Source organism: Ruegeria sp. J8 (assembly GCF_056531925.1).
The window spans coordinates 229815-460500 of sequence record NZ_JBQFMR010000004.1 but is presented as its reverse complement, the minus strand read 5'-3'; the positions used below and the strand labels follow the sequence as shown (position 1 = coordinate 460500).

At 57.5% G+C, this 230686-nt stretch carries 215 protein-coding genes and 2 pseudogenes (1 of these 217 running past the window's edge); 81 read left to right on the top strand and 136 right to left on the bottom strand.

From position 1 onward, the window contains the following. From ACR0L1_RS11805 to ACR0L1_RS11795, 3 genes are all read right to left on the bottom strand, one after another. Window positions 1–269 carry the 5' portion of a group I truncated hemoglobin gene (locus ACR0L1_RS11805; protein ID WP_480504061.1) on the bottom strand. 91 nt of this gene lie to the left of the window's left edge, so 269 of the gene's 360 nt are visible here — the first part of the coding sequence; the start codon lies at window positions 267–269; its stop codon lies beyond the left edge, outside the window. A 117-nt stretch (window positions 270–386) separates the two neighbouring features. Beyond that, window positions 387–1217 carry a class I SAM-dependent methyltransferase gene (locus ACR0L1_RS11800; RefSeq protein WP_480504059.1) on the bottom strand — a complete coding sequence of 277 codons (831 nt, stop codon included), beginning with the start codon at window positions 1215–1217 and terminating at the stop codon, window positions 387–389. A 39-nt stretch (window positions 1218–1256) separates the two neighbouring features. Beyond that, complete coding sequence (locus ACR0L1_RS11795; RefSeq protein WP_480858970.1) at window positions 1257–2096, bottom strand: alpha/beta fold hydrolase; 840 nt, start codon at window positions 2094–2096, stop codon at window positions 1257–1259. A gap of 247 nt (window positions 2097–2343) precedes the next feature. Here ACR0L1_RS11795 and ACR0L1_RS11790 point away from each other — a divergent pair, with 247 nt between their 5' ends. Further along, window positions 2344–4587: an ATP-binding protein gene (locus ACR0L1_RS11790; RefSeq protein ID WP_480858968.1), complete on the top strand. Its 2244-nt coding sequence runs from the start codon at window positions 2344–2346 to the stop codon at window positions 4585–4587. Beyond that, complete coding sequence (locus ACR0L1_RS11785) at window positions 4580–5293, top strand: response regulator (RefSeq protein ID WP_480858966.1); 714 nt, start codon at window positions 4580–4582, stop codon at window positions 5291–5293. The genes ACR0L1_RS11790 and ACR0L1_RS11785 overlap by 8 nt, the downstream gene beginning before the upstream one ends. A gap of 106 nt (window positions 5294–5399) precedes the next feature. On the opposite strand, the gene ACR0L1_RS11780 is transcribed toward ACR0L1_RS11785, so the two are convergent. From ACR0L1_RS11780 to ACR0L1_RS11750, 7 genes are all read right to left on the bottom strand, one after another. After that, window positions 5400–6521 carry a Gfo/Idh/MocA family protein gene (locus ACR0L1_RS11780; RefSeq protein WP_480858964.1) on the bottom strand — a complete coding sequence of 374 codons (1122 nt, stop codon included), beginning with the start codon at window positions 6519–6521 and terminating at the stop codon, window positions 5400–5402. After that, on the bottom strand, window positions 6518–7579 hold the full coding sequence (locus ACR0L1_RS11775; protein WP_480504049.1) for a sugar phosphate isomerase/epimerase family protein: 1062 nt from the start codon (window positions 7577–7579) through the stop codon (window positions 6518–6520). The genes ACR0L1_RS11780 and ACR0L1_RS11775 overlap by 4 nt, the downstream gene beginning before the upstream one ends. A gap of 62 nt (window positions 7580–7641) precedes the next feature. Next, window positions 7642–8766, bottom strand: a complete 1125-nt coding sequence (locus ACR0L1_RS11770; RefSeq protein ID WP_170783160.1) for a substrate-binding domain-containing protein — start codon at window positions 8764–8766, stop codon at window positions 7642–7644. Window positions 8767–8798: 32 nt separating this feature from the next. Continuing rightward, a complete protein-coding gene (locus ACR0L1_RS11765; RefSeq protein WP_170783161.1) occupies window positions 8799–9752 on the bottom strand; it encodes an ABC transporter permease in 954 nt (317 codons plus the stop codon). Then, on the bottom strand, window positions 9749–10687 hold the full coding sequence (locus ACR0L1_RS11760) for an ABC transporter permease (RefSeq protein ID WP_480504046.1): 939 nt from the start codon (window positions 10685–10687) through the stop codon (window positions 9749–9751). The genes ACR0L1_RS11765 and ACR0L1_RS11760 overlap by 4 nt, the downstream gene beginning before the upstream one ends. 23 nt (window positions 10688–10710) lie before the next feature. Next, window positions 10711–12231, bottom strand: coding sequence for a sugar ABC transporter ATP-binding protein (locus tag ACR0L1_RS11755; RefSeq protein ID WP_480858961.1), 1521 nt, complete (start codon window positions 12229–12231; stop codon window positions 10711–10713). Then, window positions 12228–13076 (bottom strand): sugar phosphate isomerase/epimerase family protein, encoded by an 849-nt coding sequence (locus ACR0L1_RS11750; protein ID WP_480858959.1) that lies wholly within the window; start codon window positions 13074–13076, stop codon window positions 12228–12230. Before ACR0L1_RS11750 ends, ACR0L1_RS11755 begins: the two co-directional genes overlap by 4 nt. A 109-nt stretch (window positions 13077–13185) precedes the next feature. Between ACR0L1_RS11750 and ACR0L1_RS11745 the strand changes: the two genes are divergently transcribed. Further along, entirely contained in the window at window positions 13186–14199 is a 1014-nt protein-coding gene (locus tag ACR0L1_RS11745; RefSeq protein ID WP_170783165.1) for a LacI family DNA-binding transcriptional regulator, read from the top strand. 117 nt (window positions 14200–14316) lie between these two features. On the opposite strand, the gene ACR0L1_RS11740 is transcribed toward ACR0L1_RS11745, so the two are convergent. The 4 genes from ACR0L1_RS11740 to ugpB form a co-directional block, all read right to left on the bottom strand. Next, window positions 14317–15372: a sn-glycerol-3-phosphate import ATP-binding protein UgpC gene (locus ACR0L1_RS11740; protein WP_480504041.1), complete on the bottom strand. Its 1056-nt coding sequence runs from the start codon at window positions 15370–15372 to the stop codon at window positions 14317–14319. 3 nt (window positions 15373–15375) lie between these two features. Beyond that, complete coding sequence (ugpE, locus tag ACR0L1_RS11735; protein ID WP_480858990.1) at window positions 15376–16212, bottom strand: sn-glycerol-3-phosphate ABC transporter permease UgpE; 837 nt, start codon at window positions 16210–16212, stop codon at window positions 15376–15378. A gap of 20 nt (window positions 16213–16232) precedes the next feature. Beyond that, on the bottom strand, window positions 16233–17114 hold the full coding sequence (gene ugpA, locus ACR0L1_RS11730) for a sn-glycerol-3-phosphate ABC transporter permease UgpA (RefSeq protein WP_170771635.1): 882 nt from the start codon (window positions 17112–17114) through the stop codon (window positions 16233–16235). A 61-nt stretch (window positions 17115–17175) separates the two neighbouring features. Beyond that, window positions 17176–18486 carry a sn-glycerol-3-phosphate ABC transporter substrate-binding protein UgpB gene (gene ugpB / locus ACR0L1_RS11725; protein WP_170771637.1) on the bottom strand — a complete coding sequence of 437 codons (1311 nt, stop codon included), beginning with the start codon at window positions 18484–18486 and terminating at the stop codon, window positions 17176–17178. Between the two features lie 172 nt (window positions 18487–18658). On the opposite strand from ugpB, the gene ACR0L1_RS11720 reads away from it, so the two are divergent. Beyond that, window positions 18659–19561 (top strand): LysR substrate-binding domain-containing protein, encoded by a 903-nt coding sequence (locus tag ACR0L1_RS11720; protein WP_480858957.1) that lies wholly within the window; start codon window positions 18659–18661, stop codon window positions 19559–19561. Window positions 19562–19805: 244 nt separating this feature from the next. Here ACR0L1_RS11720 and ACR0L1_RS11715 read toward each other — a convergent pair whose 3' ends face one another. From ACR0L1_RS11715 to ACR0L1_RS11695, 5 genes are all read right to left on the bottom strand, one after another. Beyond that, window positions 19806–20837: an L-idonate 5-dehydrogenase gene (locus ACR0L1_RS11715; protein WP_480858955.1), complete on the bottom strand. Its 1032-nt coding sequence runs from the start codon at window positions 20835–20837 to the stop codon at window positions 19806–19808. A gap of 3 nt (window positions 20838–20840) precedes the next feature. Next, complete coding sequence (locus ACR0L1_RS11710) at window positions 20841–21599, bottom strand: SDR family oxidoreductase (RefSeq protein ID WP_170771643.1); 759 nt, start codon at window positions 21597–21599, stop codon at window positions 20841–20843. A 3-nt stretch (window positions 21600–21602) separates the two neighbouring features. After that, window positions 21603–21914 carry a non-heme iron oxygenase ferredoxin subunit gene (locus ACR0L1_RS11705; RefSeq protein ID WP_480858954.1) on the bottom strand — a complete coding sequence of 104 codons (312 nt, stop codon included), beginning with the start codon at window positions 21912–21914 and terminating at the stop codon, window positions 21603–21605. 64 nt (window positions 21915–21978) lie between these two features. Continuing rightward, window positions 21979–22716, bottom strand: a complete 738-nt coding sequence (locus tag ACR0L1_RS11700; RefSeq protein ID WP_170771648.1) for an SDR family oxidoreductase — start codon at window positions 22714–22716, stop codon at window positions 21979–21981. Further along, a complete protein-coding gene (locus ACR0L1_RS11695; protein WP_170771650.1) occupies window positions 22713–23411 on the bottom strand; it encodes a GntR family transcriptional regulator in 699 nt (232 codons plus the stop codon). Before ACR0L1_RS11695 ends, ACR0L1_RS11700 begins: the two co-directional genes overlap by 4 nt. Window positions 23412–23588: 177 nt before the next feature. On the opposite strand from ACR0L1_RS11695, the gene ACR0L1_RS11690 reads away from it, so the two are divergent. Then, on the top strand, window positions 23589–24620 hold the full coding sequence (locus ACR0L1_RS11690) for a sterol desaturase family protein (RefSeq protein ID WP_480858952.1): 1032 nt from the start codon (window positions 23589–23591) through the stop codon (window positions 24618–24620). Window positions 24621–24803: 183 nt separating this feature from the next. Here the strand turns inward: ACR0L1_RS11690 and ACR0L1_RS11685 are convergent, their stop codons facing one another. After that, the gene (locus tag ACR0L1_RS11685; protein WP_480858951.1) at window positions 24804–27338 is read right to left on the bottom strand and encodes a response regulator; all 2535 of its coding nucleotides are present in this window, start codon (window positions 27336–27338) and stop codon (window positions 24804–24806) included. Window positions 27339–27406: 68 nt separating this feature from the next. Next, window positions 27407–28438, bottom strand: coding sequence for a carbon-nitrogen hydrolase family protein (locus ACR0L1_RS11680; RefSeq protein WP_170789413.1), 1032 nt, complete (start codon window positions 28436–28438; stop codon window positions 27407–27409). Between the two features lie 169 nt (window positions 28439–28607). Here ACR0L1_RS11680 and ACR0L1_RS11675 point away from each other — a divergent pair, with 169 nt between their 5' ends. Next, on the top strand, window positions 28608–29555 hold the full coding sequence (locus tag ACR0L1_RS11675; RefSeq protein WP_480504026.1) for an AraC-like ligand-binding domain-containing protein: 948 nt from the start codon (window positions 28608–28610) through the stop codon (window positions 29553–29555). Window positions 29556–29692: 137 nt separating this feature from the next. Further along, on the top strand, window positions 29693–31423 hold the full coding sequence (locus tag ACR0L1_RS11670) for a GMC family oxidoreductase (RefSeq protein ID WP_480858948.1): 1731 nt from the start codon (window positions 29693–29695) through the stop codon (window positions 31421–31423). A gap of 3 nt (window positions 31424–31426) precedes the next feature. Here ACR0L1_RS11670 and ACR0L1_RS11665 read toward each other — a convergent pair whose 3' ends face one another. The 13 genes from ACR0L1_RS11665 to ACR0L1_RS11605 all read right to left on the bottom strand — a co-directional run bounded on the left by ACR0L1_RS11665 (window position 31427) and on the right by ACR0L1_RS11605 (window position 45267). Then, window positions 31427–32929 (bottom strand): enoyl-CoA hydratase-related protein, encoded by a 1503-nt coding sequence (locus ACR0L1_RS11665; protein WP_480858946.1) that lies wholly within the window; start codon window positions 32927–32929, stop codon window positions 31427–31429. 51 nt (window positions 32930–32980) lie between these two features. Beyond that, window positions 32981–33901, bottom strand: coding sequence for a helix-turn-helix transcriptional regulator (locus ACR0L1_RS11660; protein WP_170789409.1), 921 nt, complete (start codon window positions 33899–33901; stop codon window positions 32981–32983). Between the two features lie 64 nt (window positions 33902–33965). After that, on the bottom strand, window positions 33966–34412 hold the full coding sequence (locus tag ACR0L1_RS11655) for an acyl-CoA thioesterase (RefSeq protein ID WP_480504021.1): 447 nt from the start codon (window positions 34410–34412) through the stop codon (window positions 33966–33968). After that, entirely contained in the window at window positions 34412–35602 is a 1191-nt protein-coding gene (gene boxA / locus ACR0L1_RS11650) for a benzoyl-CoA 2,3-epoxidase subunit BoxA (protein ID WP_480858943.1), read from the bottom strand. The genes ACR0L1_RS11655 and boxA overlap by 1 nt, the downstream gene beginning before the upstream one ends. After that, a complete protein-coding gene (locus tag ACR0L1_RS11645) occupies window positions 35599–35766 on the bottom strand; it encodes a hypothetical protein (RefSeq protein WP_480504018.1) in 168 nt (55 codons plus the stop codon). Before ACR0L1_RS11645 ends, boxA begins: the two co-directional genes overlap by 4 nt. An 80-nt stretch (window positions 35767–35846) precedes the next feature. After that, window positions 35847–37298 (bottom strand): benzoyl-CoA 2,3-epoxidase subunit BoxB, encoded by a 1452-nt coding sequence (boxB, locus tag ACR0L1_RS11640; RefSeq protein ID WP_170355230.1) that lies wholly within the window; start codon window positions 37296–37298, stop codon window positions 35847–35849. A 33-nt stretch (window positions 37299–37331) separates the two neighbouring features. Further along, entirely contained in the window at window positions 37332–38990 is a 1659-nt protein-coding gene (gene boxC, locus ACR0L1_RS11635; protein ID WP_480858941.1) for a 2,3-epoxybenzoyl-CoA dihydrolase, read from the bottom strand. An 80-nt stretch (window positions 38991–39070) separates the two neighbouring features. Then, window positions 39071–39523: a DUF309 domain-containing protein gene (locus ACR0L1_RS11630; RefSeq protein ID WP_480504015.1), complete on the bottom strand. Its 453-nt coding sequence runs from the start codon at window positions 39521–39523 to the stop codon at window positions 39071–39073. Further along, a complete protein-coding gene (locus ACR0L1_RS11625) occupies window positions 39520–40338 on the bottom strand; it encodes an alpha/beta fold hydrolase (protein WP_480858939.1) in 819 nt (272 codons plus the stop codon). The genes ACR0L1_RS11630 and ACR0L1_RS11625 overlap by 4 nt, the downstream gene beginning before the upstream one ends. Further along, entirely contained in the window at window positions 40335–41873 is a 1539-nt protein-coding gene (locus ACR0L1_RS11620) for a benzoate-CoA ligase family protein (protein ID WP_480858937.1), read from the bottom strand. Before ACR0L1_RS11620 ends, ACR0L1_RS11625 begins: the two co-directional genes overlap by 4 nt. Before the next feature lie 229 nt (window positions 41874–42102). After that, window positions 42103–43599 (bottom strand): TRAP transporter large permease, encoded by a 1497-nt coding sequence (locus ACR0L1_RS11615; RefSeq protein WP_480504011.1) that lies wholly within the window; start codon window positions 43597–43599, stop codon window positions 42103–42105. Beyond that, a complete protein-coding gene (locus ACR0L1_RS11610) occupies window positions 43596–44156 on the bottom strand; it encodes a TRAP transporter small permease (protein ID WP_170771681.1) in 561 nt (186 codons plus the stop codon). Before ACR0L1_RS11610 ends, ACR0L1_RS11615 begins: the two co-directional genes overlap by 4 nt. An 82-nt stretch (window positions 44157–44238) precedes the next feature. After that, on the bottom strand, window positions 44239–45267 hold the full coding sequence (locus tag ACR0L1_RS11605; RefSeq protein ID WP_170771683.1) for a TRAP transporter substrate-binding protein: 1029 nt from the start codon (window positions 45265–45267) through the stop codon (window positions 44239–44241). A gap of 247 nt (window positions 45268–45514) precedes the next feature. Between ACR0L1_RS11605 and pobA the strand changes: the two genes are divergently transcribed. The 6 genes from pobA to ACR0L1_RS11575 are packed head-to-tail and all read left to right on the top strand — an operon-like array spanning window position 45515 to window position 50348. Next, window positions 45515–46684, top strand: a complete 1170-nt coding sequence (gene pobA / locus ACR0L1_RS11600; protein ID WP_170789400.1) for a 4-hydroxybenzoate 3-monooxygenase — start codon at window positions 45515–45517, stop codon at window positions 46682–46684. A 26-nt stretch (window positions 46685–46710) separates the two neighbouring features. Beyond that, the gene (pcaC, locus tag ACR0L1_RS11595; protein WP_408015514.1) at window positions 46711–47091 is read left to right on the top strand and encodes a 4-carboxymuconolactone decarboxylase; all 381 of its coding nucleotides are present in this window, start codon (window positions 46711–46713) and stop codon (window positions 47089–47091) included. Next, entirely contained in the window at window positions 47088–47804 is a 717-nt protein-coding gene (gene pcaH, locus ACR0L1_RS11590) for a protocatechuate 3,4-dioxygenase subunit beta (RefSeq protein ID WP_480858934.1), read from the top strand. Before pcaC ends, pcaH begins: the two co-directional genes overlap by 4 nt. Window positions 47805–47806: 2 nt before the next feature. After that, a complete protein-coding gene (gene pcaG, locus ACR0L1_RS11585) occupies window positions 47807–48406 on the top strand; it encodes a protocatechuate 3,4-dioxygenase subunit alpha (protein WP_480858932.1) in 600 nt (199 codons plus the stop codon). Beyond that, window positions 48399–49250, top strand: a complete 852-nt coding sequence (locus ACR0L1_RS11580; RefSeq protein WP_480858930.1) for a 3-oxoadipate:acetyl-CoA acetyltransferase — start codon at window positions 48399–48401, stop codon at window positions 49248–49250. Before pcaG ends, ACR0L1_RS11580 begins: the two co-directional genes overlap by 8 nt. Before the next feature lie 36 nt (window positions 49251–49286). Continuing rightward, the gene (locus tag ACR0L1_RS11575; protein WP_480858929.1) at window positions 49287–50348 is read left to right on the top strand and encodes a 3-carboxy-cis,cis-muconate cycloisomerase; all 1062 of its coding nucleotides are present in this window, start codon (window positions 49287–49289) and stop codon (window positions 50346–50348) included. 490 nt (window positions 50349–50838) lie between these two features. Here the strand turns inward: ACR0L1_RS11575 and ACR0L1_RS11570 are convergent, their stop codons facing one another. From ACR0L1_RS11570 to ACR0L1_RS11555, 4 genes are read right to left on the bottom strand one after another with little or no spacing between them, the layout of a single operon-like run. Beyond that, window positions 50839–51624, bottom strand: a complete 786-nt coding sequence (locus ACR0L1_RS11570; RefSeq protein ID WP_170771697.1) for an arginine deiminase family protein — start codon at window positions 51622–51624, stop codon at window positions 50839–50841. Window positions 51625–51627: 3 nt separating this feature from the next. Further along, window positions 51628–53232, bottom strand: coding sequence for a 5-guanidino-2-oxopentanoate decarboxylase (locus tag ACR0L1_RS11565; protein WP_480858927.1), 1605 nt, complete (start codon window positions 53230–53232; stop codon window positions 51628–51630). Next, the gene (locus ACR0L1_RS11560) at window positions 53229–54413 is read right to left on the bottom strand and encodes a pyridoxal phosphate-dependent aminotransferase (protein WP_480858925.1); all 1185 of its coding nucleotides are present in this window, start codon (window positions 54411–54413) and stop codon (window positions 53229–53231) included. Before ACR0L1_RS11560 ends, ACR0L1_RS11565 begins: the two co-directional genes overlap by 4 nt. Further along, on the bottom strand, window positions 54410–55066 hold the full coding sequence (locus ACR0L1_RS11555) for a TetR/AcrR family transcriptional regulator (RefSeq protein WP_170789393.1): 657 nt from the start codon (window positions 55064–55066) through the stop codon (window positions 54410–54412). The genes ACR0L1_RS11560 and ACR0L1_RS11555 overlap by 4 nt, the downstream gene beginning before the upstream one ends. Window positions 55067–55143: 77 nt before the next feature. Between ACR0L1_RS11555 and ACR0L1_RS11550 the strand changes: the two genes are divergently transcribed. From ACR0L1_RS11550 to ACR0L1_RS11535, 4 genes are read left to right on the top strand one after another with little or no spacing between them, the layout of a single operon-like run. Next, window positions 55144–55941 (top strand): ABC transporter ATP-binding protein, encoded by a 798-nt coding sequence (locus ACR0L1_RS11550; RefSeq protein ID WP_480858924.1) that lies wholly within the window; start codon window positions 55144–55146, stop codon window positions 55939–55941. Between the two features lie 33 nt (window positions 55942–55974). After that, window positions 55975–56739 (top strand): transporter substrate-binding domain-containing protein, encoded by a 765-nt coding sequence (locus ACR0L1_RS11545; protein ID WP_170771705.1) that lies wholly within the window; start codon window positions 55975–55977, stop codon window positions 56737–56739. A gap of 9 nt (window positions 56740–56748) precedes the next feature. Beyond that, window positions 56749–57501 carry an ABC transporter permease gene (locus tag ACR0L1_RS11540; protein ID WP_170771707.1) on the top strand — a complete coding sequence of 251 codons (753 nt, stop codon included), beginning with the start codon at window positions 56749–56751 and terminating at the stop codon, window positions 57499–57501. Beyond that, window positions 57498–58286 (top strand): ABC transporter permease, encoded by a 789-nt coding sequence (locus tag ACR0L1_RS11535; protein WP_170789391.1) that lies wholly within the window; start codon window positions 57498–57500, stop codon window positions 58284–58286. Before ACR0L1_RS11540 ends, ACR0L1_RS11535 begins: the two co-directional genes overlap by 4 nt. A 626-nt stretch (window positions 58287–58912) precedes the next feature. Here the strand turns inward: ACR0L1_RS11535 and ACR0L1_RS11530 are convergent. From ACR0L1_RS11530 to ACR0L1_RS11490, 9 genes are all read right to left on the bottom strand, one after another. Continuing rightward, window positions 58913–59290, bottom strand: a complete 378-nt coding sequence (locus ACR0L1_RS11530) for a nitrile hydratase accessory protein (protein WP_170789377.1) — start codon at window positions 59288–59290, stop codon at window positions 58913–58915. After that, entirely contained in the window at window positions 59277–59939 is a 663-nt protein-coding gene (gene nthB, locus ACR0L1_RS11525) for a nitrile hydratase subunit beta (RefSeq protein WP_170771719.1), read from the bottom strand. The genes ACR0L1_RS11530 and nthB overlap by 14 nt, the downstream gene beginning before the upstream one ends. Before the next feature lie 9 nt (window positions 59940–59948). After that, complete coding sequence (nthA, locus tag ACR0L1_RS11520; protein WP_480858921.1) at window positions 59949–60536, bottom strand: nitrile hydratase subunit alpha; 588 nt, start codon at window positions 60534–60536, stop codon at window positions 59949–59951. A 7-nt stretch (window positions 60537–60543) separates the two neighbouring features. Next, window positions 60544–61329, bottom strand: coding sequence for an ABC transporter permease (locus tag ACR0L1_RS11515; RefSeq protein ID WP_170755832.1), 786 nt, complete (start codon window positions 61327–61329; stop codon window positions 60544–60546). Beyond that, window positions 61326–62165 (bottom strand): ABC transporter permease, encoded by an 840-nt coding sequence (locus tag ACR0L1_RS11510; RefSeq protein WP_480858919.1) that lies wholly within the window; start codon window positions 62163–62165, stop codon window positions 61326–61328. Before ACR0L1_RS11510 ends, ACR0L1_RS11515 begins: the two co-directional genes overlap by 4 nt. Before the next feature lie 10 nt (window positions 62166–62175). Next, window positions 62176–63234, bottom strand: coding sequence for an ABC transporter ATP-binding protein (locus ACR0L1_RS11505; protein WP_480858917.1), 1059 nt, complete (start codon window positions 63232–63234; stop codon window positions 62176–62178). Window positions 63235–63306: 72 nt separating this feature from the next. After that, window positions 63307–64383 carry an ABC transporter substrate-binding protein gene (locus ACR0L1_RS11500; protein WP_170755829.1) on the bottom strand — a complete coding sequence of 359 codons (1077 nt, stop codon included), beginning with the start codon at window positions 64381–64383 and terminating at the stop codon, window positions 63307–63309. A gap of 22 nt (window positions 64384–64405) precedes the next feature. Further along, window positions 64406–65368, bottom strand: coding sequence for an agmatinase (gene speB, locus ACR0L1_RS11495; RefSeq protein ID WP_170789373.1), 963 nt, complete (start codon window positions 65366–65368; stop codon window positions 64406–64408). Between the two features lie 93 nt (window positions 65369–65461). After that, complete coding sequence (locus tag ACR0L1_RS11490) at window positions 65462–66370, bottom strand: LysR family transcriptional regulator (protein WP_170771731.1); 909 nt, start codon at window positions 66368–66370, stop codon at window positions 65462–65464. Window positions 66371–66499: 129 nt separating this feature from the next. Here ACR0L1_RS11490 and ACR0L1_RS11485 point away from each other — a divergent pair, with 129 nt between their 5' ends. After that, window positions 66500–67282: a carbon-nitrogen hydrolase family protein gene (locus tag ACR0L1_RS11485; protein WP_480858914.1), complete on the top strand. Its 783-nt coding sequence runs from the start codon at window positions 66500–66502 to the stop codon at window positions 67280–67282. A 15-nt stretch (window positions 67283–67297) separates the two neighbouring features. Beyond that, window positions 67298–68956 carry an amidohydrolase gene (locus tag ACR0L1_RS11480; RefSeq protein WP_480858912.1) on the top strand — a complete coding sequence of 553 codons (1659 nt, stop codon included), beginning with the start codon at window positions 67298–67300 and terminating at the stop codon, window positions 68954–68956. Here ACR0L1_RS11480 and ACR0L1_RS11475 read toward each other — a convergent pair. From ACR0L1_RS11475 to ACR0L1_RS11450, 6 genes are read right to left on the bottom strand one after another with little or no spacing between them, the layout of a single operon-like run. Further along, the gene (locus ACR0L1_RS11475; RefSeq protein WP_480858910.1) at window positions 68946–69947 is read right to left on the bottom strand and encodes an alcohol dehydrogenase catalytic domain-containing protein; all 1002 of its coding nucleotides are present in this window, start codon (window positions 69945–69947) and stop codon (window positions 68946–68948) included. The two genes, ACR0L1_RS11480 and ACR0L1_RS11475, sit on opposite strands and share 11 nt — an antisense overlap. A gap of 26 nt (window positions 69948–69973) precedes the next feature. Further along, window positions 69974–70708: an MBL fold metallo-hydrolase gene (locus ACR0L1_RS11470; RefSeq protein WP_480503974.1), complete on the bottom strand. Its 735-nt coding sequence runs from the start codon at window positions 70706–70708 to the stop codon at window positions 69974–69976. After that, window positions 70708–71757, bottom strand: coding sequence for an ABC transporter ATP-binding protein (locus tag ACR0L1_RS11465; RefSeq protein ID WP_480503972.1), 1050 nt, complete (start codon window positions 71755–71757; stop codon window positions 70708–70710). Before ACR0L1_RS11465 ends, ACR0L1_RS11470 begins: the two co-directional genes overlap by 1 nt. Continuing rightward, window positions 71754–72527 (bottom strand): ABC transporter permease, encoded by a 774-nt coding sequence (locus tag ACR0L1_RS11460; protein WP_480858908.1) that lies wholly within the window; start codon window positions 72525–72527, stop codon window positions 71754–71756. The genes ACR0L1_RS11465 and ACR0L1_RS11460 overlap by 4 nt, the downstream gene beginning before the upstream one ends. Continuing rightward, the gene (locus ACR0L1_RS11455; protein WP_170356353.1) at window positions 72524–73369 is read right to left on the bottom strand and encodes an ABC transporter permease; all 846 of its coding nucleotides are present in this window, start codon (window positions 73367–73369) and stop codon (window positions 72524–72526) included. The genes ACR0L1_RS11460 and ACR0L1_RS11455 overlap by 4 nt, the downstream gene beginning before the upstream one ends. 2 nt (window positions 73370–73371) lie before the next feature. After that, window positions 73372–74424 carry an extracellular solute-binding protein gene (locus ACR0L1_RS11450; protein WP_480858906.1) on the bottom strand — a complete coding sequence of 351 codons (1053 nt, stop codon included), beginning with the start codon at window positions 74422–74424 and terminating at the stop codon, window positions 73372–73374. Window positions 74425–74550: 126 nt separating this feature from the next. Here ACR0L1_RS11450 and ACR0L1_RS11445 point away from each other — a divergent pair, with 126 nt between their 5' ends. The 4 genes from ACR0L1_RS11445 to ACR0L1_RS11430 all read left to right on the top strand — a co-directional run bounded on the left by ACR0L1_RS11445 (window position 74551) and on the right by ACR0L1_RS11430 (window position 76885). Beyond that, complete coding sequence (locus ACR0L1_RS11445; RefSeq protein WP_480858988.1) at window positions 74551–75183, top strand: TetR/AcrR family transcriptional regulator; 633 nt, start codon at window positions 74551–74553, stop codon at window positions 75181–75183. Window positions 75184–75470: 287 nt separating this feature from the next. After that, complete coding sequence (locus tag ACR0L1_RS11440; protein ID WP_480858904.1) at window positions 75471–76061, top strand: TetR/AcrR family transcriptional regulator; 591 nt, start codon at window positions 75471–75473, stop codon at window positions 76059–76061. Beyond that, complete coding sequence (locus ACR0L1_RS11435) at window positions 76058–76321, top strand: hypothetical protein (RefSeq protein WP_480858902.1); 264 nt, start codon at window positions 76058–76060, stop codon at window positions 76319–76321. The genes ACR0L1_RS11440 and ACR0L1_RS11435 overlap by 4 nt, the downstream gene beginning before the upstream one ends. Before the next feature lie 9 nt (window positions 76322–76330). Beyond that, window positions 76331–76885, top strand: coding sequence for an aromatic ring-hydroxylating oxygenase subunit alpha (locus tag ACR0L1_RS11430; RefSeq protein ID WP_480858900.1), 555 nt, complete (start codon window positions 76331–76333; stop codon window positions 76883–76885). A gap of 248 nt (window positions 76886–77133) precedes the next feature. Here ACR0L1_RS11430 and ACR0L1_RS11425 read toward each other — a convergent pair whose 3' ends face one another. Both ACR0L1_RS11425 and ACR0L1_RS11420 read right to left on the bottom strand, forming a co-directional pair. Further along, window positions 77134–78201 carry a ParB/RepB/Spo0J family partition protein gene (locus tag ACR0L1_RS11425; RefSeq protein ID WP_480858898.1) on the bottom strand — a complete coding sequence of 356 codons (1068 nt, stop codon included), beginning with the start codon at window positions 78199–78201 and terminating at the stop codon, window positions 77134–77136. Next, on the bottom strand, window positions 78194–79579 hold the full coding sequence (locus tag ACR0L1_RS11420) for an AAA family ATPase (protein WP_480503961.1): 1386 nt from the start codon (window positions 79577–79579) through the stop codon (window positions 78194–78196). Before ACR0L1_RS11420 ends, ACR0L1_RS11425 begins: the two co-directional genes overlap by 8 nt. A 579-nt stretch (window positions 79580–80158) precedes the next feature. Here ACR0L1_RS11420 and ACR0L1_RS11415 point away from each other — a divergent pair. After that, a complete protein-coding gene (locus ACR0L1_RS11415; protein WP_170783229.1) occupies window positions 80159–81430 on the top strand; it encodes a replication initiation protein in 1272 nt (423 codons plus the stop codon). Window positions 81431–81478: 48 nt separating this feature from the next. Further along, window positions 81479–82630 carry an enolase C-terminal domain-like protein gene (locus tag ACR0L1_RS11410; protein ID WP_480858897.1) on the top strand — a complete coding sequence of 384 codons (1152 nt, stop codon included), beginning with the start codon at window positions 81479–81481 and terminating at the stop codon, window positions 82628–82630. A 387-nt stretch (window positions 82631–83017) separates the two neighbouring features. Here the strand turns inward: ACR0L1_RS11410 and ACR0L1_RS11405 are convergent, their stop codons facing one another. The 4 genes from ACR0L1_RS11405 to ACR0L1_RS11390 all read right to left on the bottom strand — a co-directional run bounded on the left by ACR0L1_RS11405 (window position 83018) and on the right by ACR0L1_RS11390 (window position 91414). Beyond that, window positions 83018–83917, bottom strand: coding sequence for a LysR family transcriptional regulator (locus ACR0L1_RS11405; RefSeq protein ID WP_480858896.1), 900 nt, complete (start codon window positions 83915–83917; stop codon window positions 83018–83020). A 49-nt stretch (window positions 83918–83966) separates the two neighbouring features. Beyond that, window positions 83967–85265, bottom strand: a complete 1299-nt coding sequence (locus ACR0L1_RS11400; protein WP_170771769.1) for an HlyD family type I secretion periplasmic adaptor subunit — start codon at window positions 85263–85265, stop codon at window positions 83967–83969. After that, entirely contained in the window at window positions 85258–87009 is a 1752-nt protein-coding gene (locus ACR0L1_RS11395) for a type I secretion system permease/ATPase (RefSeq protein WP_480503958.1), read from the bottom strand. Before ACR0L1_RS11395 ends, ACR0L1_RS11400 begins: the two co-directional genes overlap by 8 nt. 67 nt (window positions 87010–87076) lie before the next feature. Beyond that, complete coding sequence (locus ACR0L1_RS11390; RefSeq protein ID WP_480858894.1) at window positions 87077–91414, bottom strand: CHRD domain-containing protein; 4338 nt, start codon at window positions 91412–91414, stop codon at window positions 87077–87079. A 185-nt stretch (window positions 91415–91599) separates the two neighbouring features. Between ACR0L1_RS11390 and ACR0L1_RS11385 the strand changes: the two genes are divergently transcribed. Both ACR0L1_RS11385 and ACR0L1_RS11380 read left to right on the top strand, forming a co-directional pair. Beyond that, the gene (locus tag ACR0L1_RS11385) at window positions 91600–92589 is read left to right on the top strand and encodes a LysR family transcriptional regulator (RefSeq protein ID WP_170771775.1); all 990 of its coding nucleotides are present in this window, start codon (window positions 91600–91602) and stop codon (window positions 92587–92589) included. A 155-nt stretch (window positions 92590–92744) separates the two neighbouring features. Next, the gene (locus ACR0L1_RS11380; RefSeq protein ID WP_170771777.1) at window positions 92745–93440 is read left to right on the top strand and encodes a superoxide dismutase; all 696 of its coding nucleotides are present in this window, start codon (window positions 92745–92747) and stop codon (window positions 93438–93440) included. Between the two features lie 912 nt (window positions 93441–94352). Here the strand turns inward: ACR0L1_RS11380 and ACR0L1_RS11375 are convergent. After that, entirely contained in the window at window positions 94353–94694 is a 342-nt protein-coding gene (locus tag ACR0L1_RS11375) for a TniB family NTP-binding protein (RefSeq protein ID WP_480503953.1), read from the bottom strand. Between the two features lie 101 nt (window positions 94695–94795). On the opposite strand from ACR0L1_RS11375, the pseudogene ACR0L1_RS11370 reads away from it, so the two are divergent. Both ACR0L1_RS11370 and ACR0L1_RS11365 read left to right on the top strand, forming a co-directional pair. Then, window positions 94796–95038: pseudogene (locus tag ACR0L1_RS11370) on the top strand (IS5/IS1182 family transposase); the annotation flags it as partial. A gap of 391 nt (window positions 95039–95429) precedes the next feature. Next, the gene (locus tag ACR0L1_RS11365) at window positions 95430–96641 is read left to right on the top strand and encodes a DUF3179 domain-containing (seleno)protein (RefSeq protein ID WP_480858891.1); all 1212 of its coding nucleotides are present in this window, start codon (window positions 95430–95432) and stop codon (window positions 96639–96641) included. Between the two features lie 53 nt (window positions 96642–96694). Here ACR0L1_RS11365 and ACR0L1_RS11360 read toward each other — a convergent pair whose 3' ends face one another. The 3 genes from ACR0L1_RS11360 to ACR0L1_RS11350 all read right to left on the bottom strand — a co-directional run bounded on the left by ACR0L1_RS11360 (window position 96695) and on the right by ACR0L1_RS11350 (window position 99299). Next, a complete protein-coding gene (locus ACR0L1_RS11360; protein WP_170771785.1) occupies window positions 96695–96949 on the bottom strand; it encodes a hypothetical protein in 255 nt (84 codons plus the stop codon). Window positions 96950–97146: 197 nt separating this feature from the next. After that, the gene (locus ACR0L1_RS11355) at window positions 97147–97830 is read right to left on the bottom strand and encodes a DUF1989 domain-containing protein (RefSeq protein WP_480858889.1); all 684 of its coding nucleotides are present in this window, start codon (window positions 97828–97830) and stop codon (window positions 97147–97149) included. 419 nt (window positions 97831–98249) lie between these two features. Then, the gene (locus ACR0L1_RS11350; protein WP_170783239.1) at window positions 98250–99299 is read right to left on the bottom strand and encodes a LacI family DNA-binding transcriptional regulator; all 1050 of its coding nucleotides are present in this window, start codon (window positions 99297–99299) and stop codon (window positions 98250–98252) included. Between the two features lie 100 nt (window positions 99300–99399). Between ACR0L1_RS11350 and ACR0L1_RS11345 the strand changes: the two genes are divergently transcribed. The 12 genes from ACR0L1_RS11345 (at window position 99400) to ACR0L1_RS11290 (ending at window position 112981) form a co-directional block, all read left to right on the top strand. After that, the gene (locus ACR0L1_RS11345; RefSeq protein WP_480858886.1) at window positions 99400–100932 is read left to right on the top strand and encodes a sugar ABC transporter ATP-binding protein; all 1533 of its coding nucleotides are present in this window, start codon (window positions 99400–99402) and stop codon (window positions 100930–100932) included. Window positions 100933–100943: 11 nt separating this feature from the next. Beyond that, window positions 100944–101963: an ABC transporter permease gene (locus ACR0L1_RS11340; RefSeq protein ID WP_170356573.1), complete on the top strand. Its 1020-nt coding sequence runs from the start codon at window positions 100944–100946 to the stop codon at window positions 101961–101963. A gap of 20 nt (window positions 101964–101983) precedes the next feature. Next, window positions 101984–103030, top strand: coding sequence for a substrate-binding domain-containing protein (locus ACR0L1_RS11335; protein ID WP_170771789.1), 1047 nt, complete (start codon window positions 101984–101986; stop codon window positions 103028–103030). Window positions 103031–103148: 118 nt separating this feature from the next. Continuing rightward, window positions 103149–103910 (top strand): ATP-binding cassette domain-containing protein, encoded by a 762-nt coding sequence (locus tag ACR0L1_RS11330; RefSeq protein ID WP_480858883.1) that lies wholly within the window; start codon window positions 103149–103151, stop codon window positions 103908–103910. A gap of 11 nt (window positions 103911–103921) precedes the next feature. Continuing rightward, a complete protein-coding gene (locus tag ACR0L1_RS11325; RefSeq protein ID WP_170783242.1) occupies window positions 103922–105049 on the top strand; it encodes an ABC transporter permease in 1128 nt (375 codons plus the stop codon). Between the two features lie 83 nt (window positions 105050–105132). Beyond that, entirely contained in the window at window positions 105133–106278 is a 1146-nt protein-coding gene (locus ACR0L1_RS11320; RefSeq protein ID WP_331252101.1) for a substrate-binding domain-containing protein, read from the top strand. A 3-nt stretch (window positions 106279–106281) separates the two neighbouring features. After that, window positions 106282–107316, top strand: coding sequence for a hypothetical protein (locus tag ACR0L1_RS11315; protein ID WP_480858881.1), 1035 nt, complete (start codon window positions 106282–106284; stop codon window positions 107314–107316). Next, window positions 107313–108317 carry a 4-hydroxythreonine-4-phosphate dehydrogenase PdxA gene (locus ACR0L1_RS11310; protein WP_480858879.1) on the top strand — a complete coding sequence of 335 codons (1005 nt, stop codon included), beginning with the start codon at window positions 107313–107315 and terminating at the stop codon, window positions 108315–108317. The genes ACR0L1_RS11315 and ACR0L1_RS11310 overlap by 4 nt, the downstream gene beginning before the upstream one ends. 10 nt (window positions 108318–108327) lie before the next feature. Continuing rightward, entirely contained in the window at window positions 108328–109503 is a 1176-nt protein-coding gene (locus ACR0L1_RS11305) for an L-rhamnonate dehydratase (RefSeq protein WP_480858877.1), read from the top strand. Window positions 109504–109506: 3 nt separating this feature from the next. Next, a complete protein-coding gene (locus ACR0L1_RS11300) occupies window positions 109507–110415 on the top strand; it encodes a dihydrodipicolinate synthase family protein (protein WP_170771800.1) in 909 nt (302 codons plus the stop codon). 1 nt (window position 110416) lies between these two features. After that, entirely contained in the window at window positions 110417–111928 is a 1512-nt protein-coding gene (locus ACR0L1_RS11295) for an aldehyde dehydrogenase (NADP(+)) (RefSeq protein ID WP_480858875.1), read from the top strand. Between the two features lie 123 nt (window positions 111929–112051). Then, on the top strand, window positions 112052–112981 hold the full coding sequence (locus tag ACR0L1_RS11290; protein ID WP_480858873.1) for an SMP-30/gluconolactonase/LRE family protein: 930 nt from the start codon (window positions 112052–112054) through the stop codon (window positions 112979–112981). Window positions 112982–114054: 1073 nt separating this feature from the next. Here ACR0L1_RS11290 and ACR0L1_RS11285 read toward each other — a convergent pair. The 5 genes from ACR0L1_RS11285 to ACR0L1_RS11265 all read right to left on the bottom strand — a co-directional run bounded on the left by ACR0L1_RS11285 (window position 114055) and on the right by ACR0L1_RS11265 (window position 118140). Further along, complete coding sequence (locus tag ACR0L1_RS11285) at window positions 114055–115200, bottom strand: ABC transporter permease (RefSeq protein ID WP_170771806.1); 1146 nt, start codon at window positions 115198–115200, stop codon at window positions 114055–114057. Beyond that, a complete protein-coding gene (locus ACR0L1_RS11280; protein ID WP_480503939.1) occupies window positions 115197–116123 on the bottom strand; it encodes an ABC transporter ATP-binding protein in 927 nt (308 codons plus the stop codon). Before ACR0L1_RS11280 ends, ACR0L1_RS11285 begins: the two co-directional genes overlap by 4 nt. Continuing rightward, window positions 116120–117079 (bottom strand): HlyD family secretion protein, encoded by a 960-nt coding sequence (locus ACR0L1_RS11275; RefSeq protein WP_480503938.1) that lies wholly within the window; start codon window positions 117077–117079, stop codon window positions 116120–116122. The genes ACR0L1_RS11280 and ACR0L1_RS11275 overlap by 4 nt, the downstream gene beginning before the upstream one ends. A 256-nt stretch (window positions 117080–117335) precedes the next feature. After that, a complete protein-coding gene (locus tag ACR0L1_RS11270) occupies window positions 117336–117752 on the bottom strand; it encodes a GFA family protein (RefSeq protein ID WP_170783246.1) in 417 nt (138 codons plus the stop codon). A 10-nt stretch (window positions 117753–117762) separates the two neighbouring features. Continuing rightward, complete coding sequence (locus ACR0L1_RS11265) at window positions 117763–118140, bottom strand: hypothetical protein (RefSeq protein WP_480858870.1); 378 nt, start codon at window positions 118138–118140, stop codon at window positions 117763–117765. 118 nt (window positions 118141–118258) lie between these two features. On the opposite strand from ACR0L1_RS11265, the gene ACR0L1_RS11260 reads away from it, so the two are divergent. After that, the gene (locus ACR0L1_RS11260; protein WP_480858869.1) at window positions 118259–118852 is read left to right on the top strand and encodes a TetR/AcrR family transcriptional regulator; all 594 of its coding nucleotides are present in this window, start codon (window positions 118259–118261) and stop codon (window positions 118850–118852) included. 233 nt (window positions 118853–119085) lie between these two features. After that, window positions 119086–119551, top strand: a pseudogene (locus tag ACR0L1_RS11255) (DDE-type integrase/transposase/recombinase). 97 nt (window positions 119552–119648) lie between these two features. On the opposite strand, the gene ACR0L1_RS11250 reads toward ACR0L1_RS11255, so the two are convergent. The 4 genes from ACR0L1_RS11250 to ACR0L1_RS11235 all read right to left on the bottom strand — a co-directional run bounded on the left by ACR0L1_RS11250 (window position 119649) and on the right by ACR0L1_RS11235 (window position 123740). Next, window positions 119649–120941 carry a TRAP transporter large permease gene (locus ACR0L1_RS11250; protein ID WP_170789336.1) on the bottom strand — a complete coding sequence of 431 codons (1293 nt, stop codon included), beginning with the start codon at window positions 120939–120941 and terminating at the stop codon, window positions 119649–119651. Between the two features lie 22 nt (window positions 120942–120963). Further along, window positions 120964–121482: a TRAP transporter small permease gene (locus ACR0L1_RS11245; RefSeq protein ID WP_480503932.1), complete on the bottom strand. Its 519-nt coding sequence runs from the start codon at window positions 121480–121482 to the stop codon at window positions 120964–120966. A gap of 7 nt (window positions 121483–121489) precedes the next feature. Then, window positions 121490–122500, bottom strand: a complete 1011-nt coding sequence (dctP, locus tag ACR0L1_RS11240) for a TRAP transporter substrate-binding protein DctP (RefSeq protein ID WP_480858866.1) — start codon at window positions 122498–122500, stop codon at window positions 121490–121492. 574 nt (window positions 122501–123074) lie between these two features. Then, complete coding sequence (locus ACR0L1_RS11235; RefSeq protein WP_170789334.1) at window positions 123075–123740, bottom strand: helix-turn-helix domain-containing protein; 666 nt, start codon at window positions 123738–123740, stop codon at window positions 123075–123077. Window positions 123741–123913: 173 nt separating this feature from the next. Here ACR0L1_RS11235 and ACR0L1_RS11230 point away from each other — a divergent pair, with 173 nt between their 5' ends. The 11 genes from ACR0L1_RS11230 (at window position 123914) to ACR0L1_RS11180 (ending at window position 135040) form a co-directional block, all read left to right on the top strand. Then, window positions 123914–124810, top strand: a complete 897-nt coding sequence (locus ACR0L1_RS11230) for a class II glutamine amidotransferase (RefSeq protein WP_480858863.1) — start codon at window positions 123914–123916, stop codon at window positions 124808–124810. Between the two features lies 1 nt (window position 124811). Further along, window positions 124812–125495, top strand: a complete 684-nt coding sequence (locus ACR0L1_RS11225) for a protein GlxC (RefSeq protein WP_480858861.1) — start codon at window positions 124812–124814, stop codon at window positions 125493–125495. Window positions 125496–125506: 11 nt separating this feature from the next. Then, window positions 125507–126835: an FMN-binding glutamate synthase family protein gene (locus ACR0L1_RS11220; protein WP_480858859.1), complete on the top strand. Its 1329-nt coding sequence runs from the start codon at window positions 125507–125509 to the stop codon at window positions 126833–126835. 71 nt (window positions 126836–126906) lie between these two features. After that, window positions 126907–128235 carry a type III glutamate--ammonia ligase gene (gene glnT / locus ACR0L1_RS11215; RefSeq protein WP_480858857.1) on the top strand — a complete coding sequence of 443 codons (1329 nt, stop codon included), beginning with the start codon at window positions 126907–126909 and terminating at the stop codon, window positions 128233–128235. A 364-nt stretch (window positions 128236–128599) separates the two neighbouring features. Continuing rightward, window positions 128600–129709, top strand: a complete 1110-nt coding sequence (locus ACR0L1_RS11210; protein WP_480858856.1) for an aromatic ring-hydroxylating oxygenase subunit alpha — start codon at window positions 128600–128602, stop codon at window positions 129707–129709. Window positions 129710–129724: 15 nt separating this feature from the next. Beyond that, complete coding sequence (gene gloA, locus ACR0L1_RS11205) at window positions 129725–130162, top strand: lactoylglutathione lyase (protein ID WP_170771832.1); 438 nt, start codon at window positions 129725–129727, stop codon at window positions 130160–130162. A 24-nt stretch (window positions 130163–130186) separates the two neighbouring features. Next, window positions 130187–130570, top strand: coding sequence for a cupin domain-containing protein (locus tag ACR0L1_RS11200; protein ID WP_480858854.1), 384 nt, complete (start codon window positions 130187–130189; stop codon window positions 130568–130570). A gap of 38 nt (window positions 130571–130608) precedes the next feature. Beyond that, the gene (locus ACR0L1_RS11195) at window positions 130609–132048 is read left to right on the top strand and encodes a glutamine synthetase family protein (RefSeq protein ID WP_480858852.1); all 1440 of its coding nucleotides are present in this window, start codon (window positions 130609–130611) and stop codon (window positions 132046–132048) included. Window positions 132049–132101: 53 nt separating this feature from the next. Next, entirely contained in the window at window positions 132102–133118 is a 1017-nt protein-coding gene (locus ACR0L1_RS11190; protein ID WP_480503925.1) for an alpha/beta fold hydrolase, read from the top strand. A 150-nt stretch (window positions 133119–133268) separates the two neighbouring features. Next, window positions 133269–133763 (top strand): Lrp/AsnC family transcriptional regulator, encoded by a 495-nt coding sequence (locus ACR0L1_RS11185; protein WP_480503924.1) that lies wholly within the window; start codon window positions 133269–133271, stop codon window positions 133761–133763. A gap of 191 nt (window positions 133764–133954) precedes the next feature. Beyond that, a complete protein-coding gene (locus ACR0L1_RS11180; protein ID WP_480503923.1) occupies window positions 133955–135040 on the top strand; it encodes a DUF2652 domain-containing protein in 1086 nt (361 codons plus the stop codon). A gap of 84 nt (window positions 135041–135124) precedes the next feature. On the opposite strand, the gene ACR0L1_RS11175 is transcribed toward ACR0L1_RS11180, so the two are convergent. After that, window positions 135125–135616: a hypothetical protein gene (locus tag ACR0L1_RS11175; RefSeq protein ID WP_480858849.1), complete on the bottom strand. Its 492-nt coding sequence runs from the start codon at window positions 135614–135616 to the stop codon at window positions 135125–135127. A gap of 97 nt (window positions 135617–135713) precedes the next feature. Between ACR0L1_RS11175 and ACR0L1_RS11170 the strand changes: the two genes are divergently transcribed. Further along, window positions 135714–135893 (top strand): hypothetical protein, encoded by a 180-nt coding sequence (locus tag ACR0L1_RS11170; RefSeq protein WP_170789323.1) that lies wholly within the window; start codon window positions 135714–135716, stop codon window positions 135891–135893. A gap of 150 nt (window positions 135894–136043) precedes the next feature. On the opposite strand, the gene ACR0L1_RS11165 is transcribed toward ACR0L1_RS11170, so the two are convergent. From ACR0L1_RS11165 to ACR0L1_RS11155, 3 genes are all read right to left on the bottom strand, one after another. Beyond that, window positions 136044–136433, bottom strand: coding sequence for an adenylate/guanylate cyclase domain-containing protein (locus ACR0L1_RS11165; RefSeq protein WP_170789322.1), 390 nt, complete (start codon window positions 136431–136433; stop codon window positions 136044–136046). A gap of 136 nt (window positions 136434–136569) precedes the next feature. Further along, window positions 136570–137382: a c-type cytochrome gene (locus ACR0L1_RS11160; RefSeq protein ID WP_480550857.1), complete on the bottom strand. Its 813-nt coding sequence runs from the start codon at window positions 137380–137382 to the stop codon at window positions 136570–136572. Between the two features lie 59 nt (window positions 137383–137441). Beyond that, window positions 137442–137915: a cupin domain-containing protein gene (locus ACR0L1_RS11155; protein ID WP_480858847.1), complete on the bottom strand. Its 474-nt coding sequence runs from the start codon at window positions 137913–137915 to the stop codon at window positions 137442–137444. 88 nt (window positions 137916–138003) lie between these two features. On the opposite strand from ACR0L1_RS11155, the gene ACR0L1_RS11150 reads away from it, so the two are divergent. The 5 genes from ACR0L1_RS11150 to ACR0L1_RS11130 all read left to right on the top strand — a co-directional run bounded on the left by ACR0L1_RS11150 (window position 138004) and on the right by ACR0L1_RS11130 (window position 144418). Next, window positions 138004–138597: a TetR/AcrR family transcriptional regulator gene (locus ACR0L1_RS11150; protein WP_480503918.1), complete on the top strand. Its 594-nt coding sequence runs from the start codon at window positions 138004–138006 to the stop codon at window positions 138595–138597. A 350-nt stretch (window positions 138598–138947) separates the two neighbouring features. Beyond that, window positions 138948–140219 (top strand): DUF3300 domain-containing protein, encoded by a 1272-nt coding sequence (locus ACR0L1_RS11145; protein ID WP_480858845.1) that lies wholly within the window; start codon window positions 138948–138950, stop codon window positions 140217–140219. A gap of 4 nt (window positions 140220–140223) precedes the next feature. Further along, window positions 140224–141123 carry a DUF2950 family protein gene (locus ACR0L1_RS11140; RefSeq protein ID WP_480858844.1) on the top strand — a complete coding sequence of 300 codons (900 nt, stop codon included), beginning with the start codon at window positions 140224–140226 and terminating at the stop codon, window positions 141121–141123. Between the two features lie 259 nt (window positions 141124–141382). After that, window positions 141383–142912: a phospholipase D family protein gene (locus ACR0L1_RS11135; RefSeq protein WP_480858842.1), complete on the top strand. Its 1530-nt coding sequence runs from the start codon at window positions 141383–141385 to the stop codon at window positions 142910–142912. 177 nt (window positions 142913–143089) lie between these two features. Continuing rightward, window positions 143090–144418 (top strand): hypothetical protein, encoded by a 1329-nt coding sequence (locus ACR0L1_RS11130; RefSeq protein ID WP_480858840.1) that lies wholly within the window; start codon window positions 143090–143092, stop codon window positions 144416–144418. A 354-nt stretch (window positions 144419–144772) separates the two neighbouring features. Here ACR0L1_RS11130 and ACR0L1_RS11125 read toward each other — a convergent pair whose 3' ends face one another. The 20 genes from ACR0L1_RS11125 to ACR0L1_RS11030 form a co-directional block, all read right to left on the bottom strand. Beyond that, window positions 144773–145672: an FAD:protein FMN transferase gene (locus tag ACR0L1_RS11125; protein WP_480858838.1), complete on the bottom strand. Its 900-nt coding sequence runs from the start codon at window positions 145670–145672 to the stop codon at window positions 144773–144775. Next, window positions 145669–146184 carry a nitrous oxide reductase accessory protein NosL gene (locus tag ACR0L1_RS11120; protein WP_480503912.1) on the bottom strand — a complete coding sequence of 172 codons (516 nt, stop codon included), beginning with the start codon at window positions 146182–146184 and terminating at the stop codon, window positions 145669–145671. The genes ACR0L1_RS11125 and ACR0L1_RS11120 overlap by 4 nt, the downstream gene beginning before the upstream one ends. Then, window positions 146181–147002: an ABC transporter permease gene (locus ACR0L1_RS11115; protein ID WP_480503911.1), complete on the bottom strand. Its 822-nt coding sequence runs from the start codon at window positions 147000–147002 to the stop codon at window positions 146181–146183. The genes ACR0L1_RS11120 and ACR0L1_RS11115 overlap by 4 nt, the downstream gene beginning before the upstream one ends. Further along, entirely contained in the window at window positions 146999–147892 is an 894-nt protein-coding gene (locus tag ACR0L1_RS11110; protein WP_480858835.1) for an ABC transporter ATP-binding protein, read from the bottom strand. Before ACR0L1_RS11110 ends, ACR0L1_RS11115 begins: the two co-directional genes overlap by 4 nt. Continuing rightward, window positions 147882–149138: a nitrous oxide reductase family maturation protein NosD gene (locus tag ACR0L1_RS11105; protein WP_480858833.1), complete on the bottom strand. Its 1257-nt coding sequence runs from the start codon at window positions 149136–149138 to the stop codon at window positions 147882–147884. Before ACR0L1_RS11105 ends, ACR0L1_RS11110 begins: the two co-directional genes overlap by 11 nt. A gap of 2 nt (window positions 149139–149140) precedes the next feature. Next, a complete protein-coding gene (gene nosZ, locus ACR0L1_RS11100; RefSeq protein ID WP_480503908.1) occupies window positions 149141–151048 on the bottom strand; it encodes a TAT-dependent nitrous-oxide reductase in 1908 nt (635 codons plus the stop codon). A 14-nt stretch (window positions 151049–151062) separates the two neighbouring features. After that, entirely contained in the window at window positions 151063–153240 is a 2178-nt protein-coding gene (locus tag ACR0L1_RS11095; protein ID WP_480858831.1) for a 4Fe-4S binding protein, read from the bottom strand. Then, window positions 153231–153605, bottom strand: a complete 375-nt coding sequence (locus tag ACR0L1_RS11090; RefSeq protein ID WP_480858986.1) for a hypothetical protein — start codon at window positions 153603–153605, stop codon at window positions 153231–153233. The genes ACR0L1_RS11095 and ACR0L1_RS11090 overlap by 10 nt, the downstream gene beginning before the upstream one ends. Window positions 153606–153786: 181 nt before the next feature. Then, window positions 153787–154050, bottom strand: coding sequence for a hypothetical protein (locus ACR0L1_RS11085; protein ID WP_170771870.1), 264 nt, complete (start codon window positions 154048–154050; stop codon window positions 153787–153789). Continuing rightward, window positions 154007–155560 (bottom strand): cytochrome D1 domain-containing protein, encoded by a 1554-nt coding sequence (locus tag ACR0L1_RS11080; protein WP_480858829.1) that lies wholly within the window; start codon window positions 155558–155560, stop codon window positions 154007–154009. Before ACR0L1_RS11080 ends, ACR0L1_RS11085 begins: the two co-directional genes overlap by 44 nt. Beyond that, window positions 155535–156749 carry a heme d1 biosynthesis radical SAM protein NirJ gene (nirJ, locus tag ACR0L1_RS11075; RefSeq protein WP_480858827.1) on the bottom strand — a complete coding sequence of 405 codons (1215 nt, stop codon included), beginning with the start codon at window positions 156747–156749 and terminating at the stop codon, window positions 155535–155537. The genes ACR0L1_RS11080 and nirJ overlap by 26 nt, the downstream gene beginning before the upstream one ends. A 5-nt stretch (window positions 156750–156754) precedes the next feature. After that, window positions 156755–157237: a siroheme decarboxylase subunit beta gene (ahbB, locus tag ACR0L1_RS11070; RefSeq protein ID WP_480503904.1), complete on the bottom strand. Its 483-nt coding sequence runs from the start codon at window positions 157235–157237 to the stop codon at window positions 156755–156757. Next, entirely contained in the window at window positions 157234–157683 is a 450-nt protein-coding gene (locus ACR0L1_RS11065) for an Lrp/AsnC family transcriptional regulator (protein WP_480503903.1), read from the bottom strand. Before ACR0L1_RS11065 ends, ahbB (ACR0L1_RS11070) begins: the two co-directional genes overlap by 4 nt. Then, window positions 157680–158669 (bottom strand): siroheme decarboxylase subunit beta, encoded by a 990-nt coding sequence (ahbB, locus tag ACR0L1_RS11060; RefSeq protein WP_480858824.1) that lies wholly within the window; start codon window positions 158667–158669, stop codon window positions 157680–157682. Before ahbB (ACR0L1_RS11060) ends, ACR0L1_RS11065 begins: the two co-directional genes overlap by 4 nt. A 3-nt stretch (window positions 158670–158672) precedes the next feature. Beyond that, complete coding sequence (locus tag ACR0L1_RS11055; RefSeq protein ID WP_480858822.1) at window positions 158673–159818, bottom strand: cytochrome D1 domain-containing protein; 1146 nt, start codon at window positions 159816–159818, stop codon at window positions 158673–158675. Then, window positions 159815–160189, bottom strand: coding sequence for a c-type cytochrome (locus ACR0L1_RS11050; RefSeq protein ID WP_480858820.1), 375 nt, complete (start codon window positions 160187–160189; stop codon window positions 159815–159817). The genes ACR0L1_RS11055 and ACR0L1_RS11050 overlap by 4 nt, the downstream gene beginning before the upstream one ends. Beyond that, window positions 160182–160943, bottom strand: a complete 762-nt coding sequence (gene cobA, locus ACR0L1_RS11045) for a uroporphyrinogen-III C-methyltransferase (protein WP_480858818.1) — start codon at window positions 160941–160943, stop codon at window positions 160182–160184. Before cobA ends, ACR0L1_RS11050 begins: the two co-directional genes overlap by 8 nt. Window positions 160944–161132: 189 nt before the next feature. Next, complete coding sequence (locus tag ACR0L1_RS11040) at window positions 161133–161534, bottom strand: cupredoxin domain-containing protein (RefSeq protein ID WP_480858816.1); 402 nt, start codon at window positions 161532–161534, stop codon at window positions 161133–161135. A 54-nt stretch (window positions 161535–161588) separates the two neighbouring features. Next, entirely contained in the window at window positions 161589–163361 is a 1773-nt protein-coding gene (locus ACR0L1_RS11035; protein WP_480858814.1) for a NapC/NirT family cytochrome c, read from the bottom strand. A 125-nt stretch (window positions 163362–163486) separates the two neighbouring features. Next, a complete protein-coding gene (locus tag ACR0L1_RS11030) occupies window positions 163487–165163 on the bottom strand; it encodes a cytochrome D1 domain-containing protein (protein ID WP_170771888.1) in 1677 nt (558 codons plus the stop codon). A gap of 231 nt (window positions 165164–165394) precedes the next feature. Between ACR0L1_RS11030 and ACR0L1_RS11025 the strand changes: the two genes are divergently transcribed. The 7 genes from ACR0L1_RS11025 (at window position 165395) to ACR0L1_RS10995 (ending at window position 172078) form a co-directional block, all read left to right on the top strand. Continuing rightward, complete coding sequence (locus ACR0L1_RS11025) at window positions 165395–166576, top strand: NnrS family protein (RefSeq protein ID WP_480550815.1); 1182 nt, start codon at window positions 165395–165397, stop codon at window positions 166574–166576. Window positions 166577–166665: 89 nt separating this feature from the next. Beyond that, complete coding sequence (locus tag ACR0L1_RS11020) at window positions 166666–167115, top strand: c-type cytochrome (RefSeq protein WP_170771892.1); 450 nt, start codon at window positions 166666–166668, stop codon at window positions 167113–167115. Window positions 167116–167131: 16 nt separating this feature from the next. After that, window positions 167132–168499 (top strand): cbb3-type cytochrome c oxidase subunit I, encoded by a 1368-nt coding sequence (locus tag ACR0L1_RS11015; RefSeq protein WP_480503894.1) that lies wholly within the window; start codon window positions 167132–167134, stop codon window positions 168497–168499. Then, on the top strand, window positions 168499–169314 hold the full coding sequence (locus tag ACR0L1_RS11010; protein WP_480858811.1) for an AAA family ATPase: 816 nt from the start codon (window positions 168499–168501) through the stop codon (window positions 169312–169314). The genes ACR0L1_RS11015 and ACR0L1_RS11010 overlap by 1 nt, the downstream gene beginning before the upstream one ends. Window positions 169315–169323: 9 nt before the next feature. Then, window positions 169324–171240: a nitric oxide reductase activation protein NorD gene (locus tag ACR0L1_RS11005; RefSeq protein ID WP_480858809.1), complete on the top strand. Its 1917-nt coding sequence runs from the start codon at window positions 169324–169326 to the stop codon at window positions 171238–171240. Further along, the gene (locus ACR0L1_RS11000) at window positions 171237–171785 is read left to right on the top strand and encodes a cytochrome c oxidase subunit 3 (RefSeq protein ID WP_480858807.1); all 549 of its coding nucleotides are present in this window, start codon (window positions 171237–171239) and stop codon (window positions 171783–171785) included. The genes ACR0L1_RS11005 and ACR0L1_RS11000 overlap by 4 nt, the downstream gene beginning before the upstream one ends. 5 nt (window positions 171786–171790) lie before the next feature. Next, window positions 171791–172078, top strand: a complete 288-nt coding sequence (locus tag ACR0L1_RS10995; protein ID WP_480858805.1) for a cytochrome C oxidase subunit IV family protein — start codon at window positions 171791–171793, stop codon at window positions 172076–172078. 51 nt (window positions 172079–172129) lie between these two features. Here ACR0L1_RS10995 and hemA read toward each other — a convergent pair whose 3' ends face one another. Beyond that, window positions 172130–173353 (bottom strand): 5-aminolevulinate synthase, encoded by a 1224-nt coding sequence (gene hemA / locus ACR0L1_RS10990; RefSeq protein ID WP_480858803.1) that lies wholly within the window; start codon window positions 173351–173353, stop codon window positions 172130–172132. 187 nt (window positions 173354–173540) lie between these two features. Here hemA and ACR0L1_RS10985 point away from each other — a divergent pair, with 187 nt between their 5' ends. From ACR0L1_RS10985 to ACR0L1_RS10975, 3 genes are all read left to right on the top strand, one after another. Further along, window positions 173541–174242 (top strand): Crp/Fnr family transcriptional regulator, encoded by a 702-nt coding sequence (locus ACR0L1_RS10985; RefSeq protein ID WP_170783291.1) that lies wholly within the window; start codon window positions 173541–173543, stop codon window positions 174240–174242. Window positions 174243–174484: 242 nt separating this feature from the next. Further along, window positions 174485–175312 (top strand): hypothetical protein, encoded by an 828-nt coding sequence (locus tag ACR0L1_RS10980; protein WP_480858801.1) that lies wholly within the window; start codon window positions 174485–174487, stop codon window positions 175310–175312. Further along, complete coding sequence (locus ACR0L1_RS10975) at window positions 175312–175950, top strand: RES family NAD+ phosphorylase (protein WP_170789294.1); 639 nt, start codon at window positions 175312–175314, stop codon at window positions 175948–175950. The genes ACR0L1_RS10980 and ACR0L1_RS10975 overlap by 1 nt, the downstream gene beginning before the upstream one ends. Before the next feature lie 82 nt (window positions 175951–176032). Here ACR0L1_RS10975 and ACR0L1_RS10970 read toward each other — a convergent pair whose 3' ends face one another. The 3 genes from ACR0L1_RS10970 to ACR0L1_RS10960 are packed head-to-tail and all read right to left on the bottom strand — an operon-like array spanning window position 176033 to window position 178449. Further along, window positions 176033–176764 carry an amino acid ABC transporter ATP-binding protein gene (locus tag ACR0L1_RS10970; protein WP_170771905.1) on the bottom strand — a complete coding sequence of 244 codons (732 nt, stop codon included), beginning with the start codon at window positions 176762–176764 and terminating at the stop codon, window positions 176033–176035. After that, window positions 176761–177621, bottom strand: a complete 861-nt coding sequence (locus tag ACR0L1_RS10965) for an amino acid ABC transporter permease (protein ID WP_170771907.1) — start codon at window positions 177619–177621, stop codon at window positions 176761–176763. The genes ACR0L1_RS10970 and ACR0L1_RS10965 overlap by 4 nt, the downstream gene beginning before the upstream one ends. Further along, window positions 177622–178449, bottom strand: a complete 828-nt coding sequence (locus ACR0L1_RS10960) for an ABC transporter substrate-binding protein (RefSeq protein WP_480503887.1) — start codon at window positions 178447–178449, stop codon at window positions 177622–177624. 320 nt (window positions 178450–178769) lie between these two features. On the opposite strand from ACR0L1_RS10960, the gene ACR0L1_RS10955 reads away from it, so the two are divergent. Together ACR0L1_RS10955 and ACR0L1_RS10950 are read left to right on the top strand one after the other, a co-directional pair. Beyond that, window positions 178770–179942 (top strand): CaiB/BaiF CoA transferase family protein, encoded by a 1173-nt coding sequence (locus tag ACR0L1_RS10955; protein ID WP_480858797.1) that lies wholly within the window; start codon window positions 178770–178772, stop codon window positions 179940–179942. Beyond that, entirely contained in the window at window positions 179939–180649 is a 711-nt protein-coding gene (locus tag ACR0L1_RS10950; RefSeq protein WP_480858795.1) for a glutathione S-transferase family protein, read from the top strand. The genes ACR0L1_RS10955 and ACR0L1_RS10950 overlap by 4 nt, the downstream gene beginning before the upstream one ends. Before the next feature lie 45 nt (window positions 180650–180694). On the opposite strand, the gene ACR0L1_RS10945 is transcribed toward ACR0L1_RS10950, so the two are convergent. The 11 genes from ACR0L1_RS10945 to ACR0L1_RS10895 form a co-directional block, all read right to left on the bottom strand. Beyond that, window positions 180695–181792, bottom strand: coding sequence for an alpha-hydroxy acid oxidase (locus tag ACR0L1_RS10945; RefSeq protein ID WP_170789290.1), 1098 nt, complete (start codon window positions 181790–181792; stop codon window positions 180695–180697). Next, window positions 181792–182346 (bottom strand): sulfopyruvate decarboxylase subunit beta, encoded by a 555-nt coding sequence (comE, locus tag ACR0L1_RS10940; RefSeq protein ID WP_170771917.1) that lies wholly within the window; start codon window positions 182344–182346, stop codon window positions 181792–181794. The genes ACR0L1_RS10945 and comE overlap by 1 nt, the downstream gene beginning before the upstream one ends. Continuing rightward, window positions 182343–182849: a sulfopyruvate decarboxylase subunit alpha gene (comD, locus tag ACR0L1_RS10935; RefSeq protein WP_170771920.1), complete on the bottom strand. Its 507-nt coding sequence runs from the start codon at window positions 182847–182849 to the stop codon at window positions 182343–182345. Before comD ends, comE begins: the two co-directional genes overlap by 4 nt. A 50-nt stretch (window positions 182850–182899) precedes the next feature. After that, the gene (locus tag ACR0L1_RS10930) at window positions 182900–183310 is read right to left on the bottom strand and encodes a universal stress protein (RefSeq protein ID WP_170771922.1); all 411 of its coding nucleotides are present in this window, start codon (window positions 183308–183310) and stop codon (window positions 182900–182902) included. Between the two features lie 23 nt (window positions 183311–183333). After that, window positions 183334–184314: an alcohol dehydrogenase catalytic domain-containing protein gene (locus ACR0L1_RS10925; RefSeq protein WP_480858792.1), complete on the bottom strand. Its 981-nt coding sequence runs from the start codon at window positions 184312–184314 to the stop codon at window positions 183334–183336. Continuing rightward, window positions 184311–185072, bottom strand: a complete 762-nt coding sequence (locus ACR0L1_RS10920; RefSeq protein WP_480858985.1) for an SDR family NAD(P)-dependent oxidoreductase — start codon at window positions 185070–185072, stop codon at window positions 184311–184313. Before ACR0L1_RS10920 ends, ACR0L1_RS10925 begins: the two co-directional genes overlap by 4 nt. Then, on the bottom strand, window positions 185065–186372 hold the full coding sequence (gene hisD, locus ACR0L1_RS10915; RefSeq protein WP_480503882.1) for a histidinol dehydrogenase: 1308 nt from the start codon (window positions 186370–186372) through the stop codon (window positions 185065–185067). The genes ACR0L1_RS10920 and hisD overlap by 8 nt, the downstream gene beginning before the upstream one ends. 12 nt (window positions 186373–186384) lie before the next feature. After that, a complete protein-coding gene (locus ACR0L1_RS10910) occupies window positions 186385–187713 on the bottom strand; it encodes a TRAP transporter large permease (RefSeq protein WP_170771930.1) in 1329 nt (442 codons plus the stop codon). An 11-nt stretch (window positions 187714–187724) separates the two neighbouring features. Beyond that, complete coding sequence (locus tag ACR0L1_RS10905) at window positions 187725–188237, bottom strand: TRAP transporter small permease (protein WP_170771932.1); 513 nt, start codon at window positions 188235–188237, stop codon at window positions 187725–187727. A gap of 112 nt (window positions 188238–188349) precedes the next feature. After that, window positions 188350–189495 (bottom strand): TRAP transporter substrate-binding protein, encoded by a 1146-nt coding sequence (locus tag ACR0L1_RS10900; protein ID WP_170356149.1) that lies wholly within the window; start codon window positions 189493–189495, stop codon window positions 188350–188352. Window positions 189496–189519: 24 nt separating this feature from the next. Next, window positions 189520–189705 (bottom strand): hypothetical protein, encoded by a 186-nt coding sequence (locus tag ACR0L1_RS10895; RefSeq protein WP_480503879.1) that lies wholly within the window; start codon window positions 189703–189705, stop codon window positions 189520–189522. Window positions 189706–189842: 137 nt separating this feature from the next. Here ACR0L1_RS10895 and ACR0L1_RS10890 point away from each other — a divergent pair, with 137 nt between their 5' ends. Further along, on the top strand, window positions 189843–190868 hold the full coding sequence (locus ACR0L1_RS10890) for a LacI family DNA-binding transcriptional regulator (protein ID WP_480858788.1): 1026 nt from the start codon (window positions 189843–189845) through the stop codon (window positions 190866–190868). Here ACR0L1_RS10890 and ACR0L1_RS10885 read toward each other — a convergent pair. After that, window positions 190865–191836 (bottom strand): LysR family transcriptional regulator, encoded by a 972-nt coding sequence (locus ACR0L1_RS10885; RefSeq protein WP_170771940.1) that lies wholly within the window; start codon window positions 191834–191836, stop codon window positions 190865–190867. The genes ACR0L1_RS10890 and ACR0L1_RS10885 overlap by 4 nt on opposite strands. Window positions 191837–191926: 90 nt before the next feature. Then, entirely contained in the window at window positions 191927–194362 is a 2436-nt protein-coding gene (locus ACR0L1_RS10880) for a GcvT family protein (RefSeq protein WP_480858785.1), read from the bottom strand. 182 nt (window positions 194363–194544) lie between these two features. Here ACR0L1_RS10880 and ACR0L1_RS10875 point away from each other — a divergent pair, with 182 nt between their 5' ends. Together ACR0L1_RS10875 and ACR0L1_RS10870 are read left to right on the top strand one after the other, a co-directional pair. Beyond that, the gene (locus tag ACR0L1_RS10875; protein WP_170771944.1) at window positions 194545–196065 is read left to right on the top strand and encodes a trimethylamine methyltransferase family protein; all 1521 of its coding nucleotides are present in this window, start codon (window positions 194545–194547) and stop codon (window positions 196063–196065) included. A gap of 69 nt (window positions 196066–196134) precedes the next feature. Then, window positions 196135–197103, top strand: a complete 969-nt coding sequence (locus ACR0L1_RS10870; RefSeq protein WP_480503876.1) for an agmatinase — start codon at window positions 196135–196137, stop codon at window positions 197101–197103. On the opposite strand, the gene ACR0L1_RS10865 is transcribed toward ACR0L1_RS10870, so the two are convergent. The 4 genes from ACR0L1_RS10865 to ACR0L1_RS10850 all read right to left on the bottom strand — a co-directional run bounded on the left by ACR0L1_RS10865 (window position 197100) and on the right by ACR0L1_RS10850 (window position 201777). Beyond that, window positions 197100–198074, bottom strand: coding sequence for an arginase family protein (locus ACR0L1_RS10865; protein WP_170789279.1), 975 nt, complete (start codon window positions 198072–198074; stop codon window positions 197100–197102). The genes ACR0L1_RS10870 and ACR0L1_RS10865 overlap by 4 nt on opposite strands. Before the next feature lie 51 nt (window positions 198075–198125). Continuing rightward, window positions 198126–199715 carry an ABC transporter permease gene (locus tag ACR0L1_RS10860; protein WP_170771950.1) on the bottom strand — a complete coding sequence of 530 codons (1590 nt, stop codon included), beginning with the start codon at window positions 199713–199715 and terminating at the stop codon, window positions 198126–198128. Beyond that, a complete protein-coding gene (locus ACR0L1_RS10855) occupies window positions 199708–200745 on the bottom strand; it encodes a quaternary amine ABC transporter ATP-binding protein (RefSeq protein WP_170771952.1) in 1038 nt (345 codons plus the stop codon). Before ACR0L1_RS10855 ends, ACR0L1_RS10860 begins: the two co-directional genes overlap by 8 nt. Before the next feature lie 81 nt (window positions 200746–200826). Beyond that, window positions 200827–201777, bottom strand: coding sequence for an ABC transporter substrate-binding protein (locus ACR0L1_RS10850; RefSeq protein WP_170771954.1), 951 nt, complete (start codon window positions 201775–201777; stop codon window positions 200827–200829). Between the two features lie 468 nt (window positions 201778–202245). Here ACR0L1_RS10850 and ACR0L1_RS10845 point away from each other — a divergent pair, with 468 nt between their 5' ends. Next, window positions 202246–202908 (top strand): glutathione S-transferase family protein, encoded by a 663-nt coding sequence (locus ACR0L1_RS10845; protein ID WP_170771956.1) that lies wholly within the window; start codon window positions 202246–202248, stop codon window positions 202906–202908. 22 nt (window positions 202909–202930) lie between these two features. Here the strand turns inward: ACR0L1_RS10845 and ACR0L1_RS10840 are convergent, their stop codons facing one another. From ACR0L1_RS10840 to ACR0L1_RS10760, 17 genes are all read right to left on the bottom strand, one after another. Then, window positions 202931–204145, bottom strand: a complete 1215-nt coding sequence (locus ACR0L1_RS10840; protein ID WP_480858782.1) for a 4Fe-4S double cluster binding domain-containing protein — start codon at window positions 204143–204145, stop codon at window positions 202931–202933. Between the two features lie 208 nt (window positions 204146–204353). Continuing rightward, window positions 204354–205820: an aldehyde dehydrogenase gene (locus ACR0L1_RS10835; RefSeq protein ID WP_480858780.1), complete on the bottom strand. Its 1467-nt coding sequence runs from the start codon at window positions 205818–205820 to the stop codon at window positions 204354–204356. 9 nt (window positions 205821–205829) lie between these two features. Next, window positions 205830–206867: an LLM class flavin-dependent oxidoreductase gene (locus tag ACR0L1_RS10830; protein WP_480858778.1), complete on the bottom strand. Its 1038-nt coding sequence runs from the start codon at window positions 206865–206867 to the stop codon at window positions 205830–205832. 4 nt (window positions 206868–206871) lie between these two features. Further along, entirely contained in the window at window positions 206872–207792 is a 921-nt protein-coding gene (locus ACR0L1_RS10825; RefSeq protein ID WP_170771965.1) for a flavin reductase, read from the bottom strand. After that, window positions 207789–208601 (bottom strand): alpha/beta fold hydrolase, encoded by an 813-nt coding sequence (locus ACR0L1_RS10820; protein WP_170771967.1) that lies wholly within the window; start codon window positions 208599–208601, stop codon window positions 207789–207791. The genes ACR0L1_RS10825 and ACR0L1_RS10820 overlap by 4 nt, the downstream gene beginning before the upstream one ends. Beyond that, window positions 208573–209175, bottom strand: coding sequence for an amino acid synthesis family protein (locus ACR0L1_RS10815; protein ID WP_480858775.1), 603 nt, complete (start codon window positions 209173–209175; stop codon window positions 208573–208575). The genes ACR0L1_RS10820 and ACR0L1_RS10815 overlap by 29 nt, the downstream gene beginning before the upstream one ends. A 296-nt stretch (window positions 209176–209471) precedes the next feature. Beyond that, the gene (locus ACR0L1_RS10810; protein WP_170783319.1) at window positions 209472–209774 is read right to left on the bottom strand and encodes a DUF1330 domain-containing protein; all 303 of its coding nucleotides are present in this window, start codon (window positions 209772–209774) and stop codon (window positions 209472–209474) included. Next, entirely contained in the window at window positions 209771–210457 is a 687-nt protein-coding gene (locus tag ACR0L1_RS10805; protein WP_480858773.1) for a GntR family transcriptional regulator, read from the bottom strand. The genes ACR0L1_RS10810 and ACR0L1_RS10805 overlap by 4 nt, the downstream gene beginning before the upstream one ends. Window positions 210458–210578: 121 nt before the next feature. Further along, window positions 210579–211706: a trypsin-like serine peptidase gene (locus tag ACR0L1_RS10800; protein WP_480858771.1), complete on the bottom strand. Its 1128-nt coding sequence runs from the start codon at window positions 211704–211706 to the stop codon at window positions 210579–210581. Then, window positions 211706–212863, bottom strand: a complete 1158-nt coding sequence (locus ACR0L1_RS10795) for a trypsin-like serine peptidase (RefSeq protein ID WP_480858769.1) — start codon at window positions 212861–212863, stop codon at window positions 211706–211708. Before ACR0L1_RS10795 ends, ACR0L1_RS10800 begins: the two co-directional genes overlap by 1 nt. Next, window positions 212863–215148, bottom strand: coding sequence for a S8 family serine peptidase (locus ACR0L1_RS10790; protein WP_480858767.1), 2286 nt, complete (start codon window positions 215146–215148; stop codon window positions 212863–212865). Before ACR0L1_RS10790 ends, ACR0L1_RS10795 begins: the two co-directional genes overlap by 1 nt. Before the next feature lie 48 nt (window positions 215149–215196). After that, window positions 215197–216972: a di-heme-cytochrome C peroxidase gene (locus tag ACR0L1_RS10785; RefSeq protein ID WP_480858765.1), complete on the bottom strand. Its 1776-nt coding sequence runs from the start codon at window positions 216970–216972 to the stop codon at window positions 215197–215199. Window positions 216973–217184: 212 nt separating this feature from the next. Then, window positions 217185–218345, bottom strand: a complete 1161-nt coding sequence (locus tag ACR0L1_RS10780) for a helix-turn-helix transcriptional regulator (protein WP_170789266.1) — start codon at window positions 218343–218345, stop codon at window positions 217185–217187. Between the two features lie 257 nt (window positions 218346–218602). Beyond that, complete coding sequence (locus ACR0L1_RS10775; protein WP_480503865.1) at window positions 218603–220330, bottom strand: thiamine pyrophosphate-binding protein; 1728 nt, start codon at window positions 220328–220330, stop codon at window positions 218603–218605. Continuing rightward, window positions 220330–221457, bottom strand: coding sequence for an enolase C-terminal domain-like protein (locus tag ACR0L1_RS10770; RefSeq protein WP_480858763.1), 1128 nt, complete (start codon window positions 221455–221457; stop codon window positions 220330–220332). Before ACR0L1_RS10770 ends, ACR0L1_RS10775 begins: the two co-directional genes overlap by 1 nt. Then, a complete protein-coding gene (locus ACR0L1_RS10765; RefSeq protein WP_480858761.1) occupies window positions 221454–222200 on the bottom strand; it encodes an aspartate/glutamate racemase family protein in 747 nt (248 codons plus the stop codon). The genes ACR0L1_RS10770 and ACR0L1_RS10765 overlap by 4 nt, the downstream gene beginning before the upstream one ends. Then, window positions 222200–222898 carry a GntR family transcriptional regulator gene (locus tag ACR0L1_RS10760; RefSeq protein WP_480503862.1) on the bottom strand — a complete coding sequence of 233 codons (699 nt, stop codon included), beginning with the start codon at window positions 222896–222898 and terminating at the stop codon, window positions 222200–222202. The genes ACR0L1_RS10765 and ACR0L1_RS10760 overlap by 1 nt, the downstream gene beginning before the upstream one ends. Before the next feature lie 94 nt (window positions 222899–222992). Between ACR0L1_RS10760 and ACR0L1_RS10755 the strand changes: the two genes are divergently transcribed. The 5 genes from ACR0L1_RS10755 to ACR0L1_RS10735 are packed head-to-tail and all read left to right on the top strand — an operon-like array spanning window position 222993 to window position 228085. Next, window positions 222993–224234 carry an NAD(P)/FAD-dependent oxidoreductase gene (locus tag ACR0L1_RS10755; RefSeq protein WP_480858983.1) on the top strand — a complete coding sequence of 414 codons (1242 nt, stop codon included), beginning with the start codon at window positions 222993–222995 and terminating at the stop codon, window positions 224232–224234. Window positions 224235–224267: 33 nt separating this feature from the next. Further along, window positions 224268–225248 (top strand): TRAP transporter substrate-binding protein, encoded by a 981-nt coding sequence (locus ACR0L1_RS10750; protein WP_170771991.1) that lies wholly within the window; start codon window positions 224268–224270, stop codon window positions 225246–225248. Window positions 225249–225306: 58 nt separating this feature from the next. Further along, on the top strand, window positions 225307–225843 hold the full coding sequence (locus ACR0L1_RS10745) for a TRAP transporter small permease (protein ID WP_170771993.1): 537 nt from the start codon (window positions 225307–225309) through the stop codon (window positions 225841–225843). Window positions 225844–225847: 4 nt separating this feature from the next. Continuing rightward, window positions 225848–227155 carry a TRAP transporter large permease gene (locus ACR0L1_RS10740; protein ID WP_480550741.1) on the top strand — a complete coding sequence of 436 codons (1308 nt, stop codon included), beginning with the start codon at window positions 225848–225850 and terminating at the stop codon, window positions 227153–227155. A gap of 3 nt (window positions 227156–227158) precedes the next feature. Continuing rightward, window positions 227159–228085, top strand: coding sequence for a hypothetical protein (locus tag ACR0L1_RS10735; RefSeq protein ID WP_480858757.1), 927 nt, complete (start codon window positions 227159–227161; stop codon window positions 228083–228085). Between the two features lie 40 nt (window positions 228086–228125). Here ACR0L1_RS10735 and ACR0L1_RS10730 read toward each other — a convergent pair whose 3' ends face one another. After that, the gene (locus ACR0L1_RS10730) at window positions 228126–229175 is read right to left on the bottom strand and encodes a metallophosphoesterase family protein (RefSeq protein WP_480858755.1); all 1050 of its coding nucleotides are present in this window, start codon (window positions 229173–229175) and stop codon (window positions 228126–228128) included. Window positions 229176–229597: 422 nt separating this feature from the next. Next, complete coding sequence (locus tag ACR0L1_RS10725; protein WP_480858753.1) at window positions 229598–230605, bottom strand: nuclear transport factor 2 family protein; 1008 nt, start codon at window positions 230603–230605, stop codon at window positions 229598–229600. Between the last annotated feature and the right edge of the window lie 81 nt (window positions 230606–230686).

The following is a 230686-nucleotide window of genomic DNA, read 5'->3' as shown; positions in this document are numbered from 1 at the left end:
TGCAACACGGTTTCCAGCTCATCGAAATGAGCATTCGTGATCTCAAGATGCGAATGCAACTGACGCAGTTGTTTGTCTGTATAAGAAGCCGGGCCACCCAGCAAAGATGCGATGAATTTTGTTTGATGGTCTACCATTTTCGTCATGTCCACATGATCAAAGAATGGGCCAACCTCATCGTTGTCCAAAAGTTTGTCGTAAAAAGAAATCACGATTTTGCTGATTTTGGAAAACCCGCCGTATTTCTCGTAAAGTGTGCGCTCAACCATTTTAACAAATCCCTATCTGAAAATTACTCTTCACCCGCATACCCTGATTTGCTCATGCGCATTTCTCCAACGTTCCTGAACATATGTGTTGAAACGTTGGAGAAATGGCGTTCGAAATCAGCGGCGTTCCGCGATGATCTCGGCGTATTCCGAGGCAATGCACAACGTGTCATTTGTCGATACATCGAATTCCCGGATCAACGTCATCATGTCTGCGCGCAAGGCGGCTTGCCCAAACGTATCCAGTGCCTCGAACGCTTTCTGCATCGGGCCATAGAACGTGCGGAAGTATTCCAGAAAATGCTCGGCCGATCTGTAGCGGAACATGAAGGTTTTGCGCCGGAAAGACGTGATTTCGCACTTGCCTCCAAACGTCTCTTGAACCCAGGTTTCACTGCCCCATTGCGCCGGAGAGTTCACACCCGCAGGCGGTGGCACATGCTTCCCAATGGTTTTGAACAACTGTCCGATGAAACTGTCCGGTGTCCAGTTTGCCATACCGATCTTGCCACCCGGACGAACCATGCGCTGAAGCTCGGCCGCGGATTGCTGCTGATTGGGCGTGAACATCACACCAAAGGTTGAAACCACCGCATCAAAAGTCTGATCCCCGAAAGGCAGGTTCTCGGCGTCGGCAACTTTGTAGGTCACAAACAGACCTTCGGCTTTGGCGCGCTGGCTACTGGCCTGCAGCAGAGTTTCAACATAGTCGGTCGACGTGACATCGCAAAACCGCCGGGCGAACGCCAGGGTGGCATTGCCATTTCCGGCCGCGACATCCAGAATTTTGGCACCTGGCGTCATCGCCATCGCCTCGGCAAGCTCTTCTCCGGTGATCTGCAGGGTCACGCCCACTTTGCTGTAGTCGCCAGACCCCCAGGCAACGTTCTGTTTGGCTTTAATAGCCGTAAAGTCCGGGGTGGCCGTGGTAGATGTTTGAACATTCATGATCACAATCCTTCTTGCTGAATGCTGAATTTATGTGGCTCAGGCGGCTTTCCCGCTTGGCCAGCTGATGTTCACGGCGGGCCGCTCGGTGCTGGCCACGTGTTCAATGATCCGCGAGTTGACCCATTCCGGCTGGAAGATCGGAGCCATGTGCCCCAGCTCGGGCAACAGCGCCATCCGCGCATTGGGCAGCGCCTGCGCGATTTCCACTGCCGCGTGCTGCGCAATCTGCGGTGATTCCAGCCCGGTCATGACCAGAGTCGGCATTTCAAGCCTGGACAGTTCGGACAGATCCCAGTCTTCGGCGAAACCACTTTCGAAATCGCGCAGGACCGAGGGCACCATCGCGGCGAAGCGGTCTTTGGCCTGTGCGGGCAGCGCCTCCCAAAACCCTTCTTCATTCCAGAAGTTCAGGAAGTGCTGCATCGCACTGGCGGGATCACCCGTGGATACCGCAGTCGAGACCGTCGCCGATACGTGCTGAATGTCGCGAAACAGGACTTGGCTCAGGTCATTCCCTTGAGCAAGGAAATGAAATATTGCCGGCTCGTAGAGCGTCAGGCTTTTCACCAGGTCAGGGCGCAGCAGAGCGATCTTGATCGCGATGCCGCCACCGTTGGAATGACCGACCAGATGCACGGGGCGTCCCAGTGCTTCGATCTCGCGCAGAACAGGTGCTGCCGAAATTGCCGCGCCAGTCTGGGACATGTCAGGTTCAAGGGGATCGAGCCCGTAGCCGGGCAAATCAAAGGCATGGAGAGAAAACCGCCCTGCCAGATCCTTTGCCAACTGACCCCATTGGCCACCATTTGATGCCGAGGAATGCAACGCGACAATCGGTGCGTTGGTTGTTTCGGTAGTGATAAAAGAAATACTCATCATTTTGACCCAACTACAATTTTGATGGACCAAAACTGGGCGTTTTATGTTTCAATGTGATTTCTGAAATCAGCGGTTCGTGTTTCAGTTGTTGCTCTGTGAAGCCGTTCACACAACGCGCTATCCGGTTCCAAACACGCCATGTTTTCGAAGGTCCGTGGCAGGAAAATGCACGCCTTGAAACAATTGAAACACAGCTGGCCGATTTTGAAATGGCACTGAAACACTGATATTCTAGACATTCGGAATGAACATGGACTCGGCAACTGATCTAGAAGAAATCGAAAAGGCGCGGGATCTTCTGCGCGACGCGATCGAGTCCTTGAAAGAGGGGTTTGCCCTTTATGACGACGATCGTCGTCTGGTCATGTTCAACCAACGCTATGCCGAGATGAACAAAGGGGTTGCCGACCTGCTGGAACCGGGCCTCGACTGGGAAATCCTGATGCGCGAAACGGCGCGGCGGGGCATCTACGCGGACGCAGTCGGCAATGAACAGCAATGGGTCTCGGACCGGCTGGCCAATGGTATCGACTTCATTCAGGACTTTGAGCTTCTTGAAACGGATGGGCGGACGTTTCTGGTCTCTGTTCATCCAACGAAGTTCGGCGGTTTCGTCGTCACGCGCGAGGATATCACTGAACGAAAACAGGCTGAGGTTGAAGAGCGCGATGGGGATCTACTGATCCGCAAGGTGCTGGATGCCAGCTCTGCCGTCGTCACCATGGCGCGCATTGGCGATGGACAGATCCTCTATCGCTCGCCGGCGGCGTTGCAGTTGTTCGGCCCTTCGAAGTCAGCGCGCGAGCACTATTTGAACCCGGAAGAACGCGCAGATTTCATCACTCTGCTTTTGGCCGATGGCCGGGTTGAGGACTACAAACTAGATCTGGTGAACGCAGCGGGCGCGACGTTTCCAGCGTCAATCTCTTCGCAGCTGATCGACTACAAAGGCGAAGAAGTCATCGTCACCAGCATCATCGACCTGACTGTGCAAAAAGAAGCCGATGCGTTGATCCGACAGGTTATGGAGGCCTACCCTGCCGCGATCAACATGACTCATGCAGAAACTGGCAAGGTCTTGTTTGCAACGCCCGAGATCAAAGCGCTGTTTGGCGATGCCGAGAGCTCCAAGTCGTACTATGCCGACCCGACCGAGCGCGAGCGATACTTGAACGACCTGCGAAGAGAAGGGGCGCTGAAAGATCGGCGGATGGAGTTCGTTGACGCGCGTGGGCGTAAATTCTGGGCCGCGGATTCGTCTCGCCTTATCGAATTCAATGGCGAGGAGGTCATCGTTTCGAACACGCGTGATCTGACAGACGAACTGGCCATTGAAGCCGAACTAACAAAACAGCGCGAGATGCTTTTCCAGAATGAAAAGATGTCGGCCCTGGGAGAGCTGCTTGCCGGTGTCGCCCATGAGCTTAACAATCCGCTGTCGGTGGTTGTGGGTCATTCGCTGATGTTGAAGGAAGAGATATCAGATCCGGACCTGACAGTCAGAATTGAAAAGATCGGCAACGCCGCGGAACGCTGCGCCAAGATCGTCAAAACATTTCTTGCGATGGCACGGCAGCAACCCAGCAAGATCGAACCCGTCGATGTGCTCACTTTGATCGAAACTGCTGCCGATGTGGCGGGCTATGGCAGCACCTCGGGTGAGATCAATATTTCTCGCGTTGTTCCGCAGGATATGCCACCCATTGCAGGGGACGCAGATCAAATCACGCAGGTTATCATCAACCTGATTATCAACGCGGAACAGGCGATGACATCTTCGGGTGTCGGCGATCGGATCACGTTGTCTGCCGAAACCCGAGCAAACACAAACATGATCGAAATCACGGTCGAGGATAACGGCCCCGGCATCCCCAAAACCATAGCACCGCGGATATTCGAGCCCTTCTTCACCACCAAGGAGGTCGGCGATGGCACAGGCATCGGCCTGGCCTTTTGTCACCGCATAATTCTGTCCCATGGTGGTCAGATCAGGCTGGAGCAGAGAGGTGGTACCGGCACTTGTTTCCGAATTACCCTGCCAATCGCCTCCGACGAAAGCACCCGTTCGGATGACACAAAAGACTCCATTCCAGCCGCATCCAGGCATAGGGCCTTAGTAGTGGATGACGAGGTCGAGGTCGGGGAATTGAATGCCGAGATCCTGCGACGAGAAGGGTTCGAGGTAGACTTCGTGTCCTCGGGTGAAGAGGCGCTGAACCGGCTGCAGATATCGTCATACGATATCTTTCTAAGCGATCTGAACATGCCGGGTGTCGATGGGCGAAAGATTTTTGAAGCGTTGAAAACGCGCTTCCCCGAGATGCTGAAGAAAACCGCTTATATCACCGGTGACACGATGGGCGAAAGTTCTTTGGGTTTACTGAAGGAATCCGGCCTACCCTATCTTGAAAAACCCGTATCACCCTCGGAACTCCGGACACTTGTCGGGCAGTTGCTTGCAGACCAGAAGGACTTGTCAGATGAATAGTCAGCAATGCCACATTCTGGTGTGCGACGATGAAATCGACGTGCGTGAGATGTTGCAGGAATATCTGGGCAAACGCGGGTATCAGGTCTCAACTGCCTCTGGCGGCGAAGAACTGCGCGCGATTGTTGCAGATGTGCCGGTCGACCTGATGATCATGGATATCAACATGCCCAATGAGGACGGCTTGTCCATCCTCAGATCTCTGCGACCAGATAACATGACGCCAGTCATCATGCTGACGGCAGCCGGCGACGTTGTAGACCGGATTGTCGGGCTTGAGATGGGCGCAGATGATTACCTGGGCAAACCGGTCGACCTTCGGGAACTTGAAGCCCGGATCAAGGCCATTTTACGTCGCGAAGCCCTGACTGACAAACCCGCGGCGGGTTCGGCTGACGCCGAACAGGCCGCATTCGGACATTATGTACTGGATAAAGAGGCCGCCAAACTTCTGGCCGAAGATGGGTCAGAAGTTCAGTTGACGGCCATGGAATACAGGTTGCTCAAGGTTTTTGCGGAAAACAAAGGGCGTGTTCTGAACCGTGACCAACTACTTGAACATGCGCATGATCGGTCCTGGGACCCGTTTGATCGCAGTATCGACATCCGTATTTCCAGGTTGCGCCGAAAACTGGAGACAAACCCCGAAAAGCCCCAGATCATCCGGACCGTACGCGGGATCGGGTATGTCTATGATCCCAAATAGACTGCGCAGATTTTTACAAAACCTACGGCGAAACCACAGACAACCTTGGAGTCCAAGCGTCCGGCGGGTCACTGCCGTCATTAGGTTCGGCGCAAGCTCTGTTACCTTACTGGATTGAGACCGGCTGCCACACGCCATCACTATCGGACGATTTGAGTGCAGCCGAGATGAATGCCATCCCCAGCAAACCATCACTCAGCTCAGGCAATAGATCTTGGCGATCTTGATCTTTTCGGATCAGCGCCGCTGCGTCCTTGTAAATCGTCGCAAACCCTTCCAGGTAGCCTTCAGGGTGACCGGGCGGAATGCGGGTGGCCGCGCGCGCGGTTTCTGATGTCGCCGCCGACCCTCGGGTCAGAACCTGAGTTGGTTCACCAAAGCGGCTAAAGTACAGATGGTTGGGGTGTTCCTGTGACCATTCCAACCCGCCCTTGTCGCCATAGACCCGAAGTCGCAGCCCGTTTTCATTTCCCACAGCCACCTGACTGGCCCACAGCATGCCTCGCACACCATTGCCATAGCGCAGAAGGATATGGGCGTTGTCGTCCACTTGCCTGCCCGGCACCATGCTTGAAAGGTCCGCCGCCAGATGTGAGGGCACTTCACCCGTCACGAAATGCGCCAGATTGAAAGCGTGTGTGCCGATATCGCCGATCGCCCCAGCACCCGACCGTGCAGGGTCCGTGCGCCAGTCGGCCTGTTTGTTGTCGGCATCCGCCGGTTCGGTCAGCCAGTCCTGCGCGTATTCGACTTGCACCAGCCGCAACTTACCCAACTCACCCACCTGCACCATCTCACGTGCCTGCCGGATCATCGGATAGCCGGTGTAATTGTGCGTCAGGATGAAATGGGCGGATGACGCCTCGGCTGCGGCCTTGATGCGCGCGGCATCCTCAGCCGTGGCGGAAAGAGGTTTGTCGCAAATGACGTGGATCCCCGCTCCAAGAAACGCAATCGCCGGATCGGCATGCATATGGTTGGGCGTCACAATCGCTACGGCGTCGATACCGTCGTCGCGCGCTGCCTCAGCCTGTGCCATCTGACGAAAATCTGCATAACTCCGATCAAGCCCCAGCTCTTGCGCCGAGGCCGCCGCGCGCTGCGGGTCGGAAGACAGCGCACCGGCCACCAACTGCCACTGCCCATCCAGCCGGGCGGCAATTCGGTGTACGGCTCCGATAAAGGCGCCTTTTCCGCCGCCGACCATGCCCAGTTTCAATGGTGTCATTGGCCCAACCCCAGCATGGATCGGATCATGGCCTGATCCACTTCGCCGCCTGCGAAATCGTCAAAGGCCTTGTCCGTGGTTTCAATGATATGACGCGCGATGAAGGGCGCGCCCTCGGCAGCGCCCTGCTCGGGCGATTTTAGACAGCATTCCCATTCCAGAACAGCCCAGCTGTCATATCCATATTGCGTCAGCTTCGAGAAAATCGCCCCAAAATCTACCTGCCCGTCGCCAAGGCTGCGGAACCGCCCCGCCCGGTTGGTCCAGCTTTGATAACCGGAATAGACACCTTGGCGACCGGTCGGGTTGAACTCGGCATCCTTGACGTGGAAAGCACAGATGCGCTCGTGATAGAGGTCGATGAACTCTAGATAGTCCATCTGCTGCAACAGGAAATGCGAGGGATCGTAGTTGATCTGGCAGGCCTCGTGCCCGTTCACCGCATCCAGAAACATCTCGAAGGTGGCTCCGTCGAAGACGTCCTCGCCAGGGTGAATTTCAAATCCGATGGCAACGCCCTGTTCTGCATAGGCGTCAAAGATCGGACGCCAGCGACGGGCAAGCTCGGAAAAGGCTTCTTCAATTAGACCTTGGGGGCGCTGCGGCCAAGGGTAAAGATAGGGAAAGGCCAGTGATCCGGTAAAACTTACCGTTGTGTCCAGCCCCAAGCGCCGGGCCGCATTGGCAGCTTTCTTCACCTGGTCCACAGCCCAATCCTGCCGCGCTTTTGGGTCGCCATGCATGTTTTGGGGCGCGAAGGCGTCGAAAGCTGGATCATAAGCCGGGTGAACGGCAACCAGCTGGCCTTGCAAATGGGTCGACAGTTCACTTATCTCAACCCCTGCGTCGCGGCAGGTGCCAAGTATTTCGTCGCAATAGGTCTGACTGTCCGCCGCCTTGTCCAAGTCGAACAGCCGCCCATCAAAGGTCGGGATCTGCACTGCCTTGTACCCCAGACCGGCCGCCCATTCCGCAATCGACCCCAGCGAATTAAACGGCGCGGCATCATCCGCAAACTGCGCAAGAAACAGTCCTGGCCCTTTGATTGCACCCGACATCACAGACTCCCTTTCAAATTCCGAATACCGGGGCCTCAAGCAGCCCCGGTGAATTCACTCAGTTATTTGCCACCCCAGCGTTCAGGGTAGCCGGGCATGTCTTCACACCCGCAGGCTGCGTAGTGCAGCGGAGGCATGGAGGGGTTCACAAAATCGCCGAGATTGTCGCTGGTGATCGCCGGTTGTGGCAGGTTCCATTCCGGCCCAGGAATGGCCTCGCCATCCAAAACTTTCAGAGCTGCCAGGATAGGCGTGCGCCACTGATAAGTCGGGTAGGTCGGAGCAATGGTGTTCAGGCCAATCTCCTGCCATTTCTGTAGGAAATCCTGCTGATCCTCGCCGGTTACGATCGGAACCTCCAAGCCCATATCTTCGAAGGCTTCGATAGCGGCGACTGAAGTGGCACCAGCGTCCATCCAAACTGCGCCCAATTGGGTTCCGCGCTGGATATAATCCTCGACAATCGCCTTGGTCTTGGCACGGTCGCCATCGGTGAACTCGGCCCCTACGATATTTAACCCAGCCTCTTCCATGATGCGCTTGGCCGCGGAATAGCGGGTTTCCAGCACATCCACGCCGGGCAGGATGCGCAACATCAGTACGTCCGAGCCTTCGGGTGCGTTGGCGGCGATGAACTCGCCCGATTGAATGCCGAAACCATACCCGCCGACCGGTTTGATAAACGTCACGGGACAATCCGTGTTTACGCCGCGGTCAAACACGATGACCGGCAATTGCGCGCAGGCTTTTTCCACAGCGGGGGTCAGGGCTGCTGTCGTGTTGGGGGACACGATCAAGGCGTCACAAGTTCCGCCAGCCAGCAAATCTTCGATATCGGCGATCTGTTTGTCATCCGAGCCTTCCGCATCGGTCACAACGAAGTCCGCAATGTTGTCGTGCCGCTCGACCTCGGCCTGCATTGTATTCCAACCAACTACGCGCCAAGGATTGTTGACGCCCGCGTTCGAAAAACAAATCGTATGAGGGCCGTCTTTCTTGTACGCCGACGTATCAGCCATCACGTCGCCATAGTACTGCAACCAGGGTGTTTCAGCATCGCCGTTGGCGGCAGCCCCCAGCATGTCCTTTTGTTTGGCGAACTCCACCGGGTCATCGAAATTCTGTGCTTGCGCGGGAAGCGCTACCACCAAAGCCGCCAAGGCTGTCGCTGTAAACTTGTTGATCATTTTGTTTTCCTCCTCTGAAAAGTTTCGGGCGCCTATCCCCCTGATCGGCGTCGTCGGTATCCGGCGATCACCACCGCCGAGATCAAAATCAGACCCTGAACCACGTCCCGGATCGGCTTTGGGAAGCCCAGAATGTTGAGCAGCGTAAACATCGCCTGCAATACCAGCGCACCCGCGATCGTTGCCCCGACAGTGCCGCGCCCGCCGAGCAATTGCGCACCGCCGATCACAGCAGCGGTAATGGCCTGCAGCTCCAGCCCGACACCCACATCTGTGGACACCCCCGCAAAGCCGCCAAGAAGGATCCCGGCGATAACAGCCGAGACCGAAGATACGACAAAAGCGATGATCCTGGTCTCGGTAAGCGGGACGCCCGCCAGCAATGCAGCCTTTGGGTTGTCGCCCATCGCAATCAGACGCTTGCCGTAATTGGTGCGATGCATCAGCCACCACATACCGGCACAGACAATGACCATAACGATAACCGCCACCGGAAGAATCTTGATCAGCGGCACATCCTTGATCAAATACCGGCCGAAGAACCTAAAGTTCTCTGGCAGATAACCGCGAGGAGCCCCACCTGACCATGTCAGAGCGACACCGCTGAGCGTGATCATCATCCCCAGAGTAGCGATAATCGATGGCACTTTGAGCCACGACACCACGAGCGCGTTCGCCGTTCCGACAATCACACCTACACCCAGCATGACCAGGACAACCCACCACGTCGCGCTAGCGTCGCCATCCAGCAGAATAGAACTGCCGATCACGGTCAAAGTCACCAACGCCCCTGCCGACAGGTCGAATCCGCCCGAATTGATGACGTACAATTGCCCAACGGCCAAAATTGCGATCGGAGCGGCCCGTTTGAGAAAATTCATATACCCGGTAGGCTGCAGGAAATACGGCGACAGGATCGCAATCGCCACAAACAAAAGTGCCAGTACCAGAAAGACGGGATTGATCTGCTTTAGCCGTTCGATCACGCCTCGATCCTCCGGCTCCGCACTGCATAGACGGCAACAGCCGCCACAATGATGATCCCGCGCAGGATCTGTTTCGCGAAGGCGTCGACACCGGCAATGTTGAAAATCGAGTCGATCAGCGAGAAAATCATCACCCCCATCAGGGTGCCCCAAACACCTCCGCGCCCACCTGAAAGCGCCGTGCCGCCGATCACCACCACAGCGATGGACTCCAGATCATATACCCCGTCCCGCCCAATCCACGGCGCGCCCGAACGCAAACGACTGGCCAGATACAACCCCGCAATGGTGGCGCAGACCGAGCAGATTACATGCGCCATGATGACCACGCGGGTTGTCCGCATACCCGCCAATTTGGCGGCGTCCGGATTGCCTCCAACTGAATAGATATTCGACCCGGCGCGGGTAAAGCGCAGAAACAACCAAGCGGCCACGGTCAGCGCGATCAGAAAGATCAAACTGATCGATATTCCCCCGACTTGCCCATAGGCAAAGACCTGGAACTCTTCTGGCACCTCGCCGGCAAAATTGTTGAACGTGGCGCTCAGAAGGCCCTGCAGGACGAGCGCCATGCCAAGAGTAGCGATCAGTGGGTTGACTTCGAACTGGGTGATTACCAGCCCGTTGATCAACCCGACCACAACACCCACAGCCAAAACGGCGGCAATCGCTGGCAGCATCATCGAAGGATCGCCCGACATGATTGATGACGCCAGAACGGCAGATACCGAGATTAAGTTCGCGACACTCAGATCAATTGACGCGATCAATATGGCAAAGGTCTGGCCCACTGCCGTGATCCCAAGGGCAATTGAGCGCCCCAACAGACCAAGAAGGTTTTCAACCGTCAGGAATTGGGTCTGGCCTGTCAGCACGGCCACGATGACATAGACAGCGATCGCGGCCATCAGCAGCAAGAATGGCGCAAAAGCCATGAGATTTCTTGAGCCCGCAGGTTTCATGAGGTTTCAAGTCCCAAATGCGCTTCAGTTGCTGCATGCATGACCTCAGTCTCACTGGCGCCATATCCAAATTCGGCCACGATTTTACCGTCGCTCATCACCAGAACCCGGTCCGATATGCCTAGAACCTCGGGCAAGTCAGACGAGATTGCCATAACTGCCGCGCCGTCTTGTGCCAAACTGCGCATCTGAGCATAGATGACGGCCTTGGTGTTGACGTCGATCCCTCTGGTCGGTTCAACAAAGATCAGGACTTTTGGAGCCAAGGACAGCCAGCGGGCAACGATGGCCTTTTGCTGATTACCGCCGGACAAAGACTGAATCTCGACCTCGTAATTCGCAGCTCGCAGGTCAAAGGAGTCAAACAGCTTATCCATCTGATCCAGTGTCGCAATCGGCGTATTGTTCGGCGCGCCCAAGGGGTTGGAAAACGCGCGTGCCGAGATCATTCCGTTGTCCCGAACCGATTGCATCAGCATGAGCCCCTCGGCCTTGCGATCACCTGGCAACATGGCGATGCCCGCCTTGGCGGCCTTGCGCGGGCTTGTCAGCGAAACCGGTTGCCCTTCGACCGACACTGTGCCGGTCTCAAAGGGTTCTGCGCCAAACAAGGCCAACGCCAATGCAGTGCGACCTGCCCCCTGAACACCTGCGAATCCGGTGATCTGACCTGCACACAGTTCAAGATCAATGTCGAACAAGCGCGCGTTACCCCCACCGTGCACGGTCAGAACCGGGGCGCCGACCTCGTCCGATGTTGCGGGGTCGGGATAGAAATGCCCGATGTCTCGCCCGACCATAGCTTCTACGATTTGGCCGGTTTCGGGCACATCATCAAACGCGGCAGCTACTTTTCCGTCCTTGATGACGGTCACACGGTCGGCCAGACGCCGAATTTCGCGCATACGATGGGTAATATAGACGATCGAACGCCCCTGCCCCCGCAGGTCTTCGACCAGTTGAAACAGCAAGTCACATTCCGCATCGTTTAGGGCTGCGGTTGGCTCGTCCATGACGATCACTTGCGCGTTCAAAGACAATGCTTTCGCGATTTCAACCATCTGCTGCTGCGCGACGTCCAGATCACTGACCAGCGTGTCGGGTCCAAACCGATGGCGATCTCCAAACAAAGCCAGCACGTTGCGCGTTTCGCGCCGCATCCTCGCGGCGTCCAAAATACCAAACCGGTTGGTTGGTTCGCGACCCAGAAATATATTCTCGGCCACTGTTCTGTCCGGCAGCAGCGAGAACTCCTGATAGATCACACTCACACCCTGGGTGAGCGATTCCAGCGGATGCTGAAACCGAACCTTCCGACCGCGAAGGAATATTTCCCCTTCTTCCGCCTGATAAACACCCGACAGAACTTTCATCAGGGTGGACTTGCCCGCGCCGTTTTCTCCGACCAACGCGTGAACCTCACCAGCCCAAGCCGAAAAACTGACCGAATCCAGTGCTTTGATCCCTGGAAAAACCTTGGTGATCCCTTTCATCTCAAAGATTGCGTCACCGGTCATGCTTGGGCCCAATTCTTACGAATGAACTCAGCACTGTCCCGAAACAACTGCGCATGAGTATCGAACATGGGGCGCCAGATACGCGTAGCCGCAGCAAGTTCCGGCACGCCTGCGCCAAAGGCTTCCATAACGACCCATCCGTCGAACCCGGTCTTTTTCACGGATGAGAAAACCCGCCCAAAATCAATCTGCCCTGTTCCAGGGGTGCCCCGATCATTTTCAGAAATGTGCAGCACGTTGATTTGACCAGCGACTGCAGCGATTGCCCTTGCCTGGTCTTTTTCCTCGATATGTGCGTGAAAGGTATCGTACATGATCCCAAAAGCGGGATGATCGACCATTTTACAGTATTGCGCGGCCTGTTGGGCGGTGTTCAGGAAATGGGTCTCAAACCGGTTGAGCGGCTCAAGCGCCAACCGCATTCCTTGCACTGATGCCTTTTCTGCCATCCGACGATGAGCATCAGCACCGCGTTTCCATTCTTCGGTAGTCGGACCACTGCCGGTGAAGTGGCCGATCGGTGCGTGGAAAGGTCCCCCGATGGTTTGAGCACCCAGTGCGTTGGCGCAATCTACGATCCAGTCCAGATGCTCCAGCCCACGCACGCGGATTTCAGGATCAGCACTGGTGGGGTCCGCATTCGGGTCAGGCGTAATCGCGGTGCATGTTCGCTCCAACCCCAACGCGTCCAATTTGCCGCCCAGCCATTCATAGTGATCAGCTGTTCCTTCGAGCACGGGAATTTCAACACCGTCATACCCTACTTCAGCCGCTAACTGACAGAACTTCAGCTGCGACTGGTCGATAAATCCACCGACACAAAGCAGGTTCACGCCCAGCTTCATTTCCCCTCCCAAGGCAAAATCGCACACCCGTCTCGAGTCTTATGTAATCGTTTTCATTTTTAATGTAAAGGATTACATTCTGTCTTTTTCGCTGCTATTACTGGCTGACATGACAAAGAAATCGAACAACAGACCCACGGTTCGGGACGTCGCACGGGTGGCCGGAGTTTCGACGGCTACAGTAAGTCGGGCGCTGCAATCCCCTGATATCGTTTCTAAAAAAACACGGGATGCAGTGTTTGCCGCCGTTTCGGAAACAGGCTACAGCGTCAATACTGCTGCACAGATGCTGCGTCGCAACAGGTCCGGGACTATACTTGTCATCCTCCCGGATATCTCCAACCCCTTCTTCTCGAAAATCCTTTCCGGTATCGAAGAGGTTGCCACCCGCGCAAATTTGACAATTCTGATAGGCAACACAAACGGGGATAGCACGCGCTACGCGAATATCCTCGAAAACCTGCGCAATGGACGCGCGGACGGGGCCTTGATCCTGAACGGGGAAGCGCCCCCAGACGGAATGCTACCCGAAGGCACCCCTGCCGTTTCGATCTCAGAACGCCTGGACGGAACACCTTATCCGCACGTTGGCACGGATAATGAAAGGGCCGCATTCGACGCCACACGGTACTTGATTGAACAAGGTCACCGGAAAATCGCCCATGTCACCGGACCTCAGGACAATACGCTGACCAAAGACAGGCGAGATGGATATGTGAAGGCAATGACCGAAGCGGGGCTGTCAGACCACATTCGCCTCATAGACGGAGGCTTCGTATACTCAGACGGTGAACACGCAGGGCACCACCTGGCAAAAAACTGGCCCGACACGACTGCCGTGTTTTGCGCAAACGACGAATCCGCCATGGGGGTCATACGAAGCCTGCAACAGCACGGCTACTCGGTACCGGATGATATATCCGTCATGGGTTTTGACGACGTCCCTTTCGCTCGCATTTTCCAGCCTGAGTTGACCACAGTGCATCAGGCCCGGAACCTTATTGGACAACGCGCCATGGAAATATTGCTGGAACAACTTGAAAAGAAACCCTTTTCGACCGGCTCGGTCTATTTGGATCACAGGATCGTTTCGCGAAACAGCGTGGCCGGACCGCGAAATTAAAGTACAGCATCAGGACCGTGCCGAAAGTTCAATAGAGCGTCGATGCCGTAAGGGACCAGCATGTCCCAAGGCCAGGACATCATTTGAACCCACAAACCCTGTTCCGCGGGGACGGTATCAGCTTTCCAGCCGCTTACCTGTTTTGCTGTCAAACAAGTGCATATGCTTGGGCGCAACCGAAAACCGCATTTTCGGGTGGTGACCTTCGATAGGGTGGACGCCCGGAAGACTGATCGTGATTGTAGCGCCAGAGTTGGCAAGGAGGCCGTGTAGCAACGTGTTTGCGCCCAACGGCTCTGCCATTTGTACACTGGTTTCAAAGGGGCCGCTATTGTCAGCAAACAAATGTTCGGGACGGATACCCAGCATTAGGTTGGCATCCGGGCCTTGTGCAGGGCCAATCTCGATATCCCCAACCTTGATCAATCCGTTGTCGCGGTGCGCGTCAAAAATATTCATCGCGGGGCTGCCGATGAATTGCGCTGCAAACAGTGTTTTCGGCGTTTCGTAAACCTCAAGCGGAGTTCCGATCTGCTCGGCCACGCCTGCGTTCATCACGATCATCCGGTCCGCCATTGTCATGGCTTCGACCTGATCATGCGTCACGTACAGGGATGTAATCCCAAGTTTTTCCTGAAGTTCACGGATTTCAAGGCGCATCTGCACGCGCAGCTTGGCGTCCAGATTCGAGAGCGGTTCATCAAACAGAAAAACAGCTGGTTCGCGAACAATGGCCCGACCCATTGCCACCCGTTGACGCTGGCCACCGGACAACTGTCTGGGTTTTCGATCCAACAATGGCTCAAGCTGCAACAGCTTGGCCGCTTCGGTCACTTTCGCATCAATTTGCGTCTTAGGCAGTCCAGCGATCTTCAGCCCATAGCCCATGTTCTGGCGCACCGACATATGCGGATAGAGCGCATAATTCTGGAACACCATCGCGATGTCGCGGTCCATCGGCTCTTTCTCATTGGCGCGCTCATCGCCAATGCGGATTTCGCCCGAAGTAACGGTTTCCAAACCGGCCACCATGCGCAAAAGCGTAGATTTCCCACAGCCCGACGGGCCGACGATCACAATGAACTCTCCGTCGGCAATGTCGATGTCGATGCCGTGGATCACATCCGTGGGACCAAAGCTTTTCTTGACGTCTTGCAGGGTTACAGTTGCCATTTCTTACTTCTCGCTATCGACAAGGCCGCGCACAAACAGCTTTTGCATGGATACGACGACGATGACCGGCGGGATCATCGCCAGTATGGATGTGGCCATGATCGTCGGCCAATGGGCAAAATCATCGCCCGAAGGGAACATCTGCTTGATGCCCATTACAATGGTGTTCATTTCCGGGTCGGTGGTGATAAGCAGCGGCCACAGATATTGGTTCCAGCCATAGATGAACAAGATCACGAACAGCGCCGCGATATTGGTGCGGCTCATGGGCACGACAATATCAATGAAAAACCGCAACGGGCGGGCACCGTCGACACGCGCGGCCTCGGCCAATTCACCGGGAATGGTCAGAAAGAACTGACGGAACAGGAAGGTCGCGGTGGCCGAAGCGATCAGCGGGAAGATCAGCCCCGAATAGCTGTTGAGCATACCAAACCCGGCCACAACCTCGAATGTGGGAACGATCCGCACCTCGACCGGCAGCATGAGGGTGATGAAGATCATCCAGAAAAATGTCTGACGACCGGGAAAGCGGAAGTAAACAATCGCAAAGGCCGACAGCAGCGAGATGATGATCTTACCCACGGCAATGCCGATGGCCATCACCAGACTGTTGAACAGCATCGTCGCCACGGGCACGTTGACGCCTGAAAACAGCGCCGCCTTGTAGTTCACCCAGAACTGGTCCCCTGGCGTCACCGGCATAGGGGGCGACACGATATCAGCCTGCGTGACAGTCGAGGCAACAAAGGCCAGCCAGATCGGAAAGAAGATGATCAGAACGCCCAGGATCATGAAGGCATGGGTCAGCCAGATTCCCGCGCCGCGTTTCTCGACCATTCCGTGTTGTTGGGCGGCCATCAGTAGTGCACCCTCTTTTCCACGTATTTGAACTGGATGACGGTCAGAAGGCCAACTACGACCAACAGGATGACCGACTGGGCCGAGGACGATCCCAGATCTTGCCCCACGAACCCGTCGGAGAAGACCTTGTAGACCAGAATGGTCGTGGCTTGTTGCGGCCCGCCCCCGGTGATCGTGTGGATAACCCCGAAGGTTTCAAAGAACGCATAGACCACATTCACCACCAGCAGGAAAAACGCGGTTGGCGACAGCAATGGCAACACGATGGTGAAGAACCGCCGCCAAAAGCGGGCGCCGTCGATCGCGGCGGCCTCGATCACCGATCTGGGGACCGATTGCAGGGCTGCGAAGAAAAACAGGAAGTTGTAGCTGATACGCCCCCAGGCCGAAGCTACGACGACCAGTCCCATCGCCTCGGTCCCGTTCAGAACGTGGTTCCAATCATAGCCAAGCTGGCCCAGATACCATGAGATCACGCCGACGCGAGTGTTGAACATGAACAGCCACAACACCCCGGCCACAGCAGGCGCGACCGCATAGGGCCAGATCAACAGCGTCCGATAGACGCCCGATCCTTTGATCAGCCGATCCGCCAAAACCGCCAGAAACAGCGCCGGAATCATTGAGCAGAGTGTGACCAGCGTCGAAAACACCGCGGTGGTCACGAAAGACGCACGATAGAACTTGTCGCTGAGCAGGAATTCAAAATTGCCCAATCCAACGAATTGCGAAGATAACCCGAACGGGTCGGGGATAAACAAAGATTGCCAGATCGCCTGACCTGCGGGGTAAAAGAAGAAAACGGCCGAGATGATGACTTGCGGCGCGATCAGTGCTAGTGGCAAAAGCCAGCCGCGAAAGGTGACGCGTTTTTCCATCCTAGAGGCCCATCAGCAAATAAACATGTGGGCCAGGACCGGCCCACATGTGCCTTTAATTCTAGCGATTTGCAGTCTCAAAGCGGCGCAACAGGGCGTCTCCGCGTTCTTTTGCACTGTCCATCGCCTCTTGTGCGGTCTTTTCTCCCGACCAGATCGCCTCAAGTTCCTCGTCGATAATGCCGCGGATTTGGTCGAACGACCCAAGACGCAGACCTTTGGAATTAGCGGTTGGCTCTTTCGCGGTCATCTGGATCACGGCAATATCAGTGCCAGGGTTCTCTTCATAGAACCCTGCATTGCGCGTCTCGACACCGGCTTCGGCGGTGATCGGCAGATAGCCGGTATTCTGGTGCCAATCGGCCTGAACACCCGAGGTCGACAGGAAGCTGAGAAACTCGCCAACGCCTTTATATGCATCGTCCTCATGGCCTTCCATCACCCAAAGCGAAGCACCGCCGATAATCGTGTTCTGCGGCTCGCTGATCACGCCAGACCAATAGGGCAGCGGGCGGACATCAAAGTCGAACTGGGCCTCGGCCTTGATGCCCGCATAGCCCGCTGAGCTTTCGGTAAACAGTGCGCACTCGCCAGACCGGAAGTTGGCTCCGCCTTCGTTGCGGCGACCGGTATAGATGAATTTTCCGTCCTTGGCCCAATCACCCATGGCAGTCAGGTGTGCGACCTGCGTGGGCCCGTTCAACATCAACTCGGTGTCCAGACCGGCAAACCCATTGTCCTTCGAGGCAAACGGGACGTCGTGATATGCGGACAGGTTTTCAAGGTGAATCCAGCTCTGCCAAGCGGTGACCAGCGGGCAGTCTTCACCGCCTGCTTTCAACTGATCCAAAACCGCGCCGACATTTTCCCACGTAGACAGGTCGGTGTCGGGATCAACACCGGCAGCTTCGAAAGCGTCACGATTGACCCACAGAACTGGCGTCGACGAGTTGAAGGGCAAGGACAGCATGTCGCCATCGGTGGTGGTATAATAGCCTTTGACAGCGCCGATATAAGCGTCGGGGTCAAAGGATGCGCCGCTTTCGGCCATGACCTCAAACACAGGTTTGACAGCTCCCTCGGCGGACATCATCGTGGCAGTGCCGACTTCGAACACCATCAGGATGTGGGGTTGTTCCCCCGCGCGAAACGCCGCGATGCCTGCGTTCAAGGTTTCCGAGTAGTTACCCTTGTGGCTTTCCACCACGACAAATTCATCCTGGCTTGCGTTGAATTCTTCCACTTGGGCTTTCACAAGCTCACCCAGACGACCTGTGAAAGCGTGCCAGAACTGAACTTCGGTCTGCGCCATTGCCGCCACCGGAGACAAAGCAGTTGTTACGGCAAGAGCGCCGAGAAATTTCTTTTTTATGATTCCTCCCATGCATCAGGTTCGATGCTTCGTTGAATACCGACCGCTCAACAGCTTCGGCACACATGACGATTTCCCGACGTTAAACGCACAGAATTATAATTCAAGTCCGATCTGATGGATAAAAAAATAACATGGTGTTATGAAAGCTTGGGAACGATTGGAAACAGCGATGAACCAAACTCTGCGGGTCCGGCAATTGGAAGCACTGATGGCCATGACGACCAATGGCTCGGTCACGGCGGCCGCAGTCGATTTGGGCGTAAGCCAACCGGCTGTCAGCAGGCTACTTTCAGATCTTGAAAAGTCGCTTGGGTTTCAACTTTTCGACCGTCGAGAAGGTCGTTTGGTTCCCACGCAAGAGGTGCGCTACCTCCTGCCTAGCGTTGAACGCGTCCTTGAGTTGATGAATCAAATCTCGGATGTCAGCCAGGACATCACGCAGCGCAAGGCAGGGCATATTCGCGTTGCCTGCCTTCCCGGATTTGCAACCAGCCATCTGCCCAACGTGGTTGCAGGGTTTTTAAAAGATCGACCCGGAGTGACTTTGACGATCGAACCGGACCGGCCAGAGCGCATTCTGGAATGGATGATCGGAGAGCAATATGATTTCGGCATAACAGACAGTTTCAACGGTCATCCTGCGGTTGAAAGCAACAACATCGACGTCCGCACCGTTTGCGTTTTCCCAACAGGACATCACCTTGAAAACCTGTCTACCATAGCACCAGCGAATCTTGCTGACTGCAAACTGATCCACACCCGACGAGACAGCGATTTCTTCAGCAGGCTTTCCAAAGCCTTTCACAACGTCAATGCGACGTTGAATTCGCATATCGAGGTCAGGCAGTTTACCGCGGCCTGCGAGCTGGCCATGAAAGGCGTAGGCGTTTCTGTCGTCAGCGAGTTGGACGCCGTGCAATACGCCTCACGTGGTCTTAGCTTTCGACCGTTCACGCCTGAACTTCCACATACCCTTTCGCTCGTCCGGCCTATCCTGAAGCAACCGTCGCTGGTGACGTTAGAGTTCATTGAACAGTTCAAGGAAAGCCTTACCCCATTTGCAGTTCAATAAGTCGGGCAGATAGTCCGATTTTTTGCGTTATTTAGAGCCACAATCGTTTCATCTTGGTGGAGAACGACGCGCCGAGCCTGGCCTGCGTGCAACACAAAGTCTTGGTATTTGGTCATGATCCCGTAGTGGGGACCGCTGAACCTGATCGAACTCAGCGGCAAGCTGTTTAACTGGGGCATTGCCCAGCAAATTGGTCTCTCATTCCGAGTCCTGAGCTTCTAAAAAAGGATTTCGCTTGGGGCTCCTATCCGAATGCGATTTGCGCCTTCATTGCCTGCGTTCGATCCCCCGCCAGGTCAAAGCCCGCCTGCGCCTGATCCAAAGGCACCGTGTGCGAGATCAGCGGTTTCACATCCAGGCTGCCATTCTGCATCAGGGCAATGGCGGTGGGGAATTCCTCGTGGAACCGGAACGAGCCGCGCAGGTCCAGTTCCTTGGCGGTCAGCATCTGCATAGGGATGGTCATGTCTCCGCCCAGACCCAGTTGCAGAACGATGCCGCGCGGACGCAGCGCGGCAATGCCCGCGGCCAGCGCCTGGGGGTTGCCGGAACATTCGTAGAGGATATCGAAGGTGCCTTTGCCCGCCTGATAGGCGGCCAACGCGTCGCTATCTTGCGCCACGTTGATGACCCGATCGGCACCCACCCGAGACGCAAAGCCAAGCGCGTTATCCTCAAGGTCGGTCACGACAATCTCGGTCGCCCCTGCTGCACGTGCAGCCAGCACAGCCAGAGTGCCAATGGGACCGCTGCCGGTGATCAGAACCCGCTTGCCCAGAATTTCTCCCGCGCGCCGGGTGCCATGCAGCACAACCGAGAGCGGCTCGGCCATCGCCGCCTCACCCGCCGTCAGGCCCGTTGCCCGCACGCATTGGCTGGCATCTGCCACCAGAACCTCGCGGAACGCGCCCTGAATATGCGGGAACGGCATGGCAGAGCCATAAAACCGCATGTTTTCGCAATGGTTGCGCAGACCCTCGGCGCAGTACTGGCAATTCCCGCAGGGCCGCGATGGGGACACGGCAACCAAATCGCCAACTGCCAGCCCGTTGACACCTTCGCCCAACGCCTCGACGTGACCCGAAACCTCATGCCCCAGAATCATCGGCTCGCGCAGGCGCACCGTGCCAAAACCACCGTGGTTGTAATAATGCAAATCCGAGCCGCAAATACCCCCTGCGGCCATTTTGATGCGAACCTGACCGGATCCTGGCTTTGGCACTTCGCGGGTTTCAATACGTAGGTCGCGGGCGGAGTGAATGACAATCGCACGCATGGCTTACAAGCTCGCCGTGATGCCGCCGTCCACGAACAGAGTATGTCCGTTGACAAAGCTGGATGCCGGGGACGATAGGAACACGCAGGCCCCCACCAGTTCCTCGACCTTGCCCCAGCGGCCCGCCGGGGTGCGTTTTTCCAGCCAAGCCGAGAATTCGGGATCGTTGACCAGCGCCTCATTCAGGGGCGTATCGAAATAGCCCGGCGCGATTGCGTTGCATTGCAGCCCATGCTTGGCCCAGTCAGTGGCCATACCCTTTGTCAGATTGCCTACGGCGCCTTTGGTCGCGGTGTAAGGCGCAATGCCGGGCCGGGCGAGCGCGGTTTGAACGCTGGCGATGTTGATGATTTTACCCGCACCGCGGCCGATCATATGCCGCGCACAAGCTTGCCCAACGTTGAAGACCGTTGAGATATTGGTCTCCAGCAGCTTGCTGAACATCTCCGCGGGGTAATTCTCCAGTTCTGTCCGAAACTGCATCCCGGCGTTGTTGACCAGTATGTCGATCTGCCCCGTGCCCTCATACCCGTCCACAGCAGCCTTGACGGCCGCATGGTCGGTGGCGTCGAAGGGCAGCGCCGTGACGCTGTGGCCTTCGCCGGCCAGCTTGGCAACGGCTGCATCCAGTTTGGTCGTATCGCGGCCATTCAACACCACCGAGGCACCGGCCTCGGCCAAGCCTCGCGCCAGCGCAAATCCGATCCCCTGAGAGGATCCGGTGACAAGGGCAGTTTTTCCGGTCAGGTCAAATAGGGTCATGGTTCAGATCTCAACATAAACATCGTCGCCTTCAACAGCGACAGGGTAGGTTTTCAGCGCCTCGCAAGCTGGTGCTGCGGTGGGGTCGCCGGTGCGGTAATCAAAGGCCCCGAAATGCAGCGGGCATTCGATGTTGAACTCGTCCACCAGCCCGTCGGACAGGTGCTGCTTTTCGTGGGTGCAATAACCATCGGTGGCATAAAAATTTCCGTCAGGGCCGTGGATGATGATCAGGCTTTTGTCCCCATGATCAAGGCGTAAGACGTCTTCTTCTTCGATGTCGCCCGTTGAACAGGCGCGGATTTTCTCGGCCATATCAGCCCTCAGATTCTGTGAAATGCGTCATGGCCATGCGATGCACAAATGGTGTCCACCTGCGTCACCCGCGCCCGATGAAAGGCATGTTGGTGGCCATGACGGTCATGAACTGGACATTCGCCTCAAGCGGCAGATCGGCCATATGCAGAACTGATTGCGCCACGTTCTCGACACTCATCACTGGTTCAGGCTTTATCGACCCGTCCGCCTGCGGCACACCGCCGGACATTCTCGAGGTCATTTCGGACGCCGTATTGCCAATGTCTATCTGGCCGCACGCGATATTAAACGGGCGACCATCCAACGAGATCGACCGGGTCATGCCCGTGATCGCATGTTTGGAGCTTGTATAGGGCGCTGATCCGGGTCGGGGCACCGCAGCCGAGATCGAGCCATTGTTGATGATCCGTCCGCCCTGCGGGTCCTGATCGCGCATTAGGTTAAACGCCCCCCGCGCGCACAGAAACGCTCCATAGAGGTTTACGTTCATCACGGTCAGGAAATCCTCGGGTGGGATATCCCCAATCGGCGCTGCGGGCACATTGTTGCCGGCGTTGTTGAACAGGACATCCAAACGCCCATGCGCCTGTTTGATCTGGTCGTACAGGGCATCAACCTGTGCCGCATCCGTCACGTCGCAGGCCAAAGCTAACCCGCCGCCCATGGCAGCAACAGTTTCGTCCAGCGGTTCCTGCCGCCGTCCGGTGACCACAACCGTGTATCCGTTTTCGGCCAGCTTCACCGCACAGGCCTTGCCAATGCCAGAGCCGCCGCCCGTCACCAAAGCAATCTTGCTCATGTCCCTTTTCCTCCCTTGGGCGCCAACCTGTCTGGCAGGCGGTTATTGTCTTCATACAACGCCAAATGCGCGCGTATCGCATCAAGGCAAGCAGGCAAGTCGCGGGCGATGGCAGCATCGTAAATTGCCCGATGTTCGCCCCGCGTGACCTGCGAGAACCCGAACCCGGCGATCCGGGATACGGCGTACATTCGAAACGTGTCGTAGACGGACTTGTAGGTCTGCATCAGCAGATCAGATTTGCACGCCCCCAACAATGTGCTGTGAAACACCCAGTCCTGCCGGGACCAGCGCCTGAGAAACGGTTCAATATCATCCGCCTGCTCCATACGCACCTCGATAAATTCAAGGTTGTGATGCGCCGCGTTCAGCGCCATTTCCCATTCGAAATCCCCTTGTTTCAACGCCATTTCAGCCGCTTCGCATTCCAGCAAAAGCCGCAGATGCGCCGCCTGCCGAAACGTGTCTTCCGAATGCTCGACTGCGCGGAAACCATGGTTCTTTTCGTTTTCGACAAAACCTTCTCCGGCCAGCCGCAATAATGCCTCACGAAGGGCTGCGGTGGTGCTGCCGAACTCGACCTTGAGGTGCTGAGGTTTCAGACGTTCCCCAGACTTCCATCGCCCCCAGATCAGCCCATCGCGCAGGCTGTCGTAAATATCCGGCGAGGATTGCAGGGCAGAGGAGTCGTCCATTTCAAAAGGCGTAAGGACAGGTTGAAGTCACGTCAAGATTATTTTGGGAGATGTCTTTTTTTTCGCCATTCTAAGACAGTTTCGAAACTTTTGTTGACGGAATGCAGGCTCCTCTCTATCCGAGTATAAGGTCAGTAGCGCCCTTTTTTCCGGGTTTGGGTGTGGGAAGGACATGAAATGGCGAAAAAACCCAAGATCACGATTGACGAACATGGTCAGGAACGAAACCGCCGTGGTGAATGGTGGTCGGGCCGCCCGGTTTTTCTTGAACCGCTGCTGGACGATCCGCTGAATTTCCCGAAGATATTCAAATGGCTAACCGGTTTTCCGGGGTTTTTCTTTCCGTGGTTTGCCATTTACATGGTCCTGATCGGCGTCTGCTATGTCTGGTTCACGCCAGAACTGTCGCGCATGGAAACTTTCCAACTTGGTTGGATGGGTGAGATATTCTTGCGCAATCTTGTGCTGATCTGGGTTTGGACTGGGATAATCCACCTGTGGTTCTGCGGTTTCAAAATGCAGGGGCGTCTAAAAAAGTACAACGCCAACTGGCAGGCAAAGAACAACGCGACTTTCCTTTTCGGTGATCAGGTCTGGGACAATATTTTCTGGGCGCAGGTCGGTACACTGATCTGGACCGGTTACGAATGTTTCCTGTGGTGGGGCTATGCAAATGGCTGGATGCCCTATCTTGATCCGGCCGAGCATCCGATCCTGTTCTGCCTTCTCATGATGGCAATTCCGTTCTGGCGCAACTTTCACTTCTACTGGATTCACCGGCTGATCCATTGGAAACCACTGTATGACTGGATACATTTCCTGCACCACAAGAACGTGAATGTCGGCCCTTGGTCCGGATTGGCAATGCATCCGGTTGAACATCTGATCTATTTCTCATGCATGCTGATTCACGTGATCGTACCCAGCCATCCGCTGCACATGATGTTCAACGGGTTCCAGACTGCCCTCGGCCCTGCAGTCAGCCATTCAGGATTCGATGAAATCGTGTTTGGAGATGAGCTGGCCCTGCGCAATGACCGCTATATGCACTATCTGCACCACCGCTATCACAACGTAAATTTCGGCGAAAGCAACGTGCCCCTGGATAAATGGTTCGGCAGCCTTCATGACGGCACCCCCGAATCTGACGAACATTTCCGCAAGCTGCATACAGAGCGCGCCAAAGCCATGCGCAGCCGCCAAGAATGAGCAACACTTTCGCTGCTGCACCTCAGATCGCGGGGGCAACAGCGCTTTATCTGGAATAGAACCCCGCAATCATATAGCCAAGCTGGATCGCGAAGTCTTCACACGCTCTGGCTGCGCTCGGCTGGAAAGGTCTGGCCCAAGGTGTGTTTCCACCAATCGAGCTGTTAAAAAGAGTTCTTCTGCTCACGTTTCCTCAGACCTGGAGGTGAGCAGAATCTCATTCAATTGGGCAAGAATGGTTTCAATTTCGTCCCCACCCTTTTGGATCAGCGTATCGACCGATCCATTCAGGCGTATTCGATCCTCGCTGGATAGGGTTTTGGCGGTCACAATGATGACCGGTATATCTTTCCAGTCGGGGTTTTTCTTCATTCCGGCCAGAAACTCGAACCCGTCCATTTCGGGCATCATGAGGTCCAAGAGGATCACGTCTGGAACAGATTCAGACAAGCGTTGCAACGCGTCCAGCCCGTTGACGGCCTCGTCGATCTGCCAACCCTCCCGGCCGAGGACGCGGCAGATCAATTCGCGGGTTGCAGCTTCGTCTTCGACAACCAGGACAGTCGGGGTTGGTTGCGTTGGGCAATGCTCTTTGAGGGCCTTCAGCAGCGCGACTGTGTCGATCGGCTTGTCCAGATACTCGCTGGCCCCGAGAGACAGGCCCCGTTTTCGGTCCTCGGCGAAAGTCAGCATGATAACCGGGATATTCCCCAGTTCTGGGTCTTCTTTCAGTTTGGACAACACTGCCCAGCCGTCGATCTCGGGCATGAAAACATCCAGAGTGATAGCGTCAGGCCGCGTTGTCCGTGCTAGTTCCAAAGCCTCATCACCGTTGGTCGAAGCCAGCACGCGATAGCCTTCGCGAACCAGACGCCGCCCCAGCAGATCATGCACAGTCGGATCGTCATCAACCAGAAGAACAAGCGGCGCGTTTGGATCGCTGTTCACGCTGCCCTCGGTATATTCGGCCCGTTGCAACAGATCAGCGGACGGGTCCTTGCAGATGCGCGGTAGCCGGATGGTAAAGGTCGACCCTTCACCCAACGTGCTGTCACAGTGAATATCGCCGCCCAGTTGCTCGCAAAAGGCTTTGGTGATCGACAGACCCAGCCCAGTGCCGCCATAGTTGCGCGTGGTCGAGGAATCGGCCTGTGTAAAGGCATCGAAAATCCGGTCAACCTGCTCTGGTGACATACCGATCCCACGGTCGGTAACGGCAAATTCCAATTGACCGCCTTCGTTAGACTCCACGACCGACAGCGTGATCTTCTCGTTTTCGGTGAACTTGCAGGCATTGGACAGTAGGTTCAGCAGCGCCTGTCGGACCTTTGTCAGGTCACAAACCATCTCGCCGAAATCTTCGGGGCACGAGATTTCCAGCGTGTTGTCGTTTTTCTCGGCCAAAGGTTGCACCGTGGTACTGACGTCGTTGATCATCTGAGAGATGTCGAACGTGTCCAGAGTGAACTCCATCTTGCCCGCTTCGATCTTGGACAGGTCCAGAACGTCGTTGATCAACGCCAGCAGATGTTTCCCTGCGGACTGAATCTTTTTCAGGTCGTTCAGGTTGGCTTCATCATTCTGGTCTATCGCTTCTTCAAGCATCAACTCGCTATAACCGATGATGGCGTTCAGGGGCGTGCGCAGCTCGTGACTCATATTGGCAAGGAACGAACTTTTGGTTTGACTGGCCGCCTCTGCAATGTCGCGGGCGACGCGCAATTCACTTTCGACCCGTTTCTGTGTGGTGATGTCGCGGCCGTAGACATTCGCGTAGCCCCCATCCGGGACCGGCCAAAGCAACAGCGCGTAGATCAAGTCGCCGGCGGCATGTTCGAAATCCTGCCGCTCGTCCTCGGTCATGCCGCGCGAGACCCGCTCGCGCCATTCGGCTGCGACCTGCGCGCCAACCTTGAAACCCAGCGCCTTGATCAATGGTGCGCTGGCCCGGTTGGCGTAGATAAGCTTGCCCTCATCACTGATTCGCAAGACTGGGTTGGGGTTCTCTTCAGGGATGCGAGCAAGTTCACGTATCCGGCCTTCGGCCTTAAGTTGTTCGTTCAGCGCTTTGGTATTCGCCAAACTCAACTTGATCCCGTTGATTGCGCTTTTTCTGGTCAGGAACGTGAGCTGCGTAATCGCCAAAACCGTGCCCAAGATTGTGAGCGTGTTGAAATACCACTCCAGCGGTCCCCACAGCAGCATGGACAGCCAGGTCAGAAACAGGACCGGGCTGGAGAAGCCCCACGTCACCCTCAGCGAAAAAGTCGTAGAACCGCCAAACGCGCCGATAAAGGCGAACAGATACAGAACCATCTGCTCGTGCGGCGCCAAAACCGGCATCATGAAGAAATTAAAGCTGCCCCATGTCGTTCCAAGGATCACGGAGGTAATGAGGATAACTTTCAAGCGACGTTTCGAGATCGACTTGGGCCTGGGCTTATTACGCAGCGCGTAATAACTTTTCATCCCCATTACATTCATGGCCAGCAACAAGGCCAAAGATACGATCGCGGGAAGGGTCAGGTTTGCAGGGCCGAACTGCAAAATCATAACGACAAATGCCATCAGGAAAGACAGTGCAAATACAGGCGTCGTCGACGCAACGTCCAGTGCCTCGTGAATTCGCAGCTCGCGTTCGTAGTCTTTGTCCTGCCCGTCCTGCACGCTCTTTCCCCCCAAAAGCTCGCCAGCATCTGGACACAAGATCAGGTGCATCCTTCCCCTTGCAAGGATTATCTGCCGAGCGCGATCAATTGTGTTCAATGCGCCGGATCAGGTTCGTATCATGTCGCGGTTTCGGCACCGTCCTGCGTTGTTTGTGATGCAGTCCGACCATCTGCGCCCGCAAATTCGCGCGCGTCTTCATTGTCAAAGGCCATGACCGGCGGGCTGGGTTTGTTGTTGAACATCAGTCTGAACACGTCGGGGCGCGAGTAATGCCCGCAGGGATCTGCTGCTGCCTTGCCAATGGCAATCATGTTCAGGTCAATCTCGGCAATCACCAACCCTTCTTGGTCCGACGGGATGACCTCGCCCAAAGGCGATCCGTCGGGGCCGAAAATCCGAGCATAACCACCGCCCTTTTTCAAAAGCTGCTGCTTGACCGGTGTGTCGCACAGCGCTTCAACCATTTCGTCGGACACGGTTGCACAGGCGGCCAGCACGAAGCACTGCCCCTCGACCGCGTAGACCTGACTGGCGGCGGTATTGACCTCGGGGCCCAGGGCATAGGCCCCACCTTCATAGACCGAAAAGCTGGGCCAGGCGGCGATGTGAATTTGTTCGTTCTGCGCAAACATCGCGTATTTGTTCAAAGGCTGAATATGCTCCCAACAGCACAAGGCCCCGACCCGGCCAAGATCGGTGTCATAGACCACCATATCGCTGCCATCGCCTTCGCCGTAAACCGTGCGCTCAACATGAGTGGGCTTCAGCTTGCGCCGGCGCGAGATCACCTCTCCATCCGGCCCGTAATGCCATTGACCCATATAAAGCGTACCGTTCACGTTCCATGACAGCCCCATCACCACATGCATGTTGTTGTCACGTGCGGCCTGCGCCAGACGTTTATCCTGAGGACTGCCCGCCACGATTGAGTTTGCCGCGTATTTCGGCACCAACGGCATGTAAAGCGCAGTCGCATCCAGCCAGATGTACCACGGATAACCGGGCAACCATGTTTCAGGGAAAGCGATGATCTTGACGTCCTGTGCGGCGGCCTCTTCGATCAGTTTGATCGCCTTGTCGACACCGGCATCCAGATCAAGAAAGGCGGGAGCGGCCTGAACGGCGGCGGCTTTAAACGGGGCAGTCATGGCAATCTCCTTCAGTATCGGTCGGGTCTGATCCGTACTGTGGCACATCTGCGGGTGGCCGATTTCTCAATCTGGGCGGAAAGACGGGTCAGAATGGGCGACATACCGGCAAGGTTTCTTGAAACAACGTTTTCATGATAGAAAACTGACGGGAGATGGGGTTTCCAACATGACGTCTTTGCTCAGCACCAATAGCGTTCGGCGGAAAGACAGGTTTGCATTCTGGCGCGAGGCGGTTTGCGACGCGTACGTCATGCTCGATTGCCACTGCGACCGCCCCGAGGCCTTCGACGGCGAGATCTCACTCAACCGTATGTCGCGCCTGTCTACATCCTTTGTGACCGGCAGCCAGCAACTGGTGCGCCGCCGTCAAAAGGACGTCTCACGCGCCAGCGAGGAAAGCTTTCTGATCAGCCTGCAAATCGCCAAGGAAGGCACCATCAGTCAATGCGGGCGGGCGGCGCATCTGCGGCCCGGCGATTTCACACTCTACAGCAGCACGGATCGCTACAGCATCGACCTGCAGGACGGGTTCCGTCAGTTGGTCGTGCAAATCCCGCGCGAAGACCTGCTGGCCCATCTGCCCAATGCGGATCAGTTCACCGGGATCACAGTGTCCGGGAACAGCGCCATCGGGCGCGTTGCGGGGTCCAGCGTGGTGCAACTGGTCGAGGCCGCAGATACCGCAGGTGAGGCCGTGCAACACGCAATGCAGACGACCATCCTTGACCTGTTCGTGACCGGTTTGGCCTCGCTCGGGGAAACAGCGTTCGAGCTGTCCAAGCCCGAACAGCAGATTCTGTTGCGCTCCGATGCCGCCATTCAAGCCAACCTGCGCGATCCGTCTTTTGACCGGAACGTGCTGGCGGCCGGGATGGGCATGTCGGTTCGGCGGCTGACTGAGATTTATGGACGAGACAACCGGTCGATCTCGTCCACTATCCGAAAAATGCGGCTTGCCCGGATCGCCGACGACCTGCGAAACCCGCGCTGCGCGCGCATGTCGATCAACGAAATCGCTCTGCGTTGGGGGTTTGGACATCACCAAAGCCTGACCCGGAACTTCAGAGCGCAATACGGAGTGACGCCCCGCGACTACCGGATGCGATGCGCGTGACCCTCGGGGTCCTGTCGCCGCACTGAAGGAGTTTCCGACCCAGATGGGGTTCGCCCCGTTCCAAACCGGCCCTTTGGCCGGACCAAAAGACATGACCGTTGCGCAGCAACGGACCGTTTGAAATCAGGGAGACACAGATGAAATTGAAGCCAACTTTGGACCTGCTGGCCGGAGATATGTTCAACGCGCTACAGGCGGGTCTGCTGCATGGCCGGATCAGCCGCCGCCGGTTTGTTCAGCTGGCCCTTGCCACAGGGGCAAGCGCATTGGCGGTTCAGGCTGCGGCGCAAACCCTGGGCGATGCGGCGATCACTCAGCGCTACAACGCACAGGCACTGGCCCCGCAATATGACTATATCGTCATCGGATCAGGCTCGGGCGGGACCGTCGTTGCAGGCCGGTTGGCCGCTGAAACCGACGCCAGCGTTCTGGTGCTTGAGGCCGGAGGAACCGACCAGATCGACGCGGTGCTAAACCCGCTGCTCTGGCCGACAAACATCCGGTCCGAGCGGGATTGGGGTTACTCGGCTGACCCCAGCGATGCCGTGAATGGCCGCTCTCTGATCCTGCCGATGGGCAAAGTTGTCGGCGGCGGGTCCTCGATCAACGTGATGATCTGGGCACGCGGGCACAAGAATGACTTCGATTTCTGGGCCGCTGAAACCGGAGACGACGCGTGGAACTATGCCTCGGTTCTGGAGATCTACAAACGGATCGAGGACTGGCAAGGCGCGCCCGACCCCGACCGACGCGGAACCGGAGGGCGCCTTTACGTGGATCAGGTGCGCAACATCAACCCCTCGGCCCAGTCTTTTGTCGAGGCCTGCGGGACCGTGGGCATCCCCGCATTCGAGGACATGAACGGCGCGATGATGGAGGGCGACGGCGGCGCGGCACTGGCCAATGTGCGCATCCGCGACGGTCAACGCCTGAACCTGCCCGCCTCTTACCTGTGGGAGACATTGGCCCAGCCCAATATCACGCTGTTGACCGGGGCGACCGTGCATGCGCTGACGATGGATGGCACCAAGGTGACGGGTGTTACCTTCGAAAAGGATGGTCAGGTTCAGTCTATCACCGCCGGATCACAGGTGATCCTGTCGGCGGGGGCCATCAACTCACCGCGCATCCTGATGCAATCAGGGATCGGCCGGGCGCAGGATTTGAAACCACTTGGGGTCGAGGTCAAACACGACCTGCAAGGCGTCGGTCAGAATTTTCAGGACCACATTCTGGCCGCCGGGTGCATCTGGGAATACAACACCCCCCTGCCCCCCGCCAACAGCGCCGCCGAGGCCACGTTTTTCTGGAAATCCGACGCGTCATTAGACACGCCCGACCTGCAACCGTTCCACATCGAGGTGCCCTATGCATCCGAAGTCACCGGCGCGCAGACCGAGGTTCCGCCCAGTGCATGGACCATTGCGCCGGGTCTGGTGCGCCCGCAAAGCCGCGGCAGCGTGCGCCTGACCAGCGCTGATGTGACTGCTCCCCTTGCCATCGACGGCGGGTTCTTGCGGGAAGAGGCCGACCTGACCGCTCTGACCACCTGTATCGAGCTGTGCCGTGAAATTGGCAACGCCGCGCCACTGGCCGAATACGCCAAGCGCGAGGTCATGCCGGGGCCGCTGGACAAGGCCAGCCTGAAGGATTTCGCCCGCAACGCGGCAGGCACCTATTTCCACCAAAGCTGCACCTGCAAAATGGGTCGGGATGAGATGTCCGTCGTCGACGGCAACCTCTCAGTTCATGGGCTTGAGGGGTTGTCCATCGCCGATGCCTCGGTCATGCCGCGCGTTTCAACCGGCAACACGATGGCGCCCACCGTGATCATTGGCGAACGGATGGCGGATATCCTGATCGGCTAGGCCTTAGCCGGGAAAGCGGTCGGACAGGGAAATACCCTGTTCGGCGCACCGCCACAGGGATGGGCTGACCGCCCAGGCCAGGCTGTCTTCTTGCGCGTAGGTCTCCAATCGCGCCAGAAGGGTCTTGGCCCCGATTGTGTCTGCATAATGCATCAACCCGCCGCGCCAGCGTGGAAAGCCAAGTTCTGTCACGCTGGCACAATCGATTTCGCGGGCCGAGGTTGCGATGCCTTCGTCCAACAGGGCGACCGCTTCGTTGATCATGGCGCTAAGCAGCCTGTCCATGATCTCATCCACGGCGTAGTCGCAGCGGGTGATCTTGGCAAAATGCGCCTCTTCAAGCGCGAGGTCGGCCACAATCGGGTCCTCAACCTTGCCTCCTCCGCCGGGATAGCGATACCAGCCTGCACCGACCTTTTTGCCCAGTTTTCCCAATTCGATCATCCGGTCGGCGATGGGAATATATCGCCGGTTCGGGTCGCGCGGGGCGTTTTCGCGGCGATTGGCAAGAGCGACGTCCACACCGGACAGGTCCTGCGCCTCGTAGGGACCCATGGTATAGCCGAATTCGACCATGGCCTCGTCCACCTCCCACGGGGTCGAGCCATCCATCAGCACCGTATCCGCCGCTTCGTGGTACCGGGCGAGAATACGATTTGCGATATGGCTAGTGCTGGGAGTGTCCTGCCCCCTCACAGCGCGTTCGGCAAAGAAGATATGGCGCAGGGCGCGGGCTTGTGCGCCTTGCCGCAAGTCCAGAAACGCGGCGCGTTCTTGGGCCATTGCGTCCGACAAAGGGGTCGTGGCGCACAGGGCCACCAGATCAATCGCCTGAGGCGGCGCGATCTGGTGGGGCATCCGCTGCACGACATCGGCGCGCGCGGCCGCAATCGCCGTGTCATCTGCGGCAGGCCAGTCCCGCAATCCGGGTGGCACAGACAGCTCCAGCGTGCCTACATCCAGAAGCCGCGCAACATCCACCGGGTCCTCTGCGATACTGTCCACCAGCCCCAAGGCTTCGGCCTGTTCAGCGGGGACAAGCTTGCCGGTTGCAATCAAATCAACCGCCGCAGCAATCCCGATCAAGCGCGGCAAGCGTTGCGTGCCGCCCGCGCCGGGCACCACGCCCAGCGTCACCTCGGGCAGGCCAATCCGGACACCCGGCGCCGCGATCCGATAGCGGCAAGCCAGCGCCAGCTCACACCCACCACCCAACGCAACCCCCGTTATCGCCGCAACCCACGGCACGTCCGAGGCCTCGATCCCATTCAAAATCTCCGGCAAATGCGGCGCAACCGGCGGCGCGTCAAACTCTCGCGCATCCGCGCCCGCAGCAAAAACGCGTTGCGATCCATGCAGTACCACCCGCGACAGACCTTTCTGTGCCTGAACCCAAGCCAACGCATCCCACAGGCCCTGCCGAACGCTGAGACCGATGGCATTCACAGGCGGGTTGTTCAGCCTGACAAACCCGACGGCCCCCTGACGCCAGACATCCACGGCCATCATCGGCTCCTTCTGCGTTATAGTTCACTTTTGTGTGGATATAGTCCTAGGTCACGCATCCAACAGCTTTTGCGTCCGGATCATCGTCACCAATTCATCCAGCGACTGGTCCAGCGCCCGCCCCGACGTGTCCAGCATGAACCGCGCCCGCGCATAGAGAACCTCGCGGCTGGCCAGAATTGAAGTCAGCTGCTCCATCGCGTCGGCATTGCCCGCCATGGGCCGCTCATCACCCTGCGCGCGCACCCGGTCCATATGCTCCTGCGGCGAGGCCTTCAGCCAGATCGTATGGAAACTGGATAGCAACTTGTTGAGCGTTTCGGGCTCGGACACGATGCCACCGGCCACGGCCAAGATCACGCGGTCATAGTTTTCGATCACTCGGTCCAGCGATCCAGCCTCAAGCTTGCGGTACCCTTCTTGCCCGTAAAGGGCGAGGATTTCATCAATCGGCATTCCGCCGTGCAGGGCGATTTCCTTGTTCAGCTCCAGAAACGGCGCATCCAGTTGTTCAGCGGCCCGTTTGCCCAGCGTCGATTTCCCGGCACCACGCAACCCGATCAGACAGACGCGCTGTGCCCGACCCGCCTGATCGCTGTCGGGTGAGAGGGCCTGCAACACCTGATCACGCGTTTCGCTGTCGGCGGCAGAGAACAATTCGGCCACGCGCAGGCTGGTGGAGTTCCACGGGTCTTCGGCACCCACGAACCACTCGATCCGGTGATCCAACGAATGCGCCACACGTTGCAGCAACCCGATCGATATATTCCCCGTTCCGGATTCAAGCTGCGCCAGATAGCGCTGTGACACGCCCGAGCTTTCGGACAGAACCCGACGAGAAATGCCCTTGCGTTCACGCGCGCTGCGGACCCGTTCGCCCACCTGCACCATCAGCGCCGAGATGCTGCGTTCGATCTCGGATTCCGTGTCGATCTGGGTCGACACCCCGCTGAAGGTTGTAATTTCCGCCATGTTCCGCAATTCCGAATGTGTATAATAATGCACAATACGTTCGCCGGACCAAAAAGGAAAACGGTTATGTCCCGGTCTGCCCGGCGTCATGCAAAAACGGAGCCAACAGGTCTTGGATATCCTGCGGCGGTTGGCGTTTTTCAAACGCGTCCGCCACGATGAAGACGCTGACCGTTTGGGCCGAAAAGCATATTTGGCTGTCCTGTTCGCCATCGACGCGAAACGTGATGGAGGATGTGCCCAACCGACTGGGCCATACGTGACAGGCCAGCGTGTGCCGGGGCGTGACCGGCGCTTTGAAGTCCATCTCAAGCCGGACGAAGGGCGTGCCGACATTGCGGTCCAGTTCCAGCTGGTACCAGCCCTGACCCAGATGCTCTTCCCACCAGGCGTTGATCGCATCCAGCGTGAACCATGGCAGGCGCCCGGTATAAGCGATGCGGGCTGGGTCGCAATCGCCCCATGTCACCCGTATATCATGTCGATAGGCCGAGGCTGGCCGGGCCGACATCAATAGGTCTCCACGTGGTACCGACCGGAGTCGCGCATCTGGTCCCGTAGCGCGGTCCAGTCCTGCCCTACGCCCGCCGCAATTTCGGTCAGGGCCTGCTCAACCCCGTCCTCCATATCCCTCAGGCCGCAGATATAGACATAGCTGTTGGAGTCTTGCAGTAAGTCGGCGACGATGTCCCGTTTGGCCAGCATCCTGTCCTGAACATATTCCTTGTCCTGACCTTCTTGCCGGCTGAATACCAGGTGCTGATCCAACAGCGTCTTGGGCACTTTCTGCAACGGCCCGAAATAGGGCAAACTGTCGGGCGCTCTCGCCCCGAAGAACATCATCATGCCACCGTGGATCGTGCCCACCTTGCGCTGACGGCGCATGGTAAAGGCGCGCATCGGGGCCGAGCCGGTCCCAGTACAAATCATCAGGATACGTGCGTCGGGATCATCAGGCAGCAGAAAGGTCGACCCGAATGGACCTGTGACATTGACCGCATCACCCTTTTTCAGATCACAGATATAGTTCGAGCAAACGCCGCCCTCTTCGCGTTTGACGGTTAGTGAGACATTGTTGAAACCGGGCCGTTCGCCATCCCGCGGGCTGGACACGGAATAGAGCCGCGGCAGATGCGGTTGCCCCTCGCCTGTGGTGCCGGGCGGAATGATCCCGATCGACTGGCCTTCCAGAACCGGCATCGGGTGACCTTGAAAATCCAGAATGATATGGCGCACATCACTGTCCGAGGACGCCTCGGTCAGGCGGTAATTTCCCTGCACAACGGCCTGAACAGGTTTGCCCAAATTGTACAGGTTGATCGTGGGTTTCGATGCCGTGGCCGGGGCCTTGGATTTGCCACCAGCACCCTTATGGGCATCGGCCAGCAACGCGGCCATCGCATCATCCAGCGCCTCTATCCCGGTGTCGGCGTCATCCGAGCCCAGATCCTCCTGTTCCGGCAACTCCTCCCACTCATATTGCTGTTCCAGGCTGTAAGGTTCGGTCACCACGCGCCATTCGTCGATTGATCCGGTCGGACAGACCGGGATGCAATCCATGCAGAAGTTGCACAGATCCGCATTCACAACCACGTTGTTGTCGTCATGTTCGATGGCCTGTTCGGGGCAGGTCATCTCGCACGTGTAACAACGGATACAGATTTCCGGGTCGATCAGGTGCTGTTTGATGGGTTTGTTCATGATTTATGCCGTCGCTGGATAAGGGCAGGAAGGGTCATGGCGTCGATAAGTGCAGCGCAGATTCCGGTACAGGTGTCACAGCCAAGACAACGCCCCCGGATCACCGAGTGATTGGGCTGTATCTCGGCCTCGTCTGCGCTGAGTGCGGAACGTTCCGCTGCCATCATCCATGTCCTTCCCGCGTTGGCTGGCAAGATGCGGCGGGCAGAGGGGGTCCCCACTACCCTGCCAAACAGGCCCAAGATCAAGCCATGTGCAGTTTCACATATTCGAAATCGCCGGGCTTATTGTCGATCCCGACCTTCGGGGCCGAGATCCAGCCTGCGTATTTGCCGGGCTCATAGCACGGCACCATAAGCGACTGGATATAGGCCCCATCTTCCTTGGACGGCAGCCATTTGTCGGCATTCGCGGCCCATTCCGCTTCAGAGATGATATCACCTTCGGGATTGGCCTTGATCGCGGCAAAGACGCCGATCTGACGGTGGAACGCCTCGTCTGGCAGGGCCAGATTGAACTCGATCCCGGCTTTCTGAATGATCTTGTTCCAACGCCCGACGCCGCCCGAGGCATCGCGGACATAGTCGTCGCGCAACCGCATGTTGATCGCCGTCAGCGCGGGCACATCCTGCGTCACGATCGCCCCATCAACAATGGATTTCACTGCATAAGTGTCGCTTTGCAGCATGTGGTCGTCGTCGATACGGTTCTCCATATACCGGCCCTTGATACCCGCATTGAAAGCGTTGGCGGCATTGGTCGAAACCTCTTGTCCGAACAGGTCCAGCGACAGCGAATAGTGCAGGTTCAGCTTTTTCTGGATCGTCGGCAGGTCGATCACACCCAGATCGCGGACCTTGCCGATATCATAGGGGTCGGTCAGACCGGCCTCGTTCATCGCCTCGCAGGTGCGTTGCACGATACGGCTGACACCGGTTTCGCCCACGAACATATGGTGGGCCTCTTCGGTCAGCATAAAGCGGCATGTTCGGCTGAGCGGATCAAACCCAGATTGCGCAAGACTTTCCAGCTGCATCTTTCCGTCACGGTCAGTGAAATAGGTGAACATGAAGAAAGACAGCCAATCGGGTGTTTCTTCGTTAAAGGCGCCCAGCATCCGCGGCGCTTCTTCGGAGCCCGAGGACCGGATCAGCAGGTCATCGGCCTCTTCCCGGCCATCCTTGCCAAAGTACTTCTGCAGCAGATAGACCATCGCCCACAGGTGGCGGCCTTCTTCCACGTTGACCTGAAACAGGTTCCGCATGTCATAAAGCGATGGTGCTGTCAGACCCAAGAACCGCTGTTGTTCGACCGAGCCCGGCTCGGTATCGCCCTGAATGACAATCAGACGTTTGAGCATGTTGCGGTATTCGCCCGGCACCTCTTGCCATGCTTTCTCGCCCTTATGCTCACCCATTGGAATGATGCGCTCTTCGACCTGCGGGGCCAGCAAAACGCCCCAACGGTATTCCGGCATTTTCACATAGTCGAACTTGGCCCAGCCTTTGGGGTCAACGCTGACGGCGGTGCGCAGGTAGACCATCGAGTCCTGAAAGTTCTGCGGGATCAGCTTGTTCCACCAGTCGATATAACCGGGATGCCATTTCTCAAGCGCTTTCAGAACCTTGCGGTCCTGGCTCAGGCCGACATTGTTGGGGATCTGAGTGTCGTAACTTACGTTGATGACGTCTAGCATGTCTTTCTCCTGATGAAGCTCGGGCGGAACCTGTCACACACGTTCCATGTCATATTCGCCGCGCAACCCGGTGCCGTACCGTTGCAACGCGCCATCGGGACCCACCGCATTGGGACGGTTGAAAATCCAGTTCTGCCACGCGGTCAGGCGGCCAAAGATGCGAGTTTCCATGGTTTCGGGGCCCGCGAAACGCAGGTTCGCCTCCATCCCGGTCATCGCATCAGGGCTGAACGAGGCGCGCTCTTCCTCGAAGATGCGGATCTCGTCTTCCCAGTCGATGTCATCCAGGATCATCGTCACAAGGCCCAGCTCGTCGGCTGCTTCGGCATCCAGCGCGGTGTTTTTATGGTCTTCCATCTGGCTAGCCGCATTGGGCGTACCGTAGAACCGGGTTTCAAGCCGGGTCAGGTCATTGCCCATAGGCAAAGGTCCGAAATTGGCATCGGTCAAAGTGACCGTCGCCAAGGGACGATTGTCGCCTTCGAACTCGTCTTCCATCATATACGTACGATCCACCGCCCACAGGATTTCGGCCAGAATACCCGTAAAGCACGAGCCATGTTCGACCAGCGCGGACATCGACCGCGAAGTGACGTCGATCCGTTTCAGTAGGCGCTTCCAATATTGCAGCACCTCATTAGCCAACCAGTGATCGCGATTGGCCAGCAACAGCGCCTCATGCGCCTGAAACAGCTCGGGGTCGCCTTGGGTGCGGAAGACCAGCAGGCCCAACTCCATTTCGTTCAGGCGCAGATGCAAGATGGCATCGTCCAGTTCGCGTGCCAGCCGCAACAGATAGGCCTGATCCCCTTGCGCCGTGAACGCGGCCATGTCCTGCGGCGCGTCGGCATCCGGGCCGCTGATCGTTACGGTCGCCTTGCGGACATCTCGATCAACAGCCACTTCAATCAGGCTATACGTGACCGAGCCATCTTCGCCGACCGTCTTGTCCAACGGACCCAGAACAACCCCGGCAGCATCCGGCTTGGGCATCGCAGCGGCGAATTCGCGGGCACGTTCTTGCACGGTGGCGTCGAACTTGGAGTTCGGCACGACCTCATCCACCAGACGCCAATCCAGTGCCCGCTTACCTTTGACCCCTTCTTCGGTCGAGCAGAACACATCGGCCAGATCGCGCCGCACCTTGCGTTTGTCCGTCACCCGCGTCAGCCCACCCGTGCCGGGCAGAACCGCTAGCAGCGGCACCTCGGGCAGTGCGACCGAGGAGGTGCTGTCATCGGTCAGCATGATGTGGTTGCAGGCCAGCGCCAGCTCATAACCACCCCCGGCGCAGGCGCCTTTGACGGCAGCAATATATTTCTGGCCACTGTCTTTTTCGGCGGCTTCGTAGGTGTTGCGCGTCTCATTGGTGAATTTGCAGAAGTTCACCTTGTGGCTGTGGGCAGCCCCCCCGAGCATGCGGATATTCGCGCCCGCGCAGAACACCCGGTCCTTACCGGATTGCATGACGACCACTTTCACCTCGGGGTGCTCAAAGCGCATCCGTTGCACGATATCGGCCAGTTCGATATCGACGCCCAGATCGTAAGAGTTCAGCTTGAGTTGATACCCCTCGAACAATCCCTGATCTTCGTCGACATCCATAAACAGGTTCGCAACCGGCCCATCATATTCCACCCGCCAATGGCGATATTGCGATGGATCGGTCTGAAAATTGATGACCTTGGTCATGTGCAACTCCTAAGTTCAGTCATGCAGAATAGTGCGCTGCATGTATCGAGTAAAGAATTGAGTGCAAAATAACGCATCTTCTAGATACATTTTTTGCCATTCTCATCCCCCAATTCTACTATTTTGTGCATTATCTTGCACATTTCACCATGCAAACCCAGAACAGCCCCTCCTGCCCGGTCCATCGCCTCGCGAGCCAGATCGTCGGATAAGGTCATTAGACGCGCCATCGCGCGAGGCTGCCCCATCCGGCCTTTCAGACAGGCGTTTGCGTATTGAATAACCGCCTGCACCATCAGACGTTCTGGCGAATTTGGTGGGCAGGCCAGCCAGACGGCCTCGAGCACCTCATGCGCCTCCCAAAAATACCCTTCGTTCAGAAAGGCCAAACCGCTGGTCCAGGCCGATGTATTCTGCAGATCCGACGGCGCAACATCCGACAGGCCGGTTTTCAGCGGGTCAAACAGACCTTCGGGGTGACGCGCTGTCTGACCCGGTACGTAAGCGTGCGGAGGCCAACAGTCGCTGGTCATGCCATTTCAGGCATTGCGTGTTCCAACCGCTCAAGCCGGGCGGTGAACTCTGCGATTGCTGTCAGGGTTGCTGTGGGTTGATCAAACTGAGGGGCGTGTCGACAATTGTCCAGTATCGCTGTTTCGACCGGGGCATAGCTGCGGGTTTCAACCTCGGCAATCTGAGCCAGTGTTCCATACTGATCTTCACGCCCCTGAATCGCAAGCGTCGGAATGCGCAGGTAGTCGATAACATCCGCCACGTTCCAGGTGCGGAAACCGGGGTCCAGCCACGCATCACACCAGCCATTAAATGTCGCCGCCGGGTCGCGGTGATAAGACGCCAGCCGCCCTGCTAGGTCGCCGGTATCAAACGCTTCCCGCGCGGCGGCAATCGAAGTCAACCCCATCTCTTCGGTAAAGAAATGCGGCGCCATCAGGATTAGCCCCCGCACCCGCTGGTCCGAGACCGAACCCGCATAGATCGCCGCAATCGTCGCACCGTCGGAATGGCCCAGCAGAACCGCCCGCTGAATGCCAGCCTGATCCAGAAAGGGACCCAGAACCTGCTGCGCTTCGACGGTCATGTAGTCCAGCGGGCGCGGCAATTCTGCTGGATCGGATTGGCCATAGCCAGCACGGGAATAGGCCAGAACACCAAAACCGGTTGCCGCCGAAATCTCGGCCGGGAAATCCCGCCACATCGCTAAACACCCCAGCCCTTCGTGCAGCATCACGATGGTCGGCGCATCCTGTGGCGCAGGGCCCCAGATGCCGTATTCCAATTCCTTGCCGTTCACATCCATGCGGCCCGAGCCGCCATCCTGCCAGATCATGCGGTTTCCCTCAGTTTGAAACGTTGGATTTTGCCGGTTGCGGTTTTGGGCAGATCGTCCACCACCTCGACCCAGCGCGGATATTTCCACTTGCCGATCCGGTCTTTGACAAAGTCCTTCAGATCCCCGATCGCATCCGCGCTTTGACCATCTTTCAGAACGACAAAGGCGCGGGGCTTGTCCAAGCCTTGCTCGTCGGCATGGGCCACAATCGCGGCCTCCAGAATGGCGGGATGTTCGATCAGCGTCTGTTCAATCTCGAACGGGCTGACCCATATGCCGGACACCTTGAACATGTCATCCGTGCGCCCGCAATAGATATAGCGACCCTCGGCTGTGCGCTCATACTTGTCGCCGGTCCGGGTCCAATGCCCTTCGAAAGTCGCGCGCGATTTCTCGCGCCGGTTCCAATAGCTTTCGGCAGAGGAAGGACCCCGCACCAGCAGCTCGCCCACTTCGCCATCGCCCACCTCGTGATCGGCTTCGTCGACCAGACGCACGTCATAGCCCGGCACTGCCGTGCCAGAGGTTCCATAGACAATGTCGCCGGGCCGGTTTGACAGGAAGATATGCAGCATCTCGGTAGAGCCCACGCCATCTACGATCTGCGCGCCCATATTCTTCTCCCATGCTTCGCCCACCTCACGCGGCAGCGCCTCGCCAGCCGATGTACACAGGCGCAGATTTGGTTCGCTTTGTAGATCGCCCGCCTCGAACCGCGCATTCATCGCGGCAAAGAAGGTGGGCACGCCGCAAAACAGCGTCGGCTTGTGCGCGGCGATGATCTGAAACGCCACATCCGGCGTTGGGCGGCCACCCAGCAGGATCGTCGTTGCCCCAACCGACAGCGGAAAGGTCAGCCCGTTGCCCAACCCATAGGCAAAGAACAGCTTGGCGACCGAGAACACCACGTCCTCTTCCCGGATACCCAGCACCTGCGCCCCGAATGTATCAGCCGTAGCCCGAAGGCTGGACTGCACATGGCGCACACCTTTCGGCAGACCCGTCGAGCCCGAGGAATAGAGCCAGAACGCGGCCTCATCACTGTCCGAGGTGACGGTTTCCACTGGCGTGGCCCCATCCATGAACGCCTCAAGGCTGGTGGTGCCATCGGGCGCGTCGCCTATAACGATAACCTGCCGCAGATTTGTATTGCCTTGGATCGCAGGTGCGACCGTGGCCCACATCTCGGCCGATACGATCAGAACCGTCGCGCGGCTATCGTTCAGGGTCGCGGCGTAAACCGGCGCGGATAGCAATGTGTTGATCGGCACGGGAATGGCCCCGGACTTTATCGCGCCCCAGAACAGGATCGGAAATTCGATCTGGTCCAGCACGACCATCGCAACACGCTCTTCCCGGCGCACGTCATGGCGCGCCAGCGCGCCGGCAAACCGTGCGCTTTCCTCGGCCAAGGCGCGATAAGTCAAGGTGCGTTGCTGTCCGTCTGCCTCGTGAAAGGCCACTTTGTCGCCGCGCCCTTCACGCAGGTGACGATCCACAAACCAAAGGGATGCATTCTGGTTTTCTGACACGGGTTCCTCCTCCCCTCGACAGGCCAGCGGCTGCTTGCCGGAAAAACAATCACCCTGCTGCGCGACCCATCTCCCCCATTGGGTCGCCTCGTTCGGGGATCATTCGAATCGAGGTTTTTGGAAAATTCCGCCCCGACGCCTGAAATATGCGTTATAATGCACATTTCTCGGATATGTTTGCAACAGTGTTTTTTGCGTTTGTGCATTTTCTTGCACAAATCAGCGCTGATCAGCCAAATGGGATCAGGAATAGGGTGATCGCCGGGAACAGCACCAAAAGGACGACCCGCAGGATGTCGGATCCGACAAAGAACAGCACGGCCTTGTAGGTCTCGGTCATGCGGGTTTCACGGTCCATCGTGTTGATCACAAACAGATTCATCCCAACCGGAGGCGTTATCAACCCGACCTCTACTACGATCAGCACGAGGATACCGAACCAGATGGCTGTGCGCTCTTCGGCGATGCGGTCCGCCATGCCTTGTGTGACGCGGATACCGATCTCTTTCTGCAAATCGCGACTGATCTCGGCCCCCGAGGCAATCAGAGATTCGATCTCGGCCCGGATGTCTGGAGCAATGTCGGTGGCTCCGGCCAGAGCAGCGCGGGCTGCATCATGTTGCATCGCGATCAGGTCAACCAAACCGAAATCCAGCACAGATATGACCGGGTAAAAGATGGGAATCGTCAACAGGATCATGCTGAGGCTATCCATTACGCAGCCCAGGATCAGATAAAACACCAGGATCAGCGCCAGAATTGCCCAGGGGCTGAAGCCCTGACTCAACACGAAATTCGCCAGTTCCTGCGGCACATTCGTCAGCGCCAGAAACCCGTTATAAAACCCCGCGCCCAGAATGATGAAAAAGATCATCGCGGTGGATTTGGCTGTGGTGGTGAAACTGTCTTTCAGCGTCGACCATGTCAGCCCCCCATTAGCAACCGCGATCAAGCCAGTTCCAGCCGCCCCTACAGCAGCGCCTTCCGTGGGCGTGAACCACCCCGCATAGATGCCGCCGACGACGCCGCCAAAGACAACCAGCACGGGCCAGACGTCCAGCAGCAACCGAAACCGTTCGCGGTAGGGCACGGCGGGACGGGTTCCGGCGCTGTCTGGGTAAAGGCGCACATAGACCGAGACGGCAATCACATAACCCAAAGCCGCCAGAACGCCGGGGATAAATGCGGCCAGAAACAGCTTGGCAATATTCTGTTCGGTCAGGATCGCGTAGATCACCAACACGACCGAAGGCGGGATTAGAATGCCCAACGTCCCCCCTGCGGCCAGCGTTGCGGTAGAAAAGCCACCGGCATAGCCATACCGACGTAACTCAGGCAGCGCCACGCGCCCCATCGTGGCCGCCGTGGCCAGCGACGATCCGCAGATCGCCCCGAACCCCGCGCAAGCTCCGATCGCGGCCATGGCCACACCGCCCCTGCGGTGACCCAGAAAGCCCTCGGCAGCCTTAAACAAGGCCGTAGACATCCCGCCCAGTGTCGCAAAATACCCCATCAGCAGGAACATCGGCACAATCGACAGCGAATAGCTTGAGAAGGTCGTGTAGGTCTCGGATTTCAAACGACCCAGCGGAATGTTCAGGTTTCCGGTGACGGTCACGATGCCGACCAGACCGGTGACGAACATTGCCAACCCAATCGGCACCCGGGCAAAAATCAACAAAAGCAGAGCCGGAAAGGACAGCAACCCGATGGCGAGATCGCTCACGGCAGGAGTTCCTTTCCTGTCGCGCATTCGCGGATGCGGATGCCCGCCATATAAAGACCAACGACCGCCGCCACTACGGCTGCGCAAAAGCTGGCGGCGTAACCCCACCAGACGGGGAATTGCAGGATAAACGTATTCTCGCCAAACCGTAGCTTCGCCATCATGCCCCCAAACAACTGCACCGCTATCAGTACCAAAACGGCGGCAAAGACCACCTCGGCCAACATCCGCAAGATACGGTCAACCCGAGGCGATAGTTTCGAGGTAAAAATATCCACGACCGCATGACCCGAATTCAACTGGCAGAGCGGCAGAAAAGCAAAGATTGCAAAGGCCACGCCCGCCTCGACAATCTCAAAATCGCCATTGATGGGCCCGACGCCCAACCCTAGCGCCCATTCGGAAAAGCCCGGCGCAACCTGCCCGAGCCACCCATGCAGCAATGTATTGAGGGACCGGCCCAGAACCGAGATACAGATCAACAAGATCAAAGCCGTCAGAACCGCCCCGCCCAGCAATGCCATGCCGCGCGCCAGCTTTTCTATCGTTTGGTGCATGTCCCCTCCACCAACGGTGCCGATGCAGATTTTGGAATAATTGCCGCACGGCGTTCGGAATACGCCGCGCGGAAGGTCCGGCTTAGCTGCCGTACTCGTTCATCAACGCTTTGGCCCGATCGATCAGGGCCTGACCGTCAATGCCCTTTTCGTTCATCTCGGACAGCCAGGTGTCATAGACAGGCTGTGCGGCCTCGGCCCAGGCGGCGGATTGTTCAGCGTCCAGAGTCACCACGTTATTCCCGCGATCCAGCGCGATTTCACGTGCGGGCTCATCATAGGCCTGCTGGACTTCGCCTGCGAACATGGAAAATTCCAAACCCGAGTTGTCGTCGATGACGGCCTTCAGATCATCCGGCAGTGCGGCGTACTTGTCCTTGTTCATGGCAAGAACGAAGGTAACGGTATACATCATCGGCCCGGTGAATTCGGTGTGATTCTCCACCAGTTCCGGCACTTTCAGCGCCTTGGTCACTTCCCACGGAATGGTCGTGCCGTCGATCACACCCTTGGACAGCGCCTCGGGCACCGCGGGCACAGGCATACCTACCGGGGTCGCGCCCAATGTGCTGAGCAAGGCATTGACCTGACGCGAGGCGCCACGGATTTTCATGCCGTTGAAATCGTCTGGCGTCAGAACCTCCTTGTTAGCGTGGATCATGCCGGGGCCGTGGACCCAGCCACCCAGAACCTTCACGTCCGAGAACTCACGCGCAGCGATGTCTTCTTCCAGCAAGGTCCAGAACGCGGCCGAAGCGGGCTTGGCGTCATTCACCAGGAAGGGCAATTCGAACACTTCGGTCGACGGGAAGCGGCCCGGCGTATAACCGATGACGTTCCAGGTCATGTCAATCACGCCGTCGATCACCTGATCCAGAAGTTCCGGCGGCTTGCCGCCCAGTTGCATCGAGGGATAGCGGGTGATTTCGATGCGTCCGCCCGAATCCTCTTCGATCTTGTCGGCCCAGACGTCGATGATTTTCGATGGAATCGTCGCCTGCGCAGGCAAGAAGCTTTGCAGGTTGAATTCATACTCGGCCGCGTTTGCCGCCGTTCCCATGCCAAGGGCCAAAGCCCCCAACGCCCCGATGAGCGTGCGTTTGATCTTCATTGGTTCCTCCTCCTCTGCGCGATGCGCCATGATGCAGTTTAATGCATAACATGCATAATATCGCAACTTTTTTGTCGCTGTTTTTGTCGCAAGGTCAAAGCCTTTGAACCTGCACGGCCCGTATCCGGCCATCGCATAGGGTCATGTATGGCCCCCTTATGCTTTAATCGCAACGGTATGCTGGCATCCATGCGTTGCGAAACCCTGTCTGCAATGCAATCCTGCGCAGCGGGGACAGGAGGATCAGATGCGGACACAAGTTCTTGTGATCGGCGGCGGGCCGTCAGGTTTGCTGTTGTCACAGCTTCTCGCAACGCAGGGAATCGACAGCATCGTTCTGGAACGTCGAACAAAGGACTATGTGCTGGGACGCATCCGCGCCGGTGTGCTGGAACAGGGCTTTGTCGACCTGATGGATCAGGCAGGCGTCAGCGCGCGCCTGCACGCTGAGGCAATTGAACATAGCGGCACATTGATCGCGGTCGAAGAGGATTGCTTCCGAGTCGACTTCCAGCACCATACCGGCACCCCGGTTCTGGTTTACGGCCAGACCGAAGTGACCCGCGACCTCTATGACGCGCGCGAAGCCGCAGGTGGCGCGCTGATCTTCAACACCGAAAACGTCACCATTCATGACGCCGAAACCGACGCCCCCTATGCGACCTTCACCGCCGATGGGCAAGATCAGCGTATTGACGCGGAATTCGTCGCGGGCTGCGACGGATTTCACGGGGTCAGCCGCCAAACCATCCCGCTGTCGGTTCGGCGCGAATACGAAAAGATCTATCCTTTTGGCTGGCTGGGCATTCTGTCCGAAACCCCGCCTGTGCATCACGAACTGATCTATGCCTCGTCCTATCGCGGCTTTGCGCTGTGCTCGATGCGCAACGAGGCGCTGAGTCGCTATTACATCCAGTGTTCTCTGTCCGATCACCCGGAAGACTGGACCGATGCCGCCTTTTGGGCCGAGCTGAAACGCCGCATTCCACAGGAATATGCCGATCGCCTTGTAACCGGCCCGTCGATCGAAAAATCCATCGCGCCACTGCGTTCCTTCGTGACCGAGCCGATGCGCTGGGGGCGGCTGTTTCTGTGCGGGGATGCGGCGCACATCGTGCCCCCGACCGGGGCCAAGGGGCTGAATACGGCAGCCTCGGACGTGCACTACCTTTTTCAAGGTTTGAAGGACTATTTCCGCGACGGGTCTGAAGCCGGGATCGACGCTTATTCACAAAACGCTCTGGCGCGGGTTTGGAAGGCCGAGCGGTTCAGTTGGTGGTTTTCATCACTTCTGCACCGCTTTCCCGACCAATCCGAATTTGACCTCAAGATGCAACGGGCCGAGATTGACTTTCTGCGCAGCAACGAAGCCGCGCAAAAGGCGATGGCCGAGAACTATGTAGGGTTGCCCTATTGAAGATGACCGACGAAAAGGGGAACGTGATGGATCGCCATGCAACCGGCATGTCCGTGCGCCGCAAGGTTCTGGGCGACGCCCATGTGGATCGCGCCGAGGCCCGGAAAACCGCCTTTGACGCGCCGTTTCAGGACATGATCACCGAAACCGCGTGGGGCACGCTGTGGGCGGATGACACGATCACCCCGCGCGAACGCTCCATGATCACGCTGGCGCTGCTGGCCGCGACGCGGAACTTTGACGAGATCCCCATGCATGTGCGCGCCTGCGCCAATACCGGGGCCTCGAAGGACGATATCCTTCAGGCTTTCCTGCACGCTGCCGTCTATGCAGGCGTTCCTTGCGCCAATCGGGCCATTGCGCTTGCCAAACAAACCTTTTCCGAGATGGAGGACATGGCGGAATGACCCAGCTTTTCCCACGCGACCGGGCCTGGCATCCACAAGCCTTGGACCCCAACTATAAAACCAGCGTGACACGGTCTCCGAAACAGCCGCTCTTGTCACTGGAAGGGACCTCAAGCGAGCTGTCCGGCCCGACCTTTGGCCATGGTGACATCGACCCGCTGGACAATGACCTGCTGCGCAATTTCGCAACAACCGGCGATCCGGTGGGCGAGCGTATCCTGCTGCACGGACGGGTGCTGGATGAAAACGCCCGCCCGGTGCCCAATACTCTGGTCGAGATATGGCAAGCCAATGCCGGAGGGCGGTATCGTCACAAGAAAGATACCTATCTGGCCGCCATCGACCCGAATTTCGGCGGCTGCGGGCGAACGCTGACCGATGATCAGGGTTATTACCAGTTTCGCACCGTCAAACCCGGTGCTTACCCTTGGCGCAACTGGGTCAGCAGTTGGCGACCTGCGCATATTCACGTGTCGGTCTTCGGGACCAGCTTTGCGCAACGCCTGATCACGCAGCTTTACTTTGAAGGCGACCCGCTGATCGCCAAATGCCCGATCATCAACACGATCCCCGACCCGCGCGCGATTGACCAACTGGTGGCCGCGCTGGATATCAACGCCTCCGTCCCCTTCGACTGTCTTGCCTATAAATTCGACATCGTGCTGCGCGGGCAGCGGTCGACCTATTTCGAAAACCGGCCCGAGGGGAACTGACCATGGTGCAAAAGCTGGACTATCTCAAGGAAACACCCTCGCAGACCGCAGGGCCCTATGTGCATATCGGGCTGGCCCCCGGAGATGCCGGGTTCGACATCTACCGGCACGAGTTGGGCCGTGACATCGCGGGGCAGGACGCGGCGGCGACGAAAATTACCGTGCGCGGTGTGGTGCGTGACGGAACCGGCGCGCCCGTCAAGGATGTACTGATCGAAACATGGCAGGCGGATGCAAATGGCGTTTATCCCAGTCAGGGCTCTGTTGATCCGGGCTTTCGTGGCTGGGGCCGTGTGATACCGGATTTCGACACGGGCGAATGGGCGTTCGACACAATCAAACCGGGCGCCGTGACAGACCAAACCGGCGCGGTGATGGCCCCGCATATTAACCTGTGGCTCGTTGCACGTGGGATCAACGTGGGCCTCAACACCCGGCTCTATTTCCCCGATGAAATGGCGGCAAATGCGTCGGACCCAGTGCTGAACCTGATTGAGCAGCCCGTACGCAAGCAAACTCTGATAGCGGAACAGGTGGAAGGCGGCTACCGGTTCGATATCCACTTACAAGGCCCCTCAGAAACGGTGTTTTTCGATGTCTGACCCTGTCGCTCAAACCCCCTGCATCATCTGTGTGGCCATCACCGGATCGGTGCCTACCAAGGCCGACAACCCGGCCGTTCCCATCAGCGTGCCGGAACAGATCGAAAGCACGCACGAAGCGTTCGAGGCCGGAGCCTCCATCGCTCATTGCCATGTGCGCGACGCCGAGGGCAAACCCACCTCGGACCCCGACCTGTTTGCGGCGCTGAAGGACGGGATCGAAACGCACTGCCCCGGCATGATAGTGCAGCTTTCCACCGGAGGTCGTTCGGGTGCGGGCAAGGCGCGCGGGGGTATGCTGCCGCTGTCCCCGGACATGGCCTCGCTTTCGGTGGGGTCAAACAATTTTCCGACGCGCGTTTATGAAAACCCGCCCGATCTGGTGAACTGGCTGGCCAGCGAGATGGTAAAATACGGCGTCAAACCCGAGATCGAAGCCTTTGACCTGTCGCATATCCTGCAAGCGGCCCGGATGCACCGCGAGGGACAATTGCCCGATACACCCTATATTCAATTCGTCATGGGCGTCCGCAATGCCATGCCCGTGGATCGAGATGTATTCGACTTCTACGTCAAAACCGTGCACCGCCTGTTCGGAGACGTCCCGTGGTGCGCCGCCGGGATCGGGGCTGGGCAGATCAAGCTGAACGAATGGTCCATCGCGGCGGGCGGACATGTGCGCACGGGGCTAGAGGACAACATGCGTCTGGATCGCGACACGCTGGCCCCGTCCAATGCAGCGCTGGTGCAGCGGGCCGTCGATCTGTGCCATGCCCATGAACGCCCGGTTGCGAGTGTAGACCAGGCGCGCGCTATTCTGGGTCTGCGCTCGGCTGCGGCCTAACGCCAGTCCGGACGACCCAAGATAAGGACAACGACGATGACCGATCTGTTCTCGCACCCCTGGTTTTCCGGCCTGTTCGACGACGCCGAGGCGCAGGGCATCTGGTCTGCAGAACGGTCGCTCACCCATATGCTGGCCTTCGAGGCTGCCTATTCGCGCGGCTTGGGTGCAATCGGTAAAATCCCCACCGACCAAGCGGACGCTGCTGCCGCATGGATTGAACAAACCGCGCCCGGTATGGATACTTTGCGCGCGGGGACCATCGCGGACGGGCTGCCTGTACCAGCACTGGTTCAGGCCCTTAGATCGGATGCAGGACCACTGGCACCAGCCATTCACACTGGAACGACCTCGCAAGACGTGATGGACACGGCCTTGGCGTTGACCTTGCGTGAGACCACGAACCTGTTGCAAGCGCGCCTGTCACAGTTGTCGGACGTGCTGGGCGATCTCAGTGAAAAATTTGGTGGACGCCAAATTATGGGACGCACGCGGATGCAGGTTGCCCTGCCTGTCTCGGTCGGCCACCGGATCGAAACCTGGCGCGATCCGCTGCGCAGCTATCACCAAACCCTATCCGACCTGCGCCCGCGCGTGGAATGCGTGCAACTGGCCGGACCTGTTGGCGATGGTCAGACGATCGGGCCCTCGCTGCACGATTTGGCGAAGCATATCGCCGATGCACTTGGGCTGTATGTGACGGATCAAAGCTGGCATACCACCCGCGACAGGGTGGTGGAATATGCCGATCTGCTGTCGCACATCTCGGGGTCACTGGGAAAAATGGGGCAGGATATCTGCCTGATGGCCCAACAAGGTGTGGACGAGATCAGGCTGTCCGGTGGAGGAACATCCTCGGCCATGCCACATAAACAGAACCCCATTCTGGCTGAGCTGCTGGTAACACTGGCGCGGTTCAACGCCGTACAGGTGTCCGGGATGCACCATGCTATGGTGCATGAACAGGAACGATCCGGCAGCGCGTGGGCATTGGAATGGATGATCCTGCCGACCATGGCCCAGATCACGGCTCGGTCACTTGCTGCGGCCACCACATTGTGCACGCAGATCATTTCAATCGGCGCAACGCCCGACTAACGCTTCAACAAATCCAATGTGGATCTGCTCAATTCGGATGCCCGTTGTGTGACTTCAACTCGGGCAAACTGTTCCGTCAGTTGGCGCGGGCCACGAGCTGATAACCTGGCTTGGCAATGGCTCGAACTTTGGTAATCGGCGCACTATTAATCCAAGTCATGCCCTTCATTCTGATCCAGATCTTTGCAGTCGTCGTCATATGATTCTTGCCCACGATCGCAACCTTTCTACCAAAGCTTCTTTTCTTGGCACGTTTTGGAGAAGGTCCGGCGCAACGGCGGCATCCTCTCACCGAACCTAGGGCGGAACACCGCCGGGCCCGATTCAGATGGCTTGCCGGTTTACCCCCCGCCGGAAGATGCCGCAGGGAAATGGCCGGTCGGCTTAGACACAAATTCGCAACGCATCTTCTGGGTCGACAGACGTTACTTTAGACGCATGCCCAATACATATAGGCCAGAGTTTGCGACAGAACTACTTGGCGATACCTCTAGGGAAGCCTTAGAGACAGGCATGACATACCACCGTCCAACTTGGCACAATCGGTATTGTCTATCTCGACAACTTCATAGCCTGCGCGGTCCAGCATATCGGCCGTTCGAGGGAAGCCCGCGGCCATCAGCACCAGATTGTTGAAACGGATGGCATTGGCAGCGGCTTCTTCTCCTTCGGCGACATGTAACACACGGTAGCCGTCAAAACAGCCTGATGCGTCCAGTCGGTGGGTGGACAGGATGGTCTCGGCATCCATCAGCGAACAATCTGTTTTGAAGTGCAGCACACCTTTGGGCGTGAAGACTTCCCGCAGCTTGTGTCCCCAATCAGAAGTTATCCTTGCCAGTTCAGCGACACCTTCCGCGTCGGTACGATCTGATCGGCCCACCAGAATTTCCCGACCGGTTACAATAATATCACCGCCTTCGATATGACCAGGGCCTTCGATCGCACGTACCGTATCGTAGCAGTCATGAAGGGTCGGAGCCATTTCGGCGACTTCGCCCATGCGCGATGGCGCACCAGGCCGCATCAGAACCACGCCTTGAGGGAGGCAAAGAGCAGTGTCTTCTACAAATTGTGCGTCTGGAAAGGTATCGAGCGGACCAAGCTCGATCACCTCTGCACCCGTGCTCTTTAGGGTGGCTACATATGCCTGATGCGCTGCCAACATCCCATCAAGATCTGGATCGCCGACATCCTCAGCGCGCAGCCCGTTTGCGATTGTGGATGCAGGGCGACGGGTGATGGCGCGTGAAAACTCGAAAGTGGGGTCTGTCATGGGTCAGTCTTTCGTGGGTGCAAGTTTTGCGGCAGTGATTTCGATCATGGACGGTCCTTTCACGGCGACAGCGTCGCGTAACTTTCGCGCGACCACCTGTGGTTCCGCACGAGCTTCAAAATACGGAATGCCAAAAGACTTTGCGGTTGCCGCAAAATCGGGAGGCGTAGGATTACAACCGATCACTGTTACACCGACGTCCCTCATCGACGTTGCAATTTCTCCGTACCCGCTATTGTTCCAAATCACGAAGATGACAGGCAGGTTTTCGTCGACGGCGGCCATGATTTCAGGAAGGGAAAACTGGGCGCCACCATCCCCGACAATACACACCACAGGGGTGGAAGGGGCGGCGATTGCAGCTCCGACCGCCGCAGGAATTCCGTAGCCAAGCGCACCATATCCGGTTGCAGCATTGAACCAGCCACCCGCACGGTCGTGGTCATAGTACAGGTTACCCGCATAAATCGGTTGGGTTGAGTCCCCGATCACAAGCGCATTGGGCACCGCATCGCGGATCGCATTGAGAATATCAACTATTTCGCGATAGTCCGGGCCAATTTCGTCCAACGCAGCGGTGCGTGCAAGCTTGGCCCGCATTTCACCTTCGCCCTTTTTTGCCGTTTTTGGCAATGACGCGGCCAGCACAGGTGCGACCAGTTCGACATCTCCGTGAATCGCAACCTTGGCTGTATGGCGGGCCAGTTGATCACGGCATCGGTCCACCCGGATCAGACCGTGCATCTCTGCCATCTGGCCGGTTGCATACATGTCGAAATCGGTGGGGCCAAGTTCGGTTCCCAATGCCAGCACGCAATCTGCGTCTTCAATCAAGTAGCGCACGGCCGGCAAGCTGGGGCTGGCAGGCACAGTCAGTGGATGATCATGCATGAGGCCTCGGGCGTTGACGGTTTGCACAACCGGCGCGTCAAGCGCTTCGGCCAACGCTTGCAAAGCACCCTCTGCGCGCTTTGCACCACCACCGGCGACAATTACGACGCGCCCAGCCTCGGCCAGTCGGCTTGCAGCCTCACTGATCAGATCAGTACCTGCTTGACACTCGGTGTGGGAAAGGGCAATGGGCGCCGCGACATAGGGATGGGCAGCCACATCCAAGGGAACCTCGATATGCACAGGCCCGGGCCGCTCGGTGGTCAAGCGCTGAAAGGCGCGGTCTACGACCGGGTCCAGCTGATCGGCGTCAGAAACCTGTTCAGAAAGCAACGCGACTGTTTGCGCAAGTTTCAGTTGATCGGGCAGCTCGTGCAAATGCCCCATGCCCTTTCCAAGCGATGCCGTCGGGTTAACACCGGACACCACCAACAAGGGCACTGAATCCGACCGTGCCTGGGCCATAGGGGTCAGCGTATTCGTCAAACCCGGCCCAGTTATCACAAAAGCTACGCCCGGCTTACCCGATACACGTGCATAGCCATCCGCCATAAACCCTGCGCCCTGTTCGTGCCGAGGGGTAACATGTCGAATGCCAGATGCCGCAAGACCGCGGTACAGCTCGATGGTATGGACACCCGGAATACCGAACACACAGGCCACCTCTCGGCGCCGAAGCTCTGCGACCAAAGCTTCCCCAACTGTCAGAGCGCTCATGCGACCTCACGCGGTATGTTGTTGGCATGATCAACAATTCGGGTGATGGCGGTGGTGAAATCATCGTCACTGATCGTCAATGCCACACGCACCCAGTTCTTCAGGCTGTCGCCGAAGGCCGAGCCCGGCATGACAGCAACTCCGGCTTGCAACAAGCGCCATGCGTAGGCCTCACCATCAAGACCGGTGTTCGCAACATCAATGAGCGCGAACATCCCAGCCTCGGGACGGTGCACAACAAGTTCAGTGTCGGCCCCCAAGCGATCCGCCAGCAAACTGGCCCGGCGCGCGAACCGTTTGGCCATGCCAGAGGCAACCTCTGACCCGTCACGGATCGCCTTCTCGGTCATATCCGCGATGAAGGGCTGATTTCCGAACAGCAAGGTTTCAGAATAAGGCAGCAGTGCCTCGCAGAAGTCGGATGGACCGACACACCAGCCACTGCGGAAGCCGGGCGCAGCGTGTGACTTCGAAATGGATGAAACTCCGATGACGCGGTCCGCAAATTCCGTATACGCAAGGGGCGAGACAAATTGTGACCCTTCAAAGACCAGGTCTTCGTAAACCTCGTCCGTTATGATCCACAAATCATGCGCGATTGCCAATTGCCCGATCTCCGCAATTTCTTGCGCAGTCAGGATCGCACCGGTTGGGTTGTGCGGCGTCGTCAGCAAGATCGCACGGCTGCGCGGCGTGATCCGTTTGGCGATGTCTTCAGCCTGAAGGCGAAATCCATGCTCGGGTCGCAAGGGAACGGGCACCATGTCTGCTCCTGACGCGCGCACGACACCTTCGTAGGTGGCATACATCGGATCGCCGACCAGAACCTCGTCGCCAGCCTCAGCAACCCCGGCCATAACCGCGAAAAGGGCGGTTTGCGTGCCGGGAAAACAGAGGATGTTTTCAGATTTAAAACTGCGTCCCCGGCGGAGCGAGTATCGCTCGGCCAACGCATCCAACAGGCCCTCTTCTCCACGACCATTAGAATATCCCGTCCGCGCTGCATGCAGCGAATGTACCGTAGTCTCGATCAGAGAGGCGGGCACAGGAACATCCGGCTCACCTATCGTCATCTCGACGATATCAGCACCTGCTTTGACAAGTTCGCGGGCTTTCAGGTGTACGCTCCATTTGGCGCCACCCAAACCCGCCAACCGAGCTGTTACTGCTGAGGTTCTCATGACTCTGCTGCCTCTTTGTTCAACGTGATACCTAGAATTGCGCCGACCGAGTCTAGGCCGATCTGGGGCAACTGGCCTTCGGCAAACGCATCCGGAAGCGCACCGCCTTCCAGCCAGAGGCCGTCGATCACCGCGTTGCACGCGATCGCCAACTGTTTCGCCTCGAAGGGTTCCACATCGCGCCGGGTTTCCTTGAGCGCAGCGACGATGAGCGCTTCGAGATGGTCTCGGAAGTAGTCATAAGTGCGCTGGTGGACATGTTGCATTTTGGGGTCCGTCTGGACCTTGTTCAGAAATCCGGCCCAAAGGGCGACGACCTTGGGATCGACAATTGGTGGCCGCAAAGACGCATCGACAAAGTTCGACAACCGAGACACCGCCGTCCCTTCCCCGGTATAGGCGGCCGTTTTGACGGTCAGCGTATTCATATGATGCTCGTAGGCCGCGTGCACCAATTCGTCTTTCGAGGTGAAATAGTGTCGGATCAAACCTTGAGTCACGTTTGCACGCGCCGCGATCTCACGCACAGTTGCGCCACGCACCCCCATCTCGGCGATCAGGTCCAGAGTTGCCAAAATCAATGCCTCGCGCCGATGCTCGGCGGACTCACGCGTAAATTTTCGGCTATTGTCCTGCACCGCGGGCATATCCATGACATGAAGTTATTATACACTTGCATAATCACGAGATTCGGGGCTTACTGCAAGCTGAAATCAGAAGATGCCTGGATATGGACGCAGCCAAAGCCGCTACACCCGTAAATCATACGACAGAGAATGACGAAGCGATTAAGGTTGAAGACCTACACAAGTCCTTCGGCCCGCTAGAGGTTTTGAAAGGCGTGTCCTTGACGGCGCATAAAGGCGATGTCGTCGCAATCATCGGGGGGTCGGGCTCTGGCAAGTCGACAATGTTGCGCTGCATCAACTTCCTGGAAACTCCGAGTTCGGGCAAGATCACGATAGGTGGCGAGCAGGTCGAGATGCACGACGATGGCAGCCCATCCAATCGTCGACAGATCGAGCGTATACGCACCCGGCTGGCGATGGTTTTCCAGCAGTTCAATTTGTGGACCCATCGTACGCTTCTGGAGAACGTGATCGAAGTGCCGGTGCACGTACTCAAGGTTCCCAAAGCTCAGGCCATCGCGCGTGCGCATGAGTTGCTAGAGCGCGTGGGGCTCGGCGACCGGGCCGACACTTACCCTGAATATCTATCCGGCGGACAGCAGCAGCGCGCGGCAATTGCGCGAGCGCTGGCCGTAGATCCTTCGGTCATGTTGTTTGACGAGCCGACCTCGGCGCTGGATCCTGAACTGGTCGGTGAAGTGCTGACCGTGATCCGCGATCTTGCGTCCGAAGGGCGGACGATGCTGCTGGTGACCCATGAGATGAAGTTTGCGCGCGAAGTCGCCAATCACGTCGTCTATCTGTATCAAGGCCGAATTGAAGAGCAGGGACCACCTGCTGAGGTTTTCGGTAACCCCAAGTCTGAACGATTGAAGCAGTTTCTAAGTTCGGTCGCATAGTCCAACAAAACAAAGCCAACAGGGAGTAACATAATGAAAATCAGTAAAATTTTTGCATCCAGCCTTGCTGCTGCACTTCTTTCAGCTGGCGTCGCCAGTGCCGAAGAGGTCAAGATTGGTATCGCAGCCGAACCCTATCCGCCATTCGCGTCGCTTGACAGTTCCGGCACCTGGGTCGGCTGGGAGATCGACGTGATCAACGCTGTTTGCGCGGCGGCCGAACTTGATTGCGTCATCACTCCAGTTGCGTGGGACGGTATCATCCCGTCGCTGACGGGTCAGCAGATCGACGCCATCATGGCCTCGATGTCGATCACCGAGGAACGTCTGAAAACCATTGATTTCAGCGATCCCTACTACAACACTCCTGCGGTCATCGTCGCAGATAAGTCGATCGATATCGATGCAACTCCGGAATCCTTAGCGGGCAAAGTTGTTGGCGTGCAGGCTTCGACCATCCACCAGGCCTATGCACAAGAATACTTCAAAGATGCGGAACTGCGCGTCTATCAAACTCAGGACGAAGCCAATCAGGACCTGTTTGCGGGCCGGATCGACGCCACACAGGCCGACAGCATCGCAATGGCGGACTTTGTGAATTCGGACGCTGGTGCCTGCTGTGAAATCAAAGGGGCCGTTAAAGATGATCCTGCCATTCTGGGGCGCGGCGTAGGGGCCGGTGTCCGCAAAGGGCAAGATGATCTGAGAGAGGCGTTGAACAGGGGTATCGCTGCCATCCTGGCGGATGGAACACATGAAAAGATCACCTCGAACTACTTCTCCGCCAGCATCTACTAAGCCATTAACGTGACCGGACTACTGGAATCGCTAGGTTTGGCGCAGAGCGCAGAGCTGCTGTCGCTCTCGCCTCCAGGATGGGGTGGCAATCTGCTGCGCGGTTTGTCCAATTCATTGCAAATCGCCTTTGGTGCTTATGCGCTCGGCCTAGTGATCGGACTGTTCGGAGCTTATGGCAAACTATACGGCGGGAAGGTCACACGCGATCTTCTCGCCATCTACACGACCGTTATCCGGGCTGTGCCGGAATTGGTCCTGATCCTGATCCTGTATTATGTAGGGTCGGATATTATTAACAAGATATCCGCAGCCATAGGAGGCGGACGGGTCGAGATCAACGGAGTGGCCGCTGGCATCTGGGTGCTGGGCGTTGTTCAGGGGGCTTATGCCACCGAAATTCTGCGCGGGGCCATACAGGCTGTACCGCCCGGCCAGATCGAAGCTGCCAAGTCCTATGGCATGCCAGCCTTCATGACCATGCGCCGCGTAACGATACCAGCGATGATGAGCTTTGCCGTGCCCGGTCTGGCCAATCTATGGCTGATCGCCACCAAGGACACCGCGCTGCTTGCAGTCGTTGGCTTCAACGAACTGACCCTTGAAACCCGACAAGCCGCCAGCAGCACCCGCGCCTATTTTACCTTCTTCTTGTCTGCCGGGTTTCTGTACCTCATGGTCACCCTGTGCTCGGGCGTCATTTTCGGCCGGATTGAAAAATGGGCCCGCCGTGGCCAGCCCTCTCTGACAGGGGGTAGTAAATGATCAGTCTTAGATCTCTGATGCAACCGCATCGCGTCGCAATGATGCTGATTTTCGCAGGGATCGTCATCTGGTGTGCCGTCTCGCTGCAATGGGACTGGCTGCCGAAATACGCTCCGCTGGCCTTGCAAGGTATTTGGACGACAATTTGGCTGCTGGTCGTCACGGTCGTACTTGGGTTCTGTCTTGCGGTTCCTCTTGGGTTGGCGCAGGCTGTTGGACCTTGGTATCTTGCTGCCCCGGCCAAAGCGTTTTGCACCATCATTCGCGGCACGCCCTTGCTGCTTCAACTTTGGCTTTTGTACTACGGTCTCGGGTCACTGTTCCCTCAGTTCCCGTGGATACGCTCGTCTGAACTCTGGCCGTATCTGCGGCAGGCCTGGCCCTATGCGGTTTTGGCGTTGACCCTGTCCTATGCAGGCTACGAGGGCGAGGTTATGCGCGGGGCCTTCAAAGGTGTTGCCAAGGGGCAGCTAGAGGCCGCCAAGTCGTTCGGCATGCCCAGACTGACGATGTTCCGCCGCATCTGGTTGCCACAGGCAATCCGCAATGTGTTGCCGACTTTGGGCGGCGAAACCATCTTGCAGATGAAGGCGACACCTCTGGTGGCGACCATCACTGTTGTCGACATTTATGCAGTTTCATCGCGGGTGCGTTCGGACACATTCATCATCTATGAACCACTGCTGTTGCTGGCGGTATTCTACATTCTGGTCGCTGGCTTGATCGCAGTTGCCTTCCACTGGCTGGAGGTCAAGGTGCTTGGGACCGGGCAGGAACGACGCTAGGCTCAGGGCTCACAGTCAACAGACGATCAAAGCGTCGAGGGCAGTTGCTGTGAGGAAAACGTCGTACCGCTTCGCGACAGGTGCCAGCCGCTAACGCAGCCAAACATGATCTCGCATTGTGGGCCTTCACCATCCAGCGTCTGGACCTGCTCACCAAGTCCAGAAGTGATAAGGCTGCACTCTTGTGCGAATATCCTAGGCGCTTTTTCTGCAATCTAACGCAGACCGTTCCAAGGCACCTTGTCCGCGACATCTTCGATCTCGTACCCCATATCTCCGACACATGGTCCCAGAATTGCCAGAAGAGTCGCTTCGTGATCGCCAATGTTAAACGTGGCGTGGACCACATCCTATGCCGTTCCGCGTGTCATGCGGCGGTCACAAGTCACCCGGGTTCTACAGTCCGTGCTAGCCGGAAACCGTGACCTGACATTCAGTTAAAACCAATAGCGAAAAGATTTTTACTGATACCCGTGGTGCAGGAGGGGCAGATTTCGGCGGAACCCGAAGCTGCGCTTTAGCCCGGCATCAGTGACTTTACCAACCGGTCTTTTGAGGCAGGTACCGAAATCGACCGGTTTACCCCAGTACCCTCGATATTGAGCAGGTGAGGTTGTCTTGGGGCCTTAGGATCCAGATTGCGCAGCTCTGATTTCTTTGACGGTTTCACGCACTACTGCAATCCTTTGGTCGATGTCTCGGGCACTCAACATCCCCTGACTTTCCAGCGTTTCTTCAATCGCCTGCAGCCAGCAATTGAAATAGAGGCCTTCCACCGCCGCGGCCGAGGTTGCATGTTTCTGCTTTTCGGTCTTTGTCACCAACGCTGCCAATCGGGATTGAAAAGTGGTCCAGGAAAAGTGCCCCTGTTGGACCAGAGCCACAACAAGGGCGAAGACCCTTGTCTGCCAGGGAGCCCTGAACAACGGGTTATCTTCACTTAGCCCCGGAATAGAGCTGCGTAGCTGGGCTGCTGCCTGTTGATGCGCGTCAAGCGGGTTCAAGGTAGTTCTCCCAAAGATCCAGGCATACACGACCCTTCGGGTCCGCGTCATTGCCCCATAGGTCGGTCGCCAAGAACTCAACACAGTAGCAATGCTGTGGGCTAGGTCCCTGCCCTACGGCCATGGTGTCGGCAAACTGGAAAACTCCGGCATTCAAGGTGATCTGTCCCACGTGGTTGCGCACATAGCGCGGCACCCGCGTATGGCCGGCGGGGCTATTGGCTAGAACGCGCACCGACTGGCCAACGGTAAAGCGTGGCGCGGCGGTGGTTGGGGGAAATGTCATCTCAGCCCCTGCTTTGGTAGCCGCCAGTATGTCAGCCGGGCCAACCGCTGGGTGGTCGACCAATGCAATGTCGAACCGTTTGCGGCCCGATGCGACTTCCTGCGGATCAACCAGACCTGCCGCCTGTACCAGCGCGGTGGCGGCCACGGTCCATTTTTCGAAGTAGTCCAGCCGCAAGTAGTCTTCCGGCGCGATACGTTCAATCGCGGCGCGGTGTTCATCGGCGCAGAAAGGTACGGACCACGCCAAAGCCTCGGTCAGGGCGAAAGCGCGCTTTTGCCAGTCGTGGTCAAACGCCCGGTCCTGATCGCAGGGCACCGGGCCAAACCCGTGCATCCCGCCCATATCATGAATGCCGTCCATCCCCTGCCCCTAAACCAAAGCCGTGCCGATCATGCCGTTGCGGGTGGCAAGATCAGCCAGTTCTTCGGTGGAAAGCCCTTCGGTCCCGTCGGGGCGGCGTGGCAGAACTAGATAGCGGATCTCGGCCGTACTGTCCCAAACCTTGATCTGCACCTCATAGGGCAGGCTGACACCAAATTCCGCCAGAACCGCACGGGGTTCGCGCACCACACGCGACCGGTAGGCGGGGCTTTTGTACCATGTGGGCGGCAGGCCCAAAACCGGCCACGGATAGCAGGAACACAAGGTGCAAACGATGACGTTGTGAACCGCATCCGTGTTTTCGACCACGCGGATATGTTCGCCCTGGAACCCGCTGAACCCCATCGCATTGATCGCCGCAGAACCGTCGCGCAGCAACCAGTCTTTGTACTCTGGGTCCGTCCACGCCCGCGCCACCACAGCCGCGCCGTTGCGCGGGCCGGTTTCGCGCTCATAATATTCAACGATGCTGTCCAGCGTTTCGGGTTTGACCAGGCCTTTGGCCACCATCAACTCTTCCAACGCGCGCACGCGCAAGGCGGGGCCTTCTTCCAGAGGATCGTGATCATGGGGCATGGCTCGGTTACTCCATCGCGCCGAGAATACGAGCCAAGTTTGAAAACCGCGCGATCAGGGCAAAAATCACGATATTTATCACCATGAAGATCACCGCAATCGACGCAATAACCGGCGTGTACCCATAGCGCAGGGCGTTAAAAATCTTGATCGGCAGCGTCTCGACCGAGAAGCCCACGGTCATGAGCGCGATGATGTATTCATTCAGGCTGAGGACAAAGCAGAACGCAAACCCCGCAAAGGCAAAGGGGGCAGCAATCGGCAGGATCACCGTGCGGAAGACGACGGCGTTCGAGGCGCCCATGGTCTGGCTGGCCTCGATCAGCGCGTGATCGACGCTTTCCAACCCCAGTGAGATCGTGACCAAAGGCAGCGCCAGCAGGAAGACCGCATGGGCAATGATGACGTTGATCATCAACCCGTTCAGCCCAATCCCGGTGAAAAACAGCAGGAAGGCTAGCGCCATGATCACAGGCGGCAGGATGAACGGTGCCACCCCAAGCGCCAGCAGCGCCTTGGCATAGCGCAGGCCATAGCGCCACGCGAAATATGCCACCGGCATCGCGATCAGAACCGACAGACTGGCCGAGGCAAAGGCGATGAACAAAGAGTTTTTCAAAGCCGTGAACCAGTCATTCGCCACGAAAACCTCGGCATACCAGCGGAAGGAAAAGCCGCGCGGCGGGAAGGCCAGAAACTTTTTGGCGTTGAAAGACACGGCCGCGATCACAAGGATCGGTCCGATCAGATACAGCGCAAACAGCGCCAGATAGATACTGCGCAGCGCTCTCATGCCTTTTTCCCCGAGAATTTCGTGACCAGCCAGATCACTGTCGCGCTGAGAACCAGCAACACCACCGCCAGCGCTGAGGCAAAGGGCATATTGAAATTGAATATCGCCTGATCCGTAATCAGCACTGACAGCGTCCAGTGTTCGGGCTTGCCCAGAACCTGCGGCACAATGATGGCCCCCAGCGTCAGCACAAATACCGTGACCCCGCCCGAGATGATCGCAGGCCGTGTAACGGGAATGATCACCGTGAAAAACGTCCGCAAAGGCGAGGCCCCCAACGTGCGCGATGCCTCGATCAAGCTTTTGTCCAACCGGCTGAGCGCGGGAAACAGCAGCAGGACCGAAAACGGCACGGTCAGGTAGACCAGCGCGGCCACCACTGCGCCTGCGGAGGGGGTCATGGCAAAGCTTTTCTCAATCACGCCAAACCAGACAAGGATATTGGCCACGCCTGCGGTGCGGGACAGCAGAATTTGCCAGCTAAACGCGATCAGGACTTCGGACAGGGACAGCTGCGCCAGAATGTAGATCAACCAAAAGGTCTGCGAGCGCGGTGGGAACGTGGTCAGGAAATAGGTGAAGGGATACGCGATCAACAGGCTCAGAACCGCGATCAGCGCGCACAGACCTGCCGAGAACAGCGCCCGTTCGATGTAGAACCACGTCAGGAAGCGTTCAAAATGCTGCAGGTCAAAGCCGGTGGCATAGCCTCCGTCATCGGTTGGCGTGGACACGCTGGTCAGCAAGATCAGGACGAAGGGGATCACAAAAAACGCCCCGATCATCACCGAGGATGGGATCAGCCCAATATAGCGGGAAAGCGCGCTCGATTGCATCTTCTCCCTCCTAAACCGCCAGCACGCTGCAGGCCGCAGCGGGCATTTCAACATGGACCTGATCGCCCACTTTCACATTGGGCCAGTCCTTTGGCGTCAAGACCGAAATCACCTCGTGCCCGGCGCAATCCACCAAAATCTCGATCGTGGCGCCGATATCGCGTACGAATGTCACTGTGCCGGTGACCGAATTGGCCACATCCACATCTGAGGGGTGATGCACGAACACCTCTTCCGGGCGGGTCATCAGAAGAACGTCATCGCCTTGGGCAAAATGACCTGTGTTGCCGCCCACGTTCAGAGCGGTCCCGTTCACATGCACGCTGTCAGGCCCTGACATCTTGGCAGGCAGCAGGTTGCTGGTGCCGATGAACCCGGCCACGAATTTGTCGACCGGAGTCTTGTAAATCTCCATCGGGGTGCCGGTCTGCAGCACCTGCGCCTTTCCCATGACCACGATCTGATCGGCCATCGTCATCGCCTCGGTCTGGTCATGGGTGACGACGACAGTGGTGATCCCAAGCTCTTGTTGCAGCTTGCGCAGCTCGATCTGCATGACCTCGCGCAGATTGGCATCCAGCGCTGACATCGGCTCATCCAGCAGGAACACCTGCGGGTTCAGTGCCAAGGCGCGCGCGATGGCCACGCGCTGACGTTGACCCCCCGACAATTGCGAGATCTTGCGATCCTCAAGCCCCGGAAGGTGAACCATATCCAGCAACTGCCGCGCGCGGTCTTCGCATTCCGACCGGGAATGACCCCGAATGCGCATCGCATAGCTGATGTTTTCGCCCACATTCAGATGCGGAAACAGCGCAAAAGACTGAAATACCATGCCGATATTGCGCTGATGTGCGGGCACGCCGGTCAGGTCCTGATCCTCGAACCGGATCGTGCCTTGCGTGGGTTCGTCCAGCCCGGCGATCATCCGCAGCAGAGTGGTCTTGCCACAGCCAGACGGGCCTAGAAAACAGATCATCTCGCCGGTATTGAACTGAAGGTTCACATCTTTGACGGCCGTCACGGTGCCGAATTTCTTGGTGACGTTTTCGATGCTTAAACCGGGCATAAGGGTCTATTCTTTCAACAAAGGAAGCGGCCCGCCCCACCTGCGCGGGACGGGCCAGTGTCGTGAGTGGTGTTATCCCGCGATCATCTGATTCCAGGTGTCGGAAATCCAGTCCGCGTGATCCTTGTAAATGTCATAGCGCGGCACGATCGGCGCTTTGGGGCTGCTGACGGCCGCCAGTTCTTCTTCGGTCAAATCAGTCAGCGCAGGGTCGACGACCGGCGCAGTGCCCACGTTGCGCGACAACAGGGCCTGCGTTTCGGCCGCCGAGATAAAGTTGATGAACTCGTGAATCTCATCCACCGGCTGGGCGTGTTCGGGCACGATCCAATAGCCCGAGTCCACAACCGCGCCTTCTTTCGGGAAGGTCGAGACCACCGGGAAACCTTCGGCAGCGGCAAGACCCGCCACATCGTGATAGTACTGACCCATCGGAATCTCACCATCTTGTAGCGCCTGCTGGAACGCGCCTTCGTCCTTGTACCAAAGCCGCACATTAGGGACGAGTTCAGACAGCTTGTCGAACACCTGCTGGATACCGTCCTTGGTGTCCAGAATATCTGTACCACCAAAGAAAGTGGCCGCCGTTACCTCGAGCATATGCGAGTTCGACGCGAGTCCCAGCAGACCGATTTGATCCTTATAGGTCTCATCCCACAGCGCGGCCCAGCTGTCCGGGGCTTCGGGGATTTCGTCCGAATTCGTGCACAGCGTGATGTACCACGACACCGCGCCGACACCGTACAGGGTACCGTCGTCATAGCGGTCCTTGAACCTGTCAGGCATGTTCGACAGGTTCGGGATTTTGGAGTCGTCCAGCGCCTTGAACACTTTCTGATCCGCCCCATGGCTGCGCGGGATACCCGCCATCAGCGACACATCCGCCGGGGCGGTTTTGGCGCGGGCAGCGTTCTTGATCTGCACCAGCCATGTCTCGCCGGTAGGTACGGCGACCGAGTTCACCTCGATCCCGGTGGCCTTGGTGAATTCGGGGAAGATGAACTGCTTGAAGCTGTCTTCAAAGAACCCGCCATAGGTTCCAACCTTAAGTGACTGGGCGGCTTGCACGATGGCGGGTGCGGCCAGCGCGGCAGCCCCGGTTGCGGCAGCGGTACCTAAAAATCGGCGACGTGAAAGGGTGGTTGGCATTGTGATCTCCTGTTGGTTTTGTTCAGTTGGCCCGGTTCTTGGGCAGGACGCAAAGCATTTCATAGGCCAAGTTGGCCCCGATCAGCGCAGTGCAGCCGCTGACATCATATTGCGGCGAGACCTCGACCAGATCGGTTCCGACAAGGTTCAGCCCGGCACAACCGCGCACGATTTCGAGCGCCTGAATATTGGTCAGCCCGCCCATTTCGACCGTCCCGGTTCCGGGCGCATAGGCCGGGTCCAGACTGTCGATATCAAAGGTCAGGTAGGTCGGCATATCCCCGATCCGCGCGCGGATATCCTGCATTAGGGGGGTCAGGGATTTGTGCCAGCACTCCTCGGCCTGAATGACAGTAAAGCCCTGATTGCGGCCCCAGTCAAAATCGTCAGGCGCATAACCCGTCCCGCGCAGGCCAATCTGGAACACCTTGTCATTCTGCAGCAGCCCATCTTCGACCGCTCGGCGGAACGGAGTGCCATGGGCAATTTTTTCGCCAAACATTTCGTCATTCGTATCTGAATGCGCGTCCACATGGATCAAGGCCACTGGGCCATGTTTGCGGGCGATCGCGCGCAGCACCGGGTAGGTCAGCGTGTGATCTCCGCCCAGTGTGACCGGAACGACATCGTGGCTGAGAATCTGATCATAGGCGCCGGTGATTATGTCCATGGTTTTCTTCAGATCAAACGTGTTGATCGCCACATCGCCAATATCGGCAACCTGCATGTTGGCAAAAGGAGCCGCGCCCGTGGCCATGTTGAAGGGCCGCAACATGCAGCTTTCGGCCCGGATCGCACGTGGCCCGTGACGCGTACCCGTCCGGTTCGAGGTGCCGATATCCATCGGAATACCCACGAAACAAGCGTCCAGCCCGGCGGCGGTTTCCTGCGCTGGCAGGCGCATCATTGTCGTGCCGCCTCCGAAACGGGGCATGTCGTTGCCACCCAAAGGCTGATTGTATCGCGGCGCGGTCGTGTCTGGCATTGAGGGTCCTGCGGCTGAAGTCATACAAGGGTCTCTTGGACCGTACGCCGCCCAATTGGGTCAAAAAATAGCGTTCCACAAACTCTTACATTTTCATTTTGCAATGTAATCCCCTTGGTACATCTGCCGAAGGATCTGGATGAATAGCGTGTTTACCTTGGGTGCCGCACCGGATCGCGTGACAATCTGCATGTCGCAAGAGTAGTCGCGGCTGCTGTTGGGCAAGCGACGCAACCGCCCCCGACCTTCCCAGTCAGCGGCCAGATGCAGCGGCAATAACCCGATATAGGCCCCGCTGAGGATCAGGATCAGTTGCGCTTCAATTTCTTGCACAAAAAGGTCTCGATCCGAGGAATGCTGGGTCTTTTGCCTTTGCTGGTTCCAATACCCGCGATGAACCCAAGCGTGCTGAGAAATAGCATCGTCACCAAGGGCGTCCGCGGGTGCCGAAAACAACGGATGGGTGTCCGAGCAATAAAGCGCATGATGTTCGCAATACAAATCGGTTATATGCAAGCCATTGCTCACATTATCAAAACTTCCGAATCCGATATGGTACGTACCGTCCAATACGCCTTGCTGAATATCTTGCGGCTCGGAAATCGCAAGGTCGATGCGCACGGCAGGAGCGGCCTCGGTGAACTGCTTGATTGCTTGGGGCAGTTTGAATGCCTCATCGGTTGTGGTGGCGTCCACGACGGCCAGTTTCAGCCGTCCAACCAGGTTGCCCTTTAACTCGGCCAGATGGGTCGAGTGCTGATCCAGAGAGTCCATCAGCGCAAGACCGATCTGATGCACCATCCGCCCTTTTTCAGTCAGCAAAAACCCGCGCCGTCCACGCTGGCACAGACGCACGCCCAGACGTTCCTCGAGCGCGGTGATGTGGTTCGAGATCGTGGGCTGGCTAAGGCCCAGCTCAACCTGCGCCGCCGAGAATCCCCGGTTCCGAACAACACTGTCAAAAACAGTCAAAAGATGGATATCTGAGCCTGTGATTTTCATCCTTGCATTGAGCCAGAGAAATGTATCGTTTTGCAACGCACTATTTGCAAATTCTGGCGTGCTGAATACCGTCACAGCTGCAGGCGCTGAAAATTTGATCGAACTGCGCCGAAACAAGGGACCCGTGACATGAAGATCGCCGCATATCAGATGCAAGCCGAAGGCAGCACCGAGGATCGGCTGACCCAAATCGAACAAGCCTTACACGCTTCGGAAGCAGACCTGTTGGTTGCGCCTGAATTGGCCATCACCGGATACGGGCGCGGCGCGATCTTACGTGATCTGGCGCAACCGAAGGATGGGCCATGGGTGCAACGGTTGACCCAAGCCGTACGCGACAGCGGCGTCAGCCTAGTCGCCGGTTTCCCCGAGGCCGAGGGCGATGCCCGCTATATTAGCGCCATGATCATCGACCGTGATGACCCTGATAGTCCGCTGATCTATCGCAAAAACTGTCTGTATGGCCCCTATGAAAAAGGTATATTCCAGACGCCCGAGCGGTCCTTGGTGATGACCACAATGGCCGGTCTGACCCTTGGTTTTCTGATTTGCTACGATATCGAATTTCCTGAAAACGTGCGTCGGTTGGCGCATGCCGGGGCGCAAGTGATCATTGTGCCAACAGCGATGGCCGAAGGCCCAGCCGGTGCGTTCATCACGCAACAGGTTGTACCGGTGCGCGCCTTCGAAAATCAGGTTTTTGTCGTCTATGCCAATCACGCAGGCTCTGACGAAAGCTATGCCTATCAGGGCATGTCCTCGATCGTGGCCCCAGACGGTCAGCAACTGGGTTTTGCCACTGAGGGCGGACAGGTGATCTCGGCCTCGATTGATCCAGATGCCTATGCCCAATCGCGCTACGAGAACCCCTATTTGTCAGACACCGTGGCACTGAATCTAGCCCACCCTTAGTCGAAAGCCGCGCGCATGACCTCTTCGCTTGCAATCGTGAATGCCGATCTGCGCACGATGGAGCCCGGTGGCCCGCGACACCAGGCGATATTCGTGTCGGGGCATCGGGTCGCAGCGGTTGGATCAACGGAAGAGATCAAGGCATTATGTACCGTCGACACTCGGGTCGTCGACGCCGAGGGCGCAACGGTTCTGCCGGGCTTTGTCGAAAGCCATATGCATCTGTTTTTCGGCGCCTATTCCCTGAAGGTATTGCGGCTTGAGGCGATCACGGGCACTGCAGCACTGACCCGCGCCATTCAGGAATTTGCCGCACAAAACCCTGATGACAACCTGCTTGTGGCACAGGGTCTGGCCTATGCGAGTTTTGACGGTGGCCAAAATCCGGACCGGCATATTCTTGACGCGATATGCCCCGATCGCCCGCTGTTGCTGCAAAGCGCGGATTTTCACAACGGCTGGGCAAATACCGCGGCGCTGCAGGCTGCTGATGTGCTACGGGGGCGCGATCTGGGGCCGGGTTCGCATATTGAACTGGACGCGGACGGGATGGCCACTGGCACGCTGATTGAGCCTCCGGCCGTTGCCACAATACAGGCGCGTGGCCCCCATGGTGGGCGCGAGGTTCTGGGGCTAGAGGGGGTCGAACCGGCCCAAGAAGTGACGCAAGCTCAGCGCGAGGCCGACAAGGCATTGATGCGCGAAGGGCTGAAATACTGCGCCCAGCACGGTATCACGACAATCATCAATATGGACGGCAACCTTTATCAGGCCAGTCTTTTACAAGAGATCGAGGCCGAGGGCGATCTGTGTTGCCGGCTTGAGCTTCCCTATCACTTCACGCCCGGCGAACCCGTCGAAAACATCGAGATTGCCGAGCAGATGCGGCGTAAGCTGGACAGCCCGATGCTGTGGTGCAACCGGGTCAAATTTTTCATGGACGGCACGCTGGATGCGCACACCGGATACCGGGTGCGGGACTACCCCGATACAGCCGGCCACAAAAGTGCGCCGCTGCATGACCCGGCCCGATTTTCCGATCTGGCGGTGGAACTGGACAAGCGCGGGTTCCAGATCGCGGTTCATGCCATTGGGGATGGGGCCGTACGCGCGGTGTTGGATGGTTATGAGGCCGCCCGCTCTGCCAACGGCCCGCAGGGCAATCGGCACCGGATAGAACATATCGAGTTGCTAGACCCTGCAGACCGGCCCCGCTTTGCCGCGCTTGATGTGGTCGCCTCGTTCATGCCGCCGCATCCGCCGGGATGCGGGGATTTCCCGCTGGAGCCTCTGGCCTCGATCATCGGCAGGGACCAATGGCCCGACGCCTACACGTGGCGGACGCTTAAAGAGACGGGCGCGCGTGTCTGTTTTTCAAGCGATTGGCCGATTGCAGCCCTGCCACCTTTGACCGGGATCGACATCGCCTTGACCCGGCAGGTCTGGGACGGCGATCAAAAGGACGAGCGTCTGAGTTTTGAAGACACCCTTGCCGCCTATACCAGCGAAGGGGCCTATGCCTGCCGCCGCGATGATCATTTTGGGCGTCTGGCGCCCGGCTTGCTGGCTGATATAGTGGTGCTGGACCGGATGCTGACGGACAGCAACGCAGGCGACACTGCCATTGCGGCAACGATCTGCAACGGGGTCGTGACATACTTGGCTACAGACTGAAATCCACGCACAAACGGCCGGCTACATCCCCCGCTTGCAGCCGATCCAGCGCATGGTTTACCTGATCCAACGGTACAGTTTCAACATTCACTGCCAAAGGGTTTTGCGCCGCAAAGTTCAGAAAGTCCAACAAATCCTGCCGTGTCCCAACAGAGGAACCGTAAACCCTGTGCCCCCCGTCGATCAGCCACAGCATCGACAGATCAACCGGATCATCCACTAGAGCCACAGCCACAATATCGCTCAGCGGGTTCACAGCGTCCTTGATTGTCTGCCAGACCCGAGGGGTTGGCGCAAAGTTCAGCGTCACATCGGCACCTCCGGCCTGCCGTACAGCCGCGCCTGCTTCGGGACCGGCAAGGATACCCAAGTCCGCCCCCAGGTTTTGCGCCGTCTGCAACTTGGCAGGGTCCTGATCCACGACGATCACCCGCGCGCCACGGGCTTTGGCGATCAGGACAGCGTATTGCCCCAAACCCCCTGCCCCGATGATCAGAACATTTTGGCCTGCCTCAAGCTTGGAGCGTTTCAGCGCGCTCCATGCAGTAAGCCCTGCGCACAGCAGCGGTGCGCCTGTGATGGGGTCGATCTGATCGGGGATTTCGCAGGCAAAGCGGGCCTCAAGCACCGCATATTCTGCAAAAGCCCCATCCTGTTCAACGCCCCGCGCTTGTTGCGTTGGGCAATAGTTCTCAAGCCCGGATCGGCAAGGTTTGCAGGCAAGGCAGGTGTCGTAAAGCCATGGCAACCCGACACGCGTGCCAATAGTCGGAGCCTTGAAAGTACCTGCACCCACAGCCACAACGCGCCCTATCCCTTCATGCCCAAACACTCTGGGATAAGCGTCGTTGGGTAACGTTTCATCACGCAGATGCAGATCGCTGTGGCAAATCCCACAGCTTTCCAGTTTGACCAGAACCTGACCCTGACCTGCTATGGGCACTGGTACCTCGGTCACGACCAGCGGCGCACCCGGCCCCGTACTGATCACCGCTTTCATCCTGGTGGGCAGGCCAGTCATGGCGCCGTGTACTTTCCTTCCAACCACGCGCGAATGATTGCGCGGTGGCGATCCCGGCCATAGCTGGGAAAGTGACCCCCATGCACGGTTTCCACCGGCAAATCATACAAGCGCACCATCGAGCGGTAATAGTCCTGAGCATTACTGTGATAGGTGTCTTCGATCAACTCGCCATCATAGACAATATCGCCCGAGAACAGGATGCCCGTTGCGGCCTCCCACAAGGCTATTCCGCCCGGTGAATGACCCGGTGTATGGATCACCTCGAAATGCCTGTCCCCAAGATCGACGATATCGCCATCGTCCAGCAGTCGCGTCGCCTGCGCATCGCTGACCGCATATGTGTCGGATCGGTAGGGCAAGGGCGGCAGGCAGTCGAAAATCTCGTCCGTCACGTAGGGGTCGGCCAGCGTCGCCACGCGCGTCGGGTTGGCCAGAATATCGGCCTCGGCCCTGTGGACCGCGCGATCCTCGAACTCATGATGACAGCCGATATGGTCGAAATGGGTGTGGCTTGCGACCGCCGTCAACGCACGTTCGGTCACCAGAGGCACCCATGTCCGCAGTGACACAACGCCCATGCCGCTGTCGACCAGCATATCGCGGTCGCGCCCACGTACATGCCACATGTTGCAGCGATAGAAAGGCGTGATGAAAGGCTCATCGATCAGGGTAACGTCTTCACCTTTGCGGGTTGTGCGGTACCAATCCTGCGGTTGCGCGCGTTGCATCAGGGGGTCTCCGGTTCGAACAGGCGAAAATTCTCGACATCTGCGGACACCGATACCACATCGCCCTGCGCCCAAGGGCGGTCAGGGGCCAGATAGGCCGTCAGGCTCAGGTCCGGGGCACAGGCCGGCGACAGGTGCGCCCGGCAATAGGTTCCGAAAAACGCCGCCGCAGTCACCGTGGCCTGCCCCATCGGGAATGATCCTTGATCGTCGGCGCGGATATCCTCGGGACGCAGGCAGATTGCGGCTTTGGTCGAGGCCGGGGCGTTCAGGGTTGGCAATAGTCCAAACGGCGTTTCAAAACCCGTCCCGGATTTCACACCTGAAATGTGGTTATTTTCGCCCATGAAATCCGCCGTGAACAGGGTTGCCGGATGGCGGTAGACCCGATCTGGGGTGCCATGATCTTCGATCCGGCCACGGCTCATTACCACGATCCGGTCCGCAATCGCCATTGCTTCCTCCTGATCATGGGTGACGTGGACAAAGGTTGTGCCGATCTGTTGCTGAATGCTTTTCAACTCATCCTGCATGGATCGCCGCAGCTTGAGGTCCAGCGCGCCCAGCGGTTCGTCCAGCAGCAGAACGTCCGGATTGACCGCCAGGGCCCGCGCTAGGGCGACGCGCTGTCGCTGCCCACCGGACAAGGCATGAGGACGTTTGAGCGCGGCATCCTTCAGACCAACCAGATCCAGCATCTGTTCGGCGCGTGCGTGGCGGTCTTTCCGACCCATACCGCTCATACGCAGGCCAAAGCCAACATTGTCGCGCAAGGACATGTGCGGAAACAGGGCATAATCCTGAAACACCGTGGTCGTGGGACGTTTGACCGGTGCTACACGGGTCATGTCCTGACCGCCGATCAGGACGCGGCCCTGGGTAGGCTCAAGAAACCCCCCTAGGATCGACAAAAGAGTGGTCTTACCGCAGCCGGACGGGCCCAGCAGAGTCACGTATTCACCGGCCTCGATCTGCAGGTCGATCCCGGACAGCGCCTGAAACTGACCGAACCAGTGATTGAGACCCGAAAACGTGACAGACGCGGTCATTGGCGGCCTTTCCGAAAGATGGTGAGTTCCAGCAGCAGCACAGCCGCAACTGAAATCAAGAAGACAAAGCTGCCGATTGCGTTCAGTTGCGGCGACAGGCCCGACCTGAGCAGCGACCAGATTTCAACCGGCAAGGTGACGTCAAAGCGGGTCAGCAGGAAGGAGATAATAAACTCATCCCAGCTGAGGGTGACCGACAAGAAAAAGGCCGCCGCAATCGAGGGCAGCAACATCGGTACTGTCACCAACGCGATCACCTTGGGCTCGGACGCGCCCAGATCACGGGCGGCGCGTTCGGCGTTTTGCTGTTGCGCTCCCATCGAGGCATAGATGATGGCGAAAGCCAGCGGCAAGTTGATGACCACATGCCCGATCGCTGCGGTCCAAAGCGAAACGCCAAAGCCCGAGCGCGTCAGAACGATCAGCAGGCCCAGCCCGACGATCAGGTAGCTGACCGTCAAGGGGGCGATCAGCAGCCCTCGGATCAGGGCCGATCCCGGCAGAACGTGCCGCGCAAGCCCGTATGCCGCCAGAAACCCAAGCGCCACGGCAACCGCAGACGACCCGAACGCGACAAGGATCGAATTGCGCAGCGCTGCCATCAAATCCTCGTCCCCAAGAATGGTTTGGTACCATTGCAGGGACGGCCCGTTGAACGGTGGCACAGGCAGCGATCCTTCCTGAAACGAGAACAGGACCAGCACGCCCACCGGAAGGTAGATAAAGACAAAAGCGGCGATCAGGTACGCCCAGGGCAGAAAGCGCATCATAACCGGTCAAGCCTTAACCAGCGGGCTGACAGCAGATAGGCCAGCGCAACGATGCTCATCAAGACAATGGCCAGCGCCGAAGCCAGCGGGAAATCCGCACGCCGTCCCAGTTGCACCATGATGACCTGTGGCACGGTCAGTTCGGTGTTGCCGCCCAGAATCTGCGGCGTGACGTAGTCGCCGATACACAGGACAAAGGTCAAGAATGCTCCGGTGACGATACCGGGCAGAGTCAACGGCAAGATCACGTGCCGGAAGGTTTGAAACGCGTTAGCGCCGAGGTCCATTGCCGCCCGGCGATAGTTCGGGGACAGCTGGATCAGGTTGGCATAGATCGTCAGGGTCAGAAGCATCACAAAGAAATGCACAAAGCCCGTCACCGTCGCAAAGCGCGTATTGGCCAGCGTGATCGGCTCGGCGATGGCTCCGATCCACATCAGCGTTTCGTTCACCACACCCTCACGCGCCAGTACCAGCAGCCACGCATAAGATCGCACCACATAAGATGTCCAGAACGGCAGGATCGCCAGCAGCAAGGCCAAGCGCTGCCAGCGCGGTGACACACGAAAGGCAATGATCCAGGCCAGCGGATAAGCCAGCACGACCGAGATCACCGTCACCGTCAGTGTGATTTCCAGCGAAACCAGGATCGCCCGCCATAAATATTTCTTTTCAAGCAGCTTGGCGTAGTTGGCCAGTGACAGATCCCAAACAAGCGTTCGCCCTTCAAGCGAAGCAAGGCTCATCGCGCCCATCACAACGAAAGGCACGATGAAAAAGGCGATGGTCCACAGCAGGGCCGGGGTTACAAAGCCCCAGCCGCGGACCTGGTCCTTGGACATGTTCACTGCTGCAGAGTTTCCAGCCACAGATCCTGCATTTCGATGTCCAGATCTGCATTCGGTGCAGGGTAAAGCTGTGTCAACGCCAGATAGTCAGGCTGTTGATCCCAGCGCAGGATGTCTTTTTGTGCGTCGGTCAGAACGTCTCCGGCCTTGGCATTTGCGGGCATTCCCCAAAAGCACGAAGACGTCGCCAGACGGGCCTGCCCTTCGGGGCTGGTGATGTACTTGATGAACTCAACCGCCAGATCGGGGTTACTGGCCCCCTCGACCACGCCGATGGATTGCGCCCAGCGAACCGCGCCCTCCTTGGGGATGGTCCATGTCAGTTCCGGCTGTTCCGAGGCGAGCACGGCCGTCAGCCACTCACCCCCACCCACAACGATATCTACTTCGCCTGTCGCCAGTGCTGTTTGCGCCGCAACCACCCCCGCGACCGAGGCAGCTCGGCTTCGCATGGTTGAAAGGACACCATCGATCTTTGCCAAATCTCCCGCGCCAATTGCGTCCGTTGCAATGCCTTCGGCAATGGCGGCCAGCCCCATCACGGGCAGGTAGTAGTCATAGATCGAAATCCGCCCGTCGTATTTCTCGGACCAAACAGTGCTCAGGCTTTCCATATCCGCGGGATCGACCTTGGCCGAGTTGTACGAGATCGTGTTGTAGCCAAATTTTTCGGTCACGGCATAGGTCACGCCGTCAATTGTGTTGTTTTCGGCCATGACCACTTCGGGAAAGTAATCCGCAGTCGAGACCGCGCCCTCGGGCAGCGGGGCCAGAACACCGGCTTCGACCGCGCGAAACACGTCGATCCCATCGACCACAAGCACATCCCAATCGCCGGGTCTGGATTGCTCCAACAATGCCAGCGCTGCGCCCGTTCCTTCGTATTCGCGCAGGTTGACCTTGACGTTATGCTTCGCCTCAAACGGAGCGATCAGTTCGGGATCGGTATGGTCGCACCACACCAGAGCATTCAGTTCGCCTTCGGCCCAGGCATTGCCAGCCATCAGGGCCAGTGCCGACACACCAAGGATTTTACGTCCGGTTTGCATTCCTCATCTCCTGTTGATTGTGGGTCGCCCGGTTTTTGAGTGGGTCTGTTCGAAAAAACTTGAACAGCCTCATCTTTTTAGTCAACTCTAAATTTGGATTTGTGCTACACGAGGTCATTTTTCCAAATGGCAGGATTAAGAGAGCGGCAAAAAGCAGCGCGCGAGCGTCGCATCCTCGAAGCTGCATCCATAAAATTCCGGTTGCACGGGTATAGATCCGTGAAAATCGAAGAATTGGCAGAAATGGCCGAAGTGTCTGTCGGCACAGTTTACAACTACTATGAAACCAAGGGCGACATTCTGATTGCAACTGTTGCGATGGAAGTCGAAGAGGTCATCGCCGCAGGCGCGCCCATCCTGACCGACCCTCCGCAGCGCGTTGATGATGCGATACTGGCGTTGATTTTCCAGTATTACGATCACTCGCTTGAATACCTCTCAAAGGAAATGTGGCGCACGGCGATTGCCCATTCTATTGAACACCCCAACACGCCAAGCGGTCGGCGCTATGCGGAACAGGATCGTCGGTTGGTGGCGCAAGTAACCGAATTGATTGCGGTTCTGCAGGATCGAGGAAAAGTTCACCGAAACCTGGTGGCAACAGATTTGGGCGCGCTTGTCTTCAGTGCATTAAATCAGGCGTTTATCGAATTCATCAAACAGGATGAGATGACTCTCACTCAGCTTAGAGATCAAATAACCGCACAGATTGTTCCAGTCGCGAACCTCATTTCCGCAGATGCTTCACCGTCGGCTTAAGACTTAAGGCTTGTTGTTCGCAAAGGTTTTTTGGTCATTGTCGCTAGGTTCCAATGAATAGTAGCCAGGCAGAAGTTTAAGTGGCTCGGCAGCATTCTGAAGTCGTTGCCCTTGGACCCCGACGCGATGCGGAGATTGGTGGAAGGCAAGCCTCACACGCTTAGCCTCGCCTCCCTTGTATCAACCGAAAAACTGCGACCCTTCCCGAGACGAAGAAGTTAAATTGTCACCATTGACAAACTATCGAGCATAGTTATTTGTCATCACTGACAATTTATAGGGCCAATATGCCGCGACCTTCGTTAAAAGACCAAAGATCTCAGGAAATTCTGGACGCATATCTCACATGTGTGGCGCGGTTCGGGCTTGACGGTGCGACGCAAGAGCGGATCGCCGAGATGGCTGGCGTGAAACGACCGCTTCTGCGTCACTACCTTGGAAACAAGGACGAAATGGTAACCGCCTTGGCCGGCTACGTTGTTGCAGGTTTTTCTGAATCGCTAGAAGGACTCCGACAGGCGCTGCCAGGCGGAGCAACGCCGTCTGACCTTGTAGACGCACTGTTTGCCGACGATAGCGGGACCGATCCACGGTTGATGCTGGCCTATCAGGCATTGGTGGTCGCGGTTCCGAATCGTCCGGATCTGAGGCAAGATCTGATGGACAGCCTTACGGAGTTTTTCGACGTGGTCGAGGATATCCTAAGGCGTGCCACCCCTAACGCGCCAGATACACACATTCGCGCCGTGACTCAGGGAATTTCTGCAATCTTTGTCAGTATGGACGCCCTGTCGCCGCTGGACCCACCCAAAGTCTGGCGTGCAGAATTGAAACTGGCGGCCTCTTTGCTGGCCTCCACTCTGGAGGCAACGCCATGAGCCATACCAGAACGGCGAATTACATTGCTTTGCCTATCCTGCTGATCACCACCGTCTTAGAGCTCTACTGGGTATGGGGGCTGCTTTTTGTTTGGTGGATCGTCCCAACCGTTCTGAACCGGCAAGCCTTTCTGGTCTTCGAGATCAACCGAGATGACGACCCTTTGCTCTACTGGGCTATAGTTTGCCTGTGGGCTTTGTCGGGACTGATGATGATCGCCGCCAGCCTGTTTCCGCAATACGCCCACCTGCTTGCCTGAGGAATTGACATGACCAAAATGTACCACCACCTGCCGGTCTCGGCTTATACCTCGCAGGACTGGTTCGATCGGGAACAGCGGCAAATCTTTTCGCGCACCTGGCGGTTCGCGGGATTGGTCGAGGATGTCGAGGGCCCGGGGCACTACATTTCCGTTCAGGCAGGCCTGAACAACCTGTTCATTGTCATGGGGCGTGATCACCGTCTGCGCGCTTTTCACAATATTTGCCGTCATCGGGGCACCCAACTGATCCGCGCAGTTGGAAAAACGCAAAAGGCGCTGACCTGCCCGTATCATGACTGGACCTATGACCTGGAAGGCAACCTGATCTCCGTCCCTGATGAGGTGTCCGAGTTCCCTAATTGTGTCGATAAGTCTTGCCTTGGTTTAAAGCCTGCAAGTGTCGATGTCTGGCGCGGCATGATGTTTGTGCACCCCGACCCAGACGCACCGACTTTGGCAGAGTGGTTCGGAGAAGTTGATCCCTTGCTCGGTCCACACAAGCCTGAAGAGTTGGTCGGGATCTGTTGCAACAGAGCCCTCCGGCATAGTCCTGTATTCTAGCATCTCTGGAACTTAATACTCATTAATAAATCTTTTTGCGCACTACTGTCTGCTGGTGATTTCCGTGAACAAAGTCGATGTCACTACACCGTCGGGTCATAAGCCCTGCCCTGCCGGTAGTTTGATCAATTCAAATGAAGCACACATTGACACCACACTCAAGAATCCTTCCCTGCCCCACCCAAGACAAACCCGACACCCTAGACATCGCTTCAAACGAGCGTTGAAACGCGGGTTTCGCAGCGAAACTAACCGATGTGATCTGCAAGCTGACGCAGCAGCACTTCAACGGCCTCACGATCCAGGCTTCGCCCTTCTACCCGGATACGCACCTCGCCCGGTGCGACCTCGGCGCTTAACGAACCTCCATTTGCCAAGGCCACAGGGTCAATGCGTTCGACCTGTTGCGGACGTCCCCCTCGGGACTTGATGACAGGCTGCACGGGCGCGTCCTTTGCCGCCTGCTCCAGAAGCTTCCATTCCGATCGGGCATCCAGTACCTCGGCCCCGTCTAGCGCCTCACGGAACCGTGCCTGAGCACCGTTGCGCAACCCTGCCGCCAATTGGAGGCCCGCTTTCTCCGTCAGTTCCGTCGGAAACTGAAGCAGGTCGCCCAGGGCCTCATGCACTACCGCAAAGCTGCGAACCTTAGATCTCTTGGCTTTGGACGCAGTCGAGAACAAGGCATTGACCGCGTCTTCAACCGAGTCGAACACACCTTGCCCTGCAGCCAACACCGCAATGCGCCCCCGCTCATAGTGGCTTAGGTTCGAGCGCAACTCATTTTCTTCCACCATCGAGACATAGGCACCCTGCCCCGCTCCGGCATCGCGGATGAATGCAGGGATCTCTGCAAAATTCGAATCCGTCGCAGCCAAACGCCGAAACGCTTCAAACCGCCGATACCCCGAGATCAATCCGTACCCGTCCTCAAGCCCGGTGACTTCGATCGGTGTGCGAAGACCATGCGCGCGGATGGACTCGATCAACTCCGCCATTTCCTCTTCGTTGATGTCCAGTCGATCGCGCCGAATGTAGTCGGGCTCGACCTCATCCAGAGCAACCTTACGTGCAACCAACCCGTCACTTTGCGCCACGCGCCAACGCTCAGCATCGCCCTGATCCTGAGCCAAGGCAGCGCGATCCGTGACAGCGGCCATGCCCGAGAGGGCTGCGGCCTCGGCCGCAACCTGTGCAATTGGGGGCGTCAGTGAGTTGGTCTCAAACGGATTGGATTGCGGTTTCGCGGCGAAACCCTCCTCCATCTCCTGCAACGCGGTGGCGTCCGGTGCGGTCAATCTTCTGCGCTTAGCCATCTGCCTGCTCCTCCATCTGGGCGTCCCGCCACCAGCATCCGATCAAAAGCTCTTTGAACTCGGCGTAGGTTCTGTCGAATGTCTCGCGTCCGCGGACATATGTTTCTCGGTTAAATTCACGGTAATCCGCTTCGTAGATTCCATTCACTTGCTCGCCGGCCTGCCCGACCAGAGCGGTATAATCCTGGCGATAAGCGTTCATGAAATCGCCGAAATAGGCCTGAATCACATTGGCCATATCGGTCTGTTGGCTCGCATCAAACCGCGTAATGATCGCGCGGACCACGTCCCATTCGAACTTCATCTCAGGCAATCCAGCAGCGCGGTGGGCTGCGTTTTCGCCATCTTCGATACTGGCAAATGTCGAATACAGCATGTCAAAGAACCGGCCGGTTGAATCAAACTCCAGAAAAGACGCCCCAAGCGGCACCAGCAAGATATCGGCCGCGGCCAGCGCATTGATGGTCAGGTAGCCAAGGGCAGGGGGTGTGTCCAGAAAGATGACGTCATACGCATCCAGAACACCGTCATCGTTCAAAAAGTTGGTCAATCCATCCCACAGAGGCCAACTGCGCAATCCCATACGCCAGACGGGAATCTGAAACTCGGCCCAGTAAAGGTTCAACTGCGCACCGATCAGATCAATATTGGGCCAATGCGTTTTCTGGATGACGTCATGCGGCTGAATGGTCAGCGCCTCTCGCAACGTTTCATCCAGCTGAATTTCCGGCTGCTCAGCTGCGGCACGAACCTGATTTTCCTGCTGAACAGCACGCGCATAGTCCTTGGCGATCAGCGGAAACACGGTTTGCCATTCATCTGCAACATTGCCGCCCAAAATCGAAGTCATCGAGCCTTGGCTATCCAAGTCGATCACCAGGACTTTGTAGCCGTCCAACGCGGCTGACATGGCCAGATGCGCGGCGGTGCTGGTTTTGCCAACGCCACCCTTGAAATTGGCCACCGAAACCACCTTGGCGGGCAGACCTTCGGGACGATAGGGCAGGTATTCTTTAGTGCTGACCCCTTCGCTGGCAAAGAACTTGCGTAGGGCCAGCACTTCTTCCAACGTGAACCACTTGGACCCGCCCTCTCCCTCGCCCTGGGGGAGTTCTGGATTGGCCTTGAGTACACGCCGGAGATGGGCGGGAGCGACAGGGATGAGATATTTGGTGATTTCCCATGTGGAAAACCGTCGCAAGCGTTTTTCACCATCGGGCGCGTATCCACGACGGGCAAGATCATCACGACCTTTGGCGCAAAAAGCGGCGGCTTTCGCGAATCGCTGAGTCCCAATAGGATCCGGTAATCGGTCAGCCGCAGCCTCTGGATCAAGATTCAGATAGGGGGGCAGGCTAGGTTGTGCAGGTTTGTTCACTGTCGGTGCCTCAGAAAATGTTCGCCTTATCAGCGTATATTCATCAATCTAACGTACATTCTGTTCTTGGGCTATCCTTGTTTGAAAATTATTCGGGTTTTAGGCGGTTGTGGAATCAGTTTCGCTACGAAACCTGTAGGATTCGAGAAAAAAACAGCGACAAATAGTTTTGATTCTTTAGGGTATTTAGAAACTTTGCAGCTGTAATATTATTTATTATCAACAGGGTAGACGCAACTGGGTGCCCGAATTCAGGCTGTTGGGTGCCTGTATACGGGATCAATGGAACCCAAATGCGGGATGAAAGGTTGCCGTTCTCGGGAACAAGAGCGCCGATTCTCGGGACGTCACAAATGGCTGAAAAAGGAGTCTATTATTGCCGTTTAGCCCCTAGTTTCAGCGTCACGTGATGATCGCTGTTGTTCTATTCCTTAGATCAACTCTGAAAGACACGCCGTTCAACCTAGTAAGGTACCTGTCTACAGGACGTATCTCATCCTGTATTTGGGCACCCAATAAGAATTGAAATCAAGGTACCTTTCGTGACAGACTAACGCAAACGAGCAGTCAGGCAGGAAAATGCCAGAGACACAGGTCAATATGGATACTCTCACGGGCGCGCTGCGGCGTGAGACCGTGAAAAAGAACGTTGCCGCTATTCATATCAGCGGCAAGCTCACATTATTACAGCGTAAACTGTCAAATGTATTGCTGCTAAATGCCTACGACACTTTGACATCAGCTGCGACCCACACGATTGATGCGCGGACGCTGGCCATGATGGTCGGATATAATTCCAACGATTTTGACACACTCAGATCCAGCTTGCGCGCCCTTGCCGAGACGGTGGCCGAATGGGACATGCTGGATGAAGAAGGGCGGCAGGAATGGGGTGTTTCGTCGCTTTTGAGTTTCGCCAAACTCAAGAATGGTATCTGCGAATACGCTTACTCTCCGGCGTTGGCGCAAAAGCTGTTCGATCCGAAGATCTATGCACTGATCAATGTACATATCCAACGTAATTTCAGCTCAGGCCATGGCTTGGCCTTATACGAAAATTGCTACCGTTTTGTACGCACCGGGTCGACGGGATGGTGGGCGCTGGATGTATTTCGCAAACTGATGGGCGTGGATGGCAGCGACTATTACGGCAGCTTCAAGCATTTGAACGCCAAGATCATAAAGCCAGCAGTGGCTGAGGTGAACAAAAGCTCGGACATCGTGATTGAACCAGAGTTTCGCAAAAAGGGCAGGGCGGTCACGGATATTCGGTTTCTGATCCGGGAAAATCCGCAGATGGCCATGTTCCAAATTGATGACGGCGACGGGGTCCGTAATCTTCCGGTTTACAAAAAACTGCGTAAACAGGGGGTCGCGGATCGGTTGGCCCGACAATGGATCGCCGAACATGGTGAGGACTATGTTCAGCAAAAACTGGATTACATGAATGAACGGCAACAGGGCGTAAAGTCGACGATAGGGTATCTGTCTGCGGCTTTGCGCGATGACTACAAAGTTCCGGATAAGCCCGTACCTTCCGATCCCAGCCCCGAGATTTTGGAGGCCGCTCGGAAGCGAAAGGCTGATCAGGCACAAGAAGATCAGGCATATGAAAGTCGCGCGGCCGAGCGCACGGAACGGGCGCGGAAACTGTCGGTGGTTGAAGATTTGGTTTCGCGGCGAAACCCCACGCAACGCGACGCAGATAAAAGGCTCTTTCTATCGGGCTTGTCAGATGATCTGGATCGCGAGCATTTTCGCGCGCATGGGTGGCGATCCGGATTGAACGCGACTGCTATCTTTGCGTTCTGGGATGAATTGGAACCCGGAGCGTTTGAGGAACAGGTGTAAGGCTCGGGGTCAGTGATTGCGATGAAGCGGCTCTGTGCGTAGGTTTTGGTGAACGAAAGAACTGGTCGCTGTGGCCTTCTAAATCTGCAAAAGAAAGGCTTGGTTGTTGTGTCAGAAATCACCATCACAAAGCTGAAGATCTGCCCTGTATTGGTTCCATTGCGACGCCCTGTCGTTGTGATGACCGGGCAGGTTACGATGGCCCCTTTGGTGCTGATTGATCTCGAACGAAGTGATGGGTCCGTTGGCCGCAGTTACCTGTTCACGTATTCTCCGATTGCCTTAAAAGCCACGGCGGCTCTATTGCGCGATCTGGCGCCAGTAGTGGAAGGAACTCCTGCGGAACCGCGTGGACTGCACACGCGTATCTTGGGGCAGTTCAAACTGCTGGGGGCCGAGGGGGTTACACTGATGGCCATAGCCGGGATTGACATGGCAGCATGGGACGCTGTTGGGCAGTCTATTGGCAGACCTTTGTATGAGGTTCTGGGCGGCGCTGCGAAAGCTCTTTCTGCTTACAACTCGAATGGAATGGGCTTGATTGGGCCCAGTAAGGTTGCGGGCGAGGCCCTGGACTTGTTGGCAGAGGGTGGATTCTCAGCCTTGAAAGTTCGGCTGGGTTATCCCGACGTAGATACTGATCTGGCTGTTTTGGACGAAGTGCGGACCGCGGTTGGCGAAGCGACGACAATTGTGACTGACTATAACCAGGGGCTGTCAGTAGCTGAGGCAAAACAGCGGCTAACCGCCTTGGCCGGGCAGAAGTTGGGATGGATCGAAGAGCCGATTGCGTTCGACAATTATGATGGGCTGGCCGAACTGCGTGCAGTTTCCACCATTCCTATTCAAGGGGGTGAGAACCATTGGGGGCCGGGTGACATGGCGCGAGCGACAAGCGCGGGGGCGCTTGATTTGGTCATGATAGACGCCATGAAAATCGGTGGGGTAACGGGTTGGCTCGAGGCTTCAAGCCTTGCACGCGCCGCAGGATGGCCGGTATCGTCGCATCTTTTCCCCGAGGTTAGCGCGCATCTGATGTGTGCGGATCCGGGCGCACATTGGTTGGAGTGGGTCGATTGGGCGAATCCAATCCTCAAAGACCCATACGAAGTGGTCAACGGCAAAGTAACCCCGCCCGATCGCCCGGGAATGGGTTTGGAATGGGACGAGGGTAAAGTGGCACAATACGCCATAGGTTAACGTCGACCCAAGCCTAGATTTGGCAATCTGCGCGGAACGGACTTTTGATTTGCGTTCGAAGTTAGGTGGCCGCTACTTGGAACCCGTCGATGTAATACCGACATACTTTCGTCTGTGCCTTGGACTTTAAGGGGCTTTCGATGTTGAAAAATCCTACGCTTCAACGATGCCGGTGCTAAGCAATCAGGTGCTACGATTGTCCAGTTTAGCTGGGTTGGCGGTGAAGTGGTCATTTTGTGTTTATTTTGCGCACATAAGGGCAATGCCGCCTTGAAAACGGCCTTTGCATTCAGCTTGTTCGAAAGATGTACTTCAAGGTCACCGGTGAAAAGTGTGAAACACAATCATGCGAGAAGGTCCTTTCCAATCCGATGGGGACACTTCAGCTCAAATCGAAGACAAAAACTCCCGCATTACCCGGTTTTGATTGTCGATTGCTTTGTCAAAAATACCCGTCGCTTTTGCGGCGTCGTAGGAAAGATCTCCAACGTTGAACCGACCCAAATGGAAGCGCCCAAAATCTCCCAAACTTTTATCAAGAAAGCGCAGGTTTCTGGATTTCATCTTTTGCACGACGAACAAATCGCCGATGCAACCGATGCCAAGACCGGCAGAAATCGCATTCAGATAAGAGTTGATGCCCGCCGCGCGGCATACGACCTTATATCCGACGCCCAAGGATTCGAGTTTTGAATAAAAGACATTGGAAAACCTAACAAATTCAGAAAGCTCTACTATCGGAAGCTGAGTACTGCCCCCGAAATTCTCTAATGGAAAATCAGAGCTGGCGATCCAGCGCATAGTGAATGGCCAGCTTTTCCGGAGTGACGGCAAGTTTTCGTCCCGAACGACCGAATACGCGACATTCCCCTCGATGAAACGAATTTGATCTTCGAGGTCATCATAGTTTTGCATTTCTATAAATAACGAGGACCGGGCGATATCGGGGGCCGTGTGAAATAAATTGTAGGGATTCAGGAAAGCTTCGATCGTTGACAAAAACGCGATGCGAACAGGCTGGCTGCCTCTACTGTCTGAGATGTTCCGTATGCGATGTATGTTTTGCAGTATTTTATCGCTGCAATCCAGAAGTTCGCGGCCGCTTTCCGTCAACGCTAGATTGGGGTCACCATTTTCGAACAAGTTGACCCCGACCAGAGTTTCAAGCGATCGGATCCTGTTGCTTATGGCTGGCTGAGATCGACCCAGCTCTTTAGCCGTCTTCGAATAGGACTTGACCTTACACAGGATCGCAAACGACTCAATTGCCTCGAGTGAGATTCTCATTGTTCTTGCCTGCTAAACAAATTCCGCCCTCTCGGGCGGAATTACCGTTTCATTCGTCCCGGAACGTTTTGGACATGGCATCCCGAATGGGCCGCGACAGATATGAGATGACCAGTCGTTCCCCGGTTGAAACCAGTACTTCCACCGGCATACCGGGAACCAACTCGTTGTCCTTGATCTTGGCAAATTCCTCGGATTGAATCTCTACCTCGGCACTATAGTAAACAGCGCCTGTCGCAGGGTCTGACAACGTGTCAGCCGACACCCATTTCACTGACCCATTCAACTCTGGGGTCTGGTTGAAATTGAACGCGGTCAGACGAACCCGCGCGTCTTGACCGGGAACGACCCTGTCAATTTCGGTGACGGGAATATTCGCCATAAGAATGGGCTGCTCGGCGACCGGAACGATATCCATGATCGCCTGCCCGGGCGCGACAACGCCACCTTTGGTGTGGAATCCAAGGTTCAGAACCCGACCGTCCAGCGGCGCCAATATCTGGCTGCGAGCAATTCGGTCCTGAGCTGTTGTCTTACGTTCCAAGACTTCGCGCAACCGCTGAGATACGTCGGATAGTTCGGTCGAGACTTCTTCACGGGATGTGGCCGCATTGCTGATCAGTGCGCTTTCGACCTCGGCGATCTGGGCCCGGACACTGTCGATCTGAGCTGTGTTCGTGGACAAGCTTGCTTCGATATCCAACGCAGCGCGGCGCACCTGAAGCAGTCGTGTCACGTTTGCAAGACCTTTGTCGTTCAAGACCGAAACAGTCTCAAGCTCTTCCTGGGTCAGTCTCTGGTTGGCTTCCTGCGATTTGATCTGGCTGCGCAGGCCTGCCACCTGAGCCAACAGCGCGTCCTTCTGGGTTTCAAGCTGAGCGATATTGGCAGCTTTTGCCATCGCACGGCTTTCAAAAAGCTGCGCTTCGCTTTCGAAAATCTCGCGAATATCTTCGCTGTGATCAAATTCCGAGGCGAAAGACAGGAAGTCCAGGTTGGCCAATTCAGCTTGCAACCGCGCCTTGCGAACGGTCAGAGTTGCAATCTGGCTGCTCAGCGCATTCAGTTCCGCCTGTTCGCGCGTCGTGTCCAAGCTGACAAGAACCTGCCCCTGTTTCACGGCATCATCTTCCGAGACGTGGATCTCATAAATAATGCCACCTTCAAGGTGCTGGACCGTCTGGCGATCCGTCTCAAGCGCCACCATGCCGGGGGCAACGATCGCGCCGTCGATGCGGGTCGCAACGGACCAATAACCTAGCCCGCCTACCATCAGACCCATAATCGCGGTTCCAAGCAGAACCCACTTTCCAATTCCGTCTGCCGGAGCTGTCTTTGCGTTACGCATTGGTCTTACCCTCACGTTTTGGCGCAGCAGTCTCTGCGTCTGCGCTGGCTTTCTTGTTGCGGTTTTCCGAGTAGGTCCGAAGGATTTCGTCCCGCGGGCCATAGGCCGAGACCGTGCCGCCATCCATTACCAGAACCTTGTCCGCCTGATTCAAGGCACCAAGACGATGCGCGATCATGACAACGGTTCGTCCTTCGCTTTTGAGACGATCAATCGTCATCGACAAAGCCGCCGTACCAGCCGCATCCAGGTTCGAGTTCGGCTCGTCCAGCACGATCAGGGACGGATTCTTGTAAAGAACACGGGCCAAACCGATCCGTTGACGCTCGCCACCCGACAGCGCGCTACCGCTTTCGCCCAGAGACGTGTCATAGGCATCGGGCAGCTTCAGGATCAGGTCATGCGCATTTGCCGCTTGGGCCGCTGCGACAACATCGGCGTCGCTGGCATCGGCTTGGAAACGGGCAATGTTCTCGCGGACCGTACCGTCGAACAGCTCGACCGTCTGCGGCATGTAGCCGACAGAGTCGCGCAGTTGCAGGGCGTTCCAATAGCTCATGTCCGCGCCGTCAAGCCGCACGCTGCCCCGACTGGGTTCCAACGTACCGACGATCACACGGGCCAGCGTGGATTTCCCCGATCCACTGGGGCCGATAACCGCAAGCACCTCACCAGGGTCCAGCGACAGGGAGACGTTTCGCAGTACCGTTGCACCGCCGTTCGGGGTGGTCGCAAAGACGTTTTTCAGCTCGAGAACACCGCGCGGTTGCGGCAGTTGAACCGATGGGCTGGCAGGAGGATAGTCTTCCAGCAAGCTGTCGAGACGCTTGCGCGCAGCGCTGGCCAGAACATATTGCCGCCAGCTGCCGATCGCCTGTTCGGCAGGTGCAAGCGCGCGCCCAACCAGAACCGAGGCCGCAATGATCGAACCGGCACTCAGATCACCCGAAATGGCAAGATAGGCACCCAAACCCAGAACGGCGGATTGCAAAATCAAGCGCACGGTCCGCGAGATGGATGACAGTGTCGACGCCATGTCGCTGATCTGGCTCTGTTTCACTTGTGCCTGACCGTTTAGACCGTGCCAGTGATCATACAGATCATCGCGCATCCGCATCGCGTGGGCGACTTCATGGTTGCGGTTTACGTCGTTCAGGACGCGATTGCTGCGGACCTGAAACTGGTTGGCACGTGCTACGCCGCGCTGCGTCAGCACGTTGTTGAGCATGGCCACCGCCAGCAAAAACACCACACCGGCAAGACCGGCATAGCCCAGCCAAGGATGCAGCAGATAGGCAAAGCCAAGATAGATCGGGGTCCAGGGGGCATCAAAAATAACTGCTGGGGTCGAGCCGCCCATAAAGTCGCGCAACGTGCCCAAGTCGCCCACGGCATCGCGCCCCTTGGCGCCGCCTTCCTTGACCGAGCGTTCAATTTGCGCCTCGAAAACGCGTTTTTCCAACGTGTTGCCAAGTCGGTTGCCGATACGCACCAGAATGCGGGACCGCACCAGGGACAGCAGGCCAAACACAGAATACAGCCCCAGCATCAGCACGCTCAGACCCAGCAAGGTCTGGTAGCTCTGGCTGGGCAATGCCCGGTCATAAACCAGAATCATGAACAAAGGACCGGTCAGCATCGTCAGGTTGATCGCCATGCTGATGACACCGGTGGCAAAAAGACCCGGGCGAGCAGCACGGAACGCTTGCTCAAGCTCGGTACGTTTGAGGGGACTATGGGACATGGTGGCCCTCTTTCTGACATAAAGGAATGGAACGGCGGCGACCGTCTGGGCCGCCGCCGTGTTTGGGTTAAACCAGAACGTTGTCTTCGTTCAGGTCGGCAAGCTGAGTACCCAGCAGCGTGATGCTGCCTTCGGCACCCAGGTCGATGACAACGTCATCACCGTCCTGCGACGCGACTGCGGCCAGATCCTCGAAGTCGTCGAGGTCGAACGCTGCCGAGGTCAGGTCCAGTGTGTCGCCGTTGGCAAAGGCTTCAAAGTCAGCGATGACATCGTCGCCAAAGCCAGCTTCGAAGACAAAGGTATCCGCACCGCGGTTCCCTTCCAGACGGTCATTGCCAGCACCACCGTTGATGATGTCATCACCGGTACCACCGCAAATGTCGTCATCACCTTCGCCGCCATCAATGACGTCATTGCCACGACCACCTTCGATCATGTCGTTGCCCAGGCCGCCGTCCAGGATGTCGTCACCGCGACCACCGTCCAGAGTGTCGGCACCATCGCCGCCCTCCAGCAGGTCATCACCGTTGCCGCCATCCAGGTTGTCGTCACCCAGACCACCGACCAGATCATCGTCGCCGTTGCTGCCGATGAGTTGATCGTTTCCGGCTTCGCCGTCCAGATCATCATCGCCATTGCCACCGTCGACCACGTCGTTGCCTGCACCGGCCTCAACGATATCGTCGCCGTTGCCAGCTTCGATCTCGTCGTCACCAACGCCGCCAACTAGATCGTCATCACCATTGGTCGGAGCGACAACTTCTTCTTCAGCGAAGATAAAGTTCTCGGCCACCAGCTCATCGGGGCTAACCCCTTCGAGAGTGATCTGATCACCATTGCCCAGGTCGATTACGGTGTTCTCACCATCGGCTGTGATGCTGAGCTCTTCGAGCTGCGTGACACCGAAGTCTGACACATCCAGGAAGTCACCGTCTTCGATGCTGGCCGAGAAGTCCGCCACGACGTCGAAGCCCGTTCCACGACGGAACGTGAACGTGTCGCGGCCAGACCCACCGATCAGGGTATCGTTGTCGGCACCACCATCAAGGATGTCGTCGCCACGGCCACCATCGATGATGTCGTCGCCGGCACCACCGAACAGTTCGTCATTGCCACCTTCTGCAATGTCGATCACGATCCGCAGAAGCTGCTCTTCACCATTGTTGCGGGTGAAGTCCCCTTCGATCGGGTCAACAATCGTGTTGGCAGCGGTTGTTCCACCCAGAATGTTGACAGGCTCACCATCCGGATTGCCTTCCGAGCCGTTGAAGCCCGGGTGCGCACCCACGACGCCGTTCTCGGCAGTACCCTGATCGCGCGCGGTCTGGTTGAGGAAGGCTGCACCTTCTTCATTGTTGACCTCGGTTCCCGCATCCAGAACATCGTTGCCAAAGCGTTCGATGACAATCGGGCCAATGAAGTTGCCTTCTTCGTCAAAGATGGGATCAGCCAGCGCGTCATCCGGTACGGCAAGGAAGGCGTCGTTGGAAGGGATGATCATGGTTGCCCAAGTAAAGAAACCTTGCCCAACCTGATCAGGATTGACGTTCAGCGTGAAGCTGGCCGTTTCACCCGGATCAATCGGTCCCGGAGCACCGATGCCGCCGATAATTGTCGCATCGACACCATTGTCACCAACCTGCTGGTTGAATTCAGCCGCGATACCTTCGACGCTGCCGTCTTCGGCCAGACGTTCCAGACCCAGGCTGGCTTCTTCACCAACTGTGAACAGATCAAAGTTGGCGCCATCGTGGAAACCGAACCAGACAGGTGTCAGGAAGGTTCCGCCTTCACCCAGTGTGTTGGTCACCGACACCGTGATAGCTTCGCCTTCACCGACAGCATCGCCGCGGATGATATCGTTGCCCGCACCGCCGTTAATGACGTCGTCACCAGCAGCGCCTGCCAACAGGTTGTCACCATCGTCACCAGTCAGGAAGTCGTCGTTGACCGACCCGGTCAGGTTTTCGATGCTGATCAGCTGGTCCGCAACCGCATTGCCGTTCGGCGCTGCATAGGTCGCAATACCGTTCGCCAGGTTGGCTGTGACCGAAGACCCGATGTCCTGGAAATCAGCAGTGTCGATACCTTCACCACCATCGGTGATGTCGTTACCGCCGCCGCCTTGCAGGACGTCATTGCCTTCTCCGCCTCGCAGGATGTCGTTGCCACCACGGCCAACCAGCAGGTCATTGCCGATATTGCCGGTCAGGGTGTTGGCGCCACTGTCACCAAACAGCTGGTCGTCATTGGCAGACCCATCCAGGTTTTCGAACCCGTCGAAGTTCTCGAAGATCGTGACGTTTTCATTTGGCGCGTAAGATGCGCTTCCTGTTGCCAGATCCGCAATCACTTCGGCACCGATGCCCTGGAAGCTGTTGGTGTCGATACCTTCGCCACCGCTCAGGTTATCCAGACCACCGCCACCAGCGATGAAGTCATCACCCGCACCACCGTCGATGGTGTTCGGAGCAGCACCTGTCGCAACAATCTCGTCATCGTTGGACGAACCGGTGATGTTTTCGATGCTGGTAAAGGTTTCTTGGATCAGAGGACCATTTCCGCCACCGCCATTGTATTCGGCCGTACCGCTGCCATCAGCAGCCAGCGTGACACGAACACCTGCGATCGTCGGATCTGCGGCGCCCACGTTGATGTTCGAAAAGTCGTTGGTGTCGAAGCCTTCGCCGCCATCGATGATATCGGTACCGCCGCCACCGATCAGAGTGTCATCCCCTGCACCGCCGTTAAGAGTATCGTTGCCACCCAGACCGCTCAGAACATCGTCGCCGTCCAGGCCGTTCAACACGTTGTCGTTCGCGTCACCGATCAGTACGTCACCGTCATTCGATCCGATGACGTTTTCGATGCTGTTCAGACTATCGGTTTCAGATACAGCAAAGGTCACTTCTTCGATGTTGGTCACGCCCGAGGGGTTCTCGGAGACTTCGTCGGCACTTGCCAGGATGCCACCAGCGTCAACCAGCGAGTCGCGCACAACCGGGCCATTCTGACCGGCGGGTGCGTTATGCAGGTGGATCGCCGAAACCACGCCTGGGATCGGGGTCAGCAAGTCGGATACGGCCAGACCGGTTACCGACAGTTCGGACGAGTAGGTTGCGACACCGTTTTCAACAGTAACGGTCACGGTCGCCAAGCCGGTTGCTTCTGATTCCGACAACGGGCCGGGCTCTTGAGCTGCGTCCAACCGTGCGGTCAGAACCAGTGTGCCGTTCCCTTCAGGGTCCAAGTTGTTTTGAGAAACAAGCAACTGACCACGGATCTCACCACCGGGGAAATCCTCGGTGTGGATGTTGTAGTACAGGTTTCCAGCCAGCGCTTCGTCGACCAGGCTGTCCTCAGGATCACCGAAGTTCACGAAAGGTGCATCCTCGATCGAAACCGAGAACCCTGTCTCACGTGTTGCTGTGCCTGCACCCAGATCAACTTCGACAGGAACGTCGATGTCATTGAAGGCTGCAGTATCGATGCCTTCGCCGCCATCCAGCGTGTCATCGCCCAGACCGCCGGTCAGAACGTTGTCATTCTCGTCACCGATCAGGTTGTCAGGGTCATCCGAACCGATGATGTTTTCGATGCTGGTCAGAGTGTCAGTTTCCGAATCCGGAGTGGTCACTTCTTCGACATTCAGAACACCCGACGGGTTTTCCGAAACCTCTTCGGCGCTTGCCAGTTCGCCACCGGCATCAACCAACGAGTCGCGCACAACCGGGCCGTTCTGGCCGGCGGGTGCGTTGTGCAGGTGGATCGCCGAAACCACGCCTGGGATAGGGGTCAGCAGGTCGGATACGGCCAGGCCGGTTACCGACAGTTCGGACGAGTAGGTTGCGACACCGTCAACAACAGTGACAGTGACGCTGGCTGTACCTGTTGCCAACGAATCCGACAGCGGGCCGGGCTCTTGTGCAGCATCCAGTACTGCGGTCAGAGTCAGCGTACCGTTGCCGTCCTGATCCAGGTTGTTTTCGTCAACCACCAACTGACCACGGATCTCACCGCCGGGGAAATCGGCTGTGTGGATGTTGTAGTACAGATTTCCGGCCAGCGCTTCGTCAACCAGGCTGTCTTCAGGATCACCAAAGTTTACGAAAGGCTGATCTACGATCGAAACCGAGAAACCTGTCTCACGCGTTGCTTCACCTGCGACCAGATCAACGTCGACGGGCACGTCAATGTCATTGAAGGCTGCGGTGTCGATACCTTCGCCACCATCCAACATGTCATTGCCCAAACCGCCAGTCAGAACGTCGTTGCCTCCGAGACCTTCAATCTGATCATCGCCGCCCAGACCGTTGATAATGTCGTCTTCGGGCGTTCCCATCAGCATATTGTCGTTCTCGTCGCCCTCGATAATCGGGCTCATTATTTCATCAGGGTTCATTTTACACTCCAAGCTAATAAGCAAACGCTGATGCGCTCACGCGGCGTTACCTGAGCTTGGGAAAACTCGTCTCAACCATTCAAAAATGAAGGGTGGATCATCAATTGAGAAGGGACCTCGGATAAAACGTTAAGTCTCAGAAAAAATTGTGAAATTTTTTTCCAATCACGAAACAACAAGTAAAGTTGAAGACGGTTTTTTTTCTGTTGAATTGTGAAAAAGTAAGTAAAGAACAAGGGTGTGGACAGATGAGCAACAACGCGGCGACAGACGCATTAGAAAAGATTCCGGTACAGGACTGGGACTTGTTGCGCTTCCTCGTTTCGGTCGCGAGATCAGGAAGCATCGCAGGCGCCTCGTCGCAATTGTCCGAAAGCCCGGCAACGGTCGGGCGAAAGTTGAGAGACCTGGAAAAAGCGCTGTCCCTGCCGCTGTTTGATCGCGGGACAACGGGCGTCGCGCTTACACCAATTGGCGAGGATATTCTGAAAATCGCGCAACGGATTGAAACGGAACTTTGCCATATGGGCGAAGTGGCGCGCGGGCATCGTGACTTCAAAGGCAGCAGGGTGTCGGTCGCTGCGCCCGAAGGGTTCGGTGCGTCGGTGCTGGCGCCCAAACTGATCGAATTTCACACGTTGAATCCGAACATCAAGATCGACCTCCTTTTGTCCAATCAGAAGGTAAATTTGCACAACCGCGAGGCTGACATTGCCGTTCGTCTGGGTAAGCCAGAAGCGTACAGAGTGAATGCGGTAAAGCTTGGGACAGTAAAATTTGGTATTTACTCGTCACGGGAATACCTGTGCGACCTTGAGCCGATCCATACGCTGGACGAATTTCTGGGGCATAACGTGGTCGTCGCCACTGGCGCACTCGGAAACACGGTCCAGGAAACCGAGTTCCGAAAAATAACGGATCAGTGCAATATTGCGGCCAGAACAGATAACGTAAACGCTCAACTCTCTGCAGTCAAAAGCGGACTGGGGTTTGCCGCGCTGCCGAAGTTTATGGCCGGGGACAATCCAGATTTGATCGAAGCCCTGCCTGGCTTTTTAACGCAATCACTGGATCTTTGGGTTCTGACCCATAGCGACATCGCCCCCTATCCACATGTCCAGACTACGCTCGAATTTCTGGTCGACCTGTGCAGCAAGGTTGTAGAACCTGAGTAACCCGCGCGGTAGACGGCCTACCGTGATCCGCAATCGCCTTGTCCCAAACGAGCTGTGCGGCGATTTGTACACCAACTCTTTCGAATAAAAGCCTCAGACAGGTGTTTTTGAGACATCTGTCGGCTCAATCGGCAGGCAATGGAAAGGATCGAAAAATGTCTCTCACGCGTCGCGGTTTTCTTGCATCTGCCGGCTCGGGTCTGTTGGTTGCCGCAGCCCCGGCTTTTGCAAAAAAAGCAAATGCCGCCGAAATCTACACACTCCCGTCCCTTGATTACAGCCACAGTGCGCTGGAGCCTGTAATTGGAGCAGAAACGATGGAGCTGCACCACGGCAAACATGCTGCCGGTTATGCCCGCAACCTGAATAAACTGATCCCTGGAACCAGTCTTGAGGGCCAGTCTCTGGAAGATATCATCAAGACCGCGGCTGCGGATCGCGGGACATATCAGACCGTTTTAAACAATGCAGGCCAGCACTGGAACCACACCGAATTCTGGAAAATGCTGGTTCCGGGCGGCACCGGCGTGCCCGGCAGCCTGCAGAAAAAGATCGAGAGTGATTTCGGAAGTTTTGAAGAATTCCGCGAGCAGTTGGTCAATGTATCCAGCAAACAATTCGGTTCTGGTTGGGGCTGGCTGGCCATAGACAACTCGGGCAAACTAGTCGTTTTGTCGACGCCAAACGGTGAAAACCCGCTTGTGCACGACATGGTCCCACTCTTGGGTATCGATGTTTGGGAACATGCCTACTACGTCGACTACCGCAATCGCCGCAAAGAATACGTTGCTGCTGTCGTCGACAGTATCGTCAACTGGGAATACGTGAACGCCCGCCTGGCCAACGCATAGTTTTTTGTGCGGACTGCCAAAAGCAGGCGATCCTCCTGATTGCTGTGCCTTGTGGCGGGTGTCTTAACCGAACTAATCATCAATTGAACGGCCATATTTGCATCAATATGGCCGTTCACGCATTTAGCCGCGACACCTAGATTGCTAGTCGCAGACACATTGCCGGGCATTTGGCCCGGTTTTTTCCCTTAATTCACGGGTATCCACAGGCCACCGGCGACCTATTTCGAAGGTGCGATCCGCCTTTACACCGATTTGTTCGATTGCCTTTTTCACCGCTGCCAGAAAATCGGGTTTCGTTAGGTTCTCAGAGTTTCGTGCTGGCAACCGGGTCTTCTGAAATGTGCGATCATCTTTTGCCGGGGCTAGCGAACTGCATGAAAGGTGAACGAATTGATCGAATAAGTTGCGTCGATCAGCGAATGCCAAACCTGCCGTGGGACTAAGACACATCGCAATAGATACAGTCGCCAATGGTCGCGTCATCACTAGGTGCACAGCAGCGAGCATAGCAAACTGGTCATGGCCAGACTTGGAGCAGAACCTCGCGTGACGAAGTTCTACCCATACGACCTGTAGCGCCAAGTCCACTCACCGACCAACTTGCTGACTTCCGAGGCAATATAGTTGCTCCAACCAGGTTGCGCCTTTCAAAGCTCGGACTTTCAACCGCATGGGAACTTGAAACTCTTCGCCTGACGCTGTGCTGAGAGGTAATAAGCAAGTAGCACAGGACTTACAGGTCATAGACCTAGCGTAGCGCCAATGACGCAGAGAGATACCAGGGACTTTTTGCGTGCAAGTCGGACAGTTGTGAAACTGTCTGAGCAGGATACACATTCGAATGGAAACGCCGTTGCTCGCGACAGCCGCCCGCGAGCTAGTTGTGGACTTCGTCGATCATGATCGTCTTCAGAGCTTATGTCGCGCAAATGGCTGAGGGCACGCGCGCCCAGTTTGGACACCGTGTGTCGCCCGCACATGGGCGCCGATCGCTGCCAAAACGTGCTGACCAAGGCGCCCATTATCGAGTGCAGGAGGCGCCTGTATTGACAGGATCGGTGTAAGGGTGACGCCAATATCTGCTTCGTATCTTGTTTGGTACAGGTCTTCCATTCGCTTCGCGATCATGGTCTTTCCTATCTCTGAGCTGCAGTAAACCATGAGGCCTGCCATCCGGGGCTGTCTAGGCTCAGGACCAATTGACTTCGATTTGCTGCGTGATTCATCGCGTTCGAAACGAGCGTTGAACATGTCAGATCGGGCGCACCAAGGGTGGCATGAACGCAAAGTGACATGCGGTTTGTGACAGATGAGCCATGGTGCGCCATTGGTTTAAGCACAAGGGCGAATGACGCCCTTTGAAACTATTTGTCTTCGCGGGTCAGGTCAGCGACAAAACTGGTGCGAAAGCATTAATCAGCAGTCTGTCAAATGTCGAATGGGTGCTGGGTGACCGCGGCTATCGTGCCGATTGGATCAGAGAAACGGTGAAAGAAATAGGGAATGGCGCGAGCGTCCCGGGTCGCAAACAGCGCAACACTGCCGTCCGATACGACAAGAGACGCAATCGGATCAAGATCATGTTTGGCAGATTGGCGCGCTGTATTGAAGGCTCTGCTGGGGCCTTGGATTGGCCCGCTTGCCTCGGTTCACAAAGCTTGGCGCAAAAGTGATTTTGCCTGCGTGCGCAGATCGTCCAACCTTTCGCGGGGCGCCACGCAGGGTCGTATTGCTGAAACAACGACATTCAGGCGCGTATGTGCTCAGACAATGGGTGGGGTTATGGAGACGATTGATCAAAAAGCTTTGTTGATGACACGCAAAAGCCATGCTTTTGGGTGCCTTCTTTTTGCAGCGTCGTTTCTTATTTTGACTTTTATTTACTCGGAGCCGTTGCAGGCACAAACGGCAAAGCAGTTGCCTGAATACGTGATAGAAGAGTTCGGCCACCCACCAGATCTGCCGACGGACCCGCTGAGCCCTGCGATGCAATTTGCGCTTCGGGTTGCGTTCGTTGACAGCGTTGTTCTGTCGACATGGGATGAAAATCAAAAGCTTGCACTAGCTGAAATCGCATCTTCTGGTGACCCGCGATTGGCGTGGATCATCAGCGATTTGATGCGATTTGTGCCCTCAGAACAGTTGAACACAGAACTGACGACTGCCGCCTCAGCGCTCTTGGGGAAAGAGATCAGGCTGGATAACAGCTGGGGTGATTTGACGGACCATCTTATTGCGTGGGACATTCCCGCACCGCCTGAATATCTTTCGTACAAACGGTCGATTTTCACCAATATCGTACCCGGATGGGAACGCATCTTTGTCGAAGGCGACATCGACTGGAGGATGGTATCCTGGGGCGGAGTGCTTATTGATGACCGCTCCTATGACACGACTGACAATGGATGCAATTGTATCCCCGCCGCCGACAACCCACGGACCAGCAGTGCCGAAGACGCAACTTGGTTGCAAGACGACGACGTCGTTTTTGGCATTTCTATAAATGGCGAACATCGGGCCTATCCGCGTCGTATTATGGAAGTGCGCGAGATGGTAAACGACACTCTGGGTGGTCGCGATCTCGGTATTCCGTACTGTACTTTGTGTGGGGCTGCGCAGGCTTATTTTACCGACGGTTTGCTCGAGGGGATCGAGCGCCCGATTCTGCGGACTTCGGGGTTGCTGAACCGATCCAACAAAGTGATGTACGACCTGAACACCTACTCTGTGTTTGACACGTTCTTGGGTCACGCCGTAACGGGTCCCTTGGCCGAAAAAGGCTTGCAGCTTGATCAAGCCACAGTCATCACTACCGACTGGGGCACGTGGAAAGCGGAGTATCCGGATACCACGGTTTTGCTTGAGCGCTATGCGTTGGGTCGCTATCCCGATTTCCGCAACGGACGAGACGCAAACGGCCCCATCTTTCCGATCGGTGATGTCGACCCGCGTTTGCCCGTTCACGAGGATATCATTGGTGTGGTGACAGCCTCGGGCAAGCCTGTTGCATTTCAAAGAAGCACCGCGCTTTTGGCTTTGCAACGCGGAGAGGAGATTGTTGTCGAAAACGTTCGGTTGGAAATTACGGCCGGCGGGATTAGGGCCGTAGGCAAAGACGGATCAGACCTTGGCAGCCACCAAGCCTTTTGGTTTGCTTGGTCTCAATTCCACCCCGATACAGAATTGTGGCAACGGTAGCGGGTGTTTTGGTTCGTCTTTTGAAACGCCTTCATCCTCAATTGGGTCGCTTCTTATTCCGCGGCTCGCAACTCACGAACCAGATCAGCGTTTTCAAACTCCCAACTCTTGAAGCGTCTGTAGGCAAGGATGTTCTGCTGCGCTGTCAAACGCGTTTCTTCGCTGTCCAAACTATCATGGACAAATATCCGTTTGGCTTCTTGATAGGCGTTATTGCATGCAAAGCGTTCTGATTGAGTCAATTTGTCATCGACAGCAAGAGCCGTGCATTTGTAATAAATACTTAAGAGAGCGATAAGTTCGACCATCTCTGTCACCTTAACACAATGATCGTTGAAACAGATTTCAAGATATCACGCGTTTCACAGGATACTGTGTTTTGCACGAGGCCCCCGTTCGCGAGGTGTGGCCACAAAGTGCTCTAATACTTCACCCGATATTTCGGACGGCGCTCGCCTATGCTTTGACAACTCGTCTTCAGAACTAGTTTTTCTGCGCTGTCGGTTCAGCCCGCTGACACAAAGAATTCCAGCTTGTCCGGCGCAACCCCTTCGCCGTTTACAGGCGTCATGTCCTGAGGGCAGGCCGACATCACGGCGACCAGATCGGCTTCGGCCCGCAAAGATATTCGATCGCCCGCCCGCGCGACCGGAGTTTCAAAACTGGTTGATCCGTCCGGTTTGAGCGGCACATTCATCCAGATGTTGAACGGGGCGGGGATGAGCGGCGCTTTCAGCCCGATAGCGATAAGCGCCATGCGCAGGTTGTCCGCACAATTGTCGTGATACCCTTCACATTCCAGTTCGCGGTACCTCGCGTGGTCACAGCAGGCGATAACTGTGTCATGCACGCCTGGCGAAGTGTCCGCGACGATAGTCAGCAAAGACCTCCGCTGGTTGCTGACAAGGGCGTCGCCAACCTTTGGGAAGATTGATGCAATCGAAGTGTGCAGATGCGGCATCGAAAGATGTTCGTTTAGGTTCTTGGCAGCGAAGGCGAAGAAGTCACAGACCTGATGACCACTTGGATTTACGATGTTTAGAACCTGCCCCCGCGCAAGCCTGACAGCGATACCGCATCGGGCAGGTATTTTGTAGGTTCGCCCCACTTCCGCAGTCCCGTCAACTGAGATGGCGATATCAAGGCTCTGGTTTGACCCGTCCGGGATCGAAATATCGGCTCCGCTCACGTCAATCCCCCTTTTCTAGGAACAATAAGACCGATTCATTCAGCTGCGAAGTGCTATTTAGTTCGCGTTCCGGTCGCCTGACTTTTTGCTTCTTACTGCTACCGGTGGGTACTTTGTTCTTAACTCAAGAAAGATTCAGGCGTTGACTAAGGCAGTAAAGAACTGGAGCGCAATTTTGCTGTGGCTTGAAGGGCAATAGCGAGGCTTGGCACTATGCCACGTTGGAGCCTTCAAAGCTGTGAACAACACCATAGCCCCGCTGGTTCGGGCTTAGAATTCAGTTCACTCACACCTTCGCTTTGATAGTATGCGTGCTGCGAATATTTCCTTTGGTTCGCTGCGCCTCCTCGACGATGCCCGCCGATCAACGGAAGTAGAGGGCCGATTACTGGCATACATTCCTCGCACCGCTTCGGTGTTTACTCAGCCGATCTCGACTTCCTTACTGTGCTCCCTGGAATAAGTCGAAACCCGACATCCGTAGTGGACTTGGCTGGTTCACCGTTGATCTGAGCCAGAACCATCTCGGCTGCGATCTGGCCAATCTTAAGGTGGGGAACTGCGATTGATGTCAGCCGATAAGGTTGTATTGCCGAAATTGGCAAATCGCCCCATCCGGCGATGCCGATATCTTCCGGAACGCTCAGGCCGATTTTCTGGGCATAGTGAAGCCCGCCAATCGCCATGTTGTCGTTCTGATAGAATATGACTTCGATATCGCGATGCGAGGCAAGCAACTGCTCGGTGCCGTAGAACCCGGTGTAAAACCCCGGCGTATCTTTTAGGAGCAGTTGTTTTTCCAGTCGGCCGTTTGCATCCTCGATGGCTTTAGAGAAGCCGTTAAGGCGTGCGGTTGCCGCGTTCGCCACGTCATGAGATGTGCCGACATAGCCGAATTTTTGGTAATTCATTCCGGCCAGATAACGACCCATGCTATAGCCGCTGTCAAAGTGGTTCAGCCCGACGCACATGTCCAAAGGGCTGGAATTGAAGTCCCAGATTTCGACCAAAGGAATGCCAGCGCCGCGCAACATCTGGATCGCTTTCTGACTATGTGAGCGACCGGTAATGATCAGCCCGGCAGGTTGCCAGGACAGTACGGTCTCAATCCATTTTTCCTCATGGTCGATTTCATGCTCGGTCAGTCCCAGCACCGTCTGGTGGCCAAATGCACCAAGTTTTCGGTCGATGCCTTCCAGAACCTGCGCAAATATTTCGTTGCCCAGTTCAGGGATGCTGACCCCGACAAAAGTGGACTTCTTGTCGCCCGCAAAAACCGTCGCTAGCCGATTCGGTAGGTAGCCCAACCTGTCCACCTCGGCCATAACCTTCGCGCGCGTTTTTTCCGAAAACCCGCCTTCATCGCGCAGGACTCGACTGGCCGTCATCTTAGACACACCCGCAGCCTTTGCCACCTCGGCAAGGCTTACTTTATTGTTTTTACTTGATTTATCAGTGTCGCTGCTCATTTACGTTACGGGTAACTCTTTTTTATTGACAATGGGCGGGTCTGTGCGAATGCTAGCGTAACGTTACGGGTAACTCAATACGATGTTGAGGAGCATCAGGGTGACCCAAGCCCAGGAGGAGACAGCCGTGCCCGGCACAGCGCAAAACAATCTGTTCTTTGACGGGATAAAGAAGCATTTCGGAGGTACCTATGCGCTGCGCGACGTGTCACTGAATGTCGAACGCGGAGAGATTGTTGCCCTACTGGGAGAAAACGGAGCCGGGAAATCGACCCTCATCAAAATCCTCGGCGGAATTCACAAAGCGGATGAAGGGCGGGTTTTGATCAACGGTGAACCCTACGAACATCGTCCAGGCGGGTTCGGCGAGCGTCAGTCCGTGGCGTTTATCCATCAGGATCTCGGCATGATCGAATGGATGACCGTGGCCGAGAACATTGCGCTTGCTCTGGGCTATTCGCGAAAGGGCGGTTTGATCAATTGGAAATCCGTGGAGAGCTTTGCACAGGACGCGCTGGACAAGGTGGGATGTGAATTCGACCCGACTACGCGGGTTCAGGACTTGTCGCGGACCGAGAAATCTCTGGTCGCGATTGCACGCGCTTTGGCCGTTGATTGTGACTATCTGGTGCTGGATGAACCAACCGCATCCCTACCTGCGGATGAGGTCGAACGACTGTTCGAAGCCTTGCGCCCGCTGAAGGAACAAGGCGTCGGTATGATCTATGTGTCGCATCGGCTGGATGAGATTTTTCAGATTGCTGATCGGGTTGCCGTACTACGAGACGGAGAGATGGTTGGGCTGCGTAGCATTGACCACACCACACCCGAAGAACTGGTTTATATGATCGTCGGCCGCAAGACTCGGCAGGTGATGAAACCAGACATGCCGCCGGGTGCAACGTTGCTTGAGGTGTCTGGCCTGAACATGGAAGCAGCACACAACGTCAGTTTCCAGTTGCAGACAAATGAAATCGTCGGGCTGGTCGGGCTGCGCGGGGCGGGTCACGAAAACGTCTCGCGCGCGCTGTTCGGGTCGGAAGGGTTTAGCGGCCAGATAACCCTGCATGGTGAAACGCCTGACCTGAGCACGCCGCAAACTGCGATGGCATCAGGGATCGGGCTGGTTGCGCGGGACAGAACTGAAGAGTCCGTCGCCATGTCACTGACCATTCGAGAGAACACGTTCCTGAACCCTGCCGCGATCGGGCGGTCGCTGTTGTCGTTCATGAGCCACAAAGCTGAAACAGAGAGCGCCACCCGGATCGGAGCGGACGTCGCCTTGTCTCCCAATGATCAAAGCATGGCGATTGAAAGCTTGTCGGGTGGAAACCAGCAAAAAGTGGTCATCGGACGTTGGCTGGAAACCAAGCGCAGGCTGTTGATCTGCGAAGACCCGACGGCGGGGGTTGATGTTGGTGCGAAAGCAGAAATTTACGCGCTGTTGAACCGCGCAATGGAAGAGGGCGTCGGCATCATCGTCGTTTCCACCGATTTCGAGGAAGTTGCAGCCATCTGCCATCGCGCCATTGTCTTCAGTCAGGGTCAGATCGTGCGCGAATTGACCGGAACCGAACTGACCACTGAAAACCTGATACAAGCTGCTTCGGCCTCGAACGCCGTCGCGAGTTAAGGAATACGAGAATGCAATCGCTTGAATCCAATGCGCTGGAACCAACCAAGGCCGAGCTGAAAGATGTCTCGCTAAAGACACGGATCCTCAGGTTCCTACCGGTCTATGGCCTGGTTTTGCTGACAGGTTTTCTGATCATCCTATTTTCCATCCTGCTGCCAAACACGTTCCCGACTCTTTTGAATCTACGGGCGATTATCTCGGACAAGGCGATTATCGCGCTTTTGTCGCTGGGGGCGATGATTCCGATGGCGGCGGGTCGTATCGATCTAACCGTGGGATACGGGATCGTGCTGTGGCATATCCTTGCGATCTCGTTGCAAACCACGTTTGGAATTCCATGGCCGATTGCCGTGGCAATCGTCCTGTCGCTGGGTTTGCTAACCGGGTTCCTGAACGGACTGCTGGTCGAGGTTGCCAAAATTGACAGCTTCATTGCGACCTTGGGCACGGGCACGGTGCTGTACGCTCTGGCACTGTGGCACACGGGCGGACGTCAGATGGTTGGGGCGTTGCCGGATAGTTTCTACGCAATCAACGGCACCTTCGTGTTCGGCCTGCCAATCACGGGGTTTTATGTGCTGGGTATCACGGTCGCGATGTGGCTGATCCTGGAATACACGCCGATTGGCCGGTATCTCTATGCGATTGGGGCCAATCAGCGCGCTGCGCAACTAAACGGTATTCCGACCCGGAAATTCGTCATCGGCGCTTTCATGTCTTCGGGGCTGATCACGGCTTTTGCCGGAGTGCTGCTGGCGTCGAAATTGCGGATCGGGCAAGCCTCGGTCGGTCTTGAATTCCTGTTACCTGCTTTGGTTGGGGCCTTTCTTGGGTCCACGACCATCAAGCCGGGACGCGTGAATGTTTGGGGAACAGTCGTGGGTGTCGCGATCCTGGCTGTTGGCATCTCGGGCATTCAGCAATTCGGAGGATCCTTCTGGGTCGAGCCGATGTTCAACGGTGTCACGCTGCTGATTGCAATCGGTATTGCCGGTTACGCTCAGCGTCGCAAAGGCGCCAACAAGTAAACAGCATAAGGGAGGAGATTATGCTGAAACGGACTTTCATGGCAGTATCCGCTGCTGCGCTTCTGACTGGTTTGGGACTTCCGGTGACCGCCGAGACGGCGTTCGACGGCCCCACCAGTGGACCCAAAGCCGCCGAGGGCAAATCCATTGTCGTCGTCGCGGGCGATCTGAAAAACGGCGGTATTCTGGGCGTAACCAATGGCGTCGAGGAAGCTGTCGGAACCATTGGCTGGGACGTGCGCGTTCTGGATGGTGCGGGTTCTATTCAGGGCCGGACCGGGGCCATTGGCCAGGCACTGGCTTTGCAACCTGACGGGATTATCATCAACGGCTTCGATGCCATCGAACAGCAGGCCGCGTTGGAAGGCGTGGTGAACGCAGGCATTCCGATGGTGGCCTGGCACTCCGGTCCCAAGATCGGGTGTGACGCACCCGGAGGAATTTTCGCCAATGTCTCGACCGATGCCATGACCGTCTCTGAGGTGGCCGCGGAATGGGCGATGGATGACGGCGCCGATGGTGTTGGTGCCATCATCTTCACCGATTCGACCTATCAGATCGCCATCGACAAAGCGGACCGGATCAAGGAAACCATTGAGGCTGCCGGCGGTACGGTGCTTGAATACGTCGACACGCCCATCGCCGATACCTCGGCGCGGATGGGGCCGCTGACCACCAGCCTGTTGCAGAAATATGGTGATCAGTGGACCCATGCGCTTGCAATCAACGATCTATACTTCGACTTCATGGGGCCTGCATTGGCGGCGGCGGGTATCTCGTCCGAAGATGGGCCGCAGGCTGGGTCTGCTGGTGATGGATCAGAGGCCGCTTTCCAACGTATCCGCAGCGGCAACTACCAGACAATTACAGTGGCCGAGCCGCTGAACCTGCAGGGCTGGCAATTGGTCGACGAGTTGAACCGTGCCATTCAAGGCGAGCCATGCTCGGGCTATGTCACGTCGCCTGCGTTGGTGACCGAGGAAGGTTTGGCAAAACTGGGCGACAGCAATCAGTTCGATCCCGACAGCCCCTACCGCGAAGCTTACGCAAAGATCTGGGGCAAGTAAGCGAACCGGCGGCCCCTGCCTGAATCGGTAGGAGCCCCGTTCAAAAAATGACACAGCGCACAGCCAACTCAGCGGTCTTTTGACCGCCATGGCGGAGCTTTGCGCAGAGGAGGAAACCATGAGCGACCAGCCATTGGTTCAAATGCAAGGAATAACCAAACGTTTTGGCGGCGTGACGGCGCTGCAGGATGTTGATCTGACCGCGTATGCGGGCGAAGTGCTCGCTATTGTTGGAGATAACGGGGCAGGCAAATCCACCCTGATCAAGATTTTGACGGGAGTGTATCAGCCCACCGAAGGGTATATTCTGATGGATGGAAAACCGTTGGAGATGGCCAGCCACTCTGACGCAATCGCGCATGGCATTGATGCGGTTTATCAGACTTTGGCGTTGGCTGATCATCTGTCGCCAGCAGCGAACATGTTTCTTGGCAATGAGTTGACCAAGAACGTTTTCGGCATTCCGTTTCTGGACAACAAACGCATGAAGTCCGAGGCCGCGCGGGTTTTGGAAGAACGCCTTGGTGTCCGGCTGCGGTCAATGGATGTCATGACGGAAAGCCTTTCGGGCGGTCAGCGTCAGGCGGTTGCTATTTCGCGTGCGGTCTACCACGAAGACCTTCGCTTGCTGGTGATGGATGAACCCACCGCAGCTTTGGGTCCGCAGGAAACCGCGCGGACGTTGAAACTGATCAAGGCGCTGCGCGAACAAGGTCTGACCGTAATACTGATTTCACACTCGCTTGACGACGTCTTCGAGGTCGCCGACCGCGTTCATGTGCAACGCCGAGGGCGCGCCGTTGGCGTTGTCAAAACTGCGGATAGTTCCGTTCAAGACGTACTGGGCCTGATCGTCGGCGCCCAGGATGCGGCCGCGTGAAGGAGAACGGTATGTCCGCAACCACCACAAATCCCGAACAAAAGACCATCATGGACCGGCTCGAGCCTTATCTGGCGTTCATTGGTCCAATGGTGATGATCCTGGCGATCCTCATCTTTATGGGCATCGCTGAACCGGCGCGATATTTCCGTCTGACCAACCTGAACCTGATCCTGCTGGACGCGGCGCTCTATATGCCGATGGCCATGGCGATGACTTTCGTTATCACCCAGCGTGGGATCGACTTATCTATTGGCTCAATCGCCGCGCTGTCCGCGATCCTCATGGCGTTTTTGGTCAAACAATACGGGTTTCCCGCCTGGGTCGCTGTTCCTTTGGCAATTGTCCTTGGGGCGCTGATGGGTCTGATCAATGGTCTGGTCATCACCCGGTTTAAAGTTCCCGACCTGATCGGCACGCTGGCGATGGACCTGGTCTATCGCGGTCTGGCGCTGGTGATTGCCAAAGGTCTGGTTCTGGCCCGTTTCCCGGACCTAATCACGGAAATTGGACGGGGTCAGATCCCGGGCTTTATTCCAGTCCCGGTGGTCCTGGGGCTGATTACAATGGCCATCGGCTACGTGGTCCTGACCCGCACTTATTTCGGGCGCTACACCATTGCTATCGGTTCGAACCCCGAGGCCAGCGAGATGACCGGTGTCGCCGTCGATCGCCACAAGATCTATGCCTATGTTCTGATGGGCGCTGCAGCAGCTATGGCTGGTGTCATGCTGACCGGAAAGCTGAATGCCATTCAGGCAACCTCGGCCCCCTATTTCAATCTGCACGTCATCGCTGCGGTTGTTGTCGGCGGTACGTCCCTGTTCGGCGGGCGTGCCTCGATGATCGGGTCTTTGGCCGGGGTGTTGTTGCTGTCGATGATGATCAACGCGCTGGTGACCCTGCGGATCGAATTCTTCTGGCAATCCGTCGCCTCGGGTGTGGTGATAGTCAGCTCGGTCGCACTGTACACCTGGATGCAAAAGAAAGACCGGGACGGGGCGCATGGCCTGATGGCGGCTCTGCGCAGCAAGGAGGCGCAGAAACTCATCCGCTTCTCTGCAGCGCTGATCGGCGCCCTGATCCTATTGCTGGCCCTTGGGGCGGGACTGGCAACCGAGCCTGCGCCAAGCGGCTAAGGCAATCAAAGTGGTGCGCCCGGAGGTAGGAGTCCTGGCGCACCTGCAAGACCCCACAATGTTCGCGAAAGGGAGGACTTACCGTGAAACAATTGAACAAAGCACTACTGACGACAAGCCTGTTTTGCCTGTGTGCCGCTTCGGCCATGGCGGAAACCAAGCTGCCTCTGAAGGAACTGCCTGGCATCGGCGACCGAGATTACTGGGTGCCCGGCGAAGTGAATGCCGAGGGCAAGCTTGAGGCGCTTCAGGCAACGACTGGCGCGGAAGCCGTGAAATACACCGGTACGCAGGATGCGCCGTTGCAGATTGCGCTGATCTATCCGTCTGCGGATACGTCCGATTTCTGGGCGCGTAATTATCTGGCGATGACAAAACGTCTGGAAGAGCTGGGTATTGAATACGAGACGACCGAGTTCGCCAGCCGCCAGATTGAGCACAGCCTGCAATCGACCTATGCCAACCAGGTGGTTCAGGATGCAGATCTGTATGACTTCGTGATCTTCGGGCCGTCAGAACTGGCCATTCAGGCCGACAATATTGACAAGATGGCAGGCAATGACGGCTTTGCGACCTTTGTCTGGGCCTTCCACACACCGCCCAAAGACCTGACCAATCAGCCCGATGCGTGGTTCGACTTCAGTTCGGCTGCGGGCGCACTGACCATGTGCGACTACATGCTGGAGCGTCTTGGCAATGATGTGACCATGGCGATGAACCGGGGTATTCCGGGCATCACGGACGATCAGCGCTCGGGTGATTTCAAGGCCTGCGTCGAGGAGAAAGGCAATTGGAACACCGTTTACGAACACTACGGCGAGTATCAGCGTGAAGGCGGGTTCGAAGGCACCAGCCTGATCCTGCAAGCCTATCCCGAGGCTACAATTATCCACAACGCCAACACTGCAATGGCGATGGGATCGGTTGAGGCTCAGGTCGCGGTCGGCAAAGAGAAAGACGTGTTCTCAACCGGCTGGGGCGGCACAGGCCTTGAACTGGATGCCATCCGCCGGGGTGAGCTGGATGCTACGCCGATGCGTATGGGCGATGACGTTGGGGCCGCCACGGCCGAGGCGATCAAGGCGCATCTGGAAGGACGTCAAGACGAACTGCCCTTTGTTTTCCTTGGCCGGATCACGGTTGCTCATGATCAGATGAGTGCCGAAGAACTTGACGCGCTGGAACAGGAAGCCTTCCGCTTCTCAGGCGTCGGGGCGCTGGAACGCTAAGGAGTGCGTCTGTGGCCGATATGTGAGTGGTCGGCCACAGACACCTCGACATTCTACTATTCAGATGAGGTCTACATGGCGCAGTCCATGATGTTGGTTGAAAAATGCAGCCATCGAATAAGCTGGTACGACATAGACACCGGCGCATCGCAGGGGTGTCTGGAGCTGCCGCAGTTCCCCCACGAGTTCGTTGTGGATGACGAATTTCGTTATGCCTATGTGGGTCACTACGGTGTGCAGAATTCAGACATAGCTGGTAATCACGGCCGCTCGGTCATCGTGATTGATATCCGAGAGAGAAAAATCGTTCACGTCTACGATCTGGGTGAACACGCGCGACCCCACGGGATTGGGCTGGATGGGCAGGGGCGTCTCTACGTCCTGTCGGAATGGTCGGGTCACTTGCTGGTCAAGGAAAACCCTCGCGCTTTCGACCAGGGTTGGGATCACATCACGCCAACAGGGGGCACCAAAGGGCACCTCTTTGCGCTGACCAAAGACGGCCTGACGGCTTTTGCGATGAATCTGACGTCAGGCGACGTTACCAAGTTCAATCCTTACGACGCCTCGATCGAGCCTATCTCGATCAAGACCGGACAAAAGCCCGAAGGGCGCTGCCTGCGTGAAGAAACAGCGACGCTTTATACCTCGCAACGCATTTCGAACACAGTGGCTGTAATCAATACGAAGACGCTTGAGACCGAACGCACGTTTCCGACGCCCAACGATCCCTGTCGCATCTACTACGATGAAAAGCGCAATCGTCTTCTGACAATGAACCATTTTGGCAGGTCGTTTTCCGTTTTTGACGAAGCGACAGGCAAGCTGTTGCACGAACAAAAAACACCAGCGAACCCTTTGGCCCTGTGTATCGACGACGAAGCGGACTTTGCCTACATCGCAGTTGATTGCGAACAGGTGCAGCGGTTCGACCTTGATACGTTCGAGGTGGTTCAAACTTTCGACACGGGCAACGAGCCAGATGTCATGGTCATCTTGCCCGATGGATTTTCGAGACATTGGGAGAAAGCGGCATGACCAAACCCCGCATTGCAATTGTTCCCGGCGACCCTTCGGGTATCGGGCCGGAACTGATCGCCAAACTGCTTAATCAGGAGGGGGTGCAGGACGCTGCCGATATCGTGCTGGTTGGTGACAGTCACCTCTGGCAGCGCGGTGCCGCCCAAGCGGAACTAGATGTGCCGCTGAATACAATAAACGAAGTGACGGACCAGCCGGGCCTGATCCATCTTGAGATGGACACGATCTCGCCCGGGGATGTCCAGCTTGCTGAAGTAACGGTTGAAGGCGGCACGACCGCGTTACGCTGTCTGGACAAGGCCATGGATCTGGCGATGGAGGGGCAGGTCGATGGTATTCTGTTTGGGCCATTCAACAAGGCGGCAATGACCGCCGCAGGGCTGAATGCCGAGGATGAGCACCGCTATATGGCGCGCTATATGGGACATACTGGTTATCACTCGGAACTCAACGTTCTGGATGAGCTGATGACGACCCGTGTAACTTCGCATATCGGCCTCAAGGATGTCGCGGCCAATATCACCGAAGAGGGTGTTATGAAGGCGGTCAATCTGGCCAATGACACGCTGCGCAAGGCGGGTAAGGAGCGCCCCAACATCGCGGTCGCGGCGCTGAACCCGCATGCGGGGGACAACGGCAAGTTTGGCCGCGAGGAGATTGACATCCTCGAACCCGCTGTGCGCCAAGCACAGGAAAAACAGTTGAATGTAACGGGCCCATGGCCTTCGGACACGGTGTTCCTCAAGGCGCAGCGGGGCGAGGTCGATGCGGTCGTGACCATGTATCACGATCAGGGCCAGATCGCGATCAAGCTGATGGGGTTTGAACGCGGCGTGACGGTTGCAGGTGGCTTGCCCATCCCCGTTGCCACACCGGCTCATGGCACCGCTTTTGATATCGCCGGACAGAACAAGGCCAATCCGGGCGCAACGCGGCAGGCATTCGACCTGCTGGTGCGCATGGCCAAAACACATCGCGCCGAACGCCGCGCGGACTGAGAGGACAAAGATGACCAAGATTAAATCCGTTCGCACCCGCGTCTGGAACTGGACCGGACCGACCGTCCCGCCCACCGGCAATTTCTGCACCAACGCGTCGGACGTGCTGTACGAAAAAGGCGATGCGATGTCGTCTTTCCGGTTTCACCAATGGCTGACCTGCGAGATCGAAACCGAAGACGGCACCATCGGCATCGGCAACGCAGCCCTCGCACCCTCGGTGGTGAAGGCCGCCATTGACGAATGGTTCGCGCCATTGGTGATCGGCGAGGACCCGTTCGACTATGCCTATCTGTGGGAAAAGATGTACCGCCGCAGCCACGCCTGGGGGCGCAAGGGGATCGGGATGATCGCGATCTCGGCCGTTGATCTGGCGATCTGGGACCTGATGGGCAAACTGGCGGGTAAGCCAGTGTTCAAACTGCTGGGTGGCCGCACCAAGGAAAAGATCCCGGTGTATTACTCCAAGCTCTACTCTGGCCCGATCGATGTGATGCAGGCCGAGGCCGCCGAGGCGCAAAAGAACGGCTATTCGGCCTATAAAATGCGGTTCGGCTGGGGGCCGAAGGACGGCATGGCGGGCATGCGCGAAAACCTCAAACGGGTCGAGGCCGTGCGCGAGGTCATCGGCTATGACGTCGATCTGATGGTCGAATGCTACATGGGCTGGAACCTGGACTATGCCAAACGCATGCTGCCCAAGCTTGTTAAATTCGAACCGCGCTGGTTGGAAGAACCCGTGATTGCCGACGATGTTGAAGGTTATCGCGAGCTGAATGCGATGAACATCATCCCGATCTCGGGCGGTGAGCATGAATTCTCGATCATCGGGTGCAAGGACTTGATCGAGAAAAAGGCCGTCAGCGTCCTGCAATATGACACCAACCGCGTGGGCGGTATTACGGCGGCACAAAAGATCAACGCGATTGCCGAGGCGCATCAGATACCGGTCATCCCGCATGCAGGTCAGATGCATAATTATCATCTGACCATGGCCAACGCGAATTGCATGATCAGCGAATATTTCCCTGTCTTCGACGTCGAGGTAGGTAACGAGCTGTTCTATTACATCTTCGAAGGTGACCCCGAGGCGGTGGACGGCTTCCTTGATCTGGATGACAATAAGCCCGGTCTGGGGATTGAGATCACAGACAAACACCTGAAACACTTTGAGATTACGGAGTAGTCCATGAGCTATACCGGTATCTGGCCCGTTGCGCCGACACCATTCCACGAAGACGGAACACTTGATCTGGAAGGGATGAAGCGCGTTCTGGATTGCCTGATCGATCAAGGCGCGGACGGGATCTGCGTTTTGGCAAATTTCTCAGAGCAATTCCTGATCTCGGATGAGGAGCGCGCGATCCTGACCCGGCTCAGCCTTGAACATGTCGCGGGCCGCGTGCCCATGATCGTGACGATCAGCCATTTTGCGACGCAGATCGCAGTGGAACGGGCCAAATTCGCCAAAGATCTGGGCGCGGACATCGTGATGATGATGCCGCCCTATCACGGGGCGCTTCTGAAGGGGACCGCGCAGCAGACCTATGATCAGTTTGCAGCCGTGGGCGAGGTCGGCATTCCGATCATGGTCCAAGACGCGCCCTTGTCGGGCGTTGATCTGCCGGTGCCGTTGCTGGTGCGCATGGCGCAAGAGATTGAAATGGTGAAGCTGTTCAAGATCGAATGCCCTCGGGCAGCGAACAAGCTGCGCGCGCTGATTGCCGAAGGCGGAGAGGCGATTGAAGCACCTTTTGATGGCGAGGAAGGTATCACCCTACTGGCCGATCTGGATGCGGGGGCGACCGGTTCGATGACCTCGGGCATGATCGTGGACCAGATAAAGCCGGTCATCACGCATCACCTTGCAGGCCGTGTAGACGAGGCGACAGCGGCCTATGGCCGGGTGGCGATGGTGATCAACCATGAAAACCGCCAATGCGGCTGGCAATCCTGCAAAGCGGCGATGGTCGAAGGGGGCGTCATCGGGTCCGAGTTCTGCCGCCATCCCATTGATCCGCTGCAACCGGCCATCCGAGACCGGTTGATAGACCTTTTAAAACCGCTGGACCCAATGGTCCTGAATTGGGGAAAATAAAATGATACTTGGACAAAATCTGATCGACGGCGCATGGGTCGGGTCAGACAATCTGCGTGCCTCAGACGATCTTGACGGCCAAAGCTTTGCTCAGGCCACCGCCGCGCAGGTGGATGACGCCTGCCGCGCCGCACGCCGCGACTTCCGTGCTTATTCGGGCAAGTCGCGGGCCGAGCGCGCCACATTCTTGCGCACGATTGCCGAACAGATGGATGTGCTGGGTGATGAGATCACGCAAACCGGCATGGCCGAGACAGGCCTGCCCGAGGCGCGGCTGGTGGGTGAACGTGGACGCACAACGGGCCAGCTGCGCATGTTTGCCGACCTGATCGAAGAGACTGGGTATCTCGATATACGTAAAGAAGGCGCCCTCCCTGACCGGACACCTCTCCCTCGTCCGGATTTGCGCCTGACGCACAAAGCAATAGGTCCAGTGGCCGTGTTTGGTGCGTCGAACTTCCCGCTCGCCTTCTCCACGGCGGGCGGGGACACCGCCTCGGCCCTTGCTGCTGGGTGCCCGGTGATCGTCAAGGGACACAGCGCTCATGCAGGCACTGCTGAACTTGTAGGACAAGCCATTGCCAAGGCGATCGAGATTTGCGGTATGCCAGCTGCTACATTTCAGATCTTGCAAGGATCAGGGCGCGAGGTGGGTTCCGCCCTTGTGCAGCATCCCGGGATCACTGCCGTCGGTTTTACAGGATCACTCGCCGGGGGCAGGGCGCTTTATGATCTATGCCATGCGCGTTCAAACCCTATCCCCTTTTATGGTGAGCTTGGCTCGGTCAATCCTATGTTCTGCCTTCCAGACGCGATGCGTGCCCGCGCGACCGAGATCGGCGTAGGCTGGGCCGCGTCTCTGACCATGGGGGCCGGACAGTTTTGTACCAATCCCGGGGTTGCCGTGATGCTGAAAGGCCCGGATGCGGATGCGTTGGAAACCGCCTGTGTCGCCGCGCTGAACGACACGGCAGAGCAGAAAATGCTAACAGACGGAATCCTTGGCGCTTATGAGCAGGGGGTTCGCGAATTCCGCGATCTGATGGTCGAGGTTACGTCTTGCAGTGCCGCGACGGGCAAACGCGCCGCTGTGCCTGCTTTGTTCAAAGTCAGTGCGGCGGAGTGGATGGCGAACCCCAAGCTGCAGCACGAAGTATTTGGTGCTGCTGGCATTATCGTCTTGTGTGACGACACAGAGCAGATGCAACAGCTGGCGGAATGTCTGGAAGGACAGCTGACGCTGACCTTGCATCTGGACGACTCGGATGCCGCGTTGGCCAAGTCACTGATGCCCATTCTCGAGGAAAAAGCAGGTCGTTTATTGGCAAACGGCTATCCCACCGGGGTCGAGGTGTGTTCATCAATGATGCATGGCGGGCCCTATCCGGCCAGCACAGATGTCCGAGCAACCTCCGTCGGGACTCTGGCGATCGTGCGCTGGCTGCGCCCGGTCAGTTATCAAAACATTCCCGACGCGCTTTTGCCGGATGAATTGAAAGGCTTGAGTGCCTGACGGTCGCAATCGTCAGGTGACCGCCCCTATACGGTCCTTTAGGCCATCTCTGGCCTGACCCGGAACTGCCTGGAGTGCGCAGCTTTTCACTCCAGGAGAACAGAAAAACGAAGGAGAAAACGGATGTACGGCGTTCTCGACGGAACCGGTTTTGAAGTCATCGAAAAAGAATTCGAGGCCTGTTTCATCGGCCATGCTCGGGTCGAGCGGTTGTGGACCGGTGCTCGTTGGTCCGAGGGCCCGGCGTGGTTTGCCGCCGGGCGTTATCTGGTCTGGTCGGATATTCCCAACAACCGGCTGATGCGGTGGGACGATACAGATGGCTCGGTCTCGGTGTTTCGGCAACCCTCCAACAACGCCAATGGCAACACGGTAGACCGGCAGGGACGCTTGGTGTCGTGCGAGCACCTAACCAGACGCGTCATCCGAACCGAGCATGATGGATCCATCACGGTTCTGGCGGACGCATGGCAGGGAAAGCACCTGAACTCTCCAAACGACGTCGTTGTTAAATCAGACGGGTCCATTTGGTTCACGGACCCGTCCTATGGGATCATGATGGACTATGAAGGCGAGCGCGCCGAAAGCGAGATTGGCGCGTGCCACGTGTATCGCGTGGACCCGACATCGGGCGAGGTCACAGCGGTTGCAACTGATTTCGTCAAGCCTAATGGCTTGGCTTTTTCACCGGATGAGAGCGCACTCTATATCTCGGATACCGGTATCACGCATGACCCCGAAGGTCCGGCACATATTCGCCGTTTCCGCGTATCGAACGACGGAAAAACCCTTTCAGGAGGTGAGGTCTTCGCTAATTGCTCTGCCGGATTGTTCGACGGGTTCAGGCCAGACCGTGAAGGCCGCATCTGGAGTTCCGCCGCAGACGGTATTCATTGCCTGAACCCCCAAGGAGATCTGATCGGCAAGGTCCACATGCCCGAGATGGTAGGAAATGTGTGTTTTGGCGGTGCCAAGCTGAACCGACTGTTCGCGGCGGGAACAAGCAGCCTTTACGCGATCTATCTGAATGTAAACGGCGTCTCACCGGTTTGATTCTACTTGCTGCAATAGGATTGAATGTAGAGGGAAAACTACAAAGCGCTCTATGTGTATGCCGTTCAGGTTGTAATACTAAGGTCTGCAAGGCATTTTTGGATGAAGGCAGTGAATGTCCGCAATGTGAGTAGGCTGCGGTGTTTAAGCACACAGTTTAATAGCAGGATTGGGCCTTACTAAAAAATGTAGCTGCGTGCTTACCCTTCATACACAATTGTCAGAAACTCACCTCTTCATTTTCGAGCCTATGACGCGCGTAGGTACATCCCTGCTTGTTGGTTGTCCTCGCTTGTGCGCCCGGACCCGTACTGCTTTCCCGTTGGCATACTGTCTTTCGTGTTCGGCCACCCAATGCTCAGTTGGCGCAGCTCGACTTGCTGTTTGTAGTGCTCAAAGCGAAGCCTTGCCTTTTGTTCAGTCAGATGCCGCGCACCTGCAGGTCCAATTCGAATGGTACGGTGAGACTTGAAAACTCGGTCATTCAAGCCTTGCTAAACATCTGCGCTGTTTTGGCCTGAGATGCCGAGAGGCTTGCAACCTTTTGTGACTTTAAATAGGCCTCACGCGCAGCAAGAGCCGCGAAAAGCATAAACCCAATTGTCATCTCGTATATGAGGTGACATTCATGCCGCTTCAGATGTTTTCTCAATGAAGCGTCATTGGGCAATAGTCCTCCCCTCACAAAACCTACAAATACGGTTCGCTGAAGTTGCCAATGGGCGACACTAAGGTTGGGTCGACTATCTTGCGATTTTGATGCCTCCAGCGCACAGGACGCATCAAAGTAGATGGTGCTAGTATTGCAGATATGGACTGCGCTCCTTTCCACGACACCATCGGAATGAAGGTGTTTGTCACCGCCTGACGGCGGGCGGCTGGCCCACTGCGCGGCCAAGCCTGTAGCACTTTGGCCCCAAAAGAAAAATGCCAGCCCCTGTACATCAGATCTGAGCCGCCAACCTACCAACGCCGTCGCCGGTCAAGAGATCGAAGGTCTGGCAAATGTCAGCAATGTAGAATGCGACTGCAGAATTCAGTACCAATCTGGAACGGCAGATCAGGGTCGATCTTCAACCCAACCGTTTCTTGAATCTTAGAGTTGCCGCCAGCAATCCGAATATCGCAAATCCGATCATCCAGAGAATTCCCCAGCGTAACTCGTATAGCGACGCGTCACGAAGGACCACGCCGCGGATCATGTCCATGAAATGGGTTGCCGGCAGGACCTGAGCAATCATCTGGACGGGTGGTGGCATACCGTCGAAAGGGAACATGAAACCTGACATCAGGATTGAGGGCAGCAGGACAAAGATGGTCATCTGCATCGACTGCAATTGGTTCTGCGCAAGCGTGGAAATCACCAGCCCAAGCGACAGGCTGGCGACGATGAATAACAAAGTCACAACAAGCAGAGTGCCCAATCCGCCGTTTATTGGCACATCGAAAAGGACATGCCCGAGGCCGAGGATGATTGCGACCTGTATCAGGCCCAGAAAGATGTAGGGGATGATCTTTCCGATCATCAGTTCGATCGACCGGATTGGCGTGTTAATCAGCATTTCCATATTGCCCCGCTCGCGTTCGCGGACGATGGCGGCTGAGGTGAATAGGATCATCGTCATGGTCAGGATCACGCCGACAAGACCCGGCACGATATTGACCGCCGACCGTTGCTCGGGGTTGAAGTAAAGCGTCACCTCGAACGTGGGCACCTGCCGGTTTGGTGGTTGTTTCAGCAGTTCTGTCAAAGGCATTGTGCGCATGGACTTGATCGCGCTGGCCACCATCGTGTCCGAACCATCCACGATCCAATGGGCAACCGGTCGGCTGCTTGTCTGGTTGGTTGCGTTGGGCAGGCCCAGCCCGACAGACGGGCTGCGGGCAAGGCGCTGGCTCACGTCCGGGGGGATGATTAGCGCAGCACGCACACGGGACTCGGTTATTGCGCGTTCGGCCTCTTGCGGGGTGGTCAGCTGCTCGGTGATGGTCACGACCTGCGTCGCTTGAACGATCTGCGCCAGCGTGCGGGAGAGTTCGGTTCCGGACTGGTCCACCACCGCGACAGGGACATGGCGCAGGTTTGTGTTGATCGCGTATCCAAACAGAAGCAGTTGGATCAGCGGGATCATGATGACCATGGCAAAGGTCATCCGATCCCGCCGCAGTTGCAGCAGTTCTTTCTTCAGTACAGCAGCGATGCGACGTGGCGAAATCACTGTTCTGGCCCCCGTGTGGCGCTGACGAACACGTCTTCCAGATTTGGCCTCTGCGGGGTCAGGGACAGGCCAGGAAACGCAGCAATTTGGCCGCGCAACATGTCCACCGGTTGAGGTTCGGATTTGTCCACAAGCACACGCAGCCGCGACCCGACTTGCGCGGTCGACAGGATCTTGGGTTTGCCATCCAGCGCGTGTTTGACCTTTCTCAGATCCGGCCCTTCAACCTCAACTACATCGGCCTGAAGATCATCCATCAACTGGCGCGGAGACCCGTCCGCCTTTTTCACACCGTGTTGCAGGATCGCCAGCCGGTGACAGCGCTCGGCTTCGTCCATGAAATGGGTCGAAACGATCATCGTTGCGCCTTGATCTACCAGATCGAACAGTTGTTCCCAGAAGTTGCGGCGTGTTTCGGGATCAACGGCCGAGGTCGGTTCGTCCAGGAACAACAGTTTAGGTCGGTGCATTACGGTTGCAGCAAGGGCCAGTTTCTGACGTTGCCCGCCGCTCATGCTTCCGCTGAGTTGATTGATATTTGTTGTCAGATCGTAGGTGTGCAGCAACTCATCGATCCGATCTTTGGCCGTTTTTACCGGAATGCCGTAAATCTCCGCCGCGAACCTGAGGTTTTCCAGCACCGTTAGGTCGCGGTAATACGAGAATATCTGGGTCATGTACCCGATCTCATTTTTTAGCGGCTCAGCCGCTTCGGGCATTGACCGGCCCAAAACCGAGATCGCACCGCTGCTGGGGGTCAGCAGCCCAGTCAGCATGCGCATTGTCGTGGTTTTGCCGCAGCCATTCGGTCCCAGAAACCCGTAGATCTGGCCGGTTTGAATCTCAAGATCCAGATTGTTGACGGCGATGTTTTCCCCGAACTGGCGGGTCAAGCCCTTCGTCGAGACGACCACATCGTTCATGGCATGGGGACCTGTACGGGGACCCCGGCAGGCAGGTCCGGTGAGGCATTGGGCAGGTCAATCTCAGCCAAATAGACAAGGCGCGTGCGGTCGTCCTTGTTCAACCCGTAATAAGGGGTGAAGGACGCGTCGTCGCTGATCCAGCGGATCACGCCATCCAACGGATCGGCCAGCCCGTCTACGCGCACTTCCAACGTGTCACCGGGTTTCAGTTTGACGCGATGTGGTTCGGGTACATAGACGCGCGCGTAAGGCGTCTGGCCCGTGACGATCACGGCAACCGGGCTGCCGGATGTCACCCGCTCGCCCAAATTCCACGGCAGGGAATCCAAAACGCCGTCGCGGGTGGCTATGACCGTTAAATCATCCAGCAATGTCAGTTCGGCGGCGACCGAGGCTTCGGCAGCTCGCACATTGGCCTCGGCGACCGCCAGATCTTCGGGACGGGTGCCGTTTTCCAGCTCTTTCAGCGATTCCTGAGCGCTGGCCAATTCAGCCCGCGCGGAATCGCGCATGGCCAGATCATTTGCCACCTGAGCCTCGGTCACGACCGAGTTCTCGACCAGTCTGGCATTTCGGTCATAGATGGCCTCGGCATCGGCAAGGCGCGCAACAGCGCCTGCTACTTTGGCCTCGGCAATTGCAATTTCTTCCTCGCGCGGTCCGACCTGCAGTTTCAGAAGCGTGGCCTGTGCCTTTTCCAGTTCTGCCTGCGCCAGTGCCAGCTTGGCGCTTTGCAATGTGGGATCAAGCTGAACCAGCGTGTCGCCTACCTTGACCACGGAACCTTCGGCAATTGGTAAATCGACGACAATTTCGCTGGCCGTCGCGGTCAAGGCCACCCGGTCGCGCGCCAACACACCCAGAGCGATGCTGGTATCGGACCCAGAGCACCGGTCCAGAAAAGCGGGCAGGACAGCCGCCAGGATCAAAGGAATGGGGATCGTCAGATTCAACAGGGTTCCCTCCGGTGCTTGGCCTTTGAACGCGTTGGGCGATAGTCAGAGCATAAAATCAGGAAATCTGATTTATGTATACGGTTCAACAACTACAGATGGCAGGACAGGTTCATGCGGGCAGGCGCGCCAACCACTCCTCCAGCTTTTCTCCGATCAGATGGGGATTATCTTCCTGCAGGAAATGAATGCCTTTGCCGATATCCACCACAGACCTGATGTTCGCAAAATGCAAAACCCAGCGCGGACGTCCAGCTCAGTTCAACGGGAGGACCACGCCTTCCAACCCCAGCGCCTCATTATACCATGCGGGTCGGGACGCCCAGCCGACAATCGCGCTAACGGGCTGGGACGGCGGGCGTGACAGGCTGCCGACGGGGACAACCAGAAACTTGCCGTTCTGTGTCTTGAATGGAAGCGATGTCCCGCAGCTTCGGCAAAACACCCGGCGCACTTGGGAATTAGGCACATTGAAAGATGTCAGTTGCTCTTGACCTTCCAGCCATTCGATCCGGTCAGGCGTGGTGAAAGCATTCGCAACATGGGCCGAGCCCGAGGCCTTTTTGCAAAAGTTGCAATAGCACAATTTGAAGGCGGTCATGTTGTCTTGCACCCGATAGCGCACTGCGCCGCAGATACATTGCCCGTCGATCATGTCTGGGTGACTCGCCAAAGAGCTCATCTCAAACACGATAGGCAAAATACGCGCGGACAGTGGTGGTGAATGTCAGGCCCATGCTAGTGATCGCGATGACAAAGCCGACAACCGCTGTCGCCGGGATCGAGACCAGAAAATCAACAGCAATTGCGGCACGGATACCGGTCATGCTGCGCTTGAGAATGGACGCGACGATGCAGGCAAAGGTGACGATGTAACCCAGCATCGTATAGAGCATCAGGTTGGCGGCTTGCGGGCCAGCTAGCTCTCCGACCTGCAGGCCGTAGAATTTGAAACCGGCGAAGAAACCAAAGGCCAGCAGGATTTTCAGCGCGTTCAGGATGAAGATCATGCGCAGGGTGACGGGTTTTAATGCGCCGGGTGTCGGGTCGATGGCGGTCATGTCAGGTCTCCGTTTCAGGTGCGATCACGCAGCATTTGCTGCCGCGCATCTCTAATGCTATCCATGTGGATAGAAATTTATTACTATCCACATGGTTAGAAAAAGCAAGGAGAAATCTGTGGCGCGAAAACGCAAGACGGATCACGACAGTGCTGTGGCGGGAGCCTTGGACCTGTTTTGGCGAAGGGGCTACCACGGTGCCAGTACGCGGGAGTTGGAGCAGCAGACGGGGCTGACACGGTTCACGCTCCAAACCACTTATGGGGGAAAAGAAAAGTTTTTTCTAAAGACTCTGGATGCTTATTTGGACAATGCCGAAGCCCGGCACTTTCCTGATCCCGAAACCTATGCGCTGGACGATCTGGCTGGTTGGTTCCGGGGCATCGCATCAACCGAGCGAATGCCAAAGATTGAGGATGCCGGGTGTCTTGCCTTTAATTCGATTAGTTCATTCGACCGCTCTGATCCCGAGGTTAACGCACGAATCGAGCGGTACCTGACCGCACTGGAGGGGCGGTTTGCTGCGATACTGTGCCGGGCAAAGGATGACGGGGCCATCCGTTCCGAGGTCGATCCGGATGAGGCCGCACGGGTGCTGACCGGTCTTTTGCTGGGCCTTCATACGATTATGAAAGCCCGAACCTCGGATCAGTTTCCGCAGAGCTACGCCCAGGCGGCGGTCGGGCTGATTGAAGGGTGGAAAAACCAGTAAGTTATCAAACATTCTGTCGTGACTAACTTCTTGCGGCGTAAGAACTGGGTGTAAGCAGTGAATGTCTGGGTGGTGGACTGCCCCTGCTGTATTGCGGTTGGCTGTTGAGTGACTGCTTTGGTGAAGCCGCAGTGCAGCTTGCTCAACGACAGGTCTGGGCCGTAACCCAATAGGCGAAGCTGGCCGAACCGCATTTTGATCTTGAGGAAAACGAAACTGGCGCTTGCACCAGCTTGCGTTTCACACTTTTGACCATTGACCCTGGTTTCGTCAGCTACGGTGGTTCCTATCGACATATAGAAGAAGTCATACCCGTGCACGGCGTTGCGGTAGACCACACAACACTGAACCGATGCGTTACACGGTATTCCGGCGTTATCGCTGAAGCCGCGGGTCGCCGCGAAAGATCGTCATCGACAAAAGCGGCGCAGAAACAGCAGGTATCAAAGCCATCAACAAAATGCTGAAGGGCTTTGGATGTCCGATTCCAGTCGAGGTGGTGAGGCAGAAACACTAGAACAACATCGTGGACAGGACCACCGGTTCATCAAAAGGCGAACTTGACCAATGCTGGGGTTCAAAGCTTTCGGTTTTACTGCAGCAACCGTTGCTGAAATCAAAGTCGCGAAGATGATCCGCGAGGGCCGATTCACGCCTGGACTCTGCCCCTTTCGACAATTTGCTAAACTGGCCGTCTAACTTGAAGACACGCCGAGTCTCATTGGCTAGCAGAAAAACTCTGCAACACAACCTGTTCGGCCGGAACGGGCCGTTGCAAGAGCTCATATACGCTCATTCAGAACAAAAGGTTGGGAAGAAAAAGGGTTAGTGCCGGGAACACCGTCAGGATGAAGATGGCCAACAGGTGGATGAGCCAGTATGGAACTGTCGCAATTGCCACACGGCCCAAGCCAACCTCGTTGTTGGTCAGCGCGGTCAGGACCGACAGGTTAAGCCCGACTGGGGGCGTGACCTGACCAATCTCGATGACGATGGTGATGATGACCCCGATCCAGATTGGGTCAAAGCCCAGCCCGGTCAGCAAGGGGAATACGACCGGCAAGGTCATGATCATCAACGACAACCCGTCGAAAAAGCACCCCAGCACCAGATAGATCAGCACCACGATCAACAGCACGCTGTATGTGCCCATCCCGCTTTCGGCCACGACTTCTAGGATCTGTTGCGGCACGCCCAGAATACTGGTCGATTTCGCCAGTATCGTCGCGCCCAGCACCAAAAACCCAACCGATGCAAACAACAGAACCGACTGATAGACCGCTTCGACAAGCTTCTTCCAAGTCAGGTCGCCCCATATGGAGGAAATGATCACGGCCAGTACAACGCCCACGCCTGCCGCTTCGGTCGGTGTCGCCAGCCCTCCGACAATGCTGCCGATGACCGCAATGATCAGCGCAAGCAACGGCCAGATTTGTTTGAACCCCGCCAGTGTCTGCCGCAGCGGCAATGGGGCTTCGTCGCGCGGGGCCAGGGCCGGATTTCGGGTACATCTGACCAACAGATACGCCATGAACATCAGACCAACCAGAAAACCAGGGATAATACCGGCGGCGAACAGGCGCCCGATCGAGGTTTCAGTGAGCGCGCCATAGATCAGAAAAGACAAGCTGGGCGGGATCAGCAGGCCCAAAGTACCGCCGCCCGCCAAGCTGCCCACAATCGTATCCTTGTCATAGCCGCGTTTCGACATCTCAGGGTATGCGACCGAACCCACCGCCGCAGCCGTAGACAGACTGGATCCGCTGACCGCGCCGAACAGGGTGCAAACTGCAATATTGGTGTGCAGCAAGCCCCCCGGGATGCGACGAAACAGCGGGGAAAAGGCGGAGTAGGCCCGCTCGCTAATTCCACTGCGCAGCAGCACCTCGCCCAGAAGGATGAACATGGGAACTGCGCTGAGGGTGAACGAATTGAAGACGCTCCAGATTGCGTCCACAGCCAGCGACGTGGCCCCGTTCGAGAAAAAGTGCAGAATGATCAACCCGGTCAGACCAAGCGCCGCTCCAAGGGCCACGCCCGTGCCAGCGGTGGCAACCAGCGCGCCTGTCAACGTCAGCCAGAACGACATTTATTGGTCTCTTTCGTTGGGGTCATTTGATGTCGGCCTCGGCGTCGTTCACCCTGTCCAGAATGCCGACAAGGCGTGCCACAAAGATAGACAGAGTCAGCCCAAGCGACAGCGGCATAAGCGCCATCCAAGGGTAAAGCAGAATGCGCGTGGTTTCTGTTTTAAGGTTGCGCTTGAAGGCGAATTCGAACCAAGGAATAGTTTCGACGATCAACCACAGGAAAAAAACGATACCGACCAGAAGGGCGGCGATCTGTATTGCGACATGCAGTCGACCTTTCAGAAAATCCGCCAACAGTGCCACACGCACATGTTTGGCCCGCAACGTCACCATCGGCAGACCTAGAAACAACGAAACGCTGAGCAATAGGCCGACCACTTCTTCGGTGATGTGCAGCGGCGTATTGGCAAATTTGCGCATCAATACGCTGGTGACAATGATGCCGACAATGGCGATCATTCCGAGGGCCGCAGAAACGGCGCACGCAAGGGCCAGACGGTCCAGCCCCCGCGCGATAATGTTTCCCGGACTAAGCGCCATTTTGACGTCAGCGGCCCAGGGCGGTCAGGACACGCTCACGATAGGCAGGGGCGTTGCCGCCAGCTTCTTCCGCGAGTTCAGCCCAGATTTCGGTGACGTTCGACACAAACAGATCGCGGTCTTCCTGCGAGAAATCTTCTCCCCAGGTGACACCATCTGCGACCAGCTGCTCACGTGCGGCCAGCTCGCGTTCGAAATCGTCCTCGTATTGATTGGTACGCTCCCACAAGGCTTCTGCGGCGGTCGCAATTGCCGCCTTGGTGGCGTCATCCGTAGCGTCCCATTTGTCGGTTGCGACCCCGATCACATAGGGGCCGGACGCCATCGGATACAGGAACGAAGCATATTTGGCGACCTCCTGCAAAGACACTGTGTGTGCGTAAAGCGCAGGATAAAGTGCACAATCGACCACGCCGGTTTTCAGCGCCACATACATCTCTTCCTGTGGAATGATCTGCGCGGCGACCCCAAGGCGTGTGAAGGTTTCAACCTGATCGCGAGCCCAGACGCGCAGCTTTTTCGATTTCAGAGCGTCAATGGTGCGCACCGGCTCATCCCGGCAGAAGACCGACACAGATAGCATCGGGATCGGCACATACCCAACCGAGGTCACGCCCCAATCGGTAAACTCTTCCTGATAAATCTCGCGCACTGTCGGGATCGCCTTTTCGAATTCCTCGATCGAGCCAATGGTGCCTTGAACCACAACTGAACTGAGCGCTGGCGCGTCACGTCCCAGATAGTTCGCCCAGATCAGGCTCATCTCGACCGCACCCTTTGGCAGGAACCGCAGGGTGTCCGTGTTCGGAAGACCCAGCGATCCGCCGCTATAAAGCTTCAGCTTATTCTCACCTTCATGGGCCGCATTGACCTCTTCGACAAAGCGTTCCAGCTCTGCCGTTTCTGGGCGGGTTTCGGGTAGAAAATTGTTGAATCGCCATTCTTCCGCATTGCCTGCGGCAATGGCTGAAATGAAAGCAGCCGCGCTCAATGCGGCGGTTTGAACAATTCTCTTCATGGTGTTCCCTCCTGAAGCACTGAATATCTGGCTCTTGACGAAGCTCTTTGTGTATTAGTCTTGCTCTTCAACTTATTAGGTCGCGTAAAATCATTGACTTGGGGCGCATAGGCCGTGGGCCAGACCCACCAAATGAAAGCATAGAAAGAGCAGGGAAGGTTGCAAGTGATACCTGAGCCGCGACCTCAGCGCACTTCTGTCGGAACTTGTTGGCTTTCGTACAACCGGTTCAGAGGCCCCTCTGCTTTAACCCAACCGATCCAAATCGGATCTTCGTCTTTCGGTCCTGCTATCGGTACGTGGGCTATTGGCACGAGCGTCGTTTGACAGAAGTTCCTGATGATTAAGTCGTCTTCGACCTGATGTGCTGATCCTAAGGACATGTCGGCCTGAAAGCGGTCGATTTCTTCAAAAGGGTCAGACAAATCCCAAGTCAATGTCGGGAAAGGCGTTCCAATGCTCGTCAATGCCCGGTCAAGTCTTACGAATGCGAGAAATCGATGTCGGCTGATTTCGGTTTGGTCACTAAACTTATTTCGAAAACCATATTTGACGGCTGAATTTCTGGCGCCCTTCAGTTTGTCTGCGGATAGCTGATGATAGACAGATAGCGAAGGGGCAACGTGACCAGACGCTCGGGGCCGTGTGGCGCATCAGCCTCGAAAAACAGCGTGTCGCCGGGTTTCAGCGGATAGACCTGATCACCGTGACGGTAGTCAACCTCGCCTTCCAGCATATAGATCGTCTCAATTCCGCTGTGCTGAAAGGTCGGAAAGGTGTCGGATTCAGCGGTCAGAGTGATCAGATAGGGCTCGACGATCACGCCTGACGTGTTGGCGCCTATGGTGCCCAGCAGGTTGTATTGATGGTTAGCGCGGGTGCCCTCTCGCTCCTGCTCGACCCCTTGCCCTGCTTTGGTGTGAACGGCCAGCCGTCGTTCTTCGAACCGACGGAAAAAACTGGTCAGTGGAACCGACAGTGCATCCGCCAGCGCCTGAAGCGTCGTCAAAGAAGGCGATGTATTCCCGTTTTCGATTTTCGACACCATTCCGATCGACAGCCCGGTCATCTGCGCAAGATCTGCAACAGTGATGTTCTGCTGTTTGCGAAAGGCGTGAACTTCTCGGCCGATGGCGACTTCAAGAACCTTTTCTCGATCACTTGAACTTACGGAATGCGGGTCTTGGGTCAGTTTTGCCACCTGTTTCCTTCCGCTTCGATTCGCAGTTTGCCCGTTCATGCGGTCTTTCTTGGCAGCGAAGTTATCCTACCATGAGGAAAATGAAAGCGCTTTCGCCTTAGGAATCTGCCTAGACGTATTTTCGCATAGGGAAAAAAATTTTCTTAAGGGTAGATTTCCCTGAGGGACGTGGTTTAGGGTATCGGCAACACAACAAGAGAAGGTCTCAGACGATGTGCGGGATTGTGGGGTTGTTTCTCAAAGACCAAACGCTCGAGCCCAGACTGGGTTCAATGCTGACCGATATGCTGATCACCATGACCGATCGCGGCCCCGACAGTGCCGGTATCGCAATCTATGGTTCCCAGTCGGCAGGCCAAGCAAAGATGACGGTGCAGTCGGATGACCCTGATGCCGATTTCGCAACTCTCGCTTCAGATCTGAGTGCGGCGGTAGGAACTGAAGTCAATTTGCGTGCCAATGACACGCATGCGGTGCTGTCGATGCAGGCTGACAAGGTCGATACTGCGCGGCAGGCGATCCGTGAGATGCGCCCCGCCATGCGCGTCATGTCGGATGGTGATGCGATTGAAATCTACAAAGAAGTTGGTCTGCCAAAGGACGTGGCGGCTCGTTTCTCGCTGTCGTCGATGCATGGCAGCCACGGGATCGGGCATACGCGCATGGCCACCGAATCCGCCGTCACCACTGAAGGCGCCCATCCATTCTCAACCGGCGGCGATCAGTGTCTGGTGCATAACGGCTCGTTGTCAAACCACAACGCGCTGCGCCGCAAGCTGATGCGCGAAGGGGTGCGGATTGAATCGATGAACGATACCGAGGTCGGCGCCGCCTATCTGACGTGGAAGATGCAGAATGGGGCAACACTGGGTGAGGCGCTGGAAAGCTGCCTTGGGGATCTGGACGGGTTCTTCACCTTTGTGGTCGGCACCAAGGACGGGTTTGGCGTGGTGCGGGACCCGATTGCCTGCAAACCGGCGGTGATGGCCGAGACCGATCAATACGTGGCTTTCGGCAGCGAGTACCGCGCGCTGGTCAACCTGCCGGGTATTGAGGACGCCCGCGTTTGGGAACCCGAACCCGCCACCGTCTATTTCTGGAGCCACTAAAATGCAGAGCTATGACGTCGCAGAACAGGGCCTGCGCGGGCTGAACGCTGCCCTTCAGGCCCAAAGCACCGAGACGAACCAGACCCAGTGGGAGGTTCAGAACCCAAAGGGCAGCCATGCCATCGCTGTCGGTCTGGATGCCCCAATTGAGGTCACGGTCAAGGGTTCGACCGGCTATTACTGCGCTGGGATGAACAAACAGGCGACGATCCGGGTTAAGGGCTCGGTCGGGCCGGGCGTGGCCGAGAATATGATGTCGGGCACCGTGATCGTCGAAGGTGACGCCAGTCAGTATGCCGGGGCCACGGGCCATGGCGGGTTGCTGGTGATCAAGGGCAATGCCAGTTCGCGCTGCGGGATTTCCATGAAAGGGATCGACATCGTGGTACATGGCAATATCGGCCACATGTCCGCCTTTATGGCGCAGGCCGGTACGCTGGTGGTCTGCGGTGATGCGGGCGATGCGTTGGGGGACTCCCTCTATGAGGCGCGGCTATTCGTGCGCGGCTCGGTCAAAAGTCTGGGTGCCGATTGCATCGAGAAAGAGATGAGACCCGAGCATCTGACCCTTCTGGCCGACCTGCTGGAGCGCGCAGGAGCAGATGCCAAGCCCGAAGAGTTCAAACGCTATGGCTCGGCCCGGCAGCTTTACAATTTCGATGTCGACAACGCGGCAGAATACTGAGGAAGACCGTAATGGACGATCACACACCACGCACGATGCCGATACAGTCTGCGACGTTTTCCAACCCGGTCAATGCGGAAATCCGGCGGGCGGCGGCAACGGGCATCTATGACATTCGTGGCGGCGGCGCGAAACGCAAGGTGCCGCATTTCGACGACCTGCTGTTTCTGGGCGCCTCGGTCAGCCGATACCCGCTGGAAGGCTATCGCGAACGCTGTGACACCTCGGTCACGTTGGGCACGCGCTTTGCCAAGAACCCGATCCAGCTGGATATCCCGATCACCATCGCGGGCATGAGCTTCGGCGCGCTGTCCGGCCCCGCGAAAGAGGCGCTGGGTCGCGGAGCGTCAGCTGTGGGTACGTCGACCACCACTGGCGATGGCGGCATGACACCCGAGGAGCGCGGGCATTCCAGCAAGCTGGTCTATCAGTACCTGCCCTCGCGCTATGGCATGAACCCCGACGATCTGCGCAAGGCCGATGCGATTGAGATTGTGGTGGGGCAAGGCGCCAAACCCGGCGGCGGTGGGATGCTGCTAGGCCAAAAGATCAGCGACCGCGTGGCCGAGATGCGGACCCTGCCCAAAGGGATCGACCAGCGCTCTGCTTGTCGTCACCCGGACTGGACCGGCCCGGATGATCTTGAGATCAAAATCCTCGAACTGCGCGAAATCACGGGTTGGCAGGTTCCAATCTACGTAAAGGTCGGCGCGACGCGCCCCTATTACGACACGGCGCTGGCGGTGAAAGCCGGGGCGGATGTGGTGGTGATGGATGGGATGCAGGGCGGAACAGCGGCCACGCAGGATGTGTTCATCGAACATGTGGGCATTCCGACGCTGGCCTGTATCCGCCCCGCCGTGCAGGCGTTGCAAGACTTGGGTGTGCATCGCGAGGTGCAGCTGGTGATCTCGGGCGGAATTCGCAATGGCGCGGATGTGGCCAAGGCGATGGCACTGGGCGCGGATGCGGTGGCTATCGGTACGGCGGCCTTGATCGCTTTGGGTGACAATGACCCGAAATGGGAGGCCGAGTATCAAAAGCTGGGCACTACCACCGGGGCTTATGACGACTGGCACGAGGGCCGCGATCCGGCCGGCATCACCACGCAAGACCCGGAACTGGCCGCGCGTCTTGACCCGGTCGAGGCCGGGCGGCGTCTGCGCAACTACCTCAAGGTCATGACGCTTGAGGCACAGACCATCGCGCGCGCCTGCGGCCACAATGATTTGCACAATCTGGAACCCGAAGACCTGTGCGCCCTGACGATGGAGGCCGCCGCCATGGCGCGCGTGCCTCTGGCGGGGACAGAGTGGTATCCGGGCAAGCCGGGGTTCTGAGACAAGTGGGCGCGACCCTGACCGGGGTCGCGCCTTTTCTTTTGGGTTCAACAGGGAAAGGAAAGCCGACCATGACGACAGATCTGGCTGCTTTCGCCAAGGAAAAAGGCGTCAAATACTTCATGATCTCGTTCACCGATCTGTTTGGTGGACAACGGGCCAAACTGGTCCCCGCACAAGCCATCGCCGAGATGCAGATCGAAGGCGCAGGCTTTGCCGGGTTCGCCACTTATCTGGACATGACCCCAGCGCACCCAGACATGTTGGCGGTGCCCGATCCGTCCTCGGTCATTCAGCTGCCTTGGAAGCCCGAGGTTGCGTGGGTCGCCGCCGACTGCGTGATGGAGGGCGAGGACGTCGCCCAAGCCCCGCGCAACGTTCTGCGCAGCCTAATCGACGAAGCCGCCGCCGAAGGGCTGCATGTCAAAACCGGGGTCGAGGCCGAGTTCTTTCTGCTGACCCCCGATGGAGAACAGATCAGCGATCCGTTCGATACCGCCGCCAAGCCCTGCTATGACCAGCAGGCGGTGATGCGCCGTTATGACGTGGTGCGCGAGATTTGCGACTATATGCTGGATCTGGGCTGGGGCCCGTATCAAAACGACCACGAGGACGCCAATGGCCAGTTCGAGATGAACTGGGAGTTTGACGATGTTCTGCGCACCGCCGACAAGCATTCCTTCTTCAAGTTCATGACCAAATCCGTGGCCGAGAAACACGGATTCCGCGCCAGCTTCATGCCCAAACCGGTCGAAGGGCTGACGGGCAATGGCTGCCACGCCCATATCTCGGTCTGGGATGCACCGGGGGCTGAGGCCAAGACCAACGTATTCGCGGGTGAGGGTGACGGCCCCACTGGAGAAGTGGGCCTAAGCGAGAAGGGCAAACATTTCCTTGGCGGGATCATGAAACATGCCAGCGCTTTGGCAGCGATCACCAACCCCACGGTGAACAGCTACAAACGCATCAACGCGCCGCGCACCATGTCGGGCGCGACCTGGGCACCCAATACCGTGACGTGGACGGGCAACAACCGCACCCATATGGTGCGCGTGCCCGGTCCGGGCCGGTTCGAGCTGCGCTTGGCAGACGGGGCTGCTAACCCCTATTTGCTGCAAGCGGTGATTATCGCGGCGGGGCTGTCAGGGCTGCGCTCCAAGGCCGATCCCGGCCCGCGCCATGACATTGATATGTATGCCGAGGGCCACACCGTCACCGATGCGCCGAAACTGCCGCTGAACATGCTGGACGCGCTGCGCGACTACGACAAAGACACGGAACTGAAGGCGATGATGGGCGATGAATTCTCATCCGCGTTCCTGAAGATGAAGCATCAGGAATGGAATTCGTTTGTGTCGCATTTCTCGCGCTGGGAAAAAGACAACACGTTGGATATCTGACCGGGCAGGGTGCCCTGTTCTGGCCCTGCTGTCGACGGGACAGGGGCCTTTGGTGTTGTCCGCCGCCTGCAACAGGCACCGCGATTCTTCGGATACCGCAGACCTCCTTTCGAAATTGGTAGAACGTGACCCGGCTGTCCTATGGCAGTCGGGTCACTCTTTAGTGAGAATGGTGCGAAATCGACAAAGTATTGGTCTAATTGCGACATAAACTTACTGATACTTCAATATAGCTTAACGAATTCGCAAAAAAATCTAGACAGAGTGATTATTTCGCAGTTCACTTCCTGACAGCCACATTGGCCACACACCCGCAGCCCACCTGCGATTTAGGTTTTGAAACTCTGCGTCAGGAACTTGAACGATGAATACGATCTCTTCGTTGCTTGAGTCTTTTTACGAAGAAACCACACCCAAACGGGGCTTGCCTGCGGCGGCCTATAAGGATGCGGAATTCTGGGAGGCCGAATGCGCCTCGGTCTTTACGCGCAACTGGGTTTGTGTCGGGTTTGCCCATGAATTGCAGGCTGCCGGGGATGCGGTGCCGGTCACGCTGGCCGGTCATCCGCTGCTTTTGGTCCGCAATATGGCGGGTGAAATCAGGGCGTTCCACAATATCTGCCGCCACCGCTGCCTGACGCTGGTAGATGCGCCTAAGAATGTGGGCAAGCTGATCCGCTGTCCCTATCACGCCTGGGCCTATGATCTGGACGGGAAACTGCGTGCCGCACCCCATTTCGGCGGTGTAAACAAGCATCAGGCCGAAGGGTTCGACGCGTCGCAAAACAGCCTTGTGCCGGTGCGCAGCCATGTTTGGAACGATTGGGTATTCGTCAATCTGGACGGCAACGCGCCGGATTTTGATGCCTATTCCGCCTCGATGCAGGCGCGTCTAGAGGGCATCGACTGGGATAAGGTCGACTGTATCGGAACGCTCGATTTCGGAGAGATCGCATGCAACTGGAAGTTCATCATGGAGAACTTCATCGAACCCTATCACGTGCAGTTCGTCCATGCCTCGACCACGGATCAGCCGCTTGCCGACCACTATACCATCGTTGACGGCAACTGCCTTGGCAGCGCGGTCGATCTGGATGAAGAGATCGGGACATCCGGCAGTCTGGGCGTCAGCTCGCGCTATCTGACGCTGTATCCCAACTTCATTCTGGGGCGGTATTTTCCCGACCAGATGGGGGTTTACCTGAACATTCCGACGGGTCCGGGGACGATGGTCCAGAAAAGGGCGCTGTATTCGACCGAAGGTCAAACCCTGACGCCCGACGTGATCGAAGGCCTCAAAAAGCTGTGGTGGGACGTGCACAAGGAAGATCACGAGATGACCGAGCGGCTGCAACTGGGTCGGTCCTCGACCGTTTCCGAGGCCGGGGGCGTGTTGTCGCCCGCCTGGGAAGACAGCGTGCGCGCCTTTCAGGAACTGGTGGCGCAGGATGTGACCACACTCGAAAAACACTGAATTGAGGAGACCAAAGTGAGCGAGAATATCAGCAGCGGATTCCGTTTGGCGCATACCATGATGCGAGTGATGGACATGGAGAAGTCGCTGGAATTTTACTGCGGCATTCTGGGCATGCAGGTCCTGCGACGCACCGATTACCCCGAGGGCAAATTCACCAACACCTTCATCGGCTACGGCCCCGAGGCTGAGTTCCCGACGTTGGAGCTGACGGCGAACTGGGATCAGGAAGACCCCTATGAAAAGGGCAATGGCTGGGGCCACATCTGCATCGAGACACCGGATGTCTATAAGGCCTGCGAAGAACTGGCGGCCGCAGGCGTGAATATCACTCGCCCGGCCGGTCCGATGAAGAACGGCACCCGCGTCATTGCGTTCTGCGAGGACCCGGACGGCTACAAGGTCGAGCTGAACGAAAGCATTCTGAAACATCTGGCCAAGGAAGGGGCGTGACCCATGGGAAATGCACCAAAACTTATGAAATGGGATTTAGTCGAGGATCGCTATAACGCGATCGGTGAAAGCGACAGCGACACCTATATCAAGCCCATGGTCACAAGCGAATTCAGCAAGACCATGTGCGGTGGGATCAATGTTCTCAAGAACATCAAGGTGCCGTGGGATCTGACCTGTGATGAGATCATCTATGTGCTGGAAGGCACCTTCCGGCTGGTGTGCGACGGCGAAACCTATATCTGCAACCGCGGCGACGTGCTGTATATCCCCAAGGACAATCACATCTCGTATGAGGCGGACGCACGCTGTGTGATCTTCTATGCCGCCTATCCCCATAACTGGAAGCAACTGGCCGGTATCACGCAAGTGCCCGGCATCGACCCCGACGACTTTGTGCCCGGCTAATTGCCGGGGCCCCGGCCCGCTGACAGGAGGAGGCCCAGATGCCAAAAGATAATCCCACTGCCAAAATCTACTACGACAGCTTTCACGACGCGGTCGAACGCAACCGGCCCAAGATCCCCGAGGTGAAAAAGCGCCTTGAGGATGCGGGTGTCAAATATGTGATGGGGGCATGGATCGACCTGCACGGCATCCCAAAGACCAAACCCGTTCCCATGAGTGATTTTGAGGCGCTATGTCTGGGCAAGGGGCCGCAATTCGCCGTGCACTCGATCTCTTACGTCCCCGAGCTGAGCCCCGCCGACAGCGATCAAGTAGTGGTTCCCGATTTGGACGCGGTCTATGTCTGCCCGTGGGACACATCGATGGCGATCATATTCTCGGACCTCTACTGGGAGGACGCACCGTACAACGTCTGCCCCCGTCAGGCCCTGAAACGCGCCATCCATGAGGCCGCGCAGGAAGGTTACATTGGTTATGCCGGGGTCGAGCCCGAGTTCATCGTGATGAAATACGATGAAAACGGTCAGCCTGTGAAAGCCTTCGACGACGACCCGGCACAGGGCCTGCGCCCGCGCCGTCAGGCCTTTGGCTATGACGTGGAATATTCGGTGGATTCGATGCCCTTCCTCAAGGACATGATCGATATTATCGAAGGGCTGGGCTGGAACCTGCACGACGTGGTGGCCGAGGGTGCTTATTCCCAGTTTGAGCTGGATTTCCACTATACCAACATGCTGGAAATGTCCGATCGGCTGGCTTTTCTGCGCATTGTTTTGAAAGAAGTTGCCAAGAAGCATGGCTGCTTCGTGACCTTTATGCCCAAGCCGACAGTGGGCGATTGGCGTTCGGGCGCGCATATCAACATGTCGATGCAGCATGAAAGCCGACCCGGTGAAAATATCTTTGAAACCTCCGAAGGCGACTGGTCGGATGAAAGCCGTTGGGCCGTGGGCGGCCTGATGCAGCACGCCGAGGCGATCACTGCCATCACCTGTCCGACGGTGAATTCGTATAACGGTCTGGTCCCGCGCGTGGGTGGGTTCGAGGGTGGCACCGTGACCTGGGCGCCGACCAATATCACCTTTGGGTTCAACAACCGCTCAGCCCAGTTCCGTCTGCCGCAAAGCCGCCACTGCATCGAAAACCGTGCCTGCGATATGACCATGAATGTCTATCTGGCGATGGCGATGCATCTGAGCTGCGCGGTGAAGGGTATCAAGAACAAGATCAATCCGGGCAAGCCCACGGATTTCGACCTGTATTCCAAAACAGAAAGCGAACTGGCTGAACTTGGCATTCGACGCCTGCCGCGTACTTTGTGGAACGCCATTCAGGCGCTGCGTGGTGACGACATGGCCGCGCATGTGATGGGACCGGTGATGCGCAACTCGTATCTGGAATACAAAAACGACGAGTGGGAGCGATACCACCAATCCGTCACGGATTGGGAAGTGCAGGAATACCTGCGGCTCTATTGATTTCCACCTCGGACGGCCCTGGGGTCGCTCGGGTCCAACAGCCAGAGGCGGGCATGACGCAAGACTATCAGATCCTTGAGCTAGGCGATTTTCCACTGTTGTCCGGCGCGGTGTTGCGGGATGCGAAGCTGGCCTATCAGACTTATGGCACGCTTGCGCCCGAACGTGACAATGTGATCGTTCTGCCCACCTTCTACACCGGCACCAATTCCCGAAACGAGGGGTTTTTCGGCCCGGGTCGCGCGATTGACCCGGCGCGGCATTTCATCGTCAGCCCGAACCTGTTTGGCAACGGGCGATCTTCGTCCCCGACGAACACGCTCGCACCACAGGACGGGCCGCGTTTTCCGCTGGTTCAGATGTGGGACAATATCGCGGCGCAGCACCGGCTGATCCATGACCATCTCGGCATCGACCGGATTGCGCTGGTGGCCGGTTGGTCAATGGCCGGATGCCAGTCCTATCAATGGGCGGCACAATACCCCGACATGGTGCAGGCGATCTTGCCGTTTTGCGCCTCGGCCCGGACCTCGCCGCATAACTTCGTCTTTCTCGAAGGGGTGAAGGCCGCGCTCTGTGCTGATCAGGCATGGAACGGGGGCGACTATGACAGCCCGCCGATCGCCGGACTGAAAGCTTTTGGCCGTGTCTATGCGGGCTGGGCGTTCTCGCAGACCTTCTACCGCGAGAGACTGTATAAACAGCTGGGGTTCGACACGATCGAAGATCTGCTGCTGGATTGGGAGATTGATCATGTCGACGGTTGGGATGCCAACAATCTGCTGGCCAAGCTGGCCACGTGGCAAGCGGGTGATATCGCGGCAGGGTCATTGTATAGCGGCGATTTCAAGGCCGCGTTGGGCGCCATCAAGGCCCGCGCCATCCTGATGCCCTGCACGCAGGACCTGTATTTCCCGCCCGAAGACAACGAGATCGAGGCCCGACACATGCCAAACGCCCGTTTCTGCCCATATGACTCGCCCTGGGGCCATTGCGCGGCCAATCCTGGCAACGATGCCGGTTTTACGGCGGCTTTGGATGACAATATCCGCGCGCTTTTGCAGCAATAGGCGCGGGCAGGATGCATCGGACCGGAAATCGGTTTGCTGTCCCGGCGGGTTGGACCTTATGATCGGGGTTCACAAAACGGGCCGCTGGGCCGACAGACACAAGAAGGACGCGCTGTGAACTTATCGCGCAAACCAGAAGCGGACAGACCCTTGCGTCAGCGCAGCACGCATTCGGTGGATGAGCGTCTGAACAGTGAGATCGTCCGTATGCTTGAGCTGGACGGGCGGATGGCGTTTTCCGAGATTGCCCAGAAGCTGGACGTGTCCGAGGGAACGGTGCGCAATCGCGTCAACGCGATGAAAGAGGCGGGCCTGCTGCGGATCGTGGCCATCGCGGACCCGACCGCCACGGAATACAAGGCTGATGCAATGATCTGTCTGAAGGTGGCGCCGGGCACGACACCGCAAGCGGTGGCAACGCGTCTGGGCGCCGTTTCCAGTGTTGTCTATATCCTGTGGGTCACGGGGCGGTTCGATCTGATGGTGGAACTGGTCTGCGACGAGCCGGACGATTTGGCGACCTTCCTTGAAGACCATATACATGGGGTCGAGGACATCGTGGATTCAGAAGTGATGCTGGGCCTCAGAAACTTCAAGAACCAATTCCTGCTCAAGCGAAACTGGGAACAGCGGACCAACAACTAAGGCCTCGGATAGCAGTGTCCATTCCACGACTGGCACCGCCTCGGACCGCCTTTGGCTTCAGTGGTCGTATCTGACCAACTATGCGGACTTTGTTCTGCGGGGCTCCTGCCTAGGGGCCAGGGCTGATCTGCTTGTCCGGTACTATGGCGGAAGCTACAGTCATCGGGCAGTGCGTAAATGGGAAGACGGGAATGCCAGTTCAAACCGGTTACTTACTAATCGCCGATATTACCGGGTATACCGGATATCTGACGCGGTCAGAGTTGGAGCACGCCAACCCGATCATACGGTCTTTACTTGAGGCGATTGTTATTGAGCTGAAAGACCCGATGAAACTGCGGGGCCTTGAAGGGGACGCTGTTCTTGCCTATTCCAGCGGGCCGTTCCCATCTGGCGAAACGTTCCTCAACATATGCGAAAGCCTGTATCGAGCGTTCGCCGAACGCCGCCGGAACATCGTGCAGAACACGACTTGCCCTTGCAATGCATGCAGGAACGTCGCCGACCTTGATCTGAAAATCCTTGCGCATCACGGAAAGTTTGAAGAACTTTCGATCGGTCCGATGAAGGATATCTCGGGTGCCGATGTCATACTTGTCCATCGTATGGCGAAGACCGATGTCAAGGAGGAGACCGGGATACGCAGCTATGCGCTGTTCTCGGAAGACGCTTTTCAGGCGATGGGTATCACATCGGATCTCATGCAATATAGCGCTCAGTTCGAGCATTTTGGTGACGTGCCCATGCGGGTCTATGACCTTGCGGCAGCTTGGCAAAAATACCGAGAGATCGCCGGACCTGTGCGCGTGACCGATGAGGAGGCTGTATTCACAACCCGGCACATACTGAAGGCCCCGCCGGTGGTTGCCTGGGAAATGCTTACGGACCCCGCACTCAAGATGCGATGGATGATGTTGAGAGACGCCTATCGGGAAGGGGATGTGTCGCGTACGTCAGCCGGTGTCCGCCTGCACTGCATTCATGAGGCGGCTCACTTTCAGATGCTGATCGTCGATTGGAATCCATTCGAATATGTGACCGATATCCTCCACAATTCGTCCATCGAGGGCCTTACTAATCTAGAGACCTATGAACTGGCCCCGGTGGAAGAAGGGTCCGAGATTGTGTATCGGATGGGGCGGCTGACGGATGCCGACGGTAAACATCATCCTTCAGAGGAATCTGCGGTAATTGATCTGTTCGAAAAATTCTATCCGGTGGCGTTCGGTATTCTGGACGAAATGGCGTTGGAGTTTCATCGAGACAAACAAGAGTGACCCGTTTGGCGGTACTCCGGTCTAGGAGCGTTAGCCCGTTAAAATCTTGGCTTGATCGGTGAATGCCGAAGAGGTGAGCGTGGATCAAGGAAGACGCATGTCCTCGACCATTGCCGCTATGCTTGACCGGGGCTCTGTCTGCGCGCCTTTGCCGAGGGACTGCCTGATCATGGATGTGCTGAACACTGGCAATGTCTCTTTCGCCCGCTGAACCAGCTTTTGCGCCGTGTCATGATCCCCGCGCCGCGTCGCTGAAAGCGCAGCTATGGCTGCGGGATGCCAGACTTTGGTGTTTGCAAGTATCGCTTCGCGCGATCTTTCTTCTGCCGCCTCCAAGTCGCTTTCAACACCCCGGCAAACCAGCCCCGCTGCCTGCGTGGTCAGAAATGCCCAAACCAGAGGATCGTACGGGTATAGGCGTCGGGCTTTTTCTTCATGGGCAATCGTGGCGACAGGGTCTTTCGCAACGCCCAGTCTCAGCAGTAAAAATTTTTGGCGCGCCAACAGTGCCTGCGGCAGGGCATAGCCCGGATCTGCCTTGATGGCCGCTTCGAAAATAGGTTGTGACTCTGTCATCGCTTCGGGGTGGCGAGTGCAAAATGGTAAAATCGCGCTGACAAAGCTCCTAGGCTGAAAGGCTGTGGGTCGGTGCGCAGCGGGAAAGCATACGCTCATGCGCGCCAATCTCGGGCTCGACGCCCATGACGATGGCCCCGGTGAGTTGATCGAGAATGGCGAACAAATCGTCTGCCGGCCCATCCCAGTGGTTGGCTCAAACCTGTTCTTCGTCTTTTGCGCCGTTCAAACGCGACGAGACCCGCAAGCGGTTTCCACCCCGTCGAAAACGTCCTAGTGCAGCGGTGACATCTTCCACTAATGCGGACGCAAGAAACAATTGATCCGAGTCGTCCGTGTCAATCTCAAACGGCAACCCGGCGACACTGGTCACGTCGCGGCCGGTCTGAGCCACTGGAATGGCGTCGTCACCTACAACGTCTACGCTCTAGACTTCCAACGGATTTGGAATGTTCTTTACAGTTTGCAGCCCGAGTGACGTGAATTCAGCGTCCATGCGTCCATTCACCTGATCACGTACTTGGCGCGAGATACAGATGCCGCCAACGGGCGACAAACTCTCCAACCGAGCGGCTATGTTCACAGCGTCGCCCAATACGTCATCGCCATCTACTACGACGTCACCGAGGTTTATCCCGACACTAAACCGCAGACGGTGATCTTTTGGTTCGCCTACTTCCCGCGCGTGCATACTGTCCTGTATTTGCAGGCCGGCGCGTAGCGCGGCGACCGGAGACGCGAATTCGACCAGAATTCCGTCTCCCATGGTCTTGACGATCCGCCCTTGGCACCGCTCTAGGGTCGGTGGCCATGGCATTCATGGCCGCCAAGCGAAGCAATAGAACGCCGAATAGTGAAAACTGTTTGGCCTATTTGTTGTGCTCTGTTTCAGCAACGCGCGCGTTACAAGATTCCCTGCTAACCCCAACGAAAACCTGGCGGTGTCAGACCGGTCATGGGTCCGGTAGAGCCGGGATTGTCCGAAGGTACAGGACAATTGCCTGAAGATCATCTGAAGACATCTGGGCATAATGCGCGTACCCCATTGGGGGTCGCATTCGGCTGCCATCGGGCCGTACACCCGAAGCGATCATCATCTTTAACTCATCATCGCTATATTGGGCTAACCCATCCTCGTGCGATGTGATGTTTGGTGCAATGGAGACCCCCCACGGACCGTGAAAGGCAAAACCTCCGGCGCCAAGATGCGTGTCGAACATTGGTCCTTGTGGCCCAAAGGTAGTGTGGCATTCGATACAATGTGCAACTGGCCCGGCGAGGTATTCTCCGTACTCGACGCTTGGTCCAGCGGGCGGGGCCGTCACCGGGCCCACAGGCGGCCCATAGCTGGGCGGAAGGGGGAAGTTGTAGGTTGAAAAAGGCGTTTCATTCTTGCTCGCGGGGACGGTGCGCAGGAACATTACCATGGACATAACGTCATCGTCGCTAAGGCTGCGGTAAAGCCCGATGGGCATGGGCGGTCCGATGACAGAACCGTCCGGGCGGATGCCTTCCCGAATTGCGCGCACCAGGTCTGCGTCGCTCCAGTCTGCGATCCGGCTACCTGGCGTTATATTGACGGCCCAGGCCTCCATCATCTCGTTCTTTTCGACCAACATTCCGCCGAACTCATTGGACATGTCCGGGCCGTTGGGGCCCTGCGGTGTATGACAATTTCCGCATGCAGCTGGCCCTCGTACAAGGTACTCACCGCGTTCGATACTCGGCTCAGCCATCGCGACCAGCGGCAGAAGGATTGGGGTCAAAAACAAACCTATGCATTTCATTTTTCGTACTCCCATCTCGCGTGAAAAAAGGACCCGCTTCAGGTCGGAGCATGATCCGGCGCGAGAATTGTCATGCCGATTCTATCTGCCAAAGCTACGATTGCTGGGATGTCTGGCGGGCCGTCGGGTTCAGGAATTTCTGTCGTGCCGTCCGGCATTGCTTCACCCGCTTCGGTGAAGAATGTGTCATGCATTGCGCCGGGCGCGTTGATGCACAGCAAACGACCTGCTTGGGGCCCCTTACATGTGAACGCGTGAACCGCTCCATCGGGTACTTTCACAAAATCACCTGCGCGAACGCCAAGCGTCTGCCCATCGACCATAAATTCGAACTCGCCTTCCAAAACAAAGAAGCTCTCTTCCTCTCCGGCATGATGGTTTGGAGGCGCGCCTGCTCCGGGCGCAGTCTTGATTTCGACGATTGCGTATTTGTCCCCGGTCTCCGCAGGGAACGCGTGAAAGGTCAAGAGATTGCCGAAAAGGTGATAAATGCGCGGGCGAGTCTGTTCCACGTTGAAGATTCCCTTTACTAAAATCAAAGTGAGTTTATGATACATACATCTCTTTATAAGACAAGTGTAACATTTAGGAACTTGAATATTGGCACCACGAACCAATCAGAAAAACCGGACCCGAGAGGCGTTGCTGGAAGCGGCGCGCGACATCATGGCCGAGGGTACAGAGGTAACTCTTGCGAAAGTTGCGGATCGTGCGAAAACCAGCCGTGCGACCGTGTACAGGTATTTTTCGGACCCCGGAGTTTTGGCGCTTGATGCGACGTTGGATTTCGAGGTTTTGCCGACTTCGCGCCTATTGGAAGATCTCGCTGACGTACGAAGTCGTGTGCAAAAGGTTGCGCAATATTACTTGGATTTCTCACGTGATCACGAAGCCTATTTCCGGCAGTTCCTGGCAGAGTCACTGAAGGCAGCTTTGGAGGACGCGCGCAGAAACATACGGGGGGCCCGACGCGTGGCTGCATTTGGCGAAGCGCTTGAACCTGTTCGTGGCCGAATGGATCCCTCAGACTTCGAGGATCTGAAAAAGCGGTTGGCGATGACGACAGGAATGGAGCAATTCATCATTTTGGAAGATATTCTGCGCGTTGATCAGCCAGAAGGTGACCGGCTTCTTTCGGGTCTGGTTGACGCCCTGTTGGATCGCTATTTGCCCCAAGAGAGCGCGCCGAATTGAGTTGCTCTAAGGGTGTGGACGTGAGACCGGCCTGACGCAGCGAACGCTGTTCGAAAAATCGTACGGGCTACGAACGTCGCTTGATCGGTTTGTAAAAAACAGCGAGATCTCGCCGGCTTCGCCTGTGGTCGTGCATGGGTCCCAATATCGAAGGTACCAGCGGCAAAACAGCAGTACCCATGCTCTTCTTCAAACAGGTGTTCCGACATTTGAGCCAAAGGCCCTTTACATAGAAGCCCCTCCCGCGACAACATGAGATAAATTTAAGCATTCGAATAACGGGATGAGTTTTCCCGTGTGTCCGCGGCGAATTGGGCCTCGGACATTTGCTGATAAAAAGGGGGGGAGATATGGCTGATATCGTTCGTTGGATTGTATCCGCGTTTCTGGTTTTCACACCGACGTTAGTGGGGGCGCAGTCCGAACAGGAGGGTGTCGCGGAACCTATATCAGAAACCGATCTGCTCACCCAGGCCGAGCTGGAAAATCTCGTCGCGCCGATTGCTTTGTTTCCGGACACGCTTTTGATTCAGATACTGGTTGCGGCGACCAGCCCGATGGAAGTTGTCAAAAGCGACCGGTTGCTGGCCAGCATGGACGGCGAGGAACCCGAAGTCATTCAAGCTGCCGTCGAAGCCGAAGAATGGGACGAAAGCGTTGAGGTTCTGGCCGTCGCCTTCCCTGAAGTGATCGAGGATATGGCCACCCATATCGAATGGACCGAAACCATGGGCGACGCCATGCTTGCCCAAAGTGACGAGGTGATGGTCGCCGTTCAGACCATGCGGACTCAGGCGATCAACAACGGTGCGCTCGTATCGGGTGAAGAACAGCTTGTCGAGGTCACGGAAGACGAAACCGTCATCATCCAACCTGCGGATCCCGAAGTTGTTTATGTGCCGCAATATGACCCTCAGGTCGTTTATACCGACAGCAACAGCAACCTTGTTGGCGACGCCATTGTCACCGGAGCTATCGCGTTTGGGACATTCGCCCTGATCGACGCCATTTTTGACGATGACGACGACTGGAATGACTACTGGGGTTGTCGAAATTGCGGGGGTTGGGGTGGGGGCCCGATCTATCGAAACCCGAATATTGATCTGGATATCGACGGCAATGTGAATATCGGCAATGACGTCAATATCGGGAACGGTAACATCAATCGTCCTGACGATGGCTGGAAACCGGATGATCGAAAGAAAGATCAGGCGCGAGACAAGATTGCCTCCAAAAAGGATCCAGGGGGTAAGACCAAGCTGCCGATAGACAAAGGTGACAGCAGCGCGGATGCCTTGCGAAGCAAACTGTCCCAGAAATCCGGTGCGCCAGATATCTCCCGGCCCGGATCGCAGGCCAAAACGGAAGCAGTTCGGAAAACCATGAAGGATGGGGGTACGCCCAAGGTCAATCGGGCCACGCCGAATAAGGCCGTGAAGAAACCGACCCAAAAGCCAGCGGTTAAGAAACCATCCGGGACCAAGTCCCATGTCACCAAAGCCTCTAAGCCCAAAGCGGTCAGCAAGCCGAAGGCGACCCACAAGAAATCCAGCGGGCAAAAAGCACGCTCGGCTTCGCAACGGGGCAAAGCCAGCCACCAAAAAGCCCAGCGGAGGAGATAAGAGCATGACCAATACTTTGATCAAAGCAACTGCAATCGCCGCATTTGTCACTGGTCCGGCCTGGGCCGAACCTGCCGCATATGCCTCTCCGCAAGAGGCGCTTGAGGCGATGGTCGCAGCGCTGAAAAGCCCTGAGGTGGGTGCTGCTCTGGCCGTCTTCGGGCCAGAGGCTGCGGACTATCTTTCCGATGGAGACCCGGTCGAGGACAAGATCAACAAGCTGGCACTGTTGTCCCTCTACAAAGAAGGCTATCGGCTTGTGCCGCAAGACGATGGCTCGGTCCTGATTGCGCTGGGTGACGAAGGCTGGCTGTTCCCGGTGCCCATAGCAAAGACGGACACATCATGGTCTTTCGACAACGACGCAGGCCGGGAAGAAGTGCGTCTGCGCGAAATCGGCCGCAACGAGCTGGACGTGATCGAATTGATGGAGGCCTATGTCGAAATACAGGCCGATTTCCGGTCGCAGGATCAAGACGGCGACGGGGTCAGGGAATTCGCAAGCCAGATCATTTCGACTTCTGCCGATCAGCGGGATGGGCTGTTCTGGGCATCCGAAGACACGCTGTTGGGTGAGCTTTTCGCGCGTGCTTCGGCTTTTGGCTTCAGTGACGGCGAAACCGACTTCGCGCCCGAGCCCTTTTCAGGTTACTATTTCCGTATCCTGACAGAGCAAACCGATGCGGCGCCCGGCGGAGCGATGGACTACATCGTCAATGGCCACATGGTTGCGGGTCATGCCCTTTTGGCCGTTCCAGCAGAATTCGGAGAGACCGGCGTGCACAGTTTCATGGTTTCGGAAAACGGTGTCGTGTTCGAGGCTGTTCTGGGCGAGGACACGCTGGAAAAGGCGGCAGGCATAACCGGGTTTGATCCGACTGAGGAATGGCAGCCTGTGAACTGATCCTGCGCGTCGATTCCAGCATCCGGTCGTATCGCATTTCCAGAAGGCATCAGAGCGTTTGCGGCGTTGGATTCGGTTAAGAACCAACGCCGCCATCGCCCTGCAAAGTGAAAGCGATTTTGGCGAGATTCCCAACTGTACTTTGCGGTCGATGCGAAAAAGCTCGGTACAGGATACTAAGGTGCTAAGGTAAGTCGGTAAATGAGACGCCGAACCCAACCGATCCGGGCAAACGACTAAGGCTAAAGGAAGAAGGAAGATGCCGAGAAAACTGCTTTGGCCTTTGTTGGGATTGATCGCTCTGGCGGCCTGTTCGGCTGGGCCTAGGGATTTTGTTCAAGTCCCATCGCGGGCGGTCGAGAGCCCTTCCAATAGCAGGTTGACGACAGCGGTGCGCAAACTGGGTGATCCACGTGACGGACGGTCGGGTGTCAAGCTGATCAGCAACGGCGAAGAGGCACTGGCCGCGCGTCTGGTTCTGGCATCGCAGGCGGATGTGACAATAGATGCGCAATACTATCTGCTGCACAACGATCTGACCGGGCAATTGTTTGCGCTGAGCCTGCTGAACGCGGCGGATCGCGGTGTACGGGTCAGGCTGCTGCTGGATGACATGGATACATCGGGTTACGACGCGATGACTGCCGCACTGGATTCTCATGAAAATATCGAGATCCGGCTGTTCAATCCTTTCTGGCGTGACCAAAGCCTGTTGGTTGCAGGTTTGACCGATTTCAAACGCATCAACCGGCGCATGCATAACAAGTCCATAACCGTCGACAACACTATTTCCATCGTTGGTGGTCGCAATGTGGGGGATGAGTACTTCCTGGCCAAGGAAGAGTTTAACTATGCAGATCTGGATATCTTCGTCGCCGGGCCTGTGGTGAACGAGGTGTCCGACAATTTCGACGAATACTGGAACAGCGAATTTGCTGTTCCTGCCCGTGCGGTGATTGGCGAACCCGAGACTCTGGGTCTGGCAGATGCCCGCGTGCGTCTGAATGCGCTGGTCGATGAAGCCCTGAAAACACCGTATGCGGCAGCGGTCAAGAAGACCGCGCAAGAGACTTTTACCCTCAAGACGCTCAGGCTAGACTGGGTTCCGGCCAAACTGTATTCCGACCCGCCGTCCAAGGCAGCCGGTGTCGACAATGATCAGCCCATTCTGGCCTCGAAGTTGGTACCCTATTTCCAAAAGGCTGAAAGCTCGGTCGACGTCATCTCAGCCTATTTTGTGCCCCGTAAGCGAGGGGTTAAATGGCTGAGCGAACTCGAGGATCGCGGGGTTAAGGTGCGTGTTGTCACCAATTCGCTGGCGTCAAACGATGTGGCGCCGGTTTATGCGCATTATGCAAGGGAACGCCGCGCTCTATTGGACGGGGGCGTGGAACTGTTCGAACTGCGCCCTGACTCGGACCGGGTCAATCAGCGGGGGGTGAATTGGGGTCAGTCGCGCGCGGGTTTGCACACGAAGGCATTTACCATCGATGAGCGATACCTGTTCGTGGGCTCGTTCAACTGGGACCCGCGGTCGGTCAACATAAACACAGAAATGGGCGTGCTTGTGGACTCGCCGGACCTGACGCGACGCGCGGTTGCTGCGCTTGACGAAGCTTTGAAGCAAAACACCTATTCGGTCCAATATGACGAGGAAAAACGCGTCACCTGGAGGTCCTACTGCGAGGATGGTGCGATCTTGCTGAACCGACATGAACCCACCGGTAGTTTCTTTGATCATATCAAGGCCGGGTTTTTGGCCATTTTGCCTATTGGATCGCAGCTTTAGCGCAAGATGGGCTTCCACATCTACGCCGTCGCCATAGCCCCCGTCGCAGTATGGAGCCCCCGACTGGACAAGAAAGACATCTCGGTGCTTGCTGTCGGGATGATTGAAGATCTGCAGCGTCCCCGTGTTCCGTGTTTGTGCAATTTGGCCGGGATGCGCGGAAAAGGGATGGAACGAATGAATTTTGTTAAGGCATTTCCTATTGTGTTGCTGTTTCTGCCAACAGTTGCGTTCAGTGCCGAGTATGAAGTACAGCCCATACTGTCTGCGCAGGAAAGCGTTCAGGACGTTCCGCTTGCGACCGAGATTTATCGCATCGACGAACAGGTCCCGACGGATGGGTACATGGCGACCTACCGCATCGAGACGCAGTTCGGGCAATTCTCGGCCTCTGGTCCGGGTATGTTGCAGGCGCGGTTGGTCGAAATCCGAGCTCTTGCTGCGCTGGACCATATCCAGAATGACCAGCAATTCATCGACGCTGCCGAAGACACAGCCGGAGAGACGTTTGAAAACCTGCGCCAATTTGCGAAGCAGCCGAAGGAAACTCTGAAAGGTGTGCCCGAAGGTGTCGGGCGGTTTCTCAAACGTACCGGACGGTCGGCCAAGACGGGGCTGCAAAAACTGGGCGATGTCCGAGAGGGCAACTTGCCCGGCGTTGATCCCGAGACCACCTCTAACCTTCCCGGAGGCTCGGCAGATTCACAAGCCGGTCCGCAGGGCAGCTTTACTGAGAATGTCGCGCGCGCCAGCGGAGATGTTGCTGTAAATATCCTTGGGTTTGACAAACAGCGCCGCCGTCTGGCCAAGGAATTGGGTGTCGATCCCTATACTACCAATCAACTCCTCGCCACGCGGCTGGATGAGGTTACTTGGGCGGCCTTCGCGGGGGGGCTTGGCGTCAATGTCTTGACCAGTTTGGTTCCGGGCGGGTTGGTCCTGTCGTCAACCTCGCGGCTCAGTGACTGGGTTTGGGATACCGCCCCCGGTGATCTGCGCGTGCAGGTTGAGGAAACGCTTTTGTCCGTCGGCGTGCCGCGTGATCAAGTCGACCGCTTTTTGCGGCACAGCTACTATACGCTCAGCATGCAAGCTGTGGCGGCGGATTCATTGAAATCGCTTGACGGGGTGCAAGGCCGGGCGGATGTCCTTCCGTTGATCCTGAGTGTGGGCTCGGAAGGTCAGGCGCGTTTCCTCGTGCAGACCTTGGACATGTTCAGGACGTATCACGTGACCAAAGAATCACTATCCCAGTTGCGCGCACAAGGCACAATCATTGGCGTTGGAGGAAGTGGCAATTCCGTGGTCATGGCTCCAGTAGACTACCTGAGCTGGACCGAAACGCTGGATGCATTCTCTGCCAATCTTACTGAGGCGACCGAAGGTCCCATCGTGCTTTTTGTTTCGGACGATATGTCCGGTTTAGCGACGGACTCATTAAAAACACGCGGTTGGACAGTAGCGGAGACAGGGCAGATCACTCCGGATGCGTTTCCACTGCGTTGACAATTGTAATCGGCGTTGAGCCGCCCGAAAGAGATGATTGCTGGGGTTACGGCAGCAAAGTTCCGCGGATAAGGTCTCGGGCGCTCATTTGATTGTGCTGAGACTCGTTCCGGCAAGACGCTCACGACACCTGGTTCTTACCGGCCCCATTGAACAGTGTCTTACCGAAAACGGAATCCGGTGAAAAATGCGCTGAAAAGACCGAGCGCAGCCGTAGTCCCAAGTTGCTGCTTAGGCTCAGGCCTCATGGCCGATAGATCACCAAAGCGGCGAGCGCGATTGCTGAGAGGAAGATTTTGACCGTCTTTTCTTCGCCATGGTTGGCAGCAAAACGAAAATCAATGGGTCCTGAGCCTAGGGGACGAGCATCTCAAGTTTGGCGTCCGGGAAGTGGGACAAGACTGACCTGACCTTCCTGTTTGGTGTCACGCATAGCGCAGTCGACAACCCATCTGCCAAGGCGGCATTTGCGGCAGAAACGGACACAGTACTCTGCGGTGCCATTCGGTTTTTTGGGTCAAGAATGTGGTGATGTCCCGCAGCCAGCTTCATCATTGCCGGTGCCGAGGTTGCGACAGCACGGTCACGTAACGAAAGCCGCCCCCTAACGATATGCTTGGGACCTGCCAGGCCGACTTGCCAGTCGCTTCCATCGCTACGGGTGCCTCGGGCTGATATCTCGCCCATATCAACCAAAATATTGCGCAGGCCGAACCCGTTTAGCAGACTTGCGATACGATCAGTGATTTCGCCCTGGGCAATTCCGTTCAGGGTCAATCCTGAAAATCCCGGATCTGGCAGGCGGATTGAATCCGTGTTTACTAACACTTTGTGCCATCCAATCGCGCGCTGCGCGCGATTCAGTTCAGAGAGTTCCGCTCCTTTGGCCAACGCCATCCAGAGAGGTTGTATCGTTGGGTCGAACGCGCCGTCCGAGGCGTCATGCAACGCGGAACACAAGCTTAGAACTTTCAACAGTTCGGGTGACGGTGCTATCAGGTGTCCATCAGTATTCAGTCGGCTCAGCTCAGAGTGAGGGCGATACAGGCTGAAAATATTTTCAAGCCTGGTCAGCTCGGCCGTGACGGCATCGAAAATGGGTGCTGCTTCAGTGTTGGTTAGTCCTTCCACGCGTAGGCTGGCCTTTGCGCCCAATGCTGAGCCGTGCCATCGCGCAGACGCAGCGGCGGCAACCGGAGTACAGGCGCAGGCTGCGGAAATAGCCAGAAACCGGCGGCGGGTCAGGGCGGTCATGACGGGGTCTCCAGCGCAAGGTTCAGATCGACGGGGCCCAACACTTCGGCATCGGGGATATCGGACAGGGTCAGGGCGGCGCCGCCATAAGTGTCGATAAAGGCCTGCGCCGCGCTGGCATCGCCAAAAGGCACAACTTCGCGCGCGCCCATTCCCCCCGCGACGTTGGCGCCGACTACAAAGGTGGAGTCGGCGGCGGCGATCCAGTTGGAAATGCCGGGTTGTCGCCAACTGGGTGCGACGCTCATGTCGCTGACATATACGGCGGTGATGGCGGCGTCACGTTCGGGGCTTTTGAGATAAGCCACCATGTCGCGGACCTGCGCAAAGAAGAGCGGCGTAGGGTAGCCTTCCAGATGGATTTGCCCCTTGGGTCCGCCATGTTCGGCGATGTTCATCTGGCAGAAGAAACTCAGCGCATCGGGGGTTAAATCCACCGGGTCGGGGGCCTCGGCAACCTCTTCTTTGCAGGCGGTCAGGGCAATCAGGGCAATCAGGTACAAGCGTTTCATGGTTCGACCCTCCGGAAGGCCAGTCGCGCGAGCGCGAAGGCAAGCACCGGCCAGATCAGAAGTGAGGCGGGCGCGGCCCAGAAGGGCAGGGCCTGCGCGGCCCCGGTCATGCCGGAGGCCATGGCGACACCCTCGGTCGCGGCAATGTTCCACAGACGGAATGCGTCGGCCGGGTTGGCCACCATCACCCACGGAAAGACGGATTGGGTGAAGCTGCCGCCCTTGTCCATGACGACGGCCCCCAACAGGCCCAGATCATAGAGGACAACAAAAACCAGCCATAGCCCGGCCGACAGACCCGCTGCCGCCGTAGCCCCCTTTGCCAGGGCAGACAGCAGGTATCCCAGCGCCAGAAAGACGGCGCCCAGCAGGATGGATGTGAGGATCAGTCGCGTCAGAGCTATCAGGCTTTCGGCCCCCGCGCCTCCAAAGAAGGTGGCCACTGCGCCTGCCGTGCCAAAGCCGACGGTCATGGCGAAGGCCAGCGCGGCCAGATGGGCGGTGAACTTGCCCAACAGGATTTCTCCGCGCCCTGCAGGATAGGACAACAATAGGGAAAGGCTGCCCCGGTCCACGTCGCCCGCGATGGCGTCGAAAGAAATCATCAGCGCCAGCAAGGGCGCAAGATAGACCGACAGTGTGGTCATCGAGGCGACCGAGACGGTGAGCATATCGACCCCCAGCGTGCCGGTTGGCGCGCTGCCCGCAAAGGTCAGCGCCAAGGCGAACAGCACCATGATCAGCGTGGCGACCAGCAGCCAGCGGTTGCGGCGCAGGATCAGCATTTCGGTGCGAGTGATGGCAAGGAAGCGGGTCATCGCGATCCCTCCTGTGCGTAATGGCGATAGAGGTCTTCCAGCTTGGGCGGCGTCATTTCCACATCCGCTACCGCGTCGCCCAATCCGGCTATGCGACGCAGGGCCTCCATTTTGTCTTCAGGAGAGCAGAGCAGTTCGACCGAAGCCCCGTTGATCCGGTTGCCACCCAGTTCGGCAGCCAGCGCCTCAGGGTTGGCACTGGCGCGCACCTTCAGGCGGATCGGCAGACCGGCCAATGCCGACAGGTTGGTCAGCGTGTCATCGGTAACCATCCGACCCTTGCGCATGATGGCAATGCGATCGGTGCGGGCCTCGACCTCGGTCAAGGCGTGAGACGCGATCAGGACGGCAGTGCCCTGCGCGGCAAGCTCGTCAATAATGGCATAGAGGTCCTGCCGCGAGATCGGGTCCAGCCCGCTGGTCGGTTCGTCCAGCAACGCCACTTTGGGCTGACCCAGCAGCACCTGCGCCAGACCCAGACGTTGCCGCATTCCTTTTGAATAGGCTCCGATCCGGCGGTCCAGCGCATCGCTGAGGCCGACCCGCTCCAACAGGCCGGGCACGTCTGCTTTCGCGCCCGAGAGTTGCGCAAACAGGGTCAGTTGTTCGCGGCCCGTCAAGGCCGGGTGGAAGGATACCGCCTCGGGCAAGTAGGCTGTCTCTCGCCGCGCCTGCGCCGTACCGGGGGCGACGTCTCCGATCCGAATGGCTCCGCCATGGATCGGCGTCAGGCCAAGGATGGATTTGATCAGCGTCGACTTGCCCGCACCGTTATGGCCCAGCAGCGCAACGCGCTGACCGGGGGCAAGAGACAGGGTGATATCGTCAAGAACGCGGGTCTTGCCACGGTCTTTGCAGACTTGGTCAATCGTCAGGGCCTTATCCGTCATGAGGCACCTTCTTCATAGCTGGGGGTTCAGGGGCTTGCATCAAGGGGTTGCTGTCCACCACGCCTCCCGGCAACAGCGCCGGGAAGGCCGATTGCGACCAGCGCACCAGCTGCACGGCAGGTGAGCCGAGCAGCAATTTGGCTGCGGGTTGGGTCCACAGCACATGGTCCATTGAATCGTTGGGGCGATAAGGTGCATCGGCCACGCCGTTGCCATCCACATCATAGGCGGCGAAATCGGACCAATAGTTTCCGCGCCCTTCTTCTGACCACTCGACCCATTTGGTCGAGACATATTTCACCTGCGTCCGGTTGCCGACAAAGGCGTTGCCGACGATCCGGTTGCGTTCACTGCCTGCGGTAAAGTGGATGCCGATGCCGCAGCCTTCAAACCAGTTGTCAGTGAATTCGTTTTTGTTCGAATTATACAGGAAGGTGCATTTCTCTTTCGCACCTTTCACAACATTGCCGGTGATGACGCTTTTGTTGGCGTAGTTCAGCATCACGCCATGCTCGCGGTCATCAATCGACACATTGTCAGTGACTTTGACATTCGAGGTGAACATCACGGCATAGCCAAGATCATTACCGATCGAGACATTGTTGCTGACCTCGGAATTGTCGGCATACATGTAATGCACGGCAAAACGCAGATCGCGGAACAGGTTGCCGGTGAACAAATTCTTCTTCGAAGAATTCACGAAAATCCCATCGCGGCCAAACTGAATGTCATTGTCGGCGACAACGGCACCCGGCGCGTTCCAGACATAGACCCCGTTGCCGCGCGCGTTCATGTGGCGGTCCTGCCGCCCCTCGATCCGGTTGCGGCGCACGATGCCGTCCTTGGCCCCGTGGATGTCGATGCCATAGAGATTGCCCAGCAGCACATTATCCTCGACCACAGGCGCGGTGGCCGTTTTGGTCAGTTGGATGCCGCTGTCGATCCCGTCATGGTCTGAACCGGAGCCGATCACCGTCAGCCCGCGCACCGTCACGCCCGGCCCGGTCACGGTGATTACGCTGCCTTTGCCTTGTCCGTCAATGGTGGCCTGTCCCAGCCCGTCGATTGTGACGGGCCGGTCCAGAACCAGTGTTTCGGCATAGGTGCCGGGGCTCAGGCGGAGGGTATCCCCATCCGCCGCCTGCGCCAGTATCTGATTGATGGCCCCCGCCCGGTTGGGCACATCCCAGTCCGCCGCCCAAAGGGGCGAGCCGAGCAGGAGCGGTATGAGCAGGGACCAACGCATGACTACGCGCTCCGCGGCTCAACAAACATCCGGCCGCGCATTTCCATGTGCAGCGCGTGGCAGAACCACTGGCAATAGAACCAATGCACGCCCGGACGGTCGGCAATGAACGTGACCGAGGCGGTGGCCTGCGGGGCAACCTCCATCGCGATACCGAAGTTCGACAGGCAGAAGCCGTGGGTCACATCATCCACATCGTCCAGGTTGGTGACATAGACGGTGACTTCGTCGCCCTGCTTGACGGTGAACTTCTCCATGCTGAACACAGGGGCAACCGAGGTCATGTAGACGCGCACCTTATTGCCATCCCGGATCGGCTCATCCGCGCCATAATCCAGATCGACGCCATCGGCCTCGGCCTGTTTGCGCGCATCTTCCCACATCGGGTCGTTGCGATCCCAGACATTGACCGGGTTCACTTTGGACCGGTGTACAAGGATCGAGTCATGCGGCTCCGCAAAGGTCGGGCCGTCATGGACCACCTTCATCTTGTCGCCCGAGATGTCGATCAGCTGCTCATTCTCAGGCTTCAGCGGTCCCACGTTCAGGAAGCGGTCTTTCGAGAACTTGTTCATCGAAATCAGCCATTTGCCGTCAGCCTCAGCCGTCTCACCCATCGAGGTCGAGTTGTGACCCGGCTGATACTGCACGTCCACCTTGTCGAGGATCGGATCGACGTCCGCGCCACCATAGGCTTCGATCGCTTTGGCGATGTCCCACTTCACCACCTGGCTGTCCAGGAACAGGGTGGTATAGGCGTTGCCCTTGCCGTCGAACGCGGTGTGAAGCGGGCCAAGACCCAGTTGCGGTTCCGCGACGATGGCCGAGCGCGGATCAGCGTTGTCGGCAAACAGCGCGTCGACTTTTTCGACATCGATCACCGACACGGTCGGAGACAGCTTGCCGTTGATCATGATGTGTTTCTTGTCGGGCGCGGCATTCACACCGTGTGGCGAGTTCGGGATCGGGATGTAGCGGGTCAGGTTGCCGCCAGCCTCTTTACGGCCGTCTACGACCTTGACGCCGTTCAGCTCCTGATAGTTCCCCGCAGCAATTGCGTCTTCGATGCCTTTGAGGTTGAACACGACCACGTGGTCCAGCTCATTCTCGGTCATCTCGGCCAGGTTCATGCCCATTTCCGAGTTGTACGAGGTCGAGAACGCGTATTTGCCCTGATAGTCGCAGTCGGTGTTGTCGAGGTTGCCCGACACCATCACCTGCCATGCGATCTCCATCGTGTCGCCGTCGATGGCGGTAAAGATGTTCACGTATTGCGACGGATCGTCGAGGATCTGGCCGTCATTGACCAGCGGCGCCTCATGCTCACCATTGGCAAAGATGTAGCCGGTGCGCGGGTATTTCTGCGGACGCAGACCGTGGATGTCATGCGCGTTCGGGATCTCGATGATCTTGTCGCATTTCATCACGTCGCAGCGCACACGGGCCACGCGGGTGTTGGCTTTGTCGTTCATGAACAGATAGCGACCATCATAGGTGCCATCCGTGAAGGACATGTGCGGGTGGTGCAGGTCGCCGTTGTCATAGGTGACCTTGCCGTTGGCAGCCAGAAACTCTTTGGTTTCGGGCAGCAGGCCTTCGGTCAGGATTTTCAGCGACTCGTTGGTTTGACCCCAGCCGGTGGCTGAGCAGCGGTTGAACACAGGCACCCGCATCAGCTCACGCATCGAGGGCACACCCAGGATGCGCAGCTCACCGGTTTGGCCTGAGGACCAGAAGCCGTAGTATTCGTCCAGCTCGCCCGGTTCCAGATGCGCGTTCGCAGCGGCGCTTGCCTCGCGGGCGGTCATCAGGGTCGAGCCCAGCCCGGTCCCGGCCAGAACGGCACCGGTGGCGGTCGCCCCCAGCATTCCGCGGCGTGTGATGTTCAGTTTGTTTTCTTGGTCTGACATGATCGTCCCTCCAATCAAGAAATGGTTTGCGGTTTGGCGTTCGGATGGTTCGCCGGTGGTTGTCCGAGTGGAGTCTTCATCTGCACCGACCCTGTCTTGGCCCGCCGTTTCAACTGGCGGATAACGACGGGGCATTTGTCCTCGGACTGATAGAGCACCTGACAATGCAGGCAGGTGACGCACTCGTTAGGGTTAATCTCACCGGTGGGGTGGATTGCCTGAACGGGGCATTCATTGGCGCAGGTTTGACAGGGGGTGCCGCAATCCTTGTAGCGGCGCAGCCAGTCGAACATGCGAATACGGGCCGGGATCGCCAGCGCACCGCCCAACGGGCACAGATAGCGGCAGTAGAACCGTTCGATGAACAGCCCGATCCCCAGCAAGGCCAGCGCAAAGACCACGAAAGGCCAGTCTCGCATGAATTTCAGGATGATCGCGGTCTTGAACGGCTCGACCTCGGCATAGGTTTCGGCCAGCGGGATCGAGACAAAGCTGATCCCGAACAGCACTAGGAAGATTATGTATTTTGCTGGCCAGAGCCGTTCGTTCAGACCCCAAGGCAAGATCCATTGCGGCACCTTGAAGGTCCGCGCGATCTTGTTGGTCAGCTCTTGCAGTGCACCGAACGGGCACAGCCAGCCGCAATAGGCCCCGCGTCCCCAAAACAGCAGCGCGGCGGCGACGGCGAACCACTGGATGAACACCAGTGGGTCCAGCAGGAAGGCATCCCACGAGAAGCCCGTGCGCAGGCTGCCCGCCAGCGCCATAAGGTTCACCACGCTCAGCTGCGCGTTGGCGTACCAGCCGATGAAGAACAGCGTCATGGTCAGGAAACCGATGCGGAACCAGTAGAACACGCGTGCATTCATGGTGGCGTGGAACTGGAAGAAGAAGGTCGCCGTCAGCACCAGCAGCATCGCGCTGAGGATCACAATCTCAACCACGCGGTCTTTCCAGATGCGCTGCCACAGCGCAGCCTTTGCCGCAGCCTCACCGCTGGCGTCATCGACAACCGCAGGGGCCGCAACGGGCAGCAGATAGTATTCGGGCAATTTGTAGCCCAGATCAAAGGTCAGAAATGTTTTCTCGACCGCACCCACGGCCCGCTGCGCCAGCAGTTGCAGGCGGAAGGGCTCGGCCGGATCAAACTCGGCATCGGCGGGGATTTTGAAGATGTCCAGTTCCGTAAAGCTTGGGGCATCGGGGGCTGCAACTTCGCCCAGACGGCGTTGTTGCTTGTCAAAGAACCGCACCGAATTGTCGCCTTGGATCAGCTGAATCCGGTCGAAAATCCCGCCCCGGACATAGCCCGAACCCTTAAAGCTGTAAGCCCCACGTCCCAGCACAAGAATGGCCTGCTCGCCCTCGTCCAGCCAGTCGACCATGTTCTGATATTCGGCCTCGCCCAGCAGCGACTTGCCGATCGACGGCACCGAGACCAGTGCCAAATGCATGTCGATATAGGTGTCATCGGGTTCACCGGGTTCGGGGCGTTTGATCGCGCGCTGATCGCCCGTCGCCTCAAACGCGGCATTGACCTGCCCGATATCCAGCGTCAGTCGCCGGATTGAGCCGTCGCCCGACAGCGTCGTCCAGTCATAGATGGCGTCCTGCGCCATATCGACCTCGCGCTTGGGCCCGTCGGCCTGCGCCGGTGCCAATCCGCCCAACCCCAACGCGCGCGCCACCTTGATGCCACCACGCACAAGGCTGTCGTCGATCACCATGATCGTGACGGTCGCGCCCGAGATAATATCCAGGTCATGCCCCTCACCGCCCGTCTCGGCCTCAACCTTCAGGTCCAGCCCGGCATAGCCTTCGGTCAGCTCAACCATGCGCGCATTGGGAATGCCGATCAGCACGATCGGTTCCGAGTGTTTGACCAGTTGCACCCCGGTCAACACCGCCTCGTCATTGATGGCAGCAACCACGTGGATCGGCTTGCCGGAATATCCGGTGGTGCCCACGAAATCGGATGTTAGGAACGCCCAGGCCACCGTATCGCCTCCTTTCAGAACGGGGGCAACCATGACGTCCTCGCGCACCGGGCCAAAGGCATCGGCACCGGGCACCAGATCGGCAGGCTCAATCTCGGGCAGAAAGCTGGCGAGGCTGTCGGCATGGGCGCTGATCGCCATCAGGCAGGACAGGGTGAAGGCCAGCAGGGCTTGGAATGCGCGACTTACAACCATGGCGCACCTCCGATACTTTGAGTAGACGCCATGGAAGCGCGCGGGGCGCGTTCAGTTGTTTTTAGGTTTGCGTGCGGGGGCCCTCGGGTTTCAGGCCACAAGCGGGCCTGATCATGGGGTTGGTTCTGATCGGCGCACCGGTACAGGGCGAGGCCGGCCTTCTGGGATAGGACCAGATGAGGCTGATCGGGCAACTGCGCCAGCGTGGTGACGGCACACAAGGTGCAATCGGCGCATTTCGGGCAGGGCGCGGTCGGGTCATCGGTCTCCTCCTCAAGGTCCACCTGAACCCAAACCGCCCCCGCCTCCGAGCAGATCTCCACCCATATGCTTTGACCGGGACTCGCCAGAACCGGGCCAAGCATTTGCAACAGCAGAAGAAGGGTGCCCGCCCATGCACAAGCCACGCGGGACGCGCGAACAGGGAGGTTGTGCAGAGGGTTAGAGGCGGGCATAGAGAATCCAACTCGGTATTCTTTTCCAGAGTTCTAGGGGAATCTCTCGGACCGATACTTGACTTCTGTTAGGTGCGAAGGTTTTCGCGACTTAGCCGTCGGCCCCATCCATCAGCCCACGCAGCCAACGACCCGCCAGCCAACTTGCAGGCACGCCCAACGGCACTGACCAGATCAGCGCTGTCACCGGGGGAATGACCGCAAAACCAAGGGTATGCGCGATCAACCCAGCCAAAAACAGGTTGATGGCCACGGTCAAAGCCGTGGCCGGGTAAAGCAGGATGGACAGTTTCCAGACCGGCCAGCGCCCGTCAGTGGCTGGTGCCTTCCGAGAAGGTGATTTTGTTCCAGACATTGTATTTTCCAGACGGTTTGCGCATCGGCAGGCGGCGGACCTCTTCCAGCGTCTGCGCATCATAGACGATCACTGCGCCATCATCCTCCCAGATCGACACCAGCGCGTGGCTGCCATCCTTGGTGAACTCCACATGCGCCACGGTCTTGCCGGGGGCAGGGCGCAGGGTCTTCACGATCTCAAGGCTCTGCTTGTCGATTACATGCATGACATCCTTGTTAGGGCCAAAGAACACATCGGCCCAGACGTAAGGCGAGTTCTCATGGCTGCGCATGAAGAACCCCGGCCCTTCGGTCTTGATCCGTTTGACGGTCTCCCAGCTTTTCATGTCGATCACTGACACCGTGCCATCGGTAAGATGCGGTGTGGCCATAACGGTTGTGTCGCCATGCTGCCATGTGATGCCCGATCCCAGATGCGGCATGCCCGGCAGGTCCAGATCAGCCACCTTGTGCCCGATTACCAGATCAATCACCTGTCCACCCTTGCCATCGCGCGAGGCGCCCATAACGTATTCATAGCTCTGGTCGAAAAAGAAATCGTCCAGATAATCCGGCGTGGTGATCTTGCGCACCGGGAACGGGTCAGGATTTTTGAACTGGCCCTCGATGCGGAAATCATGGCCCAGCCCGAATTGCGGCGGGTTGGCACCGTAGAAGACCTCCCAAATTTCGGGCACGTCTTTAAGCGCCAGCACAAAGCTTTCACGCGGCGGCGCCTGATACACGGCCGAGACTCGGCTGGGCACACCCTTTTTGCTTTTCACTTCGATAACCGACGCCACCGAAAGATTCTCGGTCGATAGCAACGTCAACGAATTGGGCAGATAGTTCGCCACGGCTACCCATTTGCCATCGCCTGACATTGCAATGTTGCGGCTGTTCAGGCCCGCGCGCACGCGCCCCACCTGTTTCAGCGCCCAGATGTCGTATTTCTGCACCCAGCCATCGCGGGACATGATGAACACATAGCGCCCATCGGGGCTGAATTTCGGCCCGCCATGCACGGCAAACGGCGTCTCAAACCGGTCCAGAACCTCGAACGTGTCGCCGTCCAGCACGCTGACATGGTGATCGCCGGTCTCAACCGCCAGCGTGATGTTCATCGGATCACTGTCCCAGATCGGCGCATCGACAGGGACATAGTCATCGTCCAGTGTACGGCTGGCCATGATATCGGCTGCACCCCACTCGGGGTCCGTCTCCAACGGGGATTTCAACCAACCCGCCAATTCTTCGATCTGCAACGCATCCAGCTCATGGGCAAAGGCAGGCATCTGAGTGGCCGTGCGTCCTTCGGCAATCACGGCAGCCACGCGGGGGCCGCGCATCCGTTTCAACGTCTCGGGGATCAGCGCCGGGCCAACGCCGCCCAAGCGGCTCTCGCCATGGCACGAGGCGCAGTATTCCGCGTAATCCGAAGGCGCGTCAGCCCATGAGGTGCCCGCAAGTAGCAGGGCGCACAGCGCGCTGATTTTCGGAGTGTCAGAAGAATTGATGCGCCGGATCATGACGTTTCCCCCGGAATGGCGTCACTTGCAGCCGCTCTACCGCATCTTCGACGCCGATTTCTTGATTGCTCAGGTAACAGGCCGGATCTTCGGCCCAGGGATCGCCGGTCAGTTGCAAAGCCCGGATACGAGTATTGCCACCACAGACGTCCTTCAACGTGCATGCCCCGCAGCGTCCCTTCAGCGGACGCGGGCGGGTGCGTAACATGGCGAGCATCGGATCATTGCTGGTCCACAGCTCGGAAAACGGTTTGGTTTTCACATTTCCGACCGTGTAATCGGACCAATAGGTGTCCGGATGCACGCGGCCCAGATTGTCGATATTGGCCACGCCCAACCCGCTGGAGTTTCCGCCCCAGGCCGCCAGATGATCCCGCACATGGGCGGCCTTGTCCGCGTCGAACCGCGCGCGCACCCAATTCAGGAAGTAACCCGCATCAGCGTCGTTATTGCCGGTGACGATATCCAGCGGACGCCCGCCAGACGCCGCCTCCCACGCGCGCTCCAGCAGCAGATCCAGCCCTTTGCGGGTGCGCAGATGTTCGGCATCTTCGCCCCGGTTCTTGTCGCCACGCCCGGCATAGACCAGATGGGACAGATAGAACTTGTCCACACCTTCGTCGTCGCACAGTTGCAGCAGATCGGGCAGATGGTGCTGGGTGCCCTCGGTCAGGCAGAAGCGCAGACCCACCTTGATGCCGCGCTTTTTGCATTCGCGCACACCGCGCAGGGCGTCGGCAAAGGCACCTTCAACGCCGCGGAACCAGTCATTCGTGGCCCCGATCCCGTCCAGCGAGATGCCCACATAGTTGAACCCCACATCGGCGATCATGTCGGCGGTCTCATCGTAAATCCGCGTGCCATTTGTGGACAGGGCCAGCATCGGCACCAGATCGCGGGCGCGTTTGGAGATGTCGAAGAAATCGAACCGATCCAGCGGCTCACCACCCGAGAGGATCAGGGCCGGGACGCGAAACTGGCCCAGATCCTCAAGGGTGACCATGGCTTGCTCGTGACTGAGCTCGCCAGGGAAGGCCACATCCGCCGAGACGGTATAACAATGGCGGCATTTCAGATTGCAGCGCCGGGTTAGGTTCCAGATCACCACAGGCTTCACCGGGCCGGGGCGACGCGGGCGTACCGGGATCGGGGCGACCAGTTGATGCATGTATTCGGTCAGGCGGAACATGGTCCTCAGCCTTTCTGTTTCAGACGCAGTCCAGTCTTTTTCAGGATGCGCGTGGAATAGAGGATATCCTGCGCCCGGCAGGCATCACCCAGGATGGCGGCAATCTCCGCGCGCTTTTCCTCGACCTCGATCGGGTCCGATCCATGGACCATGGCGAACAGGTTATAGGGCCAGTCGGGCAGGGCGCGGGGGCGTTCATAGCAATGGGTCACAAAAGGCAGCAGTCCGATCTGCGGGCCCAGTTCGGCAACTCGCGTATCCGCGACATCCCAGACGGTCATCCCGTTCGATGTCATGCCCAACTTGTAGTGATTGGGCGCCGCCGCAATGCGCCGGATCACGCCACGCGATTTCATATCGGCCAGGCGGAACAGAAGATCGTCTTCGTCCAACCCTAAATTGTCGGCAACTTGCCTATAAGGAGCGGGAACCAAAGGCAAACCGCCTTGCAGCGCTTCGATAATCTCTCGGTCTTTTACGTCAATCATGCTGCTACCCGGAAGCCGATGAAAAATTCCTGAAGTTTGGGAAATTGCAGGACTGTGATCCCGGTATCCCGTTCGATGGTCTCGGCTGCCGTTGCGATCCCCTCGGGCGTCTCGGTCGCAAGAACGAACCACATGTTCAGCCGGTGTGTGCGCTCATAATTGTGCGCCACCTCTGGATGTGCATTGACTTTGGTCAGGACGGTTTCGAATTCCTGCGGTGGCACGGCCATGGCGCAGAGGCAAAAGGCACCACCCATTGCGGCCGCGTCAAAGAAAGGGCCGAATCGGGTTATGACGCGATCCTCTTTCATGCGGCTCAACCGACTCAGAAGGTCGGATTCCTCGATCCCCAACTCATCAGAAATCGCCGCATAGGGGTGCGAGGTCAGCGGCAAGTCATCCTGCATCCGGTTCAGGATCGCGCGGTCGGTGTCATCCAGCATCATGCGGCCACCTCTTTGGCTTGGATCAATGCGCCGGTCTGTTTGAAACAACGGGTTGAGAACAGAACTTTGTGCTTGGTTCCCGACAGTTCGGGTAGCGCTGAAGCCCCGGCCAGAATGTCCAGAGCTTCGGTGCGCGAACGTGCGTGGATCATGGAATAAAGACGATAGGGCCAGACGCCTTCGACCGGGTTGCGCTCGTAGCACAAGGTCACACCGGGATGGGCGGCCAATGCGGGCCCTGCTGCTTCGACCCGTTCGGCGGGCATGTTCCAGACCACCATCGCATTGGCGGACCAGCCAAGTGCGCGGTGGCGCACGATGACGCCCAGCCGGGAAATGATACCAGCCGCGTGCAGAACTCTGACCCGGTTCATGACCTGCGCGGGATTGCATCCCAGCGCGTGCGCCAGCAACGCATAGGGTTCGGTCACCAAAGGCAAACCGGAACTGAGCGCTTGCAACACAGAGCGGTCGCCATCCAGCATGACGGAGCCGTCAACGTGGCGCGGGCCGGGCACTTGGCGCTCCGCGCCGGACATGCGGAAGCCCAGATCGACGTTGAACGGGCGTACCAACCGCAGGTCCAGAACGCGCAACCCGGTGCGCCGGGAAATCCGTGCCAGCGTCTCGTCTACATGCGCGCGGTCTGGGCCAGTGGCCACAAACCAAAGGTTCCACGCATCCTCGCGCTGGTAGTTGTGGTTCACGCCAGGTTCCGCGTCGATCAGCGCGGCCACCTCTTCTAAACGGCTCTCTGGCACGGCGACGGCTGCCAAGGTGCTGGCCGAAACTGCGCCCGGCGCAATTGTCGCTCCAACCCGCGTGATCCGTCCGGTTTTACGCATCCGTTCCAGACGATCCAGAACTTCAGATTCTTCTAGACCCAGAGTATCTGCCAAAACCTGAAACGGACGTTCCGTGACAGGAAAATCGCGTTGAAACTCATCCAGCAGGCGGCGATCAATCGGGTCGGTGATATGTTTCATCGGCTACAGCCCCGTTTTGTGCGCACGTGCGGTGAAGAAGATGCCGGAGGGGTTGTCGGCCTCGATCTCGCGTAGTTTCTCGAAGCTTTGCGTGTCGTAGACCATGACCTTGTTGGCATCGCGCACGCTGATCCAGACCTCATGTCCGCGCGGAGTGAATTCCATATGCAGCACGGCGGGTCCTGGTTTGAATTCGTGGATGATCTCTTTGCTGACGCTGTCGATCACCTGAACCGTGTCGTTCAGCGGGTGGGCAAAGTTCACCCAGACCTGCCGCCCGTCAGGACGTGCCATGGCAAAAACCGGTTGGCCGTGCGTCTGTGTGCGACCGGTCTCGGTCAGGGTGTCGGCGTCGATCCACAGTACCTCGTGATGACCCACGGCGGGCAGCACGAATTCGCGGCCCGACAGCGCCCAACCTTCCAGATGAGGCATCTTGTAAACTGGCATTTCCTCTTGCCCGCGTCCGTAATTGGGCAGCACGCGGATGGGTTCGGGCGTCTCGGCCCACAAGTCCAGCGCAGTCAGACCGTCCTCGCCAAACAGGCCGGTGATATAGGTGCGGCCATTGGCGGTGATCAGCGCGTCATAGGGGTTTTTGCCCATGTTGGGGATCTTGGTGATCGCCGGGTCACCCTTGGAGAAATCGGCAATCCAGGTCTCGCCCGTGTCCCACATGGTGAACACGAACCGGCGGCCTGGCGCGTCGACCAGACCGATGGTTTTGCTGTCGGTGGGGATGTCGGCGACCATGTCCAGCGTATCCGCATCGAAGACGCGCACGCCGCCGGGTTCATAGTTTGAGACGGCGACCAGGTTGCCATCGTCCGAAATCGCGCCGCCGATGGCGTTGCCCGCCTGCACGACGCGGTTCACGATCTGGCGGGTGACGATGTCGACTTTGGTCAGCCCTCCGTCACGCCCGAACACATAGGCAAAGCGTTCGTCGGGCGAATAGACCAATGAGGCATGGGACAAATCGCCCAGCCCTTCGATCCGGGCCAGCGCGGCGCGGTCGGATTGATCGACCAGCAGGACCGATCCCTTGGCCCGTTCGATCACAAGGCCCAGATCTCCGGTGGCTGTGGGTTCGGCCTGCGCCGTGGTCATCAAGAGGGGCGCGGCAAGGGTGAGGATGAGGTGTTTCATTGGGTCTCCTGTTGCAACAGGTAACGGGCGATCCATTCGGCTTCTTCTTCACTGATCAAGGGTCGCCATGGGGGCATTGCGGTGTCTGGGATGCCGTCAAGGATCACGCCTGTCAGAATTTCGGCGTCATAGTGTTCAAGATTTTGAGGTCGGAGATCGGGCCCAAGTCCACCTTTTAGCGACAACCCGTGGCACGAGCCGCAATCTTGGTGGACCAGCCGTTTCAGGGCGTTGGGGTCCAGCGTGTCGGCGGCAAAGGCGGTTGTGGCCACAAGCACGGCGGTTGTCAGAGCGGCGCGCGCGGTCCAGCCTGCACAGCGGGTCGTCGCGGCGTCGCGAAACCCTGGTCGGCGATGGGCGAGACTAGCCATGTGCTTGCTCCAACAGCTCTGCCAAAGGCTTTTCGGCATAAAGCGAAACCACTTTGCCGATGATGAACAGCGTAGGCGCTTTCAGATCAGCCTCGCGCACATCCGCCGCCAACCGATCCAGCCGGGACACCATGCGGCGCTCATTCGGGGTCGTCGCTTTGCCGACAGCCAGAACCGGGGTTGATCCGGGCAGGTTCTCGGTCATTAGGCCTATGGCGATCTGGCCGATATTGGCGACGCCCATATAAACAACCAATGTCGAGTCCGGGTCGGCCAGCCGTTTCCAGTCAAGATCCAGCACCTTGTCGGCCTGCCGGTGCCCCGTGACATATTGCACCGACGTAGCAATCCCGCGATGGGTAAGCGGCACGCCAGTGGAGCACGATGCCCCCTGCGCCGCCGTAATCCCTGGCGCGTATTCGACAGGAATGCCACGGTCCATCATATAGGCGGCCTCTTCAGAGCCACGGCCAAAGATCATGGGATCGCCGCCCTTAAGGCGCGCGACTGTGTGACCGGCGCGGGCTTCGTCGACGAGGATTTCATTGATCCGATCTTGCGGCACCGTATGGCATTTGGGCGCCTTACCCACGGGAACTAACCGCGCGCCATCCGCGTGCAGGTTCAAAATATCGGCCGAAACAAGACGGTCGTACACAACCACATCCGCTTCCTTCAGCATCCGCAGCGCACGCAGAGTCATCAGCTCGGGGTCGCCGGGGCCTGCGCCAATCAGAAAAACCTTACCGCTCATGTGCAAACTCGCTTGATCTGAATGTAGTCGGGACCCGGAATCGCGCTGCGTGTATGGGACGTTGCTGGGCAGGCCGGGCGTGTCTTGCCCCAAGGTTCCCGCATTTTCGGCCGTCTTGCCTTGACTAAAGTTAAGGAGCGCGGGATTTGCGCCCGCGCTCCTTTGTTCTGCCTGCATGGTTGCCTCGGCTCAGGGTTCGACGGTGATCATTCCGATCATGTTCTGTGTCTCCCAATGCGGTCCGCACAGGTAGTCCTGCGGGCCGGGGGTGAGGAAGGTCAGATCAACCGATTCCTCGGGGAAAAGCCGGTCGCTTTCGGGCTCGCTGCCATCTTTCAGCAACACCGAATGGCTGGTGCGCTTGTCCACATTGACCCAGCGCACCGTGGTCCCGGGTTTGACCGTCAGGTCGACCGGGCAGAAGGTGTATTTGTAAATCAACACCACCTCGGCATCCTCGACCGCGGATGAGGGCTGGCCGAACAGCTCGACATAGCGGTCTTCGGCTTCGGCGCAGAGTTCGGCAGTGTCATCCGCCCACGCGGGCGCAGCCAGAAGCAGCAGGGCGGGAAGAAGGTGTTGGGGTTTCATCGTCCAAATCTCCTCTTCTTTGGGGAAGGGGCCGGATCGTCCGGCCCCTGTCGTTTACTGTTTAACCACGTTGATGAACGCGCTGTCGTCGTCCAGCGCCAGGCTGGTATCCAGCGTCACGTGGTGGAACCGGGCGGCGGCAAAATCATCGTGGATTGCAAAACCGACGGTGTAGGTTTTGCCTGCTTCCAGTGGCACATCCCCCGGTGCGCCCGAGTTCAGCGGACGGGTAAAGACCACCGTCCACATTCCGCCGTCCATGCTGGCCGAGGCGGCAATCTCGCCGTCATTGACCACGCGCTGTTCCAACAGATAGCCGTTGGTGGCGCTGCCATCGGCATAGACGCGCATCAGGTCCAGATAGGTGCCATCAGCCAGATATTGCTCGATCTGTTCAGCCGCGTGCAGCTTGTCCCAACCACCCAGAGGCTTGCCCCGGCGGCCTTTGGTGTCGATCTCGGTCCGGCTTTCACTGATATACTTAGTCACTGTGTCCTGAGCGGCCAGACGGCCCGAGACATCCGCATTTGCTGCAATCTCCTCGGCGCCCGGATCAAAGGGCATATAGGTGTTGTCCGCGTGGCACGAGGCCCAGCAACCCACCTGATCGCCCATTTCGATACCGGTGCCGGTGATCATCATGGCCACCTTGATCTGGTTGTCGGGGTCCATCTTGCCACCATCCACGAACGGGGCAGGGCTGTGGCCCGCATCCGGCCATTGCAGGCGGATATAGAGGTTCTCATCATCATGGGCCGCCTGCACGGTTGCGTCGATCACACCGCGTTTTCCGGGGATCGGTGTCGGTTCAAGCTCTCCCCCGGCAACAATCTTGTTGCCGATCGCGTCCAGCTCGGCGGCGTGACAGGTCGTGCATTTGTCGCCGCCCTTGGTCAAAGGCCGTGCGCCCCCATGAGATCGACCATTCTGCACCCATTCGAACGAGGCCTGGCCGGGGTAGAACAGTTTCATGTCCGCACCAGCCACCGCATTCCAGTCGATATTCGTGCCAACATCGCTGCCGCCTGCCGAGGCTGTTTCGTCGCTGCCGGCTTGCTGTTCGGCCAGAGCAGCATCAACAGCCGCCGCGATCTGCGCCTGGATAGCCTCTTGCTGCGCAACACGTGCAGCTTTTTCAGCCTCGGCCTCTGCGGCCTCTTTGGCTTCGATCCGTTCCAGACTGGCCAGATATTCGGCCGGAATCTCGCGGATAAAGGCCGGGTTCGGGGCTTCGAGTTCTTCCAGATACTCCTCGTCCGCCCGATCACGGGCATCCGAGTGGGCAATCCCCTTGTGGCAGTCGATACAAGTCTGACCGACGGTCATCGCGTTCAAGTGCTGCTGCCGTGCGCGGGGTTTCTGGAACTCGGGCATCATGGATTCGAAATCATGGCAGTTACGGCATTCGCGCGAGTCTGTGGCCTTCATCCGTTCCCACTCGTTCATCGCCAGGTGCACGCGCTTGGCTTCGAATTTCTCGCGCGTGTTGATGGTACCGACCATCTTGCCATACAGCTCTTTAGACGCCTTGATCTTGCGGATGATCTTGTGCGTCCAGTCCTTCGGCACGTGGCAATCGGAACAGACGGCGCCGACGCCTGAACGGTTCACGTCGTGGATCGTTCCGGTGTATTCTTCGTAAACGAAATCGCGCATCTCGTGGCACGAGACGCAGAATTCCTTGGTGTTGGTCGCTTCCATGGCGGTGTTGAACCCGCCCCAGAAGATGATGCCGCCGACAAAGGCCGCGGCGATTCCAGCCACGGGCATTCCCCACAGGAAATACCGGCGCCAGATTGGTTTTTTCTTTTCCGGTTCGGAGGTCATATCCAGTCTCCGTTATGGCTTTCTTTTCTGGCCCTGGGTGTCAGGCCTGTGGATTTTGATGAGAAGTCAAACGAAGAAAGGGCGGGCGAGGGGCCCGCCCTTTCCGGTGTTTGGTGCTGAACCCGTCAGGTGACGTGGTTCGACCGGTTGTAGACGTTGAACTTGCCAGTTGGCGCGAACAGACCTTTCACGCGCGCTTTCTCTTCCAGCGTTTTGGCGTCGAAGATCACGATCTCACCGTTAGGCTCTTTCGAGGTCGAGCGGTTCCACTTGGAAACCCAGACCTCGGAGCCGTCCTGGTTGAACTCGAAGTGGACGGCGACATTGCCTTCCTCTTCGGTGATCTGGATTGTTTTCACGATCTCACCGGTGGCCTTGTCGATGACCTGCACCGATTGCTGAATTTCAGGCTCGGGGTGTTTGGTCTGGTCGGCCCAGATATAGTCTGATTCCGGGTGGGTCCGGATGAACAGACCGGGTCCATCGGTTTCAACTTCATAGCAAGTCTGCCATGCCTGATCGGGGTGACCTTCGGGGTCGTTACCCCAAACGGTGACCGTGCCTTCACCCAGGTGGGTTGTGCCTGCAACAGGACCGCAATTCGGGTCATCCCAGTTTGCACCGGGGCCGGGGTGCGGCAGCGGCGCAGTGTCGATCAGTGCTTCCAGCTTGTGAGTCTGGGTATCGACGACAACCATTTTGTTCGACGCGTTTGCGGCGATCTGGAAGTAGCGACCGGTTGGGTCGAAGAACCCATCATGCAGGAACTTGGCGCTGTCGATCTTGTCGATCCGCAGGTTGTCCAGGTCGGTGTAGTCCACCTGCCAGAGCTGGCCGAGTTCCTTGACGGCGACAATCCATGTGGGCTCGTTCGGGGTGGTGTAGATGGCGGCCACACGGCTTTCTTCCACATAATCCCCGTCCACGTTCACACCGCGCGTTGAGACAACCTTTTTCGGCTCCATGGTTTCGGCATCGACGATTGCAAAGTGCGGCGGCCAATAGGCCCCACCGATGACGTATTTACCGTCACCCGAAACAGCCACGTCGCGGGCGTCATACCCAATGGTGACTTCGGCCACGAGCATGTTTTCAGGGTTCTGCCACAGGTCGATCTTGGTCATCTTGCCGTCCCGGCCCATCGTGTACCAGAAGCGGCCCGGATTTTCCGGTTCTTCCAGTTTATGGTGCTCGGACGCTTTCAGAACGTGCACGGCATAGCCGGTTGGGATATGCGCTAGCACTTCCTTGGTATCACCGTCGATCACGGCCACCTTGCCTACGTCACGCTCAATGACGACAAAGAAGTTTTCCCAGTTGCGGCCATGCAGAGGCTCGGTCGGGTAATCTTCGGGTTCCACGTAGACCTTGCGGGTCGCCATCATCTGTTCCAGCGACATCTCGGGCGGCTTGGGCGGCTCCATCTGGATGTAGGTCGCCATATCGCGGATTTCGTCCTCGGTCATGACGTCCGAGAAGTTGTTCATCCCACCTTCGGTACCCCATGCGATGATCTTCTCAAGCCGTTCCTGACCCAGTTTCAGGGTACCGGATACGGTGACGGTGCCATCGTCATTTTTCTTCTCGACCACAGGTTCAAGGCTTTTGCCTGTTGCCCCTTTGCGCAAAACGCCGTGACAACCGGCGCAGCGTTCAAAGTACAGCTGTTTCGAGGATTCAAAGGCTTCTTTGCTCAGGGTTGGCTCTTCTGCCAGGGCAGGTGCAGCGACGCTGCCCAGCAGCATCGCCAAACCGACCCCAAAGGCGCGACCGGTTTTATTGTAGCTGATTCCAAGTGACATGATCACTCTCCGTTTGCTGGTGAGGCAGGTCCAAGCCTGAGACATCGGCGACCGGCGATCCTTGACGAAAGTCAACAGTGCCGAGGCAATTTGTCGTCAGCCGCGAAAAAAGCCAGAAAATCCGACAGTGAAATCTGAGTCTTACGGGCATGTTTGCCGGGTTTTGACTTTGGTTAAGCAGTGCGGTTGAGCGCCTTGATAGGATGACCAAAACCGTCAAGGAGAGCAGCCATGCCCACAATCATAACCCGCGTATTTGGGGAAGGGTTTCGCGTTTTCTTTCTGTCTGCTGGGCTCTACGGCCTATTTGTCGGGTTGGTCTGGGGTCTGTGGTTAAGCGTGCCCTATCTGGCACCGAACTACGGGATGACGCCCCCAATGTGGCATGCACATGAGATGGTTTTCGGCTATGCAACCGCAGCGCTTGGTGGGTTTTTTCTGACGGCAGTTCCCAACTGGACAGGAGCGGCGGACGCGCGCGTGCGGTTCATTACATTGGCTGCCGCAATGTGGTTGGCAGGGCGGATGGCCATGTGGTTTTCAGGGATGATATCACCGGTTCTGGTTGCGGCGGTTGATCTGACCTTTGTGCCGATACTGGCGGCCAAGATCGCGACTCAGCTGATGCGGCGGCCGAAGCCGCAAAACATGATTTTTCTGCTGTTGCTGGTCTTCATCTGGGTGGCGGATCTGTTAACGCATCTGGAATGGATGGGGGTGACGGAAAACACGCTGCAAACCGGCCTGCGCGCAGGTTTGCTGACTTTGTGTGCGATGATCGCCATTTTAGGAGGACGGATTACGCCAGCTTTTACTCGCAACGCCATGAAACGTGCCGCTGTTCCCGAGGCGGAGTGGCCGGTATCTGTCGCGGCGTTGGACAGGGCGGGGATGGTGTTGGCGCTGACCCTGCCGCTGAGCGTGTTGGTCTTCGGCATAGGTCGGGTTGCCGCGGCGTTGGCCCTGCTGCTGGGTGGGGTTCAGGTTCTGCGCATGGCACGCTGGCGCACTCGCTGGACCCTGCACCAACCGATCCTTTTGGCGCTGCATCTGGGGCTGGGCATGTTGGCGCTGGGTCTGATCCTATGGGGTCTGGCCGGGCTTGGCCTGGGCAATGAGGTCGCCGCGCTGCACGTATTAGGCATCGGCTGTGTTGGGGGTATGACCTTGGCCGTCATGAGTCGCGCCGCACTGGGTCACAGTGGGCGCGATTTGGTCGCGCCGGGACCGATGGTGGTGGCCTACGGGCTGATGGCCGTCGCCGCGCTGACCCGTTGGATCGGCACCGATCTGAACGCGGGCTATCTGGTGGCGATGCTGCTGTCGGACGGGCTGTGGGTTGCGGCTTTCGCCCTGTATCTGCTTGCGATGTGGCCCGCGTTGACGGGCGCCCGCGCAGCCCGATCCGCGTAAAATCCCACAGGCTTGACTTTCGTTAAGGAGCCGGGCCTGCCCAATCTCCATTCTGCCCATACTAGCTAATCTGCGCAAAGGAGAGCGCAATGCGTGAAGTCATGACCAAGAGCATGGCTCGCAATATATTCTACGGCGGGTCCCTGTTCTTTATCCTCATCTTTCTGGCTTTGTCGGCCCATTCCCATCTGTATATCCTGCGGTCGGAAAACACCGCCAAGCTGGATGAAAGCGTGGTCCGGGGCAAACATGTCTGGGAAAAACACGCCTGTATCAACTGTCATACGATCCTGGGCGAGGGCGCATACTATGCCCCCGAAGTCGGCAACGTCATGACCCGTTGGGGCGTGCTGGACGACCCGGAATCGGCCTTTGAGTCCCTCAAGGGCTGGATGGAGGCGCAGCCGACCGGCATTCCCGGTCGCCGGCAAATGCCCAATTTCAACCTCAGCGACGAAGAGATCCGCGATCTGGCGAACTTCCTGATCTGGACGGACAATATTGACGCTCAGGACTGGCCGCCCAACGAGGCGGGCTGAGAAGGGAACCGGAACAATGAAATATGAATCCCAAAAAGTGGCCTACGCGTATTTCGCATTCGCAATGGGCCTGTTCGCGATCCAGGTGATCGGCGGCCTGCTGGCCGGTCTGATCTATGTGTTTCCGAACTTCCTGGCTGATCTGTTGCCGTTCAACATCGTGCGTATGCTGCATACCAATGCCCTAATCGTCTGGTTGATTACCGGCTTCTTTGGTGCGGCGTACTTTCTGATCCCCGAAGAGGCGGAACGCGAAATTCATTCGCCCACGCTGGCCTACGCGCAACTGGCGATCCTGATCCTCGGAACACTGGGCGTGGTGCTGACCTATACGTTCAACCTGTTCGAAGGCAACTGGCTGCTGGGTAAAGAGGGACGCGAGTTCCTGGAACAACCCAAATGGGTCAAGGCCGGCATCGTCGTTGCCGCGCTGATCTTCCTTTACAACGTGTCGATGACCGTTCTGAAGGGTAAGAAGACCGCGATCACCAACATCCTTTTGTTGGGTCTGTGGGGTCTGGCGCTGCTGTTCCTGTTTGCCTTTTATAACCCCGGCAACCTGTCGCTCGACAAGCAATACTGGTGGTATGTCGTCCACCTGTGGGTTGAAGGCGTGTGGGAGCTGATCATGGCCTCGATCCTGGCCTATCTGATGCTCAAGCTGACAGGCGTGGACCGTGAGGTGGTCGAGAAATGGCTCTATGTCATCGTCGCCGCGGCGCTGTTCTCTGGCATCCTTGGCACAGGGCACCACTATTACTGGATCGGTACGCCTGCCTACTGGCAGTGGATCGGGTCGATCTTCTCAAGCCTCGAAGTGATCCCGTTCTTTGCGATGATGGCCTTTGCCTTCGTCATGGTCTGGAAAGGCCGCCGGGACCATCCCAACAAGGCCGCTCTGCTGTGGTCGCTGGGCTGTGCGACGCTGGCCTTCTTTGGTGCCGGTGTCTGGGGCTTCCTGCATACGCTGCACGGGGTGAACTACTATACCCACGGCACGCAGATCACCGCGGCCCATGGTCACCTGGCCTTCTATGGCGCCTATGTCTGCCTGAACCTGGCGATCTTCAGCTATGCCATGCCGATCCTGAAAAACCGCGATCCGTATAATCAGGTGCTGAACATGGGATCGTTCTGGCTGATGTCCTCGGGCATGGTCTTCATGACCTTTGTGCTGACCTTCGGTGGCACCGTCCAGACACACATGCAGCGGGTGGTCGGAGACTACTTCATGGATGTTCAGGACCAGATTGCGATCTTCTACTGGATGCGTCTGGGGTCTGGTGTGGTCGTTGTCCTTGGCGCGCTGCTGTTCATCTACTCGCTATGGGTCCCCCGGAAAGAGGTGATTGAACCCGGCGCAGCTGAAACCCCTGCGGAGTGATGGATATGGACGGCTCCATTAAACTGAGTGAGGGGGCGGCAAACGCCCCCTTCTACCTGCCCCAAGGCGATGAATGCGATGTGTTCTGCGCCGCTTACAACAACGACCTGCCGCTTCTTCTGAAAGGCCCGACAGGCTGCGGCAAGACCCGGTTTGTGGGCCATATGGCCGCTCGGCTTGGCCGCCCGCTTTATACCGTGGCCTGCCATGACGATCTGGCTGCTGCCGACTTGATCGGCCGCTATCTGCTGAAAGGCGGTGAAACGGTCTGGGTCGACGGTCCCCTGACCCGCGCGGTGCGCGAAGGCGCGATCTGCTACCTCGATGAGGTGGTCGAAGCCCGTAAAGACGTCACCGTCGTGCTGCACCCGCTGACCGACGACCGGCGCATCCTGCCGATCGACCGCACCGGCGTAGAGCTTGAGGCCGCGCCCGGTTTTATGCTGGTCGCATCATACAACCCCGGATACCAGAACATCCTAAAAACCCTGAAACCCTCGACCCGGCAGCGGTTTATCTCGTTGGAGTTCGATTTTCCGTCACCTGAAATGGAGGCCGAAGTTGTCGCCAAGGAAAGTGGCCTGTCGCTGGAACGCTGCAAGCCGCTGATCCGGCTGGCGAACAAGCTGCGCGGGCTCAAGGGTCAGGACCTTGAGGAAGGCGTCTCCACCCGTTTGGTCGTCTATGCCGCGACACTGATCGCACAGGGCATGTCCACCGACCGCGCCATCCTTGCCGCAATGATCGAACCTCTGACAGATGACGAGGACATCAAACGCGGGCTCCTCGATCTTGTCACGGCTGTCTTTGGGTGAGGCCGGCCGATGGTCAGGATCGATTTTGAGCCATGGGAACCCGAAGAAACGATCGGGAAACTGTGGCACACCCTTGCCAGCCGCCTCGATGCACCCAAGGTGCATGATGGAGCCGCGGTCGACCTCTCAGAGGTCGCGGGGCGGCTGGCCGTCCTCTTTCGAGGACTTGGGGGTAGCCCGGGCGTTGAATTGCGCCCGGTCTCACCCGAGATTTCACGCCACCGTCTAAGCTGGCGCCGCAAACTGGCGACCGAGGCCGAACTGATGCCGCGCGCCTCGTTCGACGGAGAGGTTCTGCGTCTGCCCGACCGACTAGCGGTCTATCCGCTGCGCGAGGCCAATGGTGCGCTTTATGTCTGGCTGGCCGCCGCTGCGGCCCATGCCGGAACCCGCACAGACGAAACCGACCTGCTGCGCGCTGATCTGCGCGCGCTGGCTGCGGCCCGGCAGATGGTCAGGGACACCCTGGAAGATGCCCCCGGCCTGCGCCCGCTATATGCCGAGCTGTGCAAGGGTTTGCAGCATCTACGCAGCGTCCCCGATCTGCCCCCTGCCGAAGCGGCGGTTGAAAGCATCATCCGAAACATGCTTGGCGATCCCGATCCGCTGTCCGACCGGGCCCGCGCCTATCTGGACCTTCAGGCTGAGGCCCCGCGCGGCTATCAACGCTTTCGCCCGGTGCCCCTGTGGCCAGAGCTACGCACCGTCGGCTTTTCCGAACACAATGAGGTCGAGAACCCCGACACTGAAGGTGAACCCGAGGAATCCGGCGAAAAAACCCACCGCTCTCGCCGTCGCAAATCGGATCAGGCGAACCGCAGTGACAGTTTCATCCTGCATAAGTTCGAAGCCATCCTCAGCTGGGCCGAGTTCCTGAACATCAACCGGCGCATCGACGATGACGACCCCGATAACGCCAAAAAGGCCGCGGATGATCAGGAAGAGATCGGGCTGGGTCAGATTTCCAAGGCCCCGCCCACCAAGCTGAAACTGCATCTGGATCTGGCACCCGAGGATGTGAACCGCGAACGCCTGTCGGGCCGCATCCTCTATCCGGAATGGGACGTGCGCACCGGCCAGTACCTGCCCGACCATGTCAACGTCCTACTGTCCGACGCCGATATCCGCGAAGACGCCGCCGAGTTTGGCAAAGACCCCGCCACCGCCCGCCGCATCCGCGCGGTCAAACGTCAGTTCGAGGCCCTGCGTCCCGGCCGCGTCATGACGCGCGGCCATCTTGATGGCGATCAGTTGGATATCGAAGCTGCCGTGCGCGCTGAAACGGACCGCTTCGCCAGCGGCGAAGGCAATGAACGTATCTGGATGCAATCCCGCCCCGAGGCACGCGATCTGGCGGTCTCGATCCTGCTGGATGTCAGCCGCTCGACCGAAAGTGCTGTCACTGGTCGCGCGGTAATCGACATCGAACGCGAGGCGTTGGCCGCACTCGCCTGGGGCCTGAATGCCTGCGGCGACGATTTCGCCATCCACGCCTTCAGTTCGCTGAAACGCCAGCGCGTCTATGTGCAACGCTGCAAGCGGTTCGATGAACCAATGGGCGGCACCGTCGAACAACGCATCGCCTCGCTGCGTCCAGGTCACTACACGAGGCTTGGGGCCGCGATCCGCCATTGCTCGGCCGATCTGGCGGCGCAATCCCGAAAACGCCGCTTGCTGTTGGTCATCACCGACGGCAAACCCAACGATCTGGACCACTACGAAGGCCGCCACGGCATCGAAGACACCAGTATGGCCGTGCGCGAAGCGCGCCGCGCCGGGCAATCGGTTTTTGGCGTTACCATCGACAAAACCGGCAAAAGCTGGTTCCCGCGCATGTTTGGCCAGGGTGGTTTCGCCGTCATCCCCGACCCGCACCGCCTGACCATGGCGCTGCCGCAGATCTACCGCCAATTGGTCGGCGCATGAGCGACAGCTCTCTGATCGACGAACTTCCGGGCGAGTTGCTGATGTGGGTATTGATCATCTCGGAACTGCTGGTTTTCGGCGCGGGCCTAATCGCGTTCATGGGCGTGCGCCTGACCGACCCGACAGGCTTTGCCGAGGCGCAGTCGCATCTGCACCGAGCCGGAGCCGCCCTGAATACCGCAGTTCTGGTGACGTCAGGGTATCTGGCGGCAATGGCACTGCATTGGCGGCAGGCTGTGCGTCGCAAAGCTGCGCGGTTCAGCCTGATCGGCGCGGCCCTTCTGGGAGTTGTCTTTTTGATCATCAAGGGGATCGAATACGTGGACAAATCCGCGCAAGGCATCACGTTCGCAACCCACCCGTTCTTCCTCTTCTACTACCTGCTGACCGGCTTTCACGCGGCGCATGTGCTGGCCGGTGTGGGTGTGCTTCTGCTGGTCGCCTGGCGCGACCATCCCCGCAACATCGAGGCTGGCGCCCAGTTCTGGCACATGGTCGATCTGGTCTGGATCATGCTGTTCCCTGTCATCTACCTTTTGGGATAAGGGCGATGTCCGCACCTTCTTCTTGTTCCAAATACGGCCGCCGGAGGCTCCTGACCCCGCTCACACGCGCTTGGGTGGCCTTGCTGGCGCTGAGCGTTGCGTCGGCCCTGCTGATCTTGTTGCCCATCCCCAGATCGGCACTGGCCGCGGCGATCCTGTTGCTGGCGCTGATCAAATCGCGCCTCATCCTGGCCCGCTATCTTGACCTTGCTCACAGCCCCGCGTGGTTGCGCGGCTTCAGCTTTGGTCTGATCTGCTTTGCAGCGGTGGTGTTTGGCCTCTACCTGATTTGAAAAACCGCCACCCCAAGGGGCGACGGCCTTTCAAGCGGGGGGCCGCTTTGGTTATTGAGCTGCCATCGGCATCCGCGCGATCTGGCAACGCTGCCAAAGGATCGACAGAGCATTCACCAGATGGTCGATATCAGCCTCGTCATGCACGGGCGAGGGCGTGATCCGCAGACGCTCGGTTCCTTTGGGGACGGTGGGGTAGTTGATCGGCTGTATATAGATGCCGAACTCCTCCAGCAGTGTGTCCGAGATGAATTTGCACTTCACAGGATCGCCCACCATGACCGGGATGATATGGCTGGGGTTGGGCAGATGTGGAATGCCTTGGGCATCTAGCCGCGCGCGCACCTGCGCCACGCGGGCTTTTTGCAGGTCGCGCTCTACGTTCGACTGTTTCAGATGTCGGATCGAGGCCGCAGCGCCTGCCGCAACAGAAGGTGGCAGCGCTGTGGTAAAGATGAACCCGCTGGCAAAGCTGCGCACGAAATCACAAAGCGCAGCTGAGGCCGCGATATAGCCGCCCACCACGCCAAACGCCTTGCCCAGCGTGCCCTCGATCACGGTCAGGCGATCCATCAGCCCTTCGCGTTCGGCAATCCCGCCGCCGCGGGGGCCATACAGGCCGACAGCGTGAACCTCGTCCAAATAGGTCATCGCGCCGTATTTATCGGCCAGATCGCAAATCTCAGCGATGGGCGCGATATCGCCATCCATGGAATAGACCGATTCAAAGGCGATCATCTTGGGCGCGTCGGGGTCGGCTGCGGCCAGCTTGGCCTCAAGATCTGCAAGGTCGTTATGGGCCCAGATCACCTTCTGTGCCCGTGAGTGGCGGATGCCTTCGATCATCGAGGCATGGTTCAGCGCATCAGAGAAAACGATCAGGTCTGGAATTTTTGCCGCCAGCGTCCCCAACGCCGCCCAGTTCGACACATAGCCCGAGGTGAACAGCAGCGCGGCCTCTTTGCCATGCAAGTCGGCCAGTTCAGCCTCAAGCAGCACGTGGTCATGGGTGGTGCCCGAAATATTGCGCGTGCCGCCCGCACCTGCGCCGCAGCGATCCAGCGCGTCATGCATGGCGGCAATGACAGCGGGGTGCTGACCCATGCCCAGATAGTCGTTGGAACACCAGATGCGCACATCTCGTTCTGCGGTGCCATCGGTTTGCCTTGCATTGGGAAAAAACCCGCAGCGTCGTTGCAGGTCTATGAATACACGATAGTTTCCTTCGTCCCGAAGGGCATTAAGGCGCTGGGTAAAAAATCGCTCGTAGTCCATTTCGTGCTCCCCCGGATTGCTGGCGTTGCACCAAGGGTAAGCCAGGCGTGCAGCTTTCGACATGACTATTGTCAAGTTGACTCGGCATCAAAAGATTGATGCGAACGCTGCGGGTTTGACATAACTTAAAGACAGTCTGCCCGGACGGTGGTTTTTCGGCGGCTTAAAAGACACCGGGAGAGTATTCTTGCCTCATGAAGCACAAAAAGCGATCGCACGTCAGTCGATTTTGCTGCGCAGTTTGCCGGATCAGCACGTCGAGACGCTGTTGAGCCATGCGATATGGCGGCAATATGATCGTGGCGAGACAATTTTCCTTCAGGAAGAAACTGCGAAGGCTGTTCACGTTGTACTGGCGGGGTGGATTAAACTGTTTCGCATTACACCGACCGGCGCAGAAGCTGTCGTCAGTGTTTTCAAGCGCGGCGACAGTTTTGGCGAGGCTGTGGCCCTGCGAAACGTACCGTATCCGGTATCAGCCGAAGCGGTATCGGCTTGCGAATTGATGCATATCCCCAGCCCGATCCTGATCTCGTTGATGAAAGAGGACCCCGAAATAGGAATATCAATCCTGGCGTCCACGTTTACCCATTTGCATTCGTTGGTCGCTCAACTAGAGCAGCTCAAGGCGCAAACGGGCGCTCAGCGGGTCGCCGAGTTTTTGTTGAACCTTTGCGACAGCGACGAAGGTCGTTGCGACGTGTCGCTACCTTACGACAAGATGCTTATTGCCGGTCGTTTGGGAATGAAACCCGAAAGCCTAAGCCGAGCGTTTTCCAGGCTCAAAACAGTTGGTGTGAATATCAATCGAAACCATGCCGAGATTTCGGATATCGACGCGCTCCGTAGCTATGTTGAAGATGAATCTCCTAGTGGGAAATCGTGGTAGCTAAGGTGCACTCAATCGTCCGCTGAGGTGGCGTATTTGAGGCATTTCATAATTCATTTCAGCGAGTTGTCAGTTTCATACTGGGATTCTTCCGTGTGCTTTAGTTAGGTTGGCAAAGTTGACTAGGTTGCTCAAGTTGACAAAATGGTCAATTGATACCATATTGGCAGAGCGTAGCAGTGTCCGTTGAAGTCTAGTGCGGACTGATCGCTTCTCACGCTTTCACAAAAACGGTTTCCGATATGACCCGAAAAACAAACATGAAAACAGGAACTTCCGCCGCGATGCCCGGTGGGGTTGAGGTGTCATCGTTCGATATGAATGCAAGTGATGCCGATCTCGGGGCCGCTTTGAGGACCATGTTGTCCAACCTGGGCGAAGAGGAGGTTGTGGCCTTTGTTCATAGTTCCGAGCCGAGCATTCCGCAGACAGGCAACCCTAGTACGCAAAAGGCCTTCTATGGCGTGGAGCATGCCGTCAGTAACGTTGAGTATGTTCAGGGAAGTGTCAGGATTCATACCGATATCCCCGCCGCAAAGACGCTTACGGCAGGTGTCAAGAAGGGTTCGAAGGGTAAACACGCCCGAGGCGGTCGGCGCGAAAAATCATATACTTTGGCAAAGTTTGTCGAAGTTTCAAAGTCGACAGGTTCCGTGGTCAATAGCCCGCTTGAGAAGGCACTGCGCGCCGCTGAACGACGCGGCGTTGCCGCGAGCAAAGCTGTGCTTGCTGGTGATGAGATGCTGACCACACCTCAATTGGCAGATCTCATTGGTGTTACACGCCAAGCAATCGACAAGCGCCGCAAATCGGGACAGCTTCTTGCTTTGCGCGGGGGGCCGAAGACGCTCAAATATCCCGAGTGGCAAATCTTGCCGACCGGAGAAACAATTGAGGGACTAAGCGAGGTCATTGATCGTTTGGACGGTGACGCCTGGACGGCCTATCGGATGCTGACCGAAACTTTTCCGGATGCGCAAGGAGAGCCCGTCTACGAAAAACTTCGCCGTGGAGAAGCCTCAAAAGTTCTGGCGCATATAGATGGTGTACTTGGCGGTAGCACAACTTAATGCCAGACAGTCTGTTTCCTGATGAATTCCTGCCGACCGAGGCATTCCACGCGCGCGATCTCAATCTTGTTGACCTTGACCAGGCGCCGCATTTTCGCGCGTTTCAGACACGATATCCAAACCCGTTGGGGTTTCGCCCCGCTCCAAGCCGTTTCTCAGATCCCAGGATTGGTAGCGGCACTGCCGATACGTACGCGACTGTTTATTTCGGGACGAGTGTCGAAACTTGCGTTTTAGAAGCCATCATACGCGACAGCGGGCTGGGCGCCGGCAAGGAAGGTATCCCCATCTCTCGAAAGTATCTGCAAGGATGGTCGATAGTTCAAATCGCCACCACAGAACCTTTGAAACTTTTGGACCTCCGTGGGTCAGGCACCCTGTCTTATCGGATCCCGACAGATGCGGTCCGGGCACAGTCTCATGAATTGGGACAGATTTGGTCACTGGCCATTCATGAACATAAAGATCAGCCCGACGGGATCATTTTTTCATCCCGCCTGAATGAACAGTCTAATGTGGCAGTATTTGAACGTGGGATGACCAAAGTCCGATCAGTCCGCAGCGAACCCCTGTTCTCTTACGGTGCTGAACTGGCGGAAATTCTCGACAAGTACCAAGTTGCTTTGATCAACCCATAACAAGATGCCTGCGCGCAACATTAAAGGTGGAAACGATGCAGCACAGGATGTTGCGGACGCCCACTGGGCGGGACCAATATGGTCAGAGGACCCGCGCAAGAAAGGCCTTGGTGCGTTCTTCTTGCGGCGCAGCAAAAAGTACCTCGGGCGGGCCTTGTTCCAGAATACGACCTGCATCCAGAAAGCAGACCTTGTCAGCCAGTTCTCGAGCAAAACCCATCTCATGGGTTGCCAGCACCATGGTCATGCCCTGCTGTCGCAGATCGCGCAGCACATCCAGCACCTCGCCCACAAGTTCGGGATCAAGCGCGCTTGTTATCTCGTCAAAGAGCATGATCTGGGGCTCCATCGCCAACGCTCGGATGATCGCCACCCGTTGCTGTTGGCCACCTGAAAGCTGATCTGGATAGTGCCCCATCCGTTCGCCCAACCCGAAGCGGGCAAAAAGCTGCGTTACCCTTGGAAGCAGGTCTTGCCGGCTCAAACCACGTACACGACGCGGGGCCAGCATCACGTTCTCGGCTGCGGTCATGTGGGGAAAGAGGTTGTAGCTTTGAAATACAATGCCGATTTGCTGGCGCACAGGCTGTGGGTCCAGCCCCGGCTCGGATATGTCCGCGCCGTCCAGCCAAATCGCGCCATCGTCAATCGGTTCCAGCAGGTTCATGCAGCGCAAGAGCGTCGACTTGCCAGACCCGGACGCCCCGATCAGACAGACCATCTCGCCCTCGGCCACGTCCAGATCAATGCCTTTGCAGACTTCGTGATCGCCAAACCGTTTGCGTACCCCTCGCAAGGATAGTTTCGTCGTCATGTGCGCGCCCGGTTCTGCTTGTTCATCAGATAATCTGCATATCGTGTGGCAGGGATGGTCAGGGCTAGGAAGATGAGCGCGGCACCGACATAGGGCGTAAAATTCGCGTAAAGCGACTTGTAGACCCCGGCCTGACGAAAAATCTCGACCGGACCGATGAAAGACAAAAGCGCCACGTCCTTCTGCAAGGCAATGAAGAGGTTCATATTGGCAGGAACAACGTTGCGGATAGCCTGCGGCAAGACCACAAAACGCATGGTGTCCTGATCGCTCAGACCCAAGGAGGCTGCGGCGGATCGTTGTGACTGATGGATCGAGTCGATGCCGGAACGGATAACTTCAGCCACATAAGCCGAGTAGACCAGCACCAGCGCCAAGGTGCCCCAGATATAGGGGCTGTTCCAGGGTCTCGGTAGGCCAAGGCCGGGCACCCCGAAGCCAATGATATAGATGACGAGAACCACCGGCAGGCCACGGAAGATATCCGTATACGCAATCCCGAACAGCCGAAGCGGAAACAGCGCCGGCGCGCGAGTGTCACGACACAGCGCAATGGCAAGGCCGGTGATGGCAATAAGCGGCGCGGACCACGCAAAAATCATCACGTTCAGCAGAAAGGCCTCGAGCAGGCCCGGAAACGTCGCCGCAAAGACCCGACCGTTGAAAAAGGCGCGCTGTACAGCATCCCAGCCGGGGGCAAGCGGCACTAGCACCACAATGGCCAGCACCACGATAGCCGTTGAAGTCAACGCGATTCGGTTCGAGCGCCGCCGAATCCCGGCCTCATAGACCTCACGCCGCGTGGGCGCCGAGCCAGAGCGCTCGGTCGCCTTGTTCTGCACCGATGTTTCGCTCATTTATTCGATGACCGGAACACCCGTGGCCTCGGCCAGCCATTGGGCCTCGATGGCGGCAAGCTCGCCGCTTTCCGTTAGTTCAGATATCGCCGCGTCGACGCATTCCTTCAACGGGTTCCCTTCCTCCATCAGAAGTCCGAACTGATCGGGGTTTTCCGACTTGTCCGGCGGGAACTGACCCAAGAGCGCGCCGCCTTCCACCACCACGGCCGACAGATAAAGTGCCGTGGGCAGATCATACAGTGCGGCGTCGATCTGGCCCGCCATAATGGCGGCATTCACATCGGCATTGTCATTGTAAAGCAGCGGATCGCTGGCAGGTTGGATCAGGTCATTGAGGATCGGCAGCGCAGTCGTGGTGGCCACGGCACCCCATTTCAAACCCTTGAGGCTGTCCAATGTTGCTTGGGCGCCGTTGTCGACCACATTTTGAGTTGTCAGAACCGCCATGGCCGAGGCGTAGTATGGCAGGCTGAAATCGACCATTTCCTCGCGCTCGGCGGTGATCGAGTATTGCTGCATGTTGAAGTCAAAGTTCTTCGCGCCAGGTTGAATCGCCTCATCGAAGCTGGTGCGGACCCAGGTGACATCATCCGAGCTGAAACCCATTTTATCAGCGATGGCATAAGCAACAGCCGCTTCGAACCCCTGACCGCTTTCGGGCGCGTCATCCATCACCCAAGGATAATAGGCCGGGTTCCCAGTGGCGATGGTCAGCGTTCCTTCCACAAGTGTTTTGTCCATGGCACAGGCACCACCGCCTGCGGCATACGCCACCGTCGCAGAGACCATCAAAGCCAAAGCTGTGCTGGAAAGCAGTTTCATCAAATGTCTCCCTGTTTTCTGTTTGGCTACAGGTTCCTACAGGTAAAAGGCTTTGTCTAGTGCAGCGGCCGTCAAGACATTTGCAGCGCGAACGCAACAGATGAAGCGCTGCGCAGGGATGCCCGAAGAACGCCTGAGGCTTGTAACATGATGAGTTGCCAAGGCGTTTTCAGAAAACGGCCTCATAGGTGAGTATTTAGTCCACAAAACTGGTGCAAATGCAGCGGGTGCTTGCATATTGGACGACGACACCCCAGCTTTTTGCTCTACGTTCTGGCCGGTGCCGGAGTTAGCATCGGCACGGGGATCAAAAGGATCTGGAGATGACACAAAGCGAAAACCTTCGGCGCAACGGGCCGCTGTCGGGCGTCCGGGTGGTGGATCTGACGGCTGTGGTCTCGGGCCCGATGAGCACGATGATCCTTGCGGATCAGGGCGCAGATGTCATCAAGATCGAGCGCGCCGAAGGCGATTTTACCCGCCATGTGGCCACGCGGCGGGGTGGGCATTCGGCCTCATACCTCAATAACAACCGCAACAAGCGCTCGGTAGTGGCGGATCTGAAGAACCCTGACGATATCGAGATGATCAAGTCTCTGGTCAAAACCGCAGATGTGTTCATCCAGAATTTCCGCCCCGGTGTCGTGGATCGTTTGGGCCTGAGCTATGAGGTGTTAAGCGCTCTGAATCCGCGTCTGGTCTATATGTCGATTTCGGGCTTCGGGTTCGACGGTCCCTTGGCGAATAAACCGGTATATGACCCGCTGATTCAGGCTTTGTCGGCCTTGACCACGGTACAGGCCGGTTCGGACGAGGAACGCCCGCGTCTGGTGCGCACCATTCTGCCCGACAAGTTGACGGCGGTGCAAGCGAGCCAGGCGGTCACCGCTGCGTTGTTCGCACGCGAACGCACGGGGCAGGGGCAGAAAGTGACCCTGTCGATGCTGGACACGGTGACAGCTTTCCTTTGGGCCTCGGATATGAACGGCCACACATTTGTTGGCGATGAGATGGAGAAAGAGGAAAGCCAGTCTTTCCACGACCTGATCTACAAGGTGAAGGGTGGGTATCTCAGCATCTCGGTCATGCTCAACAAGCATTGGGAGGCGCTGGCCCACGCCACGGGTCGCCTCGATGTTCTGGAAGATGAACGGTTCAAGACCCCCGAATTGCGCGACATCAACCGCCATGCCCGGCTGGAGCTGACCCAGACTATCGTGCAGGAAATCGACCGTGACACCCTGTTGGCCGAACTGGAAAAGGCCGGGGTGCCCTGTGCACCTGTTCTGACCCGGCAAGAGATGCGCCAACATCCACAATTGCACGCCAACGGGATGATCGTGGAATATGACCATCCCGCGGCGGGCCGATTGCGTCAAACCCGCCCTGCCGCCGTATTTCACGGCACGCCCGCAACCGATCTGCGCCCGGCGCCAGAGCTGGGCGAACATACAGACGCAGTGCGCGCGGAGGCGCAGTCAGGAGACGCCTCATGATCGACTTTTACTATTCTCCTACTCCGAATGGTTGGAAAGTGGCGATCATGCTGGGCGAAACGGGGTTGGAGCATCGCACCGTCCTAATGAATCTGCGCGCCGGAGACCAGTTCACGCCTGCCTTCCGCGCCATCAGCCCCAACGCGAAAATGCCCGCAATTGTCGATCACGACGCGCCTGATGGGCCGCAAACCGTATTCGAGAGCGGCGCAATTCTGCTCTATCTGGCTGAGCGGACGGGACAGTTCGGGCCGCAAACCCCGGCCGAACGGATAGCCTTTAACGAGTGGTTGTTCTGGCAGGCCGCCAACCAAGGCCCGATGGGTGGGCAGCTGAGTCACTTCGTGAATTACAGCCCCGAAGATCAGCCCTATGCCCATAAACGCTACAAAGGCGAATTCGAGCGCGCGCTGGCGGTGATGGAAACCTGGCTGGAGGGTCGGGATTATATGCTGGATCGCTATTCCATCGTGGACATGATGTGTTTCCCTTGGGCCTTTATTGCGAAACCCTTGGGGGTTTCACTGGACGGATTCCCCAATGTGGCCGCTTGGCGTCAGCGTATCAAAGCGCGCCCGGCGGTGATCGACGCGATCAACCTGCACAAGGACGCTCAGTTCTCGGGCAAGGCCACGGCCAAGCAACACGCCACCCTGTTCAACCAGTCCGCTGCACATCTGATGACCGAACCCACGAAGCCAACCTAGAAATTGGTGGTCAAAAAGCCTGGGCAGAAGAGTTCAGCCAAATGGTCAGGGGTTTAGATCGTCGATGGAAGTGGCCCCGATCTGAGCCATTGTGATGCTGAATTCATCGCTCAAGACGTCCCAGAGCTGATGCAGCCCAGCCTCGCCAGCGGCGGCGATTGCGTATTGCATGACCCGGCCGAAGAACACAAAATTGGCGCCGGAAATCATAGCCTTGACTGCGTCTTCACCCGAGCGTAGCCCGCTGTCGTAAAACAGCGGAAATTCCGGCCCAACGGCATCTCGTATCAGGCGCAAGGCGTCAAAGGCGGCTGGGGCGCTGTCCAACTGTCGTGCGCCGTGGCTGGACACCTGAACCGCATCGGCTCCGGCGGATTTTGCCGCCAGCGTGTCTTCGGGGTGTAAAATACCCTTCAGCACCAAGTTTCCGTCCCATTGGTCACGCAGGCGGGCCAGCGTTTCCCACGTGGCTTTGGCCCGGCTTTCGGTACGGTCGAACTCGTAACCTTCCATCAGGAAATTGGCCATCTGAGGCTTTCCCGACCGCAATGTGGCCAAGGACCAGCGAGGATGCATCGCAAAGTCCAGAAACTGCTGTGGACCGATGCGGAAGGGCATCTTGAACCCGTGGCGCAGTTCGCGCGGTCGGCGACCCACTTCGGGGACATCGACGGTCAGCACAAGGGTCTTGTACCCGGCTGATTTTGCGCGATCGACCAGCTTGAACGTTCCCGCGCCGTCTCCGCTAAAATAAAGCTGAAACCAGGCGTGCCCTTCGGCAATCTCGATCAGCTTCTCCATAGGGGTCGAGGCGACGGTCGATACACCCAGAGGTATGGCATAACGCGCCGCCAACCGTGCCAGCATCAGATCGGCACCGGGCGCGGACAGGTTGCACATGCCCATCGGTGCAATGCCAAAGGGGCGCTGCGCGGGCTTGCCAAAAAGTCGCGTTTCCAACGTCCGCTCGCTGACATCTCGCAATACCCGTGGACACAGGGTCATGGCGTCCAGTGCCGCGCGATTGCGTATCGCACCTTGTCCGGTACCGGCTGCGCCATCTATGTAGTCGAACACCATCCACGGAAGACGCCGCCGCGCCAGACGACGGGCATCTTCGGCACTGTGGATGGTGGCTAGCATCAGGCCATCACGGCTTTCATAAAGCGGTCGCGGATGACGACTGGGTCCATCGTGATCGGCGGCATCTTGGCGTTTCCGCTTTCGCATTTACACACGATGATGGTCATCTGTTTGGCATCCAGCGCCTCTTGCAGCACCCGGCCGGTGTCTTCGGCCTGACACTCGATCACGCGCTCGCAGCCTGCCGCCTCGGCCATTTTCGTCAGCGAGGTTTTCTGTCCCGCGTAGGTCGGTTGATCGCCGGTCGAGCCGTAAGAGCCGTTGTCGACGATTAGCAGGATGTAATTGTCGGCTACGTTGTTGGCGATGGTCGGCAAAGTGCCCAGATTGGTCAGGACCGAGCCATCACCGTCGATGACTATCACCGGTTTGGGCTGCGACAACGCCAGGCCCAGGCCGATGCTTGAGGCCAGACCCATTGTCCCCAGCATGTAGAAATTGCTGGGTTGATCGTCGATGGCGTGCAATTCCTGACTGGGAATACCGATATTGCAGACCACAAGCTGATCACGCAGGATCGGAGCGATTTCTTTCAAAACGTCAGAACGGATCATTGGTCGCCGTAGCCTCCCCAGAAATTGGCGTCGGTCAGAATGGCGACCGGTTTGTTGCACATGAAGGTGTATTTCAGGATCGCATCCAGTTCCTCGACATCCGCCTGATTGTGAAAGTGATAGGTCGGGATATTCAACTGTGCCAGCAGCGCCTTGGTGTGCACGGCCATTTCCACCTGACAGGCGATGGGTTCGCGCAGCTCGCCCCGGTACGAGATCAGCATGGGCAAGGGCATCCGGTAGTACTGGATTAGCGTGGCCAGCGTATTGATCGTTACCCCGATCGCGGTGTTCTGCATGATGATCGCAGGACGCTTGCCACCCATCCATGCGCCCGCGCACAGGCCCATGCCCTCATCTTCCTTGTTAGAAGGGATGTGGTAGATGCTGTCATGGGCGTCAATCTCGGCAATAACTCCGGCCAGTTGCTTGCACGGAACGGTGGTGACGAACGAGATATCGTTGGCCACCAGGTCATCCGTGATCTTCTTATCTATGTTCATATCTTGTGTGTCCGTCCTGTATTGGGCGCTTTGCCAGCGCGATGAGCTGTTTAGGTTCGGCGATGCACATGCACTGCACAGCCTGCATGGCGCACGACACGTGACGCCGTTGAGCCAAGGAAATAGTCGCTAAGCCCCGGTTTGTGCGATCCGATGACAATGCAGTCAAAGCTGTGTTCATTGGCGAAATCAATGATGGTACGCGCGGTGTGGCCTTTGATGATTTCCGGCCTCACGCCCTCGAGCCCCGAGACCTTGTCGCGCAGCAAATTCAGCGCGGCGCGAAAGCCTTCATCTACCACATCCTTGTCCAGATACGCACTGACCGAACCCTGCGGCATCTCATAGACATGCAAGGCCACGATCTCGCAGTCATCGGCGGCCAATGCGCGGGCCACCTGCAGTGTGTGGGGTGAAATGTCGTGATCCAGCGCCATGGGCACAAGAATTTTCTGATACATGAATGCCTCCGTTTCTGCCGGGCCTAATCCCACGGCGTGAGGATGATCTTGGGCACGGCCACCGATCCGTTGCGCAACTGACGGAACGCATCGGCACCTTCGGACAGGGGCCGCATTTCGATCCAGTCCAGTGCGCCCAGCCTGCCATCAAAAATGGCACTTGCGGTTTGGCGGAAATCCTCGACCGTATAGGTATAGGTGCCGATAAATGTGATTTCCTGCAAGGTCATACGGCGTATGTCCAACCCGTCGCCCCCGTCGCCCAGGCCGACATGAGCGATCACACCCCCCGGTTCGACTAGGGCCGAGGCAGCCTGGCGCGTCGCTGCGAAGCCTACCGCGTCGATGACCAGTGGGAACGTCTCGGTTGTTTCAGCTCGCAGGTTGAAGGGGCAAATACTCGCCACATAGGTGCGTCTGGCGTCGTTGGGTTCCGTGATGGTGACATCGCTGACACCCATTGCCTTCAGCGCCAGCGCTGCGGCCAACCCGATGGCGCCACCGCCGATGACCAAGGCGCGCCGATCCATCGCGGGATGCAGCGCCTCCAGCCCTAGCCGGGCCGTGTGCCAGCTTACTGCCAGCGGTTCGGCCAATGCTGCTTTGGCCAGCGGCACGTCGTCAGGCACCGTCACCAGATTGCGGTCCGGCATGGCGACGTATTGCGCAAAGGCCCCTTCGCGGGGCGGCATCGAGATGATCTGGCGGTTGGGGCAGATATTGACCCGGCCCGATTGGCAGGCCGTGCAGGTGCCGCAGTGGACCAGAGGGTTGATAGTCACCCTGTCCCCATCGCGTGGGCCGCCCACGATTACCCCGGCAGCTTCGTGCCCAAGGATCAGCGGCGCAGGACGTCGCGCATCGTGCCCCAGATAGGCGTGCATGTCCGAGCCGCAGATCCCCGCCGCCTCGACCCGGATCAGATGTTCGGCATCCTGCGGCGCCGCGTCGGGCATATCCCGATAGGCCACATGTTCCACGCCTTCATACACCAGTGCTTTCATTTTGCGGTGAACCCCCCGTCAACCATCAGGACCTGCCCTGTGACATAGTCCGAGGCCTTTGAGCATAAGAAAAGGATCGGCCCGTTGATATCCTCCATCCGTCCGTTGCGCCCGATACAGGTCTGGGCGGCGTTGCGCTCGGCCCGTTTGGCGTCGTCGAACACGGCTTGTGTCAATTCGGTCGGAAAAAACCCCGGCCCGATGGCGTTGGCGGTGATACCGTGGGGCGACCAGGCCTCGGCCATGGCGCGGGTCAACTGGCCGATCCCGGCCTTGGTCGCGCCATACGCGATACCGCCGGGAAAGGCGCGGGTGGTTTGCAGGGATGCAAACGTGACGATGCGGCCCCAGCCCTTGTCTTTCATGGCAGGCACCAGCGCTTGGCTCAGGAAAAACGGTGCACTCAGATTCAGGGCCAGCGTTGCATCCCAACCCTGGCCGGTCACGTCATCTGCCGCTTCGCGGGTGTTGATTCCAGCGGCGTGAATCAGAATATCCGGCGGTCCGAAAGGGTTCGAGATATCTTGCGCCACCGCTTCGATCTGGTCCCTATCCGCGATGTCGGCGGCGACCATGGCCGCGCTGTTACCAATCTCGGCGACCAGCCCGGCCAAAGCATCGTGTCGACGGGCTACAGCCACGACCCTTGCTCCGGCGGCTGCCAGAACCTTGGCCGCTTGCCGCCCAAGGCCGGAACTGGCGCCGGTGACACACGCAACCCGACCGGTCAGGTCAAAAAGCGCGCGCGGGTCATCCATCTGCGGACAGGTCGAACTGTTCATCGGGGAAGTATTTCGCCAGCCGAACATCGGCAGCGCGGGCGTGGCCTTCCATGCCTTCCAGTCTTGAAATCCGCGCAGTCGCAATGGCGATGGGCTTCGACCCTTCGCGGGTCGCCCGCTGCCATGTGACGATCTTCATATATTTGTGAACGCTCAGCCCGCCGGTATAGCTGGCCGCGCCGGAAGTCGGCAGGACGTGATTGGTGCCGGTGGCCTTGTCGCCATAGGACACTGTCGTTTCCTCACCCAAAAACAGCGAGCCGTAGCAAGTCAGCCGATCCAGCCACCACTCCAGATCCTCGGCCTGTACGGTCAGGTGTTCGGGCGCGTAAGAGTCGGAACAGGCGGCCATTTCCTCTCGGTCGCCGCACAGGATCACCTCGGCATAGTCGCGCCACGCGGCCGAGGCATTCTCGCGGTTCAACTCGGGTAGGTCTTCGATCAGGGCGGGCACCAGCTCCATCACCTTTTCCGCCAAAGCCCGGTCATCCGTCACCAGCCAAACGGGTGAGTTGTAGCCGTGCTCGGCCTGACTGACCAAATCGGTTGCCACCACATGCGCGTCGGCGCTGCTGTCGGCAAGGATCAGACTGTCTGTCGGCCCTGCGATCATGTCGATGCCGACCTTGCCATAGAGGATGCGCTTGGCCTCGGCTACGAACTGATTGCCCGGGCCCACAAGGATATTCGCGCGCGGCAGGCCGAACAGGCCATAGGTCATCGCGGCCACGCCCTGTACCCCGCCCATGGCCAAGATGCTATCGGCACCGCAGATATGGGCGGCATAGACAATGGCTGGGGCCACACCTTCACCGGGACGCGGGGGCGAACAAGCAGTGATATGACGACATCCAGCCACCTTGGCTGTGGTCACGGTCATGATTGCGCTGGCGATGTGGCTGTAGCGCCCGCCGGGGACGTAGCAGCCTGCCGCGTCCACCGGGATCGCCTTTTGGCCTGCGGTCACGCCTGGTACGATCTCAACCTCGACGTCCGACACGGTCGCTTTCTGGGCCTCGGCAAATCGGCGCACGTTGTCATGGGCGAAGCGGATGTCGGCCTTCAGCTTCTCGGGCACCAATGCAATGGCGGCGTCAATCTCGGCCGGTGTCATCAGCACATTGCCTTCGAACTTGTCGAACTTGGCGGCGTATTCCAGCGCCTTGGCATCACCACCCGCCTCGATTTCGGCAAGGATCGTCTTGACCGTGTCGTGCACTTCGGACGCATGAGATTGCGCCGTCAATGTCGCCTTTTTCAGATAGTCACGGGGCATGGTCAGCAGGTCCTATTGGTAGATGGCAGGAAGCAATGTCGTCGACACCGCCGGTACATAGGCGATCAGGATTACCACGATCAGCATGGTCAAAACAAAGGGCACGGCGCGCGCCGCGATTTTTAGAATTGATTCTCCGGTTATCCCGGAAACAACGAACAGGTTCAGACCCAACGGCGGGGTGATAAAGCCCACGCCCAATGCGGTGATCATCATGATGCAGAACTGAATCTCGTTCATCCCGATATTGTCTGCCAGAGGTTTCAGGATCGGGGCGAGGATCACGATATTCGGCGTCGTCTCCATCACGCAGCCTGCCGCGATGAGGATACCGATCATCAGCAGGATCAGCAGATAGGGGTCATCGGTCAGCGAGGTGACGGCCGTCACGAACCCCTGCGGTACGCCCATGATCGCCAGTGCCTCGGCCAGTGGAGCTGAGAAGGCGATGATCGGCAGGATCACCCCGTTCACCTTGGCGGAACTGACCAGCATCGACGGGAAATCAGCCAACGTCAGCGTCCGCAGGATGAAGCCCATGATTATGGTGACGACGACAGCGGTCGCACCGGCCTCGGTGGGCGTCAGGCGGCCCGAGAAGATGCCGTAGAAGATGATCCCCGGCACAATGAACGCGTACCAGCCGGATTTCAGCGCCTTGCCCAGATTGGCCAGCCATTCACCCATGGTCATCATGCCGCCGCCCTCATAGGCGTAGATGCGGTTCATGATGATGTTGGTTACAAGGATCGAGACAAGAATGGCCAATCCGGGGATGAGGGCGGCCAGAAACAGGGTCGAGGCCGAAATACCCAGCACAAGACCGATGATGATATAGGCGATCGAGGGCGGGATCAGGATGCCGGTACAGGCCCCAGCCGCGACCAGCGCACAGGCATAGGGGCGGGGATAACCGCTTTCGACCAGCCGATTGATCGTCATTCGGCCCACCGCAGCAGCGCCCGCCGCGTCCGAGCCCGAGATCGCCGCGAACATGCCGCAGACCAGAACAGTGGCCGAGCCAAAACCACCCTTGGCGAAGCAAGTCAACGCCTCGGCCACGTCCAGAAACTTTCGCGACAACCCCGTGCGTACCAGCACGTCCCCGGTTAGGATGAACAGCGGTACGGCGGTCAGAGCAAAGGCGTCGATGCCAGTGAACAGACTTTCGCCCACAAGGCTCAACGGCAGGTCGCCGGACATGACCAGCATCACGATGGCGGCAGTGCCGATGGCCGCCCAGACGGGCACAGCCAAGGCAATCAGACCAACGAACAGGATCACAGGTAGGTAGAAATCCCACCCAAGTTCAACGGTTTGATTAAGAGAACCCCAAAGCATTACGTGTCCCCTCAGTCAAACAGCTTGTCGCCTTCAAAGACGGGCGTGCCGTCCCTCAGGCATTTAATGTCGCGCATCAGCGACTGGATCAGCCGCCAGATCATCAACCCAAAACCGGTAGGTACGGCCATCAGGAACCACACCTTCGATACCCGCAGCCCGTCCGTCACCGACCCGAACTTGGCCGAAACATGCACCGCCTCATACGACCAGTAGAGCGCGATGACCGCCACGCCGAACATAACCAGATCGCCAAAGATATACAGCAGCGCCTTGGGACGCGGCCCGAGGTAGTGCATGATCACGTCGATGCGGATATGGGCGCGTTCCTTTACGGCTGCTGCTGCTCCGATCCAGGCAAGGTAGATGAAAGAATAGCGGACGATCTCTTCGCCCCAGATCGACGAGAAAGCGAAAATCTCACGCCGAAGAACCTCGATGGCCATGGTGATGACCAGCATCACGTAGAACACCAGCAGCAGCCAGCGCTCGGCGTTGCGGTCTATGTTTTGAAGTAGGGTCATCTGTTCCCTCGGCAAAAGAGCAACCGGGCCATAGCCTTCTGTGGCGGGCCTGCTTCAGGTCCGGCCGCTTTGGAAGATCGCGGGCTCACTCGCTGCGCCCGCCGCCTGTCTGTTAAGCGTCGTGGACGTAGTATTTGCCCTGCGTGCCAGCGGCCTCGACCAGCTTTTCGAACGCGTCCATCGACCCGGCAAGCTCGGTCTTAAACGGATCCCATTCGGCGTTTTGATAGCCGCCGACACTTTCCCATTCGGCCAGTTGATCGGAACTGAGCGAGTGGAACTCGACCCCCGCCTTGTTCAGCTCGGCCATGGCGTAGGCGCGGGCCGAGGGCACTTTGGCCAGGTTCTGATGCGCGGTCATTTCGGCACCCCACATGATGCCCTCCTGTACGTCAGGCGGCATCGAGTTGAACCACTCCAGATTACAGGAATAGACCTGACTGTCCGGCACCGCCTGCGTGAAGGTCACATGGCTGAGGATATCCTTGAAGCCGAACACGAACAGTGCGCCCACTGACGGGTCCAGCGCATCCGCCACGCCTTGCTTGATGGCCGAGGGGGTCTCACCCCAGGCAACCGGCGTCGGGTTTGCGCCCGCCATACGGTAATATTGCTGCAGCATCTTCGAGCCCGGAACGCGGAACTTCACACCGCTCATGTCACCCGGCGTGATGATCGCATTGCCACCCTGACGCACCGCAACCACGCGCGGGTCGATCACAACGTAGAACAGAGCCTTGAAGCCGGCGGCCTCGACCTTGGGATGCACCTCGTTCTTCCAAGTATCCGAGGTCACGAGGTTGGTGAATTTCTGGTTCGAGCCGCACAGATAAGGCATGTTGATCAGGTCTACGGTCGAGGCAAACGGTGCAAAGTTCGACAGCGAGTGCTGGGCGGCCTGAATTGTACCACCCTGAACCTTCTGCACCAGCGATCCGCCCGCTCCCAACTGCCCGCCGGGGGCCAGTTTCACATAGACCTTGCCGTTTGTAGCGTTCTGGATGTTTTCCTTCAGGTCCAGTTGCATGATTGGATAGCTGCGCGATGCGCCCAGCACATAGGCCGTGGCGATGGTCATCACGTGGTCGGCTGCCTTTTCGCGCTCGCTTTCCTCCTTGGCAGTCTGAGCCGCAGCTTCGGTCGACCACAACACCCCACCGGCCCCGGCGACCAAGGCTGCCGTGAATGCGCCCGTGGCACTGAGTTTCAGGAAATTGCGGCGCTCGGCCGACGCCAGTTCCAGTTTATCCTTGTTCATTGTTTGCCCTCCCAAGCAAAAAAGTCAGCCGTCGCGTTCTGCGTTGCGATCAGCCTCCTTTTTCAGAATTGCGACAACGAACAGGATCGACGCCGCGAACAGAACCAACATCTCTCCGACGTCGCCGAGAAATGCGCCACCCGCAAAAGCGCCCATTGCGACGTTCGCAAAGTAGATCACGAAGACGATAACGGATGCGGTCAGGAACATGTCTTGGGCTTTCTCGAGATTCGGTTCAACATCATTTGTAAGCGCTTACATGTAAATTGCAAGCGCTTACATAATTGCTTTCCTACGGCGGCCGTTGCGTCTAGACTTATTGGCAAAGACAAATGGCAGGATTGGGAATGTCAAAACTTCGAACGGCACCGACACTGGACGATGTCGCCAAAATGGCCGGAGTTTCGACCGCAACCGTTTCGCGCTGTCTCAATACCCCCGACCGGGTGGTCAAGGCGACGCGCGAACGGGTGCAATCGGCCGTTGATGCGCTGGGTTACATGCCTAACTTTGCGGCAAGGGTCATGGCAGCGAAGCGCAGCCTGACCGTCGGGGCCATCATTCCGACGATGGAGAACGCGATTTTTGCGCGGGGTCTGCAGGCCTTTCAGGAAGAGCTGCACACACATGGCTATACACTGCTGGTCTCAAGCTCGGCCTACAAACCCGAAATTGAAGAGGAGCAGATCCGCACCCTTATCGCGCGGGGGGCGGATGCGTTGTTGTTGATCGGGCATGATCGTGCGCCGCAGATTTACACAGAGCTGGAGCGACGCAAAATCCCGGCCCTGATTGCGTGGTCTTTTCTGCCGGACGCACAATTGCCGTCGGTTGGATTTGACAACCGCGCCGCCATGGCCGAACTGGCCGACCGGGTGATCGGTCTGGGTCACAGGCGGATTGGCGTGATTTCGGGCATTCGGTCCGGCAATGACCGGGCGCGACTTCGGATCGAAGGAATAGAACAGGCGGCAACCCGGCATGGTATTTCACATTCGGACCTGACGATCATTGAAACATCTTATGAAATCGAAAATGGCGCCGCGGCGTTCGATAGGTTGATGTCGCAGAGCGTTCGGCCCACCGCAGTACTATGTGGAAACGATGTTCTGGCTGTTGGTGCCCTGCATCGGGCCCGGGAAATGGGTTTGAACGTGCCGCGCGATGTGTCCATCACCGGGTTCGATGACATTGAACTGGCCCGCATCGTCTCACCGGCTTTGACGACCGTTCACGTCCCGCATCGGGAGATGGGGCGCAGGGCGGCTATGGAACTGGTTTCGAAGTTGGAACAACAGTCGGACGGAACCGGATCAAGGCTGGATACGCATATTGTCGAACGTCAGTCGTTGGGCCCACCGGCGAAAGGCTAGGCTGCCTCGCCTTCCATCGTCCGGAAGTCGTTCTTTAGCCAGCCATGGCTTCCCGCCATCGGCTCGGTAAAGTGTTGGCGGATCAGTTGAGTCATGACCTTCTGGATCAGTTTCGAAGTTGTTTCAGGGTACACTTCCGTCGTGAACAGTGAGACCGTCCGCACAAAGTTCCGACCCGGAAACGGAAGCGCTTTTACGCTGTCATGGAACCGTTGAGCCCGGTGAAAACATGCGGCCGTCGTGATTGCCCAGCCGCTGCCTTCGGCGACCAGCCCGATGATTGAATGATTACACTCCATCTCGAACCGGTTGGGCAGGTTGTATTTGCTGCGGGTTAGCTGAATCTCGATCTGCTTGCCGATCATGTAGTCCCGAGAATAGCGCAGCAGGGGCAATTCCGCGTCCGGCTTCAGCAGGTTTTCGGGCGCACCCTGATAGGACATTGGTAAAATCACGATGAATGGATCGCGCATCAGAGGGTATTCGATCAGCCCCTCGGTCCGTTCCGACGGCCGCGTGGCCACCCCGGCGTCCAATTTGTGTTCCTGAAGGTTAGCGAGAATCTCGTGACTGGGGCGAGTGTAGTGGCGAAAACTGCAACGAGGTAGCGCCTGCGCCAGAAAGCGGAACAAATCCGGCGCGATCTGATTGTCGAAATCGTCAATCAGAGCTAGGCGCAGATCGGTTGCGTGTTTCCAGTTACCGGATCGAATTTCGGCTTCACCCCGTTTCAGCACGGTCAGTCCGTCGCGCACATAGCGGGCAAAGACCTCACCAGCTGGGGTCAGGCCCATTGGTCGCCGACCATGGTCGACCAGCTCAACCCCCAGTGCGGCTTCAAGGCTGCGCAGGTGGTTGGAGACAGTGCTGATCGACAAGCCGGTCTCGGACGCAGCCTGTTGGATCGACCCCGACTTGGCGACCAGACGGAACACTTCCAACCAGCGCAGGCTTAGAGCTTTGGACACGTGTAATACCCGTTGTTTCGATTTCCTCGAAACAAAGCCAAGCAAAGTTTTCGACCCACGGCAACGGGAAATTCGCCAGAGAGGATGAAATCAGGCCTTCACCCGGTCAAACCCCGGATCGTATGGGGATGGCGGAATGATCGTGGCGCGCACGATCTGTCCGCAGGAATCCAGATCGATCTCGGTTCCGACCTCGGCTAGCGCTGGGTTCACAAACGCATGTGCGAGGTTCAGGCCAACCCGATGCCCCCATGCGCCCGAAGTGACAGTGCCGACGACCTGACCGTCTTGTATCAGTGACGCGCCCGGATGCGCAGGCCGGTCAGTAGCCTGAAGCTGCAAGGCGACTAATTTTTTGCGCGGGCCGTTAGATTGTTGTTTCAGCAGTGCATCACGGCCGATGAAGTCGCTTTTGTCCAGTTTCACAAAGCGCTCCAGACCGGTTTCAAAAGGATCGAACTCTGTGATCAGATCGGCCTTCCAATGCAGAAAGCTTTTCTCCATCCGCATGGATTCAACCGCGCGGGCGCCAAACAGGTTCAGCCCGTGCGCTTCACCCGCCTGCCGTAGCGCCAGATAGGCTGCATAGAGCGAAGCGTTAGGGACGTGAATTTCATAGGCCAGTTCACCGGAAAAGCTAACCGCCATCACGGTGGCCGGGGCGAACCCGACATAACATTCGCGCAGGCTGAGCCACGGGAAGGCCTGCGCTGACCAGTCGCCCCGCGCGCAGGTCGACAGAACATCGCGCGACTTAGGGCCTGCAAGGATCAGAATAGTCTGGTCATTGGTCAGGCTTCGCAGCTGCACGTCTTCATCGGCCCGGATATGGCGGGTCAGCCAATCCATGTCATGGAACTCACTGGCCGCTGCTGACCCGTACCAGACCCTCTCGGGCCCGCGGTCACTGGCGGGCAGGTTGGCAACTGTGGCCTCGGCCTTGATCATGCCATGGTGGTTCAGAAGATAGCCCAAACCGACCCGGCCAGTCTTCCGCGTGACAGTGCCGCATAGCATCCGATCCAGGAAATTGTGCCGGTCAGCGCCGGTGATCTCAATTCGGTTGAAACCGTTAACCTCGGCCAGCCCGACGCCGGCCTGCACGCTGGCAACCTCGGCGGCGACCAGATCAAAGGTTTCGTCAAAATCGAAACTGAGGGCGTGGGTGAATTCAGGAGATGGCTTGATATAGTCCACCCTTTCCCATCCGTTGATCACCGTGAACTCAGCCCCTTCGGCCGCTAGCACCGGTGTCAATGGCGTCGTCTTCGCCGGTCGTCCGGCGGGGCGGTGTTCGTGGGGGAAGTGAAAGCGAAACTCATTCTGGTAGTCTTCAATGGCTTTCAGAGCGGTCAGTTCCACATTCGCATGCCCGGTAAACCGGCGCGGATCGAGGCACCATGTGTCATAGCATGCCTCACCATGCACGATCTGCTGCGCCAACAGCCAACCGTGGCCGCCGCCTTCGCCCAGACCTGCCCGCAGGCCGATGATGCAGAATGCGTTGCGCTTGCCGGGGATCGGCCCGACCAGAGGCGCGCCGTCGATGGTATAGGTGATCGGGCCGTTGACCACGGTGTGAACCCCAGCCTCCATCAGGGCTGGCATGCGGGCAAAAGCGCCCTCCAACACATCGGTCACCCGGTCCAGATCATCGGGGCAGAGCGCATTGACGAAATTCGGGTCGATCCCGTCCATGCCCCACGTCTTGCAGTTTTGTTCATAGAACCCCAGCAACAGCCCGTTCTTTTCCTGCCGACAATAATAGTCGCTGATCGGACAGCGCAGCAGGGGCATGCGGTGCCCCGCATCACGGATGGCGGGGATCTCTTCGGTCAGAAAATACTGATGCTCCATCGAGGCGACGGGATGATGCACCCCCATCATCGCACCGACCTCATTCACGCGGTATCCGCAGGCATTGACCACAACATCGCAGTCAATGTCGCCATGTTCTGTGTGCACGGTCCACGTGTCGTCGCTGTGCTGGGTCAGGGCCGTGACCGGTGTGTTGCGATAGACCTCGGCCCCTGCTTTTCGGGCGCGACGGGCCAAGGCCTGACACAGCTGCGCCGGGTCGATATCGCCATCAAGCGGGTCCCAAAGTCCGCCGATCAGGTTTTCGGTCGAGATCAGCGGATGCCGCCGCGCGCATTCCTGCGCATCGATCACCTCAAAATGCACATCCATCCCGCGCGCCATCGAGGCAAAGTGGCGATAACCCTGCATCTGCGCCTCGGTATTGGCCAAACGGATGCCGCCATCGCCGTGGTGGTAGTTGATCGGATAGTCGGGGTCTTCGGCCAACTCCTTGTACAGCCGGATCGAGTGTGACTTAAGCCCTACCATCGTCTGGTTCATGCCAAAGTTCGTCACCTGGGCAGCCGAATGCCATGTCGTGCCTGATGTCAGCTCATTCCGTTCGACCAGAACAACGTCGGTCCATCCTTCCTGTGTCAAATGGTAAAGTGTTGAACACCCGGCGATCCCGCCGCCGATCACAACAGCTTTGGTGCGAGACTTCATCGGCAATGCTCCTTTTGGTACAAAGCCAGTTTTGCGTAAGAACGAAGCAGCGCGACAACAGAGGTGTTGTCAGTGTGGAAAAATCGAAACGGCGATTGAGGATATTGATATTCGCAGTTCGCTTTTGCGAATGGCTGTGATTGCCGATTAGGCTGGCCGAAAGATAGGCAGTAAGAGGTACGATGCCAGCAGAAAGCGGTAAGCGAAGCGGTCGAAAAGCCCGGCACGCGCAGCGCGCGGCCAGGCCGGTTATCGACCCCTGTCCACCCGGCCAGAGGGGCGGGGCGTTCAAACCTCTGTCTCCGATAGAATTGGACCAGATCTTTGAGACAGCTTTGCGTCTTCTGGAGACGCTTGGCATGGGCAATGTGCCCGACCGTCTTGCCGCGGATTTGCGTGCAGCCGGTGCCCAGCCGAGAGATCGAGAGAGGCTGGTCTTTCCACGCGCCATGGTGCAGCGGTCGATTCAGACGGCCGCCAAGACATTTACCTTTCATGGCCGCGACAAGGTGCGGTCGATCGAAGTAGGCGGTGATAGCGTGTATTTCGGCACTGGTGGCGCAGCCGTCCAGACGCTGGATTTGGAGACCGGGTTGTATCGCCCATCAACCCTGGCCGATCTGCATGACTTTACGCGTCTGCAAGACATGCTTTCCAATGTCAGCTGGTTTACGCGCTGTTGCGTGGCCACGGATGTGCCAGACATGCGCGATCTGGACATCAACACGGCCTATGCGCTGCTGCGCAACACGACTAAACCTGTGGCGACCTCTTTCACACTGGCCGAAAACGTAGCTCCTATTGTTCAAATGCTGGACATTGCGGCTGGTGGGCCAGGCGAATTTTCCAAACGGCCTTTTCTGAAGGCCCATATCAGTCCGGTGATCTCACCGCTGCGCTACGGCGAGGATGCGGTGGACGTAGTCTATGAGTGCGTCGCCCATAACATCCCGATGTCCTGTATTACAGCCGCCCAAGCGGGGGCAACGGCACCGGCAACGCTTGCAGGGTTTCTGGCCCAGTCACTGGCCGAAACATTGGCTAGTCTGGTGATGGTCAATACAATCCGTCCCGGTTTTCCGATGGTGTTCTCGAACTGGCCCTTTGTCGTAGATCTGCGCACCGGAGCGTTTGCCGGGGGCAGTGGCGAGACGGCGATTTTGAATGCTGCTTCCGCGCAAATCACCAACTGGCTAGGCTTGCCATCCGGGGTGGCGGCGTCAATGACCGACGCCAAGGCCATTGACGCGCAATACGGTGTTGAAAAAGCGATGACGTCTTTGGCCGCCGCTTTGGCGGGAGGGAACTTGATCTATGAAAGTTCGGGCATGACGGCATCCCTGCTGGGGGCCAGCTTCGAGGGTTTTGTACTGGATGATGAAATGCATTCCCACACATACAGGGCTTTACGCGGAATCGAAGTAACCGAAGAAAATCTGGGTTTCGAGGCGATATGCCAATCTGTGCTTGGGGACGGCCATTTTCTGGGCAGCGCCGAGACTTATGCAGCGATGGAGCGCGATTATTTCTATCCGTCGCTGGCCGACCGGAATGAACCCCGCACCTGGCAAGAAGAAGGCGCAACAGACGCCTGGGCTGCTGCGCGGGAAAAGGCCAAAGGCATATTGGATACCCATCATCCTGAATATCTCACACCTCAGCAAGACGCCGAAATCCGAGGGCGCTTTGATATTCTGATCTGAACCGTTCCGGCCATTCCCAAGTCTGATGTCAGCGGCTAGGGTCGCAGTATGACAGGGTAGAGGCACCACATGACCAACTCTTTTTTTCAGCCGGTTTCGGCGATGGATCTGGCCCGGTTTGCAGGGATTCCGACGTTCATGCGCTTGCCGGGCATGACGTTGGATCACGAACGCATCGCCGAGGTCGAACTGGGCCTGATTGGCATCCCCTGGGATGGCGGCACTACCAACCGCCCCGGTGCACGGCATGGGCCGCGTCAGTTGCGCGACTATTCGACGATGATCCGCGCAATGAACCCGGTGACAGGTGTTGCGCCATTCTCGTTGGTCAATTGTGCTGATCTTGGGGATGTCGCGCCAAACCCAGTGGATATTGAGGATACGCTGAACCGCGTCACGATGTTTTACGCCGACTTGCACGCGCGCGGCATTACTCCGTTGACGGCCGGGGGCGATCACTTGACCACTCTGCCGGTGCTGCGCGCGCTGGCTAGTTCCGGTCCGCTGGGTCTTGTCCAGTTTGACAGCCACACGGACCTGTTCGACACCTATTTCGGTGGACACAAGTTCACCCATGGCACCCCCTTCCGGCGCGCGGTTGAAGAAGGGTTGGTGGACCCCAAACGCTTTGTCCAGATCGGCGTTCGTGGCACCGCCTATAACACCGAGGATATCGAGTGGGGAGAGGAGCAGGGTATCCGCATCATCCGTATCGAAGAACTGTTCGACCGCGGCATCGGCGATGTGATGGCCGAGGTGCGCAGTATTGTCGGTGATGCGCCGACCTATTGCACCTATGACATCGACTTCGTCGACCCCACCTTTGCCCCCGGCACCGGAACGCCCGAGATCGGCGGCCCAAACAGCTTTCAGGCCCAGCAGGTTATTCGGGAAATGTCTGGGATCAACCTCGTAGGGGCCGATTTGGTTGAAGTTTCTCCACCCTTCGACGCTTCGGGCAGCACCGCGTGGCTGGGGATATCATTGATGTTCGAACTGCTCTGTGTTCTGTCGCAAGCCGTGGACGCCCGCCGCTAGCGGACATTTTCGGCGATCATCGAGATCATTTCGAACATCACTGCCGCTGCCGTTAAAGCAGTGATGTTGTTGGGGCTGTCCTTGGTGGGCATCATGCAGACGACGTCTCCGCCGACGATATTCAGCCCGCGCGCGGCCCGCAAAATCCCCACGGCTTCGTCAATGTCGAAGCCCTTCTCGCCGGGTTCCAGATTGGACACCGCGGGCGCGACGGTCGGGTCGAGGCAATCCAGATCGAAGGTGATATAGACCGGACGGTCGCCCAACACTTCGCGCGTCTGCGCCACCACGTCCTCCAGCCCGCGCTGGCGGAATTCGCGCATGGTGACGATGTTGTAGCCATAGTCATAAGACGGTTGCAGCCAGTCTAGACTGCGCGGGTGACCTCGCAGACCGATCTGCATAGACCGCGTTGGATCAACTTGCCCCTGATCGGCCAGGTAAGCGCCCCAATGGGCGGCCGATTTCTTTGCGCCCAAAAAGTGATCGACCTTGGTAAATACATCCGTATGTGCGTCCAGATGCAGGAAGCTGATCGGCTCACCTTTAGCCAGTTGACCACGCCCCAGCGCCTGCACGATGCCGCCGGTGATCGAGTGGTCTCCGCCCACTGATACGGGCCGCGCGCCTGCTGCGTCGATGTCCTTGAAAAATGCCGTGATACGCTCGATGCAGTCCTCGTTGTCATTCGCGCGCGGAAAGGGCACGTCGCCCACATCTGCGATCTTTGCGCTGCTCCACGGGTCAATTTCGAATAGCGAATGCACCCGGCGTTGCACGGCCGAGACATGGCGCAACGCGCGGGGACCAAGGTGCTGATCCCGCTCAGTCGTGCCGTTGCCGGTGGAATGGGGGACGCCGACCAAGGCGATGTCCTGACCCTCGGCCCCTGTATTGGGACAGCGAAACAGGGTCGGTACGCCCCACCAATAGAGGTTATCCATCATCGACTGTTCATAGCGGTCGGTCATCTGCGTCCCCTTAAAAGGAAAACGCCCCCGGCTGGCGGGGGCGCTTTGTGTTTAGATTTTCTCGTCTTCTCGCCGGAAGGCCCCCTGCACGATCCGGTCGATGACCATGGCACAGAACAGGATGGCAAAGCCGCCCAGCAGACCCGGACCCTTGGCCGCATATTGCAGCGCCTCAAGGATTTCCTTGCCCAGACCGCCGCCGCCAATCAGCGAAATGATCACCACCATCGACAGGCACATCAGGATGGTCTGGTTCACCCCGGTCATGATCGAGGGCAGCGCCAGCGGAATCTCAACATCCTTGAGCAACTGCCATTTCGAGGCACCGAAGGCCACGGCAGCCTCTTTGATGCTGTCGGGCACGCCTCGCATCCCCAGCGCCGTTAGGCGGATCACCGGCGGCATGCCAAAGATGATCGTGGCCAGAATGCCCGGCGGATTGCCAGTGCCAAAGAAGGCGATGATTGGTATCAAATAGACGAATGCGGGCAGCGTTTGCATCAGGTCCAGCACCGGTTCAGCCGCACGGTAGGCCCGTGCTGATTTGCCAAACCAGATACCCAACGGAATGCCGATTACCACGCAAAGCAACACGGCAGCACCAACCAGGGCCACAGTCTCCATCGCGACATCCCAGTAACCCAGAAGTGCGATGTAAGCCAAAGACGCGGCAGTAAAGATCGCCACGCGCGGCCCCGCCGCACGCCACGCGGTGACGCAGATCACTAACATCACCACCGGCCACGGCGATCCGATCAACGCCACCGTCAGCGCATCCAGGACAGAGCGTACCCCGGCAACAATCCCGTCGAACACATCCCCGCCCGCAAGGGCTGCGGCGTCGATCTTGGCCTCCATCCAACTGGCAAGGCTTGAGAACAACGTGCCGCCATCTTCACCCAAAAACAGTGCCGAGACCTCTTTTTCCGGGAATGCGTCCAGCATCGCAATCGACGCATTGACCGTGAACTTATAGACGATCAGCGGCGCGATCGCTGCTACAAGCACTGCGCCCAGAACTGTGTTGCGCGTGGACCGGCCGCTTTCCGTACTGTCGGGATCAATGCGCCATCTGGAATACTGTTTTTCATAGATGCGATCAGCGTAAAGGCCCTGTATCAGCTTGAATACAACGAGCATGACCAGACCGGTGAGCAGGATTCCCGTCGCTTCGGCCTGAGCAGCTGCCGCCCGTTCCAGACTGGTATCTGCTGCCTTCTGGATGTTTTCAGCCAAACGCGTGAACCGATCGATATCCGACTGCTCGGTTGCGTTTGCTGCGCGTTCCAACAACTCGGCGGCACGGTCCAACTGTCCGGCTGCCCGGTCCGAAAACTCGGCCCCCGGATTGCCCCATGCGCCGCGCCCGATCTGGACCCATGCGATGATCTCAAGGATCAAAAACGCCCAGAACATCCCCCAGATCGCGCGGGAGGCTGACCAGAGCGGACCCAGCGCTGCCGCCCATTTGTTGAAGGTATTGGGCATTGCGCTGGTCGCGTCGTGAATTTTGTGGAACGCGTTTACATAATAATCTCCGTTCGGGCCGGCAAATTCCTGAATGGACTTGTCCAAAGCTTCGCGGTCGACTTCGATGTCGGAGGCTGCTGTTACTTTTACCTCGGCGGTTGCATCAGTCATTTTTGCCCCCCTGAATGCCGCGCAGCAGGCGCGGCTTGGTCACGACACCGATGTCATTGCCCGCATCCGTGATGACGACGGGCAAATCAGTTCCCACTGCCAGATCAATCAACTGATCCAGATCCGAGCCTTCATCCGCGCGCGGGGCGCCATCAAGTGGCCCGGCATAGCTGTCGATCGGCTCCATGATCGAGTGCGCCTTGACCAATTTGAGTTTCGAAATGCCCTGAACGAACTCACGCACATAATCGTCGGCGGGGTTCATCACGATGTCTTCCGGAGTGCCGATCTGAACGATCACACCATCCTTCATGATCGCAATCCGGTGGCCGATGCGGATGGCTTCGTCCAGATCGTGGGTGATGAACAGGGTGGTCTTTTGCAACTGCGCCACAAGCGCCTTGAACTGGTCTTGCAATTGTAGCCGGATCAATGGATCCAGCGCCGAGAAGGGTTCATCCATCAGCAGGATCTCGGGGTCCGAGGCTAACGCCCGGGCAATACCCACCCGCTGTTGCATCCCGCCAGACAGCTCTTTGGGCAAACGATCCTCGTAACCGGTGAGGTTCACAAGGCCGAGCGCATGGTCCGATACTGCCCAGCGTTTGGATTTAGATATTTTTCTGATCTCAAGCGGGTAGGCGACGTTATCGCGCACGGACCTATGCGGCATCAGCGCCATGTGCTGGAACACCATTCCGATCTGCTGTGCCCTGATACGGCGCAGCTCGGACTCGGAAATCTTCGAAACGTCCTGCCCTAGAATTTCGATCTTTCCGGCGGTCGGCTCTATCAGCCGATTGACATGGCGCACCAGCGTCGACTTACCCGAGCCGGACAGGCCCATAATGCAGAAAATCTCTCCTCTGGGGACTTCGAACGTCGCACCTTGGACGCCGACCACGCAATTAAATCTTTCCAGAACTTCGGGTTTTCCAATTCCTTCCGCCCTAACGGCAGCCATGGCTTCCTCGGCGCGCGCGCCGAATATTTTCCAGACATTTTCTAGTTTTACGACAGGTTCGTCCATATGTCCCTCGTGCGGCGAAGTTTCGCCCGCAGATATGCAAAGGGCCGCCGGGAAGATCTCGGCGGCCCGGATATCTGCGACTTAGTTTGTCAGCCACCCGATGACGGTGTCTTCGTTGTCGTTTACCCACTGACGGGCAAATTCTGCGGCTTCGATATTGTCAACGGCCAGTGCCTTGCCCATCGCGCTCAGGTCATCGCCACTCATCTGATAATTGTTGAATAGAGCTGCCACCTCAGGGAAGTTCTCTTCCAGCTCTTTGGCATAGTGCAGATGCAGAGTGGCCCCGTTCCAGGCCGAGGATGCCTCGGATTTTTCCAGCCAATCCGGGTCGTCTGTCGGCTGCACGATGGTCCAGGTTGCCGGATCATGCGCGGGCTCTTCCAGAACAGTCAGATCCTGCGTGACAAAGATATAGTGCGGGCTGTAGCAGAACCCGATCCACGGATCGCCTGCCTTCGCCGCGTTTGCCAGATTGGCATAAGCGATGGTTTCTTCATATTCGGTCAGATCGAAAATCTGGTCATAGCCATAAGACTTGGCCCGGATTTTCTCGACCACGGTCGAAGCCCAGCCCGGCGCACCGATCCACACCTCGGGGGTTCCGTTTCCATCCGTGTCAAAGATGGCCATCTTGTCCGGATCACTGAGGTCGTCGATGGACTTGATGTCATATTTTTCGGCGGTGGCGGTGGGCACACACATGCCCTGTTCAGCCTGCACGGGGTTCTGGTTCATCACGACGGTTCCATTGTCTTTGACATAGGTGTCGTGCAGGTTTTGCTGGTTCGGCATCCAGACTTCGGGATGGACGTGCATCGATCCGCTGTCCATCGCCTCAAATACGATAGGGTTGGTGCCGTTTTGCAGTTCAACATCCAGACCGAGGTTTTCTTCGATAACAACCTCAAGGATATGGGCTGTGGCATTGACTGACGCCCAGTTTGGAACGCCGATAACAATATCTGCGGCCATTGCCGGTCCGGCGATCACCACGGATGCGCCCCCCAAAAGCGTTGTAAGTTTCTTCATCTGATTTCTCCACGTTGGTCGTTTTTCTGTTGGTGTTGTTATGAGTATTAGCAGGGTCGTTTCGCCCTTTTAGGTTTTTGGGAAAGCTGACCTTTCCTTGGTTTGCGGCCAAAGGCCATCTGCGCCGGGTGGCCAGAAAATTGAAACACGCCGGTGTGCCGCCCATCAAGTGTCAGAGACGACAAACTGGCGTATCCGAAATTATCATAAATTAGATTCGGAATTTTGCGAATTTGGTTCTACTTTGGATGCAGAAATGATAGGGCAATATGTGGAATAAGGCCTTTTTTAACGCAACTTCGCGACGTTCTCTTACGGCTTGCGTTGCTCGAATCCCAGCTTGATACTCCGCTCCCGGCTATCCGTGTTATTGCCCAAAGGTATGTTTTAAAGCCCACAAACCGTTGATCGCCAGACATATTGCCAAGATGCTCCGCGGCGGGTTAGCCATACGTATCGGAGGACATCATGACAGATCGCGCGTGCTATTTCATAAGCGGAAGCCCGCCTTGTTGGAGCGTTATGCTCGCTCTGGCTGTCAAAGGATTGTCTTACGACGCGCGACGCCTGAGCAACTCGGCAGGTGAGCAGAAGAGTGCGGAGTTTCTAGCGATCAATCCCCGTGGAAATGTTCCCGTGCTTGTGGATGGCGACGTAACGGTGCGAGAGACCAACGCGATTTTGGCCTATCTGGATGCGGCCTATCCAGAGCCGCCACTGTTCGGAACCGACAAGGTGCAGACTGCGGAAATATGGCAGACCGTCTGTGAAGCCGGAGATCGCCTCAGAGCGCCGATTGGCAATTTGGTCCGGCCAATTTTCCGCAAACGTTCAGCGGAAAAGGCAGACGAGATCATGACGGCAATCGAGCCTGTGTATCAGGAACTGTCAGCTCTGGAGGCGAACCTTGCCAATCGGCATTTCGTCTGCGGGTCTGATATTTCGGCCGCCGATTTAATCGTCTTTCCGGCCGTGATGCAGCTTTTGCGCGGGGCTAACTATGATGGCGCTGATGGGCTGGATCTTCAGGTGCTGCCCCTGGACGAACACTATCCGAACCTTGCTGACTGGGCGCGGCGAATAGAGGCTATTCCTGGGTACGAAGCGGCCTATCCACCTCACTGGCGATAAGATTGCGCAAACCGCGTTGCCGTCATGCGCCGTCCCACCAATCCTTGGGCTTCAGGCGTTTGGCTCGGTTGCTGCGTTTGTCCAGCCACAAGGCCAGTTTGCGCCAGCGGCCAAGTGCAAGTTTTCGCCAAAGCCGGTCGGTCAATTTGTCAAAGTCGCGATTGAATGGGCAGACGCGCATACAAATCGCGCAATCGCTTTGCAGTTTGGCCCAATACTGGAAACAGGCTTTGGCGTCCGATGTCCATTTGCGCACACCTTGGATGGCTGATGCCTCGGATGCCGCGCTGACTTCGGGTGGGCCATAGGGCAGGGCCTTTGCCGGACAGGCATCTGCGCATTCGGTGCAAATGTCGCAAAACGCCCGAACCCCCAGCGGGCGCGGAGCGTCATGACTCAAAGGCAGGTTGGTGAAAATCTTGGAGAACCGCAACCGAGGGCCAAATTCCGGGGTGATGACCATTTGATTGCGGGCGTATTCGCCCAGCCCGGCTTTGATAGCAAAGGGAATAACCAGCCCGGTATCATTCATTGAGGGTACCGCCTGATATCCCAAGTTCCGGATATAGGCAGCCAACTGTATGACGATTGCGGCCTCGTGGCTGTATTCGCGCCCAGTGGCTGCTCCGGCCAAAGCCGAAGGATAGGTTGCCACCAGTTCCTGATCCATTTTGTGGCCCAATACGATCACGCTGGTCAGCCCCTCGGGCAGCGTATTTTTGGCGTCCGAGAAATCCCGCGTGTCAACGCGACTGGAATAGATCCAACGGTCATCGAAATCGGTAAGCCCAACCAGATCAGCGCCAAAGAACCGGGCGATACGCTTGATCTCTGCCGCCATGGCCATTGGATTATCGATCTCAACCTTGGTTTCGGCGACGGGCGTGTCTTCCGAGATCGGTGCCTGAAAGCCTTCACGCCGCCCCTGATCAGCCGAGCGATTGCTGATGATATCGGAGATAAGCCAACTGGCATTGCGAAGGGCAAAATCCTTTTGCCGAAACCCGTCACCGTTGCGATAGTTCGCCTTCATTCGGTAGCTTTGGAAGAAGCCATCCGTATGTTTCGACCGCACCGTATCGTCCCAGAATGCGCGGGTGAACATATCGTTGCGCTGTTTGAAGGGCTCGAAATCTTCCGTGGTTACGATACCTGCGGCAGCGTCGCTATCGGCGTATGTGTCACGCCATCGCTGGCGATCCTCTTCGGTTGTCCTGTGGTTGCTGGGCCAAGCCATGCTGACGCTCCAATTCTGCTTGGTTGTGCCGTTGGGTTTGAAGTCCAACATTCCAATCAGGGTTTACTGTGAACGCCCCTCAAAAAGCATTCAATCCCAATGAGGAATTTTCAACAGCGTTAAGGCTGGCACCTCTTTGTCGTCCTGGTCAGGCTTTTCATGGTTTTATGCACAAACTCGCAGCTGTCGGGCACGCGAATTGCCGCAGCTACCGCATCACAAACGGGTCCGGGATCGGGTCATCGCTGGTGCGCAGCCACACTGCTTTGGTTTTGGTGTATTCAAGCGCTGCCTCAACGCCTCCCTCGCGCCCGTGCCCTGACAAGCCAAAGCCACCAAACGGCGCAATCGGGCTGACGGCGCGATAAGTGTTTACCCAGACGATGCCCGCACGAATGCCCCGCATCATGCGGTGCGCGCGGGTCAGGTCGCGGGTGAACAGGCCCGAGGCTAGACCGAACTGCGTGTCATTGGCGATGGCCAGCGCCTCGGCCTCGGTCTCAAAACTGAGGACCGACAGAACAGGGCCAAAGAATTCATTGGTCACGCAGGGCGCATCGGGCGCGTCGGTGCAATCCAGAATGGTCGGGGGGAAGAAATACCCCGCACCCTCGGGCACCTGCCCGCCAATGACTAGTCGCGCGCCCTGCGCAACGGACCGGTCAATCAGGTCAAGAGCACGGTCGCGCTGACGCAGGGTGCACAGCGGTCCAACCTCGGTCGCCATGTCCTGAGGTGATCCGATCACCACATTTCCGGCCTTTTCTTTCAAGCGTGCCAGAAATTCGTCCTTGATCGAACGTTGGATCACAAGGCGTGATCCGGCCACGCAGCTTTGCCCGGTGGCCGCGAAAATCCCCGACACCTGCGCATTCACGGCGCTGTCGAGATCGGCATCTTCAAACACGATGAACGGAGATTTTCCGCCCAGTTCCAGCGAGGTTGAGGCCAGATTGTTGGCAGTATTGCGCACGATATGGCGCGCGGTTTCGGGGCCGCCTGTAAAGGCCACATGGGCCACTTTCGGATGGCTGGTCAGGACCGATCCGCAATCAGGCCCGAATCCGGTGATGATGTTCAGAACGCCCTTGGGAAAACCCGCCTGATCGAAGATTCGAGCAAATTCCAGCATCGGCGCGGGGCCTTCCTCGCTGGCTTTCAGCACGACCGTGCACCCCGCGGCCAAAGCCGGGCCGATCTTGACCGCCGACAGGAACAGTTGCGAGTTCCAGGGAACCACCGCCGCCACGACGCCCACAGGCTCACGCCGCAACCAGACCTGCATGTCGGGCTTGTCGATGGGCAGAAAAGCCCCTTCGATCTTGTCAGCCAGACCGGCGTAGTAGCGGTAGTATTCGGCCACATAGGCGATCTGGGCGGACGTCTCGCGGATGATCTTACCGGTATCGCGGGTCTCAAACTCGGCCAGACGCGGTGCATTTTCCGCGATCAAATCCGACAAACGCAGCAAAAGCTTGCCCCGCTGCGTTGCAGTCATATTGGTCCATTCGGGATCCAAAAATGCCCGCTCAGCAGCATTAACGGCCCGGTTCACATCTTCGGCGCGGGCCTCGGGCATCAAGGCCCAGGGCTGGCCGGTTGCCGGGTCCTTGCTTTCGAACTGTGCGGCTCCGTCCGAGAAAGCACCGTCGATATACTGCTGAAACTGTTGCATATTCTGTCCTTACTGAAAGGCTGGCATCACATCCGAGATGAACCGTTCAAGCGAGGCTTTCTTGCGCTCGAACGGCATTGAGCTGTCGATCCAGAAAGAATACTCGTCATATCCTAGGGCCTCGTATTTCTTCAGCCGTTCCACCAGCTCTTCGGCGGTTCCGATGGCCAAATCGCGCTGAATCGCTTCCCGCGTATAGAACGGATGTGCGGCGATGTCGTCGTCTGACAGCGGATCGATCAGACCCTGATTAATCTCGCGCTTGTTCATGAACCAGGCGCCGAAATAGTTGTAGAACCGGTTTAACTCGACTGCGGCCTGTTTCGCATCGTCCGCGTCGCTGGCAACGTAGGTGTGCAGCAGCAGCATGATGCTGGGGCGCGGCTGATCAGGGAATTTGGCGCAGGCGTCGTTGAACTTGCCCATCAGTGATTCAATCTCGGGGTCTCCATTCCACAGCGGCGTCACCTGCACATTGCAACCGTTTGACACGGCGAATTCATGGCTGTTGGGGTCGCGCGCGGCGATCCAGATCGGCGGACCGTCTTTCTGCACCGGCTGCGGGGCAGAGGTGGTTTTCGGAAACTGCCAGAATTCGCCGTCATGCGCATAGTCCCCGGCCCAGAGCTTTTTGATCGCCGGAACCTGTTCGCGCATGCGCAGGCCAGCCTCCCACGCGTCCATACCGGGCATCATGCGTTCATATTCGAACGAGTAAGCCCCGCGCGCGATGCCCAGTTCCAGCCGGCCATCGGTGATCAGATCGGTCATCGCGGCCTCACCGGCCAGACGGATCGGATGCCAGAAGGGTGCGATAATTGTGCCCGTGCCCAGACGCACATTCTTGGTCTTGTTGGCCAGGTCCACCAGATTGATGAAGGGGTTCGGGGCGATAGTGAAGTTCATCCCATGATGTTCACCCGTCCAAACCGAGTTGAACCCGGCTTCATCCGCGATCTGACACAGCTGAACGAACTCATCATACAGCTGTTTTTGATCATCCTTCGGATCGATGCGCTCCATATGTGCAAAAAGCGAAAACTTCATTGCGTCACTCTTTTTCAGATGAGATCGGGCGGATTTTGCCGCTGACCTGATTGCCAAAATAGACCCCGAAATTGCCCATGCGGTTTTCCTGAGCGAACCGCTCCAACATGGTGCACATCGCGGCATCGGCAATGTCCATCAGAGTGGTTTGAGTCAGTTCGGTAAAGGTGCCTTGGGTGGGTTCCCCCTCGACCGCCTGGCACAAGAACGAGATGTGCTGTTGTTCGCGCGCTTCGTCTTCGTAGACGGAATAGATAAACCCCGGCTCGGCGCGGACACCGCATTGCTCGATCAGACGACTCAGGGCGGCTGAGGCCCCGTTCTTTCCGGTCTTGGTTTCGGGCAACGTCAGACGACCCTGATCATTTCCGATCAGCAGTACCTTGCCCTCACGCTCGATCAGGGCCGAGACGATCAGGTTTGTACTCTGGCTCAGCGCTTCCGCTTCGGCGGCCGGGGTGACATAGGCGCCACGGGCATAGCCCAGCCCCGGTGCGGTCGAGGTGTCAAAGGCTTCGACCTTGCCGATCAGGATCAGGTGATCCCCGGCCTCGACCGTTTTGAAAGTCGAGCAGTCAAACCAGGCCGAGACGCCAACGAACACGGGCGACCCCACAGGACCGGGGTGCCAGTCCACGGCGGCAAAGCGATCTTCGACCGGGCGGGCAAAGGTGTTGGACACATCCTTTTGCGATTCCGACAGGATGTTGACGGCAAAGCCCTTGGAATTGGCAAACGCCTCATAGTTCCGCGAGCTGTTGGCCAGACAGACCGACACCAGTGCCGGATCCAGCGACACCGAGCTGAACGAGTTCGCGGTAAAGCCCAGCGGGTTGCCGTCTTCATCATGGGTCGTCACAACCGTGACGCCGGTCATGAATGCCCCAAACGCGTTCCTCAGCGCGCGTGGATCAAAACTCGTCATGCGGTTTCCCTTTCGTCCATCGGGGTCTGCAACCAGTCGGCCAGTATCGCATTGACCTGTTCGGGCGCTGTCAGATTGACCATGTGGCGCTCACCTTCGATGGTGGCGGCGCGCCCCAGCGGAGCTGCATCTGCCATGGCCTGCGCCATTTCAGGCGTCGAATTTGGGTCCAGCGCGCCGGTTAGCGCCAGCAATGGGCAAGGGATTTTGGCAAACCCGTCCGCATATTCCTCATCCCCATCCGCAAAGGCCCCATAGGCATCAGCGTAGCCCTTAAGGTTCACCGAAGACAGCCAACCAGCCACTTTGGCGCTGGCGACCTGTTCAGCCGGGGCGTCACCGAACCACCGTTTTAGCGGCGTTTCCAGATCAAAACTGCCCTTGCGGATCTCAAGCGCGCGGGCTGTTACTGCATCTCGGGCAGCCTGCGTGCGGCGAAAAACGCCATTCAGCAAAGCAACACGCGCCACCCTCTGCGGGTGAGTTACGGCATACCCGCCCGAGATCAGAGCGCCCATCGAGTGCCCGGCCAAACAGACCGGCCCCAAATCCAGAGCGGCGACAACCGCGTGCAACCAAGCCACATAGTCCGGTAACTTTGGCGTGCCGCCCAACGCGTCGCTGCCACCATGTCCCGGCATATCCAGCGCCATGACATGGTATTGCGTCGAGAACGCCTCAATCTGCGGCTGCCATGCAGCCGACTGCATGCCCACGCCATGAATCAAGACCAGCGGGGCACCTCGCCCCGCCTCGCAATAGGTAACGCGCCCGAAAGGCTTAGACAGCCGCAGGGTTGTCAACGTCATGGCCCAATTCCTTGAGGTCCTGATAGCGGTCACCGATACGGTGATGCGGACGTCCTCCAATCGATGCCCCCAGAGCAACTACGATCTCATCCGGCGCGGGCGCATCGGCGACTGAAAGCTGAATGGTCAGGTAGTGGCTGCGTCTGCCGCCGTCATTCTTGTCCATCAGCGGGATTTGCAGCGGCGCGCTCGCGGGGCCACGGGTGTTGGTGAAGGCCAGATAGGACTTCGCGCCCACTGCTTCACGATAGTGGTTGCCGAACCGCAGCGTGTGGATCAGGGCCGAGGCATGCTCGACCTCGCCATTCACGCCGACGATGGCGGATTTACCATAACCTTCGACCTTGTCGCCGCCGCCGGATGCATCCAGGATCATCCTGGTTAGCAACTCGCCCAGCCCTGGTGCGCAATCATGAATCGCAGGGCGCAGGTCTTCGACAAAGCCCTGACCGGCCCAGGGGTTCCTGAACACTGCAATCGCCGCGATCATCTTCAGCGGGGTCTCGGCGGTTTTGCCACCTTCAATCAGCGTCTCTTCGACATGCAGCAGTGTTTTTCGAATTTCAGCAGGCATTGCTGTGGCTCCATCGCAGGTCGTGGTTTTATAAGGTAAGATGGTATACCATCGACCAAGATGTCAATCCTGAAAACACCTTGGCCGGGCGTCTCCGCGGCGTGCGAAAAGTCAGGTTATGAAGTTTGGAAAGCGGAATAAGGTTAGATACCGCTCAGTATAACGGCGAGACATTGATGAGTTTGGAGTTTTATGGACTTGAACCATGCGGCGACGCGTCTTGATTCCAAACTCGCCCCGATACGCCTGCGGCGAATACAAGGTGTTCGAGCCTTCATGGCGCTTGGCCAGGCAACTCAGCCGCCGTTCAACCCCTCGATCAGAGCGATATCCGCCTGACAAGCATGGGCCCGTTTTTCGCGTGCAAGGCGATATTCTGGCGAATTGTAGCAAGCCCGAGCCTGTTCAATGCTGTCAAATTCGATAATGACGCGCCGTTGCCAGTCTTGGCCCTCTAGCGTTTCCGCCGCGCCCCGTGCCAAAAACCGGCCGCCGTATTTTTCAAAGGCTTCCGGTGCAAGCGCTTGATAGTCGGAATAGGCCTCAGCGTTTGACACGGTGACATTGGCGATCCAATAGCCTTTTGGCCGATCTGTCATTGCCCATTATCCTGCGATGCAAACACACGTTCCGCGACCGAAGTCGCCTCGTCCAGATGATGCTGAATGGCAAGTCGCGCTGCGGCGGGATCGCCTGAAACGACCGCGGAAAAAATGTCTTCCATATAAGAAATGCCGGGTCGGGTACGGTCAGCCGAGGTCAGTGTCAACATGCGAAGCCGGCTGATGCGACCGTTCAAACGTTGCACGACCTCCCAGGCAATGTGATGTCCTGCGCCATGAAAGACCACTTGGTAGAAATCCGAAGTTGCCCGGAACAAAGCCCCCCGCGTCTTGCCCTTGGATTCCTTTTGCAATCGCTTCAGCGCAGCCCGCAGCTTGCGGGTGATGTCTTCGTCGATATTGCGCGCGCATTGCTCGGCCGCAGCCGTTTCAAGCAGGCGACGAATTTCATAAATCTGACGGGCGTCATCCCAGCTCATGGAGGCGACGATAGGCCCGTGACCGGGCAAGATCTCAACCAGCCCTTCGGCTTCAAGATAGCGGATCGTTTCCCGAATGACTGTCCGGCTCACTCCAAGCTGTTCGCATAGCGGGCGTTCGACTAGCCGCTCGCCCGGTTGAAACACACCTTCGACAATGGCCTCGCGCATCCTGTCTTGCACCATATCGCGCAGAGTGGCGGGCTGGTGATCAATTTTTGCGAGCTTGGCTGTTGTCATGGGCCGAATGTCTATTCACCGGTCTCAAATATGACAAGTTAGAAATGATGGACCGTATGATGGTGTTCCATCGGCAACTCGCAAATCAACAGGTCACAAGAGTGGCTTTGAAAAGGGATCGTCAGCAATTTCCGATCTTGCGTTGGCAGGCTACGGATAGCAGGTCCAGAAATTCATCGTTGAGTTGCGAGCTCGCCTGAATCATTTTTCCCTGTTCTGCAAAACCAAAGGATGTCACTCCTACGATGCGGTTTGGGCTAGCGAAAAGAGCTCCAACCTGGCCTGTCGCCTGTACACCGAAATTCTCATACCAGGCAGCGCCGGAAGACGCATTGCGCATGTCTGACCCATAGAATGAAACACCTTCCTGACCGTCGGCATGCCATGCGCTATCGACCTGATGCATGATCTCACCGCTGTCATGGTTCTGCGGGTAGCCTACTTGTTTAGTGTGATTGGGCGAAAGCGCGAAAGTACGAAACCCCGCCCATCCCACGATGTCACCGATCCGCATCATCCGTCCGTTGACGTTCTGATCGGCTACTTCGATGATTGCGAAATCTGCGCTGTTGGGAAATTTTCGACGGGATTCTGACCAGCTTTGGGTTGTGCCAACCCAGGTCCAATACCATTCACCATAGGGCGCGTGGCCTTCGTGATACGCAGGTACGAATTTGAAATTCTTGTAGAACCCCGAGCTTTTATTGCGCCCGAAATGCACACAATGCCCTGCGGTCAAGAGCAGTCTCGGGCGTAGAACCGCTGCTGAACAGACCTCATTCTTGCCGTCGAATTTGGTGAAGTACAACTTACCGTTCAATCTGTAGGGATAGTGAAACCTGGCATCCATCGGGACAAGACGAGAACTAGAGAAAAACGCACCGTCCGAGGCAATGCCCGCGGCTTCCTCTTGCACGGACGCAACCGATTTCGGGTCTGCGATATTGACATCCTGCGGAGCGATCTGATCGGTCTCGCCAGTGAACCGTCCATCGAGCAACTGAGACGCTTCTCTCGGATGCGGCTCTGCCAGCAGAAGATCCTCATAGTTGGCTTGCGGGACAGGCAATCCGGCGTTCACTGCGTCAGACAGAGCCTGCCGTGTCCAGTGATCGACCATCGCTTGCTGATCTGCGTTGGGGTTTTCTTTGGTGACGGGCTGCGCCACCGTTGGGCCGGGAAAGGCAATCCATACTGCGACAAGCACAAGCGACAGCAATACGTCGGTTGGAGTGTTTGGTCTAGGCATCAACAGGCCTCTGCGCTTGCTGTTGTGGTCTGCCCGGTTACGCCAGTGGACAGGTCGAGCAAATGGGGAAGTGTCGCAAGGTTCAGGCAATTTGTGACCTCGGGGTTAGTGTGGCCCGCGCGGTGTTGGCCAACGACTTCTCCGGCCAGATTGAAAACGGGGGCACCTGACGATCCTCGCAGTGTATCGCAAGTGTGGCCGTAGGCGTTGGGATGTGCCTGAGTGCGCATATCTTCCTGGCGAACGCAGTCGACGATTGAAAGCTTCTGGGGAAGCCCTCCGGGGTGTTGCGGCACAAACAGTGGGTCTCCTTCTTGCGGTGAATCGGGCGTGAAACTGGCAATTTTGTAGGTCGCATGCGGCTCGGGATAAACTCGCAGAATGGTCGTATCCGCCTGGGTAGGGGCGGCACTGTCGACGATTTCAAGACATCGGACTTTTTGGCCAGTAATGGGTAGGCCAAATTCGTTTTTGTGATAGTCAAACCAGATCTGAGTGGTTTCGCAAAAGTCCGTTTCATCGGAAATGCAATGACTTGAGGTCTGCACCAAATCAGGACCTATCCGGAACGCCGTGCAATAGGTTTCCGTCCGGTCTTTGATAACCGACAGGCGCGCGACAGAGCTAGCGCTTTCGGTGACAAGATCGCTGTCGGCGCCGGTATAGCTGTTCGTTTCGATCAGATCGCTGGTTCCGTAAAGGGATTCCAGCTCCAAATCCTCAAAGGGAAATGCAATTTGGTCGATCTCGAAAGCCAACCCTGTCAGGGCGTCACAACCAAATACCGATACCTCTGCGGCAATGCTTGAGATTGAGAGGGTCCAGATATCAGAGCGACCCGCCAAAACGGCCCGATCCAGCGTTTCGACGACATTGCCCGATGTGTCTGCGATTTCGATGTGAAACGCGTCGTTGTCGGGCAAAACCAAATTGTTCAGATGGACCCTCATTTCGGGTTGCTTGATGTTGCCCGGAAGTACGGGCGCGTCCACGCGAAAGTTCCACACCAACCCTGTGCAGGTCAGCCCGTCTTGATCAGGCGGAAAGGCGAGTGGTGTCGAGATGTCTTCAACTATGCTGCCTACATAAGGTTGGGCGGCGACTTCGTAGCCCATAACGCCCAGGACAGCTGCTATGAAGGCGACTCGCACTCTCATCAGTCCATCTGAGAAATATAGTCGACGACTTGTGATAATTGAAACTCTGCCACACTACCTGGCTTGACGCTGTCGGCGCAATCCTCGGACGCCCGGTCGACTCGCATCCGCAAGAAATGTTGCTTTCCTTGCGCAGACAGGTACGAGGCGACCATTCGTGTAAAATTGCGTCCGTCGCGAAAGAAAAACACGCCCTTGTTTTCGTCGGCATTCCAGTGGATGCGGCGCATGTCGAATTTCGGAACAAATCTCCACGGGCCTTGGTCGTTGGGGACGATATCGAAACTGCCCTCTTGCGGCGTTCCGTCAAGGACACGGACAAGCGTGATGAATTCGCCCGCAACCTTGCAGTTGTCGGCCATGTGCAACCAGTCCTTGTCAATGCGCAATGCAGCGGTGGCGTCCAAGGCACCGCCGTTGATTTTGTCGATGGAATCCATCGACATACGCGCTGTATAGGTCAGCCGTTGGCGGACCTGGATCGGGTTCGCGCCTGAGATTTTCTTCAAAAGCGCGGCGGCTGCCGTCACTTGCGGTGCCGCTTGCGAGGTTCCCGACAGCGGCCCGAATCCATCCACACCAACGGTCGACAGGATATCCCGAGCCGGCGCGCCGATGTCAAAAACAGAAGCCCCATAGTTTGTTCGAAACTGTGTTGGGTCGCTTAGATTGTGGAGCAACTTCAGATTGTCCTGATCCGCTTCCAATCCAACCACGCCGATGATGTTCTCGACGTGACTGGCATAGCAAGCTGGCGGGCTTAGACAGGGCGGCAGCTCGTCTGGTTGTCCGAACGAGACCGGTGGCGCTGTGAACAGGTTTCCGCCCTTGCCGGCGGCGACAACGAACAGAATGCTGGGGTGCCATTTCTTGATCGCTTCCCCAATCTTATCTGCGCGCCTTATGTTCCTAAGGTTGTAGGAAAAGCTCAGATTGATGACGCTGACGTTTAGGGATCCGGCGCTGTCGATTGCATCGGCCAATTGGCGTGCCTTGGCTTCGTCGATGAGCACGCCATCGGTTTCACTGAACGGTATGAGAAGATAAGAAAGGTCCTCAAACCCACCCAGCAGCCCACTTATGCCCCGTTGGTTTTGGGGTGCTGCAATGATGCCTAGGACATGAGTTCCGTGGTCAATGCCCTGCACCTGCCCGGCCAGTCGCATGGTATCGCACCCGACGGCTGTGTCAGTTGATGACGCATCATCGTCTGCTTCTCCGGAGGCTTGCGTTGGAACGAATTCGTTGTCGACCAGAACCTTGGCATTGATATCAAGATCGCAATGGCGATGTTCCGGTGTCTGATCCATCACACCGATAACAAGGCCGTCCAGGTTTTTGTCGGACAAATCCGGGCAGCTACCGTGCAGCTGCGTGTTGCAGAAATGATCAAACAGTTTTTGGCTGTGCTCAGATAGCGGCTCACGCTGGTAGCCGCTCAGGGCGTGGACGTTTGAATCCGACGTTGTGCTTTGGGATTCGATTGAGAAGGTACCGACAATGCCCGCCCCAATTCCAGCATCCAGTTTCAGAAAAGAGGGGTCGCGGAAATCGTAGGGCAGGCTGTTCTGAGACTTGATTGACTGGTAGTCGGGTAACGGGTCTTCGCTCAGCTCAATACGTGCGTTCAACTCTGGTATCAGTTTCAGAGCGCGCCCCTGACCTTCGGCGTCGCGGGTGGCCACCACAACTTCGCGCAGGCGACCTTTGACATTCCAACCAGGTATATCGGGCTGGTAGTCATTGACGCAATAATCTGCACTCAGGCACCGGTTTTGGACGTTTAATCCCCTGATCTCGACTCGAGCGTCATTTTCGGCCGGGGCAGGGGTCGAAACCTGCACGATTTCAACATCGGGAATCCAGACAAGATCGTTCTTCCCGACTGTCCAGTTCTGACCGACGCCTACTATTCCGGCTACATGCGCACCGTGGTCGGTTATCTGTGCCTGGGCAACTGGCGCTGTGGTCAGATTGCAACCTGATCCGTTGACCGCGCAAAGCATCGCGGCTACCGGCTCAGTCATCGGTCCGACCCAAGCGCCCTGATCCCGCATCACGTCTTCAAGACGCTTATGGTCCCCCATCGGGACCAACTTGAAGCGAAGCCGGCCCGTGTTGAACAGATTCAGATAAAGGTCTTCCTGCGCGCGCTGAGCTTCAACTCCGGTTGCCGCTGGTGCAGTCCAGAAGACTTCTTGGTCTTGCATCTCGGCCAGAGCACAGGTCGCTACTGCGCTTAGAACAAGTCCCAATGAACACGCGCGAGTTATTCCATGCAACATGCCATCTCTCCCTTGATCTTGGTCAGGATCGTGGAGCTTCATGGGCACCTACAGCCCTTTGAGATATTCCACGATAGCCCAACGTTCGTCGTCGGTCAGATCAGAATTGTTGTAATCGTGACCGGCGTTTGAATTTCCCGGAATAATATTTCCGGCGGAATCGCGCACGCGATACACCCAGGGTGCATTTTGCACATCACTGACATAGCCTACCTTAACGGGATCGAACTCGCGAGAGCCGATACCGAATTCTTCCGGGCGTACCGGTCCGGCTACGGTCACCTCTTCACCGACGTTGCGGGCCACGGCAGGCAAAAGCAAATCATAAAGTGTGGGAACCGATCCGTTGTGCAGATAGGGGGCAGTGGCCCAAATCCCGTTGAGAGGGCGCGCCTTGTAAGCCAGTAGCTGGTGATCAGTGTTCAGACATTCCTTTGCCTGGGCTCGTTTTTCCTCGTCCGCAACACCGGGCAAGATTGGACTGTCACCCGTGCCGCTGAAACCGACCCGCCCATCCTCTGGTTCAACTTGCGAAAATACCGCATCGGCCAGTTCACCCAGCTTGCCGACAATGGCCCCGCTGGCGGCATTGGTCAGCATCTTGTGGATCGCGTCCGTTTCTTCGATCCACTCGCCCTTCAGAGGAATGCTGCGTTGCCCGGCAGTGTTCCCTGCGTCGGTTGTGCGAAGATAGGTATTGCAAGCTAGGAAAACATCTGTCCCCGCCTCATCAAGGCCAAACATCTCGATCTGCGCGGACGATTCCAGATCTGTGGGATCGAGATGCGCATGACAACCCCTACAATTCGCCTCGAACAGGTCTTTGCCCCTTGCCGCCAAGGGCGCATCAATCTCACCAAGTACGTCCTGGGGCCAAACGGGGGATGTCATCTGCGACAACAGGCGTTCCAATCCAACCATGTTGCGCACGCGCACGCTGCTGTCATAGCCGCGTATCGCCCAGCCGTCATCGGCCTCAATATGTGCAAACACGCCAATAACCTCGGAAACGTTCCTGACAAGTGCTGTTAGCTCGGTGTCACGTCCCCAAACCCGGATCGGCTCACTGGCTTCGGCAATTCCATTCCATTGCAACTTGGCTTGCTGATGTGTGTTCCAGATAAACGGATAGCTGGCCGGTGCATCGGCCGAGAATGCAGTTGACGGCGTCTCTGCGCCGATGACCATCGACACTTTTGTCAGGATGTGACCCTGGGCATCCAAACGGCCGGGCCCGGCTGTGACATCGGAATGATTGATGTCGTGTAGCGCCGCCATCCAGTCGATTTGTTCCTGCAACTGAGTTGCCAGACCGGCTTTGGTCTGGTCATTCACCGGGCCGTGCAGCACCAAGCGCGCGAATTCATGCATCCGATCTGGGTCGGCAATCGTCGCTTCAAGCGCGCTCTGCGTGCTGTTGACCAGATCGTCGAACCGCGCCAGCGTGGGCGCGCCTTCAACGCGAACGCGCTGCCCGTCAAAGGTGATTTCCGTCGTGTGACAGGCCGAACAGTTCATTCCAACCCAAGGTGCGCGCATTGTGCCAGCGCTACACATTGTTGGAAAACGGTCGCACATCAGGTCGGCATCTTCAGATGAGTCATGGTCCACGGCAAAGCCGACTGGCAATCCATACGGGTTGTCCTGCGAATACGGGTTGGGGAGGTACCCGAATGCGCCAAGGCTTTCCGAGCTGTACAGTTCATCTTCGCCATTTGCCGACTTTAGCGCCAAGGCCCAGTCCAGCGGCAACAGGCGAGATCCCTGCGATGTCGTGTACCACCATTGGCGGCGCTCATCACTCCAGCCCTGATCAAGGCACATCGCATCCCCTTGTGAGCACGATGTTGCGATTTTCGGCAGAGTTGATTGTGACCAGGTCGGAGAAGCCAGAGAAGTAGCAACCGTTACACTCACAGCGGTTAGTATTGGTCCCTGAAAATAATTAACTAGTGAAATAGACATGGTAATTGCTCCTCCAACCTAGTCCAATTCATTTGGCCGCTAATTTCTATCGGGCGCATCGCCCAAATGGGTTAACGGCTGGTCAAAAATTGCCCGCCAATACTGGAAACGCGCCGTATAAGTTGTGTTCTGTTAGAGCAACTCGTCTTAGACAGGAGCGTCTTAACCTGTGCATTGACGGTGTCAGTAGAACGGTCTCGGCGTTCAGCGATCTGGCGGTTTGTCATGCCCTCAGCCAGAAGCGTAACCAAAGCGCTTTCCGACGGGGTCAGCTTAAGTACTTTGCCGATCATCTCTTGGTTGAGTTCCAAGCCGCTGCTTGTATCGAGACTGCAAACCATGAATGTATTTTCAATAGGCTCGCCAAGAACACGATCCGACGCAAGCGGCACGATCTCAACCGCCAGAACAGGTCCGGTTTCATCTTCGGCAGCCAAGGCTTCTTTCCGGGGTCGGGCACCAAATCGGCCATGTTTTCCTGCGGAACGGGTCATGCGACGAAACCAGTCGCCGTGTTTTTCGGCCTGGGGTTCCAACCGGCCTTCGGGCGTCACGCGGAATAGCCGGACCTCTTCCAGCTGGCGCCGAAACTCCTGATTGTGGACCAGCACCGTTCCATTCGCGCGTACCAGACAAATCCCGATCCTCAACTGGTCGATTGCGTCAACCAGAACCTGAGACCTCAACCTTAATTGTCGAACGGGTCGCGCCAATTCGCAGGCCTTTGCCATATGGGGCAGAAGGGTTGATAAAATTGCTCTGTCCGATTGTCCCAATGGGCCGTGGCGGCGCGAAAACTGGACGGAAAACCGATCGCGCATCGGTTGGTCACGGCTGAGCAACGCGCCGCCACGATGCATGATGCCGAATTCGGCCATTGCCTGAGCATTGGGACGGCGGGCGACGGCCTCGGGCGTTTCGGCCAATACTTCCTCACCAATGACGTCTATATGGTCACCCATCGAGGAATGACGAGCAAAAAGCCGTTGGTCTTCAATTTCCCATTTGGCGAATGCCTCGGCATAGCCCGCGACTGCCGCCGGATCATATCGCGACGACATGAAAGGGGCGACAAGCTGTTGTTTCCCATAAGGATCTTCGACGAGGTCGAACATGATGCAGCCGCGTGCGTCCACCGCCTCAGCCACCCGGTCCAACACGTCCTGCCAGCCCTCGGGGGCGACAACGGTGTCGTAGATGGCTTGTATCAGGTCACTCTGTAAGGATGTCATGCCAGATAACCTAACTCATAGAACAGTTTTGTCGCAACAATGCACCAGTGGCCAGAATGGCCTTAATCTTCACTTAGATCAGAAACTTGGCCTCTTTGTGTCCGGCGCTGTGCAATGACGCATGGGCTACCTTCCGACATGCAGCTTGTGGGCCTGTCGTGGAATTGACAGCACCTTCTCGAGGATGATCTGCTGGCCGCCCCTCTGGAAGGCTGGGGCGATTCACAAGGAGCAGTTTTTGTAGCTGTCCCGGGCCATCAATAGAAATGAGGCAGATTTTTCGTTCGGGCCACGCGGACCCAATTCGGGACAAAGGGGATGATCTTGTCCTGCGTTGGGACCATGATTTCGATAAAATTCGCGCCAGGATTTGATATCGCCTGTGTCAGGATCGGCTCGATCTCGTCTTCGGATGTGATGCGGGCAGTCTCAAAGCCGAAGCCTTCAGCCACTTTCAGATAGTCCACGGCGCCGAAATCGGTTGTCCAGGGTGCGTCGACGTCATCCAGCAAGATGGCCTCGCCCCGGATCCAACCGAAACTGTCGTTGCGGTTCAGGATGATGGTCACATTCTTGCCTGACCGCTTTATGGTTTCCATGTCTCCCAGAACAAACCCGATCGACCCATCCCCCGTTAGTGAGATGATAGGACCTTCGGTGGCGTAAGACGCGCCAAGACCCGCAGGAATGGCATAGCCCAACGCGCCCATCGAATAATTGGTGATATAGCGACGGCCGGCCTCTCGGAAGGTCAGCAGGGCAGAAGGGTAAATAGCGCTGACGCCGGGTTCGGAGGTGACGATTGCGTCGGCAGGCATGATCCTGTCCAACACTTGCGACAGCTTCACGGGCGATATCGTTCCCTCTGGCATCGGGATATTCGCGTTGAACACCTTGTCTAGCGCAGTGCGCTTTGTCTGGGTCAGATCAATACGGGGACGGGTCAAGCCCGGATGCTCGGATTTCAGGATTTCCAGCATATAGGCCAGGCTGGCACGGGCATCACCGGCAAGGCCTATCTTGACCGGGAAGTTATTGCCGATATGGGCCTCGGCGATGTCGAGATGCAGAAAGGTCTTGTTCTGTGGGTCGCCATACAGTTTCCAATGATCGGTCGCGGCGCTGTCGGTGTTGGACCCGATGAAAAAGATCAGATCGGCGTCGTGCACATATTGGTTGGAATACTCCATACCACCACGCGCACCGATGACCCGTAAGGCCAGGGGGTGATCTTCGGGTATAGTACCCTTGCCAGGCGTGGTCGTGCCGACCGGAATTTGCAGAAGCTCGGCCAGTTCCAAAATGACGTCACCTGCCTTCGAGATCAGCCCACCCTGGCCGCAGACAATCGCGGGTTTCTTGGCCGAAAGCAACGCGTCGATGGCGCCCCGCAACTTGCCGTGATCGGCCACGGGCCGGTGTGCCGGATAGGCTGCGTATTCCGGTTCGGCATAAAGGTCGTTCAGGTCGGCCTCTTCACCGAAGATGTTGATCGGGATGCGGATATGAACAGGGGCAGGGCGGCCCGAGGTCGCGACGCGAAACGCTCGGCGCAGCTGAAACGGAATTTCTCGGACGTTCGTGACCGTGAAGGATTCCTTGCAGATGCTATCGTACAGTGCTGTTTGATCGACCCCGGTCAGCCCGTGCCTTTTGTCCTGATTGATCGGGATATCGGACGAGAAGAAAATCACCGGCACCGAGCTGAGAAACGCTTCGGTGATGCCGGGGCTGCAATGGGTGACGCCGGGGCTTGGTGCTTCGAGCACGGCGGGTTTGCCGGTGATCTTGGCATAGGCTTCGGCCGCGTATGAGGCTGTGCGTTCGTCGCGGGTGAGGACGAATTCAATGTCCGAATTGGCGCGCCATTCCTTGTACCAACCAATGGTTGTCTCGCCGGGCAAGCCGAACACATGGGTCACATCGTGCAGCTCAAGCATCCGCAACAAAGCCTGCGCGCCGTTCATTCGTATTAATTCGGCCATCATGTGTCCTTCAAAAGCTGGGTGCGATACCGCCCCAACATGTCGGGGTCCGGGGCGACGCCCAGCCCCGGCGTTTTGGGAACCTGCACATGACCGTTCCGGACGGGGAAGGGCGACTGCGCAATGTCGGCCTGGGCATAGTAAGTGGACATGTAGAACTCACACCCCAGCGTCAGGTCGGGGATGGCCGCCATAAGATGGGCGCCTGCCATGTGCGCGATCGAGGTTTCGAACATGCAGCCTCCGTAGACATCAATCCCCGCCGCGCGGGCGATCGCGGCGATCTCGATACAGCGCCGGATGCCGCCTGATTTGGCGGTCTTTAAAGAAAAGATGTTTGCAATGCGATCACCGGCGCCCTGAAGCGCCTGATGCACGTTGAACACGGCCTCGTCCGCCATGATGGGGACATCGACGGCGCGTGTGATCTGGGCCAACGCCTCGCGTTCATGCATCCGGACCGGCTGTTCGACGAAATCCGGGCGGAAAGCTTCAAGGTCGCGAATATGGCGGATGGCGTCATAGGCCAGAAGCCCCTGATTATAGTCGATCCGCAGGCGTATTGCCTCGCCATATGTGTTACGCAGGTGTTCCAGCCGCATGAGGTCGAAAGCATGATCGGCGAACCCGGTCTTGAGTTTGAACAGGCGCACCCCATCGCCCCACAAGCGGGCAATATCTTCGAGGTCGGCCCCGAAATCGGGATTCGCAACCGAAAAGCTCAACGGTATTTCGCCGCGATGCCTACCGCCGACCAATTCGGCAATGGGCAACCCGGTGATCTGACCGGTCAGGTCCAGGAGCGCCGACTCAAGAGCGGCTTTGGCTTCGGGATGACCAACCAGCACGCGATCCGCCTGCGTCATGGTCGGCTCTACTTGGCATGGATCCTGACCAACGACGTGCGGTCGCAGATGCACATGCAGCGCGGCGGCGGCGGCCTCTAGCGTGCCAGTAAAGACGGGCCAGGGTGAAGCCTCACCCCATCCGGTCAGGCCGCTATCTGTGGTTAATTCGCACAGGGCTGCGTTTATACCGCCCACATCGCCCGAACCGTGGGAGTGGACGGCCTGCGCCGGGATGTGAACGCAATGGACACGCAGGTCGATGATGCGATGGTCGCTCATGGCTGGTCCTGCGGGATATCGTCAAGATGCGGTGGGAACCGCCGTGGCAGCAAGCCAGACTGGAACCAAAGCAGGTAGGTGTAGATGGAAAAAACGGGACGCCCCGTCGCCCGGCGGATATCGGCGGCGTAGGGGACCATATTGGTGCATTCAAGAAGGATCGCGCCGATATTGGGGTGGTCCGAGACCAGCTTTTGGGCTGCGCGAACATTGTCCATGCGCGCCTGTTCAAAGTCGATCTCTGCAGCATCGCCCAACACGTGCGTGGTGAAATGAGACCCGGCACCCGTGCCGGCGACCGGAGTTCCCTCGGGGATGCCGGCGGCATCAAGATGGGCGGTGGTCAACGTTTCGGACGAGATCGTCAGGATACCCAGCTCCTGATCGGCGGGCAGGGATTGACGGATCAGCGGGGCCTGAAGCAGCGAGGATGATGCAACAGGCACCCCAAGCGCGCGCGAAAGTTTGGTTTGGAACGGGACGAGGAAGCCACAATTTGTGGCAATGCCATCGCAGCCCATGGCCACCAGTTCTTGTCCGGCCTCTATGAATGCACCCAGCAGCGGGGTTGCATCGCCGCGGACCACATTGTCTGGCGTGGCCGCTGAGACAATCTTGTATTGCACCGGGAAGGGCCAGGTGCCGGCGTTGCCGATATCGCCCGGAATGCGGGGAAATTGGGAGTTTAGCATCAGGATGCCGACCGATGCTCCGTATACGGTTTTACCGCCAAATGTTGTCATCAGGGTGTATCCTGCGGGGCATAAAGATCTGCGAAGGCAAGGCGCACGGCGGCTGACGCATGCTGCGCACGGTTTTCGATATGTTGGCGCATCGCTTTCGCTGCGCCCTCTGCGTCCCCATTCCGGACCAGATTCAGTATGATGCGATGCCTTTCGGTTGTGGTCCGCCCAGCGGCCTGCAAGCTGCGCAGGTCTGCCGCGCGCACAAATCGGATCTTGTCATAAATCGTTGTCAGCAGCCGCGTCAGTTCGGGATTATCCGCCAATCGCGCAAGGCTCATATGAAACGCCTCGTCCAGCTCCAACAACCGCAAGGGATCCGAGCACGTGGCATATTCGTCTGCTGTACTGTCCAGCGAGGCGTTGATGTCGTCTAGGGCGTCGGACCCGGCGCGTAGTGCTGCTTGGCGTGCTGTTTCACACTCTATTGCCATGCGCGCCTGGTACAGATGGGTAATCCGCTCATCGGTCAGGGCCCGGCAGAAAAATCCACGCCCGGCATGAAAATCGACGAACCCTTCGGCCACCAGCCTGTTCAAAGCCTCGCGCAAGGGGGTGCGGCTGGCTCCAAGGTCGCGGGACAGTGCGGATTCGTTGATCCGCTCGCCCGGTTTGAACGCAAAAGAGGCGGCCATGGATCGCAGCTGCGCATAAACTGTGCTGACTGTGTCTTCGGTATTGGAAACTGCGAGTGTCACAACCGTTTTCCCTGAGATTTGCAGATAAAATACGCAAGGCTTGCTTTGAAGGCAATACTGTGCATTGATCTGTATACAGAAAGAGGGTGAGACCATTCCAAAACGGATCATCATAGCAGGTGCGGGAATTGTCGGCGTATCGACAGGTATCTGGCTACGCCGCTTTTCTGATGCAGACGTGACGATCATAGATCGGCTTCCGCCGGGCGAGGGCACGTCTCATGGCAATGCAGGCGTGATCGCCGCCTGTTCGGTTGCGCCGGTGACGGCACCGGGATTGGTGCGAAAAGCGCCTAAGATGCTGATGAACCCGGACTTTCCGCTGTTTATGCGCTGGGGATACTTTCCGAAATTGCTGCCATGGCTGATCAAGTATCTGGGCACCGCAAATGACAGCGACACCCGCCGCATATCCAGCGGGTTGACTACAATCGTCGCCGACAGTGTCGAGCAACACAAGTCTCTGGTCGCGGGTACAACCGCCTCGGATTGGGTGCAGGAGAGTGATTATTCCTTTGCCTATGCCGACCGGGCGGCCTTCGAGGCGGACAGCTACACTTGGGGTCTGCGCCGGGATGCGGGATTTGAACCGATCATTCGCGAAGGAAGTGCGCTGCGAGATTTTGAGCCAAACCTTGCGCCCTCGGTCGGTTTGTTGGCAACGATGGCCGATCATGGCTATGTCCGGGACCCCGGTGGATATGTAAAAGCTCTGGCAGACGTGTTCCAATCTGCGGGCGGTACAATTCAGCAGGCCGAGATCAAGGATGTCGAGATAACGGACGATAAGGTGTCCGCTGTTTTGACATCGGCAGGACCGCATCCTTGCGATCAGCTAATACTAGCGACAGGTATTTGGTCGAAGTCATTGATGCAGAAGCTGGGTTTGGACGTTCCACTTGAGACCGAGCGCGGTTATCACATCATATTCGAAGACGCCGAAAGTGGCCCGTCCCATCCCATCATGGTGGCCAGCGGGAAATTTGTGGCAACGCCAATGGCTGCGGGCTTGCGCTGCGCCGGAGTGGTCGAGTTCGGCGGATTGGACGCAGGCCCCAATGATGCAGCCCTGAACCTGTTGCGTCGTAAGGCCAAGGCGGCCTTTCCAAACCTGACATACAAGGCAGAGGTGCCCTGGCTTGGACATCGTCCGGCCCCCTCGGACAGCTTGCCTCTGATTGGAGAGGTGCGAGAAACCGGGGTGTTTACCGCTTTTGGCCATCACCACATTGGATTGACCGGTGCCCCGAAAACGGGAAGGATCGTCGCAGGTCTTGTCGCGGGCCAACCAGTCAACACCGACATCGGTGCATTTGATCCCATGCGTTTTGCATGAAGCCGCGAAGTTTTGACTATCAGGGAGACTAAAATGACAAAAATTACGACAACTTGTGCAACCATTGCCACGGCGACCGTGTTGGGGCTTCCCGCTGCTGCACAGGAAAAGTGGGATCTGCCCATGGCGTATTCGGGCTCGAACTTTCATTCAGTAACCGGTGCGGAATTTGCCAAATGTGTGACCACCGGAACCGGCGGTGAGATCGAGATTACCACGCACCCTTCCGGGTCGCTTTATGCAGGGGCCGATATCAAACGCGCTGTTCAAACCGGCCAGGTGCCGATTGGTGAGCGTCTGCTGTCCGGACATCAGAATGAAAGTGCCATCTTCGGTTGGGATTCGGTTCCTTTCCTCGTGTCCTCGTTTGACGAGCATGAGAAACTGTACGAAGTGGCGCTGCCGCACGTGCAGGATTTGCTAGCCGAGCAGAACATGACGATGCTCTATTCTGTACCGTGGCCGCCGCAGGGGCTGTATTTTAACAAGGAAGTGAATTCCATCGCTGATATGGAAGGGTTGAAGTTCCGTTCGTACAACAATGCAACAGCCCGCATGGCCGAGTTGACCAAGATGCTGCCCGTGTCCATCGAAGCGGCTGAGATCAGTCAAGCCTTCGCGACAGGCGTGGCCGAGTCGATGGTGTCGTCTGGGGCTACGGGTTATGACCGGAAAGTTTGGGAAAGCCTCAGCCATTTCTATTCCGTCGACGCGTGGTTGCCGCGCAACTACATGCTGATCAATAACGACGTTTGGAACGGCGTTTCTGATCAGAACAAGAACGTGATCAAGGCCTGTGCCGAGTTGGCCGAATACGCGGGGACATGGCGCGCCAAGGAATATACCGGCTTCACCCTGGCAGGTCTGGCCGAAGGCGGCATGACGGTTGCTCCGGCGGGTGACCAGTTGATGTCCGATCTGCGGGGCGTGGGTGAAACCATGGCCGCCGAATGGCTGGAAGCGGCGGGAGATACCGGTGCGGCCATTCTGGACGCTTATAACGCAGCGCAATAAGTACCTTCGCCCGGACCTCTGCACTGGTCCGGGCATTTTCTGCCCCGGAGACCGACCTATGACGGGTGCCTTGCGCGGCCTGCGCCGCTTTCTCGATTTTCTCTATTTTGCGGCCGGTGTACTGGCCGCGTTATGCCTGATTGCGATCCTGTTGCTGATCGTTGCGCAGATGGTGGCGCGCTGGACGGGTGAAATCTTTCCCGGCGCGGCGAACTACGCGGGCTATGCGATGGCAGCGGCCAGCTTTTTTGCCTTTGCCAATGCGTTGAACCGGGGCGCGCATATCCGGGTTTCGATCCTGTTGAACGCTGTCCCGCAGGCGTTTCGTCGGGTGCTGGAAATCTGGTGCTTCACCATTGCGGCGGCGGTGATGTGGTACTTTGTGTATTACGCCTATTGGTTCACGTACTGGTCTTGGAAATTCAACGAAGTCAGCCAGGCACAGGATGCGACGCCATTATGGATTCCGCAATCTGTCATGGTCGTCGGGGGCGGCATTCTCGCCATCTCGCTGACCGATCACCTCGTACACGTCATTTTCCGGGGCGATCACCGGATTCAGCGTGATCTCGTCGATCAGAGTTTCGGAGAGTAGGGCGATGGAAGAAATCTATGCAATCTCTCTATTCCTGTTCGTCCTGTTTCTTCTTCTGGGCACAGGCGTCTGGGTTGGCCTGGCGCTGATGGGTGTGGCCTGGGTCGGGATGGAGCTGTTCACGACCCGCCCGGTAGGCGACACGATGATCACCACAATCTGGGCATCATCCTCAAGTTGGACCCTGACAGCGCTGCCGCTGTTTATCTGGATGGGAGAGATCCTGTTCCGAACGCGACTGTCCGAAGACATGTTCCGCGGTTTGTCGCCCTGGATGGCGCGGCTGCCCGGAGGATTGGTGCATACCAATATTGTGGGGTGTACGGTCTTTGCGGCTGTGTCAGGGTCCTCTGCCGCGACGCTGACCACGGTTGGTAAGATGTCCATCCCGGAACTGCGGGCGCGCAACTACCCCGAGCGGATCGTAATTGGGACATTGGCGGGTGCTGCGACGCTGGGTCTGATGATCCCTCCTTCGCTGGCTTTGATCGTCTATGGCGTCACCGTGAATGAGAGCATCACGCAACTGTTCTTTGCCGGGGTGTTTCCGGGTCTGTGTCTGGCGCTGATGTTCATGGGATATGTGGCGCTGTATTCGTGGTTCTCGGGTGCCTGGAACCCGAAACAGGAAACGTTCATGAGTTTTGGTGAAAAGCTAAAAAACTCTCGTTTTCTGATCCCGGTCATGTGTCTGATCTTTGTGGTGATCGGGTCGATGTATGCGGGCTACGCCACCGCGACCGAAGCTGCAGCCATCGGAGTCATAGGGTCCTTGGTTCTTGCGGCCAGTCAGAGGTCGCTGAATTGGAACACCTTTACGGAAAGCTTGATGGGGGCGACCCGGACCTCGGCTATGATCGCGCTGATCCTTGCGGGCGCTGCGTTTCTGAAACTGGCCATGGGCTTCACCGGCCTGCCGCGCGCCTTGGCGGACGGCATCGCCGCGATGGAACTGTCGCGCTTTGAGTTGCTGATGATCCTGATGGTGTTCTACATCGTGCTGGGCATGTTTCTGGACGGAATATCCTCGGTTGTTCTGACCATGGCGGTGGTCGAACCGATGGTGCGCGAGGCGGGGATCGACCTGATCTGGTTCGGTATCTTCGTCGTCGTCGTGGTCGAGATGGCGCAGATCACGCCGCCGATCGGCTTCAACCTGTTTGTTTTGCAGGGCATGACAGAGCATGAGATGGGCTATATCACCCGTGCCGCGTTTCCGATGTTCATAATCATGGTGCTGATGTGCTTTGTTCTGATCTGGTTCCCGGATGTTGCCATGTGGTTGCCTGAAACCATGCGACAGGCGCCCTGACAGGTGGTTTCAGCGCTTGGCTGGCTGGGGCAGCAAGGCCGCTACTGCCTGATTGCCGGGCTAATTGCAGGATTGCTGGCCCCAGGCCTTGCCGAGTTTTTGCGTCCGTGGATCGGGGTTCTGGTGGTTTTGCTGCTGCTGGTCACCGGCATTCGTGTAGGCGCAAAACAGGCGTTGGGTGTCCAAAGTGATTTGACTGCGACAGTGCTGCGCATCGTGGCTCTGCAAGCGGTGTTGCCGCTGATTGTGATTGTTACCTTCGCGGCGTTGGATCTATCGCACTTCCCTTTGGCGATGGCGGTTTCCTTGATGCTGGCTGCGCCTTCACTGACAGGTGCTCCGAATTTCGCGATCATGATGGGTCAGGACCCGGCACCGGGAATGCGGATTTTGGTCATCGGAACGGCGTTGTTTCCGATCACGGCCCTTCCGGTGTTCCTTATCCTCGATCCCGCGGGTGGAGGGGTTTTGAGTGGGATCAGCTTGTCCCTTGGCCTTCTTGCAGCGATCCTTGTTTCGGTCGGGATCGGATTTGCCATTCGTCATCTGTTGCCCGTTATGGGGCAGCCAAGGGAACAGGGTGCCTTGGACGGGTGTTCCGCCCTATTGCTGGGCGTCGTCGTGGTCGGGTTGATGAGCGCGATAGGCCCGCTTTTGCAAACCGAACCTCTGGCTCTGCTTCTTTGGCTCATGGCAGCGCTTGCCATCAATTTCGTCCTCGTGAGCGGGGCATTGTTGGTTTCAAGCTGGGCACGGTTGGACATGTCCATTCCAACGGCGATCTACGCGGGCAATCGCAATATTGCCCTGTTCCTGATCGTTTTGCCGGAAGAGGCAGCGGCCCCATTGTTGATTTTTGTGGGGTGTTACCAAATCCCGATGTATCTGACGCCTATCCTGCTGGCACGTTTTCGTGGGCTGATTCAGTAACTCCTGTGGGTTTCCAACAAGGCCATAGAGTGACTGACTGTTAAATGCAGGTGAGCCTGCTTTCGGCCAACTGGCACCGAATTTGAACCTGCCCGGTGTCCCCAATGGCCTCCATCAGCCATGTATTGTCAGTGCCCTTGGTCAACATCAAGAAACCGAATTCGCCATTGTTGACCACAAGGTCTGCCAAGTGGTTGGCGATTTCGATATCCCTTGCAACGCCTGTGGGCATTGGATCAAGCTGCGTGCCACTGTTGCCGACGATGCTTTGAACCGGACCGTCCGACAGGTCGATGGCTTGAAACGCATGAATATGACCCGACAGGATGAGGGTGACGGCCTGGGGCATGGCACCGCCAAAGGCTGCGCGCTGGGTGTCATCCCCGTTAATCAGCTCCCCAAATGCGCGCATGTTCGCCCAAAGCGGGCGATGTGTCAGAAGCCAGCCTTCGCCATTGGTTCTTGCGAAGAGATCGCGCGCCATTTGCGAATATTCCGGTAGCAAGTCGGGGCTGCTATGAGGCGCGGGACCGGCGGAGGAATCAAATACGATCAGATCCAACCCATCGAAAGATGTGATCCATGGCTGGGAAACTGCTGGGCAATCTGACGGCACCGGGCCGTCTGCGAAATACCGAAACCACCCTTTGTCTCCACGTCCGCAATTTTCGTGATTTCCCCTGAGAAAAAGAAACGGCGCGGCCTGGAACAGCTGTTCCGCCGGGGTTAGCCAGTCGGCAGACCAGGCCTGAAACGTGTCTCCGAAGGGTGAGCCGCCGCATTTTTCCGCGTCCGGGCATTCCGAAGACCGGTACAGATAATCGCCGACATGAATGATCAAATCCGGCGATCTGGACGCGACTTCCTCTGCAATTTTCGTCAGGGGCCAGGCACTCGGATCATTGCAGGCCTGGGCCCTGTTTCCGCGAATGCGGCAGCCGGTATCACCAATGACAGCGATACGTTCTACGGTCGGGCTGAGCGTTGGAAGCACCTTTGTGTCCACAGATATCCGACCAAGGGTTTCCTGAACCCGATGCTCGCAAACGTGGCCCGGGAACTGGGCCGATGGTGTTGCCCTTTTCTGCATGGCGACAGAACGGCCTTCGACTTGTAGCAAAGGACATTTTGGCGACGCCGAGATAACACGGACAACTATTTCGCGATCCGGTCCAAGTTGCACCCAATGAGACAGAGGTTCCCCAGAAGCAGCTGAGATCGCGCAAAACAGCCAACTCCACGCCAGTAAGACGAGTGATACGACCCTGACCGACACACGGATACCCCGACCAAACAATGCGGCAACAGTACGATAGGGGATTGAAAAGTCTAGTGCGGATCACTCACTTGGCTGGCGACCTCGCCCGCAGCTTCAAAGCAATATCGAATGCATCCAGCGGGCATAGCAGACCGATGTTTTGTTGGTAAACCCATACACGTTTTGTGCGTGACTTCCGGAAATACTTGTTTTCTACACCGTTTCTATGGGGTTGAGATGGCGCAAGTCCACATTCATCCTCCGGTTTGTTTGATCCCCGTTGTCCGAGTAAGAACGTCCACCCCTTGCTGTTTCCAAAAATGCAGCAAATCAATGAACACCCAGTTTTCGGCCAGTTTATCATCGGCGCGCCGATAAATGTCGATCACCCTAAACTCGCCCGGCTTGCCAGTGGATGGCATGCCCATGAACCCTCCTGACGGTATTGCAGTGAAGTTTGGCCAGCCAAAGAAGCCGCCGTAGTTTCCTTCGGCCAGCCGACAGACATGTTCTGTCTTTGAGCGTTCTGTGAAACCTGCACGAAAGGGTCCGGAATGTTGTTTGGCATAACGGTCTATTGTGTAGGTCGCGCCAATACCCTCGGGCCCCCACCAGATCATGTCCTGGTGCCAGGTTCGGGCCAATTCCTCTTGCAATGTCATTCCGTTGTTCCACTGCCCGAGATCCGAGATCATAGCATTGATGAGCGCCAGAGTCTTATTGCCTTCTTCAATGGGTTGCTGGTTCCACAGTAGGCCGTCATGGGTCAACGGCCCGGGTTGGACCAAATGCGCTGCTGTTTGCGGCGGAAACGGATTTTGCCCGGCCTGCACCATCAAATGCGGAATGTCGAAATACATCGCTGTTTCGACAATCCGGTTGCCTGAGACTTTGTAGAATGCGCAATACCGCAGGAACGCCATCTTGCCGGTCGCGCGGATACCCAGCCACGGTTTGTCGAACAACCCCATCAAATGCCCCATGGAAACGACCCATACGTCGTCTGGGTCATGTAGTGAGTTGTGCCCCGCGAACAGGATATCGACACGGTTCTGCATGTGGGCGAGGCTCGCCCTCAAAGGTTGCCAGAACTGCCGGGCAACCTGGTCAGCACCGGTGATTTCGTTGAAGGGATGAAAACCACGCCACTTCAAATCCGTCGTACTGAATTGGCTCATCACCTTTGGGATGTCATGCTCTGTTGCGGTATCCATGGCCGTTTGAAACGCATAGACAAGTTTTTTCTGGGTCTGAAAGCTCACGATTTTTCCCATTACTGTCAGAGTGTTGCGAGGCGCGCGAATCTTTTGATCGGGCGTTTTTTCCAATATTCTTGCATACGT

Excerpts from the sequence above, each read along its gene's own strand:
- ACR0L1_RS11800 (WP_480504059.1), bottom strand. The coding sequence starts at position 1,217 with ATGAATGTTCAAACATCTACCACGGCCACCCCGGACTTTACGGCTATT.
- ACR0L1_RS11795 (WP_480858970.1), bottom strand. The coding sequence starts at position 2,096 with ATGAGTATTTCTTTTATCACTACCGAAACAACCAACGCACCGATTGTC.
- ACR0L1_RS11790 (WP_480858968.1), top strand. The coding sequence starts at position 2,344 with ATGAACATGGACTCGGCAACTGATCTAGAAGAAATCGAAAAGGCGCGG.
- ACR0L1_RS11785 (WP_480858966.1), top strand. The coding sequence starts at position 4,580 with ATGAATAGTCAGCAATGCCACATTCTGGTGTGCGACGATGAAATCGAC.
- ACR0L1_RS11780 (WP_480858964.1), bottom strand. The coding sequence starts at position 6,521 with ATGACACCATTGAAACTGGGCATGGTCGGCGGCGGAAAAGGCGCCTTT.
- ACR0L1_RS11775 (WP_480504049.1), bottom strand. The coding sequence starts at position 7,579 with ATGTCGGGTGCAATCAAAGGGCCAGGACTGTTTCTTGCGCAGTTTGCG.
- ACR0L1_RS11770 (WP_170783160.1), bottom strand. The coding sequence starts at position 8,766 with ATGATCAACAAGTTTACAGCGACAGCCTTGGCGGCTTTGGTGGTAGCG.
- ACR0L1_RS11760 (WP_480504046.1), bottom strand. The coding sequence starts at position 10,687 with ATGGCTTTTGCGCCATTCTTGCTGCTGATGGCCGCGATCGCTGTCTAT.
- ACR0L1_RS11755 (WP_480858961.1), bottom strand. The coding sequence starts at position 12,231 with ATGACCGGTGACGCAATCTTTGAGATGAAAGGGATCACCAAGGTTTTT.
- ACR0L1_RS11750 (WP_480858959.1), bottom strand. The coding sequence starts at position 13,076 with ATGAAGCTGGGCGTGAACCTGCTTTGTGTCGGTGGATTTATCGACCAG.
- ACR0L1_RS11745 (WP_170783165.1), top strand. The coding sequence starts at position 13,186 with ATGACAAAGAAATCGAACAACAGACCCACGGTTCGGGACGTCGCACGG.
- ACR0L1_RS11740 (WP_480504041.1), bottom strand. The coding sequence starts at position 15,372 with ATGGCAACTGTAACCCTGCAAGACGTCAAGAAAAGCTTTGGTCCCACG.
- ugpE (WP_480858990.1), bottom strand. The coding sequence starts at position 16,212 with ATGGTCGAGAAACGCGGCGCGGGAATCTGGCTGACCCATGCCTTCATG.
- ugpA (WP_170771635.1), bottom strand. The coding sequence starts at position 17,114 with ATGGAAAAACGCGTCACCTTTCGCGGCTGGCTTTTGCCACTAGCACTG.
- ACR0L1_RS11720 (WP_480858957.1), top strand. The coding sequence starts at position 18,659 with ATGAACCAAACTCTGCGGGTCCGGCAATTGGAAGCACTGATGGCCATG.
- ACR0L1_RS11715 (WP_480858955.1), bottom strand. The coding sequence starts at position 20,837 with ATGCGTGCGATTGTCATTCACTCCGCCCGCGACCTACGTATTGAAACC.
- ACR0L1_RS11710 (WP_170771643.1), bottom strand. The coding sequence starts at position 21,599 with ATGACCCTATTTGACCTGACCGGAAAAACTGCCCTTGTCACCGGATCC.
- ACR0L1_RS11705 (WP_480858954.1), bottom strand. The coding sequence starts at position 21,914 with ATGGCCGAGAAAATCCGCGCCTGTTCAACGGGCGACATCGAAGAAGAA.
- ACR0L1_RS11700 (WP_170771648.1), bottom strand. The coding sequence starts at position 22,716 with ATGAGCAAGATTGCTTTGGTGACGGGCGGCGGCTCTGGCATTGGCAAG.
- ACR0L1_RS11695 (WP_170771650.1), bottom strand. The coding sequence starts at position 23,411 with ATGGACGACTCCTCTGCCCTGCAATCCTCGCCGGATATTTACGACAGC.
- ACR0L1_RS11690 (WP_480858952.1), top strand. The coding sequence starts at position 23,589 with ATGGCGAAAAAACCCAAGATCACGATTGACGAACATGGTCAGGAACGA.
- ACR0L1_RS11685 (WP_480858951.1), bottom strand. The coding sequence starts at position 27,338 with ATGCACCTGATCTTGTGTCCAGATGCTGGCGAGCTTTTGGGGGGAAAG.
- ACR0L1_RS11680 (WP_170789413.1), bottom strand. The coding sequence starts at position 28,438 with ATGACTGCCCCGTTTAAAGCCGCCGCCGTTCAGGCCGCTCCCGCCTTT.
- ACR0L1_RS11675 (WP_480504026.1), top strand. The coding sequence starts at position 28,608 with ATGACGTCTTTGCTCAGCACCAATAGCGTTCGGCGGAAAGACAGGTTT.
- ACR0L1_RS11670 (WP_480858948.1), top strand. The coding sequence starts at position 29,693 with ATGAAATTGAAGCCAACTTTGGACCTGCTGGCCGGAGATATGTTCAAC.
- ACR0L1_RS11665 (WP_480858946.1), bottom strand. The coding sequence starts at position 32,929 with ATGGCCGTGGATGTCTGGCGTCAGGGGGCCGTCGGGTTTGTCAGGCTG.
- ACR0L1_RS11660 (WP_170789409.1), bottom strand. The coding sequence starts at position 33,901 with ATGGCGGAAATTACAACCTTCAGCGGGGTGTCGACCCAGATCGACACG.
- ACR0L1_RS11655 (WP_480504021.1), bottom strand. The coding sequence starts at position 34,412 with ATGTCGGCCCGGCCAGCCTCGGCCTATCGACATGATATACGGGTGACA.
- boxA (WP_480858943.1), bottom strand. The coding sequence starts at position 35,602 with ATGAACAAACCCATCAAACAGCACCTGATCGACCCGGAAATCTGTATC.
- ACR0L1_RS11645 (WP_480504018.1), bottom strand. The coding sequence starts at position 35,766 with ATGGCAGCGGAACGTTCCGCACTCAGCGCAGACGAGGCCGAGATACAG.
- boxB (WP_170355230.1), bottom strand. The coding sequence starts at position 37,298 with ATGCTAGACGTCATCAACGTAAGTTACGACACTCAGATCCCCAACAAT.
- boxC (WP_480858941.1), bottom strand. The coding sequence starts at position 38,990 with ATGACCAAGGTCATCAATTTTCAGACCGATCCATCGCAATATCGCCAT.
- ACR0L1_RS11630 (WP_480504015.1), bottom strand. The coding sequence starts at position 39,523 with ATGACCAGCGACTGTTGGCCTCCGCACGCTTACGTACCGGGTCAGACA.
- ACR0L1_RS11625 (WP_480858939.1), bottom strand. The coding sequence starts at position 40,338 with ATGATCTGGCAGGATGGCGGCTCGGGCCGCATGGATGTGAACGGCAAG.
- ACR0L1_RS11610 (WP_170771681.1), bottom strand. The coding sequence starts at position 44,156 with ATGCACCAAACGATAGAAAAGCTGGCGCGCGGCATGGCATTGCTGGGC.
- ACR0L1_RS11605 (WP_170771683.1), bottom strand. The coding sequence starts at position 45,267 with ATGAAGATCAAACGCACGCTCATCGGGGCGTTGGGGGCTTTGGCCCTT.
- pobA (WP_170789400.1), top strand. The coding sequence starts at position 45,515 with ATGCGGACACAAGTTCTTGTGATCGGCGGCGGGCCGTCAGGTTTGCTG.
- pcaC (WP_408015514.1), top strand. The coding sequence starts at position 46,711 with ATGGATCGCCATGCAACCGGCATGTCCGTGCGCCGCAAGGTTCTGGGC.
- pcaH (WP_480858934.1), top strand. The coding sequence starts at position 47,088 with ATGACCCAGCTTTTCCCACGCGACCGGGCCTGGCATCCACAAGCCTTG.
- pcaG (WP_480858932.1), top strand. The coding sequence starts at position 47,807 with ATGGTGCAAAAGCTGGACTATCTCAAGGAAACACCCTCGCAGACCGCA.
- ACR0L1_RS11580 (WP_480858930.1), top strand. The coding sequence starts at position 48,399 with ATGTCTGACCCTGTCGCTCAAACCCCCTGCATCATCTGTGTGGCCATC.
- ACR0L1_RS11575 (WP_480858929.1), top strand. The coding sequence starts at position 49,287 with ATGACCGATCTGTTCTCGCACCCCTGGTTTTCCGGCCTGTTCGACGAC.
- ACR0L1_RS11570 (WP_170771697.1), bottom strand. The coding sequence starts at position 51,624 with ATGACAGACCCCACTTTCGAGTTTTCACGCGCCATCACCCGTCGCCCT.
- ACR0L1_RS11565 (WP_480858927.1), bottom strand. The coding sequence starts at position 53,232 with ATGAGCGCTCTGACAGTTGGGGAAGCTTTGGTCGCAGAGCTTCGGCGC.
- ACR0L1_RS11560 (WP_480858925.1), bottom strand. The coding sequence starts at position 54,413 with ATGAGAACCTCAGCAGTAACAGCTCGGTTGGCGGGTTTGGGTGGCGCC.
- ACR0L1_RS11555 (WP_170789393.1), bottom strand. The coding sequence starts at position 55,066 with ATGGATATGCCCGCGGTGCAGGACAATAGCCGAAAATTTACGCGTGAG.
- ACR0L1_RS11550 (WP_480858924.1), top strand. The coding sequence starts at position 55,144 with ATGGACGCAGCCAAAGCCGCTACACCCGTAAATCATACGACAGAGAAT.
- ACR0L1_RS11545 (WP_170771705.1), top strand. The coding sequence starts at position 55,975 with ATGAAAATCAGTAAAATTTTTGCATCCAGCCTTGCTGCTGCACTTCTT.
- ACR0L1_RS11535 (WP_170789391.1), top strand. The coding sequence starts at position 57,498 with ATGATCAGTCTTAGATCTCTGATGCAACCGCATCGCGTCGCAATGATG.
- nthB (WP_170771719.1), bottom strand. The coding sequence starts at position 59,939 with ATGGACGGCATTCATGATATGGGCGGGATGCACGGGTTTGGCCCGGTG.
- nthA (WP_480858921.1), bottom strand. The coding sequence starts at position 60,536 with ATGCCCCATGATCACGATCCTCTGGAAGAAGGCCCCGCCTTGCGCGTG.
- ACR0L1_RS11515 (WP_170755832.1), bottom strand. The coding sequence starts at position 61,329 with ATGAGAGCGCTGCGCAGTATCTATCTGGCGCTGTTTGCGCTGTATCTG.
- ACR0L1_RS11510 (WP_480858919.1), bottom strand. The coding sequence starts at position 62,165 with ATGCAATCGAGCGCGCTTTCCCGCTATATTGGGCTGATCCCATCCTCG.
- ACR0L1_RS11505 (WP_480858917.1), bottom strand. The coding sequence starts at position 63,234 with ATGCCCGGTTTAAGCATCGAAAACGTCACCAAGAAATTCGGCACCGTG.
- ACR0L1_RS11500 (WP_170755829.1), bottom strand. The coding sequence starts at position 64,383 with ATGCCAACCACCCTTTCACGTCGCCGATTTTTAGGTACCGCTGCCGCA.
- speB (WP_170789373.1), bottom strand. The coding sequence starts at position 65,368 with ATGCCAGACACGACCGCGCCGCGATACAATCAGCCTTTGGGTGGCAAC.
- ACR0L1_RS11490 (WP_170771731.1), bottom strand. The coding sequence starts at position 66,370 with ATGAAAATCACAGGCTCAGATATCCATCTTTTGACTGTTTTTGACAGT.
- ACR0L1_RS11485 (WP_480858914.1), top strand. The coding sequence starts at position 66,500 with ATGAAGATCGCCGCATATCAGATGCAAGCCGAAGGCAGCACCGAGGAT.
- ACR0L1_RS11480 (WP_480858912.1), top strand. The coding sequence starts at position 67,298 with ATGACCTCTTCGCTTGCAATCGTGAATGCCGATCTGCGCACGATGGAG.
- ACR0L1_RS11470 (WP_480503974.1), bottom strand. The coding sequence starts at position 70,708 with ATGCAACGCGCGCAACCGCAGGATTGGTACCGCACAACCCGCAAAGGT.
- ACR0L1_RS11465 (WP_480503972.1), bottom strand. The coding sequence starts at position 71,757 with ATGACCGCGTCTGTCACGTTTTCGGGTCTCAATCACTGGTTCGGTCAG.
- ACR0L1_RS11460 (WP_480858908.1), bottom strand. The coding sequence starts at position 72,527 with ATGATGCGCTTTCTGCCCTGGGCGTACCTGATCGCCGCTTTTGTCTTT.
- ACR0L1_RS11455 (WP_170356353.1), bottom strand. The coding sequence starts at position 73,369 with ATGTCCAAGGACCAGGTCCGCGGCTGGGGCTTTGTAACCCCGGCCCTG.
- ACR0L1_RS11450 (WP_480858906.1), bottom strand. The coding sequence starts at position 74,424 with ATGCAAACCGGACGTAAAATCCTTGGTGTGTCGGCACTGGCCCTGATG.
- ACR0L1_RS11445 (WP_480858988.1), top strand. The coding sequence starts at position 74,551 with ATGGCAGGATTAAGAGAGCGGCAAAAAGCAGCGCGCGAGCGTCGCATC.
- ACR0L1_RS11440 (WP_480858904.1), top strand. The coding sequence starts at position 75,471 with ATGCCGCGACCTTCGTTAAAAGACCAAAGATCTCAGGAAATTCTGGAC.
- ACR0L1_RS11435 (WP_480858902.1), top strand. The coding sequence starts at position 76,058 with ATGAGCCATACCAGAACGGCGAATTACATTGCTTTGCCTATCCTGCTG.
- ACR0L1_RS11430 (WP_480858900.1), top strand. The coding sequence starts at position 76,331 with ATGACCAAAATGTACCACCACCTGCCGGTCTCGGCTTATACCTCGCAG.
- ACR0L1_RS11425 (WP_480858898.1), bottom strand. The coding sequence starts at position 78,201 with ATGGCTAAGCGCAGAAGATTGACCGCACCGGACGCCACCGCGTTGCAG.
- ACR0L1_RS11415 (WP_170783229.1), top strand. The coding sequence starts at position 80,159 with ATGCCAGAGACACAGGTCAATATGGATACTCTCACGGGCGCGCTGCGG.
- ACR0L1_RS11405 (WP_480858896.1), bottom strand. The coding sequence starts at position 83,917 with ATGAGAATCTCACTCGAGGCAATTGAGTCGTTTGCGATCCTGTGTAAG.
- ACR0L1_RS11400 (WP_170771769.1), bottom strand. The coding sequence starts at position 85,265 with ATGCGTAACGCAAAGACAGCTCCGGCAGACGGAATTGGAAAGTGGGTT.
- ACR0L1_RS11395 (WP_480503958.1), bottom strand. The coding sequence starts at position 87,009 with ATGTCCCATAGTCCCCTCAAACGTACCGAGCTTGAGCAAGCGTTCCGT.
- ACR0L1_RS11390 (WP_480858894.1), bottom strand. The coding sequence starts at position 91,414 with ATGAACCCTGATGAAATAATGAGCCCGATTATCGAGGGCGACGAGAAC.
- ACR0L1_RS11380 (WP_170771777.1), top strand. The coding sequence starts at position 92,745 with ATGTCTCTCACGCGTCGCGGTTTTCTTGCATCTGCCGGCTCGGGTCTG.
- ACR0L1_RS11375 (WP_480503953.1), bottom strand. The coding sequence starts at position 94,694 with ATGTTCAACGCTCGTTTCGAACGCGATGAATCACGCAGCAAATCGAAG.
- ACR0L1_RS11365 (WP_480858891.1), top strand. The coding sequence starts at position 95,430 with ATGCAATTTGCGCTTCGGGTTGCGTTCGTTGACAGCGTTGTTCTGTCG.
- ACR0L1_RS11360 (WP_170771785.1), bottom strand. The coding sequence starts at position 96,949 with ATGGTCGAACTTATCGCTCTCTTAAGTATTTATTACAAATGCACGGCT.
- ACR0L1_RS11350 (WP_170783239.1), bottom strand. The coding sequence starts at position 99,299 with ATGAGCAGCGACACTGATAAATCAAGTAAAAACAATAAAGTAAGCCTT.
- ACR0L1_RS11340 (WP_170356573.1), top strand. The coding sequence starts at position 100,944 with ATGCAATCGCTTGAATCCAATGCGCTGGAACCAACCAAGGCCGAGCTG.
- ACR0L1_RS11335 (WP_170771789.1), top strand. The coding sequence starts at position 101,984 with ATGCTGAAACGGACTTTCATGGCAGTATCCGCTGCTGCGCTTCTGACT.
- ACR0L1_RS11330 (WP_480858883.1), top strand. The coding sequence starts at position 103,149 with ATGAGCGACCAGCCATTGGTTCAAATGCAAGGAATAACCAAACGTTTT.
- ACR0L1_RS11325 (WP_170783242.1), top strand. The coding sequence starts at position 103,922 with ATGTCCGCAACCACCACAAATCCCGAACAAAAGACCATCATGGACCGG.
- ACR0L1_RS11310 (WP_480858879.1), top strand. The coding sequence starts at position 107,313 with ATGACCAAACCCCGCATTGCAATTGTTCCCGGCGACCCTTCGGGTATC.
- ACR0L1_RS11305 (WP_480858877.1), top strand. The coding sequence starts at position 108,328 with ATGACCAAGATTAAATCCGTTCGCACCCGCGTCTGGAACTGGACCGGA.
- ACR0L1_RS11300 (WP_170771800.1), top strand. The coding sequence starts at position 109,507 with ATGAGCTATACCGGTATCTGGCCCGTTGCGCCGACACCATTCCACGAA.
- ACR0L1_RS11295 (WP_480858875.1), top strand. The coding sequence starts at position 110,417 with ATGATACTTGGACAAAATCTGATCGACGGCGCATGGGTCGGGTCAGAC.
- ACR0L1_RS11290 (WP_480858873.1), top strand. The coding sequence starts at position 112,052 with ATGTACGGCGTTCTCGACGGAACCGGTTTTGAAGTCATCGAAAAAGAA.
- ACR0L1_RS11280 (WP_480503939.1), bottom strand. The coding sequence starts at position 116,123 with ATGAACGATGTGGTCGTCTCGACGAAGGGCTTGACCCGCCAGTTCGGG.
- ACR0L1_RS11265 (WP_480858870.1), bottom strand. The coding sequence starts at position 118,140 with ATGACCGCCATCGACCCGACACCCGGCGCATTAAAACCCGTCACCCTG.
- ACR0L1_RS11250 (WP_170789336.1), bottom strand. The coding sequence starts at position 120,941 with ATGTCGTTCTGGCTGACGTTGACAGGCGCGCTGGTTGCCACCGCTGGC.
- ACR0L1_RS11245 (WP_480503932.1), bottom strand. The coding sequence starts at position 121,482 with ATGGCGCTTAGTCCGGGAAACATTATCGCGCGGGGGCTGGACCGTCTG.
- dctP (WP_480858866.1), bottom strand. The coding sequence starts at position 122,500 with ATGAAGAGAATTGTTCAAACCGCCGCATTGAGCGCGGCTGCTTTCATT.
- ACR0L1_RS11235 (WP_170789334.1), bottom strand. The coding sequence starts at position 123,740 with ATGAACGGGCAAACTGCGAATCGAAGCGGAAGGAAACAGGTGGCAAAA.
- ACR0L1_RS11230 (WP_480858863.1), top strand. The coding sequence starts at position 123,914 with ATGTGCGGGATTGTGGGGTTGTTTCTCAAAGACCAAACGCTCGAGCCC.
- ACR0L1_RS11225 (WP_480858861.1), top strand. The coding sequence starts at position 124,812 with ATGCAGAGCTATGACGTCGCAGAACAGGGCCTGCGCGGGCTGAACGCT.
- ACR0L1_RS11220 (WP_480858859.1), top strand. The coding sequence starts at position 125,507 with ATGGACGATCACACACCACGCACGATGCCGATACAGTCTGCGACGTTT.
- glnT (WP_480858857.1), top strand. The coding sequence starts at position 126,907 with ATGACGACAGATCTGGCTGCTTTCGCCAAGGAAAAAGGCGTCAAATAC.
- ACR0L1_RS11210 (WP_480858856.1), top strand. The coding sequence starts at position 128,600 with ATGAATACGATCTCTTCGTTGCTTGAGTCTTTTTACGAAGAAACCACA.
- ACR0L1_RS11200 (WP_480858854.1), top strand. The coding sequence starts at position 130,187 with ATGAAATGGGATTTAGTCGAGGATCGCTATAACGCGATCGGTGAAAGC.
- ACR0L1_RS11195 (WP_480858852.1), top strand. The coding sequence starts at position 130,609 with ATGCCAAAAGATAATCCCACTGCCAAAATCTACTACGACAGCTTTCAC.
- ACR0L1_RS11190 (WP_480503925.1), top strand. The coding sequence starts at position 132,102 with ATGACGCAAGACTATCAGATCCTTGAGCTAGGCGATTTTCCACTGTTG.
- ACR0L1_RS11180 (WP_480503923.1), top strand. The coding sequence starts at position 133,955 with ATGCCAGTTCAAACCGGTTACTTACTAATCGCCGATATTACCGGGTAT.
- ACR0L1_RS11175 (WP_480858849.1), bottom strand. The coding sequence starts at position 135,616 with ATGACAGAGTCACAACCTATTTTCGAAGCGGCCATCAAGGCAGATCCG.
- ACR0L1_RS11170 (WP_170789323.1), top strand. The coding sequence starts at position 135,714 with ATGCGCGCCAATCTCGGGCTCGACGCCCATGACGATGGCCCCGGTGAG.
- ACR0L1_RS11165 (WP_170789322.1), bottom strand. The coding sequence starts at position 136,433 with ATGCCATGGCCACCGACCCTAGAGCGGTGCCAAGGGCGGATCGTCAAG.
- ACR0L1_RS11145 (WP_480858845.1), top strand. The coding sequence starts at position 138,948 with ATGGCTGATATCGTTCGTTGGATTGTATCCGCGTTTCTGGTTTTCACA.
- ACR0L1_RS11140 (WP_480858844.1), top strand. The coding sequence starts at position 140,224 with ATGACCAATACTTTGATCAAAGCAACTGCAATCGCCGCATTTGTCACT.
- ACR0L1_RS11135 (WP_480858842.1), top strand. The coding sequence starts at position 141,383 with ATGCCGAGAAAACTGCTTTGGCCTTTGTTGGGATTGATCGCTCTGGCG.
- ACR0L1_RS11130 (WP_480858840.1), top strand. The coding sequence starts at position 143,090 with ATGAATTTTGTTAAGGCATTTCCTATTGTGTTGCTGTTTCTGCCAACA.
- ACR0L1_RS11125 (WP_480858838.1), bottom strand. The coding sequence starts at position 145,672 with ATGACCGCCCTGACCCGCCGCCGGTTTCTGGCTATTTCCGCAGCCTGC.
- ACR0L1_RS11120 (WP_480503912.1), bottom strand. The coding sequence starts at position 146,184 with ATGAAACGCTTGTACCTGATTGCCCTGATTGCCCTGACCGCCTGCAAA.
- ACR0L1_RS11115 (WP_480503911.1), bottom strand. The coding sequence starts at position 147,002 with ATGACCCGCTTCCTTGCCATCACTCGCACCGAAATGCTGATCCTGCGC.
- ACR0L1_RS11110 (WP_480858835.1), bottom strand. The coding sequence starts at position 147,892 with ATGACGGATAAGGCCCTGACGATTGACCAAGTCTGCAAAGACCGTGGC.
- ACR0L1_RS11105 (WP_480858833.1), bottom strand. The coding sequence starts at position 149,138 with ATGCGTTGGTCCCTGCTCATACCGCTCCTGCTCGGCTCGCCCCTTTGG.
- nosZ (WP_480503908.1), bottom strand. The coding sequence starts at position 151,048 with ATGTCAGACCAAGAAAACAAACTGAACATCACACGCCGCGGAATGCTG.
- ACR0L1_RS11095 (WP_480858831.1), bottom strand. The coding sequence starts at position 153,240 with ATGGTTGTAAGTCGCGCATTCCAAGCCCTGCTGGCCTTCACCCTGTCC.
- ACR0L1_RS11090 (WP_480858986.1), bottom strand. The coding sequence starts at position 153,605 with ATGCTTGGCCCGGTTCTGGCGAGTCCCGGTCAAAGCATATGGGTGGAG.
- ACR0L1_RS11085 (WP_170771870.1), bottom strand. The coding sequence starts at position 154,050 with ATGTCTGGAACAAAATCACCTTCTCGGAAGGCACCAGCCACTGACGGG.
- ACR0L1_RS11080 (WP_480858829.1), bottom strand. The coding sequence starts at position 155,560 with ATGATCCGGCGCATCAATTCTTCTGACACTCCGAAAATCAGCGCGCTG.
- nirJ (WP_480858827.1), bottom strand. The coding sequence starts at position 156,749 with ATGTTCCGCCTGACCGAATACATGCATCAACTGGTCGCCCCGATCCCG.
- ahbB (WP_480503904.1), bottom strand. The coding sequence starts at position 157,237 with ATGATTGACGTAAAAGACCGAGAGATTATCGAAGCGCTGCAAGGCGGT.
- ACR0L1_RS11065 (WP_480503903.1), bottom strand. The coding sequence starts at position 157,683 with ATGATGCTGGATGACACCGACCGCGCGATCCTGAACCGGATGCAGGAT.
- ahbB (WP_480858824.1), bottom strand. The coding sequence starts at position 158,669 with ATGAAACATATCACCGACCCGATTGATCGCCGCCTGCTGGATGAGTTT.
- ACR0L1_RS11055 (WP_480858822.1), bottom strand. The coding sequence starts at position 159,818 with ATGAAACACCTCATCCTCACCCTTGCCGCGCCCCTCTTGATGACCACG.
- ACR0L1_RS11050 (WP_480858820.1), bottom strand. The coding sequence starts at position 160,189 with ATGGCTAGTCTCGCCCATCGCCGACCAGGGTTTCGCGACGCCGCGACG.
- cobA (WP_480858818.1), bottom strand. The coding sequence starts at position 160,943 with ATGAGCGGTAAGGTTTTTCTGATTGGCGCAGGCCCCGGCGACCCCGAG.
- ACR0L1_RS11040 (WP_480858816.1), bottom strand. The coding sequence starts at position 161,534 with ATGAAACCCCAACACCTTCTTCCCGCCCTGCTGCTTCTGGCTGCGCCC.
- ACR0L1_RS11035 (WP_480858814.1), bottom strand. The coding sequence starts at position 163,361 with ATGACCTCCGAACCGGAAAAGAAAAAACCAATCTGGCGCCGGTATTTC.
- ACR0L1_RS11030 (WP_170771888.1), bottom strand. The coding sequence starts at position 165,163 with ATGTCACTTGGAATCAGCTACAATAAAACCGGTCGCGCCTTTGGGGTC.
- ACR0L1_RS11025 (WP_480550815.1), top strand. The coding sequence starts at position 165,395 with ATGCCCACAATCATAACCCGCGTATTTGGGGAAGGGTTTCGCGTTTTC.
- ACR0L1_RS11020 (WP_170771892.1), top strand. The coding sequence starts at position 166,666 with ATGCGTGAAGTCATGACCAAGAGCATGGCTCGCAATATATTCTACGGC.
- ACR0L1_RS11015 (WP_480503894.1), top strand. The coding sequence starts at position 167,132 with ATGAAATATGAATCCCAAAAAGTGGCCTACGCGTATTTCGCATTCGCA.
- ACR0L1_RS11010 (WP_480858811.1), top strand. The coding sequence starts at position 168,499 with ATGGATATGGACGGCTCCATTAAACTGAGTGAGGGGGCGGCAAACGCC.
- ACR0L1_RS11005 (WP_480858809.1), top strand. The coding sequence starts at position 169,324 with ATGGTCAGGATCGATTTTGAGCCATGGGAACCCGAAGAAACGATCGGG.
- ACR0L1_RS11000 (WP_480858807.1), top strand. The coding sequence starts at position 171,237 with ATGAGCGACAGCTCTCTGATCGACGAACTTCCGGGCGAGTTGCTGATG.
- ACR0L1_RS10995 (WP_480858805.1), top strand. The coding sequence starts at position 171,791 with ATGTCCGCACCTTCTTCTTGTTCCAAATACGGCCGCCGGAGGCTCCTG.
- hemA (WP_480858803.1), bottom strand. The coding sequence starts at position 173,353 with ATGGACTACGAGCGATTTTTTACCCAGCGCCTTAATGCCCTTCGGGAC.
- ACR0L1_RS10980 (WP_480858801.1), top strand. The coding sequence starts at position 174,485 with ATGACCCGAAAAACAAACATGAAAACAGGAACTTCCGCCGCGATGCCC.
- ACR0L1_RS10975 (WP_170789294.1), top strand. The coding sequence starts at position 175,312 with ATGCCAGACAGTCTGTTTCCTGATGAATTCCTGCCGACCGAGGCATTC.
- ACR0L1_RS10970 (WP_170771905.1), bottom strand. The coding sequence starts at position 176,764 with ATGACGACGAAACTATCCTTGCGAGGGGTACGCAAACGGTTTGGCGAT.
- ACR0L1_RS10965 (WP_170771907.1), bottom strand. The coding sequence starts at position 177,621 with ATGAGCGAAACATCGGTGCAGAACAAGGCGACCGAGCGCTCTGGCTCG.
- ACR0L1_RS10955 (WP_480858797.1), top strand. The coding sequence starts at position 178,770 with ATGACACAAAGCGAAAACCTTCGGCGCAACGGGCCGCTGTCGGGCGTC.
- ACR0L1_RS10950 (WP_480858795.1), top strand. The coding sequence starts at position 179,939 with ATGATCGACTTTTACTATTCTCCTACTCCGAATGGTTGGAAAGTGGCG.
- ACR0L1_RS10945 (WP_170789290.1), bottom strand. The coding sequence starts at position 181,792 with ATGCTAGCCACCATCCACAGTGCCGAAGATGCCCGTCGTCTGGCGCGG.
- comE (WP_170771917.1), bottom strand. The coding sequence starts at position 182,346 with ATGATCCGTTCTGACGTTTTGAAAGAAATCGCTCCGATCCTGCGTGAT.
- comD (WP_170771920.1), bottom strand. The coding sequence starts at position 182,849 with ATGAACATAGATAAGAAGATCACGGATGACCTGGTGGCCAACGATATC.
- ACR0L1_RS10930 (WP_170771922.1), bottom strand. The coding sequence starts at position 183,310 with ATGTATCAGAAAATTCTTGTGCCCATGGCGCTGGATCACGACATTTCA.
- ACR0L1_RS10925 (WP_480858792.1), bottom strand. The coding sequence starts at position 184,314 with ATGAAAGCACTGGTGTATGAAGGCGTGGAACATGTGGCCTATCGGGAT.
- ACR0L1_RS10920 (WP_480858985.1), bottom strand. The coding sequence starts at position 185,072 with ATGGATGACCCGCGCGCGCTTTTTGACCTGACCGGTCGGGTTGCGTGT.
- hisD (WP_480503882.1), bottom strand. The coding sequence starts at position 186,372 with ATGCCCCGTGACTATCTGAAAAAGGCGACATTGACGGCGCAATCTCAT.
- ACR0L1_RS10910 (WP_170771930.1), bottom strand. The coding sequence starts at position 187,713 with ATGCTTTGGGGTTCTCTTAATCAAACCGTTGAACTTGGGTGGGATTTC.
- ACR0L1_RS10905 (WP_170771932.1), bottom strand. The coding sequence starts at position 188,237 with ATGACCCTACTTCAAAACATAGACCGCAACGCCGAGCGCTGGCTGCTG.
- ACR0L1_RS10900 (WP_170356149.1), bottom strand. The coding sequence starts at position 189,495 with ATGAACAAGGATAAACTGGAACTGGCGTCGGCCGAGCGCCGCAATTTC.
- ACR0L1_RS10895 (WP_480503879.1), bottom strand. The coding sequence starts at position 189,705 with ATGTTCCTGACCGCATCCGTTATCGTCTTCGTGATCTACTTTGCGAAC.
- ACR0L1_RS10890 (WP_480858788.1), top strand. The coding sequence starts at position 189,843 with ATGTCAAAACTTCGAACGGCACCGACACTGGACGATGTCGCCAAAATG.
- ACR0L1_RS10880 (WP_480858785.1), bottom strand. The coding sequence starts at position 194,362 with ATGAAGTCTCGCACCAAAGCTGTTGTGATCGGCGGCGGGATCGCCGGG.
- ACR0L1_RS10875 (WP_170771944.1), top strand. The coding sequence starts at position 194,545 with ATGCCAGCAGAAAGCGGTAAGCGAAGCGGTCGAAAAGCCCGGCACGCG.
- ACR0L1_RS10870 (WP_480503876.1), top strand. The coding sequence starts at position 196,135 with ATGACCAACTCTTTTTTTCAGCCGGTTTCGGCGATGGATCTGGCCCGG.
- ACR0L1_RS10865 (WP_170789279.1), bottom strand. The coding sequence starts at position 198,074 with ATGACCGACCGCTATGAACAGTCGATGATGGATAACCTCTATTGGTGG.
- ACR0L1_RS10860 (WP_170771950.1), bottom strand. The coding sequence starts at position 199,715 with ATGACTGATGCAACCGCCGAGGTAAAAGTAACAGCAGCCTCCGACATC.
- ACR0L1_RS10855 (WP_170771952.1), bottom strand. The coding sequence starts at position 200,745 with ATGGACGAACCTGTCGTAAAACTAGAAAATGTCTGGAAAATATTCGGC.
- ACR0L1_RS10850 (WP_170771954.1), bottom strand. The coding sequence starts at position 201,777 with ATGAAGAAACTTACAACGCTTTTGGGGGGCGCATCCGTGGTGATCGCC.
- ACR0L1_RS10845 (WP_170771956.1), top strand. The coding sequence starts at position 202,246 with ATGACAGATCGCGCGTGCTATTTCATAAGCGGAAGCCCGCCTTGTTGG.
- ACR0L1_RS10840 (WP_480858782.1), bottom strand. The coding sequence starts at position 204,145 with ATGGCTTGGCCCAGCAACCACAGGACAACCGAAGAGGATCGCCAGCGA.
- ACR0L1_RS10835 (WP_480858780.1), bottom strand. The coding sequence starts at position 205,820 with ATGCAACAGTTTCAGCAGTATATCGACGGTGCTTTCTCGGACGGAGCC.
- ACR0L1_RS10830 (WP_480858778.1), bottom strand. The coding sequence starts at position 206,867 with ATGAAGTTTTCGCTTTTTGCACATATGGAGCGCATCGATCCGAAGGAT.
- ACR0L1_RS10825 (WP_170771965.1), bottom strand. The coding sequence starts at position 207,792 with ATGACGAGTTTTGATCCACGCGCGCTGAGGAACGCGTTTGGGGCATTC.
- ACR0L1_RS10820 (WP_170771967.1), bottom strand. The coding sequence starts at position 208,601 with ATGACGTTGACAACCCTGCGGCTGTCTAAGCCTTTCGGGCGCGTTACC.
- ACR0L1_RS10815 (WP_480858775.1), bottom strand. The coding sequence starts at position 209,175 with ATGCCTGCTGAAATTCGAAAAACACTGCTGCATGTCGAAGAGACGCTG.
- ACR0L1_RS10810 (WP_170783319.1), bottom strand. The coding sequence starts at position 209,774 with ATGACAGATCGGCCAAAAGGCTATTGGATCGCCAATGTCACCGTGTCA.
- ACR0L1_RS10805 (WP_480858773.1), bottom strand. The coding sequence starts at position 210,457 with ATGACAACAGCCAAGCTCGCAAAAATTGATCACCAGCCCGCCACTCTG.
- ACR0L1_RS10800 (WP_480858771.1), bottom strand. The coding sequence starts at position 211,706 with ATGCCTAGACCAAACACTCCAACCGACGTATTGCTGTCGCTTGTGCTT.
- ACR0L1_RS10795 (WP_480858769.1), bottom strand. The coding sequence starts at position 212,863 with ATGAGAGTGCGAGTCGCCTTCATAGCAGCTGTCCTGGGCGTTATGGGC.
- ACR0L1_RS10790 (WP_480858767.1), bottom strand. The coding sequence starts at position 215,148 with ATGTTGCATGGAATAACTCGCGCGTGTTCATTGGGACTTGTTCTAAGC.
- ACR0L1_RS10785 (WP_480858765.1), bottom strand. The coding sequence starts at position 216,972 with ATGTGCCTTGATCAGGGCTGGAGTGATGAGCGCCGCCAATGGTGGTAC.
- ACR0L1_RS10780 (WP_170789266.1), bottom strand. The coding sequence starts at position 218,345 with ATGACATCCTTACAGAGTGACCTGATACAAGCCATCTACGACACCGTT.
- ACR0L1_RS10775 (WP_480503865.1), bottom strand. The coding sequence starts at position 220,330 with ATGGCCGAATTAATACGAATGAACGGCGCGCAGGCTTTGTTGCGGATG.
- ACR0L1_RS10770 (WP_480858763.1), bottom strand. The coding sequence starts at position 221,457 with ATGAGCGACCATCGCATCATCGACCTGCGTGTCCATTGCGTTCACATC.
- ACR0L1_RS10765 (WP_480858761.1), bottom strand. The coding sequence starts at position 222,200 with ATGACAACATTTGGCGGTAAAACCGTATACGGAGCATCGGTCGGCATC.
- ACR0L1_RS10750 (WP_170771991.1), top strand. The coding sequence starts at position 224,268 with ATGACAAAAATTACGACAACTTGTGCAACCATTGCCACGGCGACCGTG.
- ACR0L1_RS10745 (WP_170771993.1), top strand. The coding sequence starts at position 225,307 with ATGACGGGTGCCTTGCGCGGCCTGCGCCGCTTTCTCGATTTTCTCTAT.
- ACR0L1_RS10740 (WP_480550741.1), top strand. The coding sequence starts at position 225,848 with ATGGAAGAAATCTATGCAATCTCTCTATTCCTGTTCGTCCTGTTTCTT.
- ACR0L1_RS10730 (WP_480858755.1), bottom strand. The coding sequence starts at position 229,175 with ATGCAGAAAAGGGCAACACCATCGGCCCAGTTCCCGGGCCACGTTTGC.